At 39.0% G+C, this 206,380-nt stretch carries 214 protein-coding genes, 3 tRNA genes, 10 pseudogenes and 1 other annotated feature; of the genes and pseudogenes, 58 read left to right on the top strand and 169 right to left on the bottom strand.

Features of this window, described 5'->3' with window-relative positions; genetic code table 11:
* Nucleotides 1–136: 136 nt before the first annotated feature.
* Genes QM469_RS01120 through QM469_RS01135 form a run of 4 tightly spaced genes read right to left on the bottom strand, consistent with a single transcriptional unit; the run spans nucleotide 137 to nucleotide 4,109 of the window.
* Complete coding sequence (locus QM469_RS01120) at nucleotides 137–997, bottom strand: methionyl aminopeptidase (protein ID WP_248034388.1); 861 nt, start codon at nucleotides 995–997, stop codon at nucleotides 137–139.
* A gap of 14 nt (nucleotides 998–1,011) precedes the next feature.
* On the bottom strand, nucleotides 1,012–2,289 hold the full coding sequence (gene spxR / locus QM469_RS01125) for a CBS-HotDog domain-containing transcription factor SpxR (RefSeq protein ID WP_000033785.1): 1,278 nt from the start codon (nucleotides 2,287–2,289) through the stop codon (nucleotides 1,012–1,014).
* A complete protein-coding gene (locus tag QM469_RS01130) occupies nucleotides 2,282–2,833 on the bottom strand; it encodes a GNAT family N-acetyltransferase (protein WP_153224967.1) in 552 nt (183 codons plus the stop codon). Before QM469_RS01130 ends, spxR begins: the two co-directional genes overlap by 8 nt.
* A 16-nt stretch (nucleotides 2,834–2,849) precedes the next feature.
* On the bottom strand, nucleotides 2,850–4,109 hold the full coding sequence (locus QM469_RS01135) for a UDP-N-acetylglucosamine 1-carboxyvinyltransferase (protein ID WP_153224968.1): 1,260 nt from the start codon (nucleotides 4,107–4,109) through the stop codon (nucleotides 2,850–2,852).
* 181 nt (nucleotides 4,110–4,290) lie between these two features.
* Between QM469_RS01135 and QM469_RS01140 the strand changes: the two are divergent.
* Nucleotides 4,291–5,031, top strand: a pseudogene (locus QM469_RS01140) (transposase); the annotation flags it as partial.
* 50 nt (nucleotides 5,032–5,081) lie between these two features.
* Here QM469_RS01140 and QM469_RS01145 read toward each other — a convergent pair.
* The 38 genes from QM469_RS01145 to QM469_RS01330 form a co-directional block, all read right to left on the bottom strand.
* Nucleotides 5,082–10,985 carry an SIALI-17 repeat-containing surface protein gene (locus tag QM469_RS01145; protein ID WP_371607862.1) on the bottom strand — a complete coding sequence of 1,968 codons (5,904 nt, stop codon included), beginning with the start codon at nucleotides 10,983–10,985 and terminating at the stop codon, nucleotides 5,082–5,084.
* 41 nt (nucleotides 10,986–11,026) lie between these two features.
* The gene (locus QM469_RS01150) at nucleotides 11,027–16,834 is read right to left on the bottom strand and encodes a ZmpA/ZmpB/ZmpC family metallo-endopeptidase (RefSeq protein ID WP_414275878.1); all 5,808 of its coding nucleotides are present in this window, start codon (nucleotides 16,832–16,834) and stop codon (nucleotides 11,027–11,029) included.
* A gap of 469 nt (nucleotides 16,835–17,303) precedes the next feature.
* Complete coding sequence (locus tag QM469_RS01155; RefSeq protein WP_414275879.1) at nucleotides 17,304–18,167, bottom strand: CHAP domain-containing protein; 864 nt, start codon at nucleotides 18,165–18,167, stop codon at nucleotides 17,304–17,306.
* Nucleotides 18,160–18,504 carry a phage holin gene (locus QM469_RS01160; protein WP_414275880.1) on the bottom strand — a complete coding sequence of 115 codons (345 nt, stop codon included), beginning with the start codon at nucleotides 18,502–18,504 and terminating at the stop codon, nucleotides 18,160–18,162. The genes QM469_RS01155 and QM469_RS01160 overlap by 8 nt, the downstream gene beginning before the upstream one ends.
* Complete coding sequence (locus tag QM469_RS01165; protein WP_414275881.1) at nucleotides 18,491–18,907, bottom strand: hypothetical protein; 417 nt, start codon at nucleotides 18,905–18,907, stop codon at nucleotides 18,491–18,493. Before QM469_RS01165 ends, QM469_RS01160 begins: the two co-directional genes overlap by 14 nt.
* Before the next feature lie 16 nt (nucleotides 18,908–18,923).
* Nucleotides 18,924–19,571, bottom strand: coding sequence for a hypothetical protein (locus QM469_RS01170; protein ID WP_414275882.1), 648 nt, complete (start codon nucleotides 19,569–19,571; stop codon nucleotides 18,924–18,926).
* The gene (locus tag QM469_RS01175; RefSeq protein WP_414275883.1) at nucleotides 19,561–19,770 is read right to left on the bottom strand and encodes a hypothetical protein; all 210 of its coding nucleotides are present in this window, start codon (nucleotides 19,768–19,770) and stop codon (nucleotides 19,561–19,563) included. The genes QM469_RS01170 and QM469_RS01175 overlap by 11 nt, the downstream gene beginning before the upstream one ends.
* Nucleotides 19,767–24,956, bottom strand: a complete 5,190-nt coding sequence (locus tag QM469_RS01180; protein WP_414275884.1) for a phage tail spike protein — start codon at nucleotides 24,954–24,956, stop codon at nucleotides 19,767–19,769. The genes QM469_RS01175 and QM469_RS01180 overlap by 4 nt, the downstream gene beginning before the upstream one ends.
* A complete protein-coding gene (locus QM469_RS01185) occupies nucleotides 24,957–25,679 on the bottom strand; it encodes a phage tail protein (RefSeq protein WP_414275885.1) in 723 nt (240 codons plus the stop codon).
* Nucleotides 25,676–28,771, bottom strand: a complete 3,096-nt coding sequence (locus tag QM469_RS01190) for a phage tail tape measure protein (RefSeq protein ID WP_414275886.1) — start codon at nucleotides 28,769–28,771, stop codon at nucleotides 25,676–25,678. The genes QM469_RS01185 and QM469_RS01190 overlap by 4 nt, the downstream gene beginning before the upstream one ends.
* A gap of 276 nt (nucleotides 28,772–29,047) precedes the next feature.
* Entirely contained in the window at nucleotides 29,048–29,467 is a 420-nt protein-coding gene (locus QM469_RS01195) for a hypothetical protein (RefSeq protein ID WP_414275887.1), read from the bottom strand.
* An 11-nt stretch (nucleotides 29,468–29,478) separates the two neighbouring features.
* The gene (locus tag QM469_RS01200; RefSeq protein WP_015997064.1) at nucleotides 29,479–30,057 is read right to left on the bottom strand and encodes a major tail protein; all 579 of its coding nucleotides are present in this window, start codon (nucleotides 30,055–30,057) and stop codon (nucleotides 29,479–29,481) included.
* Between the two features lie 11 nt (nucleotides 30,058–30,068).
* Nucleotides 30,069–30,392, bottom strand: coding sequence for a hypothetical protein (locus QM469_RS01205; RefSeq protein WP_414275888.1), 324 nt, complete (start codon nucleotides 30,390–30,392; stop codon nucleotides 30,069–30,071).
* Nucleotides 30,389–30,736: an HK97 gp10 family phage protein gene (locus QM469_RS01210; protein WP_000063884.1), complete on the bottom strand. Its 348-nt coding sequence runs from the start codon at nucleotides 30,734–30,736 to the stop codon at nucleotides 30,389–30,391. Before QM469_RS01210 ends, QM469_RS01205 begins: the two co-directional genes overlap by 4 nt.
* Complete coding sequence (locus QM469_RS01215; RefSeq protein WP_070837064.1) at nucleotides 30,733–31,032, bottom strand: phage head closure protein; 300 nt, start codon at nucleotides 31,030–31,032, stop codon at nucleotides 30,733–30,735. Before QM469_RS01215 ends, QM469_RS01210 begins: the two co-directional genes overlap by 4 nt.
* Nucleotides 31,019–31,300: a hypothetical protein gene (locus QM469_RS01220; protein ID WP_061864902.1), complete on the bottom strand. Its 282-nt coding sequence runs from the start codon at nucleotides 31,298–31,300 to the stop codon at nucleotides 31,019–31,021. The genes QM469_RS01215 and QM469_RS01220 overlap by 14 nt, the downstream gene beginning before the upstream one ends.
* A 2-nt stretch (nucleotides 31,301–31,302) precedes the next feature.
* Nucleotides 31,303–31,593, bottom strand: a complete 291-nt coding sequence (locus tag QM469_RS01225) for a hypothetical protein (protein ID WP_414275889.1) — start codon at nucleotides 31,591–31,593, stop codon at nucleotides 31,303–31,305.
* A gap of 11 nt (nucleotides 31,594–31,604) precedes the next feature.
* Nucleotides 31,605–32,777: a phage major capsid protein gene (locus QM469_RS01230; protein ID WP_414275890.1), complete on the bottom strand. Its 1,173-nt coding sequence runs from the start codon at nucleotides 32,775–32,777 to the stop codon at nucleotides 31,605–31,607.
* A complete protein-coding gene (locus QM469_RS01235) occupies nucleotides 32,762–33,352 on the bottom strand; it encodes an HK97 family phage prohead protease (protein WP_084911244.1) in 591 nt (196 codons plus the stop codon). The genes QM469_RS01230 and QM469_RS01235 overlap by 16 nt, the downstream gene beginning before the upstream one ends.
* A complete protein-coding gene (locus QM469_RS01240; RefSeq protein WP_414275891.1) occupies nucleotides 33,336–34,538 on the bottom strand; it encodes a phage portal protein in 1,203 nt (400 codons plus the stop codon). Before QM469_RS01240 ends, QM469_RS01235 begins: the two co-directional genes overlap by 17 nt.
* 19 nt (nucleotides 34,539–34,557) lie before the next feature.
* Nucleotides 34,558–36,333, bottom strand: coding sequence for a terminase large subunit (locus QM469_RS01245; protein WP_414275892.1), 1,776 nt, complete (start codon nucleotides 36,331–36,333; stop codon nucleotides 34,558–34,560).
* Entirely contained in the window at nucleotides 36,326–36,715 is a 390-nt protein-coding gene (locus QM469_RS01250; protein ID WP_414275893.1) for a P27 family phage terminase small subunit, read from the bottom strand. Before QM469_RS01250 ends, QM469_RS01245 begins: the two co-directional genes overlap by 8 nt.
* 138 nt (nucleotides 36,716–36,853) lie before the next feature.
* The gene (locus QM469_RS01255; RefSeq protein WP_000282422.1) at nucleotides 36,854–37,174 is read right to left on the bottom strand and encodes an HNH endonuclease; all 321 of its coding nucleotides are present in this window, start codon (nucleotides 37,172–37,174) and stop codon (nucleotides 36,854–36,856) included.
* Between the two features lie 459 nt (nucleotides 37,175–37,633).
* Nucleotides 37,634–38,176: a site-specific integrase gene (locus tag QM469_RS01260; protein ID WP_033585091.1), complete on the bottom strand. Its 543-nt coding sequence runs from the start codon at nucleotides 38,174–38,176 to the stop codon at nucleotides 37,634–37,636.
* Between the two features lie 191 nt (nucleotides 38,177–38,367).
* Nucleotides 38,368–38,769 (bottom strand): transcriptional regulator, encoded by a 402-nt coding sequence (locus QM469_RS01265; RefSeq protein WP_270747365.1) that lies wholly within the window; start codon nucleotides 38,767–38,769, stop codon nucleotides 38,368–38,370.
* A 45-nt stretch (nucleotides 38,770–38,814) separates the two neighbouring features.
* Nucleotides 38,815–39,678, bottom strand: a complete 864-nt coding sequence (locus tag QM469_RS01270; RefSeq protein ID WP_414275894.1) for an SPFH domain-containing protein — start codon at nucleotides 39,676–39,678, stop codon at nucleotides 38,815–38,817.
* A 15-nt stretch (nucleotides 39,679–39,693) separates the two neighbouring features.
* Nucleotides 39,694–39,858, bottom strand: a complete 165-nt coding sequence (locus tag QM469_RS01275) for a hypothetical protein (RefSeq protein ID WP_414275895.1) — start codon at nucleotides 39,856–39,858, stop codon at nucleotides 39,694–39,696.
* On the bottom strand, nucleotides 39,848–40,336 hold the full coding sequence (locus QM469_RS01280; protein ID WP_414275896.1) for a DUF1642 domain-containing protein: 489 nt from the start codon (nucleotides 40,334–40,336) through the stop codon (nucleotides 39,848–39,850). The genes QM469_RS01275 and QM469_RS01280 overlap by 11 nt, the downstream gene beginning before the upstream one ends.
* On the bottom strand, nucleotides 40,336–40,620 hold the full coding sequence (locus QM469_RS01285) for a hypothetical protein (protein WP_414275897.1): 285 nt from the start codon (nucleotides 40,618–40,620) through the stop codon (nucleotides 40,336–40,338). The genes QM469_RS01280 and QM469_RS01285 overlap by 1 nt, the downstream gene beginning before the upstream one ends.
* Nucleotides 40,621–40,644: 24 nt before the next feature.
* Nucleotides 40,645–41,988, bottom strand: a complete 1,344-nt coding sequence (locus QM469_RS01290) for a PcfJ domain-containing protein (protein WP_414275898.1) — start codon at nucleotides 41,986–41,988, stop codon at nucleotides 40,645–40,647.
* Nucleotides 41,985–42,452 (bottom strand): Cas9 inhibitor AcrIIA9 family protein, encoded by a 468-nt coding sequence (locus tag QM469_RS01295; protein WP_414275899.1) that lies wholly within the window; start codon nucleotides 42,450–42,452, stop codon nucleotides 41,985–41,987. The genes QM469_RS01290 and QM469_RS01295 overlap by 4 nt, the downstream gene beginning before the upstream one ends.
* 103 nt (nucleotides 42,453–42,555) lie before the next feature.
* Entirely contained in the window at nucleotides 42,556–42,786 is a 231-nt protein-coding gene (locus tag QM469_RS01300) for a hypothetical protein (RefSeq protein ID WP_414275900.1), read from the bottom strand.
* A gap of 14 nt (nucleotides 42,787–42,800) precedes the next feature.
* The gene (locus QM469_RS01305; protein ID WP_414275901.1) at nucleotides 42,801–43,571 is read right to left on the bottom strand and encodes an ATP-binding protein; all 771 of its coding nucleotides are present in this window, start codon (nucleotides 43,569–43,571) and stop codon (nucleotides 42,801–42,803) included.
* Nucleotides 43,565–43,723, bottom strand: a complete 159-nt coding sequence (locus QM469_RS01310; protein WP_414275902.1) for a hypothetical protein — start codon at nucleotides 43,721–43,723, stop codon at nucleotides 43,565–43,567. The genes QM469_RS01305 and QM469_RS01310 overlap by 7 nt, the downstream gene beginning before the upstream one ends.
* Nucleotides 43,711–44,505 carry a phage replisome organizer N-terminal domain-containing protein gene (locus QM469_RS01315; protein WP_414275903.1) on the bottom strand — a complete coding sequence of 265 codons (795 nt, stop codon included), beginning with the start codon at nucleotides 44,503–44,505 and terminating at the stop codon, nucleotides 43,711–43,713. Before QM469_RS01315 ends, QM469_RS01310 begins: the two co-directional genes overlap by 13 nt.
* An 18-nt stretch (nucleotides 44,506–44,523) precedes the next feature.
* On the bottom strand, nucleotides 44,524–44,952 hold the full coding sequence (locus QM469_RS01320) for a hypothetical protein (RefSeq protein WP_414275904.1): 429 nt from the start codon (nucleotides 44,950–44,952) through the stop codon (nucleotides 44,524–44,526).
* A gap of 18 nt (nucleotides 44,953–44,970) precedes the next feature.
* Entirely contained in the window at nucleotides 44,971–45,237 is a 267-nt protein-coding gene (locus QM469_RS01325) for a helix-turn-helix domain-containing protein (RefSeq protein ID WP_414275905.1), read from the bottom strand.
* Between the two features lie 75 nt (nucleotides 45,238–45,312).
* Complete coding sequence (locus QM469_RS01330) at nucleotides 45,313–45,456, bottom strand: hypothetical protein (protein ID WP_414275906.1); 144 nt, start codon at nucleotides 45,454–45,456, stop codon at nucleotides 45,313–45,315.
* A gap of 114 nt (nucleotides 45,457–45,570) precedes the next feature.
* Here QM469_RS01330 and QM469_RS01335 point away from each other — a divergent pair, with 114 nt between their 5' ends.
* On the top strand, nucleotides 45,571–45,780 hold the full coding sequence (locus tag QM469_RS01335; protein WP_414275908.1) for a hypothetical protein: 210 nt from the start codon (nucleotides 45,571–45,573) through the stop codon (nucleotides 45,778–45,780).
* On the opposite strand, the gene QM469_RS01340 is transcribed toward QM469_RS01335, so the two are convergent.
* Genes QM469_RS01340 through QM469_RS01360 form a run of 5 tightly spaced genes read right to left on the bottom strand, consistent with a single transcriptional unit; the run spans nucleotide 45,759 to nucleotide 47,390 of the window.
* Entirely contained in the window at nucleotides 45,759–45,923 is a 165-nt protein-coding gene (locus tag QM469_RS01340) for a hypothetical protein (RefSeq protein WP_414275909.1), read from the bottom strand. The two genes, QM469_RS01335 and QM469_RS01340, sit on opposite strands and share 22 nt — an antisense overlap.
* 11 nt (nucleotides 45,924–45,934) lie before the next feature.
* A complete protein-coding gene (locus QM469_RS01345; protein ID WP_247939119.1) occupies nucleotides 45,935–46,648 on the bottom strand; it encodes an ORF6C domain-containing protein in 714 nt (237 codons plus the stop codon).
* 46 nt (nucleotides 46,649–46,694) lie between these two features.
* Nucleotides 46,695–46,958: a hypothetical protein gene (locus tag QM469_RS01350; RefSeq protein ID WP_414275910.1), complete on the bottom strand. Its 264-nt coding sequence runs from the start codon at nucleotides 46,956–46,958 to the stop codon at nucleotides 46,695–46,697.
* Between the two features lie 45 nt (nucleotides 46,959–47,003).
* Nucleotides 47,004–47,192 carry a helix-turn-helix transcriptional regulator gene (locus tag QM469_RS01355; protein ID WP_075230977.1) on the bottom strand — a complete coding sequence of 63 codons (189 nt, stop codon included), beginning with the start codon at nucleotides 47,190–47,192 and terminating at the stop codon, nucleotides 47,004–47,006.
* Between the two features lie 12 nt (nucleotides 47,193–47,204).
* Entirely contained in the window at nucleotides 47,205–47,390 is a 186-nt protein-coding gene (locus tag QM469_RS01360; protein WP_414275911.1) for a helix-turn-helix domain-containing protein, read from the bottom strand.
* Nucleotides 47,391–47,533: 143 nt separating this feature from the next.
* Here QM469_RS01360 and QM469_RS01365 point away from each other — a divergent pair, with 143 nt between their 5' ends.
* Nucleotides 47,534–47,701: a YjzC family protein gene (locus tag QM469_RS01365; protein ID WP_414275912.1), complete on the top strand. Its 168-nt coding sequence runs from the start codon at nucleotides 47,534–47,536 to the stop codon at nucleotides 47,699–47,701.
* Nucleotides 47,702–47,907: 206 nt separating this feature from the next.
* Here QM469_RS01365 and QM469_RS01370 read toward each other — a convergent pair whose 3' ends face one another.
* On the bottom strand, nucleotides 47,908–48,183 hold the full coding sequence (locus tag QM469_RS01370) for a hypothetical protein (protein WP_414275913.1): 276 nt from the start codon (nucleotides 48,181–48,183) through the stop codon (nucleotides 47,908–47,910).
* 146 nt (nucleotides 48,184–48,329) lie between these two features.
* Between QM469_RS01370 and QM469_RS01375 the strand changes: the two genes are divergently transcribed.
* The 5 genes and pseudogenes from QM469_RS01375 (at nucleotide 48,330) to QM469_RS01395 (ending at nucleotide 51,267) form a co-directional block, all read left to right on the top strand.
* Complete coding sequence (locus tag QM469_RS01375; protein WP_414275914.1) at nucleotides 48,330–49,148, top strand: helix-turn-helix domain-containing protein; 819 nt, start codon at nucleotides 48,330–48,332, stop codon at nucleotides 49,146–49,148.
* A gap of 1 nt (nucleotide 49,149) precedes the next feature.
* On the top strand, nucleotides 49,150–49,356 hold the full coding sequence (locus tag QM469_RS01380) for a hypothetical protein (RefSeq protein ID WP_075231074.1): 207 nt from the start codon (nucleotides 49,150–49,152) through the stop codon (nucleotides 49,354–49,356).
* Between the two features lie 7 nt (nucleotides 49,357–49,363).
* A pseudogene (locus QM469_RS01385) lies at nucleotides 49,364–49,488 on the top strand (ImmA/IrrE family metallo-endopeptidase); the annotation flags it as partial.
* A gap of 15 nt (nucleotides 49,489–49,503) precedes the next feature.
* Nucleotides 49,504–50,043: a hypothetical protein gene (locus QM469_RS01390; protein ID WP_414275915.1), complete on the top strand. Its 540-nt coding sequence runs from the start codon at nucleotides 49,504–49,506 to the stop codon at nucleotides 50,041–50,043.
* A gap of 117 nt (nucleotides 50,044–50,160) precedes the next feature.
* Nucleotides 50,161–51,267: a tyrosine-type recombinase/integrase gene (locus tag QM469_RS01395; RefSeq protein ID WP_414275916.1), complete on the top strand. Its 1,107-nt coding sequence runs from the start codon at nucleotides 50,161–50,163 to the stop codon at nucleotides 51,265–51,267.
* An 85-nt stretch (nucleotides 51,268–51,352) separates the two neighbouring features.
* On the opposite strand, the gene rpmA is transcribed toward QM469_RS01395, so the two are convergent.
* The 4 genes from rpmA to QM469_RS01415 all read right to left on the bottom strand — a co-directional run bounded on the left by rpmA (nucleotide 51,353) and on the right by QM469_RS01415 (nucleotide 53,209).
* A complete protein-coding gene (gene rpmA, locus QM469_RS01400) occupies nucleotides 51,353–51,646 on the bottom strand; it encodes a 50S ribosomal protein L27 (protein ID WP_075229047.1) in 294 nt (97 codons plus the stop codon).
* 16 nt (nucleotides 51,647–51,662) lie between these two features.
* Nucleotides 51,663–52,007, bottom strand: a complete 345-nt coding sequence (locus QM469_RS01405) for a ribosomal-processing cysteine protease Prp (protein ID WP_075229048.1) — start codon at nucleotides 52,005–52,007, stop codon at nucleotides 51,663–51,665.
* Nucleotides 52,008–52,022: 15 nt separating this feature from the next.
* Nucleotides 52,023–52,337 (bottom strand): 50S ribosomal protein L21, encoded by a 315-nt coding sequence (gene rplU, locus QM469_RS01410; RefSeq protein ID WP_000109141.1) that lies wholly within the window; start codon nucleotides 52,335–52,337, stop codon nucleotides 52,023–52,025.
* Nucleotides 52,338–52,371: 34 nt separating this feature from the next.
* Nucleotides 52,372–52,458 (bottom strand) — a sequence feature (ribosomal protein L21 leader region).
* A gap of 64 nt (nucleotides 52,459–52,522) precedes the next feature.
* Nucleotides 52,523–53,209, bottom strand: coding sequence for a YoaK family protein (locus QM469_RS01415; protein ID WP_311523350.1), 687 nt, complete (start codon nucleotides 53,207–53,209; stop codon nucleotides 52,523–52,525).
* 145 nt (nucleotides 53,210–53,354) lie between these two features.
* On the opposite strand from QM469_RS01415, the gene QM469_RS01420 reads away from it, so the two are divergent.
* Both QM469_RS01420 and QM469_RS01425 read left to right on the top strand, forming a co-directional pair.
* The gene (locus QM469_RS01420) at nucleotides 53,355–54,332 is read left to right on the top strand and encodes a Gfo/Idh/MocA family oxidoreductase (protein ID WP_311523351.1); all 978 of its coding nucleotides are present in this window, start codon (nucleotides 53,355–53,357) and stop codon (nucleotides 54,330–54,332) included.
* Nucleotides 54,329–55,411, top strand: a complete 1,083-nt coding sequence (locus QM469_RS01425; protein ID WP_371559467.1) for a DEAD/DEAH box helicase — start codon at nucleotides 54,329–54,331, stop codon at nucleotides 55,409–55,411. The genes QM469_RS01420 and QM469_RS01425 overlap by 4 nt, the downstream gene beginning before the upstream one ends.
* A 112-nt stretch (nucleotides 55,412–55,523) precedes the next feature.
* On the opposite strand, the gene QM469_RS01430 is transcribed toward QM469_RS01425, so the two are convergent.
* On the bottom strand, nucleotides 55,524–55,901 hold the full coding sequence (locus QM469_RS01430; RefSeq protein ID WP_311523354.1) for a DUF1934 domain-containing protein: 378 nt from the start codon (nucleotides 55,899–55,901) through the stop codon (nucleotides 55,524–55,526).
* 71 nt (nucleotides 55,902–55,972) lie between these two features.
* On the opposite strand from QM469_RS01430, the gene QM469_RS01435 reads away from it, so the two are divergent.
* Nucleotides 55,973–57,277: an HD domain-containing protein gene (locus QM469_RS01435; RefSeq protein ID WP_414275917.1), complete on the top strand. Its 1,305-nt coding sequence runs from the start codon at nucleotides 55,973–55,975 to the stop codon at nucleotides 57,275–57,277.
* A gap of 12 nt (nucleotides 57,278–57,289) precedes the next feature.
* Nucleotides 57,290–58,096 carry a sugar-phosphatase gene (gene yidA / locus QM469_RS01440; RefSeq protein ID WP_414275918.1) on the top strand — a complete coding sequence of 269 codons (807 nt, stop codon included), beginning with the start codon at nucleotides 57,290–57,292 and terminating at the stop codon, nucleotides 58,094–58,096.
* A gap of 43 nt (nucleotides 58,097–58,139) precedes the next feature.
* Here yidA and QM469_RS01445 read toward each other — a convergent pair whose 3' ends face one another.
* The 7 genes from QM469_RS01445 to QM469_RS01475 form a co-directional block, all read right to left on the bottom strand.
* Nucleotides 58,140–58,742, bottom strand: coding sequence for an AbiV family abortive infection protein (locus QM469_RS01445; protein WP_414275919.1), 603 nt, complete (start codon nucleotides 58,740–58,742; stop codon nucleotides 58,140–58,142).
* 153 nt (nucleotides 58,743–58,895) lie between these two features.
* A tRNA-Arg gene (locus tag QM469_RS01450) sits at nucleotides 58,896–58,967 on the bottom strand.
* Between the two features lie 42 nt (nucleotides 58,968–59,009).
* Nucleotides 59,010–59,357, bottom strand: coding sequence for a 50S ribosomal protein L19 (gene rplS, locus QM469_RS01455; protein ID WP_001068669.1), 348 nt, complete (start codon nucleotides 59,355–59,357; stop codon nucleotides 59,010–59,012).
* Between the two features lie 118 nt (nucleotides 59,358–59,475).
* Nucleotides 59,476–59,805, bottom strand: a complete 330-nt coding sequence (gene crcB / locus QM469_RS01460) for a fluoride efflux transporter CrcB (RefSeq protein WP_414275920.1) — start codon at nucleotides 59,803–59,805, stop codon at nucleotides 59,476–59,478.
* Nucleotides 59,799–60,173 (bottom strand): fluoride efflux transporter CrcB, encoded by a 375-nt coding sequence (gene crcB / locus QM469_RS01465; protein ID WP_414275921.1) that lies wholly within the window; start codon nucleotides 60,171–60,173, stop codon nucleotides 59,799–59,801. Before crcB (QM469_RS01465) ends, crcB (QM469_RS01460) begins: the two co-directional genes overlap by 7 nt.
* Complete coding sequence (locus tag QM469_RS01470; RefSeq protein WP_414275922.1) at nucleotides 60,170–60,436, bottom strand: chorismate mutase; 267 nt, start codon at nucleotides 60,434–60,436, stop codon at nucleotides 60,170–60,172. The genes crcB (QM469_RS01465) and QM469_RS01470 overlap by 4 nt, the downstream gene beginning before the upstream one ends.
* 116 nt (nucleotides 60,437–60,552) lie before the next feature.
* Complete coding sequence (locus tag QM469_RS01475; RefSeq protein ID WP_001162134.1) at nucleotides 60,553–60,996, bottom strand: flavodoxin; 444 nt, start codon at nucleotides 60,994–60,996, stop codon at nucleotides 60,553–60,555.
* A 103-nt stretch (nucleotides 60,997–61,099) separates the two neighbouring features.
* Here QM469_RS01475 and QM469_RS01480 point away from each other — a divergent pair, with 103 nt between their 5' ends.
* The gene (locus tag QM469_RS01480; RefSeq protein ID WP_414275923.1) at nucleotides 61,100–62,083 is read left to right on the top strand and encodes a DHH family phosphoesterase; all 984 of its coding nucleotides are present in this window, start codon (nucleotides 61,100–61,102) and stop codon (nucleotides 62,081–62,083) included.
* A gap of 48 nt (nucleotides 62,084–62,131) precedes the next feature.
* Nucleotides 62,132–62,374 carry a type B 50S ribosomal protein L31 gene (locus tag QM469_RS01485; RefSeq protein WP_000710764.1) on the top strand — a complete coding sequence of 81 codons (243 nt, stop codon included), beginning with the start codon at nucleotides 62,132–62,134 and terminating at the stop codon, nucleotides 62,372–62,374.
* A 44-nt stretch (nucleotides 62,375–62,418) separates the two neighbouring features.
* Here QM469_RS01485 and QM469_RS01490 read toward each other — a convergent pair whose 3' ends face one another.
* The 5 genes from QM469_RS01490 to QM469_RS01510 form a co-directional block, all read right to left on the bottom strand.
* Complete coding sequence (locus QM469_RS01490; RefSeq protein WP_075231232.1) at nucleotides 62,419–62,739, bottom strand: heavy metal-binding domain-containing protein; 321 nt, start codon at nucleotides 62,737–62,739, stop codon at nucleotides 62,419–62,421.
* 341 nt (nucleotides 62,740–63,080) lie between these two features.
* The gene (locus tag QM469_RS01495; RefSeq protein ID WP_001284633.1) at nucleotides 63,081–63,356 is read right to left on the bottom strand and encodes an HU family DNA-binding protein; all 276 of its coding nucleotides are present in this window, start codon (nucleotides 63,354–63,356) and stop codon (nucleotides 63,081–63,083) included.
* 106 nt (nucleotides 63,357–63,462) lie between these two features.
* Entirely contained in the window at nucleotides 63,463–64,299 is an 837-nt protein-coding gene (locus tag QM469_RS01500) for a DegV family protein (protein WP_414275924.1), read from the bottom strand.
* 182 nt (nucleotides 64,300–64,481) lie between these two features.
* The gene (locus tag QM469_RS01505) at nucleotides 64,482–65,711 is read right to left on the bottom strand and encodes a tetratricopeptide repeat protein (RefSeq protein ID WP_414275925.1); all 1,230 of its coding nucleotides are present in this window, start codon (nucleotides 65,709–65,711) and stop codon (nucleotides 64,482–64,484) included.
* On the bottom strand, nucleotides 65,701–66,864 hold the full coding sequence (locus tag QM469_RS01510; protein ID WP_301559315.1) for an AI-2E family transporter: 1,164 nt from the start codon (nucleotides 66,862–66,864) through the stop codon (nucleotides 65,701–65,703). Before QM469_RS01510 ends, QM469_RS01505 begins: the two co-directional genes overlap by 11 nt.
* 209 nt (nucleotides 66,865–67,073) lie before the next feature.
* Between QM469_RS01510 and QM469_RS01515 the strand changes: the two genes are divergently transcribed.
* Nucleotides 67,074–68,081 carry a lactonase family protein gene (locus QM469_RS01515; protein WP_414275926.1) on the top strand — a complete coding sequence of 336 codons (1,008 nt, stop codon included), beginning with the start codon at nucleotides 67,074–67,076 and terminating at the stop codon, nucleotides 68,079–68,081.
* Nucleotides 68,082–68,124: 43 nt separating this feature from the next.
* On the opposite strand, the gene QM469_RS01520 is transcribed toward QM469_RS01515, so the two are convergent.
* The 14 genes from QM469_RS01520 to QM469_RS01585 all read right to left on the bottom strand — a co-directional run bounded on the left by QM469_RS01520 (nucleotide 68,125) and on the right by QM469_RS01585 (nucleotide 80,673).
* Entirely contained in the window at nucleotides 68,125–68,544 is a 420-nt protein-coding gene (locus tag QM469_RS01520) for a F0F1 ATP synthase subunit epsilon (RefSeq protein WP_000068038.1), read from the bottom strand.
* A 10-nt stretch (nucleotides 68,545–68,554) separates the two neighbouring features.
* The gene (gene atpD, locus QM469_RS01525; protein ID WP_000094353.1) at nucleotides 68,555–69,961 is read right to left on the bottom strand and encodes a F0F1 ATP synthase subunit beta; all 1,407 of its coding nucleotides are present in this window, start codon (nucleotides 69,959–69,961) and stop codon (nucleotides 68,555–68,557) included.
* Between the two features lie 81 nt (nucleotides 69,962–70,042).
* Nucleotides 70,043–70,921 (bottom strand): F0F1 ATP synthase subunit gamma, encoded by an 879-nt coding sequence (locus QM469_RS01530; protein ID WP_045763457.1) that lies wholly within the window; start codon nucleotides 70,919–70,921, stop codon nucleotides 70,043–70,045.
* Between the two features lie 15 nt (nucleotides 70,922–70,936).
* Nucleotides 70,937–72,442 (bottom strand): F0F1 ATP synthase subunit alpha, encoded by a 1,506-nt coding sequence (gene atpA, locus QM469_RS01535; protein ID WP_000996628.1) that lies wholly within the window; start codon nucleotides 72,440–72,442, stop codon nucleotides 70,937–70,939.
* Between the two features lie 14 nt (nucleotides 72,443–72,456).
* Nucleotides 72,457–72,993: a F0F1 ATP synthase subunit delta gene (locus tag QM469_RS01540; RefSeq protein ID WP_049549329.1), complete on the bottom strand. Its 537-nt coding sequence runs from the start codon at nucleotides 72,991–72,993 to the stop codon at nucleotides 72,457–72,459.
* Nucleotides 72,993–73,487: a F0F1 ATP synthase subunit B gene (gene atpF, locus QM469_RS01545; protein WP_049529483.1), complete on the bottom strand. Its 495-nt coding sequence runs from the start codon at nucleotides 73,485–73,487 to the stop codon at nucleotides 72,993–72,995. Before atpF ends, QM469_RS01540 begins: the two co-directional genes overlap by 1 nt.
* A 13-nt stretch (nucleotides 73,488–73,500) precedes the next feature.
* Nucleotides 73,501–74,214, bottom strand: a complete 714-nt coding sequence (gene atpB, locus QM469_RS01550; RefSeq protein WP_000392856.1) for a F0F1 ATP synthase subunit A — start codon at nucleotides 74,212–74,214, stop codon at nucleotides 73,501–73,503.
* Between the two features lie 34 nt (nucleotides 74,215–74,248).
* Complete coding sequence (locus tag QM469_RS01555) at nucleotides 74,249–74,449, bottom strand: F0F1 ATP synthase subunit C (protein ID WP_001054552.1); 201 nt, start codon at nucleotides 74,447–74,449, stop codon at nucleotides 74,249–74,251.
* 229 nt (nucleotides 74,450–74,678) lie between these two features.
* Nucleotides 74,679–74,990: a CHY zinc finger protein gene (locus tag QM469_RS01560; protein ID WP_414275927.1), complete on the bottom strand. Its 312-nt coding sequence runs from the start codon at nucleotides 74,988–74,990 to the stop codon at nucleotides 74,679–74,681.
* A 13-nt stretch (nucleotides 74,991–75,003) separates the two neighbouring features.
* Nucleotides 75,004–76,290 carry a peptidase U32 family protein gene (locus QM469_RS01565; protein WP_000169115.1) on the bottom strand — a complete coding sequence of 429 codons (1,287 nt, stop codon included), beginning with the start codon at nucleotides 76,288–76,290 and terminating at the stop codon, nucleotides 75,004–75,006.
* A 125-nt stretch (nucleotides 76,291–76,415) separates the two neighbouring features.
* The gene (locus QM469_RS01570; protein ID WP_414275928.1) at nucleotides 76,416–78,635 is read right to left on the bottom strand and encodes a ComEC/Rec2 family competence protein; all 2,220 of its coding nucleotides are present in this window, start codon (nucleotides 78,633–78,635) and stop codon (nucleotides 76,416–76,418) included.
* A complete protein-coding gene (locus tag QM469_RS01575) occupies nucleotides 78,619–79,260 on the bottom strand; it encodes a helix-hairpin-helix domain-containing protein (protein ID WP_414275929.1) in 642 nt (213 codons plus the stop codon). Before QM469_RS01575 ends, QM469_RS01570 begins: the two co-directional genes overlap by 17 nt.
* Before the next feature lie 67 nt (nucleotides 79,261–79,327).
* Nucleotides 79,328–79,897: a GNAT family N-acetyltransferase gene (locus tag QM469_RS01580; RefSeq protein WP_414275930.1), complete on the bottom strand. Its 570-nt coding sequence runs from the start codon at nucleotides 79,895–79,897 to the stop codon at nucleotides 79,328–79,330.
* A gap of 161 nt (nucleotides 79,898–80,058) precedes the next feature.
* The gene (locus QM469_RS01585; protein ID WP_414275931.1) at nucleotides 80,059–80,673 is read right to left on the bottom strand and encodes a hypothetical protein; all 615 of its coding nucleotides are present in this window, start codon (nucleotides 80,671–80,673) and stop codon (nucleotides 80,059–80,061) included.
* A 180-nt stretch (nucleotides 80,674–80,853) separates the two neighbouring features.
* On the opposite strand from QM469_RS01585, the gene ald reads away from it, so the two are divergent.
* Nucleotides 80,854–81,966: an alanine dehydrogenase gene (ald, locus tag QM469_RS01590; RefSeq protein WP_414275932.1), complete on the top strand. Its 1,113-nt coding sequence runs from the start codon at nucleotides 80,854–80,856 to the stop codon at nucleotides 81,964–81,966.
* Between the two features lie 349 nt (nucleotides 81,967–82,315).
* On the opposite strand, the gene QM469_RS01595 is transcribed toward ald, so the two are convergent.
* On the bottom strand, nucleotides 82,316–88,741 hold the full coding sequence (locus tag QM469_RS01595) for a S8 family peptidase (protein WP_414275933.1): 6,426 nt from the start codon (nucleotides 88,739–88,741) through the stop codon (nucleotides 82,316–82,318).
* A gap of 272 nt (nucleotides 88,742–89,013) precedes the next feature.
* Between QM469_RS01595 and QM469_RS01600 the strand changes: the two are divergent.
* Nucleotides 89,014–89,992 (top strand): annotated as a pseudogene (locus tag QM469_RS01600) (transposase).
* On the opposite strand, the gene QM469_RS01605 reads toward QM469_RS01600, so the two are convergent.
* The 9 genes from QM469_RS01605 to QM469_RS01645 all read right to left on the bottom strand — a co-directional run bounded on the left by QM469_RS01605 (nucleotide 89,958) and on the right by QM469_RS01645 (nucleotide 97,646).
* On the bottom strand, nucleotides 89,958–90,944 hold the full coding sequence (locus tag QM469_RS01605) for a PhoH family protein (RefSeq protein ID WP_281335434.1): 987 nt from the start codon (nucleotides 90,942–90,944) through the stop codon (nucleotides 89,958–89,960). The pseudogene QM469_RS01600 and the gene QM469_RS01605 overlap by 35 nt on opposite strands.
* A gap of 154 nt (nucleotides 90,945–91,098) precedes the next feature.
* A complete protein-coding gene (locus QM469_RS01610) occupies nucleotides 91,099–91,314 on the bottom strand; it encodes a YozE family protein (protein WP_315638972.1) in 216 nt (71 codons plus the stop codon).
* Between the two features lie 8 nt (nucleotides 91,315–91,322).
* Nucleotides 91,323–92,177 (bottom strand): RNA-binding virulence regulatory protein CvfB, encoded by an 855-nt coding sequence (cvfB, locus tag QM469_RS01615; protein WP_315638970.1) that lies wholly within the window; start codon nucleotides 92,175–92,177, stop codon nucleotides 91,323–91,325.
* Between the two features lie 59 nt (nucleotides 92,178–92,236).
* Entirely contained in the window at nucleotides 92,237–92,794 is a 558-nt protein-coding gene (gene frr / locus QM469_RS01620) for a ribosome recycling factor (RefSeq protein WP_315638968.1), read from the bottom strand.
* Between the two features lie 8 nt (nucleotides 92,795–92,802).
* Nucleotides 92,803–93,537: a UMP kinase gene (gene pyrH / locus QM469_RS01625; protein ID WP_000433488.1), complete on the bottom strand. Its 735-nt coding sequence runs from the start codon at nucleotides 93,535–93,537 to the stop codon at nucleotides 92,803–92,805.
* Between the two features lie 86 nt (nucleotides 93,538–93,623).
* Nucleotides 93,624–94,958: a methylenetetrahydrofolate--tRNA-(uracil(54)-C(5))-methyltransferase (FADH(2)-oxidizing) TrmFO gene (gene trmFO / locus QM469_RS01630; RefSeq protein WP_414275934.1), complete on the bottom strand. Its 1,335-nt coding sequence runs from the start codon at nucleotides 94,956–94,958 to the stop codon at nucleotides 93,624–93,626.
* A gap of 193 nt (nucleotides 94,959–95,151) precedes the next feature.
* Complete coding sequence (locus QM469_RS01635) at nucleotides 95,152–96,474, bottom strand: SMODS domain-containing nucleotidyltransferase (protein WP_414275935.1); 1,323 nt, start codon at nucleotides 96,472–96,474, stop codon at nucleotides 95,152–95,154.
* Complete coding sequence (locus QM469_RS01640) at nucleotides 96,474–97,037, bottom strand: SLATT domain-containing protein (RefSeq protein ID WP_414275936.1); 564 nt, start codon at nucleotides 97,035–97,037, stop codon at nucleotides 96,474–96,476. The genes QM469_RS01635 and QM469_RS01640 overlap by 1 nt, the downstream gene beginning before the upstream one ends.
* A gap of 15 nt (nucleotides 97,038–97,052) precedes the next feature.
* Nucleotides 97,053–97,646 carry an abortive infection family protein gene (locus QM469_RS01645; RefSeq protein ID WP_414275937.1) on the bottom strand — a complete coding sequence of 198 codons (594 nt, stop codon included), beginning with the start codon at nucleotides 97,644–97,646 and terminating at the stop codon, nucleotides 97,053–97,055.
* A 139-nt stretch (nucleotides 97,647–97,785) separates the two neighbouring features.
* On the opposite strand from QM469_RS01645, the pseudogene QM469_RS01650 reads away from it, so the two are divergent.
* A pseudogene (locus QM469_RS01650) lies at nucleotides 97,786–98,631 on the top strand (IS630 family transposase).
* Nucleotides 98,632–98,761: 130 nt separating this feature from the next.
* Here QM469_RS01650 and QM469_RS01655 read toward each other — a convergent pair.
* From QM469_RS01655 to QM469_RS01705, 11 genes and pseudogenes are all read right to left on the bottom strand, one after another.
* Nucleotides 98,762–99,520 (bottom strand): DNA cytosine methyltransferase, encoded by a 759-nt coding sequence (locus tag QM469_RS01655; protein ID WP_414275938.1) that lies wholly within the window; start codon nucleotides 99,518–99,520, stop codon nucleotides 98,762–98,764.
* A gap of 2 nt (nucleotides 99,521–99,522) precedes the next feature.
* A pseudogene (locus QM469_RS01660) lies at nucleotides 99,523–100,578 on the bottom strand (DNA cytosine methyltransferase).
* 217 nt (nucleotides 100,579–100,795) lie between these two features.
* Entirely contained in the window at nucleotides 100,796–101,665 is an 870-nt protein-coding gene (gene rsmI, locus QM469_RS01665; protein WP_414275939.1) for a 16S rRNA (cytidine(1402)-2'-O)-methyltransferase, read from the bottom strand.
* Between the two features lie 2 nt (nucleotides 101,666–101,667).
* Nucleotides 101,668–101,985 carry a DNA replication initiation control protein YabA gene (gene yabA / locus QM469_RS01670; protein ID WP_248034887.1) on the bottom strand — a complete coding sequence of 106 codons (318 nt, stop codon included), beginning with the start codon at nucleotides 101,983–101,985 and terminating at the stop codon, nucleotides 101,668–101,670.
* A gap of 29 nt (nucleotides 101,986–102,014) precedes the next feature.
* The gene (locus QM469_RS01675) at nucleotides 102,015–102,905 is read right to left on the bottom strand and encodes a DNA polymerase III subunit delta' (protein ID WP_248034889.1); all 891 of its coding nucleotides are present in this window, start codon (nucleotides 102,903–102,905) and stop codon (nucleotides 102,015–102,017) included.
* A complete protein-coding gene (tmk, locus tag QM469_RS01680; protein ID WP_248034892.1) occupies nucleotides 102,902–103,540 on the bottom strand; it encodes a dTMP kinase in 639 nt (212 codons plus the stop codon). The genes QM469_RS01675 and tmk overlap by 4 nt, the downstream gene beginning before the upstream one ends.
* A gap of 119 nt (nucleotides 103,541–103,659) precedes the next feature.
* The gene (proC, locus tag QM469_RS01685) at nucleotides 103,660–104,457 is read right to left on the bottom strand and encodes a pyrroline-5-carboxylate reductase (RefSeq protein WP_414275940.1); all 798 of its coding nucleotides are present in this window, start codon (nucleotides 104,455–104,457) and stop codon (nucleotides 103,660–103,662) included.
* A 3-nt stretch (nucleotides 104,458–104,460) separates the two neighbouring features.
* On the bottom strand, nucleotides 104,461–105,723 hold the full coding sequence (locus tag QM469_RS01690; RefSeq protein ID WP_281335439.1) for a glutamate-5-semialdehyde dehydrogenase: 1,263 nt from the start codon (nucleotides 105,721–105,723) through the stop codon (nucleotides 104,461–104,463).
* 9 nt (nucleotides 105,724–105,732) lie between these two features.
* A complete protein-coding gene (proB, locus tag QM469_RS01695) occupies nucleotides 105,733–106,842 on the bottom strand; it encodes a glutamate 5-kinase (protein ID WP_075231254.1) in 1,110 nt (369 codons plus the stop codon).
* Nucleotides 106,843–106,999: 157 nt separating this feature from the next.
* Nucleotides 107,000–108,196 carry an elongation factor Tu gene (tuf, locus tag QM469_RS01700; RefSeq protein WP_001040718.1) on the bottom strand — a complete coding sequence of 399 codons (1,197 nt, stop codon included), beginning with the start codon at nucleotides 108,194–108,196 and terminating at the stop codon, nucleotides 107,000–107,002.
* A 410-nt stretch (nucleotides 108,197–108,606) separates the two neighbouring features.
* Complete coding sequence (locus QM469_RS01705; protein WP_371560847.1) at nucleotides 108,607–109,716, bottom strand: AI-2E family transporter; 1,110 nt, start codon at nucleotides 109,714–109,716, stop codon at nucleotides 108,607–108,609.
* A 105-nt stretch (nucleotides 109,717–109,821) separates the two neighbouring features.
* Here QM469_RS01705 and pbp3 point away from each other — a divergent pair, with 105 nt between their 5' ends.
* Together pbp3 and tnpA (QM469_RS01715) are read left to right on the top strand one after the other, a co-directional pair.
* Nucleotides 109,822–111,063, top strand: coding sequence for a D-alanyl-D-alanine carboxypeptidase PBP3 (gene pbp3, locus QM469_RS01710; RefSeq protein ID WP_414275941.1), 1,242 nt, complete (start codon nucleotides 109,822–109,824; stop codon nucleotides 111,061–111,063).
* 181 nt (nucleotides 111,064–111,244) lie between these two features.
* Nucleotides 111,245–111,759, top strand: a pseudogene (gene tnpA / locus QM469_RS01715) (IS200/IS605 family transposase).
* Nucleotides 111,760–111,883: 124 nt separating this feature from the next.
* On the opposite strand, the gene QM469_RS01720 reads toward tnpA (QM469_RS01715), so the two are convergent.
* The 25 genes from QM469_RS01720 to QM469_RS01840 all read right to left on the bottom strand — a co-directional run bounded on the left by QM469_RS01720 (nucleotide 111,884) and on the right by QM469_RS01840 (nucleotide 137,949).
* A complete protein-coding gene (locus QM469_RS01720; protein ID WP_414275942.1) occupies nucleotides 111,884–113,284 on the bottom strand; it encodes an APC family permease in 1,401 nt (466 codons plus the stop codon).
* A 129-nt stretch (nucleotides 113,285–113,413) separates the two neighbouring features.
* Nucleotides 113,414–114,826: a Fe-S cluster assembly protein SufB gene (gene sufB / locus QM469_RS01725; protein ID WP_000797048.1), complete on the bottom strand. Its 1,413-nt coding sequence runs from the start codon at nucleotides 114,824–114,826 to the stop codon at nucleotides 113,414–113,416.
* A 57-nt stretch (nucleotides 114,827–114,883) separates the two neighbouring features.
* The gene (gene sufU / locus QM469_RS01730; protein WP_414275943.1) at nucleotides 114,884–115,324 is read right to left on the bottom strand and encodes a Fe-S cluster assembly sulfur transfer protein SufU; all 441 of its coding nucleotides are present in this window, start codon (nucleotides 115,322–115,324) and stop codon (nucleotides 114,884–114,886) included.
* A complete protein-coding gene (locus QM469_RS01735; protein WP_414275944.1) occupies nucleotides 115,311–116,537 on the bottom strand; it encodes a cysteine desulfurase in 1,227 nt (408 codons plus the stop codon). The genes sufU and QM469_RS01735 overlap by 14 nt, the downstream gene beginning before the upstream one ends.
* Nucleotides 116,538–116,547: 10 nt before the next feature.
* Nucleotides 116,548–117,810, bottom strand: coding sequence for a Fe-S cluster assembly protein SufD (sufD, locus tag QM469_RS01740; protein ID WP_414275945.1), 1,263 nt, complete (start codon nucleotides 117,808–117,810; stop codon nucleotides 116,548–116,550).
* 27 nt (nucleotides 117,811–117,837) lie between these two features.
* Entirely contained in the window at nucleotides 117,838–118,608 is a 771-nt protein-coding gene (sufC, locus tag QM469_RS01745; RefSeq protein WP_000114489.1) for a Fe-S cluster assembly ATPase SufC, read from the bottom strand.
* A 152-nt stretch (nucleotides 118,609–118,760) separates the two neighbouring features.
* Nucleotides 118,761–118,955: a DUF3272 family protein gene (locus tag QM469_RS01750; RefSeq protein ID WP_414275946.1), complete on the bottom strand. Its 195-nt coding sequence runs from the start codon at nucleotides 118,953–118,955 to the stop codon at nucleotides 118,761–118,763.
* A gap of 22 nt (nucleotides 118,956–118,977) precedes the next feature.
* Nucleotides 118,978–120,642: a DNA polymerase III subunit gamma/tau gene (gene dnaX, locus QM469_RS01755; RefSeq protein ID WP_414273367.1), complete on the bottom strand. Its 1,665-nt coding sequence runs from the start codon at nucleotides 120,640–120,642 to the stop codon at nucleotides 118,978–118,980.
* The gene (locus QM469_RS01760; protein ID WP_414273366.1) at nucleotides 120,642–121,139 is read right to left on the bottom strand and encodes a GAF domain-containing protein; all 498 of its coding nucleotides are present in this window, start codon (nucleotides 121,137–121,139) and stop codon (nucleotides 120,642–120,644) included. Before QM469_RS01760 ends, dnaX begins: the two co-directional genes overlap by 1 nt.
* 85 nt (nucleotides 121,140–121,224) lie before the next feature.
* Nucleotides 121,225–122,427, bottom strand: a complete 1,203-nt coding sequence (gene rpsA, locus QM469_RS01765; protein WP_414273365.1) for a 30S ribosomal protein S1 — start codon at nucleotides 122,425–122,427, stop codon at nucleotides 121,225–121,227.
* A gap of 162 nt (nucleotides 122,428–122,589) precedes the next feature.
* Nucleotides 122,590–122,661, bottom strand: a tRNA-Gln gene (locus QM469_RS01770).
* Between the two features lie 9 nt (nucleotides 122,662–122,670).
* Nucleotides 122,671–122,751: transfer RNA gene (locus QM469_RS01775), tRNA-Tyr, on the bottom strand.
* Nucleotides 122,752–122,800: 49 nt separating this feature from the next.
* Nucleotides 122,801–123,031, bottom strand: a complete 231-nt coding sequence (locus tag QM469_RS01780; RefSeq protein WP_000037108.1) for a DUF2969 domain-containing protein — start codon at nucleotides 123,029–123,031, stop codon at nucleotides 122,801–122,803.
* 134 nt (nucleotides 123,032–123,165) lie between these two features.
* Complete coding sequence (gene pcp, locus QM469_RS01785) at nucleotides 123,166–123,810, bottom strand: pyroglutamyl-peptidase I (RefSeq protein ID WP_414273364.1); 645 nt, start codon at nucleotides 123,808–123,810, stop codon at nucleotides 123,166–123,168.
* Nucleotides 123,811–123,823: 13 nt separating this feature from the next.
* Nucleotides 123,824–124,747 carry a DUF979 domain-containing protein gene (locus QM469_RS01790; RefSeq protein WP_414273363.1) on the bottom strand — a complete coding sequence of 308 codons (924 nt, stop codon included), beginning with the start codon at nucleotides 124,745–124,747 and terminating at the stop codon, nucleotides 123,824–123,826.
* On the bottom strand, nucleotides 124,744–125,433 hold the full coding sequence (locus QM469_RS01795) for a DUF969 domain-containing protein (protein WP_414273362.1): 690 nt from the start codon (nucleotides 125,431–125,433) through the stop codon (nucleotides 124,744–124,746). Before QM469_RS01795 ends, QM469_RS01790 begins: the two co-directional genes overlap by 4 nt.
* Before the next feature lie 34 nt (nucleotides 125,434–125,467).
* Complete coding sequence (locus QM469_RS01800) at nucleotides 125,468–127,435, bottom strand: peptide ABC transporter substrate-binding protein (protein WP_414273361.1); 1,968 nt, start codon at nucleotides 127,433–127,435, stop codon at nucleotides 125,468–125,470.
* 21 nt (nucleotides 127,436–127,456) lie between these two features.
* Entirely contained in the window at nucleotides 127,457–128,479 is a 1,023-nt protein-coding gene (locus QM469_RS01805; RefSeq protein ID WP_000219010.1) for a branched-chain amino acid aminotransferase, read from the bottom strand.
* A gap of 124 nt (nucleotides 128,480–128,603) precedes the next feature.
* Nucleotides 128,604–131,081, bottom strand: a complete 2,478-nt coding sequence (gene parC, locus QM469_RS01810) for a DNA topoisomerase IV subunit A (RefSeq protein WP_414308234.1) — start codon at nucleotides 131,079–131,081, stop codon at nucleotides 128,604–128,606.
* Nucleotides 131,082–131,299: 218 nt separating this feature from the next.
* On the bottom strand, nucleotides 131,300–132,118 hold the full coding sequence (locus QM469_RS01815; RefSeq protein ID WP_075231940.1) for an aminoglycoside 6-adenylyltransferase: 819 nt from the start codon (nucleotides 132,116–132,118) through the stop codon (nucleotides 131,300–131,302).
* Between the two features lie 325 nt (nucleotides 132,119–132,443).
* Entirely contained in the window at nucleotides 132,444–133,706 is a 1,263-nt protein-coding gene (locus QM469_RS01820; RefSeq protein WP_075231941.1) for a hypothetical protein, read from the bottom strand.
* A 12-nt stretch (nucleotides 133,707–133,718) separates the two neighbouring features.
* On the bottom strand, nucleotides 133,719–135,668 hold the full coding sequence (gene parE, locus QM469_RS01825; RefSeq protein ID WP_414275947.1) for a DNA topoisomerase IV subunit B: 1,950 nt from the start codon (nucleotides 135,666–135,668) through the stop codon (nucleotides 133,719–133,721).
* 147 nt (nucleotides 135,669–135,815) lie between these two features.
* Nucleotides 135,816–136,658: an amino acid ABC transporter substrate-binding protein gene (locus QM469_RS01830; protein WP_414275948.1), complete on the bottom strand. Its 843-nt coding sequence runs from the start codon at nucleotides 136,656–136,658 to the stop codon at nucleotides 135,816–135,818.
* A 9-nt stretch (nucleotides 136,659–136,667) separates the two neighbouring features.
* A complete protein-coding gene (locus tag QM469_RS01835) occupies nucleotides 136,668–137,297 on the bottom strand; it encodes an amino acid ABC transporter ATP-binding protein (RefSeq protein WP_075231944.1) in 630 nt (209 codons plus the stop codon).
* Between the two features lie 10 nt (nucleotides 137,298–137,307).
* Complete coding sequence (locus tag QM469_RS01840; protein ID WP_153224835.1) at nucleotides 137,308–137,949, bottom strand: amino acid ABC transporter permease; 642 nt, start codon at nucleotides 137,947–137,949, stop codon at nucleotides 137,308–137,310.
* A 215-nt stretch (nucleotides 137,950–138,164) separates the two neighbouring features.
* Between QM469_RS01840 and plsY the strand changes: the two genes are divergently transcribed.
* Nucleotides 138,165–138,806 (top strand): glycerol-3-phosphate 1-O-acyltransferase PlsY, encoded by a 642-nt coding sequence (plsY, locus tag QM469_RS01845; protein WP_414275949.1) that lies wholly within the window; start codon nucleotides 138,165–138,167, stop codon nucleotides 138,804–138,806.
* Nucleotides 138,807–138,959: 153 nt separating this feature from the next.
* Nucleotides 138,960–140,216 (top strand): ISL3 family transposase, encoded by a 1,257-nt coding sequence (locus QM469_RS01850; RefSeq protein WP_414275951.1) that lies wholly within the window; start codon nucleotides 138,960–138,962, stop codon nucleotides 140,214–140,216.
* A gap of 42 nt (nucleotides 140,217–140,258) precedes the next feature.
* Here QM469_RS01850 and QM469_RS01855 read toward each other — a convergent pair whose 3' ends face one another.
* The 9 genes from QM469_RS01855 to QM469_RS01895 form a co-directional block, all read right to left on the bottom strand.
* Nucleotides 140,259–141,215 carry an ABC transporter permease gene (locus QM469_RS01855; protein WP_414275952.1) on the bottom strand — a complete coding sequence of 319 codons (957 nt, stop codon included), beginning with the start codon at nucleotides 141,213–141,215 and terminating at the stop codon, nucleotides 140,259–140,261.
* 2 nt (nucleotides 141,216–141,217) lie between these two features.
* Nucleotides 141,218–142,276 carry an ABC transporter permease gene (locus QM469_RS01860; RefSeq protein ID WP_153224833.1) on the bottom strand — a complete coding sequence of 353 codons (1,059 nt, stop codon included), beginning with the start codon at nucleotides 142,274–142,276 and terminating at the stop codon, nucleotides 141,218–141,220.
* Nucleotides 142,276–143,805 carry an ABC transporter ATP-binding protein gene (locus QM469_RS01865; protein ID WP_414275953.1) on the bottom strand — a complete coding sequence of 510 codons (1,530 nt, stop codon included), beginning with the start codon at nucleotides 143,803–143,805 and terminating at the stop codon, nucleotides 142,276–142,278. Before QM469_RS01865 ends, QM469_RS01860 begins: the two co-directional genes overlap by 1 nt.
* Nucleotides 143,806–143,946: 141 nt before the next feature.
* Complete coding sequence (locus QM469_RS01870) at nucleotides 143,947–145,002, bottom strand: BMP family lipoprotein (RefSeq protein WP_045763743.1); 1,056 nt, start codon at nucleotides 145,000–145,002, stop codon at nucleotides 143,947–143,949.
* A 90-nt stretch (nucleotides 145,003–145,092) separates the two neighbouring features.
* A complete protein-coding gene (locus QM469_RS01875) occupies nucleotides 145,093–145,482 on the bottom strand; it encodes a cytidine deaminase (RefSeq protein ID WP_049549621.1) in 390 nt (129 codons plus the stop codon).
* Nucleotides 145,469–146,131 carry a deoxyribose-phosphate aldolase gene (deoC, locus tag QM469_RS01880; protein ID WP_414273352.1) on the bottom strand — a complete coding sequence of 221 codons (663 nt, stop codon included), beginning with the start codon at nucleotides 146,129–146,131 and terminating at the stop codon, nucleotides 145,469–145,471. The genes QM469_RS01875 and deoC overlap by 14 nt, the downstream gene beginning before the upstream one ends.
* 17 nt (nucleotides 146,132–146,148) lie before the next feature.
* Nucleotides 146,149–147,432, bottom strand: a complete 1,284-nt coding sequence (locus tag QM469_RS01885; protein ID WP_414273351.1) for a pyrimidine-nucleoside phosphorylase — start codon at nucleotides 147,430–147,432, stop codon at nucleotides 146,149–146,151.
* Nucleotides 147,429–148,019, bottom strand: coding sequence for a class I SAM-dependent methyltransferase (locus QM469_RS01890; RefSeq protein ID WP_371608003.1), 591 nt, complete (start codon nucleotides 148,017–148,019; stop codon nucleotides 147,429–147,431). The genes QM469_RS01885 and QM469_RS01890 overlap by 4 nt, the downstream gene beginning before the upstream one ends.
* Before the next feature lie 106 nt (nucleotides 148,020–148,125).
* Entirely contained in the window at nucleotides 148,126–148,404 is a 279-nt protein-coding gene (locus QM469_RS01895; protein WP_414273350.1) for a 1,4-dihydroxy-2-naphthoate prenyltransferase, read from the bottom strand.
* A gap of 123 nt (nucleotides 148,405–148,527) precedes the next feature.
* Between QM469_RS01895 and coaA the strand changes: the two genes are divergently transcribed.
* From coaA to QM469_RS01910, 3 genes are all read left to right on the top strand, one after another.
* Nucleotides 148,528–149,448, top strand: coding sequence for a type I pantothenate kinase (coaA, locus tag QM469_RS01900; protein ID WP_414273349.1), 921 nt, complete (start codon nucleotides 148,528–148,530; stop codon nucleotides 149,446–149,448).
* A 52-nt stretch (nucleotides 149,449–149,500) separates the two neighbouring features.
* Complete coding sequence (gene rpsT / locus QM469_RS01905; protein WP_029689628.1) at nucleotides 149,501–149,749, top strand: 30S ribosomal protein S20; 249 nt, start codon at nucleotides 149,501–149,503, stop codon at nucleotides 149,747–149,749.
* Nucleotides 149,750–149,813: 64 nt separating this feature from the next.
* Nucleotides 149,814–150,320 (top strand): DNA topology modulation protein, encoded by a 507-nt coding sequence (locus QM469_RS01910; protein WP_414273348.1) that lies wholly within the window; start codon nucleotides 149,814–149,816, stop codon nucleotides 150,318–150,320.
* Nucleotides 150,321–150,526: 206 nt separating this feature from the next.
* Here the strand turns inward: QM469_RS01910 and QM469_RS01915 are convergent.
* The 13 genes and pseudogenes from QM469_RS01915 to tnpA (QM469_RS01975) form a co-directional block, all read right to left on the bottom strand.
* Nucleotides 150,527–151,817 (bottom strand): annotated as a pseudogene (locus QM469_RS01915) (IS4 family transposase).
* Between the two features lie 116 nt (nucleotides 151,818–151,933).
* The gene (locus tag QM469_RS01920; RefSeq protein ID WP_414275954.1) at nucleotides 151,934–152,665 is read right to left on the bottom strand and encodes an NAD-dependent protein deacylase; all 732 of its coding nucleotides are present in this window, start codon (nucleotides 152,663–152,665) and stop codon (nucleotides 151,934–151,936) included.
* Nucleotides 152,666–152,895: 230 nt separating this feature from the next.
* Nucleotides 152,896–153,606 (bottom strand): purine-nucleoside phosphorylase, encoded by a 711-nt coding sequence (gene deoD, locus QM469_RS01925; protein WP_075231957.1) that lies wholly within the window; start codon nucleotides 153,604–153,606, stop codon nucleotides 152,896–152,898.
* A gap of 487 nt (nucleotides 153,607–154,093) precedes the next feature.
* A complete protein-coding gene (locus QM469_RS01930) occupies nucleotides 154,094–154,804 on the bottom strand; it encodes a type 1 glutamine amidotransferase (RefSeq protein ID WP_414275955.1) in 711 nt (236 codons plus the stop codon).
* A complete protein-coding gene (locus QM469_RS01935; protein WP_414275956.1) occupies nucleotides 154,801–156,036 on the bottom strand; it encodes a chloride channel protein in 1,236 nt (411 codons plus the stop codon). Before QM469_RS01935 ends, QM469_RS01930 begins: the two co-directional genes overlap by 4 nt.
* Before the next feature lie 4 nt (nucleotides 156,037–156,040).
* Complete coding sequence (locus QM469_RS01940; protein ID WP_178894853.1) at nucleotides 156,041–156,850, bottom strand: purine-nucleoside phosphorylase; 810 nt, start codon at nucleotides 156,848–156,850, stop codon at nucleotides 156,041–156,043.
* The gene (locus tag QM469_RS01945; RefSeq protein ID WP_414273342.1) at nucleotides 156,847–157,407 is read right to left on the bottom strand and encodes a DUF1697 domain-containing protein; all 561 of its coding nucleotides are present in this window, start codon (nucleotides 157,405–157,407) and stop codon (nucleotides 156,847–156,849) included. Before QM469_RS01945 ends, QM469_RS01940 begins: the two co-directional genes overlap by 4 nt.
* Nucleotide 157,408: 1 nt before the next feature.
* The gene (locus QM469_RS01950; protein WP_414275957.1) at nucleotides 157,409–158,620 is read right to left on the bottom strand and encodes a phosphopentomutase; all 1,212 of its coding nucleotides are present in this window, start codon (nucleotides 158,618–158,620) and stop codon (nucleotides 157,409–157,411) included.
* A 28-nt stretch (nucleotides 158,621–158,648) separates the two neighbouring features.
* Nucleotides 158,649–159,332 (bottom strand): ribose-5-phosphate isomerase RpiA, encoded by a 684-nt coding sequence (gene rpiA / locus QM469_RS01955; protein WP_061862936.1) that lies wholly within the window; start codon nucleotides 159,330–159,332, stop codon nucleotides 158,649–158,651.
* Between the two features lie 105 nt (nucleotides 159,333–159,437).
* Entirely contained in the window at nucleotides 159,438–160,367 is a 930-nt protein-coding gene (locus QM469_RS01960) for a peptidase U32 family protein (protein ID WP_281335470.1), read from the bottom strand.
* 126 nt (nucleotides 160,368–160,493) lie between these two features.
* Nucleotides 160,494–161,174, bottom strand: coding sequence for an ABC transporter ATP-binding protein (locus QM469_RS01965; RefSeq protein ID WP_248035475.1), 681 nt, complete (start codon nucleotides 161,172–161,174; stop codon nucleotides 160,494–160,496).
* A gap of 13 nt (nucleotides 161,175–161,187) precedes the next feature.
* On the bottom strand, nucleotides 161,188–162,243 hold the full coding sequence (locus QM469_RS01970) for an ABC transporter permease (RefSeq protein ID WP_248035478.1): 1,056 nt from the start codon (nucleotides 162,241–162,243) through the stop codon (nucleotides 161,188–161,190).
* Between the two features lie 325 nt (nucleotides 162,244–162,568).
* Nucleotides 162,569–162,955, bottom strand: a pseudogene (gene tnpA / locus QM469_RS01975) (IS200/IS605 family transposase); the annotation flags it as partial.
* Between the two features lie 445 nt (nucleotides 162,956–163,400).
* On the opposite strand from tnpA (QM469_RS01975), the gene QM469_RS01980 reads away from it, so the two are divergent.
* Nucleotides 163,401–163,676: a DUF3270 family protein gene (locus QM469_RS01980; protein ID WP_001145235.1), complete on the top strand. Its 276-nt coding sequence runs from the start codon at nucleotides 163,401–163,403 to the stop codon at nucleotides 163,674–163,676.
* A gap of 109 nt (nucleotides 163,677–163,785) precedes the next feature.
* Here QM469_RS01980 and QM469_RS01985 read toward each other — a convergent pair whose 3' ends face one another.
* The 16 genes from QM469_RS01985 to QM469_RS02060 form a co-directional block, all read right to left on the bottom strand.
* Nucleotides 163,786–165,120, bottom strand: coding sequence for a sensor histidine kinase (locus tag QM469_RS01985; protein ID WP_248035479.1), 1,335 nt, complete (start codon nucleotides 165,118–165,120; stop codon nucleotides 163,786–163,788).
* Entirely contained in the window at nucleotides 165,113–165,784 is a 672-nt protein-coding gene (locus tag QM469_RS01990; protein ID WP_000590624.1) for a response regulator transcription factor, read from the bottom strand. The genes QM469_RS01985 and QM469_RS01990 overlap by 8 nt, the downstream gene beginning before the upstream one ends.
* Before the next feature lie 114 nt (nucleotides 165,785–165,898).
* On the bottom strand, nucleotides 165,899–168,445 hold the full coding sequence (locus QM469_RS01995; protein WP_248035481.1) for a M1 family metallopeptidase: 2,547 nt from the start codon (nucleotides 168,443–168,445) through the stop codon (nucleotides 165,899–165,901).
* A 122-nt stretch (nucleotides 168,446–168,567) separates the two neighbouring features.
* Nucleotides 168,568–169,008, bottom strand: coding sequence for an ASCH domain-containing protein (locus QM469_RS02000; protein WP_248035484.1), 441 nt, complete (start codon nucleotides 169,006–169,008; stop codon nucleotides 168,568–168,570).
* Nucleotides 169,005–169,853 carry a putative PEP-binding protein gene (locus tag QM469_RS02005; RefSeq protein WP_248035487.1) on the bottom strand — a complete coding sequence of 283 codons (849 nt, stop codon included), beginning with the start codon at nucleotides 169,851–169,853 and terminating at the stop codon, nucleotides 169,005–169,007. Before QM469_RS02005 ends, QM469_RS02000 begins: the two co-directional genes overlap by 4 nt.
* 41 nt (nucleotides 169,854–169,894) lie before the next feature.
* Nucleotides 169,895–170,623 carry a GNAT family N-acetyltransferase gene (locus QM469_RS02010; RefSeq protein ID WP_414275958.1) on the bottom strand — a complete coding sequence of 243 codons (729 nt, stop codon included), beginning with the start codon at nucleotides 170,621–170,623 and terminating at the stop codon, nucleotides 169,895–169,897.
* Nucleotides 170,610–171,110, bottom strand: a complete 501-nt coding sequence (locus tag QM469_RS02015; protein ID WP_414275959.1) for an NUDIX hydrolase — start codon at nucleotides 171,108–171,110, stop codon at nucleotides 170,610–170,612. The genes QM469_RS02010 and QM469_RS02015 overlap by 14 nt, the downstream gene beginning before the upstream one ends.
* A 39-nt stretch (nucleotides 171,111–171,149) precedes the next feature.
* Nucleotides 171,150–171,755, bottom strand: coding sequence for a DUF6707 family protein (locus QM469_RS02020; RefSeq protein ID WP_414275960.1), 606 nt, complete (start codon nucleotides 171,753–171,755; stop codon nucleotides 171,150–171,152).
* Nucleotides 171,756–171,805: 50 nt separating this feature from the next.
* A complete protein-coding gene (locus QM469_RS02025; protein WP_414275961.1) occupies nucleotides 171,806–172,177 on the bottom strand; it encodes an Imm51 family immunity protein in 372 nt (123 codons plus the stop codon).
* Between the two features lie 60 nt (nucleotides 172,178–172,237).
* Entirely contained in the window at nucleotides 172,238–172,576 is a 339-nt protein-coding gene (locus QM469_RS02030) for a hypothetical protein (RefSeq protein WP_414275962.1), read from the bottom strand.
* A gap of 12 nt (nucleotides 172,577–172,588) precedes the next feature.
* On the bottom strand, nucleotides 172,589–173,014 hold the full coding sequence (locus QM469_RS02035) for an SMI1/KNR4 family protein (protein ID WP_414275963.1): 426 nt from the start codon (nucleotides 173,012–173,014) through the stop codon (nucleotides 172,589–172,591).
* Between the two features lie 18 nt (nucleotides 173,015–173,032).
* The gene (locus QM469_RS02040; protein WP_414275964.1) at nucleotides 173,033–173,368 is read right to left on the bottom strand and encodes a hypothetical protein; all 336 of its coding nucleotides are present in this window, start codon (nucleotides 173,366–173,368) and stop codon (nucleotides 173,033–173,035) included.
* A 36-nt stretch (nucleotides 173,369–173,404) separates the two neighbouring features.
* Complete coding sequence (locus QM469_RS02045; RefSeq protein WP_414275965.1) at nucleotides 173,405–174,103, bottom strand: 3-oxoacyl-ACP reductase; 699 nt, start codon at nucleotides 174,101–174,103, stop codon at nucleotides 173,405–173,407.
* Nucleotides 174,096–174,332, bottom strand: coding sequence for a DUF2829 domain-containing protein (locus QM469_RS02050; protein ID WP_281335108.1), 237 nt, complete (start codon nucleotides 174,330–174,332; stop codon nucleotides 174,096–174,098). Before QM469_RS02050 ends, QM469_RS02045 begins: the two co-directional genes overlap by 8 nt.
* Nucleotides 174,333–174,427: 95 nt before the next feature.
* A complete protein-coding gene (locus QM469_RS02055; protein ID WP_414275966.1) occupies nucleotides 174,428–175,573 on the bottom strand; it encodes a tyrosine-type recombinase/integrase in 1,146 nt (381 codons plus the stop codon).
* Nucleotides 175,574–175,965: 392 nt separating this feature from the next.
* Complete coding sequence (locus QM469_RS02060; RefSeq protein ID WP_414275967.1) at nucleotides 175,966–176,625, bottom strand: helix-turn-helix domain-containing protein; 660 nt, start codon at nucleotides 176,623–176,625, stop codon at nucleotides 175,966–175,968.
* A 160-nt stretch (nucleotides 176,626–176,785) separates the two neighbouring features.
* Here QM469_RS02060 and QM469_RS02065 point away from each other — a divergent pair, with 160 nt between their 5' ends.
* The 13 genes from QM469_RS02065 (at nucleotide 176,786) to QM469_RS02125 (ending at nucleotide 183,591) form a co-directional block, all read left to right on the top strand.
* A complete protein-coding gene (locus QM469_RS02065) occupies nucleotides 176,786–176,989 on the top strand; it encodes a helix-turn-helix domain-containing protein (RefSeq protein WP_000916878.1) in 204 nt (67 codons plus the stop codon).
* Nucleotides 176,990–177,003: 14 nt separating this feature from the next.
* Entirely contained in the window at nucleotides 177,004–177,633 is a 630-nt protein-coding gene (locus tag QM469_RS02070; protein WP_414275968.1) for a Rha family transcriptional regulator, read from the top strand.
* Nucleotides 177,634–177,941: 308 nt separating this feature from the next.
* Nucleotides 177,942–178,394 (top strand): hypothetical protein, encoded by a 453-nt coding sequence (locus tag QM469_RS02075; protein WP_414275969.1) that lies wholly within the window; start codon nucleotides 177,942–177,944, stop codon nucleotides 178,392–178,394.
* Nucleotides 178,391–178,606, top strand: coding sequence for a hypothetical protein (locus QM469_RS02080; protein WP_414275970.1), 216 nt, complete (start codon nucleotides 178,391–178,393; stop codon nucleotides 178,604–178,606). The genes QM469_RS02075 and QM469_RS02080 overlap by 4 nt, the downstream gene beginning before the upstream one ends.
* The gene (locus tag QM469_RS02085) at nucleotides 178,603–178,950 is read left to right on the top strand and encodes a DNA-binding protein (RefSeq protein ID WP_414275971.1); all 348 of its coding nucleotides are present in this window, start codon (nucleotides 178,603–178,605) and stop codon (nucleotides 178,948–178,950) included. The genes QM469_RS02080 and QM469_RS02085 overlap by 4 nt, the downstream gene beginning before the upstream one ends.
* On the top strand, nucleotides 178,938–179,216 hold the full coding sequence (locus QM469_RS02090) for a MerR family transcriptional regulator (RefSeq protein ID WP_414275973.1): 279 nt from the start codon (nucleotides 178,938–178,940) through the stop codon (nucleotides 179,214–179,216). Before QM469_RS02085 ends, QM469_RS02090 begins: the two co-directional genes overlap by 13 nt.
* 10 nt (nucleotides 179,217–179,226) lie before the next feature.
* A complete protein-coding gene (locus QM469_RS02095) occupies nucleotides 179,227–180,048 on the top strand; it encodes a DnaD domain protein (RefSeq protein ID WP_414275974.1) in 822 nt (273 codons plus the stop codon).
* Between the two features lie 15 nt (nucleotides 180,049–180,063).
* On the top strand, nucleotides 180,064–180,888 hold the full coding sequence (locus QM469_RS02100; RefSeq protein WP_414275975.1) for an ATP-binding protein: 825 nt from the start codon (nucleotides 180,064–180,066) through the stop codon (nucleotides 180,886–180,888).
* A gap of 15 nt (nucleotides 180,889–180,903) precedes the next feature.
* Complete coding sequence (locus QM469_RS02105; RefSeq protein ID WP_414320618.1) at nucleotides 180,904–181,371, top strand: hypothetical protein; 468 nt, start codon at nucleotides 180,904–180,906, stop codon at nucleotides 181,369–181,371.
* A 579-nt stretch (nucleotides 181,372–181,950) separates the two neighbouring features.
* Nucleotides 181,951–182,370 (top strand): DUF1492 domain-containing protein, encoded by a 420-nt coding sequence (locus QM469_RS02110; protein WP_414275977.1) that lies wholly within the window; start codon nucleotides 181,951–181,953, stop codon nucleotides 182,368–182,370.
* Between the two features lie 220 nt (nucleotides 182,371–182,590).
* Nucleotides 182,591–182,770 carry a type II toxin-antitoxin system HicA family toxin gene (locus QM469_RS02115; protein WP_001132280.1) on the top strand — a complete coding sequence of 60 codons (180 nt, stop codon included), beginning with the start codon at nucleotides 182,591–182,593 and terminating at the stop codon, nucleotides 182,768–182,770.
* A gap of 42 nt (nucleotides 182,771–182,812) precedes the next feature.
* Nucleotides 182,813–183,265 (top strand): type II toxin-antitoxin system HicB family antitoxin, encoded by a 453-nt coding sequence (locus QM469_RS02120; RefSeq protein WP_261050117.1) that lies wholly within the window; start codon nucleotides 182,813–182,815, stop codon nucleotides 183,263–183,265.
* A gap of 116 nt (nucleotides 183,266–183,381) precedes the next feature.
* On the top strand, nucleotides 183,382–183,591 hold the full coding sequence (locus QM469_RS02125; protein WP_414275979.1) for a BOW99_gp33 family protein: 210 nt from the start codon (nucleotides 183,382–183,384) through the stop codon (nucleotides 183,589–183,591).
* 587 nt (nucleotides 183,592–184,178) lie between these two features.
* On the opposite strand, the pseudogene QM469_RS02130 reads toward QM469_RS02125, so the two are convergent.
* Nucleotides 184,179–185,213 (bottom strand): annotated as a pseudogene (locus tag QM469_RS02130) (DNA/RNA non-specific endonuclease).
* Between the two features lie 440 nt (nucleotides 185,214–185,653).
* Here QM469_RS02130 and QM469_RS02135 point away from each other — a divergent pair.
* From QM469_RS02135 to QM469_RS02220, 18 genes and pseudogenes are all read left to right on the top strand, one after another.
* Nucleotides 185,654–185,968: a YdcP family protein gene (locus tag QM469_RS02135; RefSeq protein WP_414275980.1), complete on the top strand. Its 315-nt coding sequence runs from the start codon at nucleotides 185,654–185,656 to the stop codon at nucleotides 185,966–185,968.
* Between the two features lie 15 nt (nucleotides 185,969–185,983).
* Nucleotides 185,984–186,370: a YdcP family protein gene (locus QM469_RS02140; RefSeq protein WP_000985015.1), complete on the top strand. Its 387-nt coding sequence runs from the start codon at nucleotides 185,984–185,986 to the stop codon at nucleotides 186,368–186,370.
* 28 nt (nucleotides 186,371–186,398) lie between these two features.
* Nucleotides 186,399–187,781, top strand: coding sequence for an FtsK/SpoIIIE domain-containing protein (locus QM469_RS02145; RefSeq protein ID WP_016398735.1), 1,383 nt, complete (start codon nucleotides 186,399–186,401; stop codon nucleotides 187,779–187,781).
* A gap of 2 nt (nucleotides 187,782–187,783) precedes the next feature.
* Nucleotides 187,784–187,936: a hypothetical protein gene (locus tag QM469_RS02150; RefSeq protein WP_000879507.1), complete on the top strand. Its 153-nt coding sequence runs from the start codon at nucleotides 187,784–187,786 to the stop codon at nucleotides 187,934–187,936.
* 22 nt (nucleotides 187,937–187,958) lie between these two features.
* Complete coding sequence (gene mobT / locus QM469_RS02155; RefSeq protein ID WP_057487577.1) at nucleotides 187,959–189,164, top strand: MobT family relaxase; 1,206 nt, start codon at nucleotides 187,959–187,961, stop codon at nucleotides 189,162–189,164.
* A 42-nt stretch (nucleotides 189,165–189,206) separates the two neighbouring features.
* Nucleotides 189,207–189,428: a hypothetical protein gene (locus QM469_RS02160; RefSeq protein ID WP_001009056.1), complete on the top strand. Its 222-nt coding sequence runs from the start codon at nucleotides 189,207–189,209 to the stop codon at nucleotides 189,426–189,428.
* A 118-nt stretch (nucleotides 189,429–189,546) separates the two neighbouring features.
* Entirely contained in the window at nucleotides 189,547–190,044 is a 498-nt protein-coding gene (locus tag QM469_RS02165; protein ID WP_002345010.1) for an antirestriction protein ArdA, read from the top strand.
* An 86-nt stretch (nucleotides 190,045–190,130) separates the two neighbouring features.
* Nucleotides 190,131–190,523 (top strand): conjugal transfer protein, encoded by a 393-nt coding sequence (locus tag QM469_RS02170; RefSeq protein ID WP_002345009.1) that lies wholly within the window; start codon nucleotides 190,131–190,133, stop codon nucleotides 190,521–190,523.
* Nucleotides 190,507–192,954, top strand: a complete 2,448-nt coding sequence (locus QM469_RS02175; protein WP_050197513.1) for an ATP-binding protein — start codon at nucleotides 190,507–190,509, stop codon at nucleotides 192,952–192,954. Before QM469_RS02170 ends, QM469_RS02175 begins: the two co-directional genes overlap by 17 nt.
* Nucleotides 192,955–192,956: 2 nt before the next feature.
* Nucleotides 192,957–195,134, top strand: a complete 2,178-nt coding sequence (locus tag QM469_RS02180) for a CD3337/EF1877 family mobilome membrane protein (protein WP_000804748.1) — start codon at nucleotides 192,957–192,959, stop codon at nucleotides 195,132–195,134.
* The gene (locus QM469_RS02185; protein WP_000769868.1) at nucleotides 195,131–196,132 is read left to right on the top strand and encodes a lysozyme family protein; all 1,002 of its coding nucleotides are present in this window, start codon (nucleotides 195,131–195,133) and stop codon (nucleotides 196,130–196,132) included. Before QM469_RS02180 ends, QM469_RS02185 begins: the two co-directional genes overlap by 4 nt.
* Entirely contained in the window at nucleotides 196,129–197,061 is a 933-nt protein-coding gene (locus QM469_RS02190; protein ID WP_001224318.1) for a conjugal transfer protein, read from the top strand. The genes QM469_RS02185 and QM469_RS02190 overlap by 4 nt, the downstream gene beginning before the upstream one ends.
* A gap of 313 nt (nucleotides 197,062–197,374) precedes the next feature.
* Nucleotides 197,375–197,422, top strand: a pseudogene (locus tag QM469_RS02195) (hypothetical protein); the annotation flags it as partial.
* Between the two features lie 15 nt (nucleotides 197,423–197,437).
* Complete coding sequence (gene tet(M), locus QM469_RS02200; protein WP_414275981.1) at nucleotides 197,438–199,357, top strand: tetracycline resistance ribosomal protection protein Tet(M); 1,920 nt, start codon at nucleotides 197,438–197,440, stop codon at nucleotides 199,355–199,357.
* A gap of 363 nt (nucleotides 199,358–199,720) precedes the next feature.
* On the top strand, nucleotides 199,721–199,966 hold the full coding sequence (locus QM469_RS02205; protein ID WP_001813542.1) for a hypothetical protein: 246 nt from the start codon (nucleotides 199,721–199,723) through the stop codon (nucleotides 199,964–199,966).
* Nucleotides 199,963–200,298, top strand: a complete 336-nt coding sequence (locus QM469_RS02210) for a hypothetical protein (protein WP_000806926.1) — start codon at nucleotides 199,963–199,965, stop codon at nucleotides 200,296–200,298. Before QM469_RS02205 ends, QM469_RS02210 begins: the two co-directional genes overlap by 4 nt.
* 12 nt (nucleotides 200,299–200,310) lie before the next feature.
* Complete coding sequence (locus QM469_RS02215; RefSeq protein WP_000567222.1) at nucleotides 200,311–200,679, top strand: hypothetical protein; 369 nt, start codon at nucleotides 200,311–200,313, stop codon at nucleotides 200,677–200,679.
* On the top strand, nucleotides 200,666–200,965 hold the full coding sequence (locus tag QM469_RS02220; protein WP_001072467.1) for a DUF5960 family protein: 300 nt from the start codon (nucleotides 200,666–200,668) through the stop codon (nucleotides 200,963–200,965). Before QM469_RS02215 ends, QM469_RS02220 begins: the two co-directional genes overlap by 14 nt.
* A gap of 117 nt (nucleotides 200,966–201,082) precedes the next feature.
* Here the strand turns inward: QM469_RS02220 and msr(D) are convergent, their stop codons facing one another.
* The 3 genes from msr(D) to QM469_RS02235 all read right to left on the bottom strand — a co-directional run bounded on the left by msr(D) (nucleotide 201,083) and on the right by QM469_RS02235 (nucleotide 204,340).
* Nucleotides 201,083–202,546: an ABC-F type ribosomal protection protein Msr(D) gene (gene msr(D), locus QM469_RS02225; protein ID WP_000420313.1), complete on the bottom strand. Its 1,464-nt coding sequence runs from the start codon at nucleotides 202,544–202,546 to the stop codon at nucleotides 201,083–201,085.
* A gap of 20 nt (nucleotides 202,547–202,566) precedes the next feature.
* Nucleotides 202,567–203,784 (bottom strand): macrolide efflux MFS transporter Mef(A), encoded by a 1,218-nt coding sequence (gene mef(A), locus QM469_RS02230; RefSeq protein ID WP_000417519.1) that lies wholly within the window; start codon nucleotides 203,782–203,784, stop codon nucleotides 202,567–202,569.
* 385 nt (nucleotides 203,785–204,169) lie between these two features.
* A complete protein-coding gene (locus tag QM469_RS02235; RefSeq protein WP_000873143.1) occupies nucleotides 204,170–204,340 on the bottom strand; it encodes a hypothetical protein in 171 nt (56 codons plus the stop codon).
* Between the two features lie 521 nt (nucleotides 204,341–204,861).
* On the opposite strand from QM469_RS02235, the gene QM469_RS02240 reads away from it, so the two are divergent.
* On the top strand, nucleotides 204,862–205,053 hold the full coding sequence (locus QM469_RS02240) for a cysteine-rich KTR domain-containing protein (RefSeq protein ID WP_001860868.1): 192 nt from the start codon (nucleotides 204,862–204,864) through the stop codon (nucleotides 205,051–205,053).
* Between the two features lie 59 nt (nucleotides 205,054–205,112).
* On the opposite strand, the gene QM469_RS02245 is transcribed toward QM469_RS02240, so the two are convergent.
* Both QM469_RS02245 and QM469_RS02250 read right to left on the bottom strand, forming a co-directional pair.
* A complete protein-coding gene (locus QM469_RS02245) occupies nucleotides 205,113–205,466 on the bottom strand; it encodes a helix-turn-helix transcriptional regulator (RefSeq protein ID WP_001227347.1) in 354 nt (117 codons plus the stop codon).
* 321 nt (nucleotides 205,467–205,787) lie between these two features.
* Nucleotides 205,788–206,380 (bottom strand): transposase (locus QM469_RS02250; protein ID WP_414275982.1); only part of this gene is annotated, 593 nt, incomplete at its 5' end.

A 206,380-nucleotide genomic window follows, 5' to 3' on the forward strand; every position in this document is an offset into this window, starting at 1 on the left:
GGTTTTAGGAACTTTGACAACTTTAAGAAACGAATTTTCATCGCTCTGAATATAAAAATGGAGAGGACAACGATTGTCCTCTCCAGATGTTAGCTTTTATTCAACCCACTACAGTTGACAAAGAGCCCTTTTTTGATTAATAAGTTCCCTCTTCACCTTGACTTGTCAAAATTACAGGCCCATCTTTTGTAATAACAAACTGATGCTCGTACTGACATGATAGACCACCGTCGATAGTTTTATGTGCCCAGCCTGTTTTCATATCTGTATCGATTTCCCAATCACCTGTATTGATCATAGGCTCAATGGTTAAGACCATGCCTTCACGAAGGCGGAGACCACGACCTGCGATACCATAGTTAGGCACCATTGGTTCTTCATGCATAGTTGGACCAACTCCGTGTCCTACAAGATCACGAACAACTCCGTAACCACGACTTTCAGCATATTCCTGAATAGCAGCTCCAATATCTCCAATACGATTTCCTACAACAGCCTGCTCAATTCCCTTATACATAGCTTCTTTGGTAACATCCATCAAGTTTTTAATTTCTTCTGATGGTTTTCCAACAGCGTAAGCCCAACAAGAATCTGCCAAGCCGCCCGTAAAGTTTTGAGTATATTTTTTCATCTGCTCAACGTTGTTAAAATTTAGTTTAGAAACATTGAGGTCAGACTTAGCGATTGGCCCACCAAGAACCATATCTACCTTCAGCAAATCGCCTTCCTTCAAAATATAGTGGCGTGGAAAAGCATGGGCTACTTCGTCATTAAGCGAACAACAAGTTGCGTATGGATAATCCATCATTGCCCCATCAACACCAATTTGAAGAGGGAGGAAATTTTCTTCTTTACAACGACGACGCACATATTCTTCTACTTCCCACATATCTACACCTGGTTTGATGATGTCACGCAAACCGATGTGAATACTGGCAAGAAAATCGCCAGCCTTATCCATTGCTTCGATTTCTCTAGCTGATTTTAATGTAATCATGTTTTCTCCTAGTTTTAATTAATTTTTACAGTAACATTTGCTTTTGATACGATTTGATGATTGATATAAATATCATAGTCGATAATGGCTGACCTTCTCGTATGGTGAATAATTCTAGCCTGAATCCGCAAGATATCATCGATCTGAACAGCCTGTAAAAAGTAAATCAGCATCTGTTCAATGATGAGATTACGTCCGCTATTCACGACCAGATCCTGCGTCATATGGGTCAAAATTTCTGAAAGAACTCCATTTGCAAGGACTCCATTTTTTTCCAACATAAATGGTTCAACCGTAATGACAACTTCATCATGGTGGTAAGATAACTTCTGACCAACCTGTTCTGAAAATGTTGGTAATGCTGAAACTTGAGAGCGACTCATCTTTTCCATGACATCCCGTCTAGTAATAACACCAAGTAAAGTTTGATTACTTCTCACAACAGGCACCATTTCAAAGTCTTCAGCAATCATTCTCTGGCTAACATTAGCGATATTCGTCGCTAAACCAGTCATGTAGACTGTCCTTGTCATGACCTTATCTATCGTTGTACCAGGTGATTTATCTCCAGCATCACGCATAGTAACTACACCAACAACGACCTGATGCTGATTGATGACAGGGAAACGGCTCGTTCTATTCTTACGAACCAAGTCTAGATAATCTTTGACAGTATCCGTTTCCTGTAGAAATCCATATTCATGACTGGTACGATAGATTTTTTCAACCGTTAAAATATCTGTCTTAATCTGAACGTTGGACAAAGCTCTGTTGATCATAGTCGCAATTGTAAATGTATCATGCTTACTGCGCAATACTGGAATATTTTTTTTATTAGCATGGTTTAAAACATCTTCATGAACTTCAAATCCACCTGTTACCAAGACAGCATTTTCATTTTCAAGTGCTAATAACTGAATACGTGTTCGATCTCCTACGATAAGTAAGCCGCCATCATGAAGATAAGAAAGAATATTCTTTTCAGTCATCGCCCCAATGGAGAATTTACTAAATTCTCTATCCAATCCAGCTTGACCAGCTAAAACTTCTGAGCCTGTAACTTCTGCAATTTCTGCGAACGTTAATTTCTCAATAGCTACTTTTTTTGACTTTACACGTACTGTTCCACTTCGAGGACGTGTTTCAACAAGTCCCCTATTTTCAGCTTCTTTGATAGCCCGATATGCCGTACCATCACTTACTCCTAGTCGATTTGAAATACTACGAACACTGACACGCTTCCCAACTGGTAATTCTTCCAAGTAGGCTAATATTTCTTGGTGTTTACTCATTTAGATTTCCTTTTGTATAACGGAATTCTAGATAATCCCGCATCTTTCGGGTATAACGATCGCTACCTTTAAAATGACGATAAAGAACAAAATTTGATTTTTCTGCTACTTTCTGACTAGCAACATTTTCTAGATGTGTCACAATCGAAAGTTGCTTCAAGGCAAACTCGTTCATGGATAAATCTCGTAATTTGGTAACTGCTTCAGTCATATACCCCTGAGACCAATAGTCTTTCTTTAAAAAATAGCCAATTTCTGCTTCTTTCTTAATTTCATCAAGTTTTTCAAACTTGATAGCTCCAATCATCCGTTGCTCTTTTTTATCACAAATAGCCCAAATCCCCAAAGGTGATTTCATAAAATAATTGGCAAGAGCATACTGACTTTCTTCAATACTTGCTTGTGCAGGAAAGATAAATTGGAGATTTTCAGGATCTGATGCAAGTTGATGAAAATCATCTACATCTGTAAAAAAGAAGGGACGGAAATATAAACGTTCCGTCTCATAGAAAGAAAATTTTGCTAATTTAGTCCAGATATTCATTGCAATCCTCAAAGTGCTAATCTTCGATTAGCTCAATATCTGCTCCAAGATTACGCAATTTTTCGATAATATTCGAGTAGCCTCGAAGGATGAATTCTACATTGGTAATCTCTGTTTTTCCTTCAGCCATCAAGCCAGCAATAACCAAGGCAGCTCCAGCACGTAGGTCTGTCGCCTTAACTTTTGCACCCTGCAAAGGATTTCCACCCTTATAAAGGATGTGGTCGTTTGTTGTTGAAATATCTGCATTCATTTTGGCTAATTCAAAAACATGATTGACACGTTTTTCATAGATTGTATCAATCAATGTGCCACGACCTTCTGCTTTTAATAGCAAAGGAGTAATAGGCTGTTGAAGATCTGTTGCGAAACCTGGATAAGGAGCTGTTTTGATATTAACAGCCTTTAGATTTGTTTGCTCTTCGACGAAAATACTGTCTTCAGAAATAGTCATGTGAACACCCATTTCTTCAAGTTTAGCAATAAATCCTTCTAAATGCTCATAAAGTACATTATTAATTCGAATCCCATGACCTACTGCAGCTGCCATTGAAATATATGTACCTGCTTCAATACGGTCTGGGATGACTTGGTGACGTGTTCCGTGCAAGCTATCCACACCATCGATTGTAATCATATCCGTACCTGCTCCACGAATGTGAGCTCCCATATTGTTTAATAATGTAGCCACATCAATGATTTCAGGTTCGCGAGCAGCATTTTCAATAACTGTTCGACCTTTAGCTTTTACTGCTGCTAGCATCGTATTGATTGTTGCACCAACACTAACAGTATCCATATAGATATGTGCACCATGTAGACTTGATCCTTGGGTTGAGAGATTCATATTATCTCCCTCGTAGGTTGTCTTAGCTCCCATAGCTTCAAATGCTTTTAAATGCAAATCAATCGGACGTGGTCCTAGGTCACACCCTCCAGGCAAACCTACAGTTGCTTCACCAAAACGTCCTAAAAGACTACCATAGAAATAATAAGACGCACGCAAGCTATTAATTTTACCATAAGGCATTGGTTTATTTTGAACACCACGAGGATCAATCTCAAGAACATCGTCATAACGCTTGACACTAGCTCCCATGATCTCCATAATCTCAATAAGACTAGCTACATCAGAGATGTCTGGAACACAATCCAAAATCACAACATCATCTGATAAAATAATGGCAGGAATCAAGGCAACGACACTATTTTTAGCACCACTGATTGTAATTTCACCTTTCAATGGTCTCCCGCCGTTAATGACAATTTTTTTCATTTTATACTCTTTCACTATTTATTAAGAAGGTCTCACCCTATATTATACCATATTTCTTACTAATAGCCAATCCTATAAAATAATTAACAAACGTCTCACACTTAATTCCACCATAAAAATCCGTTTTAGACTAATTTCCACTTTGGTCAGGAAAGTGGAAATTACTTTGAGAAATTACCCTCAAGATTTTGACAATCTCAACATCATCACAGTTCTGGAAGGTAGAACACAATCTATCATCCGAAATCATTTTCTTAAATATGAGAGTTCTGTCCGAAGTCGCGTCAAAATCATTACTATGGATATGTTTATCCCTTATTATGACTTGACTAGACAACTTCGCTTTCGAATTTCTAGGCTCAGGCTGAAACAGTCTACGAGACTGTTTCACTCCCAAACGCTAAAATCGTTCTGGATTGCTTTCACATTGTACAACATCTAAGCCGTGCTATGAGTCGTGTGCGTGTCCAAATTATGAATCAATCAGGATAGTCGTAAACTGAGTGATAAACGTTTTTATCGCCCTACTTTTCGTATGCATTTAACCAATAAGGAAATCCTAAACAAGCTTTTGAGCTATTCCGAAGACTTGAAACACCACTATCATCTCTATCAACTCTTGCTTTTCCACTTTCAGAATAAGGAGCCGAAGAAATTCTTTGGACTCATTGAGGACAATCTAAAGCTGGTTCATCCTCTTTTTCAGACTGTCTTTAAAACCTTTCTAAAGGACAAAGAGAAAACTGTCAACGCTCTTCAACTACCCTATTCTAACGCCAAACTGGAAGCCACTAATAATCTAATCAAACTTATTAAACGCAATGCCTTTGGTTGTCAGAACTTTGAAAACTTCAAAAAACGCATTTTTATCGCTCTGAACATCAAAAAAGAAAGGACGAAATTTGTCCTTTCTCGAGATTAGCTTTTCTTCAACCCACTACAGTTGACAAAGAGCCAAAAAACTTGTCCCTTTTATATTTTAAACAATGGATTTAAGAAACCATCTGTGTTTTTTAGAAGGGATTTAAAGACTTTAGATTTCAAATTTTCAGTATTTGAGTAGTTTCCAGCCTTCTTGAGGTCTTCTGTGACCGCTTTGTCGAACAAGGCTTTGAGTTCATTATAATTGTGGATGGTTTGTCCATCAATTGTAATCTCTGTGAATCCTTTTTCAGCTCTGACTTTCACATCATGATACCAATGTCTCTTCCACTCTTCAAGTGTCTTGAATTTGTCTCCAGATACTTTCTTGATAATGAAATCATCGCCTAAAAGACCTTTATTTTCTTTATCAGCAGCACCTTGATGTTTGCTTGAAACATAGTCAATGAATCCATGTTCATATCCATAGTACCCCCACATACGGAAGGCATTATGTTTGAATGATAATGAACCTGGTGCTCCTTGGCTTGTATTACCACCGTAAATACCAGCCATCATATTGACATTGACATAAGCCGTACCAAAATCTTCTGGGTGGAAGACTTTATTGCCTGGATTTCCGTGAATAGTCATAAAATTGTTATTTACCAAATCATCAATGGTTTCAAGATTGGTTATTTTCTCAGCGTCTGTCAAGTCACGCACTTTGTCCCATTGGTGAGGACCACTTAGTTTATTTCTATCCATTGGTCGACGTATTTCACGGTCAATTTTCTTGAACCACTTACTATTGTCACCTTTAACCTTAGGAAGAACAGCTTCAGCTTCAGCATAATCAAGCATCATCATAGCTTCATTGTAGTTCTTCATGTATTTATCTATAGTTTCACGCGAATCCAGCTTGTTAGGATTATAGTTGTACCATTGGTTACCATCATTTTGACGTTCAAATGCCATATTTAATCCAAGTGCACCGTATTCACCTTGATGTCCGTGTTGTGCTGGAGTTTGTAACATACCCTGAGCAAATGCTTCAAGGTCTGTACCTTGTCGATGTCTATGACCACCCAAATATGCCATGCGGTCATTTACGTGGGTAGTTTCATGTGTAAAGGCAGATGTGCCGTATTCACTTATTAAATCCGACATAACAAAATATACAGCATCCATAGGTTGTGGATCAGCAAAGATGTAAGCATAGGCTCCATAGCCATACTTATACTCATGATACTTCCCAATACGACCAAAGAATTCCCTGACTGGAGTATAGTCTGATTTTCCATTTCTATGTCCGAATCTGTCAGGCCAGCCACCTGGAGCATTATGATTATCCCATACAGGAGTTGGAACTACATTTTGACTCTTAAGAAGTTTATCGCGTACATTATCAGTAGCAAGACGTGACCAAAAATCTAAGTAATTAACTTGCTCTTTGGCACGTAGATTAATCTCTTTTTTAAAGGCTTCACGTTCTTCTTCAGTATTTTTGTTGTATTTTTCAAATGCACCGAATGAAATTGAATTATACGTTGAAATCATAAATAGATGTGCATTTTTCAAATTAAGAAGAGGTAAAATCATGCGCCCATGCTGCCCATTATTAATTCCTTCGTATAGACGATATTTTTTGTTAGCAAATGCAGGGTTCGTTGATGGTTGTTCAACTACATACGCGTTCTTTTCAATAGCTTTCTTAAACCAGTCATTTATATCTGTATGGTTAGTGAATAGCTTCATATTGTAATGTAAGAATCCATTTAATTCATTTATTCCAATTGTTCCACCTATAGTTTCACGATAAGCTTCTAAAGTTCTATCTCCTTTAACATTTCTTTCACTTGAACCAATTTTGATTAAGAAATCTAAAACATTAACATTCTTACCATAAAAATCAGGTTTAAACATCATAATATCTTTAATTGATAACTCATCGTATTTAAAACCATAATATTGATTTAAGTAGGCCAGCCCCATCATGATTTTAGCTTTGTTATCTTCAACTTTCTTAAGTAAAGCACGCTCGACTACTTCCCCACCGTTTAACTGATGATCTTCATTTTCTAAAATCTGACTAACAAGTTTTTCTAAGTTTCCTTTGACTTCTTCGAAGCTTTCTTCTAAATACAAGCCCTTAATGTACTCAGTTTTCTTCTCAGGGGTATTTTGCCAAGGTTTCTCACGCTTATCCATCAAGCTACGAACTTCATCTGAAAGTAGGGTAACACTAGCTAACTTCTCTTTGATATTGCTTGCTAACTGGCTACGATTCTTCATAACCATATTTGGAGTATAGACAATGTTTTGACCTGCTACATCATACTCTTTTACTTGAGCTACTTTAGAATTCGTTTTAGCGGTCACAGTTAACTCTTCTTTTGTACCATCAGCATAGTGAACCATAATCTTATCAATATCCGATAAATCAGTGACAAATTGCCCTGCTTTCATACCTGTTACAGACAGAACAGTTTTCTTAACAAGATTGGACTCATCTGTTAACTTATTCCCTTGGTTTACAATCCACTCTTTGTTATAAAATGGTTGCAGTTTTTCCAAATTTCGATAAGCTAGGTTTCTTGTTTCTTGGTAGTCCTGAATCGCTTTATATTCAGAATCTCTATCAACGATACGATTTAACTTGTTTACAACTGGATCTTGAATAGCGAAGGTATTCGCAGTAATCCCCATATTAGCGATTTTGGCGTCTGCTTCTGCTTGAGAGATAGACTGAATCTGTTTCGAACGCTTGTAGGTACTTTCTCCAGTAGCAACATCTTTTACATAATAATTATTTTTGAAGTAGTCAAAACCAAAGTATGGGTCACCGTCAATAGAAGCTGAACCATACATAATTTCACCGTTATTGACTTTCATCATACTAATATTATTCTCAACCCAACCCCAGTCATAGTTTTCGTGAACTAAACCACCACTTTGACCATGATTTTTCAGAGTCATAGTACCTTTAACAACAGAATTTGTCAAACGACCTTTTTGTTTAACATCCCACTGATTACTTCCGTGATTGACTTTAGCTACTAAACCACCAAACTTAGAATTGTTACCTACAATATCACCGTCAAAATAAACACTATCCGTGTTACTTCGCCAACTTTCGCTGACAAGTCCACCAGACCACCAGCCTTTATCTCCAAGACTGTTAATCTTGCCAATAAAAGCTACATTGCGCATATTAGCTTCGTCTAACTTATTAACAGCACCGGTTACATCGTTATTTCCTGTTACTGAACCTACTACTTTGATATTCTCAAGTGTAGACTTCTTAAACATATTACCAATAGGTGCAACTTTATCAGCCCAAGGCATGTTTATATTTACATTACCTAAGTTAAAGTTTTTGAGTGTAGCACCTTCAGCCTCATTAAACAAAGGTCTTTCTAAGTTATGAATCGTGTACTGATGATTCTCTACACTTGATAAAGTACCTCTAAACTTAGCCATAACATAAGCTTTACCTGCTGGCTTAACGTTAACTGCATTCAAATCTGCACCAAGTTTAAACTCACCGGTAGGATTTGCTTGCATATCTTTTGCTAAATCATGGAAGTTGTAATAAACCTTATCCTCGGTAGCCCTCGGTTTTTCAAGATAATAAGTGTAAGTATCTCTTAACTTACCGTCTTTATCACGTTGAACTAAGTCAGGTGCTTTTGCCGTTATCTTGTAAAGCTGCTTACCTTCCTCAATGACCTCTTCAATCTTATCAATTGCTAAACGAGTCACTTTGTTTTCTCTGGAGGTTACTTTTAAGTAATAGTTGTTAACATTACTTGGAAGAGATGTTAAATGATTACTATCGCTTTCGACACCGCTTTCGTTTACTTGTACGAGACTGGTATTTGCAATATCTTTCAACTCAACTTTCTTTAAATCTAAGCGTAAAGGTTTATCTTCCAAAGTCGATACTTCTGCACCCTTACCTACATCATAAGTCATAGTGGTTGAAATCGTATAATCTTTGTAATAGTCTAAGTTCTCTAATACTTGAGATAAGTTATCGATTTTTAAATCAAGCGTTTTTACAATTTTTCCACCTTCTTTGATAGTCGCTACAATGCGTGTAATTGTAGCATTGTCTTGATTTTCTAGATTGTAGTTAATTGTAGCAGACTTAGCTAAAACATCCTTAGATACAGTGGTCAGAGTCAAAACAGGAGCTGTTTTTTCTTTTGGCTTTTCTTTTGTACCTTTTACAAGAATTTCAGGCTTCATTTCTTTTAACACAGTTACGGTTTCAACTGGTTCACTGATTTTTTTGCCATGTAACTCTTCATAGCTAGTAACAATTTGACGTTCGCCGTCCTCACCAACTTGTTTAACAGAATCATCACCTATAAATTTGGTAGGATCAGATTCTTCTGTGATAGTTTTAGGAATAGTCTCTGTACGAATATCAGTATGTAAAGCAGGAAGCTCTTCTCTCTCTGGAGCAACGTCAGGAACTGTAGCTAGTGGATCAGTATACTCTGAGATTTCAATAACCGGCGGATCAATTAAGTTTCCTGTTTCATCTACTCCTGTTGTACCTACAGAACCCGTATATTCTGGTTTCTCAGCCTTAGGCGCTTCGTCTGGGACTGTACCTACAGAAGCAATGTACTCTGGCTTCTCAGACTTAGGTGCTTCTTCTGGAACTGTGCCTACCGGTTCAGTGTATGCTGGTTTTTCATGAACTTCCGGCTCACCTTTGTCAGTCACAACAGCTTCGGGTAACGCTGGTTGAACTTCCGGCTCGCCTTTGTCAGTCACAATAGCTTCCGGCAACGCTGGTTGAACTTCCGGCTCACCTTTGTCAGTCACAACAGCTTCGGGTAACGCTGGTTGAACTTCCGGCTCGCCTTTGTCAGTCACAACAGCTTCGGGTAACGCTGGTTGAACTTCCGGTTCACCTTTATCAGTTACAACAGCTTCGGGTAACGCTGGTTGAACTTCCGGCTCACCTTTGTCAGTCACAACAGCTTCGGGTAATGCCGGTTGAACTTCCGGTTCGCCTTTGTCAGTCACAACAGCTTCGGGTAACGCTGGTTGAACTTCCGGTTCACCTTTGTCAGTCACAACAGCTTCGGGTAATGCCGGTTGAACTTCCGGCTCGCCTTTGTCAGTCACAATAGCTTCCGGCAACGCTGGTTGAACTTCTGGTTCTACAAGGTTTGTACCTATTGGTTGCGTATAGTCAGGCTTCTCATACTTAGGAGCATCGTCTGGGACTGTGCCTACTGGTGCAGTGTACTCTGGTTTCTCTGATTTAGGTGCTTCGTCTGGAGCCATACCTACAGGCTCAGTGTATGCTCGCTTCTCAGCTTTAGGAGCCATATCAGGAACTGTTCCTACCGGTGCAGTATATTCTGGTTTCTCATGAACTTCGGGCTCAACCAGATTACCACCAACTGGTGCTGTATGTTCTGGTTTTTCTGCTTTAGGCGCTTCATTAGGGATACTTTGAATTTCAGATACTGGAACATTTTTTGTCCCCTCATTCTTATGTTGAATTTCTGAAATTGCATCATCATTAAGGGGTAAGTATCCAATATAACGATATCCAGCAATTTGAACCACTCCTTCATTACTTGGAGCTTTCAAAGGATTGCTTATATCGAGAGCTTGCATACTAGAAAGACTAATCAGTCCGATAGTAGTAACTAAGAACAAACTAGAAACTTTTTTCTTTTTATGAACCAAAAGGACTAAACTACCAACAGCTAATAGACCTAAAGCTGTAAGCACAGAAGTCGATGAACCTGTCGCAGGAAGAGCTTCCTGCTGATAAATAAGAGCATAAGTTACCTCATTATCAGTAGGAATTCCTGCTTGAATCTTGCTTTGTTCTTCCTTTGTAAGAGCGCTTTTTTCAACATAATGATATGTAGAAGCATGAATGATTGACGGTGCAACCAAGATGCTTCCGAGTAAAACTGAACCAACAATCCCACAGATTTTTCGGATTGAAAACCGTTCTTTTTTAAATAATGACAATCGTAATCACCTTCTTTAATTTTATTTCCTAATAGTAAACACTATTTTTTATTATTAAAAATTGAACTTCTAAAATCATCAGTTTGATTTAGATAGGCCTTAAACACTGCTCTCTTTAACTTATGAACTGCACTATCATATTCTGGATTATAGTTGTCCCAAGAATAACGATTCTCATCTGCATCCTTACGGACAGCTTCGTCCATTAATCGCTGCAGTTCTTCTACACTATGAATCGTCTTTCTTGCAAAACTTGCCCAAGATTTAGTTGGATCGTTGAAGGTCACCTTTTTCAAGTTTCTAAACTGATCCACCCGTTCTTGGTACATAGCTTTCTTGAAATCCGCCCAAGAAGAATACTTCCCTTCAAATACCTTTTTCAAAACAAGATCATCTGTAACTAAACCTACTTCTTTACCATAAGACTTAATCTTACTTCCCGCCGCTTTTGCATCTTTTTCATATTGATTTGAGATATAAGGTACCATTCCATCCTTAAAGCCTTTGGCAGCCAGAAGTTCATAAGCAATCCTACGTCCCATCAAATCACCCGGAGTTCCCTTACTGCTCAGAGCCGAATAGATTGGGGCAAAGAGTTTAATCGTATAGTAACCGTTTCTTTCATATTCCCCAGACTTATATTCACGAGCTGACAAGATATTATTTTTAATTAAACTATCAAAGGTAGTCAATTTTTTGGCATCTTCTTCTGTCAGATTTTGTACAACGTTAGTAGCGTAAACCTCATTTCCATCTGCAGGATCTTTCACGTATTTATTCTCGATTTTTCTCAGAGCCGTCATTTTCTGATAAGCATCTAACTGTTTCACAATAGATTGCCCTTCGAGATATTCCAACATGTAAACGACATCAAACATATTGTGGACGTAGTTCTGAAGATCTGCTGCGTCATTAAATCTTGTAGTTGGATCAAGTACTTGCAATCGCTGGCCTTCTGTACTATCTGATGTTTTATGTTTCAAGATAGAGTTGATGGTAATGGTTGCATCACTTGGTTGATCAGGAGCTTGCAATAAGCCTTTTGCGAAGAACTCCGGTCCTAAGCCACTTCTTCGACCATAGCCACCAAGGTAAATATCCTGATCTGAATCATGTGTCATCTCATGGGTATAGGTGATAGCTCCATCCTTATCTAACATACGATAGGACATATAGTAAACGCCATCTCCAGTTGCATAAGCACCATGGTGATTGTGAACTACTTTATTCCCCACTGGACCAAAGAAATTCTTCATCGCCGGATTGGTACTATCAAACTGAGCCTCAACTGTAGCTTTTCCAGATGTTGTATCATCTCCAAACTTATAGGCATCATAAAGTAAAATTGTACGATAGAGCTTTTCACGTCCTTCTTTATCTAAAATACGATACCAATAATCATAGTGATCTCGCTGACGTTTGGCTGTTTCACGCGCATTATCTTCAACAAACTTATTGAGTTCATCTCCAGCCTTATAATCGCTGTTGCGATAGCGATCGTAAGCACCAAATCCTAGGCTAGACAAGGTTGAGATGACAAATACAGATCTTTCTGGCAAGGTAAGGAGAGGCAAGACCATATTGCGGTATTTCCAAGTACTACTAGTAATTCTGTCATAAACACCGATAGAATACTTAGTCCCTGCTTGCTCTTGCTTGGCTTTGACCTCTGCAATAGTGGATTTTTCTTCGACGATGTAAGCCTTGGTCTGTGATTTAAACCAGTCATTATTGGTTTTGTCTGGTAGAAAGACTTTTCGGTAATTTTCCAACGTGCTAAACAAATCTGTCGTTCCATGATGGCTGGCAAGACTGATAGCATAAGTATCGACATTGTTTTTAGCAAGCAGATTATTAAATCCTGATTTCCCTAACTCAATCAGAGTATCTAGTGGTGAAGTATTTCCTTTACCAAAGAAGTCTGGACGATACATCACCAGGTCTTTGACATTCACTTGACCGTAGCTAAAGTTATACCAACGTTCTAAATAAGTTAAGCCGAGTAGTAAGGCTTCCTTATTGTTCTTGATTTTATCTACAAGATAGCCTCTGGTAACTGGGTTGTCACCAGCAAGTCCAGCATCTGCTGACAAGAGTTTTTTCAAACTGTTTGCCAAATCTTGTTTTGTTTTGGCGAACTGGTCTTCCAGATAGAGCTCAGTTTGCTTGACCTCTGGGGAAATTCCGAGTATCTTTCTGATAGTATCCGACTTATAGTCAATCTTTTGTAAGTCAGGTAAGACTTGCTTAATGATAGAGTCTTGGTCATACAAGAATTGATTTGGAGTGTAGAGGAGTCCTGTATCCCCTAAACTATATTCTGCTAGCTTGGCAAAATCAGTCTGGTACTTGAGATCGAGCTTCTCAGATGAATGGTCCTGATAGTGAAGCAAGAGTTTATTTGCAGTCTGTTTGTTAGAAACAATATCTGTGATTACTTGGTCATCCTTCATCATAACTGCGGACAAGAGTTCTTTTTGATATAAGAGACTGTTCTCCTTGACCAGGTTTCCGTATTTCACGATGGTCGCCTTGTTATAGAAAGGTAACAATTTTTCAATGTTCTTATAAACCAAAGCACGGTTAGCTTGATAATGCTTCACCTTAGAAAAATCACTTTCTTTACTACCACTTGTTGAAAGGGGCTCCACTGTTGGAGGAGTGAGAGGATTGATTTCTGCTTTTTTATTAGTCACTTCAGAAGCATCTAGCATTGTTCCTCTTTCTTCAAAGGATTCTTTGCTGACGACTTCATCCCTAACCAAGGTGACATTGTATACTCTGTTCGCCTTGCTGCTGAATGTATCCTTCACCTTCATTCCATTGTAGTGGTAACCGGTAATAGCATTCCCGTTGGTTACATTGACATCACTGAGAACATTGGTCAAGCTTCCAGCATGCCGTTCCTCACCAGAAGTTCGATCCCACAAATATCCAGCCACACCCGCAACTCTACCAAAGTGCTTGACATTGTTGATATCACCTTCAGCATAGCTATCCTGTATATGCGCATCTTGGTCTACTAGACCTGCTAGCCCACCAACAGTCTGATCTGAACTATTGGTGTTGGATGAAATGGCTACTGTCGCTTTTGACTTAGTCAGTGAAGCTCTGCCTCCTGTCAAATGACCGACCAGACCACCGATATTATAGGCAGCAGTTGTTTCATAGGTATTGACAATTCTTCCCTTGAAACTGCTCTCTGCGATGCTTGATTGGTCTGCCTTAGCAAGCAATCCACCGATACCACGTTCTCCAGCCAGAACACCATCGACATGAACTTGTTTGATCTTTGTGCCATTCGTAGCTTCATTTGCCAGTGAACCAATATCATTTTTCCCTGAAATAGCAACATTTTTTAGACTTAGTTTTTCTACTGTAGCACCACTCAAGTTTTCAAACAGAGGTTTTTTCAAATTATAGATAGCATAATTCTTGCCATCTTTTTCACCAATCAACTGACCAGTAAAGGTGCCCTTGATATAGGATTTATCATCAGGACCAAGCTCCACTTCGTTAGCATTCAGGCTGGCCGCTAAATGATAGGTTCCAGAGGGATTTTGGTTTATAGCTTTGACCAGATTACTAAAGGAAGTAAAGTTTGTCTTTTCCTCTTTAGACTTCTTATCGAGGTAGAAGGTGAAATGGTCGACATATTTATTGTTCTGCTCTTGCTGGAGTTTCTCAGCCTTAGCTGTAATTTTATAAACTGGCTGACCATTTCTTTCCTCCTCAGTTATTGAGGAGACTGGCAGATAGACATCTTTAAATGCCGAAGATTTTACCTTGACAAAGTAATTATCCGTATTCTTTGGAATTCCATCCAATGAGATATGTTGTTTATAAGTCCCATTCGTCTGGCTGTACAACTCAATATCCGAAACATTTCTTAATTCGAGTGTTTTTTCTGGATCCTGCTTTTTCGTTTTTTCAGTCGGAATATCCGGCTTTACTTGATCAATATCACCAATGTATTCTGGAAGTGGGGCTACCTGTTCAGGCTCACCTTTGTCACTTACTACAGCTTCTGGCAACGCTGGGTGAACCTCGGGTTCGCCTTTGTCGGTTACTACAGCCTCTGGTAACGCTGGATGAATTTCAGGCTCCCCTTTGTCACTTACTACAGCCTCTGGCAACTCTGCTTGGACTGCAGGTTCACCTTTGTCAGTTACAACAGCTTCTGGCAATTCAGGTTGAACTTCTGGTATGCCTTTGTCAGTTACAACTGCGTCGGGTAATTCTGGCTGAACTTCTGGTTTACCTTTGTCTGTTATAACTGCTTCTGGCAATTCAGGTTGAACTTCTGGTATGCCTTTGTCAGTTACAACTGCGTCGGGTAATTCTGGCTGAACTTCCGGCTCACCCTTATCAGTCACGACTGCTTCTGGTAGTTCAGGTTGAACTTCTGGTTTACCTTTGTCTGTTATAACTGCTTCTGGCAATTCAGGTTGAACTTCAGATTCACCTTTGGCGCTTACAACAGCTTCGGGTAATTCTGGCTGAACTTCCGGCTTACCCTTATCAGTCACGACTGCTTCTGGTAACGCTGGTTGAACTTCAGGTTCTCCTTTATCAGTAACAACTGCTTCTGGCAATTCAGGTTGAACTTCAGGTTCTCCTTTATCAGTAACAACTGCTTCTGGCAAGGCGGGTTGGACTGCAGGCTCACCTTTGTCACTGACTACAGCTTCTGGCAACTCTGCTTGGACTGCTGGTTCACCTTTGTCAGTTACAACCGCTTCTGGTAAGGCGGGTTGGACTGCAGGCTCACCCTTGTCGGTTACAACTGCTTGGGGTAACGTTGGTTGAACTTCAGATTCGCCTTTGTCTGTTACTACTGCTTCTGGTAACGCTGGTTGAACTTCCGGTACGCCTTTATCACTTACCACAGCTTCTGGCAAGGCAGGTTGGACTGCAGCCTCCCCTTTATCGGATACAACTGCTTCTGGTAACTCTGGCTGGATCGCAGGCTCACCCTTGTCGGTTACCAGAGTTCCAGCTTGTACATCCTTATGTTTGGCTAATTGTTCTTGAGAATCTGAAGATTGTTTCTCTTCTTTTCTTGGATTCGTTAATTCAGTAGAAAGAGGTTTTTCAACTACTTGAACTTCTGTCGGCTTAGTTGAAGAAACAGGTGTTTGTTCCTGAATAGCCTGTACTGTTGATGGATGTTCTACAAAATTTGGTGTAACACTATAATCTACCTTTTGTTGATTTTTAGGAGTAGCTACTGATTTCTCTTGATTGCTTACTTTAGATTCAGAAGTTATGTTTCCCTCTTTGATATATCCAATATAAGTGTAACCTGAAATCCCTTTAGGAAGAGGTAATTTTTCTCCTGAGATTAATTCATAGTCAGTATTGTAATTCAGTAAGAGATTATTTTCTAAAGCATGAGCTGAAACTAAGACACCATTTCCTATTCCTGCAACCAATACTAAATGTAATACTGTTTTATTCTTAACTTTTTTCTTAGAAACGGCAAAAATTAAAATCCCCAGAGCCGCTAAGCTAGCACCAGCAACTAGGGTTTGCATATCATTCTTACTTCCAGTATTTGGTAAGTCTCCCAGTTGATTTTGGGAATTTAATTTATAAACAAGATAATAAGTCTCATCATCATTCTCCATGTATGTCGGAATGTCATAGACAAGCTGCTTCTTTTCTTCTGATGATAGCTCTGACTCTGTCACATATTTATAGTGAACACCTTTAGTCTCTTGAGCCTCTACAGATGAACTAGCTAATACAGACATAAAAAATAAACTTGAAATCGTTGCAGATACGAGTCCTACTGATAATTTTCTAAATGAAAAACGCTGCTGTTTTTCACCAAAATACTTTTCCATGATTCCTCCTTGAAATAAAATTTTAAAAATATGCAAGCTAAACTTTATTATATTAGCTTGTTATCTTATGAAAAGGTAACACACTTTAATTATACTCTTAATTTACCAAAAAGTCTTAAAATTGCGTTACGTTTTCATACTTTGTTTTATATATAAAATACGAAGGAGCAGGGTTTGAATTTCTTATATTCTTTTTGGATAAAAAAATAGGCTCTCCGAAAACTCGGAAAGCCTTATTTAATGCTACTTCTAGCGATTATTTTGCGATTGGGTAAACAGAAACTTGTTGTTGCAATAAAAGAAAACTATTATGCAATGGCCTTCAAAACCTTGAAAAATCAACAAGTTACATTCCCAAAAATTACCGTAAAATTACATAGTCAATAATTATGGGTATCATTTTGGGTATCAAAAAAACCGCAAGCCAAACAGCCTGCGGTTAGTGTAATAATTTTTTATTCTTTCTGTTTTATTTTGTGGTGATAAGTCCATCAGGCTCCACAGTAAATGCAGCCTTGTCAGCCAATCGGCCATCAGGAAGAAGCAGATAGTATCCGCCATTGTACGGCACAAATGTGTTCGATTTCATATCGCCATTGACGGCATCCAGGTAATACCATTTTTCATAATATTTAACCCAACCAGTCTGCATAGCGCCCTCACGATTGAAGTAATACCATTTTCCACCGATTTTCTTCCAACCAGTAACCATAGAGCCACTAGTATCAAACCAATACCAATATCCATCAGTATGTTTTAACCAGCGCTCAGCATACATATAACCACGAGAATCAAAATAATACCAAGTATCTGCAATCTTTTCAAATTTTGAAATAGGATACGAACCATCTTTACGGCTCCACCACCAGCCGGTTTCATTACGTTTCCAGCCTGATTGATCTTCTTCAGGTGGTACGATATAACCTACGATTGAATTGACTGAGCGCTCATTGTAACGGCAAGGTCCACCGACTTCTAGATAGTCCCAGTTGCCATCAATATTCTGCTCAATAGTCTTGATGGTAGAGCCGTCAGAGTCTTCGTATACAAGACCAGTATGACCATAATTCACACCATCTCCCGCTACAAAATTCTTAACGAAGAACCAACCAGCCTTAGGATATTGGGCGCCATAGATGACTTGTAAGCCTGCTGCTTCTGCGGACCGTAGCAAGTCAATAGCATTACCCCATAGACGAGTACCGAAATACTCGTAGATTCCGTAGCACGTCACATCAGCACATTGATAGCCGTACATTTTATCATAGTCAACCCCAGTTCCTGCATCAGCGTGAGCAATGAGGTCATTAATCATATCTTGTTTCTTAGACATTAGTGTCATCTCCTTTCCAAGCGTCATTCATTTCTTTAACCGATGCCTCGACAAATGTATCAAGTTCCTTATCAGTCATACTGATGTTGTATTTGTTAAGCTCTGCACGGATTTTAGTTCGTGCTTGCTCCAATTTTTCTTCGCCCTTGTAGCCAGTCTCGGATGCGACCTGTTCCACTGCGTTGACTGCGTTTTTAGCCAAGATTTCGACAATCTTAACAGTCTGTTCACCACCCTTCTTAATAAGGTAGTCCTTGACTGCTTTAACTGCGATACCCAGCATAATAACTAGGATGCTGATTGCTCCGTTTGCGATAATTTCGTTAATCTGTTGCATTTATATTTTCCTCCACAATTTCTAATTCTAGAAATTTTTCATACAGTACCTTGATGGCTCCATTTCCACCAAGCTCGACATAACTTTCATAAAGACGAGACAATTCCTCAATCTCATGCTGATTGGTATTGCCTCGTCTAATTGCTTTTTTTAGGTTTTCTTGCAATCGAAAACGTTGTAATCTTTGAAGACCTTTTCCGATAACGCTCAATCCTTTGCTATTATCTTTACCAATATTCTCAACATTTGAGACTGTCTTTTCAATAGCACTAATTTTGTCAGATAAGAGACTGATTTGCTTGTCAGTCTCTTTTGTATTCTGCGTGCTTTTGAAAGAGAAATAGCTAGGAACGATCACGATTAGAATCGGACTCAATTTATCCAGAAATGCTAGTAATTCCAATCAGATCACTTCCAATCTACTGTGCAGAAACTCGAGTAGTTTCAAGATCACTTCCATTCTTTTGACCTTCCCACTTCCAAATTGCAAGAAGGCCATTTTGAGATGGTCCGCCTTCAAGTTGTTTGAGAGATTCGCCTTTGTAAGTGAAAGCCTGATTTGTCTGAATCAAGACGCGCTTGCCCTCACCGTTCAATTCGACGTGTTCAGGATCTTCAATCACAAACATATCACCCGGCTGATAGGCCTTACCTTCCTTAGCAAATGGGAAGAGTTCGACAAGCTCCCTGTAAGTTGTTCCGTAGGCGATTTTTTCACCCATGATAGAATCCTGAGCCATGACACGCACTACTTTATCGATTTTATTTGCAAGTGCAGAGAGTCGGTCCTGTTCGCTCTTGTTTTGCGCAATCTTCTGATTAGCCTGTTCAAGCTGTGCCTGTGTTTTGACGATGGCACTCCCTGGATCCAGCTCGGCTTTTAGGATGTCCAGCACCGCTTGAACAAGAACGTCTTCTTGGTCTTGTGTACGATCACCAGCCAATTCCCGCTGGTTAGTGCTATAACGATTCCCGTCTTGCAAACGGATTTCTACAACGGTTGTAACTTTATCTCCAAAACCACGAGTATAAGGTTTGGTCGCTAGTTCATAATTGTTAATTGCCATTTGTCATTTTTCCTTTCGCTTCTTCAAATTTTGCTTTGAGCTCTTCGTCTGATTCGATGATTCGTTTCATCTGCTCAAGCTCCATCGCAGTTACTGTGTAGAGGGCTTCGAGCGTTGCTGATTGAGTAGCCTCATTACCGACTCTCTCACTTAGTGATTTAATTGTTAAGGTGCTGATTTGTTTATCTTGTTCATTCATGCTTTTTTCTCCAATTTTTCTATTTTTTGATTGAGCTCTTGAATGGCCTTGACTAGATAAGGCACAAGAGCAAATGTGTTGTAAGAGTATGCACCATCTGGATTCTCAAAGAATGCTTCAGGAGCGTACTTCTGGACATCCTGCGCCATAATACCGCAAGAAATGTCCTCAATTTTCCCATCGTATTCTTTGCGGTAGCTGTACGTCTTCAGACTTTCGACTACATCTAGCCCAGAAACTGTACTAGCTTCGATATTCGATTTATAACGACGGTCTGAGATTTCTTTATTCATCGGAATCCAGTCGTATCCTGAACCGCTGTAATAGAGGTAAAGATAGTTATCCGAAGGCTCAAAATTTGAGTATTTAGACGAGTGAATCCAATGACCAGTTTTTCCTGAGTTCTCATTGTTGTAGTAAATGTGTCCGGTAACACGGAGATTACCGTGTATGACTGGCGTATTCCAAAATTCTGCCGTGTTATAACAATACATTTTGCCGTTGTTTTTCACGTACCATGCATAATCTCCAGGATACCCCCAATCGTTACCCCAATTAACCCACAAAGCTGTTTGCGACCAATGACCAGACCCGTTACTCATACCGACAGAAAATTGGTTTTGACCAGTTATCCAGTACACCGACGAATCTTTTTCGTGCGTACCAATCTGGAATCCACCAATCTGCCCTCTATAACCTTCTAGCAAAGTCGCCGTGACTACTACAGACCGCAACTTGTTGATGAAGGCCTCTTTAGCCGCAAGCGTATCAGTGAAAATATCACTTGAGACGAAACGTCTTGCCATTGCAATATCCATGACCAGCTTATCTGCTGTGATAGAGTTAGACCTAATGATGTCTGAATTGAGCGTTCCGACACTGGCATCGCCTACAAACAAGCGTTTGAAGTAACCCTGAATAGCCGTCAATTCATCAAGTAAGGTCTTACCCTTTAATCGAATCTTTTCAGCTTCAATCAAAATTTGATTGTTAGTCGCATTGATTTGCGAAACGATTGAACCTGCACTGTTGATGTTCTGAACTGCCCATGAACCAGATAACTGACTTTGAACCGAGAGAACGGCTTCGGACATATCATCAAATTGACTGGCTTTATATCCGTTCGTTTGAGAAGCACGAACAAGCATAATCTCTTTGATTTCAATCCAACCATTTTTAGCTAAGTAGAAATAGAGTGGATAGAGATTACTGATTCCAAATTCGAAATCTTTAGTAATGTTGTATGTTTCTGTGAACTCTTTCCATTCAGTAGAAACAGCTGTCGAACTTATAGCTATGTTTGAAGAGAAAATTCCTTCGTTCGACTGGTGATTTTTAGCAACAACCGTGAAATTATGGTCTAATCGTCCCATAATGCGATACTTAAAATTAAGAGTATATGTCTCACCTCTAGCCATTCTATCGATGTACAGTGGTAGTGTGAATCCTGTGAATGTATACCCTGAATTTGTAGTGCATCGAATGGTAAATATACCGTTATTCACGAATACTCTCTTCGTATCGCCTTCGTTAACAAGTGTATGCCTATCCATCGACTTCGAGCGGACGATTAAGTTATTGTCGCTTCCAAGGCTTTTAGCGACTTCAACCTGGAATAGCTGGCTTGTCATAGCCATGCGAGCGACATTATTCGCAATCACATTGTCTGTACTGCCAAGGATTCGCTCATATAACTTGCTTGTTTCTTGTACACGCTGGAAGTCAGTTACTTCTACTTTTTTTGCCAGCTGATTCCTTACATTTTCGATTTGACCATCTGTGCTATTTTTGTTGTTTACAATTTGGTTTGATAGATCTCCAAATTTTTCATCTGTAACCTGCTTATAAGTCGTAACTTGACTGGAAATATCCGTGAACTTACCATCGACTGTCTGCCGATAATTCGCAAGTCGAGTTGTAAGTTCATTGCTTGCATTTTTCTTGGCTTCTTCGATTCGTTGGTTGATTCCGCGGACATCTTCCTGATAGCTTGCCTTTCCGACGAAATCACGACTCACAAGCTCACGGACTGTTGTCGCTTGTCGGGCGCTCTCATCACGAGAATATTTTCGTAAGGCTTCTTGTCTCTGTCCGTCTTGGCTGACATAGGTTTCAACCGTCGCCAATTTAGAAGATAGACCTTCAGCCGTCTTCTCAAATTCAGACTTAGCTACGACAAGGTCTGTCTTGCCATCTTCAGGAGCAGGTCCTGCATCTATACGAGTCGAGCTTCTGGTCAATTCAACCTTGCGAAATGCCACATGGCCAATTCCGTCATAACCAAGAATAATTCGCCAGAAGTCAAAATTATCAGGCTTGGTCAATGCTGGGATAGTAACTTGATAAGTCTGCCAGCTAGACGTGAGGTTGAAAGTGCCAGGTATAATTTCAGGATTACCGGAAACTGTACGGTTAGCCCTTAGTGATAGCCAAACACTTGAAGAGCCAGAGTAGCAAATTCCTTGAAATGAGAGAGTATAAGTCTCTCCCACCTCCAAATCAAGAAGAGCAGTCGAACTCTTCCACGAAGATCGACTCCCCTCTTTTGAGTGGATTTGCATCTGCTTCCAAGTGTTAGTCGTGCCTTTGACGTTGTATTCGCCGTTTGAGATAGTCCAATCTTGTGGACTGTTATCTCCTTGACTATAGTGCCAAAGTCCTCTTGAAAAGTCGTAGTCTTCAGCATAGTTGCGACTACCGACCTTCATTTTTGAAAATTCTTCACGCAATTTCCCAGCTTCAGCCACAACTAAGGTCTTGTCTGCCTTGTCTTCAGTTGCATTGACAATCTCTTGTCTAATACCAGATGCCCGCACCTCAAATTCAGCCATGCTCAATTTCTTGTCCAGCTTGTTCTGCGTGCTTGTTTCCAAACTCTTCACGGACTGCCTGATGTTCTCAGCAGTCACGTTGAGTGAGCTGATATCCGCTTTAGTTCTAAGCCCTTCGGTCAGACGATTTACACCAGCCTCGAGCGAATCGGCTCGTTGCTTAAAGGTTGATTCGACGGCTGAGATTTGGCCGTCTGTATCTTCTGGAGCTTCTTTCGGACTTGTCGCTAAACTCCCGTTTTCCAACTGGGGCGCAAGAACATCTAAGTATTCTCCCGCATCAGCATTTACGAGATATACATAGCCAATTGATACGGTTCCAGCTATATCTCTTGTAGTTGTAAAAGATAGTCTTGTCCAATTTTCATCTGAAAGAGTGAAAATGGGCGAAATGCCAGAGTTATCATTGACTTGCCAATAAGTTTGCAGCTTGACTTTTTGACCTCTTTTACCTTTGACCCAACAAGTCATCGTGTAGGTGCCTTGCGAAATAAAAAAGCCATCTTGAGCGATGCCGATTTGGTCTCTAGCGTTACTTGAGGTCAATCGTATTGCTTTATCAAATCCAGTCGCTGGACTGTTTGATACATCAATAGTCTTTGCTGTTCCAGCGCCTGATGGTCTAAAGGTACCTGATGCCCACAATCCGCTGGCTAGAGCCATGCGTCTTGTTCCTCGGATATAATTCCGCCCCCCAATCTGCACACTCGCTATCTTACTAGCTAGCTCCTCGGCTGTCTGCGTGAGTTCTGACTTGCTTGCCTTGCCATTAGCTAAGTTGGTCAGCTCTGACAGTCTGCGAGTTGTCGTCTCCTCATACGTCGCTTGCGCTGACTTCACACCAGCCAATTCATTCTTAGTCTGGATAAGTGCCTTTACTTGCTTCTCAATCTCAGCTGTAACCTGTTCTTGCTTCGGTCGAATATCGTTCGCGATGGTTCGTTTCAGAACATCCAAATCACCCGACAGAGCCGTCTGAGCGCTTGTAGCCTGTCTCTTAAACTCTTCAAGTTTAGCAACAGAATCCAACCCAATCCGCTTGGCTTCCTGTGCAAGCAGGGTACTTGCGCCAGCGTTTCGCAAGGCTTCTTCAGCCCTGCGTTTGGCTTCTTGTAGAAGGCCGTTGTTAAAACTGTTAAACCGCTGATCGATATTGTCAGACAGTTCTTTCTTGACTTCTTCAGCTCTGGCCAGTTCAATACCGTCAGAAATTTCCTGTCTAAGCAATCCAGCCTTATGATCAAAGTCTAAGTCAGCATTTTGAAGAGCCTTTTCAAGGGCGACTTCTTGTGCAGATTCTGTTACTCCAAGGATGGCATCAGCTGCGCTAGATAGCCCACCAGAAGCTCTAGAACCACCAGTGCCTGCCTTATCATCGAAAGTCAGAGAGATGTACTCTTCTTTTAAGGCATCGAACTCATAAGCAATAGCTTTCTTGAATGCATCGACGTTATGTTTCCAGCTCTTGAGATTGACCGTATCACCCATGTGAACAACTTGCCCAGCAAGTTCATAAGCTTCAATCTTGATAGCATCAGAGACCTTGTCAATGCCCTCATTTGAGAACTTAGACTGTGCCCACTTCTGCAACTCTTCAACAGTTTTAGCATTGTTGTTCTCATACTCTTTTTCATTGATATAGGGGTATGAGTTGATAAGAGGACTATCAACAGTCACTCTGATAGTCGTTTCTTTTTCAGCGCCTTCAGGCTTAAACGTCGATTTAGCATGAATTCTTGTGACAACATTCTGACTATTTCTTGTGCGTTGGTAATCCTTCAGATTTTTGTGCGTTGTAATAACAACACCACGATTATCACCACGACTCTTCTTGACAGTCATCGCGAAGTTATCACGAACCAGCTCGCCTTCCCATGTCCCGACGATACTATGCTTGCCATCAAGCAATACAGAGTAGAGAGTTTCTGTTTCAGTCGTGTTGAAGGTCCTACGATCCTGGATGTCACTGTTGAAAGAAAAATCTCCCAAAGCTGTTTTGGTGTTTTGAACCATGCGAGAAAGAGCCATGCTACAGCTCTGACTAGTCACGCTCACTGGTGTGATAGAACGTTGCATCACATCGTCTGAAATGTGATAGGCTGTGATTTCCAGATGATCATTGTTCTCAACAGGTTTCTTGATGCGAAATAGCTGCGCACCAAGAACAGGAGTCGGCGCTTTTATCAACATATCTTCTTGGATAAGCTGATAAATACCAGAATCAGAAATAGGATATTTCACAGTTAGGGTGAAATCGCCATTCATGGTCTCTTTAACAATCGCCGAAGTCGCTTCATGAAGTGGCTCCCCGTTCCAACGCACGGTTCTCACATCTTTATCAAGTAAATAAAGCAATTATGCCCACCCCCAAACCGTCTCGATTTCAAGCGATTGAATACCTGAGCCTAGAACAACCCCAACATTCTTCACTTTCGCTGGATCAACTGTGATAAAATCCCCTGACCATTTCACTGGCTTCCCTGTTGTCGTTTTAAAGCTAGGGTTGTCAGGATTATTGACCATCACAAGCGACTCAGCAAGCCTTTCAAGCCTAATGACCTGACCAGCAATTGTAAATGAAGTCTCAGAAGCGCTCTGGCCAACGATTGTGATTTTAGGAAATGCAAGAGCAGAACCTTGAACGGTCAAGGTCCCACTTCTTGTCAATCTCTGCGTATCGGTGCCTTTAAAATATTTGGTAGGATGGCAAGTGAAGGTTGCTTTAGTCATGTAAAGACCAGGTTGCACTTCTTCAAGGTCACTCACATTGACCTTATAGCACCAAAGACGAGTTGTTTTGACTCGCTCACTCTCTAGCCAGAACTTCTCACGGATAAATAGACTCATAAATTGATTCATCTGTTCTTCAGTAGGTTTGACCAAATAAATCGTATAAGTTTTCTTGACCAGTTCCCTATGCTTGTTTGTCTGAACGATTGCTCCACTGATACCACCATGCTCCAAGAGAGCTGTCTTGCTCTCTCCTAAAGCAATTGAGGGAGAATCATGGACAATGACCTTAAAAGGAAAAGACGATGTTCTCACACCGTCAATCACAAGCTCATTATGCTTTATCATGTAAACCCTCCTCTCAATTGTGTCTTCCGTTGCAATTCGTCAGCAATCCTCTGCGCTACCTCATCAGCAATCCGAATGATGTCAGCTTCTTCTCTGATAGTATTACCAGTAATGTTAATGTTGATGGTCGGTGAAGTTCCACCCATTGTCTGAGCAATACCTCGACCGATAGCACCAAGTGTTTTGTCATTGAGTGGTAATACTGCTTCATTCCCAGCTTCACCGCCAACCATCATGTTATTTCCATTCATTCCAAAGATGGTTGGTTTTGTCATGATACCGCCCTTGGCATACCATTCAATTCCAATACTTGGAACACCTTGACTCAACCAATCTAATGGATTGGCCGAACCACTCACATAAAAGTGAGGTAGTGGGATGTGTGGCCAGCTGATGTTGAAGTTAAACAATCCTTTGATGGCTTCAATAGCTGAAGATACGGCATCTTTTGCACCGTTGATTGCACCTGAAATGGTACTCTTGATGCCTTCCCAAACGCTTGATACAGTACTAGATATAGCATTTAACACATTTGAGACAGTATCCTTGATGCCGTTCCAGATATTTGATACAGTTCCTGAAATACCATTGAGAACATTTGAAATGTAGCTCTGGATAGCCGAAAAAATGGTCTGAACAATGCTTTGAATAGCTTGCCATACAGTAGAGAATACTCCCTTGATAGTTTCCCAAGCTCCTGACCAGTCACCAGTAATGATCTGCATAACTGCTTGGATAATACCAAGGACAACATTTATTGCAGTCTCAACAACGGTCTTGATGATTTCCCAAGTTGTTGTAATGATCAGTTGAATGTTATCCCAGCCAGCTTGTAGCAAGGGGCCAAGTATATCCAGTATTGTACTGATGACCGTATAAATGGCATTCCAGACAGTCTCAGCACTTGTCCTGATAAGTTCCTGGTTCTCCGTCCACCAAGCAACAACCGTTCCAAAGATACTCATGACAAAATTAGAAATCTCTGATACGACTGCATTGATAACCTCAAGAATCGCATTCCAAACGGTCGTGACCGCATTTCGAAAACCTTCGTTAGTTTCCCAGAGGTATTTTACAATAACAATAATTGCAGCAACTGCAGCAGCAATTGCAATTGCTGTTCCAATAATTGGCAATGCAGCAATTATCATTTCTCCAATAGATATTTTTAAAAACTCAGCAAGGGCTTGCAAAGATAAGAATATGGGGGCTATGACCCCTACAGCAGTCACAACTGTCCCTAAAATAACAACAAAATCTTTTACAGGAGCAGGTAACGAACTGAACAGCTCAGCTACACCCTTCACAATGCTTGCCAAGGTTTGGAAAACAGGGATCATCATTTCTAAAAGTGGCTGACCTATAGCAGACAATGCATTGATTCCGGCTTGTTTCAGATTCCCCATCACATTTTCTAAGCCGTCTGATTCTCTTGCAGCCTGTCCAAGTGCTCCTGAAAGTTTATTCCCGTCTTCAACCATCTGAAGCAAGGTCAATTGCTTCTGCGCTTCGCTCAAGTCCTTGAATGACTTTCCGTACAATTTATTTGCAGCGGCATTCCTAGTTGTCTCTGTCGCAGAGATACCAAGAGCGGCATCGTTAGCAAAGTTTCCCTTCAAAAAAGATTGTAGGCTCTCTGTTACGCTCTCAATAGACTTATCATAAAAGGCTGCACCATCTGCTGCCGCCCGAGTTGCACGAGAAGTCAGGTCTAAAGCTTCTGCTGTATCCAATCCTGAAGTTTTGGCAAATGAAGCCATCTGAGTGAATGATCCTTGCAATCGCTCTGGGACAATATTCATTTCCTGACCAATAGCATTCAACGCTTCTCTTGCTTGGGTTTCCATATCTCCGAAAACGGTAGTAAATTGAGCATTACTAGCTTGCATTTGAGCAGCAGCTTCTAACGCTTCTTTCCCTACTTCCACAAGTTTATCTGAAATAGCACTCAACTTCTCACTAAACTGTTGAAGTAGTTCTGCCCTTAAATTTCTTGAGATTTCACTTAAACTTTCTTGAGTGCCATCAGCAGCAGACTTTGTTCCCTTCATCTCATCATTGAGATGATTAAAAGCAGTCTTAGCCTGATTTAGCTCAGCTTCCATCCTGTTGGCTTGTGTGGAGTTCTCACCAAATTCTTTTTTGGTAATTTCCAATTGCTGTTCTAGATTAGAAATTTGTTTACTTACAATCTCAGACTGAGCACCAATCTTTTTCTGGGCAAGAGCATTTCTCTCGGCTTCACTAGCATTTGAACCTAAAGCACTTTCTTGCAGTTTGAATGAACTTGTCACCTTACTCATCTCTGACGCAAGTTGACTCTGTTCATTCTGCAATTCTTTCAGTTGCGTTTGATTGCTCTTAGCTGTACTACCAAGTTTTCCTAATTCCTGATTAAGATTAGCGTAGGCGGTCTTAGCTTGATTTAGCTCCGCTTCCATCTTGTTAGCTTCGGCTGAGTTTTCGCCATACTGTTCTTTAGTTAGGCTTAACTGCTTCTCAAGGTTTTCGATTTGACGAGTGACGATTTCAGACTGTGCGCCAATCTTTTTTTCGGCTAATGCTAACTTGTCTGCTTCGCTAGCATTGGCACCCATCTGGCTTTCTTGCAGTTTAAACGAACTAACTACTTTTTCAGATTCACTAGCAAGCAATTTTTGTTCATTCTGCAATTCTTTTAGTTGAGCTTGATTGTTCTTAGCTGCATCACCATTTCCTTCAAGAGCTTGAGTGACACTAGCAAGCTTTCCCTCATATCCTTTTAGGACATTTTGAGTCACTTCTACTTCACGCTGGAAAGCGCGATACTGTTCAGAACCAATATTCCCCTTTTTAAATTCCTCGTCTACTTTAGATTGAGCTTGTCTTAAAGTTTCTAGTTTGTCTCTGGTTATACCTATTTGTTTCTGTAAGACTTCTTGTTTTTGGGTTAGTAAAATAACATTCCCAGTGTCAAACTTTAAAGCCTTATCAATTTGTTTTAGTTCATTTGTAGTATTAACAGACTCTTTATTAATAGCTTTTAACGCCTTCTGCAAGGGTTGCGTGTCGCCATCGATTTCAATTTTGATACCTTTGATATTTCCTGCCATATTTCCTCCTTTCATAAAAAATAGAAAAGCGCTGAGAGAATTTCTACCACTGATAATGCAGTCAGACCAACGAACTTGGTCTCAGAATCGCTCTCTCAGTACTCATTTTTCTTTAAAAGCTGTCAAAATCAGCTTGCGTGGCTTTCCGTTCGCCACCCTTATCCTCACTCCGTAAATTCACATAATCCGTCTGATAATCCAGAGCCATTCCGATTGAGATGTGCTTTAGATCATCGATAGACAGACCAGTTTCTTTACAACAGGACAGATAAGACTCTACTGTGAAGATTTCCTCGCTAGCTGATTCTGATTCATCTGGTGCTTTTTTGTCGTCATGCTCGCATTCAGCATTTCCATCAGCACAGGCCCAACTTCCTGAATCGGAAAGACTTCCATTTCCATGAAGAATTGTTCATAAGGCTTGATGTGAGGATTTGCAGATTTAGCAAAGGTCCAAAAAAGACGATTAAAAAAGGTCATGTCAAAATCTGACAACATCGAAATATCAACATTAGTCGCTGTCGACTCCTTAGCGGTTTCCAGCTTGTTCAATTCATTCATGAATGATTGATTTTTCAACATCGAGAACAAATCTTGAAAATAATCTTTCCCAAATTGTTGCTTGTAAGCTATAGGAGTATAACCATTAGTGCCTAACTCATACTCCTGATCGCCAACCAAAACGATTTTACGCATAGATCTTCTCCTTAAGCTGCAACCGCAGTAGGTTCATACACTTTCTTAAACCAGTTGTCATAAATTTCCTTATTATCAGCTGATGTGATAGAACGTTTAACAACTGAATCCAGAGGACGAGGACTTGCCTTAAAGCCAAGTTCACGCTCGTTGACGTTTGTACCATTTTTGGTTTTTGAGCCATTGCCTGGACGGCTTGCTGAACAGTAGTAAAGGACGTGACGTGTTTTATTCTTGTCCCCTGAAAATTCAAACATCAAGGCAAATGATGTGAATTCTGCATCAGCTTTTTCAGTCAAAACACCCGTCTGAGCATCTTTGATTTCACCCAAAATCTTAGTCGCAAACATTTCAATAATGTGAGAGATTTTGAATTTACCTTCATATCCTTCATTTGAATTCATAAAGTGATAATCGATGTCATCTGCTTTGATTGGTGTTGATTCACCCTTTGGATCCAATGTTAATTCCATTGCACCAGGAAAGCGGAAAATTTCATCGTAAGCAATCACTCCATCTGCACCAATCGATTTAATTGGCGCAACGTGAACATTTTTTAAACCAAAGGTTACTTTATTTTCTTGAGTCATGTCATTCCTCCTTAATATAGATAGACCGTATAAGACTTGACATAGAGTCTTTCCGTCTCGATAAATGTTTCTTCTTGAACATCGAAAAAGAGCTCGTGGGTTGTCCACAGCTCTTCCAGACGTTCTTCCAAATCTTCATCCTTATTCTCAAAAGCCAGCTCAACTGTCACGCTCTTAATCTGATGATTAACCGTGTTATCAGCTGCATTGATGGCTGGACTTGATTCATAATAGACCAGGTAAGGTAGGTCGGGAGCGTTCCCAGTTTTAAACGCTCGATAGGTGACAGGCAAGTTTACCTGTTCCAAAATAGCAGCAAAGTCTGATAGCTTCATTTCCCAATCTCCTTGATACGCTTCTCAAAGTTCTGAATTGCTTTTTCTTCAGCGGGTTTGATGTGGACGATACCAGCGACACGGCCACCATTTCTTGAAAGGTGCCCGTTCTCAAGTATGTGAGTAAGACTTGCAACTGCGTTGAAGACAACAAAAGAGCCATTAGCCAACTTCTTCTTTTTCCAACTTCTACGATACTTTCCGTACCGTTTCGGACTTGTCTCTTTCAACTCATCCACAGTCTCATCAGCCACTTGCTCTGCAATCTTATCCACTTCTTCAGTAACCTCATCAGAGTAAGCTGCAAGCTCTTTCGCTATCAAATCAGCAAGATCATTACTCATTTCAAGACCTCTGACAAAGTCAACTCTAAAATTTCAGAATCGATAGGATAGGTTTTCAAAATGCGATATTGTTTACCTTCGAACTTCGCAAATTCTTGATTCTCATACTCAAAATTTCGAATCTCAACAACCAAGCTCGGTTTTAAACCTGCCTGATTTGCTTGATAAAATTCAGAGCGAGTAACCTTCTTTTTACGACACAACAGAGTAACTTCAACATCTTCAGAGATTGGTTGTAGTAACTTGTCCTTACCTGTGACTTTTTTAGAGATCAGTTTGATTTCATGATTCCACATTCTTGACCTCTTTCTTTGATGCTATCTGTAAATTATGCAATCGCCATTGAAGGTGACGTGGCATATCCACCCCACCCTCATAGCGATAAGCAGCATAGTCAACGATAAACATTTCATGGTCAGCACGCTCACCAACAAGCTCGATACCTAGGTTATCGGTCAATTCAGTGATGACACTTGAAATGATTTTTTCTAACGGCTTGTCTCTCAAGCGGGTTGAAATACCCAACTTAAGCTTCAGCAATTCTAAAAGCTGACCTTCGTCCATGTTTACTCCTCAACTTCTTTAACAGGCTCTTCAGCAGTTCCCTTAACTGTTTCTTCCTGCTCAACTGCGGGCTCTTCCTTAACTTCTTTTGTTTCAGGATCTGGTTTCTTAGGCTCATCATCTCCCAAAACCTCAAGGAAGATAGAGCCAGCAGTGTTGGCACCAGTCAAAAGGCCATTGGTAAAGCTATCTGTGGGCTCATATCCTTCACGAGGAAAGATATCGCCAACAGCATAGTCATGATTTTCAGGATCGGCCAAGTCCTTGAAAGGACGGATTACTTTATAGCTCATACGCTACCTCCTTAAGCTACAACATCAGTATAAGTTCCGAAGAATCCAGCTTCTTCATCTACTCTCTTAATATCCAAACGGATAAAAAGCCCAAGCAATTGTCCGTAAATATCATTGTTCACCCATTTAACGGATACTTGAGCACGGTCAAACTCTTTGACGAACTCAGTGACATCACCGATGAAGAATTTCATGTCCCCTTCATTTCCAAACACTGTGTCATCTACTTTGTAGATTTTTTTACCACCAAATGAATATCCAGTAGGTGAAGCTACATCAGTTTGAAGCATGTAGCGTCCATCTTTGTCCTTCACCTTGTCTAGTGCAGCAAACATTGACTTAGTTACAACGATGCTTGCTTTGTAAATTGATTTAAGCTTCTTGTTGTAGATATCTTTAATACCATCAAATCCAGCTGCATCTGCTTGGGTAGCTGTTTTGAGGACAGCTGTAACTAATGACAATTCAGTATTTTCACCTTGATTGAACACTTCATCTTCAACAATGGACATGATGTCATAGTCTGCGTCGTCAATCATTTCTTGTGACACAGGGACATATCCGCGGTAAGTCTTGATTGAATAATCAATCTCGCTGATTGCTGGTTTTCCGAGTTCTGGATTTGATTTCAATTCATCTGTTGAAACCATTACACCATCTGTTTTCTTGATAACTGGATATTTACCAGATCCACTGTTAACTTTCACACGTTCCACAAGATCCAAAAGTGGATTACGTGTTTTGTTAACAAAATGAGGTTTCAAAACTTCAGTAGGGATTAAAGCTGCGCTTCCTGAATCAGTAGTTTTCAAGCCTACGATGTCACGAGTTTGACCAGTACGAATGTATTTAGCGATTGCGTCACGTTGTTCCAATTTCTGTCCTCCACGTTTTTCTTGACTTGGGTAAGTCGGTGCTTTACGATTTAGTTCTTCAACTTGATTTTTCAAATCTTCGATTTCTTTTTCAAGTTGTTCTTTTTCTGCTTCCTTTTCGTCCAATTCTTTCTGGATTTGTTCAAGGTTCTTTTCAACTGCTGAAACTTCTTCATCATTTCCAGCTTGTTCCAATTTCTTCGCTTCAAGTTCAGAACGCTTGTTCAATTCTTTGATTGATTCTTCAAGCTCTACCACTTTGTCTGCTTTGTTGCGCATGCGAGCGCCTAAAATCAATGATTTGTGCATAGGTTAAATTTCTCCTTAATTTCTTTCTTGCGCTTGTCCAGCGCTTCACGATTGGCACGCTGTTGACTTTCAAAGTCTTTCTGTCGTGCAGCAATTTCCGTTTGCGGATAGGCTGGGAAAGTACATGGACTCACTTCAAAGATTTCTAATTCTAAGATAGTGTCCAGGTACGAACCATCTGCTTGCTCTTCCGTATTGATTTTGATTGGGATGAAACCAAAGCTACATCCAATCACATCGCCACGCTGAACACGAGCATAGGCTCCAACAGCTTGCGGATCATCTTTGTTGATGATGATATCACCGTAAAGTCCGATTTCATCAACTCCTAAAATGACCGTCCCGTTACCAGTACGACCAAGCACTAAACTATCATCATGGTTAAATAATGCCCTGATGTCAGCTCCTTTGATAGCTTTTTCAACGCCCTCACGTTTGATTACCTCAAAGTAACCCGGCCATAATTCAGTAACTTCATCGAACTTGATAAAGTACCCGCTCAAAATCAAATCACCAGTATCACTTTCTTCTCGTGTCTTGAACTGAGCAGTACGATAACTATTCCGTTTGTTCATTCTCTTCCTCACCCCCTTTCAGTTTCTTTTGGTCCCCAAGTCTGTCTTGCGGTAGATAATTTTCAAGAGCGAGGAGCTCATCCATGTCAGGATCAGGCGGCATCCCAAGCCAATCCCTCCACTCGTTGCGACGCATTGCCATGCTTTTAGTCATCTGTTCAGCAACTGAAGATAACTCTGTAATGTCATACGAATATAGCGAGCGAGCATTAAGTTTGAAATACCGATTATTTGAAACGAGTAAGTCTCTTGTTAAGGTCTGAGTGATTGTCGTAGCGATGCTCATGACCGTTGTATTGACAAAGTTGTTGTATTCTTCTTTGTCAAAGCTACCAACTCCCAAAATAAAAGCTGGCACTCCCAAAAGCCCAGCAACTGTTTTCTTGTCAATTTCAACAGATTCATTGATAGCAATATCTTTCAAACTTAATGGCTTGACCTGTTCAACCTCTAGCAAGGCATCAGGAATAATCCATGGCTCACCTGCCTGACTTGTTGCTAAGTATTTCTTAGCGACCAGGTCACGACCTTCTTGGGTCCCTAAGTCTCCACTCGAAGAATCAACTTTCACGATCAAGCTTGGAACATTCTTCCCACTCATAAACCCTTTTTTGATTTGAGTAGCAAGATTTAAGTTCCTAACGATATCTCTCAGAGCAAGCCTATATCCAGTACCGACAAATGGATTGTCTGGATCTGGATTGATTGCAAAGTGTACGATTTCGCTTGAATTGTAATCAGTGCCACGATAATTCACGATATAACTGGCATCATCACTTTTGAAAGAAACCTCGCTCATTGCGAATGGTCTCAAGTTTAAAATATAATCATTCACGGGGTCATACTCGACATGAAGAACCGAATTGCCATCGCCGAACAATAATAGGTCACGCACAATCTTGAAAATCCAAGTCTTACGAGTCATATTGTCGCATGGGTTTACATCGATTTTTCTAGCTAGTCCGTCTTTAATTCGGATGTCGCCTTTGTCGGTATTTTCCATCAAATGAATGGTCATGTTGGATACCATGTCAGCAACCTTGTTAACTGCTGCAATCACATCAGGATTGCGGGCCAAAGGAACGTAACCGTCCCCGTCAAGAAACAAACCAAAGTCTGAATGTGTGATGATATTTGTGCCACTTTGAGTTTTTCCTCGTTTCAAAATCCTATCTAAAAGCCCCATTTTCTCACCTCCTTTCTCTCTACTTGAAGAAGCTCATAACGTCCTGGTTCTTACCAAGATTAGCAAGAGCCTGAATACAAGCAAAAACGCTGGCATCGAACAAGTCAATTCTTGCAGTACCACCGTCACCATCTAATTTTTCATATTGCACAGCATCGTCCACCTTTTCAATCGCTCTAACATTGCTCACACAGTATTCGTAAGCATCAGAATGAAGATAGTAAAACTCTTTATTCTTAACTTTGAACTCAATCCGTCTGAATCCCTCTGATTTCAGGTAAAAAAGCTGAGGTTGGTCAATCATCTTGAACCGAGCTTGTTTCATTTTTGTCAGGAACTCACGACCAAACTTCCTATCCATTCCGACAGCGGCAATCTTGAACCCTTTCTCCCTCATCTTGATGAACCATTTAACAATATCATCATAGAGGACGGTCGGAGTGTTGCTCATGGTCAACCAACCATCAGATTGCCACCCAAAGAGTGGAATCCCGTCATCATTGGCTTTCTTCTGAGCGTTGACACGAGGAAAGAAAGCGTGTGTGATACAAATATCAACATCTTTTTCTCCATCGTGGTAGACACCATAGAGAGCAGCAGCTGTCAAGTCGTGCAACCTTGACAAGTCAGCCCCACCATACCACTGAATAGGCAAGCGTGCCAGTTCCTCTAAGGTCCAATCGTATTGACTGTCTGAAGCGATGAACTCATCAGGATTGAAATAAGCATTCATTGAGTTTGTAAAGACATTCAAAGTCTTGTTGAAAAACTCATTTCTTGTCTGTGGATCATTCATAGCTTGCTCTGCTTCCGCTCTCAAAGCAGGCATGGACACCGTGACACCCCAAGACGGATTTGCCATCTTCAAAACATTATCATCAAGATAATCACCAACATCGCCATCCGTTGTCTGATTGGCTTTACAAATAAAGATAAATAAAGCCTCATCCTGTACCAACTGCTTGAGCACTTTCTGACAGTATTTCAAGCGATTAGCAAGAAAGCCTGTTGGAATATCCCCCGCCGTAGAGATAACAAAAAGCATACTGTTACGGTATGCTGACATTGTTTTCTTCATAAGACCATACTTCTTAGAATTTCGCATGGTGTGAGCTTCATCAATGACCGTGACATTGCCATTGAGAGAGTCCAAACGACTCTCATCGTTGGCCAAGGCCTGAATATAGAATGACCCATCATCTCCAAAATTAGCTGTGATAGAGTGTTCTTGGTTATTGTCCTTGATACGAATAGATTTGTCATTCCATCGTTCCACGTTGAACTTGATGAAATTAAAGGCTTCCAGTGCTTGCTTGACAGAGTTGGCCACGATATAGCATTTTGAACCACTATCAGCATCCAAAATCTGATAAAGCAGAGCAATAGCAGCAGTAAAACTGGTCTTGCCGTTTTTCCGTGCCAGCATTATCAAGGCTTCCTTGAACCTACGCTCGTTCGTACCAGCGTGATAGAACCCAAAGAGATTGACAACCGTGAAATGTTGCCACGGTTGCAAAATCAAAGGCTTGTTACGGATAGACATGGCAAACATGTCATCTCCTTGCTGATGAACAATTGAGTTCTCGATGAAGTGAACAGCAAAATCCACTATATCCTCATCAAGCTCATATGCTGGATTTTCCAAATCCCTCAAAAAGCGTTCAGCAGCCAAAATCCGTTCTTCGTTATGTTCCTCTTGATAGCTCAGGACATAATCAACATAGGCTTTAGCTTTTCCAAGATTGGTTGTAGCGTGGCGAAAATCGGCAAAACGTTTTTCAAAGTCTTTATCCATCTTTCACCCGCTTCTTTTTCAGTTCATTCTTGAATTTCATGACTTCTGTGAGTGGTGAGCCTTTATCCTGTTCCACTACCTCACCGAGTGACTTCGGATTCATCATCAACTGATTAGAGTAGCTGAGAATGTCTTTCCTCAAAATTTCCATCGCTGTCAAGATTGGAACTTTGCGCTCATTTTCAGCACCAGCCTTATTGACGTAAGTATCTGTTACTGGATAACCCATATCAGCATAATCTTGAGCAAGTTTCTGATACTGATATAGCATTCCTACAAAAATATCAATGATCATCTCAAATTCTTTTCGATAAGTGCCTAAGTCTTTCATCTGCTTGACCACTTTTGACTTAATAGACTTCGCTGTAATTGGTTTAGCCAAAAACTACCTCCTTTCGTCAAAATCGCTTAGTTTTTACCCCCTTTTTGTTTGAAGGTCCCTGACTTGGAAAAAGTTCCCTTCACCGGTACCCTACTGGCCAAAATGATTTTTTAAAAAGAGGGGGGGGACTAAAAATTTTCATTTTTCATTTTTGAAAAAATTTAAAAATTCTTTTTTTCTCTTTTTCTGCCAGTACAAGCCTTGGTTGATTACTCTATCGTTCACTCTATCATGAAACGTATTGTGTTTCTTATTCGTCAACGGCAAACAATTCCATTCAACGAATTCAAGTTCAGGATATTCAGATACAGGAAAGATATGGTGAACCATTTCTGCTTGAACAGAAATTCCGTAACGCAAACTTTCTTGACAAAGATAATCATGCTTACGCATTATCCTATCACGGAACTTCTCCCACTTCTTAGACTTCAAGGATGGTCTGATAGGTTTGTTGTACATGGCAAACCTCCTTTCCAATACTAAAAGGGACAGGCCAGTGACCTATCCCCTCTCATACAAGAAAACCATGTTACCATAATAAACCTTTTTTTGTGAGACTTCAAGATGTCTTTTGTCTCATTTTATTTTGTTTATAAAATCATAGGCCAATACAAAAACAAATACGAGTGGTAAGAAAAGAAATATCAATCCATTCTCAACTAACTTTAATACATCACTTTTCCCCCAATCAAAAATAACGACTAAAAAAATTAAGGTTAAAAAATAGACAACTAGATATCCTAAAAATAATCCCAATGTTTCATCCTCCAACTATACCAATTTTACCTCTCACTTTCACATATCTTATATTTTGTTAAACTCCACTTGATTCTCAAATCCTTACAGCTCCTAGCTTTTCGTGTCTTTGATTTTTTCAGTTTATGCTTAACTCATTATGTGAAAGTAATATCTAAAAAATTAAATGACAAAGTTCCGTAAAGCATCATCAAGCTCTGCTTGTTCTATTCCTATGTATCTCAGGGTGATTGCAGGTGATGAGTGATTGAACATTTTCTGTAATGTCCCTACGTCCTTTGTCTTGTTGTAATATTTATAGCCGAACGTCTTGCGCATTGTGTGTGTACCAACATTATCAATGCCTAGTTCTTCAGCTGCTTCATGTATGATTTGATAAGCTCTCTCACGAGTGATCGCTTTATTCTGACCTTGTCTACTCTTGAATAAGAAATGATGAAATGGTTTGCCTTCAACGTATCTCCTCATTTCTTTCTTGAGTTCTTTTGTCATCCGTCTTGTTATCTGCTTGCCAGTCTTTCGTTCTCTCAGTTTGATGTGCCAGCCTTGAACATCTTTAACTTTCAAGGTAAGTATATCTCCGACTCGCAAACCAGTATTCAGGCCTGTAATGAATAGCATATAGTACATCTCATTCCACTCTTTGAGATAATCTTTCATTGCCTGAATATCATCATTATCTTTTATCGGTGATACAAATTCCATGTTCTACCTCCTTTCCCAAAACAAAAAGCCAGCATTTGCTGACTCTTGACGATACTTCTGTTGGACAACTTTTCTTACTAGAATTAAGGATGACTCCTAAAGTGTGATGTGTGTTTTTGTTTCAGAAGTTCATGCTATCATAATAAACCTTTTTTTGTGAGACTTCAAGATATCTTTTGTCTCATTCTTGTTTACAACTCACCTTTCAGTATAGCGTACTGTTCTAAGATAATCCTCCTCCTTCTATAAATTGTGGCTTTGCTCATGAATTTCTGTTCTGCTATTTCTTCCCATCTCAGTTGAGGATATCTCCAGCGCAGATTAAAGATTTCCTTATCTTCATCAACTAGATTAATCAAGAGTTTGTTAATAATAGCTTTGAACCCTTCGAGAAATTTTAAGGTTGGATCATCCGCTATTCTGATTGCAATGGTTTCGGTAGGTTTGCTTATTCCTACGCTGGGCCCACTTTGAGAATCTGGATTTCGGGTTTCTAGTTCTAGCCTTCTCAAATCTATTGTACGTTGAACGTTTTGAAATTTGAAAAGTTCTCTGTCTAATGTTTTGAGGTCTTCGTCGCTTAATTTCTTCAATTCCTACCTCCTGACCTATTTTGATTATTACCCAATTGATAATTTTTACTCATGATTTGTAATCACACCACCTGCTCCATTGACAGTAACCCAGCCATGCTTCTCTCTGGCTTCTGCTTCTTTCATCCGGATAAGGTTGTCTGTGATTGAGTCTGACTTAGCTTTGTTAGCTTTAGCTTCTCCTTCTGCTTTGATGATACCAGCATCCGCTTCAGCTTGTGCTTGAACCTTCTTAGTATCCGCTTCGACCTTAGCTTTTTCCTGTTCTTGTCTAGCTGTGTCAATTTCCTTCTGTTTGACAGATTCAGATTTGATTGCTGCTTCAATCTCATCTCCTGCATCCTGATCAGTTATTGTGAATGAAACAAATTCAAGATCATAAGATTCAAATTTTTCTTTTAGCGCCTTGTCAATCTCTTCATAAACTTCTGTCCGTTTATTTCCAAGAATGTCGTAGATGTCATAATTCCCAGTAACTGACTCGATAGCTCTCTGTACTGCCGGAGCAATTACGCTCTCATTAACATTCTCCAACTTCGTGTAGTTTGAAAATATCGTCATAGCCTTTTCTTTATTAACGCGATATTTCACATCGATGTTAGTGTTCAACCATTGACCATCTTTGGTCTGAGTTGTGATTTTTTCCATCGTCTTCGTCTGAACTGAAGTCGAAAGAGTATAGACGGTATCGATGAAAGGAATTTTAAGATGATAGCCTGTTTGTAGGGTATTTTCTTGAACACCTCCGATCGCACTGACCTTTACTCCAACCGTATTAGCTGGGATGCGCTTCACGGCCGTGAGACGAAAAATTCCAAGTGAAGTAATAGCAACAACCGTGATGATGCCACCTTTTGCAAGTTTCGTAAGTTTAGTTTTTCCTGTTTCGTTATCGTATTGTGTAAACATTGTTTTTACTCCTTTTTAAATCATTTTTCCTTCAAATACTAATGTAATCGTCCCTGTCCCGTCTCTATGATTAGAGACCAGCGCTCGACAATCTGAACCATATTCAACACCATCAATAGTGATGCTATGCTTTATTTTGTCAACGTTGATGATGGATCCATTTGATGTCTTAATTCTCATGTTCCACCTCCTCAATCTCAATCCCTTCACAATCGAACACCCAGCCAAAGCCAGCTTCTTCTAGTTCTTTGCGGGTAACTTTATAATTCCCAGCTGTTATATCTTGACTAAAATAAAGAATACTCCCTGATTGCGATTTGACCAAAGGCTGCCTATTTTTTAAAGTCACCACATACTGGTTCTCTTCCTCGACCTCGTAGCCATTCACCCAAGCTTCTGCAAAAATATTCACATTCTTTAATTCCAACCAATCTTTCACTCTTCCATTCGGAGCCATTTCGATTGCTCCTCTGATGTTGTAAGTTGTTTCTCTAGCTTCCTCAATCCAATCCGCCACAAACTGCGGAATAGTGACTTTCTTTGGTTCGTCTAGTTGTTCCAAATCTTGTAAAAATTTCTGACAAGCTACTTTTGCTCCGATATCGAATAAACCATCTTCGTATTTTTTATATTTCTCAATCAATTCCTGTACGTTCATTAAAATTCCTCGCTTTCAATTTTTCTGATATCAACAACCTCTTCAAGATGTTCTCTTAAACACCACTTGTTTTTTATACACTCTCTAATAAAATTGTTTTTATAAAAACAATGTTCTATGTAAGCAATTGGGAATAATAAGGCAATAAATGGCGCACACACAAGTAGAGACAAATAAATTGCTACTCTTCCAAATTTTGAATCAGCAATATACTCGTAAAACTCAATAGGCCCGTTTATTTTTCGCAAGTGCCTGATAAAAATAATATAATTTTTTCTTTTCATCCTTCACACCTCCTACGCTGATTTTTATACTAATTTCGTTTGCTTCATCCATTCATTGGCTATGTCCCAGACTTCAGCTGGTACATCTTTGTTATACTTGCCACGAAATTGGGCTATCTTCCCCTGCCTTACTTCGAGTGTGTAAAGAGGTTTTTTAGGTTGATTTGACAGGCGGACAAACACTATTAAGGTATTGCCTTTAAAATGCTTGTCTGTGTATGAGCTTACGCAATGATGTAATTTCTTGCCCTCATAGATCAGCTCAGCCACTTTTCTTGGGACATGGAATGCGTATCCATTGATTGTCTTATCCATTCCTTCTCTAAGTTTAAACTCAGCTTCAAGTTGCTTGCGTTTCTTCTTATCTTCCAGTTTTTGTTTTTCTTCGACGAATTGATTGTATAATCCGACTGTGTGATTATGCATGGCCGTGAAATCCTTTGGCACAAGCATAGCATCACCTTCAGGCTCAATGCCCATTTCTCGTAGCATCTTGAGATAGTCAAGATATTCATTGAATTCAATGTGATTCTTGATAATCCAATTTTGAAACTTATTGATCCCGACACCTTTCGGTATATGCTTGATATCATGGTAAGTCAGATAAGACTCAATGCCAGGCACCAGTTGGCCGTTCCGTTCTTTTAATCGACGGCTCAACTCAAATTCATTAAAACTACGATTTGAATTCTTGAAAAATTGTTTATTCTTCTGAAGCCATCTGCGATTCAAGGTTCGCATATCTACGTTTTTGGTGAATCCAGTGTAATCTGGATTCATGATTTCGTTGGCCAATTTGTAAGCATGAATTTTCTGAGCAAATTCAATTTCAAACTTGTATTTGTAAAGCCGTTCTATTTCCCAATAGCAAATATTCCCGAACTTCAAATATTTGAGTTCAGATACCTTTTTAAGTTTTTCAACCCAGTTGTTTGGATAGAATTTATTACCTGTATAATATCCTCCGCTAAAGAAATTAGCGAAAAGATACGGATAAAATTGTCCGTTGTAATCTTGGCCAATCTTCACATGTTTGTCATTTTCGAATCGCTCTAGATTAGTAAGTTGCAAATCGATAAACTGTTTCCCTTCAACCAACTTCGACCAAAATACATAAGATTGAATCTCGATACGTTTCGAAGTGCTGAGAATGATAGAGAAAAAATAAGCCTTGTCATAAAAAGTGAGCCGTGACGACTTTGTCAGTCGTTTCTCGATACAATGGCCAAGGTTTAAATCTGAAGCGATTATAGTCTTGTCCTTATTGGTCCATTTGTACGTTGTAATTTGCGAATAGCACCAGCTCCAGAAGTCTGCAGGTGGTTTCAATCGTCTATCGGCTTCTCGCTTGCATTGTTCATGTTTCATTCATCCAAGAAATCGAAAATGCTCATTTGCTTTTCGACTACTCCTTTCTCTTTTTTAATTTTAGGTTTCATGATGATATCATCATCTGGACCAGCGCCTTTCCTAATTTTGGCGACATCAACCTTTTCTTCAGGAGAAGCCTGAGATTTGTCTTCCTTTTTCTTCTTGACGGGCTCAACAGGCACCTGCTTGATGTTAGAATTTGAGATAAAGTACTCTCTAACCCATCTGAAGACAGTAGCATCATCAATACAAGCGACTCCGTTTTCAGCAAATTTACGAGCTTTTTCTTTAGCATTGCTTAAAGCACACTTCAGAGAGTATCGCTCTTTTAAGATTCCTTTAAATAATTCCTCATCCTCCTGATCGCATATCCAGTTATGAACACGGTCAAGTGCGGTATCATGTGGTTGATTTAATTCCTCCAGCAACTTCGCCAGGGCTTTTTCTTTGATTTCATTCATATCATTTTCCAAAAAATGCGACTGCCTTTGTGAATTTGGCTAAATACGGGCAGCCGCTCGTCCAAGGTCACATAACCTTTACTGACACATTCCTAGCTCGCTTTTAACGTGGTTCGCGGCACGTTGATTTTGTCGCTAAGTAATAGCAATCTACAGCACCATAATCAAAACGTACATCATCTTTTCCGATGTGTTTTTTGAATCTTGGTCTGGTAATACCTGAGAAAGCCCATTGATGGTCTTTCATCCGTTCGATAAGTTCATCCACATTGTTAAAACTTCCAAGAAAAAACCTGCAGTGCCCATTGTAGACAAAATAGAGATTTAATAACAAGGTATCCCACCTCTCTAAAAATAATCTTTCCTTTTATTTTTCAAGTCATTAAATACCATCAGATGATCATTGTCTACACCCTTCATCAACCGACTCATAAACGGCCGACCGTATCGCTTCTGGATTTTTTCAGCAGTCAGGTTGGTTGTTACGATTGTGTTGGCTCTTTTATTCAAGATGTTATAAAGAATACTGAATGACCACTCGCTGTCCTTTTCCATACCAAGATCATCCAAAACCAAGAACCTTGCACTAGCGATTTTATTGACCAGGAACTCTTCCTGACTAAAGTCCGTCTTAATTTTCATCAGTAAGTCAGTGACATTGATAAAGATAGCAATTTCTTTTGTAGCTTCTGATAAAGCTTTCATAATGGCAAAAGCAAGATGGCTTTTACCCGTTCCAGCTTCGCCTTGAAAAACAACATTGTTTCTCGCTCCACCTGCCCACTCTCTACAAATTTTTTTGGCAAACTTCAATTTTTCAGCCTCTTTTTCAGTCGGCGTGTCAAAGTTATCAAGAGTAGCATTTTTCAGGACATCATCATAGAGAGAGAATCTCTCAAGATAGAACTTCCGCTCTCGTTCATGCTCAGCGTCAGCCAACTCATTGACCTTTATTTGATTCTCTGCATGGATCCGTTCCGATTCACATAAGCGACAAAGGACGTCATTTGTCCGGAGGATTTTGATTAAGGGAATCCCATGCTTTTCGCAAATTTCAGCCTGTTGTTCAGTATTCCTATTATAAGATAAGGCCATCTCCTCGAGTGCATCAGTTACCATGATACCTTGCCCCCACAAGCTTTCCAGCTAGCCATATCTGACAAGCAAGCAGTAACGGTAGAAAGAGGTTGTTTTATAAGCAAAGATTTCTTTTCCTCGCTGATAGGATAAAATTCCTCTTCAAATTGCTTGATAAGTTCTAAAATCCCCATTCGTCTGACATCTCCTTACCTGATTTTTTCTCCTTATGTTGCTTTTCTGATTGTCGAACTTGTTCAACTGTCGTCACTTGATTCAGTTGCCAATTCCTTAAAATTCCACCAATGTACTTGATGTTAGGCTTGCCTAAATTGATTGCTGTCTTCAATGCTTCCTTCACTAACTCAGCATCATTTTCATTTAGCAGATGGTTGATTTCTTCGATTTCAAAACCTGATAGTAATCTACGGAACTCAGATTGGAATAATTCAAGGATATTTTCGTTACTACTAGTAGTAGTAGTAGTATTCTCATCCTTATCTTTATCTTTTCTTATCTTATTCTTATCTTCTTCTAGTGCGTTACCGTCCGTTACTGTAACGTTACATGTAACGTTACCGAGAGCAAGATTTTTCTGTTTCTCTCGGTGTCTTGCCACACGATTCCGTGTTTGTTCCTTGATTCTTTCCATGCCATCAATATTTTGATGTTTTTCCCAATTTGGCAAAGTAATGACACCGTCAATAATCTCAATCATCCCAAATTGCTCAAAGACTCCCAGGGCCATTCTGACAGTGTTTAGAGGCCTTTGAAAAATTGTAGCAAGCATTTCATCAGTGTAATGAACCTTATCTGACATCATCAAAAGCCCGTTGCGATTATGTTTGCCAGCGAGAGCTAGGATTTTAAACCATATAACTAAAATGGCATCATGGTCTGGTAGTGCATCAATAAGACGTATTTTTTCATCGTCAAAAATGTCCGTCGTAATCTTAATCCATTTAATTTCTGACATATTTCCTCCTTGGAAGCATCATGCCCTAGCTCCCCATTTTCGTTGATTTCTCCGAAAATCAACGGTCATTTCTTTGTACAGCAAGCGCCCATTTTCTTCTAAAAGATTCGCATTTTGTTTTCGTAGAAGATCATTGTTACTTGCTTCTTCCTGGTAGTCGCTAGCCAGTCTGTCATAATCTTCGATGCATTCTCTAAAACTATGAGGTACGTCCTCAATCGTTGAAGGAAGTCCGACAGGTGGTTGGGAATCATAGGTGAATCCCCTATCACAGTTTTTCAAGTTTCTTCTTGCAACCTCTCTGAAATCTTCAGCTTCTTCAATGATGATCACTGTTTTTTGTTCAGCTTCTTCTTCATTTTTAGCAGTCAGTAGCATCAAGATAAAGAACCCGATAAAGATTGCCACTAAGCCAATCAATTGGCTTGATAAAGTTGGTTCTGTCATTTTTTCTTCCTTCTCCTTCTAAATCACTAAGTGCGACTGCACAAAGTTATCCAATTCATTTCTGTCAATTCTTTTAGTTCCGTCTATCTTATATAGATTCAAACCCATTCTTAACCATTTTCTGATAGTGTTAGCACTACAGTCGGCATAATTAGCCGCGCTTTCGATAGAGAGCCATCGTTTTTCTGTTGTCTCATGCTCTAACAATTCTTCGAATGATTCTTTAAATTGATTTCTTACAACTGAACGGATACTATTTTCAAATTCTTCGCTAAGAATATTCACAGCAGCCTCCTTATGTGTTATAATTTGATTAGTTAATTTTTCTAAGCGCCTGACATTGTTAGGTGCTTTTTTTGTTTATACAATATTACTTTCCATCGCCCTGAGTTCAATCTCATGGCTGACTTGTTTTAATAGCTTCTCACACGCTATTTTTGCCTCTCTGTACGTTGTAGATTCGCTGATGAAGTAATCAGCAAGTTCAATGACTTTATCTTCCATTCAACCTCCTATATCAGTCTCAAGACTGATGAAATTCCCTCCTAATTTGCTATAATAACCTTGACTAGGACCTCTCACTGTTTTAGTCAAAATTTCAACAGAAAGGAGAATACTATGGAATTGATTATTAATACTGGGATCCCTGAAGATCAGGTAACAAAGGTTGTTCACGAAAAAGGTCCCGGACATGTGTATGTTGAATTGCTCTACCCAAACGGTCTAACAGTAAACTGCGAAATGTTTCCAGATGGGACAATTGACGTAGATAGTAATAAACCGCTTCGTCTTGAACCAGACGGAACTTATACACCAGTAATGGACTGACCTTTAATAGTAATCTTACTGCTACTGAAGGTGATACTTGAACCATCTAATTTAATATTTCCTGCCTTGATGTCAATGCTGTTTATAGCTTGTCTTTCAAGGTTTTTTCTTTTCCCACTATACGGATATCGGTTTGGTTTCATTTCTTCCCTCCCTATGCTTGACTAAATGCGTTCAGCTCCATGATTTTCATTTTTGTATTGGTGCTCGGCTCCCAAGTCATCCAATAAGCGAGGGCTGCTTCTGCAAATTTCTTTGGTAGCAAGTCATAGCGACTGATATTGAAATGATCTTTGAAATCAATCTCTGCTTGCCTGAAGACAGATTGAGCGAAGATTTTATCAGCATAAGCTGGACTATCAATACCGCCAAGGCAAGCCACGACACGAGCCTTGCGCTTCTTCAGGAGCGATTGAGCATAGCTCGGATGAATCGGTTGCTCACTCTTGAGATAGTCAATATCTTCCAACATGGTCGCCTGCTGTTCACGCAACTTCTTCTGACCAGTAAACAGAGCAATAAAGGCATCCTCATCCAAGTCCTCTCGGATAAATCCGCCTTGTTTTCGAATAGCTGGCAAAACCTCTGATGTCACCCAGCGCTTAAACTCTTTCGCTTGTGGTAACTTGCTGGATAAGATAAGAGAGTAGAGACCAGATTCGTTGATAATGATAGTATTTTGTGTTCGACCTAAATTGTCGGTGAGTCCGTATTTCACGGAGTCATCTTCATCAACGTGCCGAGAAATTGCATCCAGAGGTTTAGCATACCCCAAAATATCTGCAACATCTTTCCCAACGAACCAAGGCTCGTCATCAATTGTCAAAGTACGGACTTCCTGCCCGTGAAAATTAAAAATTTCGTTCATAGTATTCCTTTCTAAATTGGTATAATGTAAATAAAACTCGCCAAAATTATTTAAGTAAAGTATTTTTAAACGACTGTTTGACGGATACTATATGAGGCGCTTCACGGTTATTTATATAATCAACCTGAATAAGTGTCTCTGGCACTTCATCTTTCTTTGTTTCCCAAATTATCTTGATACCTTGAAGACCAATATCTTCTGCTTGAAAATCAATCCCGTTCAAAATAACTCGTGGCATGCTAGAGTCGCTATCTATCTTAATTTCTAAATTTTGAATTGGTAGTAAATTTTTTGATAGGTCTCTCATCATCCCTCTTTCCTTTCTTTAATTTGTTTAATTTGTTAAACATTTGTTTTAAAAAAAATCTTTTACTTGCTTATTAAAAACTACTGCTAATTTTTGAAGTGTTCTAATTTTTACTGTTGACGACTGACCTGATTCAATCAGATGTATTGTTGTTCGAGAAACATTTGACTTCTCTGCGAGTTCCTCTTGAGACATTTTCTCTGTCTCACGCCATTTTTTTAAACGTTCTCCTTGCACGTTCCTACCTCCTTATCTAAATTCATCTAAGCTGACTTCCAGTGCATCAGCAATTTTGCACATATTAGGCCAAGAAAGGTATTTTACCTTTCCGCTTTTCAAGTCAGAAAAGAAACTTCTATTAACTCCAGCCATCTTTGATAATTGATTGCCGTTCAAATTTCTTTCCTGCATAATTCTGTTTAATTGTTCCCACATGTTACACCTCCAAAAACACTATATGTTGTTAAACAAATATATTTAATTACAATATGTTGTGTTTTTCTGCTATCTATGTTATAATCATTCTTGACTAAGACCTCTCCCGTTTTAGTCAAAATTTCAACAGAAAGGAGAATGATATGAGTAAAAACTTAATCAAACCAGGAACTGACAATCAACCAGCAGGGACTTACCAAGAAGTGGGCCCTCGTGGCGGACAAGTTTCTGGCGGTCGTGTAATCCATATCGACCAAGGTGATAGATTACCACCTACTCAAGAACCCGGACGAAACTGGGTTAAACAATAATCTAATCACTCTACGCATCTAAACAGATGCGTTTTTTTGATAAGTAAAAACTTTTTCCGAAAACATCAATTTGAAACCATGCTTCTGCATAGTATCGCCCATTTTCTTTATACTTTGTAATATAATGATGAAGCATTTTATTTTCTTCTTCTCCTTTCTCTCTTTTTCGCTCTATGAGCAATAACTAGGAGAGGAATCGCACCCCTCTACGCTACCCTAGCTTGTTTAGCTTCTTCAACCTTTTCAAGAACTAAGATTGTAAGAGCCATTTCCTGAAAGTCTTTGTCGTCAAATCCGATGACATCGCCGTAAACTCTGATGGCTGTTAGTAGTGTGTTGTACAATGCGTACATATCATCTGACGATAATTTTTCACGGTCAAGTATTTCTCCAAGTTTCAATGAGCGTTCTCTACGGTTCTTAACTTGTAAGATTTCTTTTGCTAGTGCGATTTGTTCTTGTGTTGTCAATTCTTTAGTCATTGTTTTTCTCCTATTTGTTATTTCCTTAAGCTTGATTATAGTTTAACACGTTAAACATAAAATGTCAAGTGTGTTAAACAAAAAAATTTACTTTTTTTATTTAAAGATGTATAATAGATTAAACAATATATAGGAAGGAGTTTTTTATGAAGTTAGGAGAATTACTAAAATCGTATAGAACAGAGCATAAGTTATCGATGGATGCTTTTTGCGAATTATCCGATTTAACAAAGGGATACATTTCCATGCTTGAAAAGAATGAACATCCGAAGTCAAAAAAGCCTATTATTCCATCTTATGAGACAATAGAAAAAATTGCAAAAGGCATGCAAATTTCTGTAGAATCTTTAATTAATATGCTTGATGATGATCAGGAAATTCAAATCAATTCTACTCCTGCTCGACTAAAATCCATAGCACCCTCCATCTCTCTCCCGAACGCTTCAGATTTGCTCACACAGCAGATTACGGACAAGGTGGTACAATTAACTACCCCAAATAAAAAAATCGTGCTACGGACGTCTGAGGAGCTTCTGGAGAGTCAAAAAAACGAAGAAGAAACGAAGATAAACGAAGTATCAGAAGTCATTCAGCTCTACAGTTACGACTACTACGACCACCCAGCTTCTGCAGGTACAGGCCAGTATTTGAACGATGTACGAGTGGAGCGGATTGAGTTGCCAGTAGATATCGATGCCGATTTTGTCATCCCAATCAAAGGGGACTCCATGGAGCCAGACTATCACGATGGTGACCTGGTATTCATTCAGACCAGCGTGGACTTGAATGACGGTGTTATCGGAGTATTTAACTATAACGGCGATGCTTATATCAAGCAGCTTGTCATTGACAAAGAACAGGCATACCTACATAGTCTAAACCCAGCGTACAAGGATATGCCAATCACACCAGAGACAGACTTCCGAATTATCGGTGAAGTCGTGGATTTGTATAGGGAGGGATAATATGAGTAGTGAAAGCAGACCCATGGAAGTGATTAAACACAACCTAGATTGTCAATGTCATAGACGAAGAGAGTGGATTAGAGTCAATGATAAGTGGCATGCTATCGAGTTTTCGGTAGACGATCCAAACGAACCTCCTATGACCGAGGAAGAAAAAGCCAACGTAGCCTTAATTATTCAACAACACTTATCAAAAAAATCCGAATAACAAAAGACTCTATAAAGACGCTCTGAAGAGACTTGACGTTCCTACAGAGTTTGATTACTTAAATACTACAATCTAAAAACTGTGACAAATGAAATCATGGTTCAAGAGGAATACTTAGCATTAGTAAATTAAAAAAGGAGAATATCCATGAAAAAACTACTAACTACAACAACTATCTTACTTTCTGCTACTGTTTTAGTAGCATGTTCTAATAATCAGTCAACTTCAAAAGATAATACTGAGCAACCTAAAACGGAGCAAAAAAACACTACTTCAACAGATACAAAAGCCAAAGTAGATAACAGCAAATATGATGAGTTAATCTCTGAAATCAAATCAAAATTAGATCCTGAATCAACTGGAGCAATAAGCGTAAAAATTCAAAATAATGTAGTCAATTCAGACTCATCTGAACCACATGATACTATCATAATTTTGATAACTGGAACGGCTAAAGATAAGGCCAAAGAAGCTCTAGGTGCAGTCCAATCAAATTCCGCTACTACTGATCAGAAAAATGCAATCACTTTGCTTCGTATGTCTATTTCTGAATTTGCTAAAAAGCTACCCGACGAGAATGCTACTCTTTCCCTCGGTTACGAAAAATCTGCTGACCAATACGACCTAATCGCTAAATCTTCAAAACAGAAAGATATTATTCCTGTTGGCGAAATCATCGTAGAATAAAAAAATCCCCACACTCTCCGACCGCCATCTTTGAGTGTGAGGAAATTCTGGATAGTAAAAGGCATTAAAAAGCCCTTTTTACTATACCCATTTTATCAGGAAATGAGGTAAAAATCAATGATTGGAAAATACCAAAAAAACGGAGTCACTGCTTACTATTTTAAGGCTTATCACGGATTAGATCCGTTGACTAACAAGAAGATTCAAACCTTCCGTCGTGGCTTTAAAACAGAACGTGAGGCAAGACTTGCTGAAGCAAAGTGCCTGACTGACTATGAAAAAAAGACATTCAGAGCAAAGAACACCACTACAACTACCTTCCTACAAGTCTATGAGATTTGGAAGGACCATTATAAAAACACTGTTAAAGAGTCAACCTACGTAAGCCAGACTAGCATTGCCGACCGTCATATCTTGCCGATTTTTGGAGATAAAGCTATAAACAAGATTACTATGACTATGTGTCAAACTCAAGTTAATAAGTGGGCAGACGAATACAAAAGATTTTTTGGAATCATCAGCATCGCAAATCAAATCTTTGACTACGCTATTTCGATGGAGTTGATTGAAACGAATCCAATGAGAAAGACACTGAAGCCTAAACGACAAAAAAATAATACAGATGAACTTGAAAAGTTCTACAACAAAGAAGAACTTAAGGAATTTTTCAAAATCGTTAAAGGCTTCGACGATGCTGAAATGCTGACGTATTTTAGATTACTAGCTTTTACCGGAATGCGAAAAAATGAAATCAGCGCTCTAAGATGGTCTGATATCGATTTAAAAAAAGGACAGATTACTGTCAATCAAACCTTGGCCAAGGGTGAAGATAATAAACTTATCTTTCAGACTCCAAAGACAAAAAAGAGTGCCCGGACAATTACTCTGGATTCGAAAACAATCAAGGTTTTAAAAGATTGGCACAAATATAGTACGAAAGGACTTCTTTTTAAAAATGAGAATGGAGATCCTAAGAGTGTTGTCCATGTCAACAATATGTTGAACAGAATCTGGAGGAAGCATCCTGATTTCAAACGAATCACACCTCATGGGTTTAGGCATACACACTGCTCACTACTCTTCGAAGCTGGTGCTACTATCAAGGAAGTCCAGGAAAGACTCGGTCATGAGAATATCCAAACCACTATGGACATCTATGCTCACGTCACTCAAAAAGCAAAGGATGAAGTAGCTGACAAATTCGCTTCTTACATTGGTTTTTAAAATATGGGTATCAGCGTGGGTATCAAAACAAAAAAACAGGCTCTCCGAAAACTCGGAAAGCCTCATTTAATGCTACTTAGAGCGATTATTTTGCGATTGGGTAAACAGAAACTTGTTTTTTATCGCGACCTTTACGTTCAAAGCGTACTACGCCCTCAACTTTAGCGAACAAAGTATCGTCTCCACCACGTCCAACGTTTACACCTGGATAGATGTGTGTACCACGTTGACGGTAAAGGATAGATCCACCTGTTACAGTTTGTCCGTCAGCTGCTTTAGCTCCAAGACGTTTCGCTTGTGAATCACGTCCGTTTGATGTAGAACCTCCACCTTTTTTGTGGGCGAAAAGTTGCATGTTAGTAAGAGTCATTTTTAACATAATGTTTTCCTCCGTGTTAGTTTTCTGTGATAACTCTGGTTTGGACGAACTCAGAAGAGTCCTCCGATAAGTTTGCCATTCCTAAGAAAAATGATTCAAAGAATAACTGAGTCATTTCTCTCTGATGTGAAGGGATATCTTTAGGAATTTCCACCATTAGATAACCATCTTCATCTTCGTTTAATTGTAAGATTGGTTCATAGCCTGCAAATTTCTCAATAGAATTGACAAAGTTAGTGGCAAGCGTAGAAACCGATGCACACACGACGTCAAAGCCGTTTTCGCCAATTTTGGCGTGTCCAGTAATCTCCGCACTCCTCAGCTCGCCATCTTCGGCTCTCTCAAAGACTGCTTGTATCATGTGTTCTCCTTAAAATTAAGCGTTGATTGCGTTGATGACAACTTTAGTATATGGTTGACGGTGACCTTGTTTACGGTGGCTACCTTTTTTAGGTTTGTACTTGTAAGTAACAACTTTCTTTTGTTTTCCTTGTTTTTCAACAGTTCCAACTACAGTAGCTCCAGCAACAAGTGGAGTTCCGACAACAGTGTTTTCACCACCAACAAGAACAACTTCGTTAAAAGTAACTTCTTGACCAGCTTCAACGTTCAATTTTTCAACGTAAACTGCTTGACCAACTTCAACTTTAACTTGTTTTCCGCCAGTTTTGATAATTGCGTATGTGCTCATTATGCACCTCCTATGATTTTTTGGGTTTCCCCGTATTTTTGTGAAGACTCGCCTAGCATCGTGGGACGAACCACTTACACTTGAAAATCAAGCAACGATGTTCGTGCGGTTGCACAGGACTGTGCATAGTCAACTCTACAAGTATAGCATGATTCCTATTTTTTGACAAGCATTTATCATCAAAATTAAGCTTTTTCTCCGACTTTTTTCCTCCAATTAGCAAAAAGCATACTTAGATAAAAAATACTCATCATGATTGGAATTCCTAAAATTGTTTTTTCTTCATAAAAAATACTTAGATAAGCTGAGACAACAACTCCAAGAACAAAACTCGATAGCAAACTAACAAAGATTAGACCTTCTCGCAAAAAGGGAGTATGTTTGGTTCGAACATAGTCCCCGAAAGCCAACATAGTTCGTTTAATATTTCCCGTCATAAAAGCATTATTGTATGCAATTCCTGAAACTTCTCCGAATGCTGTTGTTACAAGTCCCATACAAAATGCTAACGGTGGTACTATGTATATATTATCAACCGTCAAGGGAACAAATCCTATTATCAAAGATAAAATTGCTAGTGGAATAAGGGATAGAATTGGTTTTCTTACAATCCTCAACTTTTCTTTATAGACTGTCAAAAGGAAGACACCCACCATGAAGGAAATCAAGGTCATTACCTTGGCGCTGGCATCTGAAACATTGTCCTGAATGAGACCGACGGAAAGGAAAACGACATTCCCTGTTTGACCTGCAACTAGAGTATTCCCACGTATGATAAAGGTATAGGCATCTACATAACCCGCACAAAAAGTCAAAAAAAGCGCCAATCTTTTTGAATGACGAGAAATTTTTCTCATAGGTAATAATCTCATACTACACTCCTATTTTTTCTGAATCTATTGTACCATTTTTTGAGGAAAATTCGAAGTGTCAAATAAAAGATTTGTCTCCCTTTGGCTAGTTTAGCCTATCTGTGATATAATGAAAGCAGTCATTACTTGTAGAAAAGGAGATTTCATGCTAAAACTTGGTATTATCGGTACTGGTGCAATCAGTCACCACTTTATAGAAGCTGCTCATACTAGTCAGGAATTCCAGTTAGTGGCTGTTTATTCAAGAAAGCTCACGACTGCCCAGCAATTTGCTAGTTCCTATACAAATGTTAGTCTATTTGATAATTTAGAGGATTTCTTCCAGTCTGATTTTGATATTGTCTATATCGCAAGTCCCAATTCTCTGCACTTTACTCAAGCCAAGGCCGCTTTATCTGCTGGCAAACATGTTATCCTTGAAAAACCAGCGGTGACTCAACCACAAGAATGGCAGGATTTAGTTGAAATAGCTCAAGAAAATCAATGTTTTATCTTTGAAGCAGCAAGAAACTATCATGAGGAAGCCTTCACCGTTATTAAAAACTTTTTAGCAGACAAGCAAGTTTTAGGTGCAGACCTTAACTTTGCCAAGTATTCTTCTAAGATGCCAGACCTTCTTTCTGGAAACACGCCAAATGTATTTTCAGACCATTTTGCTGGTGGGGCTCTCATGGACTTGGGAATTTATCCGATCTATGCTGCGGTTCGCTTATTTGGAAAAGCACTCGATGCAACCTATCAAGCTCAACAACTTGACAACACTATTGATCTAAACGGAGATGGTATCTTATCTTATCCCGGTTATCAAGTCCATATCAAGGCTGGTAAAAATATTACTTCTAATCTGCCTTGTGAAATATATACAACAGATGGAACCTTGACGCTCAACACTATTGAGCATGTTCGATCAGCTATTTTTACAGATCATCAAGGTAATGAAACACATCTATCTATTCAGCAGGCACCTCATACCATGACTGAGGAGGTCGCTGCTTTTGCTAACATGATCAAACAGCCAAACCTAGAACTTTACCAAGCTTGGTTGGATGATGCAACACACGTCCATAAGCTACTCTACACCATGCGCCAGACTGCTGGCATTAGATTTGAGGCAGAAAAATGAAAACCAAACTACCAACTGAATGGCTAGAACTCCTTGACCAACTCGGTTTCCAAGAATTCACCCCTATTCAAACTCAGCTTTTTGATCCGATTTTAGACGGTCAAACCCTTCTTGGAGTTAGTCCAACTGGTACAGGTAAGACTTTAGCTTATCTCCTACCAAGTCTTCTTCGTCTCCAAAAGAAAAAAGCGCAGCAACTATTGATTTTAGCGCCAAATACTGAACTGGCTGGTCAGATTTTTGAGGTAACTAAAACCTGGGGTGAAGCTATTGGCTTGACTGCTCAGCTCTTCCTTTCTGGTTCGAGTCAGAAACGTCAAATCGAACGACTGAAAAAAGGCCCAGAAATTCTGATTGGAACTCCTGGGCGTATCTTTGAACTGATTAAATTGAAGAAAATCAAGATGATGAATGTGGAAACGATCATTCTTGATGAGTTCGATCAGTTGCTAGATGATTCTCAAATTCACTTTGTTGAGAAAATCACTCACTACGCACCTCGTGACCACCAACTCATCTATATGAGTGCCACTACCAAGTTTGACCAAGATAAGATTGCGCCCAACACGCGCACCATTGACCTTTCAGATCAAAAGCTAGACAACATCCAACACTTCTACATGCAAGTAGACCAACGACACAGAGTAGATATGCTTCGTAAACTAGCACATGTCGATGACTTCCGTGGACTGGTATTCTTTAATAGTTTGTCAGACCTCGGAAGCGCTGAGGAAAAATTGCAATATCGTGATGTCCTAGCTGTTTCTCTAGCTAGCGATGTCAACGTTAAGTTCAGAAAAGTTATTCTCGAAAAATTCAAAGACAAGCAACTAACACTGCTTCTTGCAACAGACCTTCTAGCTCGTGGTATCGACATTGATAGCTTGGAATGCGTGGTTAACTTTGACGTTCCTAGAGATATGGAAACTTACACTCACCGCGCTGGCCGTACTGGACGTATGGGCAAAGAGGGCTATGTAATCACACTTGTAACGCATCCAGAAGACATCAAAAAGCTGAAGAAATTTGCAAGTGTACGTGAAATTGTCTTGAAAAATCAAGAACTGTATATCAAATAGAGGCTGGGACAAAAATCCCAACCTCATTTTTTATTAGCAAAAAAACTTTGACCTGCTAGTTGATTTGGAACTTCGAAATCGAATCTTTGACTTCCGATTTCTCCTCCACTTTTTACCCCCAGGTAATTTCTAAGCGGTAGTTCGCAAATGGAGTTCCTTCTTTGTTTTGTAGTTGATAGGCTAGTTCAATCTTTTGTTCTTCAACTTGATAATGGCTTGTTTGGATGATAAACTCCTGTATCCCCATCGGTGTAGGAATATAGGCTAAACTATCAGCTTCCTTCAGAAAACGCATGATGGTCTTAGGGTTGGAAAATCGAGACATCACCAACTCTGTATCATTAAACTTGAGTACCACTTTTTCCTTCTCCTCATTGTAAAAAAGGAGATAGGAAAAATCACCTTTCTCACGTAACTCAACGTCATAAAGTTGGTCGATCACTTCCAATTGTTCATCAAATTGGATGGTATTTCTCATTCGAATCTTCACTTCAAGTCCTCTTTCTTCACTCTTATCCTACTATTTTACCAAAAACTGTGGCTTTTTGCTATAATGGTTTTATGAATGAAAAAGTATTTCGTGACCCTGTTCACAATTATATCCATGTTGATAATCAGATTATCTATGACTTAATCAATACCAAAGAATTTCAACGGCTTCGTCGTATCAAGCAGCTCGGCACATCTAGTTATACCTTTCATGGTGGAGAACATAGTCGTTTCTCTCACTGTCTGGGTGTTTACGAGATTGCACGTCGCATCACCGAGATTTTTGAGGAAAAGTATCCTAAAGAATGGGATCCTTCGGAGTCCCTCCTAACCATGACTGCAGCCCTCCTTCATGACTTAGGACATGGCGCCTACTCGCATACCTTTGAAAATCTCTTTGATACCGATCATGAGGCGATTACGCAGGAAATTATCCAAAGCCCCGAAACAGAGATTCACCAGGTTCTTTTACAGGTAGCTCCAGATTTCCCCAAAAAGGTAGCTAGTGTTATAGACCATACTTATCCAAATAAGCAGGTGGTCCAACTGATTTCGAGTCAAATCGATGCAGATCGTATGGACTATCTCTTACGTGACTCCTATTTTACAGGGGCTTCTTATGGGGAATTTGACCTAACACGTATCTTACGAGTTATTCGCCCTATCGAAAACGGAATTGCCTTTCAACGAAATGGCATGCATGCCATCGAAGACTATGTTCTAAGTCGCTATCAAATGTATATGCAGGTTTATTTCCATCCTGCAACACGTGCTATGGAAGTCCTTCTGCAGAATCTTTTGAAACGTGCTAAAGAACTTTATCCAGATAATAAGGACTTCTTTACACTGACATCCCCGCATCTACTGCCATTTTTCGAAAAGAATGTGACCTTGGCTGACTATCTATCTTTGGATGACGGAGTTATGAATACCTATTTTCAACTATGGATGACCAGTTCTGACAAGATTTTAGCTGACCTGTCACAACGCTTTGTCAATCGCAAGGTCTTTAAATCCATCACCTTTTCACAAGAAGATCAAGAACAGCTTGTATCTATGAGAAAACTGGTAGAAGATATCGGCTTTGATCCTGACTATTACACAGCTATTCATAAGAACTTTGACCTTCCTTATGATATCTATCGTCCTGAATCTGAAAACCCACGGACACAGATTGAGATTTTACAGAAAAATGGTGAACTAGCAGAACTTTCTAGCCTTTCGCCTATCGTTCAATCCCTTGCTGGTAGTCGCCACGGAGATAATCGTTTCTATTTCCCAAAAGAAATGTTGGATCAAAACAGCATCTTTGCAAGCATCACCCAGCAATTTTTACACTTAATTGAGAACGATCATTTTACACCAAATAAAAGCTAAAAGAGGAAATTTATGAGTATTAAACTAATCGCTGTCGATATCGACGGAACCCTTGTCAACAGTAAGAAGGAAATCACTCCTGAAGTCTTTTCTGCCATACAAGATGCCAAAAAAGCTGGCGTCAAAGTTATGATTGCGACTGGACGTCCTATCGCAGGAGTTTCCAAACTTCTAGATGACTTGAAATTAAGAGATGAAGGTGACTATGTAGTGACCTTCAACGGTGCCCTTGTTCAAGAAACTGCTACAGGACATGAGATTATCAGTGAATCCTTGACTTATGAGGATTATCTAGATATGGAATTCCTTAGCCGCAAACTTGGCGTCCATATGCACGCTATTACCAAGGACGGCATCTATACTGCTAATCGCAATATCGGAAAATATACCGTTCACGAATCAACCCTCGTCAGCATGCCCATCTTCTACCGTACACCTGAAGAAATGGCTGATAAGGAAATCGTCAAGTGTATGTTCATCGATGAGCCTGAAATTCTGGATGCCGCTATTGAAAAGATTCCTGCAGAATTTTATGAGCGCTACTCCATCAACAAATCTGCTCCTTTCTACCTTGAGCTCCTTAAAAAGAATGTAGACAAGGGTTCAGCTATTACTCACTTGGCTGAGAAACTAGGATTGACCAAAGATGAAACCATGGCTATCGGAGACGAAGAAAATGACCGTGCTATGCTTGAAGTCGTAGGTAACCCAGTTGTCATGGAAAATGGAAATCCAGAACTCAAAAAAATCGCCAAATACATCACTAAATCAAATGATGAATCTGGCGTTGCTCATGCTATTCGTACGTGGGTACTGTAAAAAGAAAGAATAGATGAAAACCGCTCAGCCGAGCGGTTTTTGTCTATTTCATTTTAGAATTAGCAATAATTTCAAAAAACAAATCAGTCTTCTTTGATAACTCGATTGAGTAATTTGTCCATCCCACCAGATTATCATCAAATGATTCTATCGCAAATAAAAGTAGATTTCTTGCAAGTTCTTGAGTAATTAAATCTTTTGGTGTCACAATACTGTTATTTTTTCTATCACAATAAATTACTTTTTCTCTTAAATCTTTCAATTCTCCAGAATAAATAAATTGAAAAATTTTTTCCAAATTTTCATTAGAAATTGCATTTTTAATCCTTTCGCCCATACAAATAGTGTAGCTCGCTCCAACAATTTGTTTAGACTTATGATCTCTTAATTTATCTTTTCTCACATAGGAATCTGAACCTTTAATAAATATTCCCATTTGAATTTTTCCAACCTCTTCTAGCACACTAATAGCTAAAAAAGAGGAGGAGGTATATGAATTATTTATATATAAAACATATGAATCCGAAATCAACTGAACAACATGATCTAAGCATTTATTCAATTCTTCTTTTGAAGAAATATAAAAATTGCTAGTTCCGTTTAAGATAGATTCTATCTTATCAAAAGCAAAATCTTTATCGACCATTAGTACTCCAAATTTTATAATTCATGATAATTTGTCAAAGTAATTCTAGGGGTTGCTTATCAAACCTATGTCAACACTTTATATAATTCTTGTAATTTAGGGGCGAATTTGGAGCAAAACACCTCAAATACTAAGTAGAATCAATAGTTTATATGCCCCCTGCCGGAATCGAACCAGCAACTACTCCTTAGGAGGGAGTTGTTATATCCATTGAACTAAGGGAGCTAGAGAAAAACTCTGCCGAATGAGCAGAGTTTTTTGGTCGAATTAACGACGGATTTCTTTGATACGAGCTGCCTTACCTTGAAGAGCACGCAAGTAGTACAATTTCGCACGACGTACTTTACCGTAACGAACAACTTCGATCTTTTCAACACGTGGAGTGTGGATTGGGAAGATACGTTCAACACCTACACCGTTAGAGATTTTACGAACTGTGTAGTTTTCTGAGATGCCAGCACCTTTACGTGCAATAACAACACCTTCAAAAATCTGGATACGTTCACGGTTACCTTCGACAACTTTCGCGTGTACACGAACAGTGTCACCAGGACGGAATGATGGGATATCAGTACGAAGTTGACCTTCTGTCAAGCTTTGGATTAATGGATTCATTTTATTCTCCTATCTTTGTCAATCTTGAGGAAGCTTCCTCAGCGGATAAACTGTATTTTTGTGCGTCCATTACACACAAGATACAGTTTACCAAATTTCTTAAAAAAAGTAAAGAAATTTACAGTAAAATTCCTAAAAAAATAGCAAGCAAACCACCTAAGTAGGTCAAGAGAAAATATCTGTAAAAGACCTTCTTATCAGCTAAGAGTTTTTGGAGTTCATCATTCAAGGTTGAAAACGTGGTCAAACCACCACAAAAACCTGTAGCAAGTACAGAGTAAATTTCTTTCGACTCCACATGATTATAAAATAAGCCAATCAGAAAACAGCCCAGAATATTGGCTATGAGAGTTCCTAGAGGCAGTACTGAACCCTGATTATAACGTGAAAAGAAATAACGCACGAGAGCACCTAGTCCACAAGCAAGCGCTAGATATAATACTACCATTTCTTCCTCCCTAAACAATAAGCCAATAAAAGTCCTCCACCAATGCTCAGAACTAGATAGATTACTAGACTTAGGTAAGAACCTCTATCCAGCAATTTTACGCCATCTAACATGAGGCTTGAAAAAGTCGTTAATCCTCCACAGAAGCCAGTTCCAAGCGCTAAAATGACACCTTTACTGCTTCCCTTATAAACCAAATAACCTTTTACAAGATAGACTAAGCAGAAAATTCCTAGATAGTTAGCAAAGAGAGTCCCCCATGGAAAATCTGGACTGGCTGGCAACCATCTCGAAATCTGATATCGGACAAGTCCTCCCAACATGGCAGCTAGAAAGATTCCTAGTGGGTAAAATTGTTCTTTTTTCATTTGATGTTTTTATCCTGATAATCGCGCGAACGTTTGAGAATGTCTGAAAAAGTCGCGACAATTGTCTCTTCGTATTTTTTATTGCTGACGTGATTTCTGACTTTTTCAAAGATAACTTCTTCTCTTTTAGTATCTAGAATAGCTTTTCCTGAAGCTTTTTTATAAGCCACTACACCCTCAACTAGATGCATTCTTTCTTCTAAGAGTTTTACAATTTGGTCATCAATTTGATCGATTTCTTGTCTAATAATATCTAAATCCATAGAGTCTCCTTCATTATTTGAATGATTGTATCAAAAAGCTTCTAAATGGGCCAGTACATTCTTAGGGTTATCTAACAAAAACTGCACTGACAACTTTCATCAGTGCAACTTCATGCTTATCCTACTTTAGCAGCCAATTCTTCTGCAAATTGTTCCAAGCGTTCGATATCTTCTTCTTCTGCAGAGAGATCCACTTTGACACACTCTGATCCCTTTTCAGCTCCTGTTGCCACAAATACACGATCAAAGTCATCAACAGCTTTACAGAACTCATCATAGAAAGTATCGCCTGATCCTACCACACCGTAGATTTTGCCACTCAAGTTAAGATCTGCTAGGTCTTCGTAGAAGTCCATCATCTCATCTGGTAACTCTCCATCACCGTAAGTGTAGGTTGCAACGATCGCGATATCTGCTTCAAGAAAGTCAGATGCGTCAACAGTTGTACACTCATCAACATCCACCTCTAAGCCCAACTCACGCAATTTATCTGCTACAATATCTGCAATTTCTTCGGTATTACCGGTCATACTGGCAAATACAATTTTTGCTAATGCCATATCGTCCTCCTCAATTTATCTTTCTCCATTATATCACATCTTTTTCATTTTAAAAATAAAAACTCTTGTGCTACAATGAAATAAGAAAGAATTGAGGTCACTTATGGAAATTTGCCATCAAATTTTAGAAAAAATTAAAGCATACGATACCATCATCATTCACCGTCACATGAAACCGGATCCTGATGCCTTAGGAAGTCAGGTTGGACTCAAAGCACTTCTGGAACACCATTTCCCAGAAAAAAAAATCAAGGTAGTTGGTTATGATGAGCCAACCCTAACATGGCTTACAAAGATGGATCAGGTAGAAGACAAGGATTATCAAGGTTCGCTTGCTATCATCTGTGATACAGCAAATACCGCTCGTATCGATGATAAACGTTATACTAATGCTGAAACCATTATTAAAATTGATCACCATCCAAATGACGAAGTCTATGGAGATCTTGTTTGGGTAGATACCAACTCTAGCAGTGCTAGTGAGATGATTGCTCTCTTTGCTGAAGCAACTAACCTAGAATTGTCTGACTACGCTGCTAAAATGCTCTGTGCTGGAATTATTGGCGACACAGGCCGTTTCCTTTATCCATCAACTTCTGCACGTACTCTTCGTATAGCAAGTCAACTTAGAGAACATAACTTTGACTATGCTGAATTAACACGTAAAATGGACACTATGAGCTTTAAAATTGCTAAACTTCAAGGTTATGTCTATGATCACCTAGAAGTTGATGAAAATGGTGTCGCACGTGTCTTACTGACTCAAGAAATTCTAAAAACATATCAAGTAACAGATTCTGAAACAGCAGCCATTGTTGGAGCTCCAGGCCGTATCGATACAGTTAATCTTTGGGGAATATTTGTGGAACAAGCAGATGGCCACTATCGCGTTCGACTTCGCAGTAAATTCTTTCCAATCAATGGTGTTGCAAAAGAACATGATGGTGGAGGTCACCCACTTGCAAGTGGTGCTAACTCCTATAGCCTAGAGGAAAATGAAGTTATCTATCAAGAATTAAAAAACTTACTGAAAAAAGAGATAAAAAGCTTGCCAAACTTATCAGAATCTGATAGACTAGTATGGTAACAATCTATGGCTCGCAAAGAGACCATGGCAGAAAGGAAATATTGCAAAATGAAAAAAGATATCCATCCAGAATATCGCCCAGTTGTCTTCATGGACACAACTACTGGTTACCAATTCCTTAGCGGTTCAACAAAACGCTCTAACGAAACTGTTGAGTTCGAAGGCGAAACTTACCCATTGATCCGTGTGGAAATTTCATCAGACTCACACCCATTCTACACTGGACGTCAAAAGTTCACTCAAGCAGATGGACGCGTGGATCGTTTCAACAAAAAATACGGTCTCAAATAATCATAAAAAGAACAGTTCCGACTGTTCTTTTTTGTTTCTTCAAATTATGAGTCAATCACAACTGCTGTTCCACTACAAGTGACCATTAGCATACCATTTTCAGCACCTAAAGTTTCATAGTCCATTTTTATACCTATAATAGCATTTGCTCCACGTTCACTTGCACGCTCCATCATTTCCGCTAGAGCTTCTTCTCTTGCTTGAGTCAACTCGCCTTCATAACTACTAGCTCGTCCTCCAAAAACATTACGGAAGCCAGCAGCCATATCTTTGAACATATTAACACCAGCAACCACTTCACCAAAGACGATTCCTTTGTAGGCTAGGATTTTCTTGCCTTCAATTCCCGTAGTTGAAATAATCATCTTCACTTCCTCCTGACTTCTTTTATATAATTGTAAACCCTTTCACTAACTCTGTCAAGAAATACTATAAGGGGCTCAATACTTGAAAGGAAACTCTTCTCACCATCCTTATTTGCTATCCATTTAGTGCCAATTGTATGGATGATGGCCTAAATCTTTTCTTTGCAAGCCTAACTTGAGATAGGCTTCTCAGCCTCACTATTCTTACCAATAGTAGAGCTTAAAATCTATGACTGGTATAGAAAATACTGTTCTCTCCTGCCCCCTTTTTGCCCCAAAACTACAAAAAAGCCTATCGACCAAGCTAGAAAGCTTGATACAATAGGCTTTTTCTAAATTCATTATTTAACAGCGTCTTTAAGAGCTTTACCAGCTTTGAATGCTGGAACTTTTGAAGCTGCGATAGTGATTTCTTTACCAGTTTGTGGGTTGCGACCTTTACGTGCTGCACGCTCACGAACTTCGAAATTACCAAAACCAATCAATTGAACTTTTTCACCAGCTGCAAGGTAATCAGCTACTGCTGCAAATACAGCATCAACTGCTGCTGCTGAGTCTTTCTTTGTCAATTCTGTAGCTTCTGCTACTTTAGCGATCAAATCTTGTTTGTTTGCCATGTTAATAATTCCTCCAAATATTTTCTAATTAACAATTACAATCATATCCTAAATTCTCTTGTAGGTCAAGTCAAAAACGCTATTTCTTGCTATTTTCTTTATTTTTTTAGGACTCGTATCTGACCAAAATAGCCCAAGCATTTTCACCTGTATGGGTCTGAATAATAGAACCTGTTTCAAGTACAGAGATTGGTTTTTCAACGAATGGTTGTAGGATTTCTTTCATCTCTTCTGCCCAGTCCCGAGTTCCAGAATAGGAAATACCAATTTCTGCAACAGAACGCTCTGACAGTTTTACAACTAGTTCATCCAACCATTTCTTAAAGGTTTTTGCTCCACGTCCTTTCACGATTGGTTGTAATTCGTCATCCTTCATCTGCATGACTACTCGGATATTTAATAGAGAGCTTAAAAGACCTGTCACTCGGCCAATACGGCCACCTTTAACAAGGTTTTCCAAGGTAGAAACACCAATATAGAGCTCTGTATTCTTCTTTACTTCTTCAACATGAGCCACAATTGTCTCAATGTCTTGTCCTTCTTGAGCTAACTTAGCTGCTTCAACCACTTGAAATTTTAGGGCTTGATCTGTAAAGGAACTATCCAATACGGTCACATTAGCCGTTGACAAACTTGCACCCTGACGAGCTGCTTCGACAGTTCCTGATAAGGCATGAGACATATGAATGGCTAAAATTTGACTACCATCTTTACTCAACTCATCAAAGATTTCAGCAAAGAGTCCAACAGGAGGTTGACTTGTTTTAGGCAGATTTTTACTCTCTTTCATCAAGCGAAGAAATTCTCCTTCTTCAAGATCAGCATCCGAATAAAGAACACTATCAATCATTACAGAGAGCGGAACGACCGTAATATTTAATTCTTTGACCACTTCTGGTTCAATGGTAACAGAAGAATCTGTTACGATTTTTACTTGTGTCATAATTCAAATCTTTCTATGTTTCACTTTTTGAGTGAGTTTTTTCAATTTAACTATAACAATTATATCAAAAAAAAGCTAAAAATTCATACTGTATCTATTCATTTTTATGATGGAATTTATAGTTTTTTAAATCTTTCATTTTATCAAAATAGTCGCCTACTAAGACGACTACTGTTCATTTATCATAAACGTTCATACAATTCCTGCATCTGTATATCATCAGGAACCAACTTGAGATAGTGTTGAATCTGTTCTTTTGCTTCTTCAAACCTTCCAAGTTCGCGTAATAGATGAATGTATTGCTCTAAAAACTCAGGATTTTCCTTGAGTTCTGGAACCAATGCTTGATAAGATTCATAGGCAGCATCCAAATCTTCAGTTTCTTGGTAACTCCGTGCAATCATCCACTTAGTCAAGAGATTTTCTGGTTCATATACTTCTAAGGCTAGAATATCCTCATACCGTTCTTGCTCCTGATACATGGTTGCTAGTCGCAAGAGGATTTCTTCTTGGTCTTCCGCATCTTCTTGGGCTTGAAGCAGATAAGCTTCCGCCTGCTCAGGTTGATGCAATTCGTAAGATAATTGTGAAGCAAGGAGTAGTAAACGTGTCTCGAATGGATTTTTTTCCAAACCTTGTTGAGCAATCAGTAAGGCTTGCTCAGTCTGGTGTTCCTTATGTAGAGCCTGACTATAACCATATTCATACCCTTCAAAATCTGGAGAAATAGTATCCAGCTGTTTAAAATATAAAACTGCCTTTTGATATTCCTCTTGATCAAAGTAAAGACTTGCTAATTCAAATGCAGTCTGATCTTCATACTCTAACTCTAAAGATTTTTCTAAAAACTCTATGGCTGATTCAAACTTTCCAAGTCGAGCATAGGCAGTTCCAATTCGTTGATAGGTCGAAATCCCTGTCTGCTCATATATTTCACGATTATCCAGTTGAGCATAGCCCTTAATCGCTTCTAAATCATTTCCAAGTTCACTATCTAACTCTGCTAGCCCAAAAATCAATAGAGGATCATCAGAGTAATTAAGAGCTTCTAAGAGCTTCTCACGAGCTACATCTGTCAATCCTTCCATTTGATAGAAATCAGCCTTTAAAACAAGCGCAGATACATAAGAATCGCTATTGGGTTGAATTTCTTCTAGATAGGCAAACGCTTCTTCAATTTGTCCGTCTTCGCTTGCGATACTAGCTAGATTGAGATTTACTTCTGAAAATATTGGAGCTAGTTTTTCATAGATTTGACGAGCTTGTGGATAAAAACCAATACCTTCTAGATAATAAGCCAGTTCCAGAAGAAGATCATCAGGGTCTTCTTCCAAGGCTTTTTGAAAATAGTGATCAGCTTTTGTTAAATCTTGCTGATCCAGAGCTTCAAGCATTTCTTGACTATTGCTCACCTTCAACCTCCTCTTCTAACTCATACAAACCACTAACTTTTTTATACCATTCAAAAATAGCTGAAATAACAACTTTTGCTGAAGCATAAACAGGAATTCCTAGTAGGACTCCCCAAACACCAAACATAGAACCAGACGTCAACAAAACAAATAGAATAGTGATTGGATGGATGTTTAATTGACTACCTAGAATCAATGGAGATACAAAACGACCTTCAATTGTCTGCTCTACGATAAAAACGATAATAACTTTCAAGAGCATAACTGGTCCAGCAATTAAACCTAAGACCAGAGCTGGTAGCATGGCAAGGAAACTTCCAAGATAAGGGATAAGATTTAAAACCCCAGCAGTAATACCAAGAGTCACCGCATATCTCAAACCAATAATCTTAAAGAAGATGATAAACATAATCGCTACGATAACAGCAACAGTAATTTGTCCTCTCACATAGTTAGAAAGTTGTTGGTTCACATCCGTTAGAACCTTACCTACTGGTTCTCTCAATTTATTTGGTAAGAATTGAGTGATATGATCTCTCAAACCTTTTCCATCTCTAAGGAGATAAAAGAGCATAAAGGGCATGATAATCAAAGCAACAATGACTTGTGACGTTCCACTAATAAGAGCACTTACCCAGTTCACAGCTTTTGATGAAATATTACTTGCCCAAGCAGTTGCTTGTGTTGAGAATTGAGCCAGAACCTGTTCTAGTTGAGGTCTAAAGTCATCTGGTAACCGCTTAGTTACAAGATCATCAATAACTCTGTCAGCATCTTCGAGATAATTTGGTACATTTTGCGCAAAAATAACTACTTGACGTTGAAGATTTGGAATCGCAACGGCCAGACCAATAATCAAGAGTATGGCGATAATGACAAAGATAATACTAATGGCTAAGACACGATTTATCTTATACTTCTCCATCAAATCCACCAGTGGATTTAAGAGATAAAAAAGCAATCCTGATAAAATAACAGGCAACATGACCACTGATAAAAAATCAACGACAGGGATAAATAAAAAACTAATCTTACTTAAAATAAAAATATTCAGACCTAATAACAAGGCTACCAAAAATACAGTAACAGCCTTATTATCTAAAAACCATTTAAAAAACCAAGATAAATTAAAATGTTTCTCTTTTTGTTCCATATCTACTTCCTTTCCTTTGTCCTTTCATTATACCATTTTTATAGGGAATAAACTGTTTTTAAAGTGTTGAAGTGACGATTGATAACTTTAACAAAGAGACCTTGCATTTTACTAATTTTATACTTAGATGTTTCATACTTTTTTCACTATTTTCTTCAGGTCTCCTAATTTATGATATAATAGAAACATCTTTATTTAGAGGTATAGCTATGATTGAAACAATTTATTTCGGAACTTACACACGTCGTTTATCCCAAGGGATTTATCAAGCTGATTTTGATACAGAAACTGGGAAACTATCCAATCTTAAACTATTTGCGGCTGAGCCAAGTCCTACCTATCTTGCATTTGATCAAGAAAATCACCTCTACACTGTCGGTAGCAAAGATGGACAAGGTGGAATTGCTGCCTATCAAACTGATGGTACTTTGCTAAACCATGTTGTGACAGAAGGCGCTCCTCACTGTTATGTTGCAGTTGATGAGAAACGTAGCCTAGTTTATGGTGCAAATTACCACAAAGGCCAAATTCTTGTCTACAAACGTAAAGAAGATGGTAGTCTAGAATTGGCTGATACAGTTCAGCATAGCGGTCATGGTCCTCATGAAAATCAAGCTTCTCCACATGTACACTTTACAGATTTAACACCAGATCAGTATTTAGTCACTTGCGACTTAGGTACTGATGAGGTTACTACTTATGATGTCAATCCAGAAGGAAAACTAAATAAGCTAACTACCTACAATTGTAGTCCTGGTGCTGGTGCACGTCACCTTGTTTTTCACAACCACTACAAGATTGCTTATCTCATCTGTGAACTCAATAGTACAATTGAAGTATTGATTTATGATGGTGTTGGTGCATTTGAAAAAATGCAAGTTATTTCTACTCTTCCTGAAGGATTTAATGACTTTAATGGAACTGCTGCTATTCGTCTCTCACAAGATGGAAAATACCTGTACGCATCAAACCGTGGTCACGATTCTATTGTAGTTTACACTATTCTCGCTGATGGTAGTTTAGAATTGTTGGAATTCGTTCCTACAAACGGGAAAACTCCTCGAGACTTTATTCTCTCACCAGATCAAGAATTTCTTATCGCTGTTCACCAGGATTCTGATAATGCAACTGTCTTTAAACGTAATCCAGAGACTGGTCGTCTTGCAGAACTTTCCAATGATTTCCACGTTCCCGAAGCAGTTTGCGTTACATTTTAAACTATAAAAAAATGAACTTGATTTGAGAATCAAGTTCATTTTTTTATAGTTTATTTCCGACATTGATTCGGTTAATAGCACGTTGTAATGCAATCTTAGCACGACGCTCTTGGTCAATCAAGTGTTTGTCTTGTGCTTCTTCGATTTCACGTTCTGCACGAAGTTTGGCACGTTCTGCACGGCTAATATCGATATCACGAGCACGCTCAGCTGAGTCTGCAATAATGGTAATGACATCATTAGCAATCTCAATGATTCCTCCGTTTACTGCTATCCAGTTGACATGAGAATCATCATCAACTCGTTTAACTTTAACTTCATCAACTGCTAATACCGCAATCATATTTTGATGTCGTGGCAAGATCCCCATCTCACCATCCAGAGTTCGAACCGATACAAAGCTGGCATGGTGATCATAGACGAGGCCATCTGGTGTCACGATCTGGACAGTTAACTGAGCCATAGATCACCTCTTAAAATCCCATTTTTTCAGCCTTAGCAATAACATCTTCGATTGAACCTACTCCACGGAAGGCATCTTCTGGGAGATGATCGTGTTTTCCGTCAAGAATTTCCTTAAATCCACGAACTGTTTCCGCTACTGGAACATAAGAACCTGGTTGACCAGTAAATTGTTCCGCAACGTTGAAGTTTTGTGAAAGGAAGAACTGAATACGACGGGCACGAGCAACCAAAGTCTTTTCTTCATCAGAAAGTTCATCCATACCAAGGATGGCAATGATATCTTGCAACTCATGGTAACGTTGAAGAACACGTTTGACCTCAGCCGCAACTGCGTAGTGTTCTTCTCCAACGATTTCAGGTGCCAAGGCACGTGAACTTGAAGCAAGTGGGTCAACGGCTGGGTAGATACCCAATTGAACCAATTTACGTTCCAAGTTGGTAGTTGAATCCAAGTGAGCGAAGGCTGTTGCTGGCGCTGGGTCAGTATAGTCATCCGCTGGCACGTAGATAGCCTGGATAGAGGTTACAGAACCTTTCTTAGTTGAAGTGATACGTTCTTGCAATTGACCCATTTCTGTTGCGAGGGTTGGTTGGTAACCAACGGCTGATGGCATACGACCCAAAAGGGCAGATACTTCTGAACCAGCTTGTGTGAAACGGAAGATGTTGTCAATGAAGAGAAGAACGTCTTGGCCTTCTACATCACGGAAGTATTCAGCGATTGTCAAACCAGTAAGGGCAACACGCATACGTGCTCCTGGTGGTTCATTCATCTGACCAAATACCATGGCTGTTTTTTCGATAACGCCTGATTCTTTCATTTCCCAATATAGGTCGTTCCCTTCACGAGTACGTTCCCCAACACCAGTAAATACTGAGATACCACCGTGTTCTTGGGCAATGTTGTGAATCAATTCTTGGATCAAGACTGTCTTACCAACTCCGGCACCACCGAAGAGCCCGACCTTACCACCTTTAAGATACGGGGCAAGAAGGTCGATAACCTTAATCCCTGTTTCGAGGATTTCTGAAGAGGTAGACAACTCATCAAAAGTAGGTGCTTTTTTATGAATTGGCTGGCGTTCTGCGTCTTCTCCAAAAGGAGCTTCCAAGTCAATGGTATCTCCCAAAACGTTGAAGACACGTCCCAAGGTTTCTTTACCTACTGGTACAGAGATTGGACGACCTGTGTCCAATACTTCCATTCCACGAGTCAAACCATCTGTTGATTCCATGGCGATGGTACGAATCATACCATCTCCCAACTCTAAGGCTACTTCAAGGACGATTTTTGTTTTCTTTTCGTCATTTTTGTAGACGACAAGTGCATTGTTAATCTCAGGTAGTTTTTCACCTGCTGCAAACAAAACGTCTACAACGGGTCCGATAACCTGAGCAATTTTACCTGAACTCATCTCCTTCTCCTATTCTATATAAGATACTGTCGGTTCCTAGTTTTGCTAGGTCCTAAGTTCATTGATATGAGCAGGATGGCTTTATTCTAAAGCGCTAGCTCCTGCCACGATTTCTGTGATTTCTTGTGTAATCGCCGCCTGTCTGGCACGGTTATACTGGATTGTCAAATCATTAATCACTTTTTTTGCATTATCAGTCGCTGTTTGCATGGCTGTCATACCTGCAGCATTTTCAGCTGTCTTGGCATCAATAATAGCACCATAAATCATACTTTCTGCAAACTGTGGTAGCAATTGATCCAAGATTTCTTCACGACTTGTTTCAAGGTCAAAGGTCAAGCTATAGTTATCATCTGCTTCATTTGGATCCAAGTCCACGATTGGAAGCATCTGTTCTACACGCATTTGACTTGTCAATGTATTCACGTGGTGGTTGTAGCAAACGTAGAGCTCATCAAAAAGTTCATTTTGATACATTTCAATCGTTTTTGTGATAATCTTACGAACTTCATCAAAGCTTGGTTGACTTGCAAGTCCACGCAATTCATAGATTGGCTGAATACCGCGTGATTTGAAGAAATCTGCTCCCATACCACCAATACAGATGACTTCAAAATCATCGCCTGAAGGATGGTATTCTTGCTGGATTTCCATGACAGCTTTTAAGATTGAAGAATTATATCCTCCAACAAGACCACGGTCAGATGTAATGACGATATAGCCTGTTTTTTTGACGGGGCGACTGATCAACATAGGGTTAGTTGATCCACCAGCGCCATCTCCGTGAAGGATATCTGTAACCAGTTTACGTACTTTTTGTGCATAAACTTGGAAGTTACGAGCCGCTTCTTCAGAACGACCTAACTTAGCTGCAGAAACCATCTGCATTGCGTTAGTGATTTGACTAGTATTTTTTGTTGAGGCGATTTTTGTTTTAATATCATTTAGAGATACTGCCATCTGACACCTCTATTCTTATTGGAAGCTTGATTGATTGAGAAACTCAGTAATCGCAGCATCCAAGACTGCTTCATCTGGCAAGTCTTTTGTTTCACGAATGGTCTCCAAAATTTCAGGATGTTGAGCATCAAAGAACATATGGAACTCTTCTTCGAAACGAACGATATCGTCTACAGGAATTGTATCCAAGAAACCATGGGTTAAAGCATAGAGAATAGTAACTTGTTTCTCAACAGGTAATGGTTTGTGAACAGGTTGTTTTAATACTTCTACAGTACGACGACCACGGTTCAATTTAGCCTGAGTAGCCGCATCCAAGTCAGAACCAAATTTAGTGAAGGCTTCCAACTCACGGTATGAAGCAAGGTCGATACGGAGTGTACCAGCAACTTTCTTCATGGCTTTAATCTGAGCAGAACCACCAACACGAGATACGGAAGAACCCGCATCAATAGCTGGACGGATACCTGCGTTAAAGAGTCCATCGCCAAGGAAGATTTGTCCATCCGTAATAGAGATTACGTTTGTGGCGATATAGGCTGAGATATCTCCTGCTTGTGTCTCAATAAATGGAAGAGCTGTGATAGATCCACCACCTAGTTCATCAGAAACTTTAGCAGAACGCTCAAGTAGACGACTGTGAAGGTAGAAGACATCCCCTGGGAAGGCTTCACGACCTGGTGGGCGACGGAGCAAGAGAGAAAGTTCACGATAAGCTACCGCTTGTTTAGATAAGTCATCATAAACGATCAAGACATGCTTACCTTGGTACATAAATTCTTCAGCCATAGCAACCCCTGCATAAGGTGCAAGGAAAAGCAATGGTGAAGGTTGTGAAGCTGACGCTGTCACAACGATTGTGTAATCCAAGGCTCCGTACTGGCGAAGTGTTTCTACTTGTGTACGAACTGTTGATTCTTTTTGACCAATCGCTACATAGATACAAATCATATCTTGACCTTTTTGGTTCAAGATTGCATCGATAGCGATGGTAGTTTTCCCTGTTTGACGGTCACCGATAATCAACTCACGTTGTCCACGACCGATTGGAACAAGGGCATCAATAGCTTTCAAACCAGTTTGCAATGGTTCTGATACTGATTTACGTTGCATTACCCCAGGTGCTGGTGCTTCAACTGGACGAGTCTTGTTTGTGTCGATTGGACCAAGCCCATCTACTGGACGACCAAGTGGATCCACGACACGTCCAATCAAGCTATCACCAACTGGAACTTCCATGATTTTCCCTGTACGACGAATGGTGTCGCCTTCGCGGATATCTGTAAAGTCTCCAAGGATGATAATACCAACATCTGTTGATTCTAAGTTTTGCGCCATACCATAAGAGCCGTTTTCAAAGATCAACAACTCTCCACTCATGGCATTTTCAAGGCCATGAGCACGCGCAATTCCGTCACCGATGTAGGTTACAACACCAGTTTCAGTCACATCAAAATTGGGTTTGAAATTTTCAATTTGTTGCTTAATTAAAGCGCTGATTTCTTGTGCGTTAATTGCCAAAAGAACACCACTTTCTATTTCAAATTTTCCTTAACAACTTTAAGTTGTTGTTTAATACTAACATCAATTGTCTTGTGATTGGCGATAATGACAAAACCACCGATTAAACTATCGTCGATTTCTTCTTTAATGCTGCGCACTTTTAAAGACATCTTTTTCTCGATAATTGGAAGCAAACGTTCTTTTTGTTCATCCGTTAAAGGATGAGCAGACATAATCGTTACTTCAAAACGATTCGTTTCTCTCTCAAGACGGTTTAAACAATCTACAATCACATCATAAAAAAGATTTGATCGATGATTGTACAACAGAACTTGAATGAAGTTTTGTAATAATGGCGATGCAGAATCTTGGAAATAACTGACTGTTTTTTCCTTGTCAGACTCATCAACATCTACCTGAGCCAAAAAAGAAGGCAAGTCTGTTTCTTCAGCGACTTGCTTAATCTGGGTCAAGTCTGAGAAGATAGAATCTTCTTCTCCTTTTTCAATCACCAATTGGACAAAAGGCATGCTGTATTTTTCAATTACCTTTACTGTCTTTTTGTCCATTAAGCTTCTCCTAGCTGATCGATATACTGATCAATGAGTTCTTTATGGGCATGACCGTCAAGGTTTTGTGAGATAATTTTTCCAGCTAGACTAACTGTCAAATCTGCTACCTCACCTTTAACGCTTTGTAAAGCCTCAGCTTTGTTTTGCGCAATTTCTTGGTTAGCTTTTTCTTTCAAGCGACCAGCTTCTAGCTTAGCTTCAGCTAGAATATCTGATTTGCTCTTTTCAGCTGTCTCCTTGGCATTCTCGATGATAGTTTTAGCTTCGCTTCGGCTACCTGCTAATTCATCTTCACGCTTTTGAGCAAGAGTTTCTGCTTTTTGACGAGCTTGTTCAGCACCATCAATATCAGCAGCAATCTTTTCAGCGCGTTCTTCGAAGACACTTGTCAAGTTTGACCATGCGTATTTTTTGACTAAGACGATCAAAAGGATAAAAGAGCCAGCAATTAAAATAAAGTTACCAATCAATTCACCTACTGTTACGTGCATCATTTACTCCTTTCTACTCTTCATCATTAATTTTATTTCCTAGATACATAGAAGACAAGACTGTGAATACATAAGCCTGAACACAGGAAATAAACACAGAAAATGCCGTCCAGACAAGATTGGTAACAAATGCGACTGGATACCAATAAAGTGCCTGATGAGAGAGAGTAATCAGCAAGCTTGCCATCACTTCTCCGGCAAAGATATTCCCGAACACCCGCAAAGCAAGTGATAGGAAATTCGTGACTTCTTCAAGGAGATTCATCGGTGTCATGAAACCTGGGGTTACAAAACCTTTTAGATATTTTTTAACACCGCGACGACGAATTCCTTCAATATGGGTCATCAGGATAATTCCGAATGACAAGGCCAAGTCAAACTGGAGATTTGCTGTTGGCGATGTCCAAAGGTTTGTCCCATCTGTAGTTTGAAGTTTCGCCATCAAACCAAGATTATTTGCGATAACCATAAAAAGAAATAAACACAAGTAAAAGAGTGAGTAATCTTTCATGTACCGTGAACCTACGTTAGGTTCTGTAAATCCGACAACAAAGTCATAGAGATACTCGAGTACATTTTGCTTTCCTTTGGGTTTTACAGTCATATTGCGACTTGCCCAATAGATAAAGCCAAAAATAAGTGCCACAGACAACAAAGTCAATGCTGTCAAGGTTAAATCAAAGGTAACAGGACCAATATTGATGGTTGGATTGATACTTTCTTCCATCTAGAATCCTCCCTTTTCCATTTTATACTTCTCTTTATTTGATGATAAATGAAAATACGAGAGTTACAAAGAATGTTCCTTCGATAAAGGCAATCCCCATGATCATCAAACTACGCAATTGAGGGATGATATCTGGTTGGCGTGCTGCAGATTTGAACAAACCGTTCATCAAAAATCCTTCTGCAAGAGATACACCCATACAGGCAAGACATAGACCGAAAAATGTTAAATTCATGACGAATTCTCCTTTTTTAAATTAAATTTACTTCCCTAGTTTAGTCCTAAAATTTGCTTTTGTCAACTCTTTACTAGCATTGAAAGCGTTTCTAATCATTTATTTCTATTTTTATGATTTTCAAGACAATTATATAGAAAATTTTAATGTCTTTTCAGGTTATTTTCCTTATCTTTCCTATTTTTCTGAAAACAAAAATCCAAGTTTTACAACCTGGATTTATCGTTTCTTATTTAAAATAATAAGAATGGTGACTCTGGCAAGCTGGATTAAATGTAGCTTTACAATAAGGACAGCTGCCTTTCTCTGTGTATTCCTCATAAGTTAGTATCTTCTTACAGGAACCACATAAGATAGGTTTATTCTCTTTAAGTCTTAAAGGGTAGGGAGAAAATGTGTGCTCCTCTAGCGCATTGTGACACTGATAACAGGCATAGTATTTCTGACACTCATAACACTGGAGCGCTACGATATCTTTATCACTATGGTAATGAACACATCTGCTTTCATTATCTACTAGTAATCCATGAGCTTGAACCATTGACTTTCCTTATCTATGCACGAACTGTGACGCTGGTTCCATCTTCTTTGTAAAGATTGATCAAGCCTTCTTTCAAAGCACGGACCATATCACCTGCTTGTACTGGTTGTGGAACCTTGATGGTTAAAAGTTCCATTGGATTTGGTGCACGGTCAATCTTATTACCTTTGGCATCGTGAAGGTCTTCGATATAAGTTTCAAAATGGCGGAAACCTGGGCCATAAAACTCAACTTGGTCTCCTTCGTTGATAACGTTACGTTGGCGAATAGTTGCTGTTTGTGTTGCATCATCATAAGCTACTACTTCAGCAACAAACTTGTATTCTGGAATCTTACGACGAGCACCAAACAATTGTTCATTTTCAGATGGTGTCCCGTAGTAGAAACCTGTAGCCAATTCACGTTGGGCAACCTTCCACATTTCATCAATCAAGTCTTGCTTGATAGCTTCAAACTTTTCAGGACTTTCAAGGTAGGCATCAACCGCAGCCTTGTAGCAGTTTGTCACCGTTGAAACATAGTGGATAGACTTCATACGACCTTCAATCTTCAAACTATCCACACCATTTTCAATCATATCTGGGATATGGTCAATCATAGACATATCAACAGCTGACATTGAAAATTCTTCAGGAATTTCTCCCTTGAGACTCTTACGTTCTTTACCAAATGGCATATCGTAAAGGTCATATTTCCAACGGCAAGATTGTGAACATCCACCACGGTTGGCGTCACGCATACTCATATGGTTCGAAAGGGTACAACGACCAGAGTATGAAATACACATCGCACCATGTACGAAGGCTTCAATCTCTACGTCTGTACGTTTGCGAATTTCTGCCAATTCTTCCATAGAAACCTCACGCGCCAAAACAACGCGAGTCAATCCAAGTTCTTTCCAGAATTCAAGAGTTTCATAGTTGGTCGCACTAGCTTGTGTTGAAAGGTGAATTTCAAGTCCTGGTGCTTCTGTTGCTGCAATCATGATTAAGGCAGGGTCAGAAACGATAACAGCTGCAATTCCAATATCACGCAACTTACGGAACCATTCTCCGGCACCTTCTTCATTTCCTTCGTGCATAACCATATTAGCAGCCACATATACCTTAGCTCCATACTTAGCCGCGAACTGAACTCCTTCTTCCATTTGTTCGAAAGTGAAGTTACCAGCACGGCTACGTAGACCATAGGCCTGACCACCGATAAAGACAGCATCTGCTCCGTATTGAACAGCTACTTTTAGTTTTTCAAGAGTTCCTGCAGGTGATAGAACCTCAGGACGTTTCAAAGTTTTTGTCATTTTTTCTCCTATTTGCAATATAAAAGTTTGACACCAATCTTAACTATTTTATAGTAAACAGGATTCAAAATCAAGCCTTGAATGATTGTTTAGACAATTTTAATGTTTAGTTGTCTCTGAAAACATTATTGAACAGTTTCAACATTCCAAGTAGTCCAGCCTTTAAAACGTATAGCACCCTTTTTATCAGTTTTTAATACCAAATTCTCAAGTTCTTTATCTTCTTGGTTATTCTCCCCATTTTTAAGTTTAAATGATTTTTTCTTGTCTATTGAAATGACTGTGATTTTAGCTTGTAAAGTTTTGAAGACCTCACCATCTGTCTTTTTCTTCGATACTTGCTGATGAGTTATCACAACATCTGCTTGGAGTTTTGGATAATGACTCGTCAAGAACTTTTCCTCTGTATTTCCAGTAACTAGAAAGGTTTGGTTTAGTAACTTTCCATACATTGTAATTGAATCACTTTTATCCTTATTTTGAGTTACGATTACTTCCAAATTACTCCCAAAAATAGGTAACTGCTGTCCAGTTTTGATGGCAACTATCTTGACTTTGCTTTCCTTCAACTTATCCATGAATTCTCTCTGTGATAGAGTTTCTTCAGTTACTAGAATTTCTCTAAGCTGGAAAGCTTTACTGATTTCTAACACATGATCTAACTGCTTAGTATCACTAGTCGTTAAAACCAGCTGATCAATCTTGGCCACTCCTCGACTTTTCAGATAAGGAATTAAACTACGTTTGGCATTGCTGGTAATAGCTTTCTCCTGCCAGACTTCTTTCTTTTCAACTGCTAGCTTTTCACCAACATCCAGTAGTATGGTCTTTCCTGTCATGTCTCTTAGGAAAATGCTTCGTCCCTGTTCCATATCTAGGACTGTGATTTCATTTTCTAGTGGATGCTTGGTTACTAAAAAGAGTGAGATGGCAACTATAACAAGTATAGATATTTTTTTCACATTCTTTCGATAGTCGTAGATGAGAGCTAAAGTAATCAAAAGAAGGATTAAAATCCAAAGACTCGGCTGACCAAAAACAAGAGGTCTCGTAGATAGCTGAGAAATATATCGTATGATGTTTTCTAGCCATTCAAATAGAAAGTTGAACTGGGTGATGGGATATATAAATGACAGACAGAAGAGAATCGATAAGAGTGGTAACAGAACCATATCAAATAATAATGAAAAAGCAAAGGTCAAAAGAATGGACCACGGTTGAAATTCAGAAAAGTAAAAAGATAAAATTGGCAGAATTCCCAAGGAAATAATACAACTCTCTCTAATCAAACCTTTTATCCCTGCTACTTCCTCACCAGTCATTGTCAGAATAAAGGCATACGCACAGGAAAGAACTCCCCCAGCAGTTAAGAAAAAGTTCGGTATGATTAAAAATAGAATAAGAATCGTTAAAGCAAAATTATCCAGTGACTTAAAGCCATGCTGAGCCAATAGCTTTTGTAGAAGACTACGAATAACTGAAGCTGAAAATCCTGTCAAGCCTGCATAAAACAAAGAAAAGGGATAAGTTAGCCATTTGAACTTCTCTTGCGTCAAACCCAAACGCAGAAGTAACTTCTTGAAAGCATCCATGAAAAATCCGACCTGCATTCCAGACAAAGCAAAAAGATGAATAATCCCTAGGCTGGAATAAAGTTCATTCATTTCCTCAAAATCTGTGTCCAAATGCCCCAATAAAAGACCGGTCATATAATTGCGCATGGGATCGGGAAAACTCCTTTTTATCCAGACAACTGCTTTTCTCCGCAAACTTGATAGATTTTCTCCAATATCCCAACTGGAAATTTGCTTTAATTCCACAATTTCTGATATAGTCAAGGTCTGATAAATTCCTTGAGTTTTGAGATAGTTCCGATAATCAAATCCCGCAAAATTACTGACTCCTTGTGGACTAGCTAGCTTACCTTTTACAACCATTTCATGCAGATCAGACAACTGCTGAAATTTTTCTTTTTCAGCTTCTGACTGGAGTTTATAATAGACCTGAAAGAGTCTGCCCTCAGCCTTGCCACGAAAAGATAAGCTATCTCCATTTACCTTGATGGTATCCGGTAATATTCGCACTGTATCAACCGTGTCTACAAGATTCCGATTGGCTTCTTCTTGCTGCCATCTTTGAAAAATAAACCAACTCCCAAATATGCTGCAAATCAAGAGGACCTTGGTCACAGTTTTCCATGGAAATTGGAAAAAGAGGCAGACTAGTAAAAAGACAAAGCCAAAAAGTGCTAGAAAGCTTGCAGAAAAGATTGCATAGTAGAGCCATAGCAAAAGAAAACTGAGATAGATTTTTGGGAAAGGAAAGCGACTAATCCACTGTAACATATTCTTTTAACTTTTCTATCGTTTTTGCACCAATACCAGAAACCTTTTTGAGCTCATCAACTGACTTAAACTTACCGTTGGAATCACGATGGTCGATGATATCCTGAGCACGTTTAGCACCTAAGCCTTTGACTTGTTTCAGTTCCTCTAAACTGGCTTTATTGAGATTGACTTTCTTGTTTTCTTTGGTGTTGGAAGCATTTGATTGTGTTGCTTGACTAGTATCTTCTCCCTTAGTTGGAACATAGACAAGTGCTTCGTCACTAATTCTCTGGGCAAGATTGATAGACTTACTATCGGCATTATCTGTCAATCCACCAGCTTTCTGGACAGCATCATTGATACGACTTCCAACTGGCAAATCATAAATCCCTGGTGTTTTGACAGCACCTTTGACATCGACAGTAATTAGATCTTGCTCCACTACTTCTTCCTTCTGATTTCCATCTTCCTTTTCATCCGTCGAATCCTTTGGAACAGTTGTAACTTCTGTTTGCACCTTTGTTTCTTTAGCAGGTGTTTGAGTGACTGGTTTTAGGAGAAAAAATCCAGCTAAGACCAAACCCAAACTAGCACAGATAACAATGATTTTATATTCTTTGATTTTCTCAATAAGTTCTTCCATATTTTCTCCTCTCTTAGCTTATTCGTAAGAGAAAGAAAAAAAACAGCTGAAAAATCTTTTCAACTGCTTACTTATTTGCAAAATAATCTTCCTTGGTTAAGACATAATGGACATCTGTTACGAATCTTCCAGGTTCATTTTTATCCATTCTAGCATAAGGTTCTTCGTGAGAAAAGCGCATGCCTGATTTCTCCATAACCTTTCCTGATGCGGGATTATCCTTATCATGAAAAGCGTCTAACTTATTCATTCCAATCTTTTCAAAAGCTAGTTCAATCACGGCACGATTGGCTTCAGTTGTCAAGCCTTGATTCCAATATTTTTGATTGATAATGTAACCAATGGCTGCCTTCTTGAGAACAGTATCCATCTTGTGCAGGTCAATAGTTCCGATAAACTCTCCAGTACTTTTTAGTTCAATTCCCCATCGGCCCAATGGATTGGCTAGATAAAACTGGGCAATATTATTCTTGGTTTCCTCTAGACTTTGATTGGTTGGAAAAGTATAGCGTGTATTTTCCTGGTTTGAAGCATATTCAAACATGGCTTCTGCATCATCAAGTGTTACAGGTCTAAGAACTAAACGTTCTGTTTCGATAATTTGATGCTTGGCTAGTTTGATAAATAGTGATTCCATGATTACACCTCCCAAAATAGGTTGCTAAAAGAATAACATAAAAGAAATAGGTTTACAAGTTTTTCATGTGAACAATGAAAAAACACTTCTTTCAAAGATATTTTCTCATTATAAAAATGTTACTCTCATAGTTTCACTCATAAACTTCCAATTATTGTTACCTATTTTCCAAATAAATCTTTAATAATTAAGGGTAATCTTCCAAAAACTATAAAGCCTGTGTTCCTATCGTCAAAATAACCTTCACGAAATAAAACTATTCCACCACTACCAACCATATTCTCGATATACTCACTATTTTCAGCTATTATATTTGAAAAACCTAACTGTAAAAAAGTTGTAACTTTAAGTCCCTCTGGCAACAATAATAAATGAGCCGTTTGTTTTGCTAGCAAGATTGAAACAATATCTGGAACAGACTCTCTACCTAATATTTGAATTCCACCAAAAAATTTCACTTTATGATTTTTCGTAATCATAATCTCATCAGAATAAATTGAATTTCTAACTTCTAGGTGTTGCTTTTTTAGCAATTTCCAAAGTTTATAATATTGGGATATTCTAGTATTATCATTAAAGCAATCATCTCCTAATACTAAATATAGATTGAATTTATTTTTAGTTGAATAATCATATAATTGCGAAATCAAATACTGTAAATACTCCTCCCTTCTTCTATAGTCACCAATAATCTCCCAACGTCTCGCATAGATATTAAATGCGGATGTAAAGTGAATAAGAGAAGAATCTATATTGGCATCTTCATAAATAATCACGCAGCTTGTCCCTCACTAAATTAAGTTTATTTTCTAAAAGCTTAACAAAAAATACAATACAAATCAATAATTTCTCTTGCCTTTTAAAACGGTTTCATATACAATAAAGTCATCACAAAAACTCTGAAGAATGATGTGATACATAAATCGAAACAGCTTAATAGAAAGTGAGTTATCTCTATGCTAATTGGAATTCCAAAGGAAATTAAAAATAATGAAAATCGTGTTGCTTTGACACCTGCTGGTGTACAGAGTCTTGTTGGTCGTGGTCACCGAGTCCTCATCGAAACAAATGCTGGTCTTGGATCTGGCTTTGCTGATGCTGACTATGAAAAGCAAGGAGCAGAAATTGTCGCAACTGCTGCTGAAGCATGGGCTGCAGAGTTAGTTGTAAAAGTCAAGGAACCCCTTGCTAGTGAGTACCAGTTCTTGCGTGACGATTTACTTCTCTTCACCTACTTGCACATGGCAGCTGCCCCAGAATTGGCTGATGCTATGCTTGCAGCTAAAACAACTGGTGTTGCTTATGAGACAGTCCGTGATACTCAAGGACAACTCCCTCTATTGGTTCCAATGAGTGAGGTTGCAGGTCGTATGGCAGTCCAAATCGGAGCCCACTTCTTGACGAAACAAGCTGGCGGTTCAGGAGTTCTACTCGGTGGTGTTCCTGGTGTTCCTAAAGGAAAAGTAACCATTATCGGTGGTGGTGTCGTTGGTACACACGCAGCTCGCATAGCTCTTGGTTTGGGAGCTCAAGTAACCATTCTTGATATCAGTGCTAAACGCCTCTCTGTCCTAGAAGATGTCTTTGGTCACCAAATCCAAACACTCATGTCTAATCCATTTAATATCGAAGCAAGTGTACGTGAAGCAGACGTTGTTATCGGTGCTGTCTTGATTCCTGGTGCTAAAGCACCAAAATTAGTAACAGATGAAATGGTACAACAAATGCGTCCTGGTTCTGTCATCGTAGACGTTGCTGTTGACCAAGGTGGAGTTATCGCAACAGCTGACCGTGTGACAACTCACGATGAACCAGTCTATGAAAAACACGGTGTTCTTCACTATGCCGTTGCTAACATTCCTGGAGCAGTTGCTCGCACATCTACGATCGCCCTTACAAATGTGACTCTTCCATATATCGAAGCCTTGGCAGGAAAAGGATTTAAGAAAGCTATCCTAGAAGACGCAGGCTTGCTTGAAGGTGTGACAACCTATCAAGGATGCCTCACCAGCCAGCCTGTTGCAGAAGGCTTGGAACGTGACTTCACTTCAATCAGTGAACTTGTCTAAAATGATTTACAAATTAAAACTACAAAAATAGAATGCTACGTGAAAACTAGCTTCTAAATCTCAAAAACGAGCATTTCCGTTCTTGGAGATGCTCGTTTTCTGATGTCATGCTTTATAATTTAAATTTTGATAGACTCTAGTTTCTAATCAATGTGATCACTATTTGTCAATATTAATCCTTTCAATCAATTCATTAGTTATCGAAACTAAGTCTATTAATAGATCCAAAAAGGGTATCAATAGTAAAGTAAACTAAATAATTGAGTTATAGATGGCTATTTTCACAAAATTATTTCATCACCACACTATCTAATCTCAGTAAACAAACCATATTTCTATAGCTTTTGTCCTAATCTTGATCTTTTTTCTTCAATCCAAGAAAAGCTCCTACTATAAACATTATTCCGGCAGCTAATAGTGTCTGGGCTCCACTTGCTGTTCCGGTTTTTGGCAACCTATCATTGTTAATAGTTGATTTACTATTGATGTTGGTATGTTTATTAGCTATGCTGTCTTGTTCATTAAGATAAACTTCCTTCTTAATTTCAAAGTTTTTATCATTTTTATCAGGAACAATACTGTTGACATCATTAGTTGAAGCAGATTGTGTTTTTTCTTTCTTTTTGGATACATCAAAAGTAGGTTTATTTTCCTCCTCCTTTTTCTCCTCTATTTTCTTGAATACAGGTTTTATAAGGGTATCTTTTGATAGATTAAGAACATAACCAGCATCTTTTTTCCCTTCGACACCAGAAATTTCCCAGCCATCAAATTGATAGCCTTTTTCTAATTCCCCCTTATAGACAGGTAAAATGAAATCTTCTTCCGACACTATCTTAGAACTCATTTCTTTTCCATTTTGAATGGTCACAGTCACCGTATGAGGTTTTAATTCGCTCACCTCTCCCGTATCTTTGTTTAAAATGAATTCTTTTACGGTCGTATTTCTTGCAAAATCTTTTACAACAATCTTAATGTTTAGTGTCTTATCTGTTAGTTGTTTAATATCATCAAATGATTTGTATTCTTTTCCATTTACATAAATATGTTTGTCTTGAATCTCACCATCGAATCCATTATTTCTTTTATCAATGATGTTAAAGACAACAGATTTTCCGTCAGCATATTCAATACCAGTATTTCCCTTAGGATCAATGTTTACTTCTGGTTTAACATTATCATATAAAAATTGATAGTGTACTCCAACCGCTTTCGCATTCAAATCGCTATAGCCAGTTTGAAGATAAACATTTCCATCCATATCTGTTACCTTATCTGGGAATCCGTTTGCTTTATAGTCTTTCATTCCCCAGTCCATGATGTCACCGTCTTTAACATTAAGCTTAATGTTAAAATCTCTAGTGTTATCAATGTGTAAATCTCCGTAGATTAAATAATTATCTACAACCGATTCATTAACTCTCAACTCCCAGTTAAAACCACCCTTATCAGAAATCTTACCTCTTAAATAAAATTCTGGATTTCGTACATAAATTTTATTAGATTTAGATGGATTAAAGTAGTTCTTGTCCATTGAAAGATTTACTGGTTTTGCATCAATAAATAACGTAGAGCCATCTTCTTTTATAGCTTCTACATTGGACTTATCCTCTCCTGTGTACTCTTTACCATCCTTACCAAATAATACAAGTTTAGAAGGATCTGTCACCAGATTTCCATCTTTATCGATTGCTTCCCCTTTATCATTCATTTTAAAGGTAAACACTTGATACCTTACAATGTTAAAGCCGTCCAAAGCCGACATTAATACTGATTGAGTACTTCTTCCATCTTCAACATTTCTACTATCAGCATAAATTATTTTTTCTGAAAGGACTCTTAGATTAGGATTGGCCTTTTGGATTTTTGCTATATCTTCCTTGCTATAGACTCCATTTCCTTCTAACATATCCGTTTTTCCAGGATTATAGGTAGTCACTTTTAGTGCATAGCCTTTTCTCAGAATGATATTATCCTTTAGTAGATATTGTTGTTTTTCTGAATCAGAATAGATTTTACCAGATTCCATTTCCGTTAAATTATTTGGTTTGTTTTTTGAAAGATCTCCTTCTCCTAATTCTATTACATTCCCATAACTTGATGCATAGGGATATTCTGTTTTAGTTTCCTTATTTTTTTCAGGCATTCTAATTTTAGTTTCAGCTTTTATCTGATCATCATCTTTCACAAAGAATCTCATATCTCCTGAAAAAGCTAATCCATCCACAATATCATTAATATTAGCGTATAAATCAAATGTCATCGTTTTTGAGTGGGAATCATACTTGGTCGTTTTGATTTCTATCGATTTATATTTATTACCATAATATACCTTGGCATTTTTAGAAACATTACTTATCTTTCCAAGAATTTCAAAGTGTCCATCTTTAGACGGGCTTAGAACACCATAAATTTTTGATTTGATTTCGTCAAGTTTTTCAGTTTCATATTGTAAGGCGCTACCATCGTCATAAGCAATGATATTTCCCTTATCATCGTATTTATAATCGTATTCTTCTGTCCTCTTACCAGTTTCACTTGTAAAGTCATCAACTTCTCTAAATTTCTTTTTAATGAGTTTTTTCAAGTCTTTACTTTCAAACTCTCTAATTGTTGAAATCGTTTTATGAATAGTCAAGCTAGATTTTTCTTCTATAGATTCTTCATTTTCTTGATGATGTTCTACTTCAGTTGTCTCTTTGTTTAGGCTATCATCTTTAACACTTTTTAAATTCTTAAATTTAGATTCAGGAATTTCTCCAAGCTTTTGGTATTTAGATGAATCTTGATCAGGATCTACTAGATAATAGGAAATCATCCCCTTTTCATCAGCATGATCAGCAAATTTAATTCTATGAATCTTTGTGAAATTGCTAGAACCATCTAATGCAATGACTTCAATGATTTTTCCTCTTAAATCTCCTGCACCATTAATTTCATAAATGGTATTTCCGTCTTTGTCAAGTTTCCTATTTCGTCCTTGACCCTCACCTGCATAAGTTACTTCAAGATTTTTCTCAACCTCTCCGTCTTCATTAACAAGAGCGGCGCCAGCATACCAAACTTCGTTTGCAATCTCGTCAAATTTTTCAGGATGTTCTTTTTGATCTCTCGCAAATAGCGTTTCATTCTTATACTGATCTTTTACCTTATGATAAGTATCCTTTGTGATTAGCTTAATTTTTTCTGGATTTGAAAAATCAACCGAAACAATCTTAGGGGCTGTGTTATCAATTTTCACAGGAATATAGGAAACCTGCCATGGGTAATCCTTGGTTAATCTATATTTAAATTTATAGAAATATTGACCTTCTGCAATTGGTTCAAATTGACCTCTTATCTTAGTAGCAGGATCTTTGCTATCCTTGCTTTCTGGTGCATTTTCTTCTCTACCTCTAGGATTATAAATGAGTCCATCCCATTTCAAGTCACCCCAAACTTTTAGCTTAGAAGATTTGATTCCCTTTGCATCATTTCTCTTAGAGTTTAAAATTCCTTTAATAAAGTGTTCTCTCGAAATGACTTTTAAGTCAATTTGATTTTCTCCCTCTTTATTTGTATTTACTATTGAAATCAATCCTTCTTCTGCACTTCTTAATACAAGTGGAGAAGGTGTTAATCCTCTCTCAAGTTGAGCATCTTGAGGATTTCCATTTGAATCTAAGGGATAAATTTTAGCAATATTAGAACCACTTGATGATGGTGCGTTGATCCCTTCGTTATTGAAAGCAAATAATTCTGGATTTTGATCTAGGGATGTTGTATTTTTATCTTTTCTATTTTGTATAACTCCTGCTGGATTAAATTTATCTATACCATGTTCTCCACCAATTCCCTTATTTAAGGTTCCTGGAATTTTTGGTTTACCATCATCATCATAACCTTCCATTGTTTTTGATTTTGAACCTTCTTCCCAGGCCCATTTATCAAGGATTGGTTCCTTATTCCAATCCCCAGCAAATCCCATTAAAGGCATCGATAAAGAAGGTTGGAAATTTGTTTTCTTACCATTGGAGTTTAAAGCTTCCATTTCTTCCACTGACTCAAAATGAATAAATGATTCTACAAATTTATTTTTATTTTTAGCCTCCCCAACGTTTATAACCGCATTTAAATCAAAGCTAGAATTTGGGGCTATAGTAAAAGTGTCATGCTCAAATGTGATATTTGCTCCTTTGATTTTTTCTGGGTGGATTTCTGGAACAATTTGCTTACCATCTGGAGATTTTTCATCTTTGTATGTTTCATCCAGTTTGAGTCTATCAGTTAGAGCATCTGTAGTTACCGCTGATGCTGAAGCTTTAAAGGTTAAAGGTCTATTTGATGTATTGTGAAGCTTAATTGTAAAGTATTTTTTATCTCCTTTTATTTCTTTAAGAGAAACAGAACCATAAGAGTTTACCAAACCTTTAGAATCTGTGTTTTTGAAAGTCGCTACAACTTCATTTCTCAAAGCATTGGCAACATTAATTAGACCTGCTCCCTGTTGTCTAGGTGATGCAAAGTATTGACTTTTTTCTTTCCAAGACGTTGCATCCATCATAGGACGTGCAGTATTTTGTAGGGCAATTTTTGTAAGACTTGTAAGGTCTATTTTGTCATCTCCCTTAAGATTTTTCAAGGCAGGTCTTTCAAGCATTTCCTTTAACTTGGGTCTAATCAAAACAGTAGAAGCTGCTACGATTGGAGTTGCCATACTAGTCCCTGACATATAACCATAAGTTGATTTCCCATTAATGACATTGAGAGTAGATTTAATATTTTTACCTGGTGCTGAGACATCAGGTTTTAAAAGCAAATCTGTTCTCGGTCCCCAAGATGTGGATCCTGCTGGAACTATGACATCTTCTTTATACAATTCTTTGTCTGTGTCAGGTGCAAACTTAAAGTCAATCTCTTTTTCGTCACCTACATTCGGTTTATTGGAATTATAGCTTTCCATATCAATTGGATAGTATTGCTCCAATTTATCTTTGAAATCTTCCTTATTATTTCTTTTGACTTCAGTTTTTTTATCAGGGTTAATCATGTTCCATAGCTTTACACCATCATCTCCTGAAATTGAAAATACTTGACTAGTAGTTCCTTCATCCGCTTCATATCCCATGGCTGGATGCTCTGTCCAATTATCTCTATTGTAGTAATTTACAGTATTTACAACCATAATGGCGCGTGCGCCCTTATCCGTCGCTCGTTTAAAAGCATTCTTTAAATCCTTGGTATAAATTCGATCCATTACTGCAATTTTGCCCTTAAGATCCAATCCTATCAAATCTTGGTCTTGACCTTTGCCTATATATACAAATTTCAATTTACTAGGAGCTTTTGAACCATCTTCATTTGTTGTGATTTTATTCTTATCGAAAAAGGCCCCTATATTTCTGTATTTAAAACTTTCTCCACCTATGTTAACTTTATCAAACTCAACTGTCTGATTTTTAGCAGAAGCGACCGCTATCGCATCTTCATGTGCTGCAGTTCGTGTTACATTTCCAGTGTCGGTCATTTTCAGATTATTATTTGCTACTAAATCCCATGAAGAACTTGAAGCAGAAGTCGCATAGTTACCCGTAGCTACAACCATTGGAATGCCTGCTTTTCTTAACGCTCTAATAGCTTCCCAATATTTCTCACCTACAAGACCTGTTCCTGTAAAGCCAGATGATACTGAAACAACATCGACATTGTGTTTGATCGAATCTTCAATAGCATGAAACATTGTTTCATCTCCTGCGAAGCCAGATCCTGCGTCAGAGTACATTTTATAAGAGAAGATCTGTGCATTAGGAGCAATTCCATCTATTCCGTTAAAGTTTTTAATATCTTTTTCAGTATCATTTCCCGCAAGAATTCCTGCAATATGCATTCCATGTGGATCAAAATAATCGCTTCCATCATCAGCTTTTTCTACAGTGATTTTACCACCATTATAATAATTGAACGCATGAGGGATTTTATCACTCAACCAGAAATTTTTATCAGTACCTTTTAAGTCTTCTTTTTTGAATCTCATTGATCCTTTAGCATCATCATCAATCCTCATGGCCTTATGCCTATAATCTGTCCCGGTATCGATATTTGAAATGACCATACCTCTGCCATCAAAGTTTTTCCCAAATGGTGCATTGATAGATTTTAGGTAATCGATTGCCTCTTCAACTCCAATTTCTTTTCTAGCATGATTCATCATTGGCTGGACTTTTTGTGATCGTTCAACCGATGATATACCTTCTATTAGTTTAATTTTGTCCAGATTATCTGGAGTTGTTTCTATTGCAACACCATTAAAAACCGTATCATAAGTATATAAAACTTTTGTATCCTTAAGATTGGATAATTCCTTGATTGTTTTTTCTCCAGATGCTTTATCTTTAAATTCAGCAATATAGACAAGTTTATCCTCTTTTTTGGGACTTTCTGGGTCTTTACTTGCAGACGAGTCCGCTTTATCTCCTTGGGATTGATTGGAATCTTCTTTGATTGTTGCTTTTTCGTTGTTAGTTTTATTGTCTATCACAGATTCCTTACTAACAACTTCTTTTTCCTCAATAACTGTTGTTTTCTTTTCTTCAGTATCCTTTGAAGTTTCTATAGCATTATGAACATCTTCAAGTTTTTCTTTGTTTTCTTTTTGTTTATCTACTACTTTTTCTGTATCAGAGATATTTAAAGCATCTTCAGAGCTAGATGTGTCTGCTAAGACTACCTCATTAGGGACATATGCTGCTAAAATAACTGCAGCTGCAGTTAGTGACAATACTGTACTTTTTTTCATTTTAATTCCTTACATATTTATTTAACTTCCGATAGATAGAAAACTTTAACTTTGCTAGCCTTTGTTATAAAAAGTTTTACTAAGTATTATCTAGGAAATAGAGTAGTACATTTATATATAATTGTTAGCTCTCTGAAAAATAGTATATCAATTAAAAAAAGTTAAGTCAAGAAAAAATTAATACAGGTTAATTTTTTTATTAATGCGTATTAATTTTGTGGAGTCCAAAGCTTTCGTGGTTAACTGGAATACATTATAAGCACATTCGCACCATCAAGAATAGTAGGAATGAAGTTGAACCACTACTAAAACCACCAAAAACTCAGTTAAGTTTGGAGGTGAATCTTGCCTACGATATTCCACTAAGTCACGAAGCGAGAATGATTAGCCCATTTGTTGACAATATCCCTTAGTCAAGTATTACTGAAATAGACCTCTCACACTGGCCGCCCTGCCTTTCATCCAACCATGCTCATGAAGATGACCATATTCGCTTATGGTCGTCAAGTGTTCTTTGGACGTAAAATCGTTCAAATGAACGAAGAAGTCATTCCCATGAAATGGTTGAGCCAAGATACCTATGTTAGCTATAAAACGATTAATAACTTCCGCTCCAGTAAACATGCCAACAACCTAATCAAAATTGACTAAAAAGTACTAAACGAGCACAGATACGCCAATGAACTGGGAATATCTTGAGGACACGGACCAGTTTATAAATCCCGACGACCTAGTTTATTCCTTTAAGAACTACTCTAGTCAAACCGATAAGTATGATTTTCAACGTGATTTCAAGATTTATGAGGCGGATAAAGTTCAAGACACTCCTGAGTTAGAACAGTTGGCTAAAACAGATAGTGGGAATCAGAAACAAATCCATTATAATCCAACTTGGAATTGCTTTAAGGAACTCCTTACGCAAACATTACATAGTGAAGAAGGCTCTCAAATTTACGCCAAACGGAAAATTGATGTTGAACCCATTTTTGGTAGTTTTCGGCGTGCGCAGAGTGCATGTCAGAGGCAAACAAGCCGTCTCAATAGAGATAGCATTCATCTTCATGAGCATGAATCACACCAAATTAGCAAAGCATCTAGCATCTAAAACGTCCACCTATTCAAAAACCACACAGTGTTTCTTTCAGCTTGATTGTATTCAAGACTGAAATCACTGTGTGGTTTTATTGGAGAGCTAGTTTTTGCCCAACCTTTCTCTTTATTCTGTTTCTTCTTCACTTTCTTCAGCTTTGACAGGTAGAGGTTCATAGGCTCTAATAATCTGAGCAACGACTGGATGGCGAACCACATCCTTGGCTGAGAAATGAACAAAGTCAATCTGATGAATGTTCTTGAGTTTTTCTTGGGCATCAATCAAACCAGACTTTACATTACGCGGTAGGTCAATCTGACTAATATCCCCATTGACAATCATCTTAGAATTAAATCCAAGGCGTGTCAAGAACATCTTCATCTGCATGATGGTCGTATTTTGCGCCTCATCGAGAATGACAAAGGCATCATCCAAGGTTCGTCCACGCATGTAAGCAAGGGGTGCAATCTCAATAATTTCACGTTCCATGAGACGGGTTGTTTGATCCTTCCCAAGAATCTGGTACAAGGCATCATAAACTGGACGAAGATAAGGATCTACCTTTTCTTTCAAATCACCAGGTAGAAATCCTAGGCTCTCTCCTGCTTCTACTGCTGGACGTGTCAGTATGATTCGCTTGACTTGTCCACGCTTGAGGGCTGTTACGGCCAAAGTCACTGCTAAGAAGGTCTTACCTGTTCCTGCCGGCCCAATACCAAAGGTCACATCGTGTTGCTTGACACTATCCACATAAAGCTTTTGACCCAGGGTCTTAACACGGATGGGCTTACCTGTATTATCCTTGATAATTTCTTCTTCATAAAGGGCGACAAACTTATCGATTTCATTATTCTTAACCATTGTAATGGCTGTCACCACATCCGGAGTTCCAACAGTCATTCCACGATTGACCAAGACCATCAAGGCTTGGATAACTTGGCGGGCTTCCTCACAAGCAGGCTCTTCACCCAAAACCTGCACAATCTCCGTACGAGCATGAATCACCACATCGAGCTCTTCTTCCATCAAACGAAGATGGCGCTCATTGGAACCAAAAAGATGAAACAGGTCATCTGGATGACTCAGTTGAATGTCAATTGAATGTTCCTTCAAATAAAGAACCTCTCTAACTCTTTTAATTTTATATAATGTTTCGTTTGCTTTTAGTAGTTAAAAAGTCGATTAGGACCTAGTAAAAGTTAAACTGAATGACTATATTATAGCAAAGAGGCTGAGAAATTACTATTCCCAACCCCATCTAGTAGCCTTAATGTTCTAGATATTCTTGCCAAATTCGATCGAAGTCACCCATATTAAAAGAAAAACTAGCATGTTCCTCTAAAAAACGACTCACTTTATCGAAATCATCTGTATGCTTTGGGAAGGTAGACTCCTCAAAAGCCAAATCCGCTAAAATTGCTTTGGGACTATTGCTTTTAGGATTGCGTTCGGTCATGAGCCAAGTATAAAATGATTTTCTCATAAGCCTCCCTAAATTAATTCAGTACCAAACTGGTCTTGTTTAATTTTGCCAGCTTTCATCAAACCACCGAGCGCTTTTTTAAATTGACCTTTAGAGATACCAAAGGTTGCCTTGATATCATCTGGCGCTGACTTGTCATTCAGGGTCATGAAGCCACCATTGCTTTCCAAGTAAGTTAAAATCATCTGGGCATCATTTTCCAACATCTCAAAAGAACGTGGTTTTAGTGAAAGATTGAGTGTGCGATCAACTTCACGGAAGCCAATAACACGTACATCTAACACTTGCCCCAAACGTGGCTCTGCGTAACGCTCACTTGGGTGGATAAATCCAAGCATGTTGTTTTCTGGTAGATAGACAAAAGTTCCTGATAACTTAAGACGATAAACGATTGCAGGCCAGTTCTGATTTTGCATGTTGTTGTAGGCAGGACGTGCTAGTCGTTGGAAGTCCTCTTGGTAGGCTAAGAGTCCCCAGATACGATCCTTCTTATCTACCTCTAGACGAATATAGAGCCTATCGCCCTTCTTTGGCCAGAGCTCTTTAAGTTCAGGTAGGATATCCAGTGACACTACGATTTCCTTATCAGGTAGGCCTGTATCCACAAAGACACCCAAGTCCTTACGAACTTCTGTGACACGGCCCCAACCAAATTGGTCCTGAGTAGCAGTCACTTCTAGAGTCGTCAAGCGGAGTTTTTGCTTCATATCTGTATAAGCAAAACCTTTAACCGTATCACCTACTGTATGTTGACCTTCTTCCTTGGCAAGCGCATAGGTCTGGCCATCCTTTTGCACAAAGTAAAAACGGTCATTTTCATCGATGATGAGTCCAACGATAAAACTTGCAAGATTTGTATTCATATTTCCTTCTTTCGAATAAAACTCAGCCAGCAATGCCAACTGAGTTTTTATGTTTATTTTTAGACTTCCAAGAGTTCTTTTTCTTTGTTGGCAGTCATGTCGTCGATGTGTTTAACAGCATCGTCTGTTACTTTTTGAATGTCTTTTTCAAGAGTCTTCAATTCGTCTTCAGTGATTTCTTTTGCTTTTTCTTGTTTCTTAGCTTCGTCCATAGCATCACGACGGATATTGCGGACAGCCACTTTAGCATTCTCACCGACCTTCTTCACTTCTTTAGCAAGGTCACGACGAGTTTCTTCTGTAAGAGCCGGGATAACCAAACGGATAACCGAACCATCGTTAGCTGGTGTAATACCAAGATCAGAAACGTTCAAGGCACGTTCGATATCTTTCAATGAAGATTTGTCAAATGGTGTTACCAACAAAACACGCGCTTCTGGAATCGTAATTGAAGCGATTTGGTTAAGAGGAGTTTCTACTCCATAGTACTCTACATGTACACGGTCGAGCAAGCTTGCATTGGCACGACCGGCACGGATACCACCAAATTCACGAGCAAGTGATTGGTGAGACTGGGTCATTCTCTCTTTAGCTTTTTCAATAATTGCGTTAGCCATAATCTTTCTTATTCCTTTTCTTCGATATTATTTGAAACTGTTGTTCCGATATTTTCCCCAAATACGACACGTTTGATGTTGCCTGGTTGGTTCATATTGAAGACAACCAAGTCAATGTCGTTGTCCATTGAGAGGGTTGAAGCTGTTGAGTCCATGATACGAAGTCCTTTGTTGATAACGTCACGGTGAGTCAATTCTTCAAACTTAACGGCTGTCTTGTCTTTCTTAGGATCGGCATTGTAAACACCGTCGACACCATTTTTAGCCATGAGGATGGCATCTGCTTCGATTTCAGCTGCACGAAGAGCCGCTGTTGTATCTGTTGAGAAGTATGGTGAACCAATTCCAGCACCAAAGATAACGATACGACCTTTTTCAAGGTGACGAAGGGCACGTCCACGTACGTAAGGCTCTGCCACTTGTTGCATGGCAATGGCTGTTTGAACACGTGTATCCACACCAACTTGTTGCAATGAATCTGCCATTACAAGAGCATTCATAACGGTTCCAAGCATTCCTGTATAGTCTGCTTGAACACGATCCATTCCAGCTTCTGCAGCAGGTTCTCCACGCCAGAGATTTCCTCCACCAATAACGAGGGCAATCTCAATACCTAAGTTATGTACTTCTTGAATTTCTTGAGCCATTGCTTGAACAGTTTTGATATCAATTCCGACACCACGTTCGCCAGCAAGGGCCTCACCTGATAACTTAATCAAAATACGTTTATATTTGGGTTCCACCTGACTTCGCTCCTTTATTTTATTCAAACTATTTTATCACATTTTTTGAGAATTTTATAGTCTCATGAGTTATTCTTTTGAAAATTTTAAACAGATAAAAAGTTTTCCAAATCAGCCAAAGCACGCTCTGCAATTTTTTCATAACGAGCCTTCTTATCACGAATGCGGTCGCCTTCCAATTCCTTGATAATTCCGAAATTGACGTTCATTGGTTGGAAGTGTTTACTGTCAGCATGGGTGATGTAATGAGCTAGACTTCCAATTGCTGTTGTCTCTGGAAAAATAGCCTTGCTTTCGCCATTGAAAAGACGAGCTGCGTTAATACCAGCTACTAGACCTGATGCCGCTGACTCAACATAGCCTTCCACACCCGTCATCTGACCAGCAAAGAATAGATTTGGCTGCTTCTTAGAACGATAAGTCTGCTCAAGAAGATTTGGTGAATCCATATAAGAATTACGGTGCATAACTCCATAACGGACAAACTCAGCGTTTTCAAGACCTGGAATCATTTGGAAGACACGCTTCTGCTCTCCCCATTTAAGGTGAGTTTGGAAACCAACGATGTTATAAAGACTACCTGCAGCATTGTCCTGACGAAGCTGAACGACCGCATAAGGAGTTTTAAAGTCTCCATCACGAGGTCCTGTGTAATCGTCTGGATACTCAAGTCCGACTGGCTTCATAGGTCCATAAAGCATGGTTTTAATACCACGTTTGGCCATAACTTCGATTGGCATACAGCCTTCGAAGTATTTTTCTTTTTCGAAAGAATTCAACGGAGCTTCTTCTGCATTGACCAAGGCTTCATGGAAATCCATAAACTCTTGTTTGGTCATAGGAGCATTGAGATAGGCTGCTTCTCCCTTATCATAACGAGATTTGAGATAAACCTTGTTCATATCAATGGTATTAACATCCACAATAGGCGCTGCAGCATCATAGAAATAAAAACCGTCACCGCCATTAAGAGCGTGGATTTTTTCAGCAAGAGCATCACTAGTCAAAGGACCAGTCGCAACGACTGTAATAGCATCTGTTGGTAATTCTGTAATTTCGTCACGAACGACCTCAATCAAGGGATGATTGGCAATCTTTTCAGTAACCATTTGAGAAAAACCATCGCGGTCCACCGCAAGGGCACCACCAGCAGGAACACGAGTTGCTTCAGCAGATTCCAAGATAAGAGAACCCAAGCGACGCATTTCTTCTTTGAGGAGACCGACAGCATTTGTAAGAGCATCCCCACGTAAAGAGTTTGAGCAGACCAATTCTGCAAAATTGTCAGTTTTGTGTTGCGGTGTTGACTTGACACCACGCATTTCATAAAGCTTAACTGGAATACCACGCTCTGCGATTTGGTAGGCTGCTTCAGAACCCGCCAAGCCCGCACCGATAACATTGATATAAGATTGAGACACGACACTAATACCTCTTTGGGTGAAACTTAAGTTCATTCCAGAACAAGTCATTAGACTGTTTGACACCCACAAATCTTTCTATTTTTTTCTTCTTCTAGTATAACAAAAAAAGGGAAGAAGGCAAACTTCCCTGTTTAGTCATTTTTTTGATGTAAAGAGATAGTGAGTATTCCAGTTAAGAATCAATTATATGCTACTCTATAAAATCTTTTCCACATAACGGATCGATAGGGACTTTTATTCTATCTCTTGCTATAACCGTATTATCTAAAACAGCATAACATTCAACATAGTGGTCTCCTTTAAACTGAGAATCTTCGTGATGTTTTATTTTACCTGAAAAAATAGCACCACGCTCACAATTTCTTCTAATCGCCTCAGCTCCAATATTTCTTACTTTCCAATAATATTTAACATCAGACAAAAGATTATCTGGAATATCTGATTTTATAATTTCAAAATCAAGAGATTTTCTATTTTTAATCTTAAATCTACTTTTTAAAAAGTCTGAAAGAAGTGCTTTTCGAAAACCATCTTGTGTAATTTCACACTCCAAAACAATATTATATTCGATATTAACATTAAACAATTCATCAATAAATTCTTCATTCGAAGCTCGATTTGTGGTAGAAGTGGATTGAGCGAATTTTCTACCAAATAGCTGTCTATAAACTTCAGTAAGTTTCTCTTCTGAAGCGTCTTCTATTTTCTTGAGAGCCTGCTTAGCTTTATTGATAAATTTTGCTCCATCATTATTATAAATCTTTTGATTACTACCTAAAGCATACCAATACTCTCTATTTTTATCTTGACTTGAAAAGTATTCAAAAATATCTTTCAAGAGAATATTATAATCAGAGTAATATATTTCAGAAATACCTTTATCATCAATAAAATCAGATATCAAAGCATCTATCAACAGTCCCTTAAATGAAAAGCCCATATGATTTTTCCATCGTCGTATGAGCCTTGTTAAGTTAGAAAAATGATTATTAAAATTCGAATTTAAAGATTTGCATTTTTCAATTTCAGGCTTTGGTTTAGTAGTTTTCCAAGAGCCTCCGTTACGAGAATCAGGATATTTAAAATTACCATCAGATTGTTCGAAAGCTGGAACTAACTCAATTTTTCCACCATCCGAAAAATCAATAACAACGACCTGTCCGTCTCCTTTTATTTTTGTATTTGGGTATCTTTTTAATAATTCGTTTTTTATTTCCTGTAGAAGTGCTGATTGACCATTACCCTCATAAGAATCAAATCGTCTGTACACTTCTGAGGGTAGTGAAAAAATATAATCAAAATCACTAACATTTCGAACAGCCGTCGTTCTCCCCACACTACCAACAATCAAACCATTGTCAATTTCTTCATCTTCAAGCTCATCTAAGGAATAGTATTTTCGATTAAGTCGTTTCGTAATCTCTTTTAATCTATTCTTCCATTTTTCCCATTCCTCATCCGTCATGGGGAGTTCGTCTTCGCAAAATTCTTTAAAATCATTAGATAAAGACATTACTCTTCCTCCTTAATTTCCATCAATTCTTTTGGAATAAAGTATCTATAATCCTCCTCATAATCATTATCTTTTCTCGATTTTATTAGTTTTGAAGCCTTGGATACATTTTTGGGAGAAGCATTAGAAAGTTGACTATAAGTAGCATCTCTTCGAAATTTTAATTCTTCGAAAGATTCTTGGATTTCACTGGATGGTTTTCCATTGTAAACCACCTCAGATAAAAGAATTTCAGCTAACACTCTAAGATTCCAAAGCTCATCAACAGATTTCCTCTCCAAAGCTAGTCGTTCCTCAAAGTTAAACTCCTTGGTGATGCTAAAAATTATTGTAGTGACTAATGATAAAAATGCTGTAACAAGCTTTATCCAATATTCATCAAACCAAAGTATTCCAACTAAGCCAGAAGAGACAACTCCAGAAATGATTATTGTTGCTATTCTAAACCATCGAATATAGCTTTCTAACTCGTCAATTCTAACCGCATGAATTTTGTGAGTCCAACCTACATTTACTATAAAATTTTTAAGTTCAAAGTGTAATTTTTCTTGATTTTTCGACATTAAACCTCCTCCTTACTATTTTTGCTTATCTTGGTATGTTTCCCAAACAAATGACACTACCGTTAATGCAGATCCTACAACAACTGAAGCATACCTTGGTGGCAATTCTATAAAGTTAGCTCCCTTACCATGACCATCGCCTTTATCATTTCTAAGACTGTTAATACCCTTGATAATTTGATTTAAACCACTTAGAACCAGCTTCACATCTTGATTATTTTTTGCTGAAATATTTTCATTAGAATCCAAGTTTAAAAATTTAAAGACTTTCTTTTGCAAAGTTGCAATATCATTAGAATTAGAATACTCAATTTTTTCATGGTCTAAAATATGTTTAAAACACGATTCCAACAATTCCTTAGCTTTTCCAATAGCGTCCGCTGGAGAGAGAGAAATCATTTCATTCATAATCCCCATTTGCTTATCTATATAGTCGCTATCAAAATAGTCAGATAAAGATTTAGCAGCATTATTTAAGTAGGCTATTTGTGAGACTTCATATTTCGAAAGTCTCTCTTTCAATTTGAATGCCTGAGAGTTCCTCTCTTCAGTTTTTTCGTAATATGAGTCAGGAAGGTCTTCATAATATCTAAGTAAATCTAAAGCCAATTTTAAAACCAGTTCATCTGGTTCGTTATCTACAAAAGCCTGTAAAGCTTTCCCTTTTGAACCTCCATATTTCTCTTGAATATTTACTCCTACTGAATTATAGTCACTTAGTTTATAAAATACATGTTATAATAAAGCCATGGCATATAGTACAGATTTTAAACAACGAGCATTAGATTACATCAAAGAGGGACACAGCCATGTCGAGGCATCCAAAGTTTTTGATGTTGGCGTCAGAACTCTCTTCACATGGGAAAAGAAAGACGTGAACAAGGGCACTTAGAGCGGAAAAAGAGAGTCGCCAAAAGCCGAAAGATTCCTTTGGAGGAGTTGAAGGCCTTTGTAGAGGCTCATCCAGATGCTTTTTTACGGGAAATTGCGGTACATTTTGATTGTGCTGTTCCTTCAGTATGGGCAGCTTTAAAGCAGATCAATGTCACTTTAAAAAAAGACGACTAGCTTTAAGGAACAAGATCCAGAGAAAGTCGCTGAATTTCTTGATATTTTGGATAATCTAAAAGATTTACCAGTCGTATATATTGACGAAACAGGAATCGACCGCTACCTCTATCGTTCTCATGCACGGGCTCCTAGAGGAGAGAAAGTCTATGAAAAGATTAATGGACGGCGTTTTGAGCGGACTTCAATTGTTGCAGGACAAGTAGATGGAGAGTTTATAGCTCCTATGATTTACAAGGAAAGCATGACGAGCGACTTCTTTGTTAAGTGGTTCAAAACGCAACTCCTGCCTGCTTTGAAGACACCTCATGTCATTGTCATGGACAATGCTAGTTTTCATCCCAAGAAGATTTTGGATGAACTTTGCGTCAAAGATAAACACTTCTTCTTACCTCTACCACCTTATTCACCAGATTTGAATCCCATTGAACAAGCTTGGGCAGTCTTGAAAAAGAAAGTGACAGATTTATTAAGGGAAGTCCCCAATATCTTTGAATCATTAGAGTGCTTTTTTAAAACTAAATAACTATAAAAGTAAAATTAGCAAAAGTAGAGTTAGAAAAATTTAATACATAACCGTCACTATTAAAAAATACTTTTATAAAACTCTTATCTTGAAAATTTAATTCCATATCAAGTTCCCTAGATTTAAAACATCAACTCGCTTCAAACAAAGCCAGTTGACCAAAACTTTCTTCGAGTTTCTGTTGCTTTGCAATTACATCACTATTTCGTAAATCTGACACTAACTTTTCAGCAATATACCACATCATTACTGGTGGAATAGCATTCCCCAGCATTCTATATTGAGCACCTTCTGAACCAAGCAATTCATAGTTTTCTGGAAACGACTGAATACGTGCAACCTCTCTTGGAGTATAGCGACGGTAACGTCCATTTTCTAACAAAACAGGGTCAGTGCTATTTAAGGATACTTTTGCTAAGTGAGAACTAACCGTATTACTCGGCTGTTCAATGTCTTGTGCTCGTCCTTTATTCATTTTTTTGCCAGATTTACTATTTAGCATTCCTTGCACAGCCCTCTCACTAAAATAATACTTTTCATCAATATCTTGCTGAAGAATTGTTTTTAGTGGTGTATAATCTTCTACATTCTGAATAGGCTCTTCAGTCAATTCCTTAGCCCTATTTCCTGAATAGACAAAGCCTTCTTTCTCAATCATCATCCCAAACAAAGAAGAAATCTCTGTTTGCCAGTTATTGATTGTTTTCTCTGCATTTCCTGCATATTGTTTGATAATGTCATTTAGTTGCTGACTAAATTCCTTTTTAGGCAATATTCCCAAATAAGAAATATTCGTTGCCATGTAAACAAGTACATTTTCGACATCATTTTTAAAACGAGGTCTTGGGTGATGTAGTCTAAAATAATATTTCTCTGGAACTTGATACATAGTTACTCTTCGCTATTTTTTAAATATTTCAATAAACTGTTTGCAATTTGCTGAGCCATCAATGGGGGAACAGCATTACCAACTTGTCTAAATTGCTGTGTTTTGCTACCGTAGAAGATAAAATCATCTGGAAAAGATTGCAGACGAGCAGACTCCCTCACTGTTGGGACACGATTATACTTATAGTAGAAATGATGTCTATGTCCCGTATCAATCGTAGGAGCTGGCTTCCAGCTGGCAAATCGTGTCCAAGCGACATTAAATTTTCTTGTTTCTCGTAATTCCTCTGGGAGATTTTTATAATTTCCACCGTCAGGAACAAGAGCAATTGTACTTGTCACTTTTTCTGAATGCTTGGCTGCAACGTGGTTCAAAACCACATGTGAACGTTTTCGCATTAGTTTTTGATAGTCATTTTGAGGTTCTGAAACATAAGACATTTCTATCTCGCCAAGTTCATTTTCTAATGTTGGCAAATCAGAAATTGCCATCTCTGTTGTAATGATTGTTCCCAGTGCATCAGGATATTCAAATCCATCATTCCTCGTCCCCACAAAAATAACACGCTTTCTATTTTGAGGAACCCCATAGTCAGAGGCCAGCAACACTTTAAACTGAACCTTATAACCCATTTTTGAAAATTCCTTTATGATAGTATCTTTTATTTGCCCTTTAAACAAACTAACAATCCCAATCACATTTTCAATGACAAAAGCAGTTGGCTGTATTTCTCGAACCAATCGAATATAAGACAAATAAAGTTTGTTCCTTGGATCATCAAATTTTCTAGGTCCAGAAAGCGACATCCCCTGACAAGGGGGACCACCTACAATTATGTCAACTTTTTGTTCTCCAATTATTGGTTTTATATCTTACTCATAAGATATATTCGCAATATCTCCACATAATATTTCTGAATTCTGATGATTTTTTTGAAAGGTTTCTAAGGCTTTTTCGTCATTATCAATTCCTAATAGAACATTAAATCCAGCCATCTCGAATCCATAAGATAGACCACCTGCTCCTGAAAATAAATCTACAATGTTATATTTTTTCAACTGATAAACTCCACACTATTTTCTCATATATAATTATACCATACTGCGTACTTAAAAATAATTCTAATAGAGTACATCATATATATTCAACGTGAACTGAATGAACATTGTTTTTATTTATTCACTACTCAATCAATTCTATGATTTAGACTCCGAATATTATCATCACTAATTAAGTTAAACAGAAACAGACAGAATTATTACATCCTGTCTCCCTTTATTGATTTTCTTCCCATTCGTGGTAGGCCGAGTATAGCTGGCTTTTATTCCACTGGTAAATTTTCGCAACTTCTTTAATGGCTTGATTTTTCTTCATGCCTTGCTGGATACGATCTTGAATTTCTAAGAACAAGTCATTCTCATCCTTATCCTCTACATCCTGACTAGCACCTTCTACAATGAGAAGACATTCGCCTTTAAGAGGTGTTTGAGAAATACTTTCTAATAACTCAGTAATACTTCCACGTTGGTATTCTTCAAAGATTTTGGTCAGTTCTCGAACCAAGGCGATCGAGCGGTCACCGTAGACTTCTAGCATATTTTCTAACGTATCTGATACACGGTGAGGTGATTCATAGAAAATCTGAGTCTCAGGATAAGCTTTTTTTACTTCGAAAAATTGCTTTTGCTGACCAGATTTTCGTGGTAAGAAACCATAAAAAGTGTGAGGTTGGGGTGCTAAACCACTAGCAATCAAAGCAGAAATCCCAGCACTAGCTCCTGGAACTGTGACAACAGCGATGTCTTCTTCAATAGCAGCCTTGACCAAATCATGACCAGGGTCTGAAATGCTAGGCATCCCCGCATCAGATACTTGGGCAATACTTTGCCCTGCTTTCAGAAAATCAATCAAATCAGGAATTTTTTCCTTGGCATTATGCTCGTGAAAACTGATCTGCTTGGTAGAAATGTCAAAATGCTTGAGCAAAAGTCCAGTATTACGAGTATCTTCAGCCGCAATCCAGTCTACCTCTTTCAAGGTCTGAATGGCGCGGAAAGTCATATCTTCTAGATTACCAATCGGCGTTGCGACTAGATAAAGCTTGCCATAGGGAGATTGTCCCTTAAAACTCTTTTGAATCTGCATACTTACTCCCTAAACAACAGTTCATCACAGAACATACATTCTGCATCCTGCTCTCGACGTTGGCCATAAAAATCACGGCAAACATGAAAACCGTCCTCATAAATGCGACGAACATTTTCCCTCACATGTTTAGTTTTGGATGGAGCTGTCTCCTCAACTTCTCCCAATCGTTCTCTCAGTTTATCATTTTCTAAACGAAGAGCTGTATTTTCCTCTACCAGACTCTTGAGATTTTTTTTGATGGCTTCGACGTCTGCCAAGGTTACCAACAATTGCTGTGAAAAATCATCTAAAGCATCAAATAATTCTTTTTTATTCATTACAGCCCTTTCTTTAATCTATCATTGCTTTAATTTTTTTGTAAAACTAGGTATTCCAAAGCGTTTTGAAAGCTGACATTGGCCCGCCACATTTTTCGAGCTTGAATGAGATTTTGCAAAATGTTCCGAGCTGAAACGTTGAGAATCTCCTGGCCAGCTAATACCTCTAAAATCCTGAGCACCTGATCTTGCTTTTCTTTATCATCAGCCAAACTAGTTAATTTTGCAACCTGCAAATAGGATTCTTTTTTATGGGCTAAAAGCCAAGCAAAGAGGCGCTCACTTTCATCTACTAGTGTCCAAAATCCTGCTTGATGCACAAGCTTATCAGCCTCCGTCTGTGACTGACTGAATTGGGCCAATAGCTTAGCTTTATTTTTTACTAAACCAGCCTCTTCAAGCTGAGATATTAGAGTTGTGACTTGCTTCTTAAATTGGAAAATCTGTGTCCGACTTCGAATCGTTGGCAACACTTGGTCTTCATCATTGGTCAAAAAGAAAATGTAGATTTCACTCTGTGGTTCTTCAATAACCTTCAAGAGTGAATTTGCAGCATTCACATGCATTTTTTCCGCTTGCTCAATAATAAAAACCTGACGTTGATTTTCAATACCAGACTGGGAAAATTGACTGACTAATTCCCGAATACGCTCCGTCCTAATGACTTGATTCTGAGGTTTGATCATGGTCACATCAGGAAATTCTTCCTGCTCAATCAATTTACAATTCCGACATTTTTCACAAGGAAAAATACCAGTTTTCTCACTACAAAAGAGACTTTTAGACAAGAAAAGAGCCATCTCTAAACTTCCAAAATTACCTGAAAAGAGATAGGCGTGATTAAGCTGCCCTTGCTCTAAAATATGAACAAAACGTTCAAATTGTAAAGGTTGACAAGCTCTTAATTGCTCTTGTTTCATCTCCTTAATCCCATCCTGTCAAAAAGTAGCTGCTGCGTGTTCTCAATCACTTGATCAAGTGGTAGACTAGCATCGATTTTTACAATGCGGTTTGCTTCCTTTTCCAAAAGAGATAGATAACCCTGACGGACTTTTCGGTGTAGATCCAGACCTTCCAAGTCCAAACGATTGATCTCCCGATCACTGTTGGCAGCAATACGTGCAAGCCCCTCTTCCACCTCAATATCAAAATAAAGAGTCAAATCAGGTTTCAGTCCATCTGTCGCAAACTCATTAAGCCAATCAATCGCTTCTATATCTAAGCCACGCCCAAAGCCCTGATAGGCAACTGAACTGTCAATAAAGCGGTCCATGATAATCAATTTTCCAGTTGCAAGCGCTGGTAAGACCTTTTCCACCAAGTGTTGTCGACGACTGGCGATATAGAGGAGAAGCTCCGTCTTAGGATCCATTTCAGTATGACTAGGATCTAGAATAACTTCTCGAATCTTTTCTCCAATCAAAACTCCGCCTGGTTCACGAGTGCTTAAAACTTCTATTCCCCTATTCTCTAATATAGGGATTATGGCTTCAAGAACGCTTGTTTTTCCTGCTCCCTCTGGTCCCTCAAGAGAGACTAAAAATCCTTTTGACATGTCAGACTCATTTCTATTTTTCTCTCTTCTATTCTATCAAAAAAATAGGGATTTGTGAAAAGCTTTTTTTATTTCGCTCTTTGTAGTAAAAAAAGAGGTTGAGTTTTAACGCTCACCTCTTATTTGCCTAATTCTTGAGTTCTTTTGTAGGCTTGGTTGACAGCATCCATAACTATCCCTCGAAAAGCATGCGCTTCTAGGCTCGCTACACCAGCAATAGTCGAACCACCTGGGCTACAAACTTGGTCTTTCAAGACTCCAGGATGTTGCTGACTTTCTAGGACCATTTGACCTGCACCAACTACCGTTTGAGCCGCCATTTTCAGAGCCATTTCTCGAGGCAATCCTATTTGAACCCCCGCATCGGCCATGGCCTCGATAAAAAGATAAACAAAGGCTGGTCCACAACCTGCAAGTCCTGTTGCTGCATCTATTAAACCATCACTTATTTCAACCAACTGGCCAGCCTTGGCTAAAAGTTGACAAAAAAGTTCACTGTCTTCTGGATGATAATTTGCAGACAAGGCATAGCTAATCACTCCTTGCCCAATAGCAACAGGTGTATTAGGCATGATGCGAATAATCCTATGGTGACTTGGAAGAAGACTAGCGAGTTTTTCCAAGGTCAAACCAGCTGCCATGGAAATCAAAAGAAGACTTTCTCGTTTCTCAAGGATTGACTGATATTGAGTAAGCAGTTCAGAGAATTGAGCTGGCTTTACTCCTAGAAAAATCACATCTGCTTCTGCAAAGATTTCGTCATTACTAGAAGCCAGACCACCATAATTAGCAATAAAAGCCTCCACCTTGGCTTGACTACGATTAGCAAGGAGAATCTGATGACTCGTTTTTGCCTGCAAGACAGCCTTAGCCAAACTGGAACCCATATTCCCCAAGCCGATAAATCCAATCTTCATCTCTTACTCCCTTATCTGTCCATCACCAGTAACCACATATTTGTAGCTGGTCAATTCCTTCAATCCCATTGGACCACGCGCATGTAATTTCTGAGTAGAAATCCCCATTTCACAACCAAGACCAAATTGACCACCATCTGTGAAACGAGTTGAAGCATTGACATAAACCGCTGCCGAGTCCACTTGATCTGTAAAGTAAGTTATAGCATCAGCATTTTCTGTCACAATAGCATCCGAATGATGGGTACTGTGGGCTTCAATATGGGCAACCGCTTCTTCTAAACTGCTCACGACCTTAACCGCTAGGATATAGTCTAAAAACTCGGTGTCAAAGTCTTGTGGCTCTGCTGCTATACCTGAAATAAATTGACTAGCTTTTTCATCTAAACGGAATTGAAGCGGTTCAAGACCAGCTTCCTTTCGATCGGCAACCAAAACTTGCTCCAAGCGAGGAAGGAAGCTTGCCGCCTTGTCTTGATGAACAAGCAGCACTTCCATGGCATTGCAGACTGAAGGACGACTAGTTTTAGCGTTGTTTATGATCGATAGAGCCTTATCGTCGTCTGCGTCCTTATCGACATAAACATGAACAATCCCTGTCCCTGTCTCGATAACGGGTACAATAGCATTCTCAACCACTGCATTGATTAAGCCAGCCCCTCCACGAGGAATGAGAAGGTCTAGATAGCCCTTGGCCTTCATCATAGCATAGCTACTTTCACGGCTAGTATCTTCCACCAGTTGGATCACATCAGGATGAATGGTCGTTGTCTCCAAGCCCTTCTTCAAGGCTTTAACAATAGCATGGGCAGTTTGATAGGCATCCTTCCCACTACGAAGAACAACCGCATTTCCACTCTTGAGAGCCAAAGCAGCCGCATCAGATGTCACATTTGGACGGCTTTCATAGATAATGCCAATAACCCCCATAGCCACCCGTTTCTTGGTAATAACCAAGCCATTTTCAAGCTGACTCGTTTCTAAAACTTCACCGATTGGATCTGGTAAAGCAACCACTTCACGAATCCCTCTTGCCATTGCTTCAATACGTCCTGCATCCAAATAAAGACGATCCAACATAACATCTGAGATTTTTCCCTTGGCCGCTTCCATATCGAGGGCATTGGCCGCTAAAATCTCCTCAGTAGCAGCCACTAAGTGATCAGCCATGGCTAGCAAGGCTTGATTTTTCACATCTTCACTAGCTGTGTTGATTGATTTTTTAACAGCCTGTACCTGTTCAAATTGTTCTTGTGTACTTACCATAGTTTACCTCTAAAATTCTGTAAAGAGTAGTTGGATTTCAGGAGTAATGGAAATCCAGTCATCACGGTGAATCAGGACTCCCTTGGCTTTTTGAGAACGAAGGACATCTTTCAGCCCCGATGCACCTAGTTGCACTCTACCTTTTCCAAGTGATTTTCCAGTTTCCTTATCAAAAACAGTAACAATATCGCCATAAGAAAAGTTGCTCTCAACATCTACAACCCCTGATAAAAGGAGACTCTTTCCATGTTGAGAGAGGGCTTCTGCCGCCCCTTTATCAACCCAAATTGCTCCCTGACTTTTGGCATAAAAGGCCAGCCACTGCTTCTGGGTACGAAGTCCCTTTTCCTGTGCAACAAAGTAAGAACCATCCAAAGTCTTCTCTGCCGCCTCTATCATAGCATCAGCTTTCAAGGATGAACAAATATAAACCGGTACTCCTGACTCTGTCGCAATGGTCGCTGCCTTTATCTTAGTCAGCATTCCACCAGTTCCATTAGATGATCCTGATCCACCAGCCATATCAATAATTTCACGATTGATGGTCTCAATTCTCTCCAGACGTTTAGCTCTTGGATCCGAGTTAGGATTACCAGTATAAAGACCGTCTACATCTGTTAAGAGGACCAAAAGATCTGCCTGCACCATTGCTGCAACCTGGGCACTAAGTGTATCATTATCTCCGACCTTGAGCTCATCAATAACGACACTGTCATTTTCATTGATAATAGGAATCGCACCACGATTAAGCAGGACTGACAAAGCTTGATGGGCATTTTTATAACGTCGCTTATCGACAAAATCATCCTGAGTTAGCAAGATTTGCGCTGAAACAATCTGTCTTAAGAGCAAATTGGTTGTATATTCTTCCAGAAGCAATCCTTGACCAACCGCTGCTGAAGCTTGCTTATCCGCAATCTTGGTCGGTCGTTTTTTAAATCCTAAGGCTCCAAAACCTGCTGCAACAGCCCCAGAAGATACCAAAATCAGCTCATGACCTGCTTCATGCAGCATTGCAAGCTGTTGTGTGATAGCTTTTACTTTACTGCGAGATAAACTTCCATCTTTATGTGTCAAGGATGAAGTTCCAACTTTAAATACGATACGCTTGTACTTCATATTTTTCTCCAAATTTAATATTTAACCATTTTACCATGATTTTATGAAATTGTAAAAAAGTAACTCTCTCACTTTTGATCACAAAAAAAGAACCTTGCATAGCAAGATTCTTTTAGTGTCTGACTTAAATAATTGTTCTTCTGGGAACTAAATCGAATTAAGCTTCGATTTCTGTAACCATACCTGAACCAACAGTACGTCCACCCTCACGGATAGAGAATGTAGTACCTTGTTCTACGGCGATTGGGTGGATCAACTCAACGTCGATTGTCACGTTATCACCAGGCATTACCATTTCAGTACCTGCTGGAAGTTCGATTGAACCTGTAACGTCAGTAGTACGGAAGTAGAATTGTGGACGGTAGTTGTTGAAGAATGGAGTGTGACGTCCACCTTCTTCTTTAGTAAGGATGTAAACTTCACCTTTGAATTTAGTGTGTGGGTTGATTGAACCTGGTTTAGCGATAACTTGTCCACGTTCGATTTCGTCACGTTGAACACCACGAAGAAGGACACCTACGTTGTCTCCTGCAAGACCTTCGTCAAGTTGTTTACGGAACATTTCAACACCAGTAACAACTGCTTTTTTAGTTTCTTCTTTGATACCAACGATTTCGATTTCGTCGTTGACACGAACAGTACCACGGTCGATACGTCCTGAAGCAACTGTACCACGTCCAGTGATTGAGAATACGTCTTCGACTGGAAGAAGCAATGGTTTGTCAGTGTCACGTTCTGGTTCTGGAATGTACTCATCAACAGTGTTCATCAATTCCATGATGATGTCTTCGTATTTAGAGTCACCTTCAAGAGCTTTAAGAGCTGAACCTTGGATAACTGGAAGATCGTCACCTGGGAAGTCGTATTCTGAAAGAAGGTCACGGATTTCCATTTCAACCAATTCAAGCAATTCTTCGTCGTCAACCAAGTCGATCTTGTTCATGAAGACGATAAGGTGTTTAACACCAACCTGACGTGAAAGAAGGATGTGCTCACGAGTTTGTGGCATTGGTCCATCAGTTGAAGCTACTACAAGGATAGCTCCGTCCATTTGAGCGGCACCAGTGATCATGTTTTTAACGTAGTCCGCGTGTCCTGGAGCGTCGATGTGAGCGTAGTGACGTTTTTCAGTTTCGTACTCAACGTGCGCAGTGTTGATTGTGATACCGCGTTCGCGTTCTTCTGGAGCAGCATCGATAGACGCATAGTCTTTAGGTTGGTTAACTGCTGAAGGCAAGCGACGTGCCAAAACAGTTGTGATAGCTGCAGTTAGGGTAGTTTTACCGTGGTCAACGTGTCCGATAGTACCAATGTTAACGTGTGGTTTACTACGATCGTATTTTTCTTTTGCCATTTGAGTAAAAGCCTCCAATAAAATATATTTTATAGATAGACAGTAGGCAATACAGTCTAACTTTCCTTACTATTTTATCAAATTTCAGCTAAATTGCAAGTGTTTTACAAAGTTTTTGTGAATTATTCTTATTCTCGCTCTACTTCCTCTACCAATTTATTTAAAATATCTATAAATAGGCTTATTTTAGTAAAAGGCGATAGACCATAATTCGATAACCCAAGTCTGAATTTCCTATTTTCAGCCCCGATTTTCAGCCCCGAAAGACTTCAATCATTCAGTTGTTTGTAAAAATTATGTATAGAAAAATTAAAGTTTTATCATAAGAGAAATCAATAAAAAGTTTGATCAACTACAGCGCCCAAGATACATTGATCAAAAAAAGGTCGGGATTTTTTATCCCGACATCTTTATTCTGATAGATGTTTCTCAACTTCTTGTGCTTCCTTATGATTTTCATACAGTCGCGCTAAGAATTTAGCAATCTCTTTTAAAATGGAATAGGTTGGAACAGCAACAATCATCCCAATCACACCATAAATATTACTTGATAATAAAAGCAAGACTAAAATAGTAATCGGGTGAACCTTCATAACTCCACCCACGATACGTGGATATAAAATATTTCCATCAACTTGCTGAATAATCAACATATAAATGACAGCAATAATCATTTTATGAGGATCGGTGAAGAGATTTGAGATAATCATTGGAATCAAGCCAATACTTGGTCCTACATAGGGGATCAGATTAGCCAATCCAGAAAAAATGGCGAAGACCAAGGCATATCTTAGACCAATCACACTATAACCGATAAAAGCTAAACATCCAATAATAACTGCATCTATAGACACTCCACTAATGTAACGAGAAATAGTTGTATTTAGGTTTGTCAATAAACCAGATATGTTCAATTTATCTCGTTTTAATACAGTTCTTTCTAGCATGGGTAAAAATTTATGCCCATCAAGTAAGAAGTAAATCAAGAAAACTGGTGTCATGATGATAATCAATACAGTACTTACGAGTGCAGATAGAACACTTCCAACACTATTTGTCACACTGTTCAAGATATTTTGCAAAATATCAACATATGAGAGATTCAGTTGCTGAATAGTTTGTTGAATATCTAGATTTTGCAGGGCTGGATGTTTTGATAACTCAATGACTAAATCTTGAAGACGGCCATAAATGTTTTGACTCGAGTAGATTAGGCTACTCAACTGATTAATCAAAATCGGTAGCAGATAGACAAAACTAAGTACGATTGCACAAATTAAGGCACAAAGGGTTAACAAAATCCCAATGATGCGATTGATTTTGCATTCCTTCTCTAAAAAGATAACAATTGGGTTAGTTAGATAATACAAAAATCCTCCCAATAAAAAAGGAATCATAATTGTATTCAGCACACTTACAAAGGGTGTGATAATAGCACCCATTTCTCTCCAGAGATAAAAAATTAGGGTTATTAATAGGATTTCAGTTGTCCAGAAGAACAATTTGTTTCTTCGAAACATAAGACACCTCCTCTTTTCCCTATTTTACCATATTTCAAAAAAGATTGATAACCTTCATCAAAAAATCAAGAATATTTTTTGTCTTTGTGATAGAATAAAGTTACTATGAAGAAATTATTTTTAACCTTAATCACATTATTTTTATTCGGTTCGGCTACAACTGTTTCGGCCCAGGATTTTGATGTAGCTGCAAAACATGCTATTGCTGTTGAGGCTAACAGTGGCAAGATTTTATATGAAAAAGATGCTACTCAACCTGTTGAAATAGCTTCTATCAGTAAAATCCTCACTGTTTATCTAGTCTATGAAGCCTTGGAACAAGGGAAAATCACCCTTTCTACTCCTGTAGAAATCTCAGATTATCCCTACCAGCTCACTACCAATTCTGAAGCGAGTAACGTTCCCATGGAAGCTCGTAACTACACAGTAGAGGAATTACTAGAAGCGACTTTGGTATCTAGCGCTAACAGTGCAGCTATCGCTTTAGCTGAAAAAATTGCCGGTTCTGAGAAGGACTTTGTAGATATGATGAAGGTCAAACTACAAGAATGGGGAATCCAAGATGCTACACTCGTCAACACAACCGGCCTCAACAATGAAACTCTCGGCGCTAATATCTATCCTGGTTCTAAGAAAGATGATGAAAACAAATTAAGTGCCTATGATGTAGCTATCGTAGCTCGTAATCTGATTCTCAAGTATCCTCAGGTCTTAGAAATCACTAAGAAGCCTTCTTCTACTTTCGCTGGCATGACCATTAATTCTACTAACTATATGTTGGAGGGAATGCCTGGCTACCGTGGTGGTGTTGATGGACTTAAGACTGGTACGACTGATAAGGCTGGAGCATCCTTTGTAGGTACTACAGTCGAAAAAGGAATGCGCATCATTACTGTTGTTTTAAACGCTAACAACCAAGATACCAATCCATATGCACGCTTTACAGCTACTTCTTCTCTTTTAGATTATATTTCTTCAAACTTTGCTCTCCAGACAATCGTCAAGCAGGGTGAAAGTTATGTGGATAGTAAAAGTCCTGTCTTAGATGGTAAAGATGATAGTGTTACAGCGGTCGCAAAAGAAGATATCAAAATCGTACAACGTCTTGGTAGTCGTACACAATCAACTATTACTTACACAGCGGACACGACTGAACACACTGCTCCACTAGAGGCAGGAACTGTCGTTGGACATTTGACTTATGAAGACAAGGATCTAGTTGGTCAAGGATACATTACAACTGACAAACCTAGTTTTGAGATGGTCGCAGAAAAAAATGTCGAAAAAGCCTTCTTCTTAAAAGTTTGGTGGAATCGCTTCGTTCGATTTATTAACGAAAAATTATAAAAAAATCGCGAATGTCGCGATTTTTTCTTTATTATGCGACTATTAGTCCGTCTCGCTCCGTTAGGTGCGAGACAAAAAAACCACCCGCTATGCGGGTGCGCGTCGAAGGTTATACCCCAAAAACTCCAAACGCGATACAATAAAGGTGTTCAAGCCAATTGTAAAGCGAAAGGAGAAAAATATGGCACAAAAGGCACATAGTTTATCACACACAAAGTGGATGTGTTCTATCAGATTGTGTTCACCCCTAAGTATAGACGAAAAATCATTTATAATCAATATCGAAGTAGTTTGGGAGAAATATTCCACCGATTATGTAGTTATAAAGGTGTTGAGATTATCGAAGGACATTTAATGCCTGATCATGTACATATGTTAGTAAGTATTCCACCAAGGATAAGTGTTTCAAGTTTCATGGGTTATTTAAAAGGCAAAAGTGCACTCATGATGTATGACAAACACGCTAATCTCAAGTACAAGTTTGGGAATCGTCATTTTTGGGCGGAAGGTTATTATGTGAGTACGGTTGGACTCAATGAAGCCACAATTAAGAAATATATTCAAGATTAAAGAAATTATCCAGTGGATGATTTCTTCACGAGTATGAAAATTTGAGAACGAGTAAAGCATGATATAGCACTAGATAAATTGAGTGTAAAAGAATATGAGGATCCCTTTAGAGATAGTGGTAAGTAATACCAAGGCCTCTTTAAGAGGCGAGTGACGAGCCAGCTTGAACAAGGTGAAAGCCAGCGTTTTTAGGCGCTGGCTGGTAATTTGGGCTTATAGTCCTGGTTCAAAACACCTGTTAGACGGGTGGTTATGATTCATTTTTAGCTAGAGTTGAATGTTTATAGCCATAAGTAAAGTAGATAAGAATTCCAATTAACAAGGCAATTCCAAATGCCATCCATGTTTCAAGGGCATATTGAAGCATGAATGAAAGGCAGATTAGAATAGACAAGATTGGTAAAAAAGGAACCAGAGGAGTTTTGAACTCGCCCTCTTTGGGCATCCCCTTGTCTTTTCTCAATTTGATGATCCCATAGGCTAGGAGAATGAGATAGGCTAAGGTGCAGATATTGAGAAAGGCTGCGATACTTGCCAGTGGGAAAATTCCCGCTGCAATCGCTGAAACAACACCTGTTAAAATGGTTGCATTCTTAGGGACGCGACTAGTCTTGGTCACTTCTTTAAAGCTTTGAGGTAATAGTCCATCACGTGCCAAACTATAAATCATTCGAGACAAGGCGTAAGTCATGGAAATACATACCGTAATCAAAGTAAAAATTGCAACGAGTGAAACATAATTAGCTGCCCAACCAATACCGATACTTCTCAGAGAAAAAGCTACTGCATCATCAACATTGAGCTTGCTATAATGAACGATACCTGTCAATATCAAGGTAACCAAAGCATACAGAATGGTTACAATGGTTAAGGATAAAACAATCCCACGTGGAATATTCTTTTGTGGACTTTGAATTTCATCAACTGCCATAGAAATGGACTCAAAACCTAAGAATCCAAAGAACATGAGTGAAGCACCTGCCATAATTCCAGTGCTTCCACCGTAAATTTGACCAAAACCAAATGGTGCAAAATCTGACCAATTTTCAGGTTTAATGTACCAAATTCCAACTAGGATAAATAAGGCAAGAGCAGAAAATTTTAAAACGACAAGAATGGAATTAAATCGAAGCGCAGCCTTCGAATTTAAAAGTACAACACCTGTAACAAGTAGAATTACTAAAATTGGTAAAAAATCGATATAAGTACCATGTTCAGGATTAAAAGTTCCATTCAAGACTTGTGGCAAGGAAATTCCATAATGGCTAAGTAACCCCTTAAAATAGGCCGCCCAACCTGAAGCGACACCAGAAACAGCTGTCATAAATTCCATGATAGTCAGCCAACCTGCAATCCAGGCTGGAAATTCTCCCAAAATTGCATATAAATAACTATATGCTCCACCCGTTGCAGGAACACGAGAAGCAAATTCTGCAAAAAAGAGAGCAGATAAGGACACACAGATAGCAGAAATTACAATCGATACCACAAGGGCAGGTCCTGCTAATGTTGCTGCAGCAGTTCCTGTAATCGTAAAAATACCTGTTCCCACCATGGCACCAATTCCCAAGAGAATTAAGTCCCATAGTTTTAAATGGCGATGCATTTCTGTTTTACCTAGACTAACGTCTTTGGTTCTAAAAATATTCATCATTCATCTCCCACTTTATGTGATTGTATTATTTTACCATATAAAAGACTTTTTGTGAATATTTATTAGCATCTTTCATCAAAAAAAACTGAACAAATGTAATACTTGCTCAGTTTCTGTTCATAAAGTTTATCCGACTGATCCTTCCATTTCGTAGCTAATCAAGCGGTTGAGCTCAACTGCATATTCCATTGGAAGTTCTTTGGTGAAGGGTTCGACAAATCCCATGACAATCATTTCAGTTGCTTCAGATTCTGACAGACCACGACTCATGAGGTAGTACAGTTGTTCTTCTGAAATCTTAGAAACCTTAGCTTCGTGCTCCAATGCAACTTGCGAGTTGTGAATTTCATTAAACGGAATGGTATCTGATGCTGACAAGTCATCCATGATAATGGTATCACACTCGATGTGAGAAACAGATTTCTTAGAGTTCTTGTTAAAGGTTACTTGTCCACGATAGTCAACCTTCCCTCCGCCTTTGGCGATGGATTTAGACACGATTGATGAACTTGTATGTGGTGCATTGTGGATCATCTTGGCACCCGTATCTTGGTGTTGCCCTGCATTAGCAAAAGCAATAGAAAGCATGGTACCACGCGCTCCTTCTCCATCAAGATATACAGATGGATATTTCATAGTCGTTTTGGCACCCAAGTTCCCATCAATCCACTCAACAGTCGCATCTTTCAAGGCTTTTGCACGTTTTGTTACCAAGTTATAGACGTTATCAGACCAGTTTTGGATGGTTGTATAACGCATGTAAGCTCCATCCAAAGCAAAGATTTCTACAATAGCTGCGTGCAAGCTATTGCTTGAATAAGTTGGCGCTGTACATCCTTCTACGTAGTGGACACTTGCACCCTCATCAACGATAATCAAGGTACGTTCAAACTGACCTGTATTTTCGTTGTTGATACGGAAGTAAGTTTGAAGTGGGATATCTACCTTGACCCCTTTTGGTACGTAAATAAAGGTTCCACCCGACCATACTGCTGAGTTGAGGGCTGCCAACTTGTTATCTGTCGGCGGTACCAACTTGGCAAAGTATTGTTTAAACAAGTCTGGGTATTCCTTGAGGGCAGAATCTGTATCTGTAAAGATAATCCCCAATTTCTGGAACTCTTCCTTCATGTTGTGGTAAACCACTTCTGACTCGTACTGGGCAGAGGCCCCTGCTAGATAGGCACGTTCAGCTTCTGGAATACCGATACGTTCAAAGGTTTCTTTGATTTTTTCAGGAACGTCATCCCAAGAACGAGCTGGTTTGTCAGATGGTTTTTGATAGTAAATCAAGTCATCAAAGTCAATCTCTGACAAGTCCGCTCCCCAAGTTTGCATAGGCATTTTTTTGAAGGTTTCATAAGACTTCAAACGGAATTCTAACATCCACTCAGGTTCTCCCTTAGCAGCTGATAATTCGCGAATGACATCTTCGTTCAATCCTTTTCCTGTCGATAGGACAGGCTCTACATCATCATGAAAACCAAATTTATATTCACCAAGGTCAATTGGTTTTGGTTCTACTCTTTCTTCAGCCATAATATCCTTTCTTTCATTCTTCATTTCTACTGATTCATAAGACAAAAGAAACTTGTCTTACTGTTTTTCTTGATCTTCAATTGTTTTCTTAAGGGCGTTCCAAGCCAAGGTTGCACACTTAATCCGTTGCGGGAATTTGGCAACGCCTGACAAGAAGGCTGCATCGCCTAGTTGGTCTTGGCGTTCATCTTTTTGTCCTTGAACCATTTCAGAAAAAATAGCTGCTAGTTCTAAGATTTCTTGTTTGGTTTTTCCTAAAACGGCATCTGTCATCATACTTGCAGAGGCAGTTGAGATGGTACAGCCTGAATTTAGAAAAGCGATATTTTCTAAACGATCCTCTGCATCAAACTTGACAGAGAGATTGATGACATCTCCACAGGTTGGATTGTTGAGACTGATTTGCTCAGCGTCTTCCAACTTTCCTTGGTGATGAGGATTTTTCGAATGGTCTGCTACCACTGCCATATAGAGGCTATCTAGTTTAGAAAGTGCCATTGAAAAACTCCTTTGTCTTTTGTAAAGCATCGACTAGCTTGTCGCAATCTGCCTTGGTATTGTAGATATAAAAACTTGCACGAGCTGTTGCTGGGACATCCAAATACTGGAGCAAGGGTTGCGCACAATGGTGACCTGCACGAACTGCAACACCTTCATAATCCAAAGCAGTCGCAAGGTCGTGAGGATGGATATCCTCTAGGTTAAAGGCAATGACACCTGAACGTTGAGCCAAATCTTGCGAACCGTATATGGTCAATCCTTCAATTGCTTGTAATTTTGGAAAGACATATGCAATCAGTTCTTGTTCATGGACTTCAATGACATCCATACCAATATTTTCTAGGTAATCCACTGCAGCAGCAAGTCCAATTGCACCTGCCATGTTGGGAGTTCCAGCCTCGAATTTCCAAGGCAATTCCTTCCAGCTTGCAGATTGTTCATAAACGAAATCAATCATCTCGCCACCAAACTCCACCGGTGACATTTGTTCCAGATACTTTTCTTTGCCATAAAGAACACCAATGCCTGTCGGACCAGCCATCTTGTGACCTGAGAAAGCAAAGAAATCTACATCCAAGTCCTGGACATCAATCTTCATATGCGGTGTAGACTGAGCACCATCCACCACCATAATAGCTCCAACTTCATGAGCCATTTGAGTGATTTCTTTGATAGGGTTTACTACTCCAAGAACATTGGAAGCATGAGCTAACGAGACAAACTTAACCTTGTCCGTCAATTTAGATCGCAAGTCATCCATATCCAGAGCGCCATCTTTGAGATAGACATAGACAAGCTCAGCTCCTGTCTTGCGACAAGCTTCCTGCCAAGGAATGATGTTGGAATGGTGTTCCATGACTGAAATCAAGACCTGGTCTCCCTCAGTCAAGATTTCCTCAGCGAAGCGTGCCACCCAGTTGAGACTAGTTGTGGTACCTCTGGTAAAGAGAATTTCCTTTGTCGACCCCGCGTTGATGAACTTACGAACAGTTTCACGAGCAGCTTCGTAGGATGCTGTCGCACGTTCAGCTAAAGTATGAACCCCACGGTGAACATTGGCATTATCCTGCTTATAGTAGCGATTAATGGCTTCCAGAACTGCTAATGGTTTTTGTGTCGTCGCAGCATTATCCAAATAAACCAGAGGTTCGTCATTGACAATCTGGTCTAAAATCGGAAAATCCTTGCGAATCGCTTCTACATCTAACATAGGCTTCCCCTTAGCGTTTTGACAATTTTTCTTCGATGGTTGCAATCATTTCATCGCGAACTTCCTTAACTGGAATCTCAACAATAACAGATCCAAGGAAACCACGAACAACCAAACGTTCTGCAGTTGCCTTGTCCAAGCCACGGCTCATGAGGTAGTACATGTCTTCTGGATCTACTTGTCCGATAGAAGCCGCGTGACCTGCAGTAACGTCATTTTCATCAATCAAAAGAATCGGGTTGGCATCTGAACGCGCTTGGTCTGAAAGCATGAGAACACGACTCTCTTGTTGCGCATCTGCTCCCTTGGCACCCTTGATAATGTGGCCGATACCGTTGAAAGTTAAAGTTGCTTTTTCAAGAATAACCCCATGTTGGAGGATATTTCCGATTGAGTTGCAACCATAGTTAGTCACTCGTGTATCAATCCCTTGTACCTGACGACCACTTGATAGGGCAACGACCTTAAGATCTGCATGGCTACCATTACCAATCAAGTCACTATCAAAGTCTGCAACGACGTTTCCTTCGTTCATGACACCGATAGCCCAGTCAATATTTGCATCGTTGCCCAATTTACCACGGCGGCTAATGTAGGCAGTGACGTTCTCACCTAGTCGGTCAATCGCTGCAAACTTCACTTGCGCGCCTGAACGAGCAATCACTTCTACTGTGATGTTAGCAGTTGCTTTAGCACTACCTTGGCCACGTGACTCTAAACGTTCAAGGTAACTAATCTTACTGTTTTTACCAGCGATGATTAGAATATGCTTGTTAAATGGTACATCACTGTCGCTGTCTTGGTAGAAAATACCTTCAATTGGTTCTGTGATTTCCACGTTATCAGGGATATAGAGAACCGCACCACTGTTAAAGTAGGCTGTATGGTAGGCTGCTAATTTATCATCATCGTATTTAACAGATGACATGAAGAATTCCTCAATAAGCTCTGGAATTTCTTCTAAAGCTGAGTGGAAGTCTGTAAAGACCACTCCTTGTTCAGCCAACTCAACTGGTGTTTGTTCAAAAACAGTTTGGGTTCCTACTTGCACCAACTTCAAGTGATTATCTAGAGCTGTGAAGTCAGGAACATTTGCTGATGGCTCACTTTCTGTAATCGTTCCATCACCCAGATTCCAACGGTGAAATTTGACACGCTCAATGACTGGCAATTCCAAACTTTCAATCTTGTCAAAAGCTTTTTGACGGAGGTCAGCCAACCAGCTTGGTTCAGCGTGCATTTCTGAAAAAAGTTTAATAGTTTCTTTAGTCATTTACTTCTCCTAAAAGATACGAGGGAATTACAATTCTTCCTTGTAGTCATAGCCAAGTTCTTCAGCTAGTTTCGCGTATCCTTCACGTTCCAAGCGTGCAGCCAATTCTGGACCACCAGAAAGAACAACACGACCTTCCATCATGACGTGTACCACATCAGGTGTGATGTAGTTCAAAAGACGTTGGTAGTGAGTGATAATCATAGCACCAAAACCTTCACCACGCATAGCATTAACACCTTTAGAAACAACTTTAAGAGCGTCAATATCAAGACCAGAGTCAATCTCATCCAAAAGGGCAAAAGTTGGTTCCAACATCAAAAGCTGAAGAATTTCATTACGTTTTTTCTCACCACCAGAGAAACCTTCGTTGAGGTAACGCTCTGCCATTTCTTCTTTCATGTTAAGCAATTCCATTTTTTCGTCTAGCTTAGTGATAAACTCACGAACTGAAATTTTCTCATCATCTTCTTTACCAGCATTCATGGCTGCACGAAGAAACTCAGCATTGGTAATCCCAGGAATTTCAGATGGGTATTGCATAGCAAGGAAAAGTCCCATACGCGCACGCTCATCCACTTCCAACTCAAGGATATTTACACCGTCAAACAAGACTTCACCTTTGGTTACTTCATAGTTTGGGTTTCCCATGATAGCGGCAGAAAGAGTTGATTTACCAGTACCATTCGGTCCCATGATAGCGGCAATTTCTCCTGTTTTCAGGGTCAGATTAACCCCTTTTAAAATTTCTTTTCCTTCAATCTCAACGTGAAGATCTTTGATCTCTAATACTGACATGATAGTTCCTTTCTTTTCAATCCGTTTTACCATTTTCGCTAGAAAATTGTCCTTAGTTTTCTAGTAAAAAACGATAAAATATCAATAAATATACTTTAATAGTATAACAAAAAAAAGCCTAAAAGGCTTTAATTTTGTCTAGAAGCTGAGGGTTACTTCTTTCCACGAAAATGATCATCTATAGCGTTGACAATTTTACCCATAATATAGCTGACTCTAAAATTTCTTAGGATTAAAATAGCCCAAAGCAAGGCCACGATATACCGTTGCTCCATGATGGATTCATTAAAAAAATAAGTCTCGGCAGCAGTAAACAAGCCCATAATTATAAATTGTTGTCTGTTCATCGTATTATGTTACAAAATCCTTTTAATCTTCTGCTATGGTCACTTTATCCGCTAGAAATTCAAATCCTTGAGGAAGGACAGATTCTTCAACTTCTTCCTTAATCGGTTGACCTTGAGACGATTTAGCCTTCGCTGAGAAATCAGCTCTGACTTCTTTCCACTCTTCCATGGAAATAGCAAGAATCTCTGGTGAAAATCCCGCTGCTTGACTGAGTATATTGCCAAACATGGTGTTGAGATTATCACGTTTCATGGTCTGACCAGCATTGAAGTTAGACTCAAATGCAAGAATCGCATGGTGCTCATTAGCCGCAACAGGTTGAGAACCAACTAAAAGTGCCTTATCAGGACCTGACAAGCTTTCAATAACTTCACCCCAAGCATTTTGAAGACGAATTAGATTGTGACGGGCTAAATCAGGATTTTCAACAGCTTCTTGAAGAATAGACTGAACCTTATTACGATCTACACGATAAATTGACTTGCTGTTAACTGGACGACTCGGTGTTGGTGTAGTCTGCTTAGGACTCGTATTAACATTTGCCAGAGCCTGTTTCAATCGCGCAACTTCTTCTCTAAGTGAGGCTAATTCTCCACTTGTATCATCTGATAATGTTGGTTTTGAATCTATCTCTGCCAAACGAATGGTCATCATTTCAGCATAAATCTTAGGCTGTAAGCTAGCCTTGATATCAGCTAAACTACTTGTCGCAATTCCAATCATTTCAAACAAAACAGCCTGTGAAAGACCTAGGTTATCCTTAAAGAGATCACTATGGTGAGTATTCTCCCCACCAGTTTGGACAATCAAAATATCCCGAAGATACTGCAACAAATCCGTTACAAATCGTGTCATGCTTTTTCCGTTATCAAAAATCAAATTAAGATTTTCCAAAGCACGAATCACATCTTTTTGTGCCAAGGCAGCCACATAATTATCCAAAGCACTTAGACTAATAGTCCCCGTAATTTCCTCAGAAACAGCTGTTGTTAATCTAGCATCTTGAGTCAAGCTCAATGCTTGGTCTAAAATGGACAAAGCATCCCGCATACCACCTTCGGCCCTACGAGCGATAATCTCAACAGCTTCAATTTCATAAGCAATCCCTTCCTTCTCTAAAATATGGAAGATATGATCTCGAATATCCTGAGTTCTAATAGATTTGAACTCGAAGCGTTGAACACGAGACAAAATGGTTGCAGGAATCTTATGTAGCTCTGTCGTTGCTAAGATAAAAACAACATTAGGAGTTGGTTCTTCAAGAGTTTTCAAAAGGGCATTGAAGGCTCCAGTTGAAAGCATATGAACCTCATCAATGATATAGACCTTATACTGAGCTATACTTGGAGCATAGGTTGATTTATCACGGATATCACGAATTTCATCCACCCCATTGTTAGAGGCCGCGTCCATTTCAATAACGTCTTCCAAGCTACCGTCTGTCACCGCCTGACAGATATAACAGTTATTACAAGGTTCTCCTCCCTCTTGATTAGGGCAGTTCATAGCCTTGGCAAAAATTTTGGCTACGCTAGTTTTTCCAGTTCCACGAGGCCCTGAAAAAAGATAAGCATGGCTGATCTTTTCCTGCTCTACAGCTTGTTTCAGAGTTTTTGCAACAATTTCTTGGCCTACTAACTGTGAAAATGTTTGACTTCTATATTTTCGATAAAGGGCCTGATACATTACGCTTTCTCCTCAAACATTGAAAAATTCCATTCGGTTTTCTCTAACAAAATAGCAACAAACTCTTCTAGATATTTCTGATCCAACTCATCATAATCATCAACAAGAGATGAATCTAAATCTAGAACTCCCAAAAGACGTCCCTCTTTAACCATCGGCACAACAATTTCACTCCGAGCACTACTATCGCAAGAAATATAGTTTGGATAGGTTTTTACATCACCAACAATAACTGTTTGACGGCTACCTGCCGATTCGCCACAAACACCTTTTCCAAGAGCGATTCGTACACATGAAACTCCACCTTGAAAGGGTCCCAAGATCAGTTCATTCCCATCAAATAGATAGAAACCTGCAAAAACAGTATTGGGAAAGCTTGTTTTTAGCAAAGCACTAGCATTAGAAAGATTAGCCAACACATTGGGCTCTCCTTCTAAAAGATAAGAGAGCTGTTCATTTATTATTTGATAAAGTGATTCTTTTTCTGAATATAACATAAAACCATTATATCAAAAAATGCTAGTAGAAAAAAGAAAAATCCCTTGTTTTAAAAACAAAGGATTTTATTCAAATTCGAATGGATTAAAGTTCGATGTCCCCGAACAAGTCAGCCATTGAGAATCCTGTTTGAGTTTCAGGAAGTTCAAAATCACGTTTTTCTTGACGTCTTGGACGACGTGGACGTGGAGCGCGTTTTTCTTCTTTTTGTCCTTCTTCTTGAGCTGGACGTTCTTCAAGAGCTTTGATAGAAAGAGATACACGTTCTGCATCAGCGTTAACTTCAAGAACTTTAACAGTAACTTCTTGACCAACTTTAAGAGCTTCTTTTGGATTTTCAATACGTTTGTGTGAAATTTGTGATACGTGAACAAGTCCATCAATACCTGGCAATACTTCAACAAATGCACCGAAGTCAGTCAAACGTTTAACTGTACCTTCTACAACATCACCTTTAGCCAATTTTTGCTCAACGCCATCCCATGGTCCAGGTGTTGTAGCTTTAAGTGAAAGTGATACACGTCCTTCTTCTTCGTTAAGATCAAGGATTTTCACTTCAACTTCTTCACCAACAGTTACAACTGATTTTGGTGAAACGTTACGTTCGTGTGACAATTCAGTCAAGTGAACCAAACCGTCAACACCACCAAGGTCGATGAAAGCACCGAAGCTTGTGATACGTGCAACTTTACCAGTTACAACATCACCAACAGCCAATTTACCAAATACTTCAGCACGAGCTGCTGCAGTTGCTGCTTCTACAACTTCACGACGTGAAAGGATGAAGCGGTTTTCTTTAGGATCAACTTCTTTGATTTTAGCATCAAACTCTTGACCTACAAAACGCTCAGTGTTACGTACAAAACGAGTATCCAACATTGAAGCTGGGATAAATCCACGTACACCTTCAAATTCTACTGAAAGTCCACCCTTAACAGCGCGAGTTCCTTTAACTGTAACAACTTCTTCTTCGCGTCCTACAAGTTTGTCCCATGCTTTGCGAGCTTCAAGGCGTTTTTTAGATACAAGGTATGTTACTGTATCAGTATCTTTACCAACTACTTGACGAAGTACAAGAACATCCAATACTTCACCTACTTTTACAAAGTCATTGATATCTGCATCGCGATCGTTTGTCAATTCGCGAAGAGTCAAGACACCTTCAACACCAGTTCCAGAGATTGCAACGTTAGCTTGAGTAGCATCAACTGTCAATACTTCAGCACTAACAACATCACCTGGCTCAACTTGGCTAACGCTATTTAGCAAATCTTCAAATTCGTTCATCTAAAAAATCCTCCAACAATCAAGTTTTTCTTAAACTTGACATACTTATAATTTTTTCCTAAGCACCCGCAAAGACATGTTATATCGTTCACGTCCTTCAATTATAAAAATAAAATACCCTAAGATATTTTTCTTTTTATCCTTGAATTTATTACCTAAGAACTGGGGTAGCTGGATTCGAACCAACGCATGAGGGAGTCAAAGTCCCTTGCCTTACCGCTTGGCTATACCCCAAAAGTGAAATGGAGAGAGAGGGATTCGAACCCCCGAACCCGAAGGAGCGGATTTACAGTCCGCCGCGTTTAGCCTCTTCGCTATCTCTCCAATGTTCAACAAAAACTATTATATCATGAAAATTTACAAAAAACAAGCTTTATTTTGCTAAATTATAGTTTTCAATCAAAATTTCCACAGCTTTTTCAAGTTTTTTATAAAAACTATCGACATTTCCATTCTTTATGATCGCAAATTGATTATCTAGTTCAGCAATTTCACCAATAACCTTTTTACCAATCGTTAAAGTATACCCTTCATACTTTTCTTTACCAACTAAAACAGTTGCGTCTGTTAATTGAATTTCAATTTTTTTATCTTTTTTACTCATACGATACCTCTTTTCACTCTTCCTATTGTACAAGAAATTTAAAAAACTGGCAAGAAAAAACTCTTTATCAAGACAACCTTGATAAAGAGTTTTTGTGACAAAATCTAATTTTTTAATCTAGTGAAGACTCATCGTTAGTGGGTTGTACCACCCACTAATTTTATGTCCTTATCTTTATAATCTACGATAGCACCAATCGCAGCTTCGATACCTCTGACGATATCAGTTAAATTCATAGATGCTGTATTAGGTTTATTGATCACCTGTTCTGTCATATAAGGAATATGCATAAAACCTGCTCTCATATCGGAAAATTTCTTATCCGCTAAATAGAGAGCCTGGTACATCAGATGATTACAAACAAAGGTTCCCGCTGTATTGGAAACTGTAGCTGGTAGCCCTTCCTCTTTTATGGCTTGTACCATTGCTTTGATAGGGAGTGTGCTAAAATAGGCAGCTTCTCCATCTAGTCGAATAGGTGTATCTATCGGCTGATTTCCTTGGTTATCAGGAATTCTAGCATCATCTTGGTTGATGGCAACACGCTCAGGAGTTAGACTAGCTCTTCCTCCTGCTTGTCCGATGCAAAGCACCGCATCTGGCTGAAAGCGGACGATTGCTGTTTCTAATACCTCTGCTGCTTTATAAAAGACTGTTGGGATTTCTACCCAATGAATTTCAGCTCCATGAATCTCTTTCGGTAATAATTTAACAGCTTCCAGAGCTGGATTGAGCTTTTCACCACCAAAAGGATCAAAACCTGTTACTAATATTTTCATTTTATTTCCTTTGCTAAAACGCCAAAAAGTACATCAAAAATACGTGGATGATAATCATGATAATAGCTACTCCTACTTGCGCTTTGATGACCCCATTTGGATCTTTCATATCCAGAAGAGCTGCCGGTAAAGCATTGAAGTTAGCTGCCATAGGAGTCAATAAGGTTCCACAGCACCCTGCCGTCATTGCTAGAGCAGCGGCTACAATTGGATCAGCTCCTAAGGCAAATACAAAGGGAACTCCAATTCCAGCAGTAATAACAGTAAAGGCAGCAAAGGCGTTACCCATTATCATGGAGAATAAAACCATCCCAAGGACATAAGCCACTACACCCAAAAAACGACTGCCCGATGGAACTAAACCACTTATCAAGTGAGAAATCAGGTCTCCAACTCCTGCTACGGTAAATATTGCCCCTAAAGCACCCAAAAGTTGAGGCACAATCCCACTAGTTGAGACTTGTTGCACCATGCGATTGTTTTCTGCTAACAAACTTCTAGGAGAACTCTTGGTAATCAATAAAAGAGAGATGGTTGCGAAAAATGCAGCAAGACTGATAGCAATCTTACTAAACTCAGGGATCATTTTTGCTAATACCAAAGCAATCAAAGCCATTAACATGACTGGAATAAAAATTTTATTCTTTAGTCGTTTAGCTTCAATGTTTGCCTTGACTTCATCCAGAGACGGTAAGGTTCCGATACGAACCTGTTTAAAGAGAGTTAGCAGGGCCAATAGCACTACAATAACTCCAATACAGACAGAAGGTAGATAGGAACCACCAATAAAACTGATGCCCAATAAAGCCCAAAACCCAGCCGTTCCAAAGCGAACTGGGTTTGTTTTATCTTTATAGCTACAATAAGCCGTATGAAGGAATTGACAACCAATCACAATATAGGTCAACTCTAATAACTGTCTTGCTAGATTGGTCATTCATCTTTTCCTTTACTAACCTTATTTGCTAGCAGTTTTCTATCAAACAGGTAATTGTAAATCCCAACTATAAATAGGGCAATTCCTGCAACTATAAGCGAAGCTGAAGCAATTCCTGCATAATTACTTTCGTAACCTAATTGGTCCAGTGTGCCCCCTATCAAGAGGACACCGCCTGCACCAACGAAAGTGTTTTGAGCAAAGAAATTTGCAAAATTATCATTTGCTGCTGCACGCGCTTTTAGCGCTTCGCTCTCCTGCTCCGTTAATTTTCTACCTAATTGTAACTCTGCTGCTGCTTGTCCCATGGGTTGAACCAAAGGCCTTACAAACTGCGGATGTCCTCCAAGACGAATGGCAAAGAAGCTATCGAGTTCCCGAAAAAAGAAATACACTGTATAAAAACTTCCTACGGTCAGACCTTTAATCTTTTGAATCAAGTCAATCGAACGTTGCTTGAGGCCAAAAGTTTCAGATAAACCTACCAGTGGCAAGGTTACCATAAAAATCGTAAGAACTCGTTGATTACTAAATTCTTTTCCCAAAATTTCCAAGAATTCAACAAGAGAAACTCCAGAAACTAGAGCTGTAACTAAACTAGCTAAGACTACCGTTGCGATTGTATCTAACTTATAGATAAAACCAACCACAATGATAAGTATCCCTATTAGTTTAATCCATTCCATATAGGCCCCTTTATTCCAAAAATACTAGTCTGTTTTATTTGACATGACTTTCTAATTCTTTTTGGTATTTATTGTTTGATTCCAATTTTTCTTTTTGCCATTTTTCAAGAGCTGCTTGATATTCTTTAGCAGATACAATCTCTTTTTGCAATTTCATTCCCTTGAAGATGTATGGATCACCCTTAATACCTACTTGTGAGTATGGTTTAGAGAATGGAACGACGTTGCTGACAACTGGTGAACCACCTGATGAAGCTGTTGGCATCAAGAGAGAACTATCAGTGAGCCAAGCTTGCGCTTTAGCATATTTTTCATATCTCTTATCTAAGTCATTTTTCTCAGAAACTGCATCATCCAAGAGTTTCTTATATTCGTCCAAACCTAGTTGAGCTACTACTTCCTTATCTTTTCCTTTAGTAATACCAAGGTGTTTCATAGCAGAACCGGTCTTAGGATCCATGATATTGAGATAACTTGCTGGGTCTTGATAGCTTGGAGCCCATCCAGTACTGTTCAAGTCATAGTCTTTTTGAGCAGGAACACGCGCTTGAGATGTAATGCTTTCTTTCTCGTTATCAGTCATCTGAAGGACATCGATCACGACATTTTCTGAACCAAGAGTTGACTCGATTGATTGTTTAAAGGAATTGCTTTGTTGAACGGCAATGGTATCTGTCTGTTCAACTGGGACATCTAAGTGAATTGGGAAGGTTACACCTTTTGCTTCCAACTCTTTCTTAGCTTTTTCAAATGAAGCTTTGGCTTTGTCAGGATTGTAGATGGTATCTTTTCCGTCAACGAGCTCAACACCTTTCCATTGGTCTCCATAGTTGACCAATTCTTTTTGAGCGATATCACCAAAGTTTTTGCCACCAGATTGTACAAAGTTATCTGGTACTAAGCTGTTACGAATAATCTTGTCCGCACCATCTTCACCATTGAGCTGGGCAGCATAAGAATGACGGTTGAAGGCAAAGTTGATGGCTTGACGGAAGTCCTTGTTCAACATTGCTTCTTTTGTAGAAGTTTTCTGTTCTTCACTTGTTTTCGCTGTCTTATTGAAAGATTGACGGTTTACGTTAAAGGTAAAGTAGTAACTAGTTGAATCCTGTGGACTATATGTAATTTTATCCCCGTATTGTTCCAAAGTAGAAGCAAAGTTTGAGCTACTTGGGAAGAGACGAGCTGTTGTGTAAACACCCGAAGAGAAGCTACGGATCAAGGATTCTTGGTCTGATCCATCATAGTAAGTTAATTTAACTTTCTCGATTTTAACCTTCTCTTTATCCCAATAATTTGGGTTCTTTTCATATTCGATTAAAGATTTTGAAGTCAATGTCTTCAAAATATATGGACCGTTATAAAGAATACCAGCTGGACTGACCGTTCCATAATTTTTACCAGAAGCTTTGAGGAATTCTTCATTTACTGGCAACATAGTTGCTGAAGTTACTTTTGAATTCCAGAAAGTTTCAGGTGCGTTTAGAGTGTACTCAACAGTATAATCATCCACTGCCTTAACTCCAACTGTTGAGAAGTCGTTCGTCTCACCAGTCATATATTCATTCAAGCCCTTAATTGAGTTTTGAATAAGAGTGACACCGTCTGATTTGCCATCAGCTACGTGTTTCAACCCTGTAACAAAATCATGCGCAGTTACTTCAGCGTATTCTTCACCTTCTGACGTGTACCATTTAACCCCTTTACGAAGTTTATAAGTATAAGTCAAACCGTCTTGTGAGACACTCCAATCCTCAGCGAGGGAAGGAATCAAATTCCCATATTCATCGTTTTCCAACAAACCATCAACAACGTTACCGATGATATCAGTTGTTGAAGTACGAGTTGCGATACTGTAGTCCAAAGATGATGGGTCTACTCCATAGACATAAGAGAAAGTTGTAGGCGCATCTGCTTCCTTGTCAGCTTTACCACAAGCTACAAGAAGGACTGCTGTACTCAGGACCACTCCTGCTGTTAACATCCACTTTTTCGTTTTCATAAAGATCTCCTTTAATAATTTTTAATCTACTTTTACAATCCAACCTTCTGGTGCTTCAATGTCACCAAATTGAATACCTGTCAATTCATCATATAGTTTACGAGTCACTGGACCAACCTCTGTTTCACTGTAGAAAACGTGGAAGTCATCACCATGTTGGATTCCTCCAATTGGTGAGATAACTGCCGCAGTACCGCAGGCACCTGCTTCTACAAATCGATCCAGACTATCAATTGGTACATCTCCCTCAACAGGCTTCAAGCCCAAACGATGCTCTGCCAAGTAAAGCAATGAGTACTTGGTAATCGATGGCAAGATTGATGGACTCAGTGGGGTTACAAACTCATTATCAGCTGTAATTCCAAAGAAGTTTGCTGAACCAACTTCTTCAATCTTAGTATGGGTTGATGGGTCTAGATAAATAACATCTGAGAAATGACGGGATTTAGCCATTTTTCCTGGCAAAAGACTAGCTGCATAGTTCCCACCGACCTTGGCAGCCCCTGTTCCATTTGGTGCAGCACGGTCATACTCATCTTGAATCAAGAAGTTTGTTGGAACCAATCCACCCTTAAAGTAATTTCCAACTGGCATCGCAAAGATGGTAAAAATATACTCCTCAGCTGGTTTTACCCCAATGATATCTCCAACACCAATCAAGAGTGGACGAAGATAAAGGGTTCCACCAGTTCCATAAGGTGGTACATATTCCTCATTAGCACGAACAACGGCTTTACAAGCCTCTACAAACATTTCTGTTGGAACTTGTGGCATCAAGAGACGATCACAGGTACGTTGCAGACGTTTAGCGTTTTCATCTGGACGGAAGAGTTGAATACTGCCATCCTTTGTACGATAGGCTTTCAATCCTTCAAATGCTTGTTGTCCATAGTGAAGGCTTGGAGATGATTCTGAAATATGCAAGGTTGCATCTTCTGTTAATTCTCCTTGAGACCATTGTCCATTTTTAAAATTAGCGATATAACGATAAGGTAGTTTCATATAGGAAAAACCGAGATTTTCCCAATCGATCGTAACTGTCATGACAATCTCCTTTATTCTAATCAAGCTCTGTGTTCTATTCTACACTATTCTCCTAAAAATTCAAGTATTATTTGTAATTTTCTGAAAATTTTACTTATAAAAAATCAGTCACTAGGACCGATTTTTAATTTTCTTTGTCTTCTTTAAAGATTTCTTTGAGATAAGCATCAAAAACTTCTTCATCAGAAATGCTATCTGAGATAAAGCTTCCATTGCTTGTACGTTCTGATAGATTCAAATCTTGTAGGATTGATTCGTAAATCGTTCCATTATTTGATTGAATCACAAGTGTTTGTTCTCCATCTTCTACTTCTGTACTAAAGAGATCTCCAACAAATCCTTGTTCTGAGACCGCTCCAGCCAAGAATACGCGATGGGGTTTACTCTTTAATTCTCTCAAGACTTGAAGGCCACGATTGGCACGACTGGTTGCTGGAATTTCCTCTGTTGAAACACGTTTCAAGCTTCCACGTTGCGTCAAAAGATAGAAAGATGAAGTATTGCAGATAAAGGCTGCTTGTATCACATCATCTGCTTTCAAGTTCATGGCTTTGACACCTGCAGCTTTGGCACCAATAACTGGCACTTCTTCGATGTTAAAGCGGAGGGCATAACCGTTTCGACTGATCAACAGAACATCATCCAATTTAATCGGAGCTACTGCTACAATCTGGTCAGTATCATTTTTCAACTTAGCGTACTTGACAGATTTAGAACGATAGGTTCTCCATGGAGAGAATTCTTTGCGTTCTACCCGTTTGATTTGTCCAAGTCGTGTTGCTGCAAAATAAGTTGTCGCATCATCAAATTGATCCACAACTTCTACATAGAGCACTTCTTCATTGGTTTCAAAGTTTGTAATAGACTGGCTCAAATGCTCTCCGATATCCTTCCAACGAATATCTGCCAACTCATGGACTGGTCGATAAATGACATTCCCAAGCGTTGTAAAGATTAAAAGATGCTGGGTAGTTTTCACATTTTGAACGAATAGCAATCGGTCATCATCCCGTTTACCAATTTCTTCTAAGGTTGAAGCTGCAAAGGAACGAGGGCTAGTACGCTTGATATAACCTGCCCTAGTCACGCTGACATAAGTATCTTCTTCAGCAATCAGACTTGCTGTATCAATCTCAATGACTTTAGCTGTATCTTCTAAAGTACTCAATCGAGGTGTCGCAAATTTCTTCTTGACCTCACGAAGCTCTTTTTTCATGAGATTGTACATAGTTCGTTCATCACCGATGATAGCTGCAAGCATGGCAATCTTTTCACGGAGTTCTGCTTCTTCTTCTTGCAAGACAACAACGTCTGTCTTGGTCAAACGATACAATTGCAAGGTAACAATGGCCTCAGCCTGTTCTTCTGTAAAATCATAGCTGACCTTGAGGTTTTCCTTAGCGTCAGCCTTGTTCTCAGAAGCACGGATAAGGGCAATAACTTCATCCAGGATAGAGATGACACGAATCAAACCTTCCACGATATGGAGACGTTTTTCAGCCTTTTCCTTGTCAAAGCGAGAACGCGCCAAAATCACTTCACGACGGTGGGCAATATAGCTAGACAAGATTGGTACAATCCCAACCTGACGAGGGGTGAAATTGTCAATCGCAACCATATTGAAATTGTAGTTGATTTGTAGGTCAGTATACTTGAAAAGATAGTTAAGAACAAGCTCGGTATTCGCATCTTTCTTAAGTTCAATAGCGATGCGAAGACCATCACGGTCAGACTCATCACGAACCTCAGCGATACCTGCCACCTTGTTATTGACACGAACTTCATCGATTTTCTTGACTAAGTTAGCCTTATTAATCTCATAGGGAATCTCAGTGATAACGATTTGTTCCTTACCACCTTTAAGCTTCTCAATTTCCGTTTTGGAACGAACAACCACGCGCCCTTTACCAGTTTCATAGGCCTTTTTGATTTCATCACGGCCTTGGATAATCGCACCTGTAGGGAAATCCGGCCCAGGCAAGAATTCCATCAACTTATCAACCTTGGCAGTCGGATGGTCAATCATATAAACCGTAGCATCAATGACCTCAGCCAAATTATGCGGCGGAATATCTGTGGCATAACCAGCTGAAATCCCAGTTGAACCATTGACTAAAAGGTTTGGAAAGGCTGCTGGTAAGACAGTTGGCTCTTTCTCGGTATCGTCAAAGTTCCAAGCAAAGGGAACTGTCTTTTTCTCGATATCTTGAAGGAGATATCCTGCAATCTCAGACAAACGTGCCTCAGTATAACGCATAGCCGCAGGTGGATCTCCGTCCATGGAACCGTTATTCCCGTGCATTTCAACCAGAATCTCACGGTTTTTCCAATCCTGAGACATACGGACCATGGCATCATAGATAGAAGAATCCCCGTGTGGGTGGAAATTACCCATGATGTTCCCGACAGACTTAGCCGACTTACGGTAGCTCTTGTCAAAGGTATTACCATCTTTATTCATTGAATAAAGAATACGACGTTGAACCGGCTTCAATCCATCACGAATATCTGGCAAAGCCCGGTCTTGAATGATGTATTTGGAGTAGCGACCAAAGCGCTCTCCCATGATGTCCTCCAGGGACATGTTTTGAATGTTACTCATATAGGATACAAAGCCCGTAAAATGCAAAGTGAAAATAGGAAATTCTTAAAGCGAGCGACGCTCTCAAGAGAATTTATCTTTTTCACACAGCATTTAGGGCGTGTTCAACTCCTTTCAAAGAATGTAGAGTAGATTTTATAGAAAAGAATTTCAGTTACTTTATATAACTAAACTATCCTTTCTGTAGTTTAAAGTTATGAATTATGTTCTTTATTTTCTTAGTGATTTAGAAGTTTTTCCTCAGCATACTTAATCATCTTCTCAGCTACTTCCCTATCGTATTCAAAGCCCATCTTGTTAGCAAGATATTGAGCTTCTTGGTGGAAAAATTCCATGGTTGCTAATAAAGACTGAGTGATTTTATCTAAACTTGAGAAATCAAGAAGAGCAGAGAATTCCTTCTCCTTCTCAGCAGGCAAGTAGTTAAAGAGGTACTTGTAGTTCTTACCGATGTCGACTACTCCTCTATCACTTGCTACCTGCCAAGCTAAGATTTTCAAGAGTTCTTGCTGGCAAATATTGTAGAGATGATCCGTTGCATAAATGACTTGATTGCGACAAATGCCCTTGACTACATAGGCAGAAACCCACCAAAATTCATTGCAGGCTTTTTTAAAATCCTTCTCAGTAGCTGGACTTGTCCAGTAACGCTGAGGATTTGAAGAATATGGCGCAAACAAGCCCTTAGTGTCCTCTAGCACCGTGAAATCCGCTTCGCTTTCTACCCACTCCTTGATATGCACTTTAGGACATAGAGTCAAATCAATACGGTTACCATCTTCAAAGAGCATGAGGTAGAGACGACGGTTACCTAGGATATTATGTTGCTCAATGTTACACGTACCAAACTGGTCTATCCAAGATAAATCTGAAATCAACTCGTCCAGATTCTCTACAATATAGACAATATCATAGTCTTGAAATTCATCTTTTGGAGCTTGATCCTCTGTTCTTGAGCCAGACAGAGCCACAGCATCAACCTGTAACTTTTTAGCTATTTGTAAAATCAGGTCAAGCATTTCTGTTTCTGTTCTCATTTTAATACCTTATTAGTTATTATTTTTTGAGTGTTGTAAAAAACATGTCTATAAAGTAGGCTATCTACTAGATTCTTTCATTATCAAATTCTAAACCTATTTTTGATATGAGCTTTATAACTTTTTTCACCTAGCTATTAAAATTTTTCACCTTGTACTATAAACCGATCTAAATATTAAATAATCACTAACAATTAGTTGATTTACTAAGTTAGTAATCATAAAGAAGTATTTTCTCTCGATACAATAACTTGTTAGTCATTAAAAACATGAGAAAAATTAGGAACAATAAAATCACATGAAGAAGATTACGCATTATACGACATTATCTATAACAATATACATATCTATCTTCCCTGGAGTCATTATAGGTTCTTTTCGTTGTTTTCAATAAATTAGAAACTTTTAAGAAAATCAGTTCCGCCATTTCATCACAACACGAAAGCAACTCATCAAGACTTTCTTCTGCTTTATAATAACAATCTTGGTCACAAGCTAATGGGTGAAAGCGTGGCACTATGAAAAAATTATGCTTCTTCAAAAATCTTGTTCTTACATTTAATTCTCCATCGATTGTTTGTAGCATACCGTTTTCAGTAAATCTTTTAGTATTATAACTTGTTATAGAATAATAATCACCATCAGAATAAGCGTAGTCTTTAGCAATACTATTCGATTCGCAATCATCTGCATCCCCTCTTATCTTTGCCGGAACATCTCCATCAACCTCAATCATAATAAACTTATTCCAATACCCTGGAGAATTAAAAGCCACCAATCTGTTGATTTTTAGTTCATAAGATAACGTTGAATTAGCTATTCTCATAAGTATTTTTCCGTCTTCAAATTGTAATCTGGATATATCTTCATAAGAGGATCCTCTGACCTTCCGGATAGGTGAAACTTCTAAATAATTGAAATCTTCAAAGAAATTTGTTAAACGATCAATTATTACTTTTTGGTCATTATATACTTTAAAGTTCTTATTATCACAATCTGGAAAAGATTCATAAAATCTATTATCAAAGAAAATTGAGGAAGCTAAATGGGGGATTGGTTTATCTTTAGAATTAACTTCTACTTGTTTATTATCAAAATTTTGATTTTCTCCTCCTCCACTTACTTCTTTATTTTGAGAGTTAGAATTCACAACTTGATTAGCTTCTATCAGATGATTCATAGTAGCAATGTCAGCTATTGTAAAATTAGACGCTTTTTTAACTTCTTCAATCAAGAGTTTGTTCAATTCATCCATCAATTCAAAAAACAGAACAATATCAAAGTCTTGGCTACCAATCATTGTTTTGAGATGATTTTTAAATTCTTCATAACCCTTATATTCACTATTCAATGTATACCGAATTTTTATAAGCTCTTCAAAAACTTGATTTTCCTTCCAGACTTTGGATATACCATCATAACTCGGATTTTCGCCATGTCTCTCGAATATATATTTTTCAAAATCATTTACTACATTTTGAATTTTTCGGCGTTCAAGTTTTTCATCTATTCCCAGCCCCTCTAAAAGCTTGTCCAAATCCATTCCAGTAAAATCAAAGAAAAAAGATATCAATTTTTGTTTATCCATATATTTTTCTCCCTAAAACACCATCTCCCCACTCTCTTCCAGCGTAAACTTGACATTATCCTCAATCCACTTACGGCGTGGTTCGACCTTGTCACCCATGAGGACATTGACGCGACGTTCTGCGCGTGCTAGGTCTTCAATCGTAACACGGATGAGGGTACGAGTTTCTGGGTTCATGGTTGTTTCCCAGAGTTGGTCCGCATTCATCTCACCAAGACCTTTATAGCGTTGAAGTGTAGCGCCTTTACCAAACTGCTTACGGAGTTCTTCCAGTTCTCCGTCTGTCCAAGCATAAGCCACTTCTTCCTTCTTGCCTTTACCTTTGGACATCTTGTAAAGAGGCGGAAGGGCGATATAGACATGTCCTGCCTCGACTAGTGGACGCATATAGCGATAAAAGAAGGTTAAGAGGAGGGTTTGAATGTGGGCACCATCGGTGTCCGCATCGGTCATGATAATGATCTTATCATAGTTAGCATCTTCAAGAGAAAAGTCTGCTCCAACACCTGCACCGATGGTATAAATCATGGTATTGATTTCTTCATTTTTGAGGATATCTGCCATCTTAGCCTTGGCTGTATTGATAACCTTACCACGAAGAGGCAAGATAGCTTGGAACTTACGGTCACGGCCTTGCTTAGCAGAACCACCGGCAGAATCTCCTTCGACTAGGTAAAGTTCATTCTTAGCTGGATTTTTAGACTGGGCTGGGGTTAATTTCCCAGAAAGCAAGCCCTTGTCTTTCTTATTTTTCTTACCATTTCGGCTCTCATCACGCGCTTTTCGTGCTGCTTCACGGGCATCACGCGCCTTGATTGCTTTACGAATCAGATTAGAAGCTAACTCCCCATTTTCCATAAGGAAGAAGGTCAACTTATCAGCTACAATCCCATCTACAACGGGACGAGCAAGGGGACTTCCTAGTTTATCCTTGGTCTGTCCCTCAAACTGCAAATGTTCTTCAGGAACAAGGATGGAAAGAACTGCCGCCAACCCTTCACGGTAATCTGACCCTTCAAGATTTTTATCTTTTTCTTTGAGAAGACCTGTCTTACGTGCATAGTCATTCATAACCTTGGTAATAGCTGACTTAAGTCCTGTCTCATGCGTTCCACCGTCTTTAGTACGAACGTTATTAACAAAGGACAAGATGTTATCTGAAAATCCATCGTTATACTGGAGGGCTACTTCTACTTGGAAACCATTGTCTTCCCCTTCAAAGTATAGGACAGGCGTCAAGGTTTCCTTGTCTTCATTGAGGTAGGAAACAAAGTCCTGTACCCCATTCTCATAATGGAATTCAATGGCTTCATCTGTTCGTTTGTCCGTTAATGACAAGGTAACATTCTTCAAGAGAAAGGCTGACTCATTGAGACGCTCTGAAATGGTATTGTACTTGAAGTCTGTCATAGAAAAGATACTAGCATCAGGCATGAAGGTCACTTTTGTACCTGTCTTAGATTTTGGTGCCGTTCCAACCTTTTCAAGAGTTGTTACTGGCTTCCCACCATTTTCAAAGCGTTGTTTGTAGACTGCACCATCACGCGTAATTTCTACTTCAAGCCAACTAGAGAGGGCATTGACAACAGAAGAACCAACCCCGTGGAGACCACCAGAAGTCTTGTAACCACCTTGACCGAATTTTCCTCCAGCGTGGAGAATGGTAAAAATAACCTCAACCGTTGGAATTCCCATAGCGTGCATCCCAGTCGGCATCCCACGTCCGTGGTCTTGAACCGTTAAACTTCCATCTTTATTAATCGTTACATCAATACGATCACCAAATCCAGACAGAGCTTCATCAACCGCATTATCGACAATTTCCCAAACAAGGTGATGGAGACCAGCACCGTCAGTCGATCCAATATACATCCCTGGACGTTTACGGACCGCATCCAACCCTTCTAGCACCTGAATGGCGTCATCATTATAATTGTTAATATTGATTTCCTTTTTTGACACAAGGAACCTCCTATTTGTTCATCTTTTCTATTTTACAGGTTTTCTAAGGATTTTGCAAAATTTTCAAGTTAATAAGACTATTCACAAGTCCTTTTTAGTAAAAAATCACTCATTCTCACCCTAAAAAAAGAAACCAAGACACGAGTCTCAGTTTTCTTTTCCTTTAACTTGGCTTGTTGCTATATCTTCACCAAACCATTTCTGGCTGATTTCTTGGAATTTTCCTTCTTGATACAATTCCACAAAAGCCTTATTCAAATTGGCTAATAAGGTCTTATCCGCTGGTCTTACTCCGACTGCAAAAGACTCACTCTCAAAACCGGCTGAGAAAATCTCATACTGGTCTAATATCCCTTCCGTTTTAAGATAATAATTGGCATAAACACGGTCAATTAAAAGAGCATCAATCCGATCATTTTGCAAGTCAATCAAGGCTTCATTAAAACTCTGATACTGGTTTGCTTTTTGATCTTTTACGATATTTTTCAACAGGTCAGGTTGAGCTTCAAAATCTAGATAACCAGAAGAACCTGCTTGGGCCCCCAAAATCTTATCTTTCATATCCGAAACTGACTGGATATTTTGCGATTTTTTTGAGACTAGAACCTGCTGATTCTCCATATAAGGAATTGTAAAAGCAACCTTTTCACGGCGTTCATCTGTTGCTGAATATCCATTCCAGATAGCATCAATAGTGCCGTTTTGAAGTTCTGTTTCCTTCATATCCCAATCAATTGGTTGAAACTGTACCTTGAACCCCAGTTTCTCAGAAACGGCTTGGGCTAAATCAATATCAAATCCAACATATTGCCCATTCTTTTCTTCAAAGCCCATAGGAACAAAGGTATTGTCAAATCCAATAGTAATGCTTCCTTGTTGTTGGTATTTTTCCCAATTATCTACTTTAGGATTGCTAGCTTTTTGCGTGCATCCTACCAGGAAAAAAGCAAGAAAGAATACCAAAACAAGGCTGATTTTCTTTCGATTCATAGACACCTCCTACTTAGGCTCTACTTTGAGAATCTGGTCAGCGATATTCTCTGCAAACTGGAGGTCGTGAGTCACGACAATCTGAGTCATGCCTAGTTCCCGATTTTGTAGAATCAGTTTTTCAACCTCGAGACGCAACTCTGGGTCAAGGGCTGAAGTTGGTTCGTCATAACCAATCACTTCAGGATCTATCATCATAGCGCGTGCTAAGGCAACACGTTGCTTTTGACCACCAGATAATGAGTATGGATAAGCATCTGCGTGAGCTTCGAGCCCCAGACGAGCGAGTAAGTCGGTTGCCTTCTTCTTGGCATCTGCTTCAGACAGCCCCATAGTTTTGATGGGTGACAAAATCAAGTTCTCCATAACGGATAAGTGAGGAAAAAGCTGAAAATCTTGAAAAACAAAACCTAATAAGTGACGCTTTTCAAGTTCATCCAAAGGTAGGGATTCTCCATTATAAAAAATCTCACCTGAATCAATGGTTTCAAGTCCAGCTAACATTCTAAGCAAGGTTGTCTTCCCACCACCAGAAGGTCCAACGATGGCCAAAATCTGCTTTTCAGGAATTGTTAAACTGAAATTGGATAAAATTTCTTTTTTTCCAAATTTTTTGCTGATATTTCTTAACTCTAACATGGATAACCTCCTATCTATAGTAGCTGAACTTCTTCTCAAGTTTCTTAGCTATAATCGTAACAATACCAATCATGAGAAGATAGATAGCTCCTGCTAGAAACATTGGAATCAAGCTGGCATCACGATTGGCTGCAGTACGACTAGCTAGAATCAGATCAGAAATACCGAGCGCATAGACCAGTGAAGTATCCTTAACCAGACTCATAACTTCGTTAAATACACTTGGCAAAACAATCTTGGTCACTTGTGGCAAGATAATATAGCGGACGGTATCGATAGGTTTGAATTTCAAAACCTTAGCTGCCTCATATTGCCCTTGAGGAATGGTTGCAATCCCTCCACGGAATATTTCTGCAAAGTAGGCCGCATAATTAAGCGTGAAGGCAATAATTGCTGCTGGCACACGATCTAGTCGAATTCCGATACTTGGGAGAACATAGTAGATAAAAATCAACTGTAGGAGTAAGGGTGTTCCACGCATCACCCAGATATAGATGTCAATCATGTAATGGAGGGGTTTCCAATGCACCTGTAAGCAAAAAGCAACCAAAATGCCTAAAGGGATTGAAAAAAGTAAGACCAGTGCAAAAACTTGTAAGGTCATTGTCGCACCGCTCAATAAACTTGGTAATATCTCAAATAAGTAAGACATATTCCACCTCCTAAAAATAATTGTTCTCATTATAGCATAAATAAACACAAAATCAAAGAATTTCAGAAACTTTCATGAATTTTTAAAACTTTAACCTTGATTTCCGAACAATAGTGTTCATGAGAAAAATTTTCTACTTACATAAAGAATCAGATGTCACAATTTGAGAAGAGATTCCTTTCCGTTTCTCTCCTATTTCATGATATAATAGAAGCATGATGACAATAGTATTATTAATTTTAGCTTATTTATTGGGTTCAATTCCTTCAGGCTTGTGGATTGGACAAATATTCTTTAACATCAATCTAAGAGAACATGGTTCTGGCAATACTGGAACAACCAATACCTTCCGTATTTTAGGTAAGAAAGCGGGTACGGCAACCTTCGTGATTGATTTTTTCAAAGGAACCATCGCAACCCTGCTTCCCCTTATCTTCCATGTACAAGGAATCTCTCCTCTCATTTTTGGTCTCTTAGCCGTAATCGGACATACTTTCCCAATTTTTGCAGGATTTAAGGGAGGTAAGGCTGTCGCAACCAGTGCTGGAGTCATTTTCGGATTTGCTCCTCTATTTTGCCTCTATCTAGCAGTTGTCTTCTTTGGAACTCTTTATCTAGGAAGTATGATTTCTCTCTCTAGTGTTACTGCTGCCCTTGCTGCTGTACTTGGGGTTATTCTCTTTCCACTTATCAGTTTCCTACTGCCAAGTTACGATTTATTATTTGTAGTGATTATCCTAGCCCTCGCAAGTCTAATTATCATTCGCCACAAGGATAACATCAATCGTATTCGTAATAAAACAGAAAATCTTGTTCCTTGGGGACTAAATCTTACCCATCAAAAACCTAAAAAATAAAGCGTCAGTTTCAAACCGACGCTTTTTTGTGGCTCTATAATATTTGTAGTGGGTAAATCCCCTATAGATATTATAGAGCCTATTTTGTTGTAGAAAAAAAGTCCCATAAGATCTATAATGAAAAGCGACCAAACCATCATTAGAAAGATTCATATGGAACAATTACATTTTATCACAACATTACTAGACATTAAAGACCCTAATATCCAATTTGTGGATGTTGTTAATAGAGATACACACAAGGAAATTATAGCTAAACTGGATTATGATGCTCCATCTTGTCCTGATTGTGGAAATAAAATGAAGAAATATGACTTTCAAAAACCGTCTAAGATCCCTTACCTCGAAACGACTGGTATGCCTACTAGAATCCTTCTGAAAAAACGGCGTTTTAAGTGCTATCAGTGCTCAAAAATGGCTGTCGCTGAGACTTCTCTCATCAAGAAGAATCACCAAATCCCTCGTATCATCAACCAAAAGATTGCTCAAAAGTTGATTGAAAAGACTTCTATGACCGATATTGCCCATCAACTTTCCATCTCAACTTCAACTGTCATTCGTAAGCTCAATGACTTCCGTTTTGAGCATGATTTTTCGCGTCTTCCTGAGATTATGTCTTGGGATGAGTACGCCTTCACCAAGGGAAAGATGAGCTTTATTGCGCAAGATTTTGAAAGGCTCAATATCATCACTGTTCTTGAAGGTAGAACACAGGCTATCATCCGAAATCACTTTCTTCGCTACGATAGAGTCGTTCGATGTCAGGTGAAAATTATTACTATGGACATGTTTAGTCCCTACTATGACTTGGCTAAACAGCTTTTTCCAAACGCTAAAATCGTTCTTGATCGCTTTCACATTGTGCAACATCTTAGCCGTGCTATGAGTCGTGTTCGTGTCCAAATAATGAATCAGTTTCATCGAAAATCCCATGAATACAAGGCTATCAAGCGCTACTGGAAGCTCATCCAACAAGATAGTCGGAAACTCAGCGATAAACGTTTTTATCGCCCTACTTTTCGCATGCACTTAACCAATAAAGAGATTCTAGATAAGCTTTTGAGCTATTCAGAAGACTTGAAACACCACTATGATCTCTATCAGCTCTTGCTTTTCCACTTTCAGAATAAAGAGCCTGAGAAATTTTTCGGACTCATCGAGGACAATCTAAAGCAGATTCATCCTCTTTTTCAGACTGTCTTTAAAACCTTTCTAAAGGACAAAGAGAAAATCGTCAACGCCCTTCAACTTCCCTATTCTAACGCCAAATTAGAAGCGACTAATAATCTCATCAAACTTATCAAGCGAAATGCATTTGGATTTCGGAACTTTGACAACTTTAAGAAACGAATTTTCATCGCTCTGAATATAAAAATGAAGAGGACATCAATTGTCCTCTCCAGATGTTAGTTTTTATTCAACCCACTACAGTTGACAATGAGCCTTTTTTGTTTATTTAGATTTGATATAGTTGATACCATCTGCCTTCGGTGCAACAGCTTTACCAAAGAAGGCTGCTAGTACGACAATGGTCAAGAGATATGGTGCAATTTGCAAGTAAACGGCTGGGACTCCTTGCAAGAAAGGAAGTTGAGAACCGATAACTGCTAAACTTTGTGATAGTCCAAAGAAGAGACTTGAAAGCATAGCACCAACAGGATTCCATTTACCGAAGATCATAGCAGCAAGTGCGATAAATCCAGGTCCAACGATGGTTGTAACTGAGAAGTTAACGGAAATTGACTGAGCGTAGATAGCTCCACCGATTCCTCCAAGGAAACCTGAAATCACAACTCCAAGATATCTCATCTTGTAGACATTTATCCCCAAAGTATCTGCTGCTTGTGGATGTTCACCAACTGAACGGAGGCGAAGCCCAAAGCGAGTTTTAAAGAGGACAAACCATGCTAAGAATGAGAAGGCAATTGCTAGGTAACCAAGTAAACTTGTTGACTTGAAGAAGATATCTCCGATAACTGGGATATTAGCCAAAAGAGGGAAATCAAAACGTCCAAAAGTTTGCGTTAAGTTATCCGTTTGTCCCTTGTTATAAAGCACCTTCACCAAGAAGACTGCCAAGGCTGGAGCCATCAAGTTAAGTACGGTACCACTGACAACATGGTCAGCACGAAAATGAACTGTAGCTACTGCATGAATCAGTGAAAAGATAGCTCCGACTAATCCACCAACTAGAAGAGCCAACCAAGGAGTCGCTGCTCCTAAATCTTGAGCAAATTCAAGATTAAAAACAACTCCAGAAAAGGCACCCATGACCATGATTCCTTCAAGACCAACGTTAACAACTCCACCACGTTCAGAGAAAACGCCTCCGATACTTGTGAAAATAAGTGGTGCTGAGTAAATCAACATTGAAGAAACCATAAGGGTTAACATTGTTGTAATCGACATCCTTATTTACCTCCTTTAAGTTGTTTTCTTGGTTTGACAAAGCGTTCGATGATGTAGTGAACGCTGACAAAGAAGATAATTGAGGCTGTAACGATACTTACAAGCTCAGATGGTACTTGAGCAGCATTCATACCAGGGGCTCCAACTTGAAGCACTCCGAACAAGAAGGCTGCAAAGAGAATTCCAATTGGTGAGTTTGCAGCTAGTAGACTGACCGCCATACCATTAAATCCGATTGCCAACGATGAACCTTGAACATAGACGTTTTGGAAGGTACCAAGTCCTTCTACCGCTCCACCTAGACCTGCAAGGGCACCAGAAATAATCATTGATAAAATAATGGTACGTTTCGCTGAAATACCAGCGTATTCAGAAGCATTTGGATTTAGACCAACTGCACGGATTTCAAAACCGAGAGTTGTCTTCTTAAGCAAGAACCAGATAACTGCAACTGCAATGATGGCAAAGAAAATCCCAATATTCATACGAGAGTTTCCTGTTAACTCAGCAAGCCATGGTGTTTGATAAGTTGCATTTGCACTTACTCGGATAGATGAATCTGTACTTTGCATGATTTCTTTAGGGAAGTGGTGGATAAAGGCATTTCCCACATAAAGAACAATGTAGTTCATCATGATGGTTACGATGACTTCAGATGTTCCAAGATAGGCTCTTAAAATACCAGGAATGGCACCAACTATTCCTCCAGCCACCAGCGCAATGACAACTGTCGCAAGAATCAACAATGGACGTGGCAAATCTGGATTTGAAAGAGCGAACCAGCCACTCATAACCCAACCAGCGAGTGCTTGTCCTGGAAGCCCGACATTAAAGAAACCGGCACGACTCGCAACTGCAAATCCAAGAGCAATCAAGACTAATGGCCCCATTGCACGGAAGATTTCACCAATACCACGAACACTACCAAAGGCTGTGTAGAACAACTCTTCATAACCCCAAATAGCATCATAGCCAAAAATCCACATGACGATGGCTCCAAGCAAGATTCCAAGGATAACAGAAATCAAGGGAACCGAAATTTGTTGTAATTTTTTAGACATCACTCTACTCCTTTTTCCAATTCACCACCAGCCATCAAGACACCAAGTTCTTGCTTGTTGGTTGTTTCTGGCGTTACAATCCCTTGAATCTTACCATCATGGATAACAGCGATTCTATCTGATACGTTTAGAATCTCATCTAGTTCAAAGCTGACTACAAGGACAGCTTTCCCATTATCACGTTCTTGAATCAAGCGTTTGTGAATGTACTCAATGGCACCGACGTCCAAACCACGAGTTGGTTGGCTGACGATGAGGAGATCCGGATTTCGATCAATCTCCCGAGCGATGATTGCTTTTTGTTGATTTCCTCCAGAAAGGGCAGAAGCAGGAACAATCTCACTAGCAGCACGAACATCAAACTCCTGCATCAATTTTTTTGCATAGTCAAGGATATTCGTATAATTTAAAATTCCCTTCTTGCTAAGAGGTTCTTTATAATAGGTTTGAAGAGCGATATTTTCAGAAATCATCATTTCCAAGACCAAACCATCACGGTGACGGTCTTCCGGAACGTGACCAACGCTCAGTTCAGTAATTTGACGTGGATGCAATCCTACAATGGACTGGCCTTTCAATTCCACACTACCAGACTCAATCTTACGAAGTCCTGTGATAGCTTGGATCAATTCAGACTGACCATTTCCATCAATACCGGCAATTCCGACAATCTCACCAGCCCGAACATCGAGTGAAAGATTCTTAACAGCAGGAACGCCACGGTTTTCATGAACAACCAAGTCTTTGATGGAAAGAACGACTTCTTTAGGTTGTGGTGCTTGCTTCTCAGTTTTGAAGGAAACAGAACGTCCCACCATCATCTCAGCCAAGTCAGCGTTAGTCGCACCAGCAATCTCAACTGTTTCGATTGATTTACCACGACGGATAACTGTAACGCGGTCAGAAACCGCACGAATTTCATCCAACTTGTGGGTAATCAAGATAATTGATTTGCCTTCTTTGACCAAGTTTTTCATGATAACCATCAACTCATCGATTTCCGATGGCGTTAAAACAGCAGTTGGTTCGTCAAAGATAAGAATATCGGCACCACGATAAAGTGTCTTCAAAATTTCAACACGTTGTTGAGCACCAACAGAGATATCTGCTACTTTGGCAGAAGGGTCTACAGCTAGTCCATAACGCTCTGATAATTCAAGAATCTCTCGACTTGCTCGAGCAATATCTAGGACACCATTTTTAGTCAATTCACTTCCTAAAATGATATTCTCAGCAACAGTGAAAGCCTCTACCAACATAAAGTGTTGGTGAACCATTCCAATCCCTAGGCTAGCGGCTTTTGATGGAGAGTCTAGTTTCACAACTTGACCGTTAACCACAATTTCACCACTAGTTGGTTCTAGAAGCCCTGCAAGCATGTTCATAAGAGTGGATTTACCAGCTCCATTTTCTCCTAAAAGTGCATGAATTTCACCTTTACGAAGTTCTAGGTTAATTTTGTCGTTAGCGACAAATTCACCAAAAACTTTGGTAATTTCACGCATTTCAATGACATTTTCGTGTGCCATGTGCTCTTCCTTTCAGAGTTTTATTTTGTTTCAATAAAACCTGCTAAAGAAACTTAGCAAGCTCTATTGAGACAAAACACTTTGTCTCAATTCTTAAAGAAGCGGCCACAGGCCGCTCCCCTAAGAAATGACTTTCATCCATTATTTTTCAGGAACTTTTACACTTCCATCAAGGATTTTAGCTTTTGCATCTTCAACAGCTTTTTTACCTTCTTCAGAAAGGTTAGTTGTTACTAGATCAACCCCTTTATCCTTCAATGAGTAAACGATCACTTGACCGCCAGGGAATTCACCTTTTTCAGTTTTGTTTGCGATATCTTGAACTGTTGTTCCGACTTGTTTCAAAGTAGAAGCAAGTACGAAGTTTGATTCTTTACCATCTTTAGAAGTGTATTTACCTTCTTCAACTTGGTCACGGTCTACACCGATAACCCAAACTTTTTCGCCTTCGTTTTTGCTTTCATTCAAAGATTTAGCTTCTGAGAAGACACCTGCACCAGTACCACCAGCTGCTTGGTAGATTACGTCTGCACCTGCAGCATATTGAGCTGCAGCGATTGTTTTACCTTTAGCGGCATCACCAAATGAACCAGCGTAGTCTACTTGTACTTTGATAGATGGGTCAACTGACTCAACACCAGCTTTGAAACCAGCTGCGAAACGAGAAATAACTTCAGATTCCATACCACCTACAAAACCAACTTGTTTTGTTTTAGTAGTTTTAGCTGCTGCTACACCTGCAAGGTAAGCTGCTTCGTTATCAGCAAATGTTACACTTGCTACGTTCTTTTGATCTTTAATCACATCATCAATCAAAACATAGTTCAAGTCTGCATGTTCTTTCGCTGCTTCTTCAACTGCATTGTGAAGGGCAAAACCAACACCATAAATCAAGTTGTAGCTTCCTGCTGCTTGGTTCAAGTTGTTAGCGTAGTCAGCTTCACTTGTTGATTGGAAGTATGTGTAGCCTTTATCTTTTGCAAGATTGTGCTCTTTACCCCAAGCTTGAAGACCTTCCCAAGCTGATTGGTTGAATGATTTATCATCAACACCACCAGTATCTGTAACGATAGCTGCTTTAGTCTTCAAATCAGAAGATGAAGATGCTGCGTTACGAGAAGAGCGATTACCACATGCAGCAAGTCCAAATGCTGCTACTGCAACTAGACCAAGGCCTAGCCATTGTTTCTTGTTCATTACTGAACCTCCTAAATAAGATGCGCAACGAAGTTGCAAGTATGGATTGATTGGTCACAAGGACCCTTGCCACTCAGAGAGTGACACAGACTATTGCAAGTCTGTAAAAGAATATGGAAGTAATTCCCCGACCGTCATCTCGACCGTCGATTTATCTTTGGCAACTAGAGTCACCTTTAGATCTGGTTTAAAAAATTCGACCATAACTTGGCGACAAGCTCCGCAAGGAGAAATAGGTTTCTCAGTTTGACCATAGACAATCAATTCTGAAAACTCACGTTGTCCTTCAGAGACAGCTTTAAAAATGGCTGTTCTCTCACCACAGTTGGTCAAGGGGTAGCTAGCATTTTCAATATTGCATCCTGTATATACACTTCCGTCCTTGGCAACCAGAACGGCACCAATTGGAAAGTGTGAATAGGGTACATAGGCGTTTTTACTAGTCTCAATCGCTAAGTCAATCAACTCAGTAGTCGCCATCTGCTAACTCTCCTTTTAAGATTGCTACACCTGCAGATGTTCCGATACGAGTAGCTCCAGCTTCAACAAAAGCTACAGCATCTGCATAAGAACGAGCTCCTCCTGCTGCTTTGACTCCCATGTCTGGACCAACAGTCTGACGCATTAACTTAACATCCGGTAGGGTTGCACCACCTGTTGAGAAGCCTGTTGACGTCTTGACAAAGTCTGCTCCTGCTTTCTGGGCTAGTTGGCAAGCCAAAACTTTTTCCTCATCAGTTAACAAACAAGCCTCGATAATAACCTTAACCAGTTTGTCTCCGCTTGCTTCAACAACTGCTCGAATATCTGACTCAACTAATGCAGTATTTCCTGATTTGAGTGTGCCAACATTGATAACCATATCAATTTCGTCAGCACCATTTTGGATAGCTTCTTTGGTTTCATAAGCCTTGACAGCTGAAGTTGTAGCTCCAAGAGGGAAGCCTACTACTGTACAAACCTTGACATCAGTATCTACGAGTGCAGTTTTGGCATGTGAAACCCAGCAAGGATTGACACAAACACTGGCAAAATCATAGTCTTTGGCTTCAGATAGCAAACGATCAATTTGTTCCTCTGTCGCATCTTGCTTTAAAAGCGTATGATCAATGTATTTATTTAGTTTCATTTCGTTTTTTCCTTAAATTAGGAGATAATTTCAATGATTTCACGCGTTTTTATCGCTTCATCACTTATCTTAATTTTAACATAATTTTGGAAATCTGTAACTAGTTCCGGAGAAATTTTGCCATTTGTATATACTTTTGCAACAATTTCACCCTTTCTGACAAAGTCTCCAACTTTCTTCTCAAAAACAATCCCCGTCTCATAGTCAAGGGCGTCTGTTTTCACTGCACGACCAGCACCCAATCTCATGGCAAAAAGACCAAACTCCATGGCTGGAAGTTCTGCGATAATACCATCCTCCTGAGCAGGAATATCAACTACATGCTCAACCTTTACTGGACGATAGAGGTCTTCTAAATCTCCACCCTGAGCTACAACCATCTCTTCGAATTTCTGGAGCGCCTTACCATTTTCAAGATGTTGCCTTACTTCCTCAACAGTTTTTTCAACATTAGCTAAAGATAGCATAATCTGGGCTAACTCGCAGATAAAATGACTAATATCTTCACGTCCCTTACCTTGAAGAATTTCTAGTGCTTCTAGGATTTCCAAGCGGTTTCCAATAGCACGTCCCAAGGGTTGACTCATGTCCGTAATGACTGCTACTGTCTTACGACCTACCGCCTTACCAAGGTTTACCATGGTTTGAGCCAATTCACGGGCCTCGTCCACTGTTTTCATGAAGGCACCTTCACCCACAGTTACATCAAGTAAGATAGCATCAGCTCCAGCAGCAATCTTTTTACTCATGACCGAACTAGCAATCAAGGGAATAGTATCAACCGTTGCCGTCACATCACGGAGGGCGTATAGAAGTTTGTCAGCCTTAACCAATTGATCGGACTGGCCAATGACTGAGACACCAATATCCTGAACTTGTTTGATAAATTCATCCTGATTTCGTTCAATCTGAAAACCTTTGATGGATTCTAATTTATCGATAGTACCGCCGGTATGACCCAGACCTCTACCACTCATCTTAGCAACCGGAACACCAAAACTAGCTACCAAAGGTGCTAGGATTAAAGTTACCTTATCACCAACTCCACCAGTAGAGTGCTTGTCTACCTTAATGCCTTCAATTGGCGATAAATCAAATTCCTGACCTGTCTTAACCATGTTCATAGTCAAGTCAGAAATCTCATCGATAGTCATTCCCTGAAAATATACTGCCATAGCAAAAGCTGCCATCTGGTAATCAGGGACGATTCCAGATACATAACCTTCAATCAACCATTGAATCTCACTGGAGCTTAGTTCTTGGCCGTCTCTTTTTTTCTGGATTAGATCTACTGCTCTCATTCTTTCACACTTCTAAGGATATAATATCCCTTATCTTTCTTTACAACCTCACAATTGCCAAAAACTTCTTCCATCTTACTTTTGGCACTAGGAGCTCCTTGTTTTTTCTGGATGACGATCGTCAAATCTCCACCATCTACTAAAAAGTCTATACTTTTCTCGATGATTTCGTGGACTACTTGCTTGCCTGCACGTATAGGAGGGTTGGAAATGACATGGTCGAATTGTCCTTCTACCTGCTCATAAATATTAGACTGGAAGATAGTCGCTTGAACCTTGTTTTTTACTGCATTTTGCTGGGCTAAATCCAAGGCACGATTATTGATGTCCACCATCGTTGCTTGGGCACCATAAGCCTTAACCAAAGACAAACCTATCGGACCATAGCCACAACCAACATCAAGAATTTTTTCACCTTTTTCAATATCTAGACATCTTAACAACAACTGACTTCCAAAGTCAATCATTTTTTTACTAAAGACACCAGCATCTGTCAAAAAGGTCATCTTTTGCCCAAGTAGCTCAACTCTAAGCTCATGAACATCATGGGCTGCATCTGGATTTTCTGCATAATACATTTTACTCATGACACTATTTTACCATAATTTGACTTAAATTGTAAATCGTTTACAAAGGTATCAAGCCCTTTAATCACATTGTATTTTCTCAAAAATAATATAAATCGGATTAACATTAGGGACCTAGTAAAAAGCTCCCGACTGCCATGGTAATCGGAAAAGCAAAAATGCAAGCAAGACCAAAAAAGAAGAGCCAACACTTTCGTTTAAAGAAAGCTAGCACAAGGTAGCCAAGACCTATGAGGGGTAATAAGATAAACAAAACAAAAGTGGTCCAGTTATAGCTCTGAGTTCCTATCGTAAAGGAGAAATTCACCCAGTTTGGTGATAACCATAAAAAAATAACAAATAGGCTGAACAAACCCAGCGTATTTTCTCTTAATCCAGCTTTCATCTTAGCACCTCCTTTATAGGTTTTCCCCCTTATATTTTAACAAAGAACGCGCTTTTTCTCAATTGGTCAGATGGTTATTCTTTCTAAAATATGGTATACTAAGATATCAAACGAGGATATAGTATGACCAACGAATTTTTACATTTTGAAAGGATAAGCCGCGAAACTTGGCAATCCTTGCATCGCAAAACAACTCCTCCCTTGACCGAGGAAGAGTTAGATTCTATTAAGAGTTTCAATGATCAGATTAGCCTACAAGATGTTACAGATATCTATCTGCCACTGGCACATTTGATTCAGATTTATAAGCGTTCCAAAGAAGACCTTGCCTTTTCAAAAGGTATTTTCCTTCAAAGAGAGAGCAAAAAACAGCCCTTTATTATCGGAGTTTCTGGGAGTGTTGCTGTCGGTAAATCAACCACTAGTCGACTCTTGCAAATTTTGCTGTCTCGTATCGTTCCTGGAGCAAGTGTTGAACTAGTGACTACAGATGGTTTTTTATACCCAAATAGTGTCTTAATTGAGCAAGACATTCTCAACCGCAAGGGTTTTCCTGAGAGCTACGATATGGAAGCTTTGCTCAATTTTCTAGACCAACTCAAAAATGGTCAGGATGTTGATATACCTGTTTATTCCCATGAAATCTATGATATCGTGCCGGGTCAAAAACAACGAGTTCAAGCTGCTGATTTTGTCATTGTTGAGGGAATCAATGTGTTCCAAAATCCACATAATGCCCGTCTCTATATTACTGATTTCTTTGACTTTTCAATCTATGTCGATGCTGCTGTCGAAGACATTGAAAGTTGGTATTTGGATCGATTCTTAAAACTCCTTAGCTTTGCTCAAGATGATCCAGGCAACTATTACTACCGTTTCACTCAACTTCCTCTTAGTGAAGTGAAGGATTTTGCTCACCAAGTTTGGACCAGTATCAACCTCACCAATCTCCAAAATTACATTGAACCGACACGAAATCGAGCCGAGGTCATTCTCCATAAATCTAAAAATCACGAAATTGATGAAATTTACTTAAAAAAATAATTTTCCCTTGTCAAAACGTAAGTTTTCAGATATAATGGTATAGTTAGTAAAAATGGAGGTAAGAACATTGGCAAACATTAAATCAGCTATCAAACGCGCTGAATTGAACGTTAAACAAAACGAAAAGAACTCAGCTCAAAAATCAGCTATGCGTACTGCTATCAAAGCTTTTGAAGCAAACCCATCTGAAGAACTTTACCGTGCTGCCAGCTCAGCTATCGATAAAGCAGAAACTAAAGGTTTAATCCACAAAAACAAAGCTAGCCGTGATAAAGCACGTCTTGCAGCTAAACTTGGTTAATCTTTAACTGCATACAAAATGAGCTCTTCGGAGCTTTTTTTGTGCACATTTTCTGGAGGTTATTATGAAAATAGCTATCATTGGATATTCTGGATCAGGCAAATCTACTCTTGCTGAAAAACTATCTAAGCACTACTCCATCCCCAAACTTCATATGGACACACTTCAATTTCAGCCAGGCTGGGTAGACAGTGACCGTGACTGGATGCTTAAGCAAATGGAGACTTTCCTTACCAAACACAAAGATTGGATCATTGATGGCAACTACTCTTGGTGTTGCTATGAGGAAAGAATGGAGCAAGCTGACCAGATTATCTTTTTAAACTTTTCAGCGTGGACTTGTTTGCTAAGAGCCTTTAAGCGTTATTTAAAATATAGAGGAAAAGTCAGAGAAAGTATGGCTGCGGGATGTCCCGAGCAATTCAACTGGGACTTTATCCGTTGGATTCTTTGGGATGGACGAACGTCTTCTCACAAAAAACAGTACAAGCAGCTTTGTCGTGACTATGCTGATAAAGTCACAATCATCAGCAATCAAAAAGAACTCAATCAATTTATAAATCAAATATAAGATTCCTTAGAAATGAAGAGAATCGTGTTCATAGTTTCTGATGCGTGATACAAAAAAACTGAAGGAAGTATAGTCCCAATGTCATTAAGTTAGTAATCTAACTATTTGAATAGGAGATAGGATTGAGATCATCAAAGTGATTCTCTATCCTATCTTCTATTTTTTTGCATAACAAATAAAGGTTTTTTCACCCTATTTTTTGAGATTTATGTTACTCTATAGATGAAATCAACTACCGATTGGGCCTTTATTTTTCTTGGATATTTTCGATTCGGTCGAATAATAGATAACTGTTTCTTGAGGTAGTTTTTCAACTGGAGAGAAGAAAGGGAACCGTTAAAAAACAAACGGCAGGCATAAGTCGCATCTGAGAAACACACTTTATATCTTTGTTTTTTGTGACTACTGTCGATGGCAACTTGCGAGGTTAACCAACGACAAAAGTTAAAATTTGTAAATCGGGCAAAGATTTCTTGGAGAATCCCTTCCTTCTTTTTGGCATGAAAATTGACCAAGCCAATACTGTATTTCAGGTCACGAAAACTAGTCTCTATGCCCCATCTGCTGGCGTAGAGATTTTTTAATTGTTGGACTGAATAATCTGTATTTGTCACTAAAGTTTCGTATTTTCCTTCTTCCACTTCTAAACGCACCATACGAAAAGGAAGTTGGTATAGTTCAACAGGGTCATGTTTTTGACTTGTTTCTGGAAGAAAATCAAAAGTAGAATTGTGTGGAATAAAATGATAGTCATTGGGGAAATCACGATAAAGTTTTTTGAGCTGATTGGTTTGCTTTCGTGATAATTTTAGAGAAAAGTTTTGATCAAAACACTCTGTATTTTGCAAGTTGAAGGAGGAACGCATGGATTGTTTTCCATCTCGAATTCGGATGATATAAAGCCATCCTTTTTCTTGAAAATGAGCCATAAGATTGTAACTTTCATAGCCTCTATCCATGATAACAAGAGCTTTCTCGAAAGGGAGAAGCCTCCATCATCTGAATCAGAGCTAAGCACTCATGTTGCCTATGTTTGTCTTGAATAGAAACATCTCTATACACTCCAGTCTTCAAGTCGTATAGGGCATTTATGTGTATGAGATTATAGGATTTAACATCCGTTTGGGTTTGGATAGAGGTTTCTGTATCCATGGGAGTTCGAGGAATACAGATATCACTTCCATCTGCAGCTAATATCGGAAAATTGGTGTTAAGTGGAATAGGTGCTGTAAATTCTTTAAATAAGGTATAGAAAGCCTCAGATTTTATCTGATAGCGTCTTTGAACAAAGGCTGAATTTGAAACTGTCAGTCTAGCATCTAGTAATTCTTTTGACAGTGATTTTCCTCCCATTCCCAGAATGGTACGAATCATGGTTTCTAGTGATAACCTTCTTTTACGAGTAAAGGCCTGTTCATCTTGTTTGACGAGCTCAACTTTTTGACTAAGGATACTCTGAATACTCTTATTCAAGTGGGCTTTTATCTGTTTTATCATGGGAAGTACCTCCTTAACTATCAGTTTAGCACATAAAAAAAGAAACCCAAATACAGAATTGTATTTGAATTTCTTAACTTAATGACATTGAGTATAGTCCTACTTCTTTCAGTTTTTTATTGTCTCAATTTAGAAAAAACTTCTCCGATCTTACCTTCGATAACTAAATCAGCTTGGCTGTCTTGAGGAGTGCTGGACTTGTTGATAACGACAAGATTTGACCCTGAAAAATAATTGATTAGGCTAGCTGCAGGATAAACAACTAAGGAAGTTCCACCAATGATCAACAAATCTGCTTCCTGAATGGCTCGAGCTGCGCGACTAAATACATCCATATCTAGCGCTTCCTCATAAAGGGTCACGTCAGGTTTGACCACCTTGCCACAATCTAAGCAGTAGGGAACTGAACCTTCAAGTTCCAAAAAGGCAGTCAAATCATAAAAGCGATGACAGCCCAAACAATAATTACGATCTGCACTACCATGCAGTTTCAAAACTTTCTGAGATCCTGCCATTTCATGGAGACTATCGATATTTTGCGTCACAATCGCCTTTAATTTACCTGTTTTTTCCAACAACGCTAGATAATCATGTGCTAAATTCTGCTTGGCATCAGGATAGACCAGATACTTTTTGTAGAAATCAAAAAAATCCTCTGGATAGCGTTCAAACATGGTGCGTGAAACCAGTTGCTCGGCAGTAAAATGGCGCCCCAACTTAAGACTATAAACACCATCAGAACTTCGAAAATCAGGAATATTAGACTCTGTTGAAACCCCTGCACCACCGAAAAAGACAATTCTTTGACTTTTATCTATCAGTTCCTGTAATTGTTCAATCTTATCCATTTCACCCCTCCTTAAGCCTTTTGTTCTAAAAAAGTTGAAAACCTTTAGCTTCTGTCAACTAGGCTTTCAACTTTATTTGATTATGATTTAAATGTTAAACTGACTACTTTTGGTCCTTTGACATAATTTGACTTTCTTCAAAATCCTTATTCTCATCTATTATAGGATTGAAGCAATGAACATGCTTATCATTTTGAGAACAAGAGTAATCACATGAATGGAATCTAACTTTAGTCAGCAATCAAAGTTTCTAGACCAACCTTCATCATATCTGTGAAAGTATTTTGGCGTTCTTCAGCTGTAGTGTCTTCTTCTGGGTTAACCAAGCTGTCAGAAATCGTCATAATGGCAAGAGCATCAACATGGTGTTGGGCAGCAAGATAGTAAAGGGCTGCTGCTTCCATCTCCACTGCTTTCACTCCCCACTTACCAAGTTCGATATTCTTCTCAAAGTAATTTGAGTAAAAGACATCTGAAGACAAGACATTACCAACGTGAGTGGTCATATCAAGATCTTTGGCGATATGGTAGGCTTTATCTAGTAAATCAAAGCTAGCGATTTGTGGAAAATCATATAGTGGCCAGTCGTTACGGATGATGTTTGAGTTGGTAGCAGCTGCTTGCGCCAAGACCAATTCACGGACGTGAACATCCTCATTCAAAGAACCAGCAGTTCCGACACGGATCAATTTCTTCACACCGTAATCGACAATCAATTCACGCGCATAGATGGAGATTGATGGCATTCCCATCCCTGTTCCCATAACAGATACACGATGGCCCTTGTAAGTCCCAGTGTAACCAAACATGTTACGGACTTCGTTAAAGCAAACAGCATCTTCTAAAAAGTTCTCAGCGATAAATTTCGCACGAAGAGGATCTCCAGGAAGAAGAATTTTATCAGCAATTTCACCCTGCTTAGCAGCAATATGGATAGACATAATATAAGATACCAAGGGCGTAAAAGAGGCAAAGTAAAAATAGGAAATCCGACAAAGATGCCTCGCATCTAGGAGGATTTATCTTTTTTACACAGCCTCTAGCCCGGGTTCAGTTTCAAACCCGAACTACCCTTCCTTTCATTTTTGTTTTTAGAAAAGCTTTCCGCTCGTGTTCAAATCTGAACACACGCTCTACCTTTCTTTATTTTAAAAGTGATACGTGGAAAGATACCAATCCCGTCAAAAAGCGAAGGGAAAATAGAAGTTGGGCGCAGTGAGCGATGCTCGCTAGACCAACTATCTTTTTCCCACTGCTTTTAGGGTGGGTTCAATTCCTTTCTTTTTTAATTTTGATGATTTAGAGAAGAGTAACCCGTATTCAGTTCAGCGAATACGGTAAACCCATCCTTTCTTTTTTAATTGAGTAATTAGAAAAGCTTTCCGCTCGTGTTCAAATCTGAACACATGCTCTACCTTTCTGTTATTTTTAATTTGTTAATGAATCCAAAAATGCATAGAGTTTTGCATTCATTTCTTGATAATCATATGCACGAATAGCTTCAGGCTTTTGAACATAAGTCAATTTTTGACTTTGTTCTTCCAAGACTTCTTCACCATCCGCAGCAATTAAGGGCTCTACTGCTTCTGGATCAAATTCCAAATGAGCTTGGAAGGCATAGTGTTTAGGACTAAAGCGAATAATCTGACGTGGACAACCTTGACTGGTCGCAAGGACGACAGCATCCTTTGTCAAACCTGGCATATCTCCATGCCAGTGGCCGGTATTTAAAGTTTGTCCAAAAACTTTGACATGATTGTCTTTTAAACCAGCTTCAGTTAGCGTTATTGGAAAAACACCAATCTCACGCTCTGGACTATGTTCATACTCTGAGCCATAAGCAACAGACAAGAGTTGAGCACCAAGACAGACACCAACAATATAGATATCTGCTGTAATCGCTTCTTTTATAAAAGCAAGCTCAGCCTTAGGATCGTAGTATGGAAAAGCTTCTCGATCTTCATCTGGCGATTGAGGTCCTCCCATCACAATTAAGAAGTCAATCTCATTCACTGTCTCTGGTAAGGCTTCATTCTCATAGACTTTGGTCGTGGTCACTTGATGGCCACGCTCCTGCGCCCATTTTAGATAAGCGCCCGGCACTTCAAAGGTTTCATGCAGTACAAAATGTACCTTCATCGTTTCTTCTCCCATCTCTTTCGAATCACGTAAGACAGACTAGCTGCAAGTACAAGCGGAATTGTCAAACTCCAAGTTTGGCCTGTAAATCCAAGGCTCAGGGCAATAGCTGCCAGAGGAGCTTTTAAGGTCGTCCCTAAAAAGACGGTCGCTCCTAGTAACATCCCTAAAGCAGGATCCAGATGAATACCAACTACAGTCAAAAGCAAGGTCACTAGATAGCCAGATCCAATCCCTAAGGCAAATGATGGTGTCAAAGTTCCCCCATACGCACCATTGCGCAAGAGGAGATAAACCAGAAGCCCCTTCACTGCAAGAGCCAGTGGAAGATAAGGAATCGACTGACTAGACAAGAGGACTTGCGCTAGTACCTGGCCATTCCCCATAAAGATAGGGAAAAAGGCTACTAGGCTCCCCAGCACTAGAAAGGCTAGAGGAAGAGCCCAAAGAATCGTCCCAGCCTTCCGCCCTTTGTGACTAGCCCGCTTGGCGAGGAAAGCAAAGACCAGAGCCAAGGGAGTAACCAAGAAAGCAATCACAATAGCCTGGAAGAAACTGCTAGCCGACCATGAGACTGCGGACAGGTGATAAATAGCCTCCTGACCAATGATGGACTGAGCGACCCAGGTGGCTAGATAAGTGCTGGTCAAAACCAGTAGAAGGTTCTGCCAACTGTAGGCGAGTCCTAAGGTCTCAAAGACGAACAAGCTACTGGCAAAGGGAACTTGATAGACCGCAGCTAAACCAGCTCCAGCACCACAGGCAATCAAGACTTTTCGCTCTTTGAGGGCTAGAGAAAAACCTTTCGCCAAGCGATCAGCTAGAAGAGCCCCGACCTCACGTGGTGCTCCTTCTTTTCCGACCGATGCACCTGCTCCGACAATCGCAACCTGCATACCTGCATGAAGGAGGTGGGCTAAGAGCGCTGGTTCCCTGTCTCCAGCTAAGTCAATTTGCTGGCGAATAGACAGAATCTTATAACGCTTTTGCAAGATATACCAAAAACCAGCTGCCAAGCACCCAGTCACACATAAGACCAAAAATCTACGGAGACCTCCAGCTTCTTGAAATTGCTGGAGTAAATCCGACTCATCTTGGCCAAAAGCCAGCCCTTGCACCCCTTCTAGTAGATAATGACAGGCAATTCCGACCAGACCCGTCCCTATTCCTAATGATAAAGTGGCTAGAAGCACTCTCAGTCCATAGGGCATACTTTGGAGTCGTACTCTCATAGTCTTACAATTCTGCAAGAATAGCTTTAAGCAATCCTTTAAAGTCTCCTTTGACACGTTCGGTAACTTCTACTACTTCTTCGTGGTTAAGTTCCTCTTGGAAACCAGCCGCAAAGTTGGTAATACATGAAATACCAAGAACCTTCAAACCAGAATGCGCTGCAATGATGACTTCTGGTACTGTAGACATACCAACTGCATCTGCTCCAAGTGTTTTATAAGCACGGATTTCAGCTGGAGTTTCATACGTTGGACCGGTTACACCGATATAAACACCATCATCAAGTTTAACACCAAGCTTTTCAGCAACTGCATGAGCTGTAGCACGATATTCTGGAGTGTAAGCTTTTGACATGTCTGGGAAACGTGGACCGAAGTCATCTAAGTTTTCACCGATTAGAGGGTTTTGGCCTGTCATATTGATGTGGTCAGTGATAGCCATCAAAGTACCAGGACCAAAGCCGATACCTCCAGCAGCGTTGGTTACAATCACACCTTCACAGCCCAAAACTTTCATAACACGAACTGGGAAAGTAACAACTTCCAGCGGATTTCCTTCATAGAAATGGAAACGTCCTTGAAGGGCTAAAACTTTACGTCCTGCAAGCTCACCGTAAACCAATTTTCCAGCGTGTCCAACAACAGTAGAACGTCCCCAGTTTGGAATCTCAGCATAGTCTACCACAACTGGATTTTCAATTTCTTCAGCAAGTTCTCCAAGTCCTGATCCAAGAATCAAGCCGAACTCTGGTGCTTCTACTCCCTTTTCTTTTAAGAAAGCAGCTGTTTCATTGATTTTTGCTAATAATGTCATTGTCTGTCTCCTTCATAATCTTTTAAAAATTGACCGATTTTGTCAAAGGTTTTTGCATTTCGAATAGTAATATTACGATAGAAAGGCATCTTAAGCAGGTACTTGTGATAGGCTGTTTTGCTATAGGTTTCTTCTGACAATTTGCCCCAGAAGATCCCCAGTTTCCCGAAATGAAGCACTTCATCTACCAGTTCCATACTTTCGACTTTCTCGATGACTTGCTTGATATCCAGTCCCTCAGTATAAAAGAGAACATCCTTTCGAGCCATTTCTTGGAACCACCATTCCGGAAGAGTTCTAAGCTCCTCTTCGTAGTCTTCTTGACTTAACAAGGAAAAACGTTGGATAAATGGATAATGTTCTTTAAAGAAATCCTGTAGCCTCTCAACCAACTGAGTTCTAGGTATACTAGTATCAAAGAAAATATTGCCACTATTGATGTAGGTTTCAACATTTTCCAATTCCAACTCTGTCAATTCTTGACGAAGCTGGGCCATGACCACCTTATGTTTTCCACCGACATTGATCCCTCTAACCAGTAATGCCAAGCGAGTCATCTTAAACCAATTTATCTAAGAAGCTTTCACCAATCATAGCCTTATCTACGCCAAAGTTATCAGCGATTGTTGCCGAAATATCAGCAAAATGACCGATTGGTAAGTGTCCATTTCCTTTTAGTGATGGGCTATAGGCCAAAAGTGGAATGTATTCACGAGTATGGTCTGTACCAGCATAAGTAGGGTCATTACCATGATCGGCAGTAATCATAAGTAGATCATCTTCTCTCATAGCAGCGATAAGTTCTGGCAAACGTTCATCAAACTCGTGCAAGCAATCGCGGTAACCATGTGGATCACGGCGGTGACCGTAAAGGGCATCAAAATCGACCAAGTTAGTGAATGAGAATCCTTTTTCAAACTCAGCAAGGCCCATTGTTGTCAAAAGCGTATCAATTCCATGGCTATTTGACTTATTGTGGCCCATATCATGGTTCACCCCAGCACCATTAAAGATATCGCTAATCTTACCTACTGAGTAAGTATCAATACCTGCTTCGTTGAGTTTGTCCAAAACTGTGGGAGCAAATGGTGATACAGCCAAGTCACGACGATTTGCAGTACGTGTGAAGTTCCCAGGCTCACCAACATAAGGACGTGCAATAATACGACCTAGAAGAGCTGGACGTTCTAATGTAATCGAACGAGCGTACTCACAAATACGATAGAGTTCATCTAAAGGAATAATGTCTTCGTGGGCCGCGATTTGAAGAACCGGGTCAGCTGATGTATAGATGATCAACTCGCCTGTTTCCATTTGACGTGGTCCAAAATCATCGATAACAGCAGTTCCTGAGTAAGGTTTGTTTGCTTCACGGATTACTTTACGACCTGAAAATTCTTCAATCTTTGTAAGGATTTCTTCTGGGAATCCATTCCAGAAAGTATCGAAAGGTTCAGTGATATTGAGGCCCATGATTTCCCAGTGACCTGTCATGGTGTCTTTACCTAATGATACTTCCTCAAGTTTAGTGTAGTAACCACTAGGATTTGCCTCTGTGGGAACCGTTTTAAGGGATGTCTCACGCTCGATGTTCCCAAGACCAATCTTAGCCATGTTAGGAACATTCAAACCAACTGATTTTGAAATATGGCCAAGTGTATCAGATGCTCCATCTGGAACCCCTGCATTGACAAAGTTATTAGCATCTGGTGCTGCACCGATTCCTACAGAATCTAGTACCACCAAGTGAATACGATTAAATTTTGGCATAGTGTGTCTCCTTTTTTGATTATTTTGATTATTTCCCTTTTGTTGAAGTTAAAACCTGAACGCCAGCTTGCCCTGCAACAATCACTTTATCAACCATTTGATTAAATAAACCGTGCTCAACAATACCGACCTGAAGATCCAGTTGATGACCAAAAGCAATCGGGTCTTCAATAACACCTAAATCAAGATCAATGATGAAATTTTTCATATCCGTCACAAAACGTTGGCCATCTTTTTCACGAAAACTTGGCTTATAACCAGCTTTTTCAAAACGACGGAAAACCTGTTCTGCTCCGTATTGGACAACTTCGACAGGTAGTTTGAAAGCGCCCAGTTTCTCAACCATTTTGCTCTCATCTACCACCCAGATATACTGTTTGGTTGGTGTTGCAACTACTTTTTCCATTAGAAGTGCACCACCGCCTCCTTTGATACCATTAAACTGGCGATCTACCTCATCAGCTCCATCAACAGTCACGTCCACCTCATCCACCTCGTCAATCGACTTAAGTGGGATATTCAATCCTTGTGCCTGTTTTGTCGTTACACTCGAGGTCGTTACGGCTGTAATTTGAAGTCCTTCTTCTTTAATTCTACGTCCGATCTCCTCTACGAAATAATAGGCAGTCGAGCCTGTTCCAAGTCCTACAACCATTCCGTTGGTTACGAACTCAGCAGCCTTGATGCCTGCTATTTTTTTCAGATTTTCCACTTAAACACCTCCAAACAAAAAGCTACTTTTATTATAACATGAATACGCTTTAAATTCATCCTTGCACTAGAAAAACCCGAACATTTTATTTCGGGTTTCTGATTCTTATTTAACCATGTCAGGATCGTAGTCATAAAATCCTGTGTCAAGGAAACGATTTTTTGGATGGAGTTTACGGACTTGCTCATCCAACAAGAAGGCTTGGTCATGCGTAAAGCTTCCCTCTTGAATCAAGCTACGAGCTTGGATGAAGAGTTTTGCAATCTCAACAAAATCTTGCCCTGGAGTATATAGTCCCTCTAGTTTCCAATGAGTGAAACCATGCTCTACCAACTCTGGCAATTTGGTCATCAAATCAAGGTCGTTATTGGCAAAAATGTGAGTTCCATGATTGTCTTCAAAAATAGAGTAATGGCTATCTGGATCACTAGGCTCTGCTAAGAAGAGGTCGCGTTGACGTGTTTTTTCATCATCAATCTGAGTAAAATTATAGTAATTCTGCAAGAGTGGACGCTTAGAGTGGTGGATAACACTTGCTCCATAGACCAAAATTTCAGCAGGAATTTCCAAAATTTCAGGCATTTTAAAGAGTTCAGCTGATGGAATTTCACGAGCCAATACTGCCTCAGAAGCGCCAGCCTTTTGTCCCCAGAAATTGATCTGACGGCTGCTAGTTACCATCGTTGAGGCGTCATAGATGGTTTTAAAAGAATAACCATCGCGATTGACAACATAAAAGACACCTGCATCCCCAACAGTAATGTAGTCTGTTTTAATATCTTCCAAGAAATCAAGGAAGGGCTTGATACGATCCATCATATCCTGATGCATAAGGGCATTGACCGCTACGATCAATTCCTTACCTGCATCATGAACCAGACCAGCGATGGTTCTCAGTTCATCATAAGAAAAAGTCTTTGGCAAACGAAGTCCAAAATCTTTCTCACCAACATAGATGCGGTCAACTCCCGCCTCTAGTAATTCTTTTACTTGTTCAATGCTTTCAGCAGTTGCTGTAATAATAATCTTTTCCATAAGAAAAATTATACCACATTTCTGAAAAATCAGCTATGGGCAATCTATTTTTTAAGAAAAGTTATACTCTTCACTTTTATAAAAAGAAAAGTGAACTACCTTTACTAGAGTTCACTTTATATTCTTTTATGCTTGTATTTCTTCAACAAGGTGACCATCATTCATGATAAAGACACGGTCCACCTTATCTAGAAGTCTGGTGTCATGAGTAATCATTACCACTCCTCTTCCCTGCTCATGGGCTATAGATGCCAGCATATCCGTTACTTGATAAGCTCTTTGGGTATCAAGACTGGCTGTTGGTTCGTCAGCAAGAACGATGCTAGGATTGTTATAGAGTGCTCTGGCAATTGCTGCTCGTTGACGTTCTCCCCCAGATAAGGCCTTAGGATAATGATTTTGAACTTTGTTCAGATCCAGCAAATCAAATAACTCTTGACGGTCACTTTTCGAAGATTCGTCTTTATCTAGTCGATCAATTAAGTCTAATTGTTCCTTCACTGTTAAAAAAGGGATCAGATTTGAAGCCTGTAATATAAAACCAAATTCCTTAAACCGAAGATCTGTTTTCTCTTTTTCAGTCAAATTACCCGTTTCTGTTCCCTTTACTAAAATCTTCCCACCTGAAGGCTCCTGCAACTGTCCTAAGGTGGTCAAAAAGGTTGTTTTACCAGATCCAGAAGGACCAACTATGGCAACAAATTCACCTGCATTTAGTTGAAAGTTCGTCTCGTGTAGTGCAACGACTTTCATATTTCCTTCTCCATAGCTTTTCGTCACTTGCTTCATTTCTATCAATGGTGTCATGTAGGTCTCCTTATCATTCTGCAATAGCTGTTATTGGATCAACTTTGAGCAAACGAGGGAGAGAAATCACTCCTCCAAGTAATGCCATCAAACAAATTCCCAAACTCAATCCTAAATATGCTAACCAACTTGAATAGAAAACGAAGGTTGCAGGTAAAACAAGGATGACAGCTACAATTGCCAATAATGCTAGACCGATCCCAAAACCTGCCAGCAATATAATTTGACAAAAAAGCGACCAAACAATAGTTTTAACCTGAATTCCTTGGGCTCTCATAATTCCATAGAGGCCTAGTTTTTGAATGGTAATAATATAAATAAAAATACCAATAATAAGACCTGATATGATAATCATCGCTAAAATCATGCCTGAAAATACGTTTACTTGAGGTGTATAGCCCGGAATATGGGCAATCATGTTTTGAATGGTTAATTGACTTAAACCATCAGCAGATAGCTGAACATCATTTTTTAAGACCAAAGCAGAAATCGAGCGACCTGCATTTAGCGTACCTTGTAAGATCCAATAGCTAGTCAAATTTGTAAATACTACAGGTTCTGTAAAAAATTTATTCCCTTTCGTAAGTCCAACGATGGTATAAGAATTTTCACTTCCATTCAGTTGAACGGCATCACCAAGTTTAATTCCATAGTTTTCTAAAGACTGATCCACGACAACTTCATTATCACTTTCTGGATAATGTCCCTCAATCAAGGAAGGAGAGATAAAACTGTTCCAATCCTGTGCAAAAATAGAGATGTTTTCCTTCTCACTATCATTGACGAGATTGGTCACCGCAAACATATACCCCAAAGGTGCTGCATCTTCGGAAACCTGATCCTTATAATTCTTTTCTGGAATAAAGGAAGCTGTCAGATTATCATTTGCATAATCTGATAAAACAATTCCTGTCGCTTGCCAATTATCCACGGCTGCTCTATTATTTCTAACAAGCCCCAGAGCTAAACTTGTCATAAAAAAGACCATAAACGCTATAAGAAAGATCGTCGTTAAAATCAAACTATAACGAAGTTTATTTTTTAAAATTTCCTTGATTGCAAGATACACTGCAAATCTCCTTTTACTTTTCTAAGAGTGGAAAAAGCTCACTCAGCATCAAAAATCATAACCACCCGTCTAACGGGTGGTTTGCACCAGGGCTATAAGCCCAAATTACCAGCCAGCGCCTAAAGACGCTGGCTTTCACGTTGTTCAAGCCTCATTGCTCTTGACTCGTCACTTGCCTCTTAAAGAGGCGTGAGTATTACTTGCCACTATCCCTAAAGGGATCCTCATATTCTTTTACACTTAATTTATCTAGTGCTATATCATGCTTTACTCGTTCTCAAATTTTCATACTCGTGAAGAAATCATCCACTGGATAATTTCTTTAATCTTGAATATATTTCTTAATTGTGGCTTCATTAAGCCCTACTGTACTCACATAATAACCTTCTGCCCAGAAATGCCGATTCCCAAACTTGTACTTGAGGTTGGCGTGTTTGTCAAACATCATGAGTGCACTTTTACCTTTTAAATAACCCATGAAACTCGAAACACTTATCCTTGGTGGAATACTTACTAACATATGTACATGGTCTGGCATTAAGTGACCCTCGATAATTTCAACTCCTTTATAACTACACAAGCGATGAAATATTTCACCTAAACTACTCCGATATTGATTATAGATGACTTTTCGTCTATACTTAGGGGTGAACACAAGGTGATACTTACACATCCACTTTGTGTGTGATAAACTATGAGACTTTTGTACCATGGTTTTCTCCTTTCGCTTTACAATTGGCTTGAACACCTTTATTGTATCGCGTTTGGAGTTTTTTTGGTATAACCTTCGACGCGCACCCGCATAGCGGGTGGTTTATTTGTCTCGCACCTCACGGAGCGAGACGGACTAATAGTCACATAATAAAAGACAGAAAAATCTGTCTTTCATGCAAATCTTTTCATTCATCCTACAAAGTGGTTCTAAATCTACGGAAACAACCAGCAATTGCTACTTATATTTATTTCGCTTCCTCATTACAAAAACTTGAACAGACAAGATGTTTTGAGTTGTTCACCCATCGTATCACCTTTGGGTAAGAGTGTCAAGAAATTTGTTTCATCATTTGAAAACAGACCTTATTCTTTTTGTAACCTTACTGTAATAATTTTTTTCTTGAAAAATGGTAAAATGAAAGAGTACTGTTAAGGAGAGAATCATGCCCGTAAGAAAATATCAATCGTATGAGTTTGAAGAAGAGGAAACTCAAACAACGCTATACCAAGACTATGTTCCAGAAACCACTTCCGTTGCTAGTTTGAAGGAAGTTCTTTTCTTTGTAAACATTGCTTGTTTTTGCGTCTTTTTAGCCTTGTTTAGCTTTATCTTTTTAGCCCTCAAGTTTAATACAGTTCTGGCTTTTAGCCTAGCAATTGCCTTGAGTTTAGCGGCATCAAACTTTCAACGTTCAATGATTAAGAAGAAATTATATTAGATTCAAAAGGTCGGGATTTTTGTCCCGACCTATTTTTTCTACGATAGCTAAAGAGCTGCGACTAGAAAAGCGATACTTGGTCTACCGCTTTCTAAGTCACAGCCTTTTTTTATTTATTTTTACGCTTGGATGGTGTTTGAATGGCGATTTTTACTTCAAAAATCGTACCATGAGGTTTGTTATCCTTAACACTGATGGTTCCTTTTAAGGCATCAACAATCTGTTTAGCTAAGGACAAACCTAACCCAAAGCCACCTTTTTGGCGAGTACGAGCTTTGTCAACCCGATAAAAGCGATCAAAAATTTTCTTTTTATCTGCTGCAGAAATACCAATTCCATCATCAGCTACTGACAAATAGAGATTACGCTCCGTCGTAGCAATGACAAAATGAATATCTCCTTCTTCTTCTGTGTACTTGACAGCATTGTCAAACAAGATAGTCATCAGTTGCTTAAGAAGCAGCTTATCTGTTATGATGGTCCGATGAATTCGATTTTCAAAATGAAAAGCACGATTATTTTCAGAAGCAATCATTTCATAGTTGGTAAAGGTTGTGTTAAAGAAATCCGGCTCTACCTCTCCTAACTCCGGTTTAATGCCGTCATCACGACGAGCTAAATTAAGTAGATTAGTCGTTAAAAAGCGCATGTTCCGAACTTCTTCTAGACTGGAGGCAATACTCTCACTTGACTCCATAATGGTTGCCTCAGGTTTTCTGAAAAGAGTCTCTAGACGATTTTGGAGAACAGCCAATGGAGTTCGTAACTCATGACTGGCATTTTCCACAAAGCTCTGTTGCTTTTGCATGCTCTCAAGCAAGGGTTTTACACTAACACGCGCAAGATAAAGGCTGGCAAGGATGGATAAAATCCAGAAGCTAGCCATGACTACCACGATTAATTGCTCATGATTTTGACTGATTTGCTCTATCTGAGTGGTATTCATCAAAACTGCTGCATACTTGATATTGGTCGAGACAGAATCGATATTTATTTCAGATAGAATCACTCGGTAAATCTCGTCCTGACCGTAACTATTCTGAACATGAAGTTGTCGAATATGATTCAAATCCTTTTTATTAAAAGTAATCTTGTCAAGACCTAAAAAGCGGTTGCCAGTCACTAATTGATTCAAATTTGAATCTAGCAATATCACTTCTGTATTGGAACTGACCGTTGGTTTTTTATCCGTTGATGGAGGAACGGATTGACTATTGAGATCTTTGACTTCATCTGTTGCTCGATTGACAGCCAACTGGATGACATCTTGAGGATTGCCACTGAGAGACAGAAGCTTCTCATCTACTGAGGTGTAGAGACTGGAGTGCATAACCTGCAAGATAATCAAGGTCATAGCAGAGAAAATCAGAGTAAATACTCCAAAGTTACGGATAAAATAACTGAAATCCTCCGCATACCAATTCTTTTTAAATTTATTAAACATGTTTTAAAATATACCCAACACTACGCAAGGTTTGGAGGTTTTCAGCAAAGACTGATCCCTTTAATTTCTTACGAACTTTTGATACGTAAACCTCTACGACAGAGATAGTTGTATCACTATCGAATCCCCATAAACGGTCAAAAATCTGGGTTTTGGGTAAGATAACATTTTGATTTTGGAGGAAATAAACCAAGAGATCAAATTCTTTACCTAATAGTTCAACAACAGTATCATTAACTCTAACCTCATTGGTAGATAGATTTACAGTCAAATCACCATAAGAAAGAGTATTTTCGTTGAACTTACCAGAACGTTTAAGCAGGGCCTGAATACGCATCTTGAGTTCTTCTAGGTAGAATGGTTTTGTTAGATAATCATCTGCCCCAAGCTCAAATCCATGACCTTTGTCATCGAGACTTTCCTTGGCTGTCATGATCAGAACAGGAGTCGAAATACCTTTTTCACGCAATTCTTTCAAGACTTGGAATCCATTTTTTTCAGGTAACATCAAGTCCAATAAAATCAAGTCATAAACACCACTTTCAGCCTCATAAAGACCTTCTTCTCCATCAAAAACCTGCATGACATCCGCAAAATCATCCAGAAAGTCAAAGACTGAATTTGACAGGCCTAGGTCATCTTCCACTAATAGAATCTTGATCATCAAAAATTCCTCCTTATTATACCTATTATAGCAAAAATATCTTAAAAAAAACTCAACTTCCCTTGTTTTTCCAATAGAAAGTTGAGTTTTTGTAATCTAGTTAGACTAGAATCCTTAAGCTTTGCTATATTGAGCAACAGCTGCTTCAACTGCCGCTTTTTCACGCTTGATCAATTCAACGCGTGCTGCGATTTCCTTGATGCCCATACCGATGTTACGGCTAAGGGCAAGGTCAGAAAGTTGTGGCTCAAAGAAGGCCTTGTATTCTGTCAAGCGTTGCTCTGTCTTAAATACATGGGCAGGCAGAATAACAAAGCTATCAAAGCTCATATCTCCACCAAGAGCAGCCTTAATCCAAGCCCAGTTTTCACGCGCCCAAGACCACGCTGTTTCCTGGGTTGCTTGATGACCTAAGAACTGATAATACCATGCAGACAAATCTTGAGGTTTCACCACAAATTTATCCTTCCAAGAAGCAATCAAGGTTTGGATATTATCCGCATCTGTACTGTAGGCAAGAGCAGCTGCCAATTGGCGTTTAAAGGCGGCATCTGTGGCATGAGTATAAAGATCGAGATAAGTTGCGACCAATTCCTTAGTCTCATGGTGTTTCATTTCATTGATGAGAACTTGTGAACGAATAGCTGCTGGAAGTCCTGAAAGATTATCCTTGTGGGCTTCGAAAATTTGGCTAGCAACTTGACTGGCTTCCTCGTCATTTGAACGAATCATCATGGAAATTGTCAATTGACGAACCAATTCATCTTCATCAGATTCACCCTCTTTAGCTTCAAAGCCAAGACGGTCATAGTTGTAACGAGCCAGTTTAGCAATAAGGGCTTTAAAGGCTTTTTCTGCCTCTGTTCCTTCATCGATAAAGCGATCAAGCGCTCCGATAACTTGTGAAACTGCTGAAACAACGAGATAAGATTCTTCTTGTGCTAATTGATCCACTACTGGAAGCAAGTCTGCATAAGAAATGTGCCCTGCTTCAGCAAGCAAACGACGTTCTTGGACGATTTGAAGTTTACTTGTGTTATCAAGTTCTACTAGGTCTGCAAGCACAGCATCAAGTAATTGACCTTGATAGTCTGTAATGTAGTGGGCTGTATTTTCAGTGTTGAAACGAAGTGCTCCTTCATTTTCAGCAAGAAGTGCTGCATAGCCAGGAATTTCGATACTTTCAGTTTCGAGAGTATCTGGTACTCCTTTCCAGTTGCTGTTAAGTGGCACTACCCAAAGTCGGTTTTTATCTTCGTGTTCACCGATGAAGAATTGTTTTTGTGAAATCTTCAAAACATCATTTTCAACTGTGGCAGTAAGGACTGGATAACCAGGTTGCTCCAACCAAGAATCCATGAAGGCTGCTACATCACGACCAGATGCTTGTCCGAGAGCATTCCAAAGGTCACGACCAATAGTATTTCCGTATTGGTGTTTTTCAAAGTAAGCATGCAAACCTTTGGCAAAATCAGCATCCCCTAACCAACGACGAAGCATGTGCATGAGGCGACTTCCTTTGGCATAGACGATAGCTCCATCAAAGAGAGTATTGATTTCATCTGGGTGTTTGACTTCAACGTGAACAGATTGAACGCCATCCGTCGCATCGCGTTCAAGAGCCAGAGGTACTCCACCTGTTTGGAAATCTTCAAAGATATTCCAACTTGGCTCGATGGCATCCACACAGACGTATTCCATCATATTCGCGAAGCTTTCATTGAGCCAGAGGTCATCCCACCACTTCATAGTTACAAGGTTACCAAACCATTGGTGAGCAAGTTCGTGAGCAATGACAAGAGCTACCTGTTGACGGCTGGCAAAGGTTGAGTTTTCATCAACAACCAAGTAAACTTCACGGTAAGTTACCAGACCCCAGTTTTCCATAGCACCAGCTGAGAAGTCAGGAAGGGCGATGTGAAGAGACTGAGGAATTGGATACTTGACTCCGTAGTAATCTTCGTAAAACTCGATTGAGCGAACAGCGATGTCTAATGAGAAATCAAGATTTGAAAGTGGATGGGCCTTGGTTGAGTAAACACCTACCAAAGTACCATTTTTAGTTTTAGCAGTTACCCCTTGCAAATCACCAGCAACGAAAGCTAGCAAGTATGAGGACATACGTGGAGTTGTCTCAAATTTCCAGATGCCAGTTTCCTTACGGTTTTCAACGTTAATCTCAGGCATGTTTGACAAGGCAATTTCGCCTGCTGCTTGGTCAAAACGAAGAGCTAGGTCAAAGGTTGCTTTGGCTTCTGGCTCATCCACACATGGGAAGGCTTCACGGGCAAAGTGGCTCTCAAACTGAGTAGACAAGACTTCCTTCTTAACTCCATCAACTGTGTAGTAAGATGGGTAAATCCCTGTCATGTTATCTGTGATCTTACCTGAAAAAGCGATGACCAAATCAACTGAACCTGCTTCTGTAAGTTCGATATGAAGAGCTTCGTTTTCATTATCAACTGTAAATGGACGAGCTTGACCTGCTACTTCAACAGAAGCAATTTCCAAGTCTTTTTGGTGAAGGGAAATACGGTCACTTTTAGCTTGACCAGTAATAGTTACTTTTCCTGAAAACGTCTTAGTCTCACGACTCAAGTCTAAAAACAAATCATAATGTTCAGGAACAAATTTTTCGATATAATGTTCTACTGCTTGCATCATATTCTCCTATTCTAAATTTATGAGCATATGCTCTAGTTCAAACATACCTATTTTATCATATTTTAAGTCAGAAAAAAGCTTTGGACGGTGATTTCCAAAACTTTCTTCTTACTAGTAGTCTAGAGAGGGTAGACCTTGCGAAATTCTTCCAAAACAACCTTGCTGTCAGGTGTAAAAGTCAGACCTGTTTCTCCTAAGCAGTCTTTGAAAAAGTCTTCATGAACCTGACGCCAATAGGCTAAAGATTTGTCTCCCTCACCTTCCTTGTAGGCATGGTCGGCTGAAACCTGATGGAAAGGCTGAACGGAAACCTTTGTAATTTCAATAATGCAGATAGCTTGATCCTTACTGTCTAAAATAACATCAAAGGTCCCTTCTTGTGGAAGGGGTTCGTCCTCTAGTGCATAGAGGTCGTAAGCTGAGGCTGTCGCTGTTTTTTCGCCTTTAAAGACCAGTTCCGCTAAAAGGTCTGGATCCACTCCAAAGGCCCAGGCATCTATCTCATCTCCGATAGAGAGGTTGATTTTCTTGTAGGCATTCCACATTTCTTGCGGTGTCATGGGTTGCTCCTTTGTATTTTTTTACTTTCTTCTTTTACACGTTTGAGATGATCTGGATGGTCAATCTCTAAATTAAAAATCTCTGGAATAGAACTGTAGTGGATAATGCACTCAATCCCCATCTGATTCATTTTTTGTATGAAAGAAGGATTCAGATAGCCTGCTACAGCGAAATCTATCTTTTTCATCCTTGCCTTATCCTGCATCTGTCTCAGCATTTCTAACATAATGGGACTTTCCATATCATGCCATTGACTGTTTCTTACAGTCGCAAAAATAAATGAAGTCAAATCGTTCATTCCCACTACAATCTTTGAAATACCCGTTTCCAGTATCCTGTCTAAGTCAAAATACGCTGACGGTAATTCAATCATTATTCCAACTTTTCCAGTAAAACAATGCTGGCGCAATACTCTAATAGCTTGTTTTAACTGTTCAGCATCATTGACAAAAGGAAAAATAACAGACAGATTGGGATTGGTTTGATAAACTTCTGTAACGACATGTGCCTCAGCCTGAAATTCATCTGAACACGCCAATAAACGCCTAGTCCCTCTATATCCAAATAAGGGGTGGCGTTCGTCAAAATACTCTTTAGTCCCGTCTAGACTATTTGCTTCTGCATTTGTTAACTCTGAAAAGCGATACCAGACTTCTTCATCTGAGTACAAATGGCAAATAGTGTCTAAATAATCTTTTACAAATTGCTGACAACTTGGTAACAGGATGTTTTGATTGAGCTCTCTCAACAAGTATTCGCCACGAATCATACCAACATGATGAAATAGTTGTGGGTAAATTTTTTCAAGAATTTTTTCGCCACTAAGAGCCAGTTGATTTTGCATGTCCATTCACCTCGTCTTAAAAGATACAATATCAGATATCATTATATGACGCTTTCATCTAGTTCAAAAGCTTCATAAGGTTCAACTAACTCATATCCTAAAAATTCTGCTACTTTTTTAGAAGCCTCGTTATGAGCATCCCAAAGTGGAAACATATCTCTATTTAGACTCTCTAGAATCATTGCAGCACCAAGTTTTTTTGCAAATCCATTTCCTTGTTTATCTGGTCTAGTTGCAACTTCCACTTCAACTGCTCCACGGTAAACTAACCCTGAGGAAATCCCAGCAATCAGTTCTTTATTTTTAAGAACCACAAAGCCAAATCCACCTTTTAAAGAAAAATCCTGATAGGACTCAAAATCTCCCTTTAAATCTTGTGACCATTCTTCCTCAGAAAGGCAGTTATAAATACGATTATCAATAGGTACAATATTGTAACCTTCCTCTATATGACTAACTAGATCATTTAGAAATTCAACTTGAAAATTTGCCTTATCCTTAAAAGAATAGCGAGTAAAAGAAATTAGCTCCACTTTCTGATGTAGAAAATCTTGCCACTTAGTGTCTTCTGAAATAATAATCTTATAATCTAAACCATATTGCCTAACAAAATCTTCCCAAAATCTAGAATTTAGCTCCCCTGCTAGGTATAGAAAATTCCCAATATCATAAAAACTTGTTGTCCCATCACTGTTTCGGTATACAGTTCCAATTTGAGATTTAAGACCATAGAGAACCATATTTTTCTTCCATGTTTTAAATAGTTCCATTATCCCCCATCTTTACCTTCCAATTTCTATATCTTGTCAATTCTAATTCAGGAAATCCTCGTAACTCTGCCTTAGCCTTTAATACTAAGGGTGAGGCATTTTCTTCGGTCATCTGCTCAAGAGGAAGCCAAATGGCATTTGCTGAATCGTTACTTCCATCAAGAACTTCATGAGGAAGGGATTTTTGAGAGCCTTCTAAATCAAGTACTATATCATAAAAGACCATGATATGATGTACTGCGAAGTCTTGCCCCTCTTCTTGAACCAGCACGTCATAAATCCTAGGATTTGAATACTGGCTAAGCGTATAGCCCGTCTCTTCCAGAACTTCTCTCTTGAGGGTTTCAGTCAGTCCCTCCCCTACTTCCTGGCTACCACCTGGTAGGTCAAAACGATGCTGATAAGGCCCTCTCGTTTTCTCAATGCAAAGCAATTTCCCATTCTCATAGCAAACGCCATAGACACCAAAGTGTTTTTTGATTTCCATATTCTACTCTTTCTAAAAGTCCAAGATTGCTAGAACACCTTATCCCTTAAAAGGAAAGAGGCTATAGATCTCATGCTCCTTGATATACTTCTTTAGTATCTCCATATTCTCTTCGATTTTTGCTTGGATATCTGTCTCTTCACACGTTGACTCAGTAATAAAAAGGTGAATCTTCAATAAATCTGTCAAGTATAGCAAACGGCGTTCCATTTCCGATTCAGTACTTGAAGCTTGCTCGATTTTTGCAAGCTTTTGCTCCAAGCTATCACCATTCAAAAATCTCTGATGAACTCTCCTTCTTATGTTTTGAGTTGATTCCTCCCCTTGTTCTAATGGAGATAAAAGGAGTTTTTTATAGACCAATACCTGATTTTCTTTTTCTCTTTCCAGATAGGCCAATAAAACTAGAGAGCTATCAACAAAGGTCCAAGTGTTATAATTCCCTTCAAATGGAACTTGTATGATACGATCTAATAATTCCTTAGCCATTTCCTCTTGACCATCCAGATAAAGTAGATATGACAGATGATTTAGCGATTCGAGATAGCTAGCCTGGGTCTTCTTATTCTTTTTTAAAATTTTATCTAAATAGAGATGTAGGTCTGGATGATTTTCCACTAGCTCAACTACTTCTGGTAACTTCATCTGAAATCCTTTCTATTATCTTCCCAATAATTTAAAACAATTTTAGTCAATTAATCCAACTCTGCTCTACTGAACAAGTCTTTCATGGCTTCGATATCATCGCAAAACTCTTTAAAGCCAAGAGCAAATCTAGACAAGGCGTCTACCTTGGAAGAATAGGCACAAAACATACTTCCTTCAGGATCAAAGTCTATTGCATCGCTTAATTCAGGCATTTTTTCCTCCAAAAATACCAAAGCCAAGGATACCCAATCGTAGCCATTTCCTTCAAATCCCTCCTCTTCTCGAGTGTCAAACACTTCCTGTCTGTATTCTCCATCTGGGTAATAAATAAACGACCCGCGAACATTTTGAGGATCCTCATCATAAACAAGCAGGCTAAAAGGGGCAATTTTTTCATTTATGTTTTCGTAATCTATCATTTCTTAACTCCTTATTGTATTTGTTAATTATCAGTGAACTTCATAAATCTAGTATGCTTGCTAGCTTTCAAAGGGCATAAAACTATCATGCTGATGGTAATATTTCAAAGCCTCGACCAAGTCTTGGGGACCTGCATCTGGCTTTTCCTCAAGTGCAACCGTGAGAACATCAAGCAACTGCTCTCCATAGTAGACTAGCTGGAGATTTTGCTCCACTACATCAGCAGGGTAAATATCACGGTCTTCTATCACATCCGGATAATCTGATACACAATAGAGCCTATCTAGTGCTAGCTCTCCATCCTCCTTGCCATAGAGGCAAAAATCATCTGAAGAAGACTCGTCCGCGCGCACCTGCTCGATGATCTGCTCTAGTGAAAGTTCTTGGTATTTCCGCATCTCTTCTCCTTTTTAGTCTTGTTCTTCAACAAAAGAATTCAGAAAATCCTCAAAAGACGGCCATTGACCATACAACTCGGCTTTTTCTTCTAGAACATAGAAGTAAACCTTGCCATAATCTTCTTCCCTTAGGGAAAGAGCATAATTACCAGATCCAGGATCATAGGCGAAATGGAGAAGATCTGTTGCCTTAAATCCTGCAGGCACCGCCTCATCGTCAAACCATATAAGAGACTTCTTCATCTCCTCAAGTGAATTAAAGGAATTGAAAGGAAAGAGATGACGGTCATCGTGGACACCCCTTACTTGGGGCTGACCACCGTTGTGCTTGAGATAAAAATCCTTCATAGCTTCCGGTAGTTTCTTTCCAAGAATCTCCTCAAATTGTAAAAAATCTTCTTTTGAAATCGGTGAATCTGCATCTAGCACTCTAAACATGATTAATTTCTTCCTTTTTTACAATTCTTCTTCCAATACCTTATCAATAAAGTCATAGACGTTTGCAGCAACTTTTTGCATTTCTAAGGAGCCTAAAGCACCCAAGTCATTTTCATAAATGCAATCATCAGCATTTTTCTTAATAAAGTAGGCCAAATCTCCTTCCTGTCCAATCATAAAGTAATCTGGCTCTACTTCCTCAATCTGATAAGTCTCATTACGCTCCTCTAGATCCTCCTTGGCATACAAACAGATGCCTGAATCTCCAATTTCATAGAGGTCAATCTCTTTCCACTCCGTTAAAAACTGATAGTAGAGATTGGGCAAGACAAATCCAAACTCATCTCTCTTCATGGCTCACCTCCACATATTTATAGAATAGCAACTATGCTACTTCAAAGACCAGCCACCATCAATAGTCAAGATTTGTCCTTGCATGGCGCTTGTCTTTCCGCTTGCTAAAAAGAGGCTGACTTCTGCCACTTCCTCTGGCTCAATCCAGCGTTTGATAGGTGTTTCACTAGCTACCCAGTCCGCCAAACCACCTGGTTCAAAGTCAGCTGCCGTCATACCCGTCTTAACTGCACCTGGTGCGATTCCAAAGACCTGGATACCTTCTTCTGCATAGTCCAGAGCTAATTGCTTGGTAAATCCAGCCAAGGCGTGTTTAGAAGAGGTATAGGCGTGCCCACCTCCGCCTGCCAGACTTGAGGCAATGGAGCACATATTGATGATGATTCCTCTCTTGCTTTCCAACATTTGAGTCAGATAATAGCGGGCCAACTCTACTGGAGTTACGTAATTGATTTCAAAAATCTCTTGGATTTCTTGGGCAGATTGTTCTAGTAAGGGCTTGTAGTCATCCAATACACCTGCCGTATTACATAAAATATCCACCTGAGTGCACCAGTCAAAAATAGGTTCTAAATCCAGTGTTAAATCACGTTGTAGAAAGTGAAAGTCACCTTGTAAGGCAGGCTTTTCACCCTGATCCACACCAAAAACCTGATAACCATTCTCTAAAAAGAATCGAGCTTGAGTCAGACCAATCCCTGAACTAACGCCCGTAACTAAGACACGTTTAGTCATGGACTTCCACCCAATCCGTCGCTAGGACATCACATGGTGTCGGACTCCACATAGAAAAACCTTCTCCTTCACCAGATACATTGATGAGGAAATAGGGTGTCACTTCAAGGGCGACCCCATTTTGTTCGATGGTATCAAAAAGCTGGACATAGTTTTCATCCCCACCCCAGCCAGTACGTACATATTTTTTCTTAGCCTTTAGTCCAGGCAAAATTTCTTCAAATGTCATGTTTTTCTCCTTTGTTGTCTATAAACGTTGATTTAATAGGTTTTTTAATCATCCTATGAGTTCTGAAATATAAATTTGTTCACCTTTTTGTGGACTTACAAGCTATTCATGGCTTTTTCAAAATATGAAACCGCCTCTTTTTCTTTATCCGCAGATAGGTGGCTGTATATATCCATGGTCATAGCTAAAGTAGCATGACCTAAACGGTATTGTAATTCTTTATAGCTGATACCAGCATTTAGCAATAAACTAGCGTGAGTATGGCGGAAAGCATGAAAAGTAAAGCGAGGAATAGAAATCTCAGCACACCGTCGATCTAAAGCCTCCTGTCTGGTTGCCAGATTCTGGTACTCTCTCGTAGGTGTTGCAAACACCACAGTCGAAGCACGCGCCCCAGACTGCAAATATAATTGGCGCTGCCTATTCTTGTATAGACGTAGCATGTTGACTGTTTTCTTGTCTATACTGATTGTCCTAACTCCTGCTTTGCTTTTTGGTGTACCTATTAGCTTTAAAAATCTATTGTAGTTCTTGCTTATGCTTATGGTTCCATCCTCTAAGTCAATATCAGACCATTCCAGGGCTACTACTTCACCGAAACGGCATCCAGTAGCAAGTAAGACACTATACAGAACATAATCAAGATAATAGCTGTATTTCTTAAACGCTAGTTTTTCCATGTGGAGCAACAGAGCCTTTAAATCGTCTGAATCTATGAACTTGATTGCTTTATTCTCACGTTTAGGCTGTTTAGGGAGAATAATATCTCTAGCTGGATTGAATGGCAAGAGCTGGAGAGATACCCCATACTGTAAGACACGCCTATTTATTGAATGAACCACTGCATAATGGACTATCTGAGTAGATAAATCGTTAATAAAGCTTTGTATATAACTAACAGACAACTTGGCCAGTCTCAGACTACCAAAGATAGGTATAAGGTGATTATAGAGCATTTGCTTAGTTGCTACAAAAGTTTGAGGCTTTACTGTAAGCTGGTAACTGTCTAGCCATAGATCAGCTAACTCCTGATAATTCTTTACAGGTACTACTTTTGTCACCGTACAACCGTTCGATATAAAATCATCTTGCGCGTGCTTTGCTTTCTGCTTGACCTCTTTTCTTGTCCTACCCGTTACACTTGTTTTGGCTTTCTTTCCTGTTACCTGGTCAACTCCTAGATATACATTAGCTCGGTATACCATTGTACCGTTTTTCTTTTTGACTTCATTTATTTGCATGTTTTAAATCTTTCTAAAAAACATCAGCAGGCAAGCTATTATTAAAAAGGTTTTAGATTGTGGTTTAAATCATGCTAGGGCTTCATAGTTTGCCTTGTATTTGATTTTAATTAGTCAGACGGTAAATAATACCAGAGTAGGAACCAAGGCGGATATGGGGCTTATATGGGCTTGAAGCTCGAACGAAGCTTGAGAAATCACGCGCAGAACGTGAAAAAACATGAATTTTTGAAGATTTCAAAAGCTAGAAAAACCAGTGCTTACAAGTCTTTCAATGGTTTTAAGTTATTTGGGTTCATGTTGACAAAAGTTGACATTTTCAGGGTATAACATACCAAAAGACTAGGAAAACTTATATTTCAGTTTTTCAAGATAGTAACAAATGAAAATTTTTAAAAAGGTAACTCAAATTTGCAATCAACAATTTTTGAACTAACAATAATTTGAATATCTTCGCTTAAAAGCTGGTCAACATGTCCTGAAGAATTTTTTGCAAAAACAAACTCTTCTTTAAATTCTTGTATTAAATACTCTTTTATATTTTTACCAACTACTTGAAGTAAATCGTTTGTAAAAATATTTTGGAAATTGCTAGGTAATTTAGTGAATTTATCATAAGTTTCTTTGTTTTGTTTCTTCAAAAAAACTTTCACTGTGACAATCTCTACTTGCTGATAGTTACGCTTAATTTCCTCAATATCAACAAGATTATCTGGCTTATTAGTGTTTATATGAAATTCAAGGTCCACTTTATACTCTAGTGTAGCAACCGGTCTATCTCTGTCTAAGATTTTAACAAAAGTAAATATATCTCCACTGTCTTCGTCGATAAAATATTTTATCTCATAATCTATTGGAGAATAATCAAAAAAATCGTCCGAAGTAACCCCTAAAGTGTTACAGATTTTATTAACAGTTTCATAATCAACTTGTTTTGATCTATTTGAAGTAATCTTAGAAATTGTTGATTGTGCAATTCCCGTATCACTTGCTAAACGCGCACCACTCATTGACCTTTCAGCCAATAGTATAGCCAATCTATTTATTAACATAATACCACCTCTTTTTATTTATTATAGCGTACACGCTAATAAAAGTAAAATATAAAATAATAATTTAAGTGTTGACAATATGTTTTATATGGTGTATCATATCGTTAAATTAGTCATTACGCTATAATGATTAGTTGATAAAAAATAATAAGGAGCGCCTATGCTAAAAAATAACTTACTAATTGTTTTTGCTGAAAAAAAGACTAATGCTAGTAAAGTTTCCAACGAAACAGGTATAGCTGAGTCTACAATTTCAAACTTAACAAACAACAAAACTGATGTAAAGCTTTCTACCCTTATCAAGCTTTGTAACGCTTTAAAAGTTCGTTTGTCTGATTTAATTGAATTTTCACCAGAAAATTAGAAAGGAGCAAAAACATGGAATTAGTCTACATGGACGGCAAGAAAGAGCCGTATACTACAAGCGAGATCATCGCTGAATGTGCTGAGGTTACTCATCACACAATACAAGAACTTTTAAGAAAGCATAAAGCTGATTTTGAAAGCTACGGAATTATCGCATTTGAAATGCGTAAATTAGATGGGCGAGGGCGACCAATGAAAATCTATCGCCTAAATGAACAACAGGCAACCTTGCTGATCACTTATCTAAAGAATACCGAACCTGTACGGCGGTTCAAAATGACCCTGGTCAAAGCATTCTTTGAAATGCGTGAGGAACTTTCTAAGTTTCGTATGCAGAGAGCGCTAGAAAAGCCAAAAAGAAAAACACTGCATGACAGTATTGAGAACTGGGAACAAGCACCAAAGCACGCGCATAGCACCATGAACAACTTGCTACTGAAGGCAGTAACCGACAGGAACGCTAAGCAGTTAATGGCGGAACGTGGGGGCTACAATGGCATTGATAGCTTGACCAGTGAGGAGCTGGAGCAATACCAAGCATTTGAGGACATGGTAATAGCCATGATTTGCTTGAATATGAGTTATCAGGAAATTAAGTCCCTGGTATTCAGAAATAAAAAACCACGCACTAAATGCGCGTGATTGCAACAAAAAAGGCTTACCGAGACCAATCAGCAAAGCCTTTCACACTAACACTAAAACGAATTTAACAAAGCAGGCAAGCTATTATTAAAGAGGTTTTAGTAAAGATTTATACCTAGATTATAGCATATTTAGGACATTTTGACCATACGGAGAGCGCCAACTCTTAAAACTGGTACTTTCTCACGCTTTCAAATATTGGCGACTCTGAGCGTGAGGAATGTGAGCAGGAAAGGCATTAAAAAGCTGTCAAAACAGGACAAGCCCATCAAGGCAATTACACAAACATAGAAACAGAGGTAAACACCATGGCAGAAACAACATACGAGAATTTAACTAGACGTATAGAAAGAATTAGCTCAGAATTACACCAAGCTGACGAAAATAACGATTTTTCTAGAATATCGCTTATATCAGGACAGGTAAAATCTATCAAAGAAGATTTATCTCGTCTACTTTGGATTGAACTTCCTGAATTGAATGAAAGTCATAAAATCGAGGCAGTCTCTAAAAGCACTACGGGAATGTTTTTCCACCCTGGTATTTTTGAAATGGAGGCTATGCGGCAAGCCTTCTTTAAACGCCAAGCCAAGCACTTTTTTGACAACGAAGCAGAGCAGCAGGCGTATATAGAACATGCTGAAAAGGAGTATTTAGAGGCTACTATAACCTTAAAAGATATTCTTTTTAATTCTAAAAATGCTAATCGGAAAGTAAGTAAAGATCATCTTATAGAGAAGTTTGAGGAGGCGATAAAATGAATGAGCTAGATTTAACCAATACACAGGCGGTTATCTTTTCCGTGGTATTGATTGGCTTGCTGCTTTATCTAAACCACCGAGACCGCCAAAAAAGCGCCCAAATTGAGCGAGAAAGTAAACAGACGATAGAAACACCTAGCGAGGATTTAAACCCTGAATATGGGCGATATATCCAGCTTGCAGGGGTAGACGTATGGGGAGGAATTGAATGAGTCTAACAATGAATGACAAGCGAGTATTAAGACTAATTAAGGTAGGGGCTGAGAACTCCATAACAGGGGCAGAAATCAGCTTAATGACCAAGTTAGCAGAAAGAACCGTACAGGACATTATCAGTCGCCTGATCACGCGCTACGGTGTTCCTATCATCGGGGTACGTCACGGAGCTTTCAGAGGCTACTTTATCCCAGCTAACAAAGAGGAGTTACTGGACGGAGCAAAGGCATTCTATAACCAGGTACAAGAGGAACAGAAGCGCCTAACCGTCCTTTTAAATGCCGATTTAGAGAGTTACAAGCAACTGCTGAAGGGAGCTGATGAACAATGTTCAGTTTAAGCAAAGAAAGTGAAAACAGTCTAAAACGTGGCATCTTAAAACTGGTAGAAAACTTTCTAAAAGACTATTTAAAGCCTAAACAACGTATAACAGGGCTAATGACACCTAAACAACTCAAGGAAGAGTTAGAGATAGATTACAACACCTTAAAACGTTGGGAACGCGCAGGGCTAAAAAGGTTCACTCCTCCTATCGAGGATACACGCAAAGTCTTTTATAAAATCGATGATATTCTAATATTTCTAGGAGCTGATAAAGAATCATAAGGAGTAAAACGTGGCAAGAACAAAAATATATTTTTGGCTAAAAATTGATAAGAAATTTTTTGATAATATTTTTATCAAGAGACTAAAGACAGTACCTGGTGGGTACACCATGACAGTCATTTATATTAGGCTTATGCTAGAGAGCTTGGAAAGTGACTGTATTTTATACTATGAGGGCTACTTTGACAATCTCAAGGAAGAACTAGCACTAAAATTAGATGTATCAGAAGATGATATAGATATGACTATGGCATACTTTACAAAATGCGGTTTAATACAGATTGACGAAGATAAAAACGCAGAACTACCGCAGGCTAAAGCCTTGGTACAGCAGGAAACCAACCAAGCAGCATATATGCGAGAATATCGGAAACAGCAACGAGAAAACAAAGAAAGCCTTACAATGTTATCCGATAATCTTACATTGTTAACTACATGTAAGACAGAGATAGAGAAAGAGATAGAGAAAGAGATAGAGAAAGAGATAGAGTTAGAGTTAGAAGAAGAGATAGAGAAAAAAACTTCTTCTGCTCCTACTGCTGAAATCTCTAACTATTACCAAAAGCGTATAGGGGTTATGGATGGGCAACAATATCAAATACTGACTGACTATCTTACTCTTGACGGTATAGAGCTAGAGGTTATCAAGACTGCCATAGACAAGGCTGCAGATAACGGCAAGCGATCTTTTAGCTATATCAATTCAATACTCAAGCACTGGCGACAGAATGGTATTAGAACCATGGTACAAGTCGAAGATGAACAGAGACTATTTCAGCAAAAGAAACAAGGTCAGTCTGATGACGATATTCAAGACCCGTTTATCTACTGACGGAGAGGAGAATCAATGGAATTACTGAATACAGACCAGCTTAATGAAAAAATAAAGGTGACTGATAAACTTTGCCCAATTCATCAGATTAACCTAGTACAATTCAAAAAACCAGATGGTTATATATCACCCTACTGCATGGAATGTACTAGGGAGAACATTAAACAGACAGAGCTAGAGGGCGTAGAAAAAGCCCTAAGGCATAATCTGGACTCTTCAACCTATGACATACTAGCGCGTGAAAGTACGGTGTCAAATGAGCTGAGAGAGGCCTCTTTTAACACTTTCAAAGCCGATACAAAAGAGGAACACGAGGCCAAGGAGTTTGCTATCAAGCAAGCTAAGCAGTACCTAAATGGCATGACAGGAAACACGCTGATTATGGGCAAACCAGGCACTGGTAAAAGTCATTTATGCTATTCCATGGCCAAAGCCATCAACGAAGGCTATAAGGCTAAGAATGACCCTAAGAGCGTCCTCTTTGTCAGCATTGCTGAAATCGTCACGCGCATTCAGTCAGGCTGGCAGTATAGGCAGAGTGATTTTACAGAGTATGACGCCTTGAAGCTGCTGACTGAGGTTGACTATCTCTTTATTGACGATTTAGGTACAGAAAGCGTTATGAATAGCCGAAAAGATGAGGCTAATAACTGGGTACAGACCTTTCTTTTCAAGATTTTTGATAGGCGGGAAACAACTATCATCAATACCAACCACAACGGAAAAGAGTTAGCCAGAATTTATAATGACAAGCTAGTCAGTCGAATTGGCAAACGGTCAGAGGGGAATGTATACAACATGACAGATATCAAAGACAAGAGGATGAAGCGTAATTTTTAACCAAATAAAGAAAGGATGAAGTCCATGATAGAACCAGCATACTTTGAACAAGTAGATCAGGAACTGGAGGAACTCAATCGCAAACGTGACGATTTTATGGCGGATGCAACACCAGTATGTCTTGAAGATACGCCTAAACTGATTGAACTAGGTGAGAAGCTCCGTACAGAAGACACCAGCATAAACACCTATGAGTTATACAGACACCCTGAAGCGCGTGCAAAGTTATTCGCCCAAATCGCGGAAGCCTGCTTCTTGCTGATTGCAGATAGTTCACCAGTACCAGTGCAACCAACACAAGCCCAGCGGATCCATTTTTGCGAGTACCTGGAAGGGCAGTTTCAGATTATCATTAAGAAGTTAGTCGCAAGCACAGACAAGCAAGCCCTGGAGTCTTTACTTGAAGCCCTGCAACTGCCCAAAGAAAAACAAGCTCAGTTTGTCCGTGATGTGGTAGTAAGTGGCTTACTCAGTGAAGAATAGTAGCAAAAGGGCATTGCCTCTTTTTGTGGTTTCACTACTACTGAACCCAATCAATTTGGGTTTTTTACATGATAATTTGTAGTAGGGTGCAATTTACAAAACAAACAAATACTACATATTAGACGGTTTAAATGTTAAAAAAAGCTAGATATATCAAGGATTTAAGTAAGTAGAGCGTTCCAAAAAAGGGTTAGGTAAGGGTTAGGTAAGAGCAGAAAAAAATGTAAAGGTTTTGTCAAGGTTGCGTATTTAAAAATAGGCTAAGGTTGAATATTTAAAAATACTAAGGTTTTACAAAGGTACAGGATTTTTTAGAACCATAGAACGGTAAGATTTTGGTTAGGTATCGAACTTTTCCATTGGTGAGATTTTGGTTAGGTAGTGGCAAAAATATGCCTGGCAAATGGCAGGATTATGTGTGTTGAACTCCGAGCGAACTCCGAGAAAATAGCTCTTGAACAGAGAAGATTACATAGCTTGAAGCTAGAGCGAACATAGAGAAATAGCAAAAAAAAGCCAAGGCGCTCCGCCTCAGCTATAATTCCAACACTATTATTATATCACAGAGGAGACCAAGGCATGACACCAGAGCAAGTAAAAGAAAAACTAGAGGGCGTTAAGTGGATCAATAAAGAAATAGAGGGATTATATTTAGAGCTTGCGGCTTTAGAAAGTGGTATTATCAAAAAGCAAGAACTGAGCACTACCAGAGTACAAACAAGCCGGGTAAATACGGCCGAGAATAGCCTTATAAGTGTTCTAAAACTAAAAGAGGATACGCTTCAGAGAATTGAGCGACTTACTGAAGAGAGAATGGAAATATCTAGGCTGATCGATAAGCTGGCCAATCCGCTTGAGCGTTCTGTTCTAAGACTTTTTTACTTGAATGATCTCGTGGCTTTAGAAGTAGCTGAGGAAATAGGGAAATCTACCACCTCAGTATATCGAGTAAAGCAGGAAGCTATAGAACATTTGGCAGGTATGATAAATGTGGATTGATTTAACCTTACCACAGAATTAGGAGCGTATGGGGAGCCCTAAGCTTCATATTTGCCCCTATTTCGCTTTGTTTTGGGGCAGACAATAAAAACACCACGGACAACTAGAAGCCCTTAGAAACGAATCTGGGGGCTTTTGCGATTTGAGAGATAATAAGTATTATCCCTTTACAGTACGTGTAATACGTGTTATAATAATACTGTCAGGAGGTAAAAGCGCTATGCCTATGACACAAAAAGAGATGGTCAAACTCCTTACGGCTCATGGTTGGATAAAAACCAAAGGCGGTAAAGGCTCCCACGTTAAAATGGAGAAGGAAGGGGAAAGACCTATCACAGTCCCTCATGGTGAACTGAATAAGTACACTGAAAGAGGGATAAGAAAGCAAGCAGGACTGTAATAAAGGCAGTCCCCCGCTTGTCTTTGATTTTGGAGGTAAACTATGCTTGTCACTTATCCAGCTTTATTTTATTATGACGATACAGACGGAGCTAACGCCCCTTACTTTGTAACTTTCCCAGATTTTGAACATTCAGCAACTCAAGGGGAGGATATGGCAGACGCTATGGCAATGGCCAGCGATTGGCTCGGTATTAACCTAGCTGATTATATCGAGAATGGGAGAGAAATTCCTACCCCTACTCCTATTAACGCTTTATCTTTGGCTTCTAACAACCCTTTCCAGGATGATGAGGACATAGATCTAGTCTATGATCCTAGTAAATCTTTTATCTCTATGGTTATGGTTGACGTTGCAGAATATCTAGGCAGTCAAGAGCCTGTTAAAAAAACCCTAACCATTCCACGTTGGGCGGATACATTAGGGCGTGACCTAGGGTTGAACTTCTCACAGACCCTAACAGACGCTATTGCTGATAAAAAAATCCATGCTTAATAATTAACTATGATATAATTGACTTATAAACAGAGCTTTTCCATCTCCCCTTGAAACAGTTCGTTCTGCAGTAGGAGGTGGGACAGTTCTGTTTTTACCATAAAGGAGTATTTAACATGGCAAAAGTTAAAGAAAAATGGAACCCAACAATATCACATATTGTCCCTAAAGCTACCAAACTAGCAGACGGTACAATATTAGACAAAGAAACAACCTTAACACAAGAAGAATTTACTAAAAATTCCCCTGTTATTCCAGCAGGACACCCTTATTATAATCTTTTAGCTAGAATAAGCAGAGAGGAAATAGAAAAGGAAGAGCTATAGAACCAAGAAGCAGTAAAATATAGTAGTTTTGCGCGTGATATTCGCTTGAAAATGACTTGTTAAGATCAACAAAATTGATAACCACGCGCTTTTAGCTATCTCACCTTTTCGCTAGCTAAAACAACCAATGCGCGTGATAAACATGATATAATATATTCACAGCTTGAGGCTTGCATAGTCTATCCGATTAGGGAGAGTTAGACCGTGAGGTCACACACTCCCTTTTTTGGTATAATAAACCTATCAGATAAGCAAAAACAACTAAAAAAGCGTAGCTGATGACTACGCTAGTTCTTGCCTGCTGAACTCGTAAATTATTGACCTATTTTAGGTCTTTTTTACTCCCCTTTTTGTGGACTTTGGGGGAATATTAAAGGTCATTTGTGACTATGTTTTTTCAAAAATTCCACAAAAATATAGCCTAAAAACGCCTATTTGAAGCCATTCCTAAGCATTTCTTAAAATTTCTTCGAATGTCATGTTTTTCTCCTTTGTTATCTATGAATCTTAATTTAATTATAACAAAAAACCGTTTTTCAACGGCTTTTTGACTGTGATTATTCTGATTTATATAGCTTTAAAAACTATCACCATTGCAACCCAGCTTCTCTAATTTCCTTTTTAGAGGCAAACTTTCCATTTGGTCGATGCCATCGTCCATTTCTATCTCTAAAGTAGCCACCTGTATTACTACTTTGTGATTCTTCTTCTGCTGGTGCTGGTGCTTCAGTTTCCTACTGTGTCTGTTCTTCTTTAGCCTTCTCTTCTGCTTCTTTTTTAGCTTTTTCTTGCGCTTCTTTTTCTTCAGCCTCTTTCTTAGCTTTTTCCTCGGCTGCCTTTTGCTCAGCGGCGCGTTCCTCAGCTGATTTGACTGTGTTCTTTGCAGTACCGTCAGCATAATTTATCTCTGCATTTGCTGAAACATTCTCTAAAGTTACATGGGTCACGGAATACTTATCAAGTTTTTCCTTACTACTACCTAATTTAATCTCGAGTAAATTCCCATCCGAATCAATCCCTACATACTGTAAGATAATCTGTCTTGGAATCAATTCATTATCCTTATAGACAGCTGTCACCTTATAGTCAAGGTAATAGTTTGGATGATTTGCAAGCCATGAATCAAGTCCATTTTCATAATAGAGCATGCTACTTTGATTTTTGTCATCCGTTCCAGTAAAGGCACCTGTATTTAACCAGGCTGTCATAGGAACTAGATTACGGCCTTCATCGTTAAGTCCACTAAATTGATACCCAACTAAATGACCGCGATTCATCAGCCAAGCCTCTTTAGAACCATCTCCGTAGTAAAATTTATAGTTATGCCATCCAACTGGATCAAAGGTTAATTTAGCTTCTCTCTTTTCTTTAGGCTCATCACTATCTTTTAGCTGAATGTGAGCATAAGTTGCACGAGATTTGGAATCCAGTTCTCCAAGTTCAAGTTGCTTTTCGTTTCTAAAAGTAAGTAAACCAGCTTCCTTGTACAATTTTGTATTATCCTGCGTAGTCTGTTCAGTCGTTACAGGTTCAGTTACTTTCGCCTCTTCCTTATGTTTCGAGCAACCAACTGATGTCAGCAACGATAGTAAAACAACAGAAGTCAAAACTATTCTTTTCATTCTATATTCTCCTAAATTATTAAAATATTTATTATATTGTTATTTTATACCATTTTATCATTTATAGTTTGTGTTTTCAAACAATTATATAAATTTTTTTATATAAAAATAGCATAAAAATCTAGTTATCCGCATAAAAACTGGACTTATCACACTTTATCAAGGTCAAAACCACTCAATTTACTACTAATTTACTACTTATGAATGAGCTTTGATACGACGATTTATCCTTGAAAAGTGAAGATATAAAGATACTTCCAATAAAATTTGAATATTTAATAGGTAGACACTTCAAAAAATGAGGTGTCTATTTTTTTACCCGATTTTGAAAGGAAGTGAACTTATGAAAACAAAAAATCAAGAATCAAAAGGTCGTTCCCCACTCTTTAAGACCATCAAACATTCATTCAGCCAATAAAAAAGAAAGGATAGGTAAAAATATGGAACTTAAATTTGTGATTCCCAACATGGAAAAAACATTCGGCAATTTAGAATTTGCTGGCGAGGATAAAGTCGTTCAGCGAAGAATCAACGGACGGCTAACTGTCTTATCAAGAAGCTATAATCTCTATTCTGATGTTCAAAGAGCAGATGATATTGTGGTGGTGCTTCCTGCTGAAGCTGGCGAAAAACATTTCGGCTTTGAGGAACGTGTGAAGTTAGTCAATCCACGTATTGCCGCAGAGGGCTACAAAATCGGCACTCGTGGTTTTACAAATTACCTTTTACATGCTGACGACATGATAAAAGAATAAAGAAAGAGAGGAAAAATGATGAGATTAGCAAATGGCATTGTATTAGATAAAGACACGACTTTTGGAGAATTGAAATTCTCTGCTCTACGTCGTGAAGTGAGAATCCAAAATGAAGACGGGTCGGTTTCAGATGAAATCAAGGAACGTACCTATGACTTAAAATCCAAAGGACAAGGACGCATGATTCAAGTAAGTATTCCTGCCAGCGTGCCTTTGAAAGAGTTTGATTATAACGCACGGGTGGAACTTATCAATCCCATTGCGGACACCGTTGCTACTGCCACCTATCAAGGAGCAGATGTTGACTGGTATATCAAGGCAGACGATATTGTGCTGACAAAGGATTCTAGTTCATTCAAAGCTCAACCACAAGCAAAGAAAGAACCGACACAAGACAAATAGTCGCTAGGTAGAAAGGAGACTTTTTCGCATGAAACAGCGTGGTAAAAGGATTCGCCCATCTGGTAAAGATTTAGTCTTTCATTTTACGATAGCGTCACTCCTGCCTGTTTTCCTGCTGGTTGTCGGACTGTTTCATGTGAAGACAATCCAGCAGATCAACTGGCAGGATTTTAACCTATCACAAGCAGATAAGATTGACATTCCCTATTTAATTATCAGTTTCAGTGTCGCAATTCTTATCTGCTTGCTGGTAGCGTTTGTATTCAAACGGGTTCGCTATGATACGGTTAAACAACTTTACCACCGTCAAAAACTGGCAAAGATGATACTTGAAAACAAGTGGTATGAATCTGAACAGGTCAAAACAGAGGGTTTCTTTAAAGATAGTGCTGGTCGTACAAAAAAGATAACCTACTTCCCTAAAATGTATTATCGACTTAAAAATGGCTTGATACAGATACGGGTGGAAATCACGCTGGGAAAATATCAAGACCAACTCTTACACTTGGAAAAGAAATTAGAGAGTGGCTTGTACTGTGAGCTGACGGATAAAGAGTTAAAGGATTCCTATGTGGAATATACTTTGCTCTATGACACCATAGCCAGTCGTATTTCTATTGATGAAGTAGAAGCTAAAGATGGTAAACTTCGCTTAATGAAAAACGTATGGTGGGAATATGATAAGCTCCCTCATATGTTGATTGCTGGTGGTACAGGTGGCGGTAAAACTTACTTTATACTGACACTGATTGAAGCCTTGCTTCATACAGATTCAAAACTGTATATTCTTGACCCGAAAAATGCTGACCTTGCGGACTTAGGTTCTGTGATGGCAAATGTCTACTATAGAAAAGAAGACTTGCTTTCTTGCATTGAAACATTCTATGAAGAAATGATGAAACGTAGTGAGGAAATGAAGCAGATGAAGAACTATAAGACTGGCAAAAATTATGCTTACTTAGGTCTCCCGGCACACTTCTTAATCTTTGATGAATACGTCGCTTTCATGGAAATGCTGGGAACAAAAGAAAACACCGCAGTTATGAATAAGCTGAAACAGATTGTCATGTTAGGTCGTCAAGCTGGCTTCTTTCTAATACTGGCTTGTCAACGTCCAGACGCAAAATATTTAGGCGACGGAATCCGTGATCAGTTTAATTTCAGAGTGGCTTTAGGTCGTATGTCTGAAATGGGCTATGGCATGATGTTTGGCAGTGACGTACAAAAGGATTTCTTCTTAAAGCGAATCAAAGGTCGTGGCTATGTTGATGTAGGAACAAGTGTCATATCAGAGTTTTATACTCCCCTTGTACCAAAAGGATATGATTTCTTGGAGGAAATTAAAAAGTTATCCAACAGCAGACAGTCCACGCAGGCGACGTGCGAAGCGGAAGTCGCAGGTGTGGACTGATCTTGCTGGCTGGTGTGGCAATAGCCACGCCAGCACTTAACCCCCCGTATCTAACAGGGGGGTACAAATCGACAGGAAACAGTCAAAAAAACATTAGAAAATCCTTTGGTTACAAGGGATTTACAAAATTTCAGCGTATGTCAAATGGGCTTTAAAAGTTGACATACGCCTTTTTGATTGGAGGGATTTTTACTGAATGAACAAACTTGGTTACAGCATTTAAAAGAAAAACGCTTGGCTTATGGACTATCTCAAAACCGTTTAGCTGTTGCGACTGGTATTACAAGGCAGTATCTAAGCGATATTGAAACAGGAAAAGTCAAGCCATCAGAGGATTTACAGCAGTCCCTTTGGGAAGCTCTGGAACGCTTCAATCCCGACGCTCCCCTTGAAATGCTGTTTGATTATGTAAGGATTCGCTTTCCGACAACAGACGTACAGCAGGTGGTCGAAAACATCTTACAACTGAAACTGTCCTATTTTCTTCATGAGGACTATGGTTTCTATTCTTATTCAGAGCATTATGCTTTAGGCGACATATTCGTCCTTTGCTCCCATGAACTGGACAAAGGAGTTCTGGTGGAATTGAAAGGTCGTGGGTGCAGACAATTTGAAAGCTATCTTCTGGCACAACAAAGAAGCTGGTATGAGTTCTTTATGGACGTTTTGGTGGCTGGCGGTGTGATGAAACGCCTTGACCTTGCCATTAACGATAAGACAGGGATTTTGAATATCCCTGTACTCACTGAAAAGTGCCAACAGGAAGAATGTATCTCCGTCTTCCGCAGTTTTAAAAGCTATCGCAGTGGCGAACTGGTACGCAAAGAGGAAAAGGAATGTATGGGAAACACCCTCTATATCGGTTCATTACAAAGTGAAGTTTATTTCTGTATCTATGAAAAGGACTATGAACAGTACAAGAAAAATGATATTCCCATTGAAGACGCAGAAGTAAAAAACCGTTTTGAGATTCGGCTGAAAAATGAGCGTGCCTATTATGCAGTCCGTGATTTACTCGTCTATGACAATCCAGAAAAGACTGCTTTTAAAATTATCAATCGGTATATCCGTTTTGTAGATAAAGACGATTCCAAACCTCGTTCTGATTGGAAGCTGAATGAAGAATGGGCTTGGTTTATTGGGAACAACCGTGAACGATTAAAACTAACCACAAAACCAGAGCCTTACTCTTTCCAGCGGACGCTGAACTGGCTTTCCCATCAAGTCGCACCCACTTTAAAGGTTGCGATTAAACTTGATGAAATCAACCAGACGCAGGTTGTGAAAGACATTCTCGACCATGCGAAACTGACAGACCGGCATGAGCAGATTTTGAAGCAACAGTCGGCAAAAGATAAGGACGTGATAACGACAAAGAAATAACCTAAACACAAATTCATTGAATATAGAGAGGAGAACATTTTTATGAATTTTGGACAAAACCTTTATAACTGGTTTCTATCAAACGCTCAATCACTGGTACTTTTAGCAATCGTTGTGATTGGCTTGTATCTTGGCTTCAAGCGTGAGTTCAGTAAACTCATTGGCTTTCTCATTATTGCGATTATTGCGGTAGGCTTAGTCTTCAACGCTGCTGGAGTAAAAGACATTTTACTAGAGCTATTCAATCGCATTATTGGTGCTTAAATTAAACCGTTATTTTGTGGAATATAAGTGGTTTTCTTATGTTCCGCAAAAGAATGGTACACCAAACGAAGTGCGGTAGGGATTTTTGAATCTCTATAAAGAAAGGACGTGTGAATACATGGACGATATGCAAGTCTACATTGCCAATTTAGGCAAATACAATGAGGGCGAATTAGTTGGTGCATGGTTTACCTTTCCCATTGATTTTGAGGAAGTCAAAGAGAAAATCGGCTTGAATGATGAATATGAGGAATACGCCATTCATGATTACGAGTTACCCTTTACGGTTGACGAATACACTTCTATTAGCGAACTCAATCGCCTATGGGAAATGGTATCGGAGTTGCCAGAAGAACTACAATCGGAGCTATCTGCTCTGCTCACTCATTTTTCAAGTATTGAAGAATTAAGCGAACATCAAGAAGATATTATCATTCATTCCGATTGTGATGATATGTCTGACGTGGCACGCTACTACATTGAAGAAACGGGTGCTTTAGGCGAAGTGCCAGCCAGTCTTCAAAACTATATTGATTATGAATCCTATGGTCGGGATTTAGACCTTTCGGGAACGTTTATCTCAACCAATCACGGGATTTTTGAAATCGTCTATTAAATCTGTCGGTACATTCTTACTGGCAGATTTTCTTGTTTACGGGGTAGTCAAAAGACTATCCCCATTTTTATGAAAGGATTGATTACATGAAGAAAATACGAAGCTATACCAGTATCTGGTCTGTTGAGAAAGTGTTGTACTCCATCAATGACTTTAGACTTCCGTTTCCCATAACCTTTACGCAAATGACATGGTTTGTCGTGTCACTCTTTGCAGTTATGATACTTGGCAACTTGCCCCCTCTTTCTATGATAGAGGGAGCATTTCTCAAATACTTTGGGATTCCTGTGGCTTTCACATGGTTTATGTCTACAAAAACCTTTGATGGTAAAAAGCCTTATGGATTTTTGAAGTCTGTCATTGCTTATGCACTGCGACGAAAACTGACCTATGCAGGAAAAAAAGTAACGCTTGGCAGAAACCAGCCACAAGAAGCCATTACAGCAGTTAGGAGTGAATTTTATGGCATATCCAATTAAATATATTGAAAACAATCTGGTCTGGAATAAAGATGGGGAATGTTACGCTTACTATGAGCTTGTTCCCTACAATTACTCATTTCTAAGTCCGGAACAGAAAATACAAGTACATGATTCTTTCAGACAGCTTATCGCACAAAATCGTGATGGCAAGATTCATGCTTTACAAATCAGTACAGAATCCAGCATACTTTCTGCACAAGAACGTTCCAAAAATGAAGTCACTGGAAAGCTCAAAACGGTTGCCTATGACAAAATCGACCAACAGACAGACGCTTTAATATCCATGATTGGCGAAAATCAAGTGGACTACCGTTTCTTTATCGGTTTTAAGTTGCTTCTCAACGATCAGGAGTTTTCTATGAAAAGTCTTACCGTTGAAGCAAAAAATGCTTTTACTGATTTTGTCTATGATGTGAACCATAAGCTGATGGGCGATTTTGTTAGTATGAGTAATGATGAAATCCTGCGTTTTCAGAAGATGGAAAAGCTTTTAGAAAATAAAATCTCCCGTCGTTTCAAAATCCGAAGATTAGATAAGGACGACTTCGGCTATCTGATTGAACACCTTTACGGACAGACAGGCACTGCCTATGAAGAGTATGAGTATCCTCTATCAAAGAAAAAGCTGGAACATGAAACACTGATTAAAACCTATGACCTCATTAAGCCTACTCGCTGTCTGGTGGAAGAAAAACAGCGATATTTGAAAATCCAGCAGGAAGACGAAACCGCCTATGTAGCTTACTTTACCATCAACAGTATTGTCGGCGAACTGGACTTCCCGTCCTCTGAAATCTTCTACTACCAGCAACAGCAATTTACCTTTCCGATTGATACGTCAATGAATGTGGAAATTGTAGCGAATCGTAAAGCCCTATCTACTGTCCGCAATAAAAAGAAAGAACTGAAAGACTTGGATAACCACGCATGGCAAAGTGATAATGAAACCAGCTCTAATGTGGCGGAAGCTCTGGAAAGTGTGAACGAGCTGGAAACCAATTTAGACCAAAGCAAGGAATCTATGTATAAGCTGTCCTATGTTGTAAGGGTATCAGCAAATGATCTTGACGAACTCAAACGTCGTTGTAATGAAGTGAAAGATTTTTATGACGATTTAAGCGTAAAACTGGTACGACCATTTGGGGATATGCTCGGCTTACATGAAGAATTTTTACCTGCCAGCAAGCGTTATATGAATGATTATATTCAATACGTGACCTCTGATTTCCTCGCTGGTTTAGGTTTTGGTGCTACTCAAATGCTGGGGGAAAATGAGGGGATTTATGTTGGCTACAGCTTAGATACTGGACGCAATGTCTATCTGAAACCTGCTCTTGCCAGTCAAGGGGTTAAGGGTTCAGTAACCAATGCGTTAGCGTCGGCTTTTGTTGGTTCGCTGGGTGGTGGTAAATCCTTTGCGAATAACCTTATCGTCTATTATGCGGTGCTTTATGGGGCACAAGCAGTGATTGTAGACCCAAAAGCAGAACGTGGCAGATGGAAAGAAACCTTGCCAGAGATTTCCCATGAAATCAATATCGTCACTCTGACTTCTGATGAGAAAAACAAAGGCTTACTTGACCCTTATGTGATTATGAAAAATCCCAAAGATTCTGAATCACTGGCTATTGATATTCTGACATTCCTTACGGGGATTTCCTCTCGTGATGGGGAACGCTTCCCAATCCTTAGAAAAGCCATTCGTGCAGTAACCAATAGTGAAGTACGAGGGTTGATGAAAGTGATTGAGGAATTACGGGTTGAGAATACGCCACTAAGTACCAGTATAGCCGACCATATCGAAAGTTTTACAGACTATGACTTTGCACATTTATTATTCAGTAATGGTTATGTGGAGCAGTCTATCAGCTTAGAAAAACAACTGAACATTATACAGGTTGCGGACTTGGTACTTCCCGACAAGGAAACTTCCTTTGAGGAATATACCACTATGGAGCTTTTATCCGTTGCTATGCTGATTGTCATTAGTACCTTTGCTTTAGACTTTATCCATACAGACCGAAGCATTTTCAAGATTGTAGATTTAGACGAAGCATGGAGCTTTTTACAGGTAGCACAAGGAAAAACACTATCTATGAAGCTGGTTCGGGCTGGTCGTGCTATGAACGCTGGGGTATATTTCGTGACCCAAAATACAGACGACCTCTTAGATGAAAAACTGAAAAATAACCTCGGCTTAAAATTTGCATTTCGTTCCACTGACCTTAACGAGATTAAAAAGACCTTAGCCTTTTTTGGTGTAGACCCAGAGGACGAAAACAATCAGAAGCGATTGCGTGATTTGGAAAACGGGCAATGCCTTATCAGTGATTTATATGGTCGTGTCGGTGTGATACAGTTCCACCCTGTATTTGAAGAACTGCTCCATGCCTTTGATACCAGACCACCTGTGCGAAAAGAGGTGTAAATGTGAAACCATCAATAGTAAACAGAATAAAATCAAACTGGACGCTGAAACGTCTAGGTAAAGTGGCAATGACAGTGGCTTTCACACTTGTGATTGCCATTTTTCTTTTAGCCATGCTGGGAACGGTGGTTCAAGCTGCGGGCTTGGTAGATGATACGGTCAATGTGGCAAATGAATACAGCCGATACCCACTTGAAAACTATCAACTGGATTTTTATGTGGATAATAGCTGGGGCTGGCTTCCGTGGAACTGGTCGGACGGGATTGGAAAACAGGTCATGTATGGACTATATGCCATTACCAATTTTATTTGGACAATCAGTTTGTATGTTTCCAATGCGACAGGTTACTTAGTACAGGAAGCCTATTCCTTAGACTTCATTTCCGCTACAGCAGATTCCATTGGTAAGAATATGCAGACCTTAGCTGGTGTGAGTGCAAACGGATTTTCAACAGAGGGTTTCTATGTTGGATTCCTCTTACTCTTGATTTTGGTTCTTGGGGTTTATGTTGCCTATACGGGACTGATAAAGAGAGAAACCACAAAGGCAATTCATGCCATTATGAATTTTGTGCTGGTGTTTATCCTATCGGCTTCCTTTATTGCCTACGCTCCCGACTACATTAAAAAAATCAATGACTTTTCATCAGACATCAGTAATGCCAGTTTATCACTTGGCACGAAGATTGTCATGCCCCATTCCGATAGTCAAGGCAAGGACAGCGTGGACTTAATCAGAGATAGCCTGTTTTCCATACAGGTTCAGCAACCGTGGCTACTGCTTCAATACAACAGTTCAGACATTGAAAGTATCGGTATTGACCGTGTGGAAAGCCTGCTCTCCACCAGCCCAGATTCCAACAATGGCGAAGACAGAGAAAAAATTGTTGCGGAAGAAATTGAAGACAGAAGCAATACCAATCTAACCATTACAAAGACCATTAACCGTTTAGGTACAGTCTTCTTCCTATTTGTCTTCAATATTGGGATTTCCATATTTGTATTCCTATTAACAGGAATCATGATTTTCTCGCAGGTACTTTTTATCATCTATGCTATGTTTCTGCCTGTGAGCTTTATTTTAAGCATGATTCCATCATTTGATGGTATGTCAAAACGAGCCATAACAAAGCTCTTTAATACCATTTTGACACGAGCTGGAATCACATTGATTATTACGACAGCATTTAGTATTTCAACCATGCTCTATACCTTATCGGCTGGTTATCCGTTCTTTTTGATTGCTTTTCTACAGATTGTGACCTTTGCAGGAATCTACTTCAAGCTGGGCGATTTAATGAGTATGTTTTCTCTACAGAGTAACGATTCTCAAAGTGTGGGAAGTCGTGTGATGAGAAAACCTCGTATGCTTATGCACGCTCACATGCACCGTCTACAGCGGAAACTTGGACGTTCCATGACTACTCTAGGGGCTGGGTCTGCCATTGTTACAGGTAAAAAAGGACAGTCGGGTTCGGGGAGTTCTGCAAGGACACAAGCAGATCACTCCCGACCAGACGGAAAGGAAAAATCAACACTTGGAAAACGTATCGGTCAAACCATCGGTACAGTAGCTGATACCAAAGACAGAATGGTAGACACTGCTAGTGGTTTGAAAGAACAGGTTAAAGATTTGCCGACCAATGCAAGATATGCAGTATATCAAGGAAAATCCAAAGTAAAAGAGAATGTCCGTGATTTAACCAGTAGTATTTCTCAAACCAAAGCGGACAGAGCCAGTGGACGCAAGGAACAGCAGGAACAAAGGCGAAAAACCATTGCGAAGCGTCGCTCTGAAATGGAACAGGTCAAACAGAAAAAACAGCCTGCTTCTTCTGTTCATGAAAGACCGACTACAAGACAAGAACAATATCATGATGAACAGACCTCAAAACAGTCTAATATTCAGACTTCATATAAGGAATCTCAACAAGCCAAACAAGAGCGTCCAGCAGTTAAGTCCGATTTTTCAAGTCCAAAAGTGGAACGCCAAGGCAATACCGTTCAAGAAAAAACCGTTCAAAAGCCAGCAACTTCAACCACTACAGCAGATAGAACTTCACAACGTCCAATCACAAAAGAACGTCCGTCTACTGTTCAAAGAGTACCACTACAAAATACAAGAAGTAGACCACCAATCAAAACCGCCACCATTAAGAAAGTCGGTAAGAAACCATGAAGTTGAAAACTTTAGTGATTGGTGGTTCTGGATTATTCTTGATGGTCTTCTCACTGCTTCTGTTTGTTGCCATTTTATTTTCAGATGAACAGGACAGCGGAATTTCCAATATTCATTATGGAGGTGTGAATGTTTCCGCAGAAGTGCTGGCTCATAAGCCTATGGTAGAAAAATATGCCAAAGAATATGGCGTTGAAGAATATGTCAACATACTTCTTGCGATTATACAGGTGGAATCGGGCGGTACTGCGGAAGATGTTATGCAGTCCTCGGAATCCCTCGGTCTTCCACCTAATTCATTGAGTACAGAAGAATCCATTAAGCAAGGTGTGAAGTATTTCAGTGAATTATTAGCCAGTAGCGAAAGGCTCAGTGTAGATTTAGAATCGGTTATCCAGTCCTACAATTATGGTGGTGGTTTCTTAGGGTATGTGGCTAATCGTGGAAATAAATATACCTTTGAACTGGCTCAAAGTTTCTCAAAAGAGTATTCAGGTGGCGAAAAAGTGTCTTACCCCAATCCCATAGCCATACCTATCAATGGGGGCTGGCGATACAACTATGGCAATATGTTTTATGTGCAACTGGTAACGCAGTATCTTGTCACAACAGAGTTTGATGATGATACGGTACAAGCCATCATGGACGAAGCACTGAAATATGAGGGCTGGCGATACGTTTACGGTGGAGCTTCCCCGACTACTTCTTTTGATTGTAGCGGACTGACACAATGGACGTATGGAAAAGCTGGAATTAACTTACCACGAACCGCACAACAGCAATATGATGTGACCCAGCATATCCCACTATCGGAAGCACAAGCTGGCGATTTGGTTTTCTTTCATTCTACCTATAACGCTGGCTCTTATATTACTCATGTTGGGATATACCTTGGCAATAACCGTATGTTTCATGCAGGCGACCCAATCGGTTATGCCGACTTAACAAGCCCCTACTGGCAACAGCATTTAGTGGGAGCAGGACGAATCAAACAATGAGAAAGGAAGATTTAATGATGAAATTTAGAAAAAATCAGAATAAAGAAAAACAGATACCAAAGGAAAAGAAACCTCGTGTCTATAAGGTCAATCCTCATAAAAAGGTTGTGATTGCCTTGTGGGTACTTTTAGGGCTTAGTTTCAGCTTTGCGATATTCAAGCACTTTACAGCTATAGATACTCATACTATTCACGAAACAACTATCATAGAAAAGGAATACGTTGATACTCATCATGTAGAAAATTTTGTAGAGAACTTTGCGAAAGTCTACTATTCATGGGAGCAATCCGATAAGTCCATTGATAATCGAATGGAAAGTCTAAAAGGCTATCTGACAGATGAACTTCAAGCTCTCAATGTTGATACAGTACGCAAAGATATTCCTGTATCGTCTTCTGTAAGAGGATTTCAGATATGGACGGTAGAGCCAACTGGCGACAATGAGTTTAATGTAACCTACAGTGTAGACCAGCTCATTACAGAGGGAGAAAATACAAAGACCGTCCACTCTGCTTATATAGTGAGTGTCTATGTAGATGGTTCTGGAAATATGGTACTGGTTAAGAATCCGACCATTACCAACATACCTAAGAAATCAAGTTATAAACCAAAAGCCATTGAAAGTGAGGGGACGGTTGATTCCATTACAACCAATGAAATCAATGAGTTTTTAACGACGTTCTTCAAGCTCTATCCTACAGCGACAGCCAGTGAACTTTCCTACTATGTGAATGACGGGATATTAAAACCAATCGGAAAAGAGTACATCTTTCAAGAACTGGTAAATCCTATTCACAATCGTAAGGATAATCAAGTCACGGTATCGCTGACAGTGGAGTATATCGACCAGCAGACCAAAGCAACGCAGGTATCTCAATTTGATTTGGTACTTGAAAAGAACGGGAGTAATTGGAAGATTATAGAATAACAAATATTGGTACATTATTACAGCTATTTTGTAATCACGTACTCTCTTTGATAAAAAATTGGAGATTCCTTTACAAATATGCTCTTACGTGCTATAATTTAAGTATCTATTTAAAAGGAGTTAATAAATATGCGGCAAGGTATTCTTAAATAAACTGTCAATTTGATAGTGGGAACAAATAATTGGATGTCCTTTTTTAGGAGGGCTTAGTTTTTTGTACCCAGTTTAAGAATACCTTTATCATGTGATTCTAAAGTATCCGGAGAATATCTGTATGCTTTGTATGCCTATGGTTATGCATAAAAATCCCAGTGATAAGAGTATTTATCACTGGGATTTTTATGCCCTTTTGGGCTTTTGAATGGAGGAAAATCACATGAAAATTATTAATATTGGAGTTTTAGCTCATGTTGATGCGGGAAAAACTACCTTAACAGAAAGCTTATTATATAACAGTGGAGCGATTACAGAATTAGGAAGCGTGGACAAAGGTACAACGAGGACGGATAATACGCTTTTAGAACGTCAGAGAGGAATTACAATTCAGACAGGAATAACCTCTTTTCAGTGGGAAAATACGAAGGTGAACATCATAGACACGCCAGGACATATGGATTTCTTAGCAGAAGTATATCGTTCATTATCAGTTTTAGATGGGGCAATTCTACTGATTTCTGCAAAAGATGGCGTACAAGCACAAACTCGTATATTATTTCATGCACTTAGGAAAATGGGGATTCCCACAATCTTTTTTATCAATAAGATTGACCAAAATAGAATTGATTTATCAACGGTTTATCAGGATATTAAAGAGAAACTTTCTGCCGAAATTGTAATCAAACAGAAGGTAGAACTGTATCCTAATATGTGTGTGACGAACTTTACCGAATCTGAACAATGGGATACGGTAATAGAGGGAAACGATGACCTTTTAGAGAAATATATGTCCGGTAAATCATTAGAAGCATTGGAACTCGAACAAGAGGAAAGCATAAGATTTCAGAATTGTTCTCTGTTCCCTCTTTATCATGGAAGTGCAAAAAGTAATATAGGGATTGATAACCTTATAGAAGTTATTACTAATAAATTTTATTCATCAACACATCGAGGTCAGTCTGAACTTTGCGGAAAAGTTTTCAAAATTGAGTATTCGGAAAAAAGACAGCGTCTTGCATATATACGTCTTTATAGTGGCGTACTGCATTTGCGAGATTCGGTTAGAATATCGGAAAAGGAAAAAATAAAAATTACAGAAATGTATACTTCAATAAATGGTGAATTATGTAAAATCGATAAGGCTTATTCCGGGGAAATTGTTATTTTGCAGAATGAGTTTTTGAAGTTAAATAGTGTTCTTGGAGATACAAAGCTATTGCCACAGAGAGAGAGAATTGAAAATCCCCTCCCTCTGCTGCAAACGACTGTTGAACCGAGCAAACCTCAACAAAGGGAAATGTTACTTGATGCACTTTTAGAAATCTCCGACAGTGACCCGCTTCTGCGATATTATGTGGATTCTGCGACACATGAAATCATACTTTCTTTCTTAGGGAAAGTACAAATGGAAGTGACTTGTGCTCTGCTGCAAGAAAAGTATCATGTGGAGATAGAAATAAAAGAGCCTACAGTCATTTATATGGAAAGACCGTTAAAAAAAGCAGAGTATACCATTCACATCGAAGTTCCACCGAATCCTTTCTGGGCTTCCATTGGTCTATCTGTAGCACAGCTTCCATTAGGGAGCGGAGTACAGTATGAGAGCTCGGTTTCTCTTGGATACTTAAATCAATCGTTTCAAAATGCAGTTATGGAGGGGATACGCTATGGCTGTGAACAAGGATTGTATGGTTGGAATGTGACGGACTGTAAAATCTGTTTTAAGTATGGCTTATACTATAGCCCTGTTAGTACCCCAGCAGATTTTCGGATGCTTGCTCCTATTGTATTGGAACAAGTCTTAAAAAAAGCTGGAACAGAATTGTTAGAGCCATATCTTAGTTTTAAAATTTATGCGCCACAGGAATATCTTTCACGAGCATACAACGATGCTCCTAAATATTGTGCGAACATCGTAGACACTCAATTGAAAAATAATGAGGTCATTCTTAGTGGAGAAATCCCTGCTCGGTGTATTCAAGAATATCGTAGTGATTTAACTTTCTTTACAAATGGACGTAGTGTTTGTTTAACAGAGTTAAAAGGGTACCATGTTACTACCGGTGAACCTGTTTGCCAGCCCCGTCGTCCAAATAGTCGGATAGATAAAGTACGATATATGTTCAATAAAATAACTTAGTGTATTTTATGTTGTTATATAAATATGGTTTCTTGTTAAATAAGATGAAATATTTTTTAATAAAGATTTGAATTAAAGTGTAAAGGAGGAGATAGTTATTATAAACTACAAGTGGATATTGTGTGCTGAGAGCTTTCTTCTATACTAATAGACGAAAGGGTGTGAAAATGATTTTTAAATGATACTGTGGAACGGAACAGTAGCCCTAGTATTGACTACTGTCGTTTCTATTCATATTGGCTATTCTAGGACTGAGATGAAAAAATCTATAAATGCTCAGAATAAAATTGAACCCGCAAATCTCCCCAAAACAATGGTGAGTCATGTACTTGTATTATTCCGAAAAAATACACCTCTGGTGCAGTGAGACAAATTGGTGTATCTTATAGTGGCTTCGTAGATGAAAGCTATACTCTACTATCACTCTTTGATGATGTAGAACAAATTGAAAAAGATAATAGACTTCAGACAGCTATTGATGTTGTCAGAGAACAGTTTGGTTTTTTAGCCATACAAAAAGGAACCGTCCTAACTGAAGGTTCCAGAAATATTGAACGCAGTAAACTTATCGGTGGTCATTCCGCGGGTGGATTGGAGGGATTAAAATGAAACAAGAAAAAAATACAGTACAATTTTCAGAAATCCGTAGCAAAGGATGTAATGATATTGAAATGCTTGAAAGATTTTTACATGGAATCGTTGAAACAGCAACTTCAAAACTTCGTCAGAGAAAACTCAAAACAACTGAAATATCGATACGACTAGTACATGCTAAATCTGAAAACCGATTACCATTGGAATTTACATTTAGCATTAAGCCAACAAGCTCATCTGTGATAATCTATACTGAGGTAATCAATCGCTTTAAAGAATGTTACACAGGTGGGGGAATTCAAGGTTTTACGATTCAATTTGATAAAAATACCCTTGCCTCTGCATAGAAAGGATTTGATATGATTGACCGTTCATATTTACCATTTCAATCAGCAAGAGAGTACCAGGATACAAAGATGCAAAAATGGATGGGCTTTTTCCTATCTGAACATGCATCAGCACTCTCTGATGATACAAACAAAGTAACGTACATGTCTGACTTATCACTAGAGAAGAAATTATTACTCCTCAGTCAAGTATACGCCGGGCAGCTACGCACACGCATTCAAGTGATTGAAAAAAACAAGCGTGTTTCCTACACTGGAACAATACCAAGTCTGACCAAAGATTTCATTTTGATAAAAACTACAACAGGTCACATCAATTTGAAATTAAAAGACATTATTAGTATTGAACTTGTCGAGGAGGTGCTCTATGAATCAGCTTGAGTTTCAGCGTAATCACCTACAAATGGACTATTATAGCGAGAGCTACCAAGATTTTGAACGTGACTTCTACCGCTACTCTAACATGAATATTCCATTGACCTTCCTAACTGATGATATCCTAAAAACAATGGCGACTTCACGTAAGAATTACTTTGTCCTCAATAAGGAAAAGTCCAGAGATAACCGCGATCACTTCTTCATATTTGAAGTAAGTACCGTAGATGAGAATCCGCTAATCTATCATTATACATATAAGAAAACTACAATATATTTAGCAGAAAAATAGGAGCAGTTCAATTGACTGTTCCTATTTTTAATATTCATAAAATCTAAAGTCTTTATACTCTTTAACAATGGAGTCGCCAACCAGAACAGACTATACTGACCAGCGACTACCTTAAATTTAATGTTTCAGATTTATTTTCTTATCTCTAATTTCATAAACTACATCTGCTACATTTTCGAGTAATCGTTTATCGTGGGTGATAAACACGATAGTTCCGGTGTACTCCTTCATTAGTATTTCCAAAGCCTCTAAACTTGGTATGTCAAGGAAGTTACTGGGTTCATCCATTATTAGGATGTTATATCTACCCATGAGCATTTTAGCAAGCAACAATTTTATAATTTCTCCACCGCTTAAAACAGATAAACTTTTTCCAATATCGTTCTGTTTGAACCCCATAGATGCTAGCACTGAACGAATTTCTGATATATTGTAGTCACAATCCTTCTGCATAAACTCCATAACATTCTGATTACTGTTGTACTTGTAACCATTCTGTGCAAAGTAACCTATTTTTGCCTTAGGCGAAATAGAAATTCCTTCTTCATGGTTTAAGATCATTTGGATTAAAGTTGTTTTTCCGATTCCATTACCACCAGTTAACGCCACTTTTGCTCCTAACGGAATTTGAAAAGATGCATTTTCAAACAGAGCCTTATCCCCAAATACTTTATTAATTTCTGCACCGACTATAGGGTATGGATTATGGAGCTCCAATGCTTTACTTTGCCTGAAACGAATTCTGCGAATGCCTTCCGGAGCTTCTACTTTTCCTAAGGCCGCAATCCTGTGCTCTAGGGTTTTAGCAGCATTATACATCTTTTTTTCCTTACTTCCTATTGATTTTTGATGAGCTAAACGCCCTCCGTCTTCAGTACTTTTTTTCTTTGAAGAACCTTTTGCCTTCTGTTCTATTTTACGAGCCTGTTTTCGCTTTTCCTCCGCAGCCCTTTCCAATCGGGCACGTTCCGCAATAAATTGTTCGTATTCTGCAGCTTGGCTCTTACGTTCTTCCTCTTTCTGACGAAGATAATCAGAATAGTTTCCCCAATACTCAGTGATTTTGCCATCTTTCAGTTCCCATATTTTATCTACTATTTCATCAAGAAAATAGCGGTCATGGCTAATAACTAACAGTGCACCTGTAAAATATTTTAGCTGTCCTATTAGAAAATCAATTCCTTCACGGTCTAAATGGCTCGTAGGTTCATCCGCTAAAATACCATGAACCTGTGCCGATAAGGCCTGTGCTATTTTAAGCCTTGTTTCTTCACCACCGCTCATAGTCTGTATATTTAATTGCTCAACACCTAGCTTGCCTACAAGTGCAAAATCTTTTTCCTCCTGCAGAGTTACTTCGTCCAACTGGGGAATATAGGCAAGTTCACCCAGACGATTCATTTTACATCCTGGGGGAGTTAATTCTCCTAAAAGTACCCTGAGTAAAGTGCTTTTTCCAGCACCATTTGCTCCTACTAAACCAATACGGTCATAATCATATACTTCTAATTCATTTATATCTAAAACATCGCGTCCTTTGAATTCCACACGAATGTCTTTTGCTTTTAATATTAATTCCATAACATTTCCTCCAATATTGTTTATTTTAAATCTAATTTTCTAACCTCAGTTATCATTTGGCAAACTATAGCAATGCCAATAATTAAAATACCTGATAGTAAAAACCAATGATTTACACCGATTTTATCAGCAAAGAATCCAGAAAGAATTAACCCAATTGGCATAGCAAGTGACATGATACTTCCGATCAAAGAAAATACACGTCCTAAATATTCAGGCTTAATTTTCTCCTGAAAAAGAGCTGTTTGCACACCGCTATAAAATGGCACCGAAAGCCCCATTATTGCACAGCAAACTACGAATATTACAAATCCATTTGGAGGAAGTATTCCCGAAACGGCTAAACTGGTCCCCATTATAAAAAATGAACTTGTTATTAGTAATACATGCTTTTCGAAGCCCCCTAATCTTCCTAATAATAAGCCTCCTGCTAGCATCCCAAATGCAAAGGAAATTTCCGTAATAGAAATATGCACAGGTGTTCCATTAAAGTGTTCCATGCTTATTAAAGGAAATAGTGCATTGATTGGCATATAAACAAAAGTATATAGTGTTCCTAAGAGTAATAAGGCAAACAATCCTTTGTTTTGTCTCAGAACCACAACTCCTTCTTTCATCTCCCTTATGAAATTTGGTTCTAAACTTTGCACTTGATTACCCAGCTTAGGTATACGTACAATTGCTACCGTAATAGATGCAATCACAGCACCCAATACGTCGATGGCAATAATAGCATTTAAATCCCAAACGGAGTATAAGAGTGCTGCAACTGCCGGACTAACAATATAGCTTATAGACTGCAAAGACTGACTATAGCCTGCGCATTTCGTTAGCTGTTCTTCTGGTACTAAAAGTGGTGTAACCGCATTGAGTGCTGGGGTATGAAAAGCTGTTCCAATGCTACGGATAAACAATACTATCATAATCATCCAGACAGGTAGCTCCATACAGAATGCAACAATAGCAAGCACTGCACCAGCTGCTGCGATAATTAAATCGGCACCAATCATTATCTTCTTCCTATCATGACGATCCACTAGCACACCAATGGCAGGTCCCAAAATCGCATAGGGTAAAAAACCTACTAATGAAGCCATAGACAAGACCATCGCAGATCCTGTTTTTTCTGTAAGGTAAAAAATAATCGCCATTTGCAGGATGGCACTAGTGATTAATGATACTGCTTGCCCTGCCCATATTGCATAAAATTTTCGTTTCCAATTGTTGTATTTTTCCATTTATATTATCTCCTGCATATTATTTTGCTTGAATTTCTATTTTGAATAGCATTCTAGGCAATAAAAAATGCAGGCCAAACCCCACAATGTGGCTTTTGGTCTGCATACATACAATTTGGAAACATTCATATTAAAGACATAGTTAAATAAAGGTATAGTTAAATAACCAATATCCTCACCGTAACTAATGAATGCTCAATATCGTATAAATAAGCACAACAAAAAAGCCTATCATCGGGTATAGATTCTGCTTTTTTTATTGCCAGCTTATCTTAAACGCATTGAGGCTGTCATAGTTTCGGTTCCTCCTACATCTTTGTTTATATCAATTTATAGTATAACACAACAAGATGATATGTTCAATATAAAAGTTATGGAATGAGACTCATACTTCCAATTCGATGCCAGATTTAAAGGATATGACGAAGTTTTCTTCATAGACTGTAACGCTCTGGATTATCTTCCTTAGTAGCAAGCGATTAGCTTTCACAAAATCTTCTGTTTGTAGTTTTAAAAATTCATCAGGATTTTCTAACTCAACCTCAAAATATTTCATTTTACATTCCCTCATTTCATTTATTGATAAATTGAGTTTGCAAAAAAGAGTGGACAATTTTTGTCTACTCTTAACCTTTAAAATAGTTTTTTTTAATCGATTTGAAGTTGCCTAAATTATTACTTATTCGGTAAAATGAAGTATTGCTTTCAACAGATTTCCTTCAACTACACTTCACTTGATTCAAACAAGGTGGGTACATTTCTATTCCCACAAACTCCTTGTCAATGGAAACAAACACGTACCCACAGGGTAAATGGAAATAGAAACTGATAATTTCTAGCTATCACTTCTACTCATTCCAAAAATTTTCTCACTCTGATACTTACCCACCATAAAGCAAAAAGCCTTGCAATCAAGGCTTTCATTATCCCTTTCGTTCAAAGGTTTCTAAGCTTTTACGAGCAGAGCGACACACTCAGCGGTTCGCTATCTCCGTTCTGTCTGCGTGCTAGCACTTGTCAATCACGGACAGCTATCGCATGGGCGGAAGTAAATGCTAATCTTCGTCGTTTTACTCCTTGACTAGCAAACTTACCGCCTCAACATGTCCTGTATGTGGAAATAAAACACGATTAAAGATAAGGGAAGATACTGAATTAAAAAAATTCCCCCTCTATTGTCCGAAATGCAGACAAGAAAATTTAATTGAAATAAAGCAGTTCAAAGTAACTGTGATTACAGAGCCAGACGCAAAGACGCAGAGCCGATAAAATGAGATTAATACAATCTCATTTTATCGGCTCTTTCCGTTATGTATGGATTCTTTTAATTAGTCTTCGATATTTCTTGCTTCGTTGATACCGCTGGCTAAAGATTCCATTAAGGATAGTTCTTTGTCTGTAAAGCTATCCATGTATTTCTCTATCTGTAATCGTCGGGTGCTTTTTACCAAGTTATTAGCAGGTAAGAAAAATTCATCAACGGAAACATGAAGTAACGATACAAGGTCATAAAGAACTTGTATGCTGGGGTGTTGCCCCTTATTTTCAATATTAGTTAAGTACCGTGGGTCAATTTCAATCAATGCTCCCACTTGTTCACGAGTTAAACCTCGTTTCAATCGAGCTTCTTTAATGGCTAAACCAAAGGCTCTAAAATCATATTTATCTTCTTTTTTACGCATAGTAGACCACCTCTATACATTTTATTGTTCCTACTGAATTAAAAACAGGTATAGAAAAACGTGTTATATGTACTGACCCCAAAAAGTTAGACAATTAATTTAAGCAAAGGATTTAGTTCTGTATTGTACAGGACTAAGTCCTTTTCTACCATTTGTCAAGTATATCAAGGTATTTGATGAAAAGTAGTTTGAATTCCATAGTCAAACTAAGGAAATTGTCTTTTTTTGAACTAAATTTTAGTGTAAAAAGTGTACACTAAAACAACACCTTATCTGGTGATTTTTTTGATAAGGCGTTACAATAATATGGCATAAACAATTTTACCGATTTTGGGTAGAAGTATAATCGTAAAGTTTGTTATGCGTTATAAGGTAATACATTGTTCTAATGAGACGATGTATGGAGGCAATCGTGTGTGGTTTGGTTGAAGTCACTTGCGATTGTCTTTTCCGTTTCTCATAGAAGTCTGCGATATGACAAGGATTGGTGTGGCTAGCTGAAGCTATGTTATGAATGCACTTAAAGAGAATCTTTCTGGCATAGGGATTCCCACGTTTGGTGATATGTTCCTTGACTAGAAAGTTTCCAGATTCATAGTGTCTGAGGTCAATACCGATAAAAGCATTGATTTGATTGGCAGAGTGAAATCGACGAATGTCACCAAGTTCGCCAATAATACTTGTCGCTGTGGTTTCGGCTATTCCAGGAATAGAGAGAAGAATCTCGTATTCTGGCAAAGATTGAGCTAATGTTACCATCTCCTCTAAAACACCTTGTCTGTGTTCCGAAAGCCTAAGTAACTCCCCTGCATAGTATTTGACCTCTTCTATCACTGGAGAGGTTTTCTTAACCGCACAATAAGACTGATTAGCTAGTTTTGTAAGCTTATCTACTAAGTAAGTCACACGTTTTT

This window comes from Streptococcus infantis (assembly GCF_047464215.1).
GTDB classification, from domain to species: domain Bacteria; phylum Bacillota; class Bacilli; order Lactobacillales; family Streptococcaceae; genus Streptococcus; species Streptococcus infantis_P.

Coding starts and splice junctions, on each gene's coding strand:
- QM469_RS01435 (WP_414275917.1), top strand. CDS start 55,973: ATGAATGAAAAAGTATTTCGTGACCCTGTTCACAATTATATCCATGTT.
- QM469_RS02210 (WP_000806926.1), top strand. CDS start 199,963: ATGAAACAAGAAAAAAATACAGTACAATTTTCAGAAATCCGTAGCAAA.
- pbp3 (WP_414275941.1), top strand. CDS start 109,822: ATGAAGAAATTATTTTTAACCTTAATCACATTATTTTTATTCGGTTCG.
- rpmA (WP_075229047.1), bottom strand. CDS start 51,646: ATGTTAAAAATGACTCTTACTAACATGCAACTTTTCGCCCACAAAAAA.
- QM469_RS01520 (WP_000068038.1), bottom strand. CDS start 68,544: ATGGCTCAGTTAACTGTCCAGATCGTGACACCAGATGGCCTCGTCTAT.
- QM469_RS01310 (WP_414275902.1), bottom strand. CDS start 43,723: ATGGGGATTTTAGAACTTATCAAGCAATTTGAAGAGGAATTTTATCCT.
- QM469_RS02070 (WP_414275968.1), top strand. CDS start 177,004: ATGGAATTAGTCTACATGGACGGCAAGAAAGAGCCGTATACTACAAGC.
- QM469_RS01760 (WP_414273366.1), bottom strand. CDS start 121,139: ATGTTATATTCAGAAAAAGAATCACTTTATCAAATAATAAATGAACAG.
- QM469_RS01940 (WP_178894853.1), bottom strand. CDS start 156,850: ATGACATTATTAGCAAAAATCAATGAAACAGCTGCTTTCTTAAAAGAA.
- QM469_RS01205 (WP_414275888.1), bottom strand. CDS start 30,392: ATGAAGCTATCAGACTTTGCTGCTATTTTGGAACAGGTAAACTTGCCT.
- QM469_RS02020 (WP_414275960.1), bottom strand. CDS start 171,755: ATGAAGTTACCAGAAGTAGTTGAGCTAGTGGAAAATCATCCAGACCTA.
- QM469_RS01490 (WP_075231232.1), bottom strand. CDS start 62,739: ATGATTATTTCAACTACGGGAATTGAAGGCAAGAAAATCCTAGCCTAC.
- QM469_RS01960 (WP_281335470.1), bottom strand. CDS start 160,367: ATGGAAAAGATTATTATTACAGCAACTGCTGAAAGCATTGAACAAGTA.
- cvfB (WP_315638970.1), bottom strand. CDS start 92,177: ATGAATACAAATCTTGCAAGTTTTATCGTTGGACTCATCATCGATGAA.
- QM469_RS01945 (WP_414273342.1), bottom strand. CDS start 157,407: ATGACTCGCTTGGCATTACTGGTTAGAGGGATCAATGTCGGTGGAAAA.
- QM469_RS01160 (WP_414275880.1), bottom strand. CDS start 18,504: ATGCAACAGATTAACGAAATTATCGCAAACGGAGCAATCAGCATCCTA.
- QM469_RS01405 (WP_075229048.1), bottom strand. CDS start 52,007: ATGATACAAGCAGTCTTTGAGAGAGCCGAAGATGGCGAGCTGAGGAGT.
- tuf (WP_001040718.1), bottom strand. CDS start 108,196: ATGGCAAAAGAAAAATACGATCGTAGTAAACCACACGTTAACATTGGT.
- coaA (WP_414273349.1), top strand. CDS start 148,528: ATGACCAACGAATTTTTACATTTTGAAAGGATAAGCCGCGAAACTTGG.
- QM469_RS01895 (WP_414273350.1), bottom strand. CDS start 148,404: ATGAAAGCTGGATTAAGAGAAAATACGCTGGGTTTGTTCAGCCTATTT.
- QM469_RS01360 (WP_414275911.1), bottom strand. CDS start 47,390: ATGTGGGAACAATTAAACAGAATTATGCAGGAAAGAAATTTGAACGGC.
- QM469_RS01335 (WP_414275908.1), top strand. CDS start 45,571: ATGGAATTGATTATTAATACTGGGATCCCTGAAGATCAGGTAACAAAG.
- QM469_RS01225 (WP_414275889.1), bottom strand. CDS start 31,593: ATGAGCTATAAAGTAATCCGTCCTTTCAAGGACTTGGCCGATCCTGAA.
- QM469_RS01985 (WP_248035479.1), bottom strand. CDS start 165,120: ATGTTTAATAAATTTAAAAAGAATTGGTATGCGGAGGATTTCAGTTAT.
- QM469_RS01720 (WP_414275942.1), bottom strand. CDS start 113,284: ATGAATATTTTTAGAACCAAAGACGTTAGTCTAGGTAAAACAGAAATG.
- spxR (WP_000033785.1), bottom strand. CDS start 2,289: ATGAGTAAACACCAAGAAATATTAGCCTACTTGGAAGAATTACCAGTT.
- QM469_RS02145 (WP_016398735.1), top strand. CDS start 186,399: ATGAAACAGCGTGGTAAAAGGATTCGCCCATCTGGTAAAGATTTAGTC.
- rplU (WP_000109141.1), bottom strand. CDS start 52,337: ATGAGCACATACGCAATTATCAAAACTGGCGGAAAACAAGTTAAAGTT.
- rpsA (WP_414273365.1), bottom strand. CDS start 122,427: ATGAACGAATTTGAAGATTTGCTAAATAGCGTTAGCCAAGTTGAGCCA.
- QM469_RS01875 (WP_049549621.1), bottom strand. CDS start 145,482: ATGGCGACTACTGAGTTGATTGACTTAGCGATTGAGACTAGTAAAAAC.
- QM469_RS01995 (WP_248035481.1), bottom strand. CDS start 168,445: ATGCAAGCAGTAGAACATTATATCGAAAAATTTGTTCCTGAACATTAT.
- atpB (WP_000392856.1), bottom strand. CDS start 74,214: ATGGAAGAAAGTATCAATCCAACCATCAATATTGGTCCTGTTACCTTT.
- QM469_RS01470 (WP_414275922.1), bottom strand. CDS start 60,436: ATGGATTTAGATATTATTAGACAAGAAATCGATCAAATTGATGACCAA.
- QM469_RS01135 (WP_153224968.1), bottom strand. CDS start 4,109: ATGAAAAAAATTGTCATTAACGGCGGGAGACCATTGAAAGGTGAAATT.
- dnaX (WP_414273367.1), bottom strand. CDS start 120,642: ATGTATCAGGCCCTTTATCGAAAATATAGAAGTCAAACATTTTCACAG.
- QM469_RS01830 (WP_414275948.1), bottom strand. CDS start 136,658: ATGAATCGAAAGAAAATCAGCCTTGTTTTGGTATTCTTTCTTGCTTTT.
- QM469_RS01420 (WP_311523351.1), top strand. CDS start 53,355: ATGCTAAAACTTGGTATTATCGGTACTGGTGCAATCAGTCACCACTTT.
- QM469_RS02185 (WP_000769868.1), top strand. CDS start 195,131: ATGAAGTTGAAAACTTTAGTGATTGGTGGTTCTGGATTATTCTTGATG.
- QM469_RS01175 (WP_414275883.1), bottom strand. CDS start 19,770: ATGAATGAACAAGATAAACAAATCAGCACCTTAACAATTAAATCACTA.
- QM469_RS01515 (WP_414275926.1), top strand. CDS start 67,074: ATGATTGAAACAATTTATTTCGGAACTTACACACGTCGTTTATCCCAA.
- QM469_RS01130 (WP_153224967.1), bottom strand. CDS start 2,833: ATGAATATCTGGACTAAATTAGCAAAATTTTCTTTCTATGAGACGGAA.
- QM469_RS01935 (WP_414275956.1), bottom strand. CDS start 156,036: ATGAGAGTACGACTCCAAAGTATGCCCTATGGACTGAGAGTGCTTCTA.
- QM469_RS01220 (WP_061864902.1), bottom strand. CDS start 31,300: ATGGACGAAGGTCAGCTTTTAGAATTGCTGAAGCTTAAGTTGGGTATT.
- QM469_RS02050 (WP_281335108.1), bottom strand. CDS start 174,332: ATGACATTTGAAGAAATTTTGCCTGGACTAAAGGCTAAGAAAAAATAT.
- QM469_RS02220 (WP_001072467.1), top strand. CDS start 200,666: ATGAATCAGCTTGAGTTTCAGCGTAATCACCTACAAATGGACTATTAT.
- QM469_RS01575 (WP_414275929.1), bottom strand. CDS start 79,260: ATGGAAGAACTTATTGAGAAAATCAAAGAATATAAAATCATTGTTATC.
- QM469_RS01370 (WP_414275913.1), bottom strand. CDS start 48,183: ATGACTAAAGAATTGACAACACAAGAACAAATCGCACTAGCAAAAGAA.
- QM469_RS02235 (WP_000873143.1), bottom strand. CDS start 204,340: ATGAAATATTTTGAGGTTGAGTTAGAAAATCCTGATGAATTTTTAAAA.
- QM469_RS01860 (WP_153224833.1), bottom strand. CDS start 142,276: ATGTCTAAAAAATTACAACAAATTTCGGTTCCCTTGATTTCTGTTATC.
- QM469_RS01485 (WP_000710764.1), top strand. CDS start 62,132: ATGAAAAAAGATATCCATCCAGAATATCGCCCAGTTGTCTTCATGGAC.
- QM469_RS02245 (WP_001227347.1), bottom strand. CDS start 205,466: ATGCGTAAAAAAGAAGATAAATATGATTTTAGAGCCTTTGGTTTAGCC.
- QM469_RS01390 (WP_414275915.1), top strand. CDS start 49,504: ATGAAAAAACTACTAACTACAACAACTATCTTACTTTCTGCTACTGTT.
- QM469_RS01120 (WP_248034388.1), bottom strand. CDS start 997: ATGATTACATTAAAATCAGCTAGAGAAATCGAAGCAATGGATAAGGCT.
- yabA (WP_248034887.1), bottom strand. CDS start 101,985: ATGAATAAAAAAGAATTATTTGATGCTTTAGATGATTTTTCACAGCAA.
- QM469_RS01235 (WP_084911244.1), bottom strand. CDS start 33,352: ATGAACAAACGGAATAGTTATCGTACTGCTCAGTTCAAGACACGAGAA.
- QM469_RS02175 (WP_050197513.1), top strand. CDS start 190,507: ATGGCATATCCAATTAAATATATTGAAAACAATCTGGTCTGGAATAAA.
- QM469_RS01540 (WP_049549329.1), bottom strand. CDS start 72,993: ATGGACAAAAAGACAGTAAAGGTAATTGAAAAATACAGCATGCCTTTT.
- ald (WP_414275932.1), top strand. CDS start 80,854: ATGCTAATTGGAATTCCAAAGGAAATTAAAAATAATGAAAATCGTGTT.
- QM469_RS01190 (WP_414275886.1), bottom strand. CDS start 28,771: ATGGCAGGAAATATCAAAGGTATCAAAATTGAAATCGATGGCGACACG.
- QM469_RS02035 (WP_414275963.1), bottom strand. CDS start 173,014: ATGTTTAGAGTGCTAGATGCAGATTCACCGATTTCAAAAGAAGATTTT.
- sufU (WP_414275943.1), bottom strand. CDS start 115,324: ATGGCACTTTCTAAACTAGATAGCCTCTATATGGCAGTGGTAGCAGAC.
- proC (WP_414275940.1), bottom strand. CDS start 104,457: ATGAAGATTGGATTTATCGGCTTGGGGAATATGGGTTCCAGTTTGGCT.
- QM469_RS01500 (WP_414275924.1), bottom strand. CDS start 64,299: ATGACACAAGTAAAAATCGTAACAGATTCTTCTGTTACCATTGAACCA.
- QM469_RS01910 (WP_414273348.1), top strand. CDS start 149,814: ATGAAAATAGCTATCATTGGATATTCTGGATCAGGCAAATCTACTCTT.
- QM469_RS01800 (WP_414273361.1), bottom strand. CDS start 127,435: ATGAAAACGAAAAAGTGGATGTTAACAGCAGGAGTGGTCCTGAGTACA.
- QM469_RS01655 (WP_414275938.1), bottom strand. CDS start 99,520: ATGTATCAAGTTCCAGAGAAATATTATTTTAGACTACATCACCCAAGA.
- QM469_RS01635 (WP_414275935.1), bottom strand. CDS start 96,474: ATGTCTTTATCTAATGATTTTAAAGAATTTTGCGAAGACGAACTCCCC.
- QM469_RS01920 (WP_414275954.1), bottom strand. CDS start 152,665: ATGGATAAGATTGAACAATTACAGGAACTGATAGATAAAAGTCAAAGA.
- pcp (WP_414273364.1), bottom strand. CDS start 123,810: ATGAAAATATTAGTAACAGGTTTTGATCCTTTTGGTGGTGAAAAGCTC.
- QM469_RS02105 (WP_414320618.1), top strand. CDS start 180,904: ATGAAGTCCATGATAGAACCAGCATACTTTGAACAAGTAGATCAGGAA.
- QM469_RS01380 (WP_075231074.1), top strand. CDS start 49,150: ATGAGTAGTGAAAGCAGACCCATGGAAGTGATTAAACACAACCTAGAT.
- QM469_RS01275 (WP_414275895.1), bottom strand. CDS start 39,858: ATGAGAATTAAGACATCAAATGGATCCATCATCAACGTTGACAAAATA.
- QM469_RS01320 (WP_414275904.1), bottom strand. CDS start 44,952: ATGACAGAACCAACTTTATCAAGCCAATTGATTGGCTTAGTGGCAATC.
- QM469_RS02030 (WP_414275962.1), bottom strand. CDS start 172,576: ATGCGGAAATACCAAGAACTTTCACTAGAGCAGATCATCGAGCAGGTG.
- QM469_RS01230 (WP_414275890.1), bottom strand. CDS start 32,777: ATGCACAAATCATTGATTTTAGGCGCTCGCATGCGCAACAAAGCAGAC.
- QM469_RS01840 (WP_153224835.1), bottom strand. CDS start 137,949: ATGTCTTACTTATTTGAGATATTACCAAGTTTATTGAGCGGTGCGACA.
- QM469_RS01555 (WP_001054552.1), bottom strand. CDS start 74,449: ATGAATTTAACATTTTTCGGTCTATGTCTTGCCTGTATGGGTGTATCT.
- QM469_RS01255 (WP_000282422.1), bottom strand. CDS start 37,174: ATGTACAACAAACCTATCAGACCATCCTTGAAGTCTAAGAAGTGGGAG.
- plsY (WP_414275949.1), top strand. CDS start 138,165: ATGATGACAATAGTATTATTAATTTTAGCTTATTTATTGGGTTCAATT.
- QM469_RS01155 (WP_414275879.1), bottom strand. CDS start 18,167: ATGTCTAAGAAACAAGATATGATTAATGACCTCATTGCTCACGCTGAT.
- atpF (WP_049529483.1), bottom strand. CDS start 73,487: ATGCACGTAACAGTAGGTGAATTGATTGGTAACTTTATTTTAATTGCT.
- QM469_RS01330 (WP_414275906.1), bottom strand. CDS start 45,456: ATGGAAGATAAAGTCATTGAACTTGCTGATTACTTCATCAGCGAATCT.
- QM469_RS01930 (WP_414275955.1), bottom strand. CDS start 154,804: ATGAAGGTACATTTTGTACTGCATGAAACCTTTGAAGTGCCGGGCGCT.
- QM469_RS01595 (WP_414275933.1), bottom strand. CDS start 88,741: ATGAAAAAAAGTACAGTATTGTCACTAACTGCAGCTGCAGTTATTTTA.
- QM469_RS02010 (WP_414275958.1), bottom strand. CDS start 170,623: ATGGAACTATTTAAAACATGGAAGAAAAATATGGTTCTCTATGGTCTT.
- QM469_RS01150 (WP_414275878.1), bottom strand. CDS start 16,834: ATGGAAAAGTATTTTGGTGAAAAACAGCAGCGTTTTTCATTTAGAAAA.
- QM469_RS01815 (WP_075231940.1), bottom strand. CDS start 132,118: ATGAGAACAGAAACAGAAATGCTTGACCTGATTTTACAAATAGCTAAA.
- QM469_RS01475 (WP_001162134.1), bottom strand. CDS start 60,996: ATGGCATTAGCAAAAATTGTATTTGCCAGTATGACCGGTAATACCGAA.
- QM469_RS01570 (WP_414275928.1), bottom strand. CDS start 78,635: ATGTTACAGTGGATTAGTCGCTTTCCTTTCCCAAAAATCTATCTCAGT.
- rplS (WP_001068669.1), bottom strand. CDS start 59,357: ATGAATCCATTAATCCAAAGCTTGACAGAAGGTCAACTTCGTACTGAT.
- QM469_RS01210 (WP_000063884.1), bottom strand. CDS start 30,736: ATGAGTAATGATCTTGCTGATTTGATAGCGAAAGAGCTTGCAGCTTAC.
- QM469_RS02215 (WP_000567222.1), top strand. CDS start 200,311: ATGATTGACCGTTCATATTTACCATTTCAATCAGCAAGAGAGTACCAG.
- QM469_RS02065 (WP_000916878.1), top strand. CDS start 176,786: ATGCTAAAAAATAACTTACTAATTGTTTTTGCTGAAAAAAAGACTAAT.
- QM469_RS02060 (WP_414275967.1), bottom strand. CDS start 176,625: ATGTTAATAAATAGATTGGCTATACTATTGGCTGAAAGGTCAATGAGT.
- QM469_RS02190 (WP_001224318.1), top strand. CDS start 196,129: ATGAGAAAGGAAGATTTAATGATGAAATTTAGAAAAAATCAGAATAAA.
- QM469_RS02090 (WP_414275973.1), top strand. CDS start 178,938: ATGTTCAGTTTAAGCAAAGAAAGTGAAAACAGTCTAAAACGTGGCATC.
- QM469_RS02120 (WP_261050117.1), top strand. CDS start 182,813: ATGCTTGTCACTTATCCAGCTTTATTTTATTATGACGATACAGACGGA.
- QM469_RS01280 (WP_414275896.1), bottom strand. CDS start 40,336: ATGAACGTACAGGAATTGATTGAGAAATATAAAAAATACGAAGATGGT.
- QM469_RS01345 (WP_247939119.1), bottom strand. CDS start 46,648: ATGAACGAAATTTTTAATTTTCACGGGCAGGAAGTCCGTACTTTGACA.
- QM469_RS01705 (WP_371560847.1), bottom strand. CDS start 109,716: ATGTTTCGAAGAAACAAATTGTTCTTCTGGACAACTGAAATCCTATTA.
- QM469_RS02160 (WP_001009056.1), top strand. CDS start 189,207: ATGAATTTTGGACAAAACCTTTATAACTGGTTTCTATCAAACGCTCAA.
- QM469_RS02100 (WP_414275975.1), top strand. CDS start 180,064: ATGGAATTACTGAATACAGACCAGCTTAATGAAAAAATAAAGGTGACT.
- QM469_RS01445 (WP_414275919.1), bottom strand. CDS start 58,742: ATGGTCGATAAAGATTTTGCTTTTGATAAGATAGAATCTATCTTAAAC.
- QM469_RS01610 (WP_315638972.1), bottom strand. CDS start 91,314: ATGAGAAAATCATTTTATACTTGGCTCATGACCGAACGCAATCCTAAA.
- QM469_RS01245 (WP_414275892.1), bottom strand. CDS start 36,333: ATGGATAAAGACTTTGAAAAACGTTTTGCCGATTTTCGCCACGCTACA.
- QM469_RS01270 (WP_414275894.1), bottom strand. CDS start 39,678: ATGTTTACACAATACGATAACGAAACAGGAAAAACTAAACTTACGAAA.
- QM469_RS02115 (WP_001132280.1), top strand. CDS start 182,591: ATGCCTATGACACAAAAAGAGATGGTCAAACTCCTTACGGCTCATGGT.
- QM469_RS01215 (WP_070837064.1), bottom strand. CDS start 31,032: ATGTGGAATCATGAAATCAAACTGATCTCTAAAAAAGTCACAGGTAAG.
- QM469_RS02125 (WP_414275979.1), top strand. CDS start 183,382: ATGGCAAAAGTTAAAGAAAAATGGAACCCAACAATATCACATATTGTC.
- QM469_RS02110 (WP_414275977.1), top strand. CDS start 181,951: ATGACACCAGAGCAAGTAAAAGAAAAACTAGAGGGCGTTAAGTGGATC.
- atpD (WP_000094353.1), bottom strand. CDS start 69,961: ATGAGTTCAGGTAAAATTGCTCAGGTTATCGGACCCGTTGTAGACGTT.
- QM469_RS01735 (WP_414275944.1), bottom strand. CDS start 116,537: ATGTTAGATGTAGAAGCGATTCGCAAGGATTTTCCGATTTTAGACCAG.
- QM469_RS01950 (WP_414275957.1), bottom strand. CDS start 158,620: ATGCCAAAATTTAATCGTATTCACTTGGTGGTACTAGATTCTGTAGGA.
- deoD (WP_075231957.1), bottom strand. CDS start 153,606: ATGTCTATCCATATTGCTGCTAAGCAGGGTGAAATTGCTGATAAAATT.
- crcB (WP_414275921.1), bottom strand. CDS start 60,173: ATGAAAAAAGAACAATTTTACCCACTAGGAATCTTTCTAGCTGCCATG.
- QM469_RS01885 (WP_414273351.1), bottom strand. CDS start 147,432: ATGAGAGCAGTAGATCTAATCCAGAAAAAAAGAGACGGCCAAGAACTA.
- QM469_RS01185 (WP_414275885.1), bottom strand. CDS start 25,679: ATGATAAAGCATAATGAGCTTGTGATTGACGGTGTGAGAACATCGTCT.
- rsmI (WP_414275939.1), bottom strand. CDS start 101,665: ATGCAGATTCAAAAGAGTTTTAAGGGACAATCTCCCTATGGCAAGCTT.
- QM469_RS01890 (WP_371608003.1), bottom strand. CDS start 148,019: ATGAGTAAAATGTATTATGCAGAAAATCCAGATGCAGCCCATGATGTT.
- QM469_RS01285 (WP_414275897.1), bottom strand. CDS start 40,620: ATGAAAAGAAAAAATTATATTATTTTTATCAGGCACTTGCGAAAAATA.
- QM469_RS01835 (WP_075231944.1), bottom strand. CDS start 137,297: ATGTTAGAGTTAAGAAATATCAGCAAAAAATTTGGAAAAAAAGAAATT.
- QM469_RS01675 (WP_248034889.1), bottom strand. CDS start 102,905: ATGAAACAAGAGCAATTAAGAGCTTGTCAACCTTTACAATTTGAACGT.
- QM469_RS02085 (WP_414275971.1), top strand. CDS start 178,603: ATGAGTCTAACAATGAATGACAAGCGAGTATTAAGACTAATTAAGGTA.
- QM469_RS01855 (WP_414275952.1), bottom strand. CDS start 141,215: ATGTCGATTACAACAATGTTAACCCTTATGGTTTCTTCAATGTTGATT.
- QM469_RS02135 (WP_414275980.1), top strand. CDS start 185,654: ATGGAACTTAAATTTGTGATTCCCAACATGGAAAAAACATTCGGCAAT.
- QM469_RS01195 (WP_414275887.1), bottom strand. CDS start 29,467: ATGCGTAAAATCGTTTTGGTTGGCGATCAGGAGTATGAGTTAGGCACT.
- deoC (WP_414273352.1), bottom strand. CDS start 146,131: ATGAAACTAAATAAATACATTGATCATACGCTTTTAAAGCAAGATGCG.
- frr (WP_315638968.1), bottom strand. CDS start 92,794: ATGGCTAACGCAATTATTGAAAAAGCTAAAGAGAGAATGACCCAGTCT.
- QM469_RS01340 (WP_414275909.1), bottom strand. CDS start 45,923: ATGAAACCAAACCGATATCCGTATAGTGGGAAAAGAAAAAACCTTGAA.
- QM469_RS01780 (WP_000037108.1), bottom strand. CDS start 123,031: ATGAGTAAAAAAGATAAAAAAATTGAAATTCAATTAACAGACGCAACT.
- QM469_RS01295 (WP_414275899.1), bottom strand. CDS start 42,452: ATGAATGAAATCAAAGAAAAAGCCCTGGCGAAGTTGCTGGAGGAATTA.
- QM469_RS01510 (WP_301559315.1), bottom strand. CDS start 66,864: ATGGAACAAAAAGAGAAACATTTTAATTTATCTTGGTTTTTTAAATGG.
- QM469_RS02005 (WP_248035487.1), bottom strand. CDS start 169,853: ATGCAAAATCAACTGGCTCTTAGTGGCGAAAAAATTCTTGAAAAAATT.
- QM469_RS01790 (WP_414273363.1), bottom strand. CDS start 124,747: ATGACCAATCTAGCAAGACAGTTATTAGAGTTGACCTATATTGTGATT.
- QM469_RS01640 (WP_414275936.1), bottom strand. CDS start 97,037: ATGTCGAAAAATCAAGAAAAATTACACTTTGAACTTAAAAATTTTATA.
- QM469_RS01530 (WP_045763457.1), bottom strand. CDS start 70,921: ATGGCAGTATCTCTAAATGATATTAAAACAAAAATCGCCTCAACAAAA.
- crcB (WP_414275920.1), bottom strand. CDS start 59,805: ATGGTAGTATTATATCTAGCGCTTGCTTGTGGACTAGGTGCTCTCGTG.
- sufC (WP_000114489.1), bottom strand. CDS start 118,608: ATGTCAGTATTAGAGATCAAAGATCTTCACGTTGAGATTGAAGGAAAA.
- QM469_RS01560 (WP_414275927.1), bottom strand. CDS start 74,990: ATGGTTCAAGCTCATGGATTACTAGTAGATAATGAAAGCAGATGTGTT.
- QM469_RS01290 (WP_414275898.1), bottom strand. CDS start 41,988: ATGAAACATGAACAATGCAAGCGAGAAGCCGATAGACGATTGAAACCA.
- yidA (WP_414275918.1), top strand. CDS start 57,290: ATGAGTATTAAACTAATCGCTGTCGATATCGACGGAACCCTTGTCAAC.
- proB (WP_075231254.1), bottom strand. CDS start 106,842: ATGAAGTACAAGCGTATCGTATTTAAAGTTGGAACTTCATCCTTGACA.
- QM469_RS01565 (WP_000169115.1), bottom strand. CDS start 76,290: ATGACAAAAACTTTGAAACGTCCTGAGGTTCTATCACCTGCAGGAACT.
- QM469_RS01580 (WP_414275930.1), bottom strand. CDS start 79,897: ATGGAATCACTATTTATCAAACTAGCCAAGCATCAAATTATCGAAACA.
- QM469_RS01805 (WP_000219010.1), bottom strand. CDS start 128,479: ATGACAGTTACGATCGATTGGGAAAATCTCGGTTTTTCCTATATGAAA.
- QM469_RS02055 (WP_414275966.1), bottom strand. CDS start 175,573: ATGCAAATAAATGAAGTCAAAAAGAAAAACGGTACAATGGTATACCGA.
- QM469_RS01980 (WP_001145235.1), top strand. CDS start 163,401: ATGCCCGTAAGAAAATATCAATCGTATGAGTTTGAAGAAGAGGAAACT.
- QM469_RS01480 (WP_414275923.1), top strand. CDS start 61,100: ATGGAAATTTGCCATCAAATTTTAGAAAAAATTAAAGCATACGATACC.
- QM469_RS02080 (WP_414275970.1), top strand. CDS start 178,391: ATGAATGAGCTAGATTTAACCAATACACAGGCGGTTATCTTTTCCGTG.
- sufB (WP_000797048.1), bottom strand. CDS start 114,826: ATGGCTGAAGAAAGAGTAGAACCAAAACCAATTGACCTTGGTGAATAT.
- QM469_RS02015 (WP_414275959.1), bottom strand. CDS start 171,110: ATGGAAATCAAAAAACACTTTGGTGTCTATGGCGTTTGCTATGAGAAT.
- QM469_RS01425 (WP_371559467.1), top strand. CDS start 54,329: ATGAAAACCAAACTACCAACTGAATGGCTAGAACTCCTTGACCAACTC.
- QM469_RS01820 (WP_075231941.1), bottom strand. CDS start 133,706: ATGGATAAACAAAAATTGATATCTTTTTTCTTTGATTTTACTGGAATG.
- parC (WP_414308234.1), bottom strand. CDS start 131,081: ATGAGTAACATTCAAAACATGTCCCTGGAGGACATCATGGGAGAGCGC.
- QM469_RS01365 (WP_414275912.1), top strand. CDS start 47,534: ATGAGTAAAAACTTAATCAAACCAGGAACTGACAATCAACCAGCAGGG.
- QM469_RS02140 (WP_000985015.1), top strand. CDS start 185,984: ATGATGAGATTAGCAAATGGCATTGTATTAGATAAAGACACGACTTTT.
- QM469_RS02045 (WP_414275965.1), bottom strand. CDS start 174,103: ATGACTAAACGTGTCTTAGTTACGGGCGTTAGTTCAGGGATTGGTCTG.
- QM469_RS01305 (WP_414275901.1), bottom strand. CDS start 43,571: ATGGTAACTGATGCACTCGAGGAGATGGCCTTATCTTATAATAGGAAT.
- QM469_RS01395 (WP_414275916.1), top strand. CDS start 50,161: ATGATTGGAAAATACCAAAAAAACGGAGTCACTGCTTACTATTTTAAG.
- sufD (WP_414275945.1), bottom strand. CDS start 117,810: ATGACTAAAGAAACTATTAAACTTTTTTCAGAAATGCACGCTGAACCA.
- QM469_RS01495 (WP_001284633.1), bottom strand. CDS start 63,356: ATGGCAAACAAACAAGATTTGATCGCTAAAGTAGCAGAAGCTACAGAA.
- QM469_RS02165 (WP_002345010.1), top strand. CDS start 189,547: ATGGACGATATGCAAGTCTACATTGCCAATTTAGGCAAATACAATGAG.
- QM469_RS01350 (WP_414275910.1), bottom strand. CDS start 46,958: ATGATGAGAGACCTATCAAAAAATTTACTACCAATTCAAAATTTAGAA.
- QM469_RS01260 (WP_033585091.1), bottom strand. CDS start 38,176: ATGGAATTTGTATCACCGATAAAAGATAATGATGATATTCAGGCAATG.
- QM469_RS01375 (WP_414275914.1), top strand. CDS start 48,330: ATGAAGTTAGGAGAATTACTAAAATCGTATAGAACAGAGCATAAGTTA.
- QM469_RS02170 (WP_002345009.1), top strand. CDS start 190,131: ATGAAGAAAATACGAAGCTATACCAGTATCTGGTCTGTTGAGAAAGTG.
- QM469_RS01990 (WP_000590624.1), bottom strand. CDS start 165,784: ATGATCAAGATTCTATTAGTGGAAGATGACCTAGGCCTGTCAAATTCA.
- QM469_RS01965 (WP_248035475.1), bottom strand. CDS start 161,174: ATGACACCATTGATAGAAATGAAGCAAGTGACGAAAAGCTATGGAGAA.
- tmk (WP_248034892.1), bottom strand. CDS start 103,540: ATGTCAAAAGGATTTTTAGTCTCTCTTGAGGGACCAGAGGGAGCAGGA.
- QM469_RS02025 (WP_414275961.1), bottom strand. CDS start 172,177: ATGATAGATTACGAAAACATAAATGAAAAAATTGCCCCTTTTAGCCTG.
- QM469_RS01795 (WP_414273362.1), bottom strand. CDS start 125,433: ATGGAATGGATTAAACTAATAGGGATACTTATCATTGTGGTTGGTTTT.
- QM469_RS02000 (WP_248035484.1), bottom strand. CDS start 169,008: ATGACACCGCAAGAAATGTGGAATGCCTACAAGAAAATCAACCTCTCT.
- QM469_RS01750 (WP_414275946.1), bottom strand. CDS start 118,955: ATGAACAGACAACAATTTATAATTATGGGCTTGTTTACTGCTGCCGAG.
- QM469_RS01850 (WP_414275951.1), top strand. CDS start 138,960: ATGGAACAATTACATTTTATCACAACATTACTAGACATTAAAGACCCT.
- QM469_RS01870 (WP_045763743.1), bottom strand. CDS start 145,002: ATGAACAAGAAACAATGGCTAGGCCTTGGTCTAGTTGCAGTAGCAGCA.
- QM469_RS01690 (WP_281335439.1), bottom strand. CDS start 105,723: ATGGTAAGTACACAAGAACAATTTGAACAGGTACAGGCTGTTAAAAAA.
- QM469_RS01240 (WP_414275891.1), bottom strand. CDS start 34,538: ATGGGGCTTTTAGATAGGATTTTGAAACGAGGAAAAACTCAAAGTGGC.
- QM469_RS02040 (WP_414275964.1), bottom strand. CDS start 173,368: ATGAAGAGAGATGAGTTTGGATTTGTCTTGCCCAATCTCTACTATCAG.
- QM469_RS02075 (WP_414275969.1), top strand. CDS start 177,942: ATGGCAGAAACAACATACGAGAATTTAACTAGACGTATAGAAAGAATT.
- QM469_RS01315 (WP_414275903.1), bottom strand. CDS start 44,505: ATGTCAGAAATTAAATGGATTAAGATTACGACGGACATTTTTGACGAT.
- QM469_RS01415 (WP_311523350.1), bottom strand. CDS start 53,209: ATGAGATTATTACCTATGAGAAAAATTTCTCGTCATTCAAAAAGATTG.
- QM469_RS01200 (WP_015997064.1), bottom strand. CDS start 30,057: ATGACTCAAGAAAATAAAGTAACCTTTGGTTTAAAAAATGTTCACGTT.
- QM469_RS01865 (WP_414275953.1), bottom strand. CDS start 143,805: ATGGCACACGAAAATGTCATTGAAATGCGTGAAATTACCAAAGTTTTT.
- QM469_RS01170 (WP_414275882.1), bottom strand. CDS start 19,571: ATGGCAATTAACAATTATGAACTAGCGACCAAACCTTATACTCGTGGT.
- rpsT (WP_029689628.1), top strand. CDS start 149,501: ATGGAGGTAAGAACATTGGCAAACATTAAATCAGCTATCAAACGCGCT.